Raw genomic sequence first — 230686 nt, forward strand, 5'->3', positions numbered from 1 at the left:
ACCATCACAGATTGAATCATTTATTCAAGAGGTAGGTCGTGCAGGTAGAGACGGAGAGGAAAGTATTAGTATCCTATTGTATCATGATATGGATAAATTCATTCCTAAACGACTAACACAATCTGAATTACCAGATGTTACTACTGTTAGAATGGTATTAGAAGAAATAAATCAAAACCCTCAACTAGACTTACAAGAAATAAAGGATTTTATCTTAAGCTTGACCCAAAATAATGAAACACATTGGAGATTTTTACATTATCAAGTAGAAAAATTAGGTGTTCTCGACGTAGACGGAAAGGTTAATCATTCGTTCAACATTGATCAAAGTATGTATAAAATCGAAAAAACCATTCAAAATCGACTGGATCAAAAAAATCTAAAATTACAAGAAATGGTCGACTGGATAAATACAAAAAAGTGTAGAAGAGCGACATTGTTTCAACATTTTCAAGAAGGGTACAATAACCCTAAAGGAATATGCTGTGATAAATGTGATTTCGATTGGACTAAATGGAAGCCTGCTAAAAGAAAAGTAAATCTACAACTTAATAGCTGGAAAGATAAATTAGCCTATGCTTTTATGCAGGAAAACATAGAAAGCTAAAAAGGGAGAACAAGGTAATGGAGGGGAGTCAATCATGACGGATTTTAAAGATGATCAAGCAAGTTCCCTTCGTCAACTAGTTGATGAGCATAACAGTCAAATGGAAAGGGACCAAATATCTACTTTTCCACCGAGAAGTACAGTGCATCGTCGAATCAAAAGAAAGAATAATCCTTTCTTATTCATTCGTATACTTCTCATTGCCTTTATCGTCATTATTATTACTACCATCATTTTTAGTCTGATGGAGAAGAATTTCTAGCATGTAAAAAGCGCCTAGTTTAATGCATAGGCGCTTTGTCATATTAAAAAATCTTTTTTCGATCACGTTCTTCCTTTAATATTTCAACCGCTTCATGGAAACGTTGTGAATGGACAATCTCTCTTTCCCTTAAAAACTTCAAGGAGTCATTAATAAAAGGGTCATCCGATAAATCAATGATCCATTGGTAAGTTGCTCTAGCTTTTTCTTCTGCTGCAATATCCTCATACAAATCAGCTATCGGATCTCCTTTTGCTTGGATATAGGTTGCCGTCCAAGGAGATCCAGCTGCATTATGATAAAATAAAGCATGATCATGATTAACAAAATGTGCGCCTAAGCCAGCTGCTTCTAGTTGTTCAGGAGTGGCATCCTTTGTTAATTTATAAACCATTGTCGCAATCATTTCCAGATGGGCAAATTCCTCTGTACCGATATCATTTAACAAGCCAACAACCTTATCTGGTATCGTATAGCGTTGGTTGAGATAACGGAGTGCTGCTGATAATTCTCCGTCTGCACCACCATATTGCTCGATTAAATATTTCGCAAGCATTGGATTACATTGACTAACCTTTACAGGGTACTGAAGTTTTTTTTCGTAATACCACATTGCTGTTCCCTCCCTTTACACTTGCCATGGCCATGGGGCATTTTTCCAATCCCACGGATAATTCGAAAAGCTTCCACCAAATTGCATAAGAGGACCGAACTTACTCTCAAACTCTGCTTTTAATTGTTTGCTTTCATAAGAGGCTTGGTTAAATTGTTTTATCGCATCAAGGTCATCGGGATGGGTATCTAAATAGAGTGTAAGATCGACTAACACGAAGTCAACTGCTTGAATTTTCTCTAATAGCTGATAATAGGACTCTGGTAAAGCGGATTGACTCATCTGGTTATGCCTCCTCTCGCTTTAGATAATATGGGTCATAAAGAAATGGCCAAAGTGTACCACGAAAAAGGGCTTCTCGTGCTGTTGGATATTGTTCTAAATTAGTTGGCTGAAAATTTAAATAAAGATTAGGTGGAGTTGAATAACATTTTTTTAAGATAGGTTTGCAAGGATCTAATGGGCTTATATACGGTGTATAACATTTCACTAATGTAAAATTCAATAAAACCTTCTCCTTTCTTATCCATACCTATATCATAGTATGTGCAGGACGTTTGTCCTATGTTATTCTGAAGAGGATTCTTTTTCCTTTCTATTGCACTACATAGTAAGAAAAATATAGGAAAAACCATATCGGATATTTCACAATCGCAAAATAAAATTGTATACTAATATTATGTATTTTTACGTGGATCGGTAGGAGAGGACAAAATTGAACACTAGCTATGAACATTTGCAAAATATGATGGAAGATGTGTTAAGACAACTAGGATATCCTAATGAAATATATCACTTATTAAAAGAACCTTCTCGAGTGTTAAAAGTACGTATTCCTGTTCGGATGGATGATGATAAAATCCGAATTTTTACTGGATATAGAATACAGCATCACGATCTATTTGGTGTGACCCAAGGAAATGTCCATTTTCGACCAACATTAACGGAAAAAGAAGTCTCAGCATTGGCAATCTTAAGGAGCGTAAAAGCAAGTAATCTACAGCTACCATTAGGAGGAAGCTGTGGAGGAGTTGTGTGTGACCCTCGAGAATTATCCTATAGGGAATTAGAAAGACTATGTAGAGGATACGTTCGGGTCATTCAACACGTTATTGGCCCACAACTAGATATACCTTCATCGGATGCTTCACTTGATCCACAGATCATGGCCTGGATGATGGATGAGTATAGTAGATTGAACGCAAACGAAGATCCCAATTTTATTACAGGTAAGCCATTTGTGCTAGGTGGTTTGAAAAAGAAAGAAGAAGCTATCAAACAGGGGATCCTTCAGACAATCCTTTCTTTGACCGAGCAGCATCAGCTGGATTTACATAATACGAGAATATTAATACATGGCACTGGGCAGATCGGTAGTTATTTAGCAGATGCGTTATATGAGAAAGGTGCGAAAATTGTAGGAATATCTGACCCACAAGCTGCCATCTTTGAAGAAGATGGTATTGACATACCAGAGTTATGGAAATCTAAGGATCGTTTTGGAATCATTACAAGAAACAAAAATAGTATAACCATCGAAGAACTAATGAGACAGCAGGCAGATGTGCTAATTTTAACAACGAAAAATGAACAAATAACTAAAGAGCTTGCTGAACAATTACATTCTACTTTCATTGTTGAAACAGTCAGCCATACATTAGAAAGGGAAGCAATTCACTTCTTACATCAGCAACAAGTTCAAATAATTCCGGAAGTATTATCTACAACCGGAGGAATTATATATGCCTATATCGAGTGGATGGAACATAAGCAGGGAAAAAAGTTCACTGATGATGAGATTACAGAGTTATTTGGTACTATAATCAAGCAAGCAATCCAAGCTGTTTCAGACATCGCAGAACAGAAAGATGTAAATTTATATACTGCAAGTTATATGATTGGGTTAAGAAATCAAGCAGAAGCGTTACGATTTAGAGGCTGGCTTTAAATTAAAAGGGAGTGTTAATAAAAATGCAACAGGAGCAAGCGATTATTATTGGAGCAGGTCCATGTGGGATGTCTGCAGCCATTGAATTGCAAAATATTGGAATTGATCCATTATTGATTGAAAAGGGAAATATTGTGGATGCGATCTATCGTTATCCAACCCACCAAACCTTCTTCAGTTCAAGTGATAAATTAGAGATAGGCGATGTTGCCTTTGTTACAGAAAAACAAAAACCTGTTCGAAATCAAGCATTAGCCTATTATCGAACAGTAGCTGAAAGGAAGAAATTAAGAATTAACAGCTTTGAAGAGGTAACTTCTATTGATAAGAAGAGCAACTCCTTTATTCTAGAAACCGTTAATTATGATAAGGAAATCAATCAGTATAAGGCAAAGTATATTGTTATCGCTACTGGTTATTACGGGCAACCAAACCGTATGGAGATTAAAGGAGAAGAGCTAAACAAGGTTTCCCATTATTTTAAAGAAGCACACCCCTTCTATCAAAAAGAGGTGTGTATCATTGGAGGTAAAAATTCTGCTGTAGATGCAGCGATTGAACTACAAAGGGCACGAGCTAAAGTCACTGTACTATATCGTGGTCAAGATTATTCTCCAAGTGTAAAACCATGGATTTTACCAGAATTTGTTTCACTCATCAAGCATGGTAAAATCAAAATGGAATTTAATGCTGATCTATTAGAAATAACGAGAGATAAAGTTATTTATGAAGTAGATGGGAAGAAAAAAGAATTAGATAATGATTTTGTATTTGCAATGACAGGATATCAACCAAATCAATCCTTCTTAAAGGATATTGGGATAACTGTGGATCTTGCTACCGGTCGACCAACCTTTAACCCAGATACAATGGAAACAAATATTGAAAATGTCTATATTGCCGGTGTTATCGCAGCCGGTTATGATAATAACGAAATCTTTATCGAAAATGGTCGATTTCATGGAGGGTTAATTGCCAGATCAATTCATAACAAATAATGTTTTAGTCACAAAAAGCTTGTTCTAATTCATAAGTTGTTGCTCCTTGTTCTAAAAGGAGCATTAACTTTATTCTTGCTTTAGGACCATTCACATGATTAGCAAAGATCACTCCAATATCCTGTAATGTTTTCCCGCCACCTTTATAGTTATAAGTCGGTTGAACTCTGCCTTGATAGCAACGGGTGACCAAAACAATGGTAATACCATAATCGATTAATTGCTTTAGAGCTGGCAGAATATCTGGTGGCACATTCCCTTGCCCAAATCCTTCTATAACAAGACCGTCAACTTCTTGACTGCATAGGCACGATAGGATGGAAGGAGACATACCAGTAAAAGCTTTTATTAGAAATACATTCCTCGTTAATTGCTTAGGTTGATAATATTCTTTTTCATCCGTTAATAGCTGATAGAAGTTTATACTTTTTTTATTAACAAAACCGATCGGTCCAACAGGAGGACTCTTAAAAGTTGAGACATTACTAGTCGATGTTTTCGTAACATATTTCGCTGTATGTATCTCATCATTAAATACAACAAGTACGCCATGGTTTCCTGCCTTCTTATATGAGGCAACTTGAATAGAGCATAGCAGATTGTACAAGCCATCTGAACCTACATCATTACTAGAGCGCATGGCACCTGTTAACACAATAGGTATAGAGGTCGATAGGGTAAGGTCAAGAAAATAAGCAGTTTCCTCTAAAGTATCGGTGCCATGGGTTATGACGACACCTCTCGTTGTCTCTTGAATATTGCTTTCCACAAATTGTGCAAGCTTTAACATATGGTTTGGTGTAATATGTGGCGAAGGTAATGAGAATAATTCTATTTCTCTAATCGTAAAATCTGTTGATTGAACTTTATCTAATAAAGGATGATTCTCACTTGATCCAACATGACCTTCATGGTCTTGAACCATCGATATGGTTCCACCAGTATGAATTACTAAAATTTCTTTCATTTTATCCCTGCCTTTTTAGGTAGTGTATTCGTAGTTTTTTGAGAGTAGGTGTCGATTTGTTTGGACTTTTAACAGCAGCTATAGCTCCCGCTTTTGCCATATTAGCTTTTTTTTACCTAAAGGATGAATATGAATTAGAACCTTTATCCGCAGTAACCAGAACTTTTACCTATGGAGCTTTATTAGTGTTCCCTATTATGTTCATCCAATATGCTTTTATCGAAGAAGGGATTGCTCAAACGCCCATGTGGAGAAGCTATTTTCTCTTTGGTTTATTAGAGGAATTCTTTAAATGGTTCTTCTTCTTAATTACTACCTATAAATATTCGAAATTTTCCTCTGTATATGATGGTATCGTTTATGGTGTATCGATCAGCTTAGGATTTGCTACGGTTGAAAATTTGCTTTATTTATTCGCACATGGTATTGAAAGTGCCTTTAGCCGTGCCATATTCCCTGTATCCTCCCATGCTCTATTTGGTGTTATTATGGGATATTACATGGGAAGAGCAAAGTTTCGTTCTAAGAATAGCTATTTCCATTTATTGATCGCATTAATTATACCAGTTATTTTACACGGAACCTATGATTTTATTTTAGAAACCATCACCAAATCTTGGTTATATTGGTTAATACCATTTATGATTGTATTATGGTTTTATGGATTAAGAAAGGTAAAAATGGCCAACGAATATTCCAAGCTTCATCAATATGAAATATGAAAAAGCTAGCAGGTGGAAATTTTCACCTGCTAGCTTTTTTGATTATTTATAAACAGTGGACTTAACAGATTTATTCCTTCATCAACACTTACACAAAAAATCATGAATAATTTACCTTTAATTAATAAAACCTATCGATATATCAATTCAATTTATGGGGCTAAATGGAGGTAATGAAAATGAAAGTGCTCAAAACTGGCATGCTAATTGTATTTATTTTTTCCCTTCCTTTCTTGTTAACATCACAAGAGACGGAGGTTAAAGCATTTAGTGATCAAGTAATACAACACGGAGCAACTGGTGAAGACGTCATTGAGCTTCAAGCAAGACTTCAATATCTTGGTTTTTATAACGGAAATATTGATGGAGTATTTGGCTGGGGGACTTATTGGGCTTTAAGAAATTTCCAATACGAATTTGGTTTAGATATTGATGGATTAGCTGGGGAAGAGACAAAACAAAAGTTGATTAGTGCTAGCGAGTATAACAAACAATATGTAAGAGAACAGATAAACAAAGGAAAAGACTTTACCCATTATGGCGGAATGGATATGGAGAAACAAACAAAAGAAAAAAATCCATCACCAAATAATCAAGGTCAAGAAACGGAAAAAAATAATGCAAAGGAAGAGGATCTTGAGCCAACAGCAGTGAACGTTCCTCAAGGTTTTTCACAAAATGATATAAAATTGATGGCAAATGCCGTTTATGGTGAAGCAAGAGGAGAACCATATCAAGGGCAAGTAGCTGTAGCTGCTGTTATTTTAAATAGAGTGGAAAGTCCAAGTTTTCCCAATACCATCTCAGGTGTTATTTTTGAGCCACGTGCGTTTACAGCTGTAAGTGATGGGCAGATTTGGTTAACACCAAATGAAAAAGCACGGAGAGCTGTATTAGATGCGATTAATGGTTGGGATCCAACGGGTGAAGCTATCTATTATTTTAACCCTAATACAGCCACATCTGATTGGATATGGTCAAGACCACAAATCAAAAAAATAGGAAAGCATATATTCTGTATGTAAATTGGAGGTGTTATGATGTTTAGATGGCTATTAATTACTTTATTAAGTTTAGGAATAGTTGGGGTTTCTGTTTGGGGATATCAAGAGCATCAAGAAAAAAATGCCATATTGATACAAGCAGAGAACAGCTACCAACGCTCCTTTCATGATTTAGCCTATTATATGGATTTATTACATGACAAAATCGGATCAACCTTAGCGATGAATAGTCGTGAACAATTATCTCCACAATTAGCTGAAATTTGGAGACTTACTTCTATGGCACACGGGAATGTTGGTCAACTCCCACTCACGTTACTACCTTTTAATAAAACAGAAGAATTTTTGTCACAAATGGGTGATTTTAGTTACCAAACAGCAATTAGAGATTTAGAAAAAGAACCATTATCAGATAAGGAACTACAAACCTTTGAATCGTTATATGAAATGTCTGGAGATATTGAATCAGAATTAAGAAAAGTTCAAAATATGGTTTTAAATGAAAACTTGAGATGGATGGACGTCCAGTTAGCATTAGTAAATAATGATGAACAAGCAGATAATACGATTATTGATGGATTTAAAACAGTGGAAAAAACGGTAGAAGGATATTCTGAAGGAAAAATGAATGCTAGCTTAATGGGAACATCTAGTAAAAAAGATGGTTTTAGCATCCTTGGTGATGAAAAAATATCGAAAGAAGAAGCAAAGAAAAAAATAAGAGAATTACTACAAGTGGATAAGGAAACAGAAATCAATGTTACTACTACTGGAGACGGGGCTACAGTTCCTTTATACAGTGGATCGTACCAGAAAAATAACCAATCAGGTTATATCGATATTACGCAAAATGGTGGTCATCCACTTACAATGATGATCAATCGAGAGGTGACGGAAGCTAAAATTGGTCTAAATAAAGCAACTCAACTAGCAGAACAATATCTGCAGGATTTAGATTTTGAGGAGTTAGCTTTATTAGAAAGTAATCAATATGATAATGTAGGGGTCTTTCATTTTATTCCTCAAGTCGATGACGTCTGGATTTATCCTGATGTGATTCAGGTTAAAGTAGCTTTAGACAATGGAGATATTTTAGGACTTGTGGCAAAAGATTATTTTGAGAACCATCGGGATCGAGAGATTCATTCACCAAAAATTACAGAAGAAGAAGCGAGAAAGGAAGTCAATCCTAACCTGAAAATTCATGAAAATCATCTAGCTATTATCGAGGATGATTTAGGAGAAGAAGTCCTAGCGTATGTCTTCTTAGGTACATTAGGAAACGACAGCTACAAAATATTTATCAATGCAGAGTCCGGTGATGAAGAGCGTGTTGAAAAGCTAAAACAAGCAGAGATTAGATATTAGTTCGATCTAGAGAAGGGAATCTGTTCCCTTCTCCCTTTTTTTTGTGATAATATATAAGAGGTATTTATTCATCATCCATAGAAGAGTTATGGCGCTCTAGTAGGTGGTCCTAAGGATGATGACGGTTTACGCTCTGAAAAGAGAACCACAATGAAAGGGGCTTTTAGTGTGACAGAAAAAAAAATAGCTATTGCGATTGATGGTCCTGCAGCAGCTGGGAAAAGTACAGTAGCCAAAAAGGTCGCAGAAAAACTGCATTATGTATATATTGATACGGGTGCGATGTATCGCTCGTTAACATACAAGGTGCTCCAAGACAATATAGATATGAAGGATGAAAATGCTGTCCTTAATCTTCTAAAGAAAACAAACATTTTATTGGATCAACATTTTGATGTATACGTAAATAACGAAAAGATAACGGCGGAAATTAGAACATCAGATGTAACGGATCATGTGTCTCTTATAGCTTCTTATCCTTCAGTTAGAGAAGAAATGGTTACACGTCAGCAAAAGCTTGCAACAGATCGTGGGGTTGTCATGGATGGTCGAGACATTGGAACAAGAGTGCTACCTGATGCGGAAGTAAAGGTGTTTTTAATAGCAAGTGTGGAGGAAAGGGCAAAAAGAAGACATGAAGAAAATGTTACTAAACACCTCCCTAGTAATTTCGAACAGATTAAGTTAGATATCGAGAAGAGAGATCGAATGGATACTGAAAGAACCGCTTCACCTTTAAAGAAAGCAGATGATGCGATCGAAATTGACACAACCTCACTTAGCATTGAGGATGTAGTCAATAAAATTCTTTCATTAGTGCAAGAGGTGGAATAAATATGAGTTTCTATAAATTTGCTCGCTCTGTTGTTAAGCTATGGTTAAAATCAAAGTATAAAGTAATAACTGTAGGAACGGAACATATCCCTAAAACAGGTCCCGTAATTATTTGTTCCAACCATATTTCTAATTTTGACCCCCCAGTAGTTGGAATTACGTGTCCACGAGAAATTCATTTCATGGCAAAGGAAGAGCTATTTAATAATAAAATGCTTGCGTTTATTTTAAAGCATGTCCATGCATTTCCAATCAAAAGAGGGATGAAGGATAGAAATGCCCTTCGAAAGGGCTTAGAGGTCTTAAAGGATGGAAATGTGCTTGGCTTGTTTCCAGAGGGAACGAGAAGTAAGACAGGTGAATTAAAAAAAGGTTTAGCAGGAGCTGGGTTTTTTGCTCTTCGTTCTAAGGCAACCATTATTCCTTGTGCGATTATTGGTGATTATCGTGGTAAGGATCCACTAAAGGTTTACTATGGTCCACCAATTGATATGGAGGGATTAAGAAGTGAAAAAGCTTCCGCACAAGAAGTAACAGATGTTATAATGGAACATATTAAAAAAATCAAAGAAAATTATTAACTTCAACATCGTTTTAACTTGACAAATTTGTCTAAATGTTAGAAGTTAGAAAAAAGCACATTTATGTTTTTTGTGTTGTAATTTGAAGGAGGTCTTTGTCATGGAAGAGATGAACCAAGAAAATTCCGAAATTAAAGAGCTTTCCATTGGTGACATTGTTAAGGGGAAAGTGGTTAAGGTAGAGGAGAAGCATATACTAGTAGATATCGGTCAAAAGGTGGAAGGAATTGTTCCTATTAGTGAACTATCTGCCTTGCGTATTGACACTGCAAGTGACGTGGTTAATGAGGGAGACGAACTAGAATTACAAGTAAAGAAAATAGAAGATGAAGAGATCGTTTTATCTAAAAAAGCGGTCATTGCTGAAAAGGCTTGGGAGGATTTACAAAAACAGTTCGACGAAAATCAAACACTTGAAGCAGTAGTGAAGGATGTCGTAAAAGGTGGTCTAGTGGTCGATGTGGGAGTAAGAGGCTTCATCCCTGCTTCCTTGGTAGAAACACACTATGTAGAAGACTTTTCAGATTACAAGGATAAACCACTTACATTAAAAATTGTCGAATTAGATAAAGAGCAAAATCGTATTATTCTTTCCCATCGAGCTGTAATAGAGCAAGAAGCACAACAGAAAAAGTCAGAATTGCTAGAGCAATTAGAAGAGGGTCAAGTGTTAGAAGGTACCGTTCAACGCATCACAGACTTCGGTGTGTTCGTAGATATAGGTGGAATTGATGGTTTAGTACATATTTCCCAATTATCACATACTCATGTCGACAAGGCTTCTGATGTTGTATCAGAAGGTGATACCATTCAAGTTAAAGTACTATCCGTGGATAAAGAGGAAGAAAGAATCTCATTATCCCATAAAGCTACACTTCCTGGCCCATGGGACAACATCGAAGACAAGATTGCAGTAAATGATGTGATAGAAGGTACAGTTAAACGCTTAGTGAACTTTGGGGCATTTGTAGAAGTATTACCTGGTGTAGAAGGACTTGTTCATATTTCTCAAATTTCGAGAGAACATATTGGAACTCCAGGGGAAGTACTAGAAGTTGGTCAAAAAGTAAATGTGAAGGTGCTTGAAGTGAATGCTTCTGAAAAGCGTATTTCATTGAGTATAAAAGAACTAGAAGAGGAAAAACAAGACCAGGAGATCAAACAATATGAAGCTACAGAAGATCAATCAGGATTCCAGCTTGGAGACATGATTGGCGATAAGCTAGATAAGTATAAAAATTAGTGTTTTTAAGGGCTACTTCATTTAACAGATGAGTTGAATGTGGTAGCCCTTGTTTTTTGCTCCACTTTCTTTCATATAGTTTATCATCAGATGTATAAATAAAGCTGTCATGTCGATAATGATAAGGGTGATAGCTATGAACGAAAATCTATTTTTATGGGGTATTTGGTTGCTTTGGTGTTTAGTTACCTTTTTTATGGGGAAGTCGATCCAGCGGACTTATTATGGAATTGGTTTGCTTCTATTAAGCATATGTGTTCCTTATACACTTGAACTAAGTGGTATTTTATTTCCTATGTCCCTTATATTCCTTTTATTATACAGCTTTCTAGGTCTTGTGTTATTCCCGCTAAAGCTAAAAAAATATCTGCTTATCCTCTTATTTGCTTATCTTTATGTGATTTATTTCCTTTGGAGATTTACTAGCCCAATATTTGATGATAGCTGGTTTGTTACCTTAGCTATTGTGTTCTCTACTGTTGTATTCATGTTCGTTGAAAAACAATTTCAGTCGAAAATCTTAATGTGGTGTACAAGTCTAGCGATTGGTCACACACTTTATACATTTATTTGTTGGAGTTATTATTTACAATACAATATTAACTTTCAACACTTCTACAATATCTTTGTCGGAGTGATCGTCCTTTTTACGATACAACACTTTTGGAAAACATTTATGCATAAGGTGGATGTGCTACTTCAGGTGATTGAATCAAAAAAGGTAAGTTAATTCACTTAATAAACGATAATTATGTTATGTAAACTAAACTTCTATAAGCTTGTCTTTTTCCAATCGTTTATGGTAACTTTAATAGGTGATATGAAGATGGTGAAATTTATTGAGGAAGGATGTGCCTTCATGAGAAATTCAGTAGTTGCGATAGTAGGAAGGCCTAATGTTGGAAAATCGACGATATTTAACCGATTAGTAGGAGAAAGAATTTCAATTGTTGAGGATATACCTGGTGTTACAAGAGATCGAATTTATGCAAAGGCTGAATGGTTAAATAATAATTTTCGATTAATTGATACTGGTGGTATTGAAATAGGAGATGAACCATTACTGATACAGATGAGAGAGCAAGCAGAGGTTGCAATTCGTGAAGCTGATGTCATCATTTTTCTAGTAAATGGACGTGAAGGAATTACCGCAGCAGACGAAGAAGTAGCAAAACTGCTATTTAAATCAAGTAAACCAATTGTCCTAGCTGTTAATAAAATAGATAATCCTGAAATGCGTGAGCAAATATACGAGTTCTATTCTTTAGGATTTGGTGAGCCATATCCTATATCGGGAACTCATGGACTCGGTTTAGGTGACTTATTAGATCGAGTAGTAGATCTATTTCCTGAACATCTTAATGATGAAATTGAGGATGATGTTATTCATTTTAGCTTAATTGGGAGACCTAATGTAGGGAAATCCTCTTTAGTAAATGCATTGTTGAATGAAGAAAGGGTAATAGTAAGTGATATTGCAGGCACCACACGAGATGCGATTGACACATCTTTCACTAAGGAAGATCAGGATTTCGTCATTATCGACACTGCCGGAATGAGAAAAAGAGGAAAAATCTATGAAACTACAGAAAAATACAGTATTTTGAGAGCATTAAAAGCAATCGAGCGATCTGATGTCGTTTTGACTCTAATCGATGCAGAAACAGGTATAATTGAGCAGGACAAAAAAATTGCTGGCTATGCTCACGAAGCAGGAAAAGCAGTAGTTATTGTAGTAAATAAGTGGGACACGATCGAACAACATGATCATGCAATAAAGGAATTTGAAGAAAAAATTCGAGCACATTTTTCATTTCTTGATTATGCACCAATTGTTTTTCTTTCAGCAAAAACGAAAAAAAGAATTCATACATTAATACCAAAAATAATTCAGGCAAGTGAAAATCACACCAAAAGGGTGGAAACGAATGTATTAAATGATGTCATCATGGATGCTCTAGCTATAAATCCAACACCGACGAAACACGGGAAGCGTCTTAAAGTATTATACGCTACTCAGGTTGCTGTAAAACCTCCAACTTTCGTGGTATTTGTTAATGATCCTGAATTAATGCACTTTTCTTATGAAAGGTATTTGGAAAATAAAATAAGAGAAGCATTCGGTTTTGAAGGAACACCGATCAAGATTTATGCAAGAAGACGGAGTTAGGGGGAATTAAAGATGTCAAAAGTTGCTGTTTTAGGTGCAGGTAGTTGGGGAACAGCTTTAGCAATGGTTCTCCAAGATAACCATCATGATGTTCGGTTATGGACACATAAAGAAGAACAGAAAAAAATGATGATTGAAACTAAAAAAAATGAAAAATATTTACCAAACATTGTTTTGCCATCAGACTTAAAGATTGTAGATTCAATGGAAGAAGCAACTAAAGATGTAGATGCGGTTGTATTAGTAGTGCCAGCCAAAGCGATTAGAGAGACATGTAAAAAACTTCAGCCATATCTTCATGACAACCTTCTCGTTATTCATGGTTCGAAAGGGATTGAACCAATTTCACATAAGAGAATTTCTGAAATTATTGAAGAAGAATTAACGGGAACAAACTATTTGGATATTGTTGCATTGTCCGGCCCAAGTCATGCAGAAGAAGTGAGTTTAAAACATCCTACCACGGTAACAGCTGCCTCAACAAAGGAAGAGGCTGCTAGAATAGCCCAGGATCTCTTTATGAATCAATACTTTAGAGTGTATACAAGTAAGGATATTATTGGGGTTGAGTTAGGTGGGGCATTAAAAAATATTATTGCCTTAGGTGCAGGTATTTCCGATGGACTCGGCTATGGTGATAATGCGAAAGCAGCCCTAATTACGAGAGGACTTGCAGAGATCTCTAGAATTGCTACTGTATTAGGGGCAAACCCATTTACCTTTATTGGTTTATCAGGAGTAGGGGATCTAATTGTAACCTGCACGAGTGTACATAGTAGAAATTGGCGTGCAGGAAATTTATTAGGAAAAGGGAAAAAATTAAAGGAAGTTCTCCAGCATATGGGGATGACGGTCGAAGGTGTTAGAACAGCTGAGGCCACATACCAGTTAGCTGAAAAATGGGAAGTGGAGATGCCTATTACTTCGGGGATATATGAGGTGATTTTTCATGACAAGCACCCAAAGGATGTTGTTGACAAATTGATGCAAAGAAATAAAACAAATGAAATGGAAGACATCATCCGAATATGGTCCAATAGGTATTCTCATTAACTGTTTACACACTCCTTGCATACTATGGAATGGAAATCTATAGTTAGGAGGAGTGACATTGAGCGATTACAAACAAAAAATGTTTGATCAAATACAAAAAAAATCAAACATTCAGGCTGATGAAATTATGAAGGTAGCCCAATCTGTGCAAAATGCAGATTTTTCTGACGAAGCTACTGTTAGAAAGTTAATTCGCCGCCTTTCAAATATGGCAGGTAAACCTGTCTCAAAAGAAAAAGAAGATAAAATTGTCAAAGCCATTACGAACAATAATATGCCTGCAGATATGAATACACTGAGTAAATTATTTAAAAAGTGATCCTATGGGCACATGAGGATGCAATATCCAATTGCTTCGCATAGAATAAATCGCACAAGCATTCACTTTCAGGGTGAATAAGGGTATTAATTTAGTCATTGCCGAAGTAGATCTGCCCCTTCTACCTCGGTTTTTTTTATTAATCATTGTTTTTTGTTCATTGAAGAAAATTAAGGATGATGGAGTAATTGTGCTATAATATTTATAATCGATAGGATCTAAACGATTTGAATGCTTATACGAAGGAAAGGATGAAATGATATTGTCAGCTTCAATGATGATGATGTGGGTTTCTTTTGCTGGAATGTTTGCACTATTTTTGGCAATTGGGCTAATCTTACTAAGTAGATATAAATTGAAAGGGATTGTAGCAGGCATTGTAGCAACATTTGCTTATGCTTTTTTAATTATTGGCGGTTTAATTATCGCCTTTGTTGTACTAAGAGGACCTACAGCATAAATGGAGGCGAAAGAGACAGAATGACACTAAGAAATAACTTTTTACTAATCTTATTGCTATTAATGTTATCAGGCTGTATGTATCCACAAGAACAATTGAGCCAAAATGAACTCACAAACGATGCACAATTGAATATGGTTCAACAAGCTATTAATCAATATCAAGAGAGAAATGAAGGAAGACTCCCAATTATTACAAAAGATCAGGATACACCTATTTACCAAAAATATCTTATTGATTTTACCTTATTAAAACAACAAGGATTAATTCAATCCATCCCTGGATCTGCTTTCGAAAATGGTGGATTCTATCAATATGTTCTAATTGATGTAGAAACAGAGCCGACTGTAAAAGTCATCGATTTAAGAGTGACAGACCAATTAAGAGAAGTACAGCAAAAGCTTAATTTTTATCGGAATGAACATACATATCCACCATTTGGTGAAAAAGAAGGAGAAGGGGTCTATACCTTGAATTATGAGGCATTAAACCTAGACAAGCCTCCGCATATTGAAAGCCCTTATTCGGGGAATAATTTACCAATATTGATTAATACAGATGGTGAATTGATCATTGACTATCGATTAGATTTATATCCATTACTCGAAGAAACAGACCGTACTTTTCAACAGGATGAAGATATTCGATCACTTTTAACCGATCAATATCCTATTGTACCAGCATATTCTGCTCCATATTATGTAAAAAATAACGAACCTGTTTTTGCAATCCAATAAAATAAGAAACCGGACTTTATCAGAAAATGAGGTAGATAAAGTCCGGTTTTTCATTTCCTACATTTTTTACTTTTTATATCATTTTGTGCTTGAAGCATATTTCGGATTAATTAAAATAATATAGGACTAGATAGAAAAATAGGTACTATCTATCGTCTACTACTAATTTAGGACTTGTTTACAGACAATAGATAAAATTATTTTCCACTACTTATTATTTCTTAGCATATTTTAATAGGACAACATCATAAACTATAAATGTCAATTGCTCGAGTTATCATAAATGTTTAATAGATCGGGAGGGGATCACTTGGAAAGAGTAGATATCTTCAAGGATATTTCGAAGCGTACGAACGGTGATATTTATCTAGGTGTTGTAGGAGCAGTTAGAACAGGTAAGTCTACATTTATTAAAAAATTTATGGAAAAAACAGTATTACCTAATATTCCGAATGAAAGTGACCGATTAAGAGCACAGGATGAATTACCACAAAGCGCAGCAGGCAAAACGATTATGACAACAGAGCCGAAATTCATTCCAAATCAAGCAGTAACGCTACAAGTAGATGAAGGCTTAGAAGTAAACGTTCGACTAGTGGATTGTGTAGGCTACACAGTGAATGGGGCACAAGGTTTTGAGGATGAAAACGGTCCAAGAATGATTCATACACCATGGTATGAAGAGCCTATCCCATTCCATGATGCTGCTGAAATTGGAACGAGAAAAGTCATCCAAGAGCATTCTACTATGGGAATTGTAGTAACAACAGATGGAACAATTGGAGAAATCCCAAGAGAAGACTATGTGGATGCGGAAGCAAGAATTGTAGAAGAATTAAAAGAAGTAGGAAAACCGTTCATCATGGTTATTAATTCTGTTCAGCCATTTAATCAAGAGACTGAATTACTTAGACAAGAGTTAACAGAGAAATTTGATATTCCAGTACTAGCGATGAGTGTCGAGAGCATGACAGAACATGATATAAATAATGTTCTGCGAGAAGTATTATATGAATTCCCTGTGCTCGAGGTTAATGTGAATCTTCCTAGCTGGGTTTTAGTATTAGATGATAATCATTGGCTAAGACAAAACTATCAGGTTGCGATTGAAGAAACAGTAAAAGATATTAAAAGATTAAGAGATGTGGATCACGTTATCGGTTATTTTGATCAATTTGATTTCATTGATCAGGCTACATTAGCAGGAATTGAGATGGGAGAAGGGGTTGCAGATATTGATCTCCACGCTCCTAACGAATTATATGATCAGGTGTTAAAAGAGATCGTAGGTGAAGAGATAAGAGGGAAGGACCATTTATTACAGCTTATGCAGGAATTTACAAATGCCAAAAAAGAATACGATCAAGTCTCCGATGCTTTGAGAATGGTCAAGCAAACCGGATACGGAGTTGCTGCACCTGCTCTAACAGATATGGCATTGGAGGAGCCTGAGATCATTAGACAAGGGCCAAGATTCGGCGTTCGGTTAAAAGCTGTTGCTCCTTCTATCCATATGATTAAGGTGGATGTAGAGTCAGAATTTGCACCTATCATTGGTACGGAAAAACAAAGTGAGGAGCTGGTTAGATACCTAATGCAGGATTTTGAAGAAGATCCATTATCCATTTGGCAATCTGACATATTCGGACGTTCCTTAAGTTCTATCGTTAGAGAAGGAATTCAAGCAAAACTGTCTCTAATGCCTGAGAATGCAAGATTTAAACTAAAAGAAACATTGGAAAGAATAATTAATGAGGGCTCTGGTGGTCTGATAGCAATCATTTTATAACCAATAACGATTTTAAAAGCGATAATGCTACATGCGTTACGCTTTTTTATTTTTTGTGAAAAATTTGAATAGGAAATGTTTTCATAGTTTAACCGTGATTCTCCATTTCCATCAAAATGTAAGAAAGAAGAGGTTCTTAGATGGAGTTTCCTCCTAATTTCGTTCATTTTTTAGTATAGAATCTCAAAAAATGTCTATACTGTTGATAAAATAGATAAATTGAATTTCCAAATCATAACAAATGCTGATATCATGGCATTTGAAAACACTTGCATCACTTTAGAACATGTGATACTATTCTTGTAAATTCAACAAAAATTCACTAGAAATAATTTTTTTCTAGTGAAAAACAAGATTAATTGTTGAATTATATTGGATTCTCAGTTATTATAAGCCTTGTCATCACATTCTGATGACAAAGCTATAAAGAATTCTGTGAAAATAATTTCCGAATTTTATAGCTTATTTTGGGAGGAGGTGAATATCATGAACAAAACAGATCTAATTAATGCAGTTGCTGAGAAAAGTGAGCTATCTAAAAAAGATGCTACAAAAGCTGTTGATGCGGTTTTTGAATCTATCATGGATTCACTTAAAGGTGGAGACAAAGTTCAATTAATTGGTTTTGGAAACTTTGAAGTGCGCGAACGTGCTGCTCGTAAAGGACGTAACCCGCAAACTGGAGAAGAAATCGAAATTCCAGCAAGTAAAGTTCCTGCTTTCAAACCAGGTAAAGCCCTAAAAGATATCGTAAAATAATAGATATTACATATGGGCAACTATAAAAAGGGTGCAATTTTGCACCCTTTTTTTTCACTATTTATAGTAGAAGGCTTAATAAAGCAAAGGGAATAACCGTTTGTTCCTTTTGTTTTATTAAGTCAGACTAAACGGGCATATTACGATTAGGAACGTTTTTACGAGAGAATAATGTAAAATTATGATATACTTATGATATGATAATAAAGGATTTTTCAAGAATTGCGGTGATTTCTCATGAGGCAGCATCCATTATTCGAGCATTATACGAATTTAATACATACTTCTACAAAAAATAAATACTTAAACAAGCATCTAGACAACGTTTTTGTTGAGACAGAAAAAATTCAAGCATTAGATTGTCTTATTAACAATAATGCGAACAAGGAGAATTTTATTCTGGCAACAATGCTTGTTCAAATTGCACTTAATACACATGATCAAATAGATAAACAGATGGATGATCAAGATATTAAAGCCAAAAAAGAACAACAACTCACTGTGTTAGCAGGTGATTATTATTCAGGCATTTATTATCACATCCTTTCCCAATCCAGTGACATAAGCTTTATACGCCAGCTCGCCGAAGGTATTCATGAACTAACAAAACTTAAAACAACCGTTTTTTATCAAGCATACGATCGTACGGATCGCTTTTTGGCAGACTATTCTGCCTTAAACAGCATGATTATAAAATCTGTTGCAGCATATTTTAATCGAGAGACTCACTTTGATTTTGTTAGTAAATGGCTGCTTGCGATTAAATTAGAAAGAGAATATTCTAGGTTAGAGCAAGGGGACCAGACTTTTTTTCATCAATTGGTACAAGATAAACTACTAAAGCAAAACACAACAAAGCATTTACAGAATTTGCTTAAGCAGATGATTCATTATACCAAAAGAGAATTGAGTGACTATAAAAAATTATTACCAGAATATCTTCACCCTTTAACCACTTTTTCTGTTAATACCATTTTGGAAGAAGGATTATCGAAATGAAACCACAATCAAAAGAAGAAAAAGTACACCAAGTATTTGAAAAAATCTACGATAATTATGATCAAATGAATTCTATCATCTCCTTTCAGAAGCATAAAAAATGGCGTCAGGATGTTATGAGAAGAATGCAAGTTAATAAAGGGGAAAGGGCCTTAGATGTATGTTGTGGGACAGGTGATTGGACATTTGCCTTAGCGGAACAAGTAGGTAGATCAGGAGAAGTGATCGGCCTTGATTTTAGTAAAAATATGCTCTCTGTAGCCAAACAACGAAATCAAAAGGGAGAATTGCCACAGATAGACTTTGTTCATGGTAACGCAATGGATTTACCTTTTGAGGATAATTATTTTGACTATGTCACCATTGGCTTCGGATTAAGGAATGTACCAGATTATTTAAGGACGTTGGAAGAAATGTATCGCGTGGTGAAGCCTGGTGGAAAGGTGATTTGTCTAGAAACTTCTCAGCCAACCATCCCTGTATATAGACAGCTCTATTATTTCTATTTCAAAAATATCATGCCACTATTTGGAAAGGTTTTTGCCAAAAGTTATCAAGAGTATGTATGGTTACATGAATCAGCAAAAGACTTCCCGGGTAAAGAAGAATTAAAAAAATTATTCGAGAAAGCTGGTTTAAGTAATATTAAAATAAAAAGCTATACTGGTGGTGTAGCAGCAATGCACATGGGGGAAAAGATAGTAAATAGTAAAGGTGACTAGAATGAAGCTTGCTAAAAATTATGCGTTTTTAAGAAGAGACTTAAAGCAAATCGAATCAACATTAGAGGATACGATCTTCACAGATCAGCCAGTGTTACATGAAGCATCTACTCAATTATTAAGGGCTGGTGGAAAAAGACTTCGCCCTATTTTTGTTTTATTGGCAGCAATGTTTGGGAACTATAACCTTAGTAAAATAAAGAAAGTCGCAAGTGCTGTGGAGCTAATACATATGGCGTCATTAGTTCATGACGATGTGATAGATGATTCAGATACGCGAAGGGGAAAACCTACCGTGAAGTCACATTGGGATAATCAAATTGCTATGCTAACCGGTGATTTCATCTTCGCAAAGGCACTACAGCAATTCACAGATATTGAATACCCGAGGGCACATCAGATATTGTCTAAAACAATGGTTGAATTAACCATTGGGGAAATTGAACAAATAAGAGATAAGTTTAATTATGAGCAGAATTTCCGCTCCTATCTTCGTCGGATTAGGAGAAAGACGGCATTGCTCATATCCTCTAGTTGCCAATTAGGAGCAGTTGTAGCCGAAACTTCTAGTGAAACAGAAAAAGCATTATATAATTATGGTTATTATATGGGAATGTCTTATCAAATTATTGATGATATTCTTGACTTCACAGCAACAGAAAAAGAGCTCGGGAAACCATCTGGAAGTGATTTACTACAAGGAAATATCACTCTTCCCGTATTATATGCGATGGAAAATCCACAAATAAAGGCTTCTATTATCAATCTATTTGCAAATAAAGAGCAAATGAGCCAGGTAGAACTAAAACGAGTGGTAGAGGCAATTGCAAAATCTGGTGCTATAGAAAAAGCAAGAAGAGTAAGTAATACATATTTAAAGAAAGCTTATCACTCGTTAAAAAAATTACCAAACAATCAATCCAAAAGTGCTCTTGAAAATATTGCAAACTTCATAGGTAATAGAAAAATCTAACTATTCGAGGTGAATCAAATGGAAAGAACATTTTTGATGGTAAAACCAGACGGTGTACAACGCAACTTAATTGGAGATATTGTGTCACGATTTGAGCAGAAAGGCTTCAAGATAGTCGGGGCTAAATTAATGACTATTTCAAAATCACTAGCTCAAAAACATTATGCTGAGCATGAAGGAAAGCCGTTTTTTGATCAACTAGTTGAATTCATTACTTCCGGTCCTGTATTCGCTATGGTATGGGAAGGCGAAGAGGTTATCTCTACAGCAAGAAAAATGATGGGAAAAACGAATCCATCGACAGCTGAAGTAGGGACGATTAGAGGAGATTATGGAATGGTTACACATCGAAATATCATTCATGGATCTGATTCCGAAGAGAGTGCAGAGAGAGAAATTTCACTATTTTTTAATAAGGAAGAACTAATCGAATACCCAAAAGACGTTGATAATTGGCTTAGATAACCACTTGTTTACAATACTAAGGGAGAAGAGAAATGGAAGAATACCAAGCGTTCATTCAAAAGGTTCATAGTAAAACGGGCCTTGATCTAAGCTTGTATAAAGAAGCACAAATGAAGAGAAGATTAACTTCACTAAGGAATAAACGGGGATTCCGAACGTTCGATCACTATTTTGATGCCATTAATAAAGACCAGACATTATTACAAGAATTCTTGGATAAAGTGACTATTAATGTATCAGAATTTTATCGAAATCCTAGTAGATGGAGCGTTTTAGAAAAGGAAATCTTCCCGAAGTTAAAAGCAAAGAAAGACAAAATAAAAATTTGGAGTGCAGCATGTTCTACAGGAGAAGAACCATATACATTAGCAATAATTGCAAGCAAATTCTGGCAAACCACCGAAGTGGATATTTTAGCAACAGATATTGATGATAATGTAATTGCTAGGGCGAAGCAAGGTATCTATAATGAGCGTGCTGTACAGGATGTGCCAGAAGAAATGAAGGAAAGGCACTTTATACAGCAAGGAAATACTTACAAAGTAAAGGAATATATTAAGCAATGTATTACCTATAAAAAACATAATTTACTAGCAGACAAATATCCAACTAATATGGATTTAATAGTATGTCGAAATGTGCTCATTTATTTCACAGAGGAAGCAAAAAATTCTATTTATCATCATTTTAGTAAGTCCTTAGCAGATGATGGTGTGTTTTTTGTCGGTAGCACGGAACAAATTTTTCGTCCGGAAAAATTTGATCTGCGTGTCATGGATACTTTTTTTTATACAAGAAAGTAGTTTATTTTCATACTTTGTGAAATTCATTTACTTACAAATAAAAAAAATATGATATAGTAATACAAAATGAATCTACTGGGGGGACTTTTTATGCGCTACTTAACTGCAGGTGAATCACATGGTAAGCAGCAAACCACGATAGTTGAAGGCTTACCAGCTCAAATGCCAATCACAAAAGAAGATATTAATGAATCCTTATTACGTCGTCAAAAAGGGCATGGTCGAGGAAAAAGGATGCAAATAGAAAAAGATTTAGTGGATATCGTCGGTGGAGTTAGACATGGATATACGCTAGGATCACCCATTGCGCTTGTTGTACATAACGATGATTTCAAGCACTGGGTTGATGTAATGGGAGAAGATCCGGTACCAGAAGAACAAAATATCCGGAGAGTTGTAACAAGACCAAGACCTGGTCATGCCGACTTAAATGGTGCGCTAAAATATGGTCATCGGGACATGCGAAATATTTTAGAGCGTTCCTCCGCAAGAGAAACCACTGCTCGTGTTGCAGCAGGTGCTGTTGCCAAGACATTGCTAAAGCATTTAGACATCCATATTATCGGATATGTAAAAGAAATTGCAGCAATAAAAGCAGAGGAAAAACCTAATTTAAGTATTCAAGAAAGAATCAATATATCAGAGGCATCTCCTGTACGCTCTTTAGACGATGCTGCTGGTAAAAAAATGATGGATGCCATTGACCAAGCGAAAAAAGACGGAGATTCCATAGGCGGTGTTTGTGAAGTTTACGTGGAAGGAATGCCTGCTGGTATTGGTTCCTATGTTCACTATGACCGCAAGCTTGATGGGCGTATTGCAGGAGCCGTTCAAAGTATCAATGCATTTAAAGGAGTAGAGTTTGGTATTGGATTTGAAGCAGCGCGAAAAAATGGTAGTGAAGTGCATGACGAGATCGCATGGACAAAAGAACAAGGATATTACCGAAAAACGAATCGATTAGGTGGTTTTGAAGGTGGCATGACAACAGGAATGCCTATTGTAGTAAAAGGTGTTATGAAACCAATTCCTACCCTTTACAAACCATTACAAAGTATAGATATCGAATCAAAAGAACCATTTAGTGCAAGTATCGAACGTTCAGATTCTTGTGCGGTGCCTGCAGCTGCTGTGGTAATGGAGCATGTAGTTGCCTTTGAAATAGCCAAAGCAATTTTAGAACAGTTTCCCAATGATCAATTTCCAAAACTTAAAGAAGCGATTGATCAATATCGTGAGGAAATTAGGTGTTTCTAAATGCATAAACAAACGATTCAAACAAGTACGAATAAATATGATGTGATAATCGGTGAAGGGTTATTAACAAATATTGCTGAATATTTTCCTAAACGATACACAAATATATTAATCATTACAGATAGCGCGGTAAGGTCATTATATGCCGAAACGATTCAAACAGGACTAAAGTCACACTGTGATAATATCGGTATAGCCACTGTCCCAGCTGGTGAAGCATCGAAAAGTATCGATTATTATTATCAGCTTTTAACAGAAGCAGTCGATCATCATCTTGATCGGAAATCATTAATCATTGCACTTGGTGGTGGAATGATTGGCGATCTTGCTGGGTTCGTTGCTGCAACCTATATGCGTGGTATTGATTTCATTCAAGTTCCAACAACAATCTTAGCACATGATAGTAGTGTCGGTGGTAAGGTAGCTATTAATCATCCGAAAGGAAAAAACCTAATCGGAAATTTTTATCCACCTGTGGCAGTTATTTATGATGTCAAGACATTAACTAGCTTGCCTGCTAAAGAAATTCGATCTGGTTATGCAGAAATTGTTAAGCATGGATTTATTAGTCGAAAAGCGTTCTTAGATCAAATCATGAAGACTAATTTACGTAACACATTGGACCCATACGATTTAGTCGATCAATTACAAAAAGGAATTGCAGTAAAAGCAAGGATTGTAGAACAAGATGAGAAGGAAAATGATATTCGGAAATTTCTGAATTTTGGGCATACTCTTGGACATGCGATCGAGGCTGAATTAGGTTACGGTAACATTACACACGGAGAAGCTGTTGCCATTGGTATGTTATTTGCTATACGTGTAAGTGAACAAATATTCCAAGTAGAGTTACCTTATGATAGTCTACTTCAATGGTTGAAGGAAAATAATTATCCATTAACGATTTCGTCTTTAAACATCGAACACGTAATAGATCGCATGAAACTTGACAAGAAATCAGAGAATGCGATAGTGCAAATGGTGCTTTTAGAAAAAATTGGGCAACCAAAGATTGTAAATTTGGAAGACCAAGTGCTTAAGAAACATCTTGAAATTTTTATCAGAGAGTTGGGTTAACATTGATCAGAGGGATACGAGGGGCCACTACTGTTCAAGCTAATCAGGCAGAAGAAATAATTAATGAAACAAAGAAAATGGTTGAAAAAATGGTAGAAGTAAATCAGGTTAAACCAGAGGACATCGCGTCAGTACTTATATCTGTAACTCCTGATTTAAATGCTACCTTTCCAGCAAAGGCGCTTCGTTTAATAGATGGTTGGAAGTATGTACCAGTTATGTGTATGCCTGAAATAAATGTTCCAGGGAGTCTTGCACAGTGTATTCGTGTTATGATGACAGTAAACACTTCATTGAATCAAGAAGAAGTAGAGCACATCTATCTAAATGAGGCAATTAAATTAAGACCAGATTTATTAGGAAAGGATTAGTACAATGAGAAATCGCGAAAATGATGAAATGCGTATTCAGGCGAAACAAGTTTTTCAAAGTATGTCTCCATACACTCCTGGAAAACAGATTGAAGATGTAAAAAAAGAATATGGCTTAAACCAAATTGTAAAATTAGCTTCGAACGAAAATCCATTCGGCTACTCATCAAAAGTAAAAAAAGCCATTCCTCAAATGCTAGATCACTTAGAAATTTATCCAGACGGATATGCAAAGCAATTACGTGATGGATTGGCATCTAAGTTAGAAATTAACGAGGAGCAGTTAACGTTTGGTTGTGGATCAGATGAGATTGTTGATATTATCTGTCGTTCTTATCTGGAAAAAGGGACAAATACCATTATGGCTACGCCTACGTTTCCTCAGTATAAGCATAATGCTTTAATACAAGGAGCGGAGATTATTGAAGTACCATTAATCAATGGTTATCATGATCTTCCAGCAATGCTTGATGCAATCAATCAACAAACAAAAGTTATCTGGCTGTGTTCGCCTAATAATCCAACAGGATCCTTAATTCCAAAGGATGAGCTAATTAACTTTTTAGATAATTGTCCATCCAATATTATCGTTGTTCTTGACGAGGCGTATTATGAATATATTGAAAGATCAAAAAAACCAGATAGTACTTCATTGGTTCAAAAATACGCTAACTTAGTTGTATTACGAACTTTTTCAAAGGCATATGGTCTAGCAAACCTGCGGGTAGGTTATAGTATTGCATCAGAGGAAATTACGACGATTCTTAACATAACCCGAGGTCCCTTTAATACGACAAGCATCTCCCAATTATCAGCTTTAATGGCATTAGAAGATGAGGACTTTCTTGAAGAAACATATAAACGAAATATTGAAAATAAAGTCGCATTCATGGAGTTTTGTAATGAAGTTGGATTAGATTATTATGATTCAGAGGCAAATTTTTTATTTGTCAAACTACCAACTAGTGGAGACCAATTATTTGAATTCTTATTAACCAAAGGCTTTATTGTCCGTTCTGGCGAGGCACTAGGGCATCCAAATGGAGTTCGAATCACTATAGGCTCTAAAGAGAACATGGAAGTATTACAGCAACGAATCAAAGAATTTTTAGCAAATGTTTAAAAAGGAGAATAAATCGTGAAACAAACGGTTTTAATAGCGGGCCTCGGTCTTATCGGAGGCTCGCTTGCTTTAAGTATAAAAGAGATAAAGGGAATAAGGTTGATCGGTTATGATGCAGATCGACATGCCCTAGAATATAGCAAAATGAATGGTATTGTCGATGATATCTATTATCAATTCGATAAGGCGGTATTAGAAGCAGATATTTGTATTTTTGCTACACCTGTTTCCAAAACGGTTGACTTAATTCCTCAATTAAACGAATTGACTTTAGAGAAAGAGTTGCTTGTTTCAGATGTTGGTTCAGTAAAATCCTTAATTATGAATACTGCAGAAAAGATTACTTCAGATAAGGTAACCTTTATTGGTGGCCATCCAATGGCTGGGTCTCATAAAAGGGGCATCCAATCAGCAAAAGCTCATTTGTTTGAAAATGCGATTTATGTGTTAACTCCAACAAAAAAGAGTACTGCTGAGGATATGGAAAAATTGAAGGCTCTCTTAACACCTACGAAGGCCAAATTTTTGATCCTTGATGCAAAAGAGCATGATGAAATGACTAGTGTTATCTCCCATTTTCCACACTTAGTTGCTTCCTCTCTTGTTCATCAGGCAAGAGAGTGGCAAAAAATCCATCCATATATTCCGAAGCTAGCAGCAGGAGGATTTCGTGATATCACAAGAATTGCCTCCAGTAATCCAAGTATGTGGAAGGATATCTTTTTTCAGAATCGTGATAAGATGAGTCGTCTTCTAGCAGATTGGATAGAAGAAATGAAGAAGCTCAAGGATTTAATTGATTCTGGTGAAAAAACACAAATTCAAACATATCTAGAACAGGCTAAGGACTATCGAGACGGATTAGATAGTAAGAAAAAAGGTGCAATCTTATCATATTATGACTTATATGTAGATATATTTGATCAGCCAGGTGCACTTTTGAAGGTTGTCCATTTATTAGCAGAGCATGATATTAGTATTAATAATATTGAAATTCTAGAAATTCGTGAAGGAATAACAGGAGTTCTACGATTAAGTTTCCAAAATAAGAATGATCAGCAAATAAGTCAAGCAATCTTGAGTAAAAATAACTATGAAACAATGATAGAGGAATAGGAGAGATCGATGTTGTCTAAAAAAGTTTTATCATTTAAAGATAGAAGTCTAAAAGGGAATATTTCTGTTCCTGGAGACAAATCTATTTCCCATCGTGCCGTCATGTTTGGATCACTCGCAAAAGGGGAAACACGTATTACTAATTTTTTGGCGGGAGAGGATTGCTTATCTACCATTGCTGCATTTCAGGCAATGGGCGTCGATATAGTAAGAAACAATGATTCCGTACAAATCCAATCACAAGGAATCAAAGGATTAAAGGAACCAGCAGAACCAATAAATCTTGGTAATTCTGGAACAACAGCAAGATTATTAATGGGAATCTTAGCAGGTTTACCTTATCACTTCACCTTATACGGGGATGCTTCTTTATCTAAAAGACCAATGGATCGCATTACAAACCCTTTAAAACAGATGGGTGCAAAAATTGACGGTAGGGAAAATGGTAGACTTTTGCCCATCTCGATTCGTGGTGGTAATTTAAATCCCATCCATTATCATACACCGATGAAAAGTGCACAGGTTAAATCAGGTGTGCTTTTAGCAGGCTTACTGACAGATGGAACAACAGTGGTAACAGAGGACACGAAGACCCGTGATCATACAGAAAATATGTTAAAAGCATTTGGTGCAAGGCTTAATGTTAATGGTACAGAAGTAACGGTTGAAGGGAATAAACCCTTAACAGCTTGTGATATCGAGGTGCCTGGAGATATCTCTTCTGCAGCATTTTTCTTAGTTGCAGCCGCAGTTACAGCTGGTAGTGAAGTGAAGATCACAAATGTAGGGCTAAATCAAACACGAACAGGAATTATCGATGTACTCCAATTAATGGATGTAGATATTACGGTCAAAGAAGATCGAATCGTAGGGGGAGAGCCTATAGGTGATATTGTCGTAAAATCATCTAAACCAAAAGCCGCAGTCATCGAAGGTGACATTATCCCACGAATCATTGATGAAATACCAATTATTGCCTTACTTGCTACCCAAGCGGAAGGTAAGACGGTTATTAAGGACGCAAAGGAATTACGTTTTAAAGAAACAGATCGAATCGAGTCTGTTGTGAGCACACTTAAAGCATTAGGGGCAGAGATTGAAGCAACTGAAGACGGGATGATTATAACCGGTGGGACGAAGCTTCATGGTGGAGTGACAAATTCATATGGTGATCATCGCATAGGTATGATGATAGCTATTGCTTCCTTACTTATAGAGGAAGAAGTTGAACTCATTGATGATAAATGTATAGCTGTTTCTTATCCTGGCTTTTTTGAGGATTTAGACAAGTTATCCCATTAGAAAGAGGATATAAGGACCACCTCAAAAACTTTCTGTATGATCATGTACTCTTACTAGGATACTATCCAAAAGCCAAGCATTGTTGTTGGCTTTTTTCTTATGTAATTTTAGTTTTTTTCATCCATCACAAAATTTCGTTTAGTTGCTTCCAAACATTTTTTCCGCTAATATGAACATAAGTAGAGCCTGTTAAAAAAGAAAGGTTGAAGCATGTGAATCCATTAAACCAAGCAATAGAACTCATTCATAATGGCGAAATGAATGAAGCATTCAAGCTATTGCAACAAGAGGCTGAGAATTCAGATACAGACGGCAAATTAGATATAGCGGAGATCTATAGTGAGTTGGGAATGCAGGAGGAAGCAGCTCACTTATTAGAAGAAGTTATTCAGATAGAGCCTTACAATAATGAGGCAAAATTAATGTTGGCCGAAATATTTATTAATGATAATAATGATGAAAAGGCAATAATGTTATTAAATGAAATAGACGAACAAAGTGAGTCATTCTTACAGGCTTTAGTTTTATTAGCAGATCTATATCAGACCCAAGGACTATTTGAAGTAGCTGAATCCAAATTGTTAGAAGCAAAGAGAAGGGCGCCAGATGAGCCAATTATTGATTTAGCACTTGCGGAATTATTATTTTCAATTGGATCTTATCACAAAGCTATCATATATTATGAAAAAATTTCCAAGACAACAGAAGAAATGGGTGGCGTTAATCTTCAGGCAAGACTTGCGGAATCTTTTGCCTTAAATGGACAATTTGAGGAGGCATTACGTCATTTTCAAGCATTAGAAATAGAGGACCCTGATCAACTCTTTCGATATGGTTTTCTTGCCTTTCAAGCAGAACGATTTGAGATAGCGATTCAGGCATGGGAGAGGCTATTAGATTTGGATAGTGAATATCCTTCAGTATACCCATATTTATCAGAGGCATATGAAGAGGAAGGATTATTAGAAGAAGCATATAATATTGTGTCAAAGGGATTAGAAATTGATCCATACAATAAGGAAATTTGGTTTATCGCTGGAAAAATAGCGAATAAGTTGGGAAATAGAGAAGAGTCCTATCAATATATGGAAGACGCCTTAAAAATTGATCCAGAATATCAAGAGGCACTATTATTTTTGTTAGAGGCATTTAAAAAAGAAGAAAATTACCAAAAGCTAATCAACGTGCTGACAACAATCGTAGATATCGATCATTTAGATGGTGTTTTTCAATGGGAATTAGCCAAAGCATATAATGAAGAAGAACAATATAAAGAGGCATTATTTACTTACCAAAAAGCATACACTAAAATGAACAGTGATACTGATTTCTTAAGAGATTATGGCTATTTCTTAGTAGAAGAGGGGAGGATTTCAGAAGCAATTAGTATTTTCAAGCAATATATGAAATGGGAACCTGCTGATTTTGAAATTCAGCAATATATAGAACGGCTAATGAATCAAAATGATACTCTCTCATAAAAACGGAGGGGAATAGCAAATTGGAAACATCAGTAAGTGTAGAAGATAAAAAAACATTTATTCAATGGTTTCTTGGCCATTACCAACTAAAAAAGAGAGAAAGTGTGTGGATTTTAAATTATTTATTAAACCACTCACAAGTTCTAGAACAGGTTCATTTTGTTTTAGAAGCCAGATTTTGCCCAAGGGCAATGATTATTTCAACACATTGTTCGAAAGAAATCGCATTCCGCTTTTATAAAAAGCATATTGTCACAACCGATGCAGATAAGTCCTTTCATGATATTCGATTACACAATGACGAACCAATTTACATTCAATTAAATTTTAAAGGTGCGCAACAAAGTGTCCAATACATGAATGTTTTGGAAGATAATCCTTTTATTCCTGATGACTATTTTTTATCAAGTCATGACAAAAAGGAGATGGATCTGTGGCTTGATTATTCTCTATATAAATTTAGAAAAGCCAAAATCGAACAAAAAATTAATGAAGCACTAGATCAAAAAAATGAAGAAATGTTTTTAAATTATACAGAAATTTTAAAAAAGCTGGATAATTTGTCAGATTATAGGTATAATGATTAATGAATAGGAACTGTTTATACACAGATTCTCTTATTGATCGAATTTCATTTTGAGAAAGCAGATGGAATTCGTTTTTTTCTTGCATTTTAAAAGATCGTTACTAGCTTTTCCTTCACTAATTGAATGGTTATAAGGTAATAGATATGAATAGAAGTATATTAAAAGAATATATATGGCGATCTAGTGGGGGGAGGAAATCTTCATGAAATGGGACAAGGATGATTTAAAGGTCTATTATAAATCAAAGGAATATGTAGATACTGTCTGTATTCCGTTAGCTCCAATTTCTTACGAGAAGGAAGAAGAAGCTGTGAAGCTGTCCAATCAATATCAATCCTTACAATTGTTATCAACTGAATTAGAAAGAAATTATGTTGGTAGGATGATGTTAAGTCCATTGTATACATATAAGAAAGATAAAAATATGGAAATGGAAATCAAAAGAATGAATCAATGGATTCATGATTTTCAAGCAGATTTTAAGCATGTCTTTTTATTAACCTTTGATGTGAATTGGAGAAAGCAAGAAAAAGATCTTGATGGTCAGTTAATTTGGCTTCCTGCGACGTCGATTGAAGCACAGCCAACAGAGTTAACAAAGAAATGGATACAGGAACAAATAAGCCAAATTAGTGAATTGATTCAATCGTATTGGGACTAGAATGAAATTAAAAGGAGATTTTATTGACCATCTTAAAAGTTTGCGCTATCATAGTAATGTCCTAGTATAATAAGAGATTATAATCCATGAAGTCGGAATATGTGTAGAGGGGGGTAAATGATGTCGGAGAAAAAACAACAAGTGTCCCGTCGCCAATTTTTAAATTATACATTAACAGGTGTTGGGGGATTTATGGCTGCAAGCATGCTCGCACCAATGGTTCGTTTTGCAATTGATCCCGTTTTAAAAGCATCAAGTGCTAGTGAAATGCATGCTGTTGTTGAAGTTTCTGAAATTACAAAGGAACCACAAAGATTTGATTGGACAGTGGAACAAGTTGATGCTTGGTATACGTCCGATGTAACCCATAGTGCATGGGTTTACAAAAATGAAAAAGATGAAATAATTCCATTATCACCTGTATGTAAGCACTTAGGTTGTCAGGTGAACTGGGCTACAAATGAACCAGACGAATTTTATTGTCCTTGTCATGGTGGGCGTTATTATAAAAGTGGAGAAAACGTTCCAAATACACCACCAAATGCTCCTTTAGATTTATATGAATTTGAAGTGAGAGATGGCACTTTATTTCTTGGACAACCCGTACCAAGACAGGAGGTTTAATGAATGCTACAAAAGGTTTATGATTGGATTGATGAGCGTGTAGATATTACACCACTTTGGCGTGATATTGCAGATCATGAAGTGCCAGAGCATGTCAACCCTGCACACCATTTTTCTGCTTTTGTTTATTGCTTTGGTGGATTAACTTTTTTTGTAACGGTTATCCAAATTCTATCAGGTATGTTTTTAACGATGTACTATGTTCCTGATATTGAAAATGCTTGGCGTTCTGTTTATTATCTACAAACAGAGGTAGCTCATGGACAGATTGTAAGAGGGATGCATCATTGGGGTGCCAGTGTTGTTATAGTCATGCTATTTTTACATACTTTACGTGTATTTTTCCAAGGTGCTTACAAAAAACCACGTGAGCTTAACTGGATGGTAGGTGTGCTTATTTTCTTTGTTATGCTTGCACTTGGATTAACCGGATACCTATTGCCGTGGGATAACAAAGCATATTTTGCTACAGTAGTAACTTTACAAATTGCAGAACAAGTTCCACTGATCGGTGAATTTGCTAAAACATTGTTAAATGGAGATCCTTCTATCGTAGGTGCACAGACATTAGCCAGATTCTTTGCGATCCATGTCTTTTTCTTACCTGCCGCATTGTTTGTTTTAATGGCTGTTCACTTCATTATGATTCGTAAACAAGGGATTTCTGGTCCGCTATAAAATTAACGTTGTAAAGGAGGGATTTCAGTGAAGAGAGGAAAGGGAATGAAGTTTGTCGGGGATTCTCGAATTCCTGCTGAAAAGCAAAAATTTATTCCAAAAGATTATTCTGAATATCCTGGTAGAACAGAAGCATTTTGGCCTAACTTTCTATTGAAAGAATGGTTAGTAGGTGCGGTATTTCTTGTTGGCTTTTTATGTTTAACCGTTGCCCATCCTGCACCACTGGAGAAGATTGCTGATCCAACAGATGCTTCTTACATACCACTGCCAGACTGGTATTTCTTATTTCTATATCAATTACTAAAATATGAGTTTGCAAGTGGACCATATTTTGTATTAGGAGCACTTATCATACCTGGTCTTGCATTTGGTGGTTTATTTTTAGCTCCTTTCTTAGATAAAGGAAAAGAGAGACGACCACATAAACGACCAATTACTACATCACTAATGATTTTAGGTTTTGTTGCTGTATTTTGGTTAACTTACGAAGCTGCTGCTCATGTTGATTGGGAGGCAAAAGCTGAAAATAATAAACCGGAACTACCTAGTGAAGTGGAAATTGACACTTCAGACCCTGGCTATGCAGTTTTTGAAAAAAGCTGTATGCAGTGTCATGGAGGGGAATTAGAAGGTGGAGCGGCTGCACCAACCCTTATTGGAATCGATTATAGTGTTGATGAGATCAAGGATATTGCAGTGAATGGTATTGGTAGCATGCCAGCAAACCAATTCCAGGGCTCTGATGAAGAATTACAACAATTAGCAGAATTTATCGTATCTGTAAACGAAGAACAAGAGTAGTCTTAACCCTCGTCTGTTTGTAGGCGAGGGTTTTTCCTTTCTGTTATTGAAGTGATTAAAATTTTGTGAATAGAGATTGGAATCACAGACTGGAATTCTCACCATAGCTATCACATATATCTATGCGTAACAAATCTAATTATTTGTTTTATGAGGGGGTATCCTTTTGTTAAAATACTTATTTTTTAATCGCTATTCTCTAATAGCCTTGTTCACCATCAATTTACTCGGAACTATTTATGGGTACTACTGGTATAAATCCCAAATTGCTGAAACTCCTGCCATCTTTATCCCGTTTGTTCCAGATAGTCCTACTGCCAGTTTATTTTTCACCTTATTTTTATTGTTTTATCTTAATGGGAAAACTGTACGAACGATTGAGGCCTTAGCCTTTGTGTCACTTTTAAAATATGGGATATGGGCGGTAGTAATGAATCTGTTTACCTTAGTGGTGGATGGGCAATTACCGTGGACTGGATATATGTTGATGGTCTCACATGGAGCTATGGCTTTACAAGCTTATATTTACTCTCCATTATATACTTTTTCATTACGTCACTTAACGATAGCGTCCATTTTTTTGTTACATAATGAGATCATTGATTACGTTTATGGAATGATGCCTACATATGGAAGCTTGTCTGAATACGCTGATCATATAGGTTATTTTACTTTCTGGTTAAGTATCGCTTGTATCCTATTCGCCTATTTTAAGACGATTTATTCGAAAGAGAAAAAAGTTCATTCTAAATCCCTTTAATTATTCCAAACAGTATAGAGTAACTGACATATCTAACTTGGACACTTCATACATTAAGTATAAGGAATGTATGGAAGAAGGGGTTTGAGTGGACAGAAAATATTTATTTTGCGTATTTATTCTTATCTTTATTACTGCTACTTTTATAACATCACTTGTGAATGCACAACCTGAAAAACAACAATTAGTCCATTTTGAAAGACTGGTACAAGAAAAACGTTATGATTTAGCATGGAAAAAGCTTGAACAACAAAAGTTAGACTTAATGAATAAAGTGCAGGAGAATGCTCCATCTTTCCGTCAAAGCTTTGAAAATATGGTGGAATTAAATATGCAAAACCTTCCGAATAGCTCTGTGTCCGATTATGAAAAAATGAAACAAGCTCAGACATTAGTCGTTGTATATGATGCGATCGTGAATAAAAAAGCACCTCTTTGGCACAAATGGAAGGAAGAATTAGAAATCTCCATCCAAGAAATACTTCATTCTAATGAGGTAACAGAGAGCCAAGTGAAGGCGGTTATGTATCAATGGGAGGTAATCTCTCCAGTACTTAAGATGTATCTTCCGAAAGGGGAATACAAGGAGCTAGAAGCTGATTTTGATGAATTATATCAAAACAGCACTTGGAAGCAAGATTCCACATTAGAATCAGTATTTCAGCAAATGTTGCTAATTGATTTAGAAAGCTTACAAAAACAACAACAAGAAAATTATCTACTTTGGTTGATGTTAGTAGTAGGTGGATTTATTTTCTTGTCATTATCCTATGTCGGTTGGGTAAGGTATAAAGCAGAAGGAAAATAATTCATAGCTTCACCATGTGAAAGCACCCACATAAAAAACACACTATTTAAAATAAGCGTACAAATTGACAGATGTTCATTTTTTGACTAAAATTGACCTATATAGAATGCTTGGAGGAATGACAAATGGGGTATTTGATTTATCTGGTAATACTCATTGCCGTACCTTTAATTGCCCAATCAAAGGTGAAAAGTACGTATAAGAAATATTCTAAGGTAATGAATTCGAATATGGTAACAGGTGCACAAGTGGCTAGAAAAATACTGGATGATAATGGCCTGTATCATGTTTCAATTGAAGAGACAAGAGGAACACTCTCCGATCATTATGATCCAAGGAAAAAGGTAGTTCGCTTGTCCAGTGATAACTATCATGGCTATTCTGCAGCAGCTGCAGCTATTGCGGCACATGAGGTAGGACATGCCATTCAAGATGCAGAATCCTATGCATTTTTACGTTTCCGTCACAGTCTTGTTCCAATTGCGGGCTTTGGAGATAAAATGTCGTTTATCTTTATCATAGCAGGTTTCCTTCTTGGGCAAATGAACTTAGTTTTAATTGGAGTTATTTTTATGGCGTTTGCTGTATTATTCCAATTAGTAACATTGCCTGTGGAATTTGATGCATCGAACCGTGCAATGGCACAATTAGTTTCATCAGGTATCATTCGCAACAATGAAGAGAGACAAACAAAAAAGGTACTAAACGCCGCAGCATTAACCTATGTCGCTGCAGCATTAGTTGCAGTAGCAGAGCTCATCCGCTTTGCATCCATATTCCTATTAAGTGAAGAATAGTATTTCCTAAGGCAGATGTATATAGCATCTGCTTTTTTGATATGGAGAAAAAGTATTTCCGTTCGTAATAAATCAAGCTGTCGATAAATCTTCATTGATTAGGAAGGAATGTTATACTTTATTTAAGGAGGTATTAGAATGTATAATAAAGATAGTGTCCAGGATATGCAGAAACGAGTCGATGCTTTTATCTCTCAATTTGAAGAAGGTTATTTCTCACCAATGAGTATGTTAGCAAGATTCACTGAAGAGATCGGTGAACTTGCGCGAGAGGTTAACCATGTATATGGAGAAAAGCCAAAAAAATCTACAGAAGAAGAAAATACGATCGAAGCAGAGCTCGGTGATCTTTTTTTCGTCATGATAAGCTTCGCTAATTCACAAAATATAAATCTTGGCACAGCTTTTGATCAAGCCATGACAAAAATAGAAACAAGAGACAAGAATCGATGGACCAAGAAAGAACTGGAGGAATAAACATTGGATAAAATTAAAGTTATTGTGGCAGGACCTAGAGGAAAAATGGGTGCAGAAGCACTTCGTATGATCGAAAAACAATCAGATTTAGAACTAGTTGCTTGCCTTGACCATAAGTATGAAGGAAAAAACATACAAGAATTTGAAGAACTGCCAAACTTAGATGCTGTTATCTATACGAATATAGAAGAATGCTTATCAACCGTTCAAGCAGATGTATTGGTAGACCTAACAACTCCTGAATTTGGTTACATACATACGAAGACAGCTATTTTAAACGGAGTTCGGCCAGTGGTCGGAACAACAGGCTTTACAGAGGAAGAATTGAAGGAATTAACAGACTTAGCAGAGGAAAAAGAAATTGGTGTCATCATTGCACCGAATTTTGCACTTGGCGCAGTATTAATGATGCAATTTTCTAAATGGGCAGCAAAATACTTTCCAGATGTAGAAATCATTGAAAAGCATCATGATCGTAAATTAGACGCTCCATCTGGTACAGCTGTTAAAACGGCTGCTTTAATTAAAGAAGTAAGAGAATCCAAACAGCAAGGACATCCAGATGAAAAAGAAACGATTGCAGGGGCACGTGGAGCCGATGTAGATGGTATGAGAATTCACAGCATGAGGCTGCCAGGACTTGTCGCACATCAAGAAGTGGTTTTTGGTTCAAAAGGGGAAAATTTAACGATTAAGCATGACTCGTTTCATCGAGAATCCTTTATGACAGGAGTTAAACTTGCTATTGATCAAGTAATAAAGCTAGATCTACTCGTTTATGGGTTAGAAAATATATTAGAATAGGTGATGAGGATGAACATAGCATTAATAGCTCACGATAAGAAGAAAGAGGATATGGTAACCTTTGCCATTGCCTATACGAGCATTTTAGAAAAACATACCTTATTTGCAACAGGGACGACGGGAAAAAAAATTAATGAAGCGACAGGTTTAACGATTCATCGATTCCAATCAGGGCCACTTGGTGGGGATCAACAAATCGGTGCCAAAATCGCAAACAATGAAATGGATTTAGTGATATTCTTTCGAGACCCTTTAACAGCACAACCCCATGAACCAGATATTACTGCACTAATAAGGTTGTGTGATGTTTACCAAATCCCTCTAGTTACGAATTTGGGTGGTGCAGAGGTGTTAATTCGTGCGCTCGACGCTGGATTCTTCAATTGGAGAAATTTAAAATAACCACAATTGGAAGATAGGTAGGTTTTGTATATGAAAATAGGAATTACATGTTATCCTTCTGTAGGCGGTTCTGGTATTATCGCAACAGAACTTGGGAAAATGCTTGCTGAAAAAGGGCATGAAATTCATTTTATCACCTCTAGTGTACCCTTTAGACTAGATTCATTTTATCCTAATATCTATTTTCATGAGGTTGAAATGAGTCATTATCCAGTATTTCAGTATCCGCCGTATGATTTAGCACTTGCAACCAAAATAGCAGAGGTTATCGATAATGAGAAGCTGGATATTATTCATGCACATTATGCAATGCCCCATGCTATTTGTGCTATTTTGGCAAAGCAAATGGCGAAACACCCAACAAAAATTGTCACAACATTACATGGTACAGATATTACAGTTTTAGGAATTGATTTAAGCTTAAAGAAAATCATTAAATTCGGAATGGAACAATCTGATGCGGTTACAGCGGTTTCTCATAGCCTGGTACAGCAAACCAAAGACATGCTAGAAACAAATAAAGAGATCGAGGTCATATATAACTTTGTTAATGAGAAAGAATATTATAAGCTTCAAAACACCAATCTGAAGGAAAAATACGGAATTCAAGATTCGGAAAAGGTACTTATTCATATTTCTAATTTTCGTAAAGTGAAGCGAGTAGAAGACGTTGTTCGAACTTTTGCGAAAGTAAATGAACAGATTCCTGCCCGGCTTCTCCTGATTGGAGATGGCCCAGAATACTGCCAAATTGTTGAATTAGTAAAAACGCTAGGGCTTAGTGAGTCTGTTCATTTCCTTGGAAAGCAAAAAAACATTCCAGAATTATTGTCTATTTCTGATATCAATCTATTATTATCAGAAAAAGAAAGCTTTGGTTTAGTATTATTAGAAGCAATGGCTTGTGGTGTTCCATGTATTGGAACAAATATAGGTGGAATTCCAGAAGTGATCCAACATAAAGAAAATGGTTATATCGAAGAGCTAGGAGATGTGCAAGCATTCGCTGATCGAATCCTTACTTTATTAGAAGATAAAGAGAAGTATCTACAATTTTCTAGAAATGCAATTAATCATGTGAAAACTAACTTTTCTTCAGACCAAATTAGAAACCAATATGAAAGACTTTATCAAAAAGTTTTAGGAGTCGGACATGAGTAAATGGTTATTTTCCCATGCTTTTAAAATCATTGAACAGATAGAATCTAATCGATTTCAAGCATTTATAGTAGGTGGTGCTGTACGCGATTATCTGCTTAACCGTCCTATATCAGATATCGATATTGCGACAGATGCTTTGCCTGCAGATATAATGAAAATATTTGATAAAGTAATTCCTACAGGCATTAAACATGGGACTGTGCTCGTTCGGTCCCAGCAGTTATCTTTTGAGATCACAACCTTTCGAAAAGAAAGTGGTTATCAAGACCACAGACATCCAGATAGTGTGACTTTTGTCTCGGATATAGAAGAAGATCTGTCAAGAAGAGATTTTACGATGAACGCATTAGCAATGGATCGCAATTTCAAGGTCATTGATCCATTCGGAGGAGAAAGTGATATTAAGGCTCAAATCATTCGAATGGTAGGTAATCCTAATCATCGATTACAAGAGGATCCGTTAAGGATGATGCGAGCTGTCCGATTTAGTAGCCAGCTTGGTTTTGCTGTCGACCCGATAACCTTAAAAGCTATTCAAAAAAATGCACTATTATTAGAACATATCGCAGTAGAAAGAATAGCAGTAGAATGGGAGAAGCTTCTTACAGGCTCTTATATGAGAAAAGGCCTGCAGCTATTATTGGAAACTGGCATTCATTCACATTTACCTCTTTTATCAGAACAGGTAGAGGTTCAAAATCAGTTAAAGAAATTAAAAGTGCCTTTCCCTAGTATGACCGCATTTATCGCATGGGCACATTTACTAAAACGAAATACCCCCATTTCAGCATGGTCACGCAAGTGGAAACTATCTAATCAACAAAAGAAGGATGCTAATCTACTCGTAAAAGTTTTTGATATTTTATATGACGAAAATCAATGGAAATGGGCTGTGTATCTTTTACCGGAACGTCTTATCTCTTCCTTTGTAGCCGTTTATACAAGCTTTACAAAACAACCGATTACTATGGAAAAAATAATTGATATAAAGAGGAACCTACCTATAAACTCTCGTGCTCAGCTTGATATTAATGGGAAAGATGTGATGAAATGTTTTCCTGAAAGATCGAAAGGTCCCTGGATACAAAAAAATCTAGAACGTGTGGAACAAGCAGTAGTCAACGGGGAAATTGAAAATGATTCAAAAAAAATAAGTGAGTGGATATTAAATGAAAGATTCTAAACGCAATCAATTGATACAGCTATTAGCGAAGCATGAAGAAGACTATATTTCTGGCCAAACATTGTCAGACAAATTAGGTATATCAAGAACAGCTGTCTGGAAGCATATTAATGAATTAAAAAAAGATGGGTATCAGTTCGAATCTGCCCCCCGAAAAGGTTATAAGTTAATTCATCGTTCTTCTGATCTCAGCGAAAGCTCGATTAAATGGGATTTACAAACAAACTGGGTAGGACAAAAAGTTTATTTTCAAGAAGAAATGGATTCTACACAGGATTACGCTCATCGGCTGGCGAGAAAAAATGCGGAACATGGCACAGTTGTCATCACTAATAAACAAAAAAAGGGTAGGGGAAGGATGAACAGAAGCTGGGAATCTAACCACCCAGAGGGTATCTGGATAAGCATCCTCTTACGACCTGACACCCCTCCACATCATGCTTCCCAGATGACGTTATTTACAGCAGTAAGTATTGTGGAATCATTAAGACTTATAACGAATGCAGATATCCAGATTAAATGGCCAAATGACCTCTACTTAAACGGAAAAAAAATATGCGGCATTTTAACAGAAATGCAGGCAGAGCTTGATCAAATAGACTACTTAATTATTGGTTTTGGGATTAATGTCAATCAAACATTGGCTACTTTTCCACAAGACTTAAAGAATAAATCGACTTCCCTTTCGATTGAAACAGGAAAGGAATGGAATCGCAAGGAGTTAATCCAAATTATCCTAGAGAATTTTGAAGATCATTATCATCACTATCTTGAAAATGGATTCCATCATACAAAACAAAAATGGATGAACTATGCATATAAATTAAATGAAAAAGTGGAAGTTAAAACTCCAAAGTCGCATTATTCCGCTACCATTCAAGGTATTAATGATGAAGGTGCTTTAATTGTCAAAAAGGAAAATCAACAACTAGAAACGATCTATAGTGCAGAAATTCATTGGTAAGAGGGGAATTTTTTATGAAATCAACCATTCAATTAAAAGAAATGAAAAAAAATAATGAAAAAATAACGATGGTAACAGCATATGATTTTCCATCAGCTAAAATAGTAGAAGAAGCTGAAATGGATATGATTTTAGTAGGAGATTCGTTAGGAATGGTAGTTTTAGGATATTCATCCACCGTGGAAGTAACAATGGAAGACATGATTCATCATGCAAAAGCTGTAACACGAGGTGCACCAAATACATTTGTCGTAGTGGATATGCCCTTCATGTCCTATCACATTTCAATGGAACAGGCTATGGTAAATGCACAGAGATTAATGCAAAAAACTAATGCTCAAGCATTGAAGCTCGAGGGTGCATCCCCAGATGTTTTACAATTGGTTAAAAAGCTTACGGATGCAGGGGTACCTGTCATTGGACATTTAGGTTTAACACCTCAATCAGTTCATGTCTTAGGAGGCTATCGGGTGCAAGGTAAGGATAAGGCAACTGCCCTAAAATTAATCGATGATGCTAAAAAGTTAGAACAAAATGGTGCGATTAGTATTGTTCTCGAGTGTGTACCGGATCGATTAGCAAAACATATTACAAAATCACTTTCTATCCCGACGATCGGAATTGGTGCTGGAAAGGATTGCGACGGTCAGGTTCTTGTATTTCATGACCTATTACAATATGGTGTTTCGTATACACCCTCTTTTGTAGAAAAATATGCACAAACTGGCGATCTTATAAAAGAGGCGTTAAAGACATATAACAATGAAGTTAGAACGCAACAATTTCCAACTGAATCTCATACATTCTTAATGGAAGAATCACTTGCTAAGGAATTACAATTGGAGGAGTAACCATGAAGATTATCAGAAAAGTAAACGACATGATTACCCTTTCACACGAACTCAAAAATGCTCATCTACAGATTGGTTTTGTACCGACAATGGGTTATTTACATGAAGGGCATACCACTTTAATGGAAACGTCTATCCGAGAGAACGAAGTCACGATTGTCAGTATTTTTGTAAATCCACTTCAATTTGGACCAAATGAGGATTTTGATCAATACCCGCGTGACGAAAAACGTGATATAGATATATTAAAAAAACATCAAGTTGATTATTTGTTTCTTCCAGATGTGCAGGAAATCTACCCAAGTGAACCGACCGTTTCCATGACAGTCCAAAACAGAACGAATGTTTTATGTGGTAAACGACGACCTGGCCATTTTGATGGAGTGGTGACCGTTCTATCGAAATTGTTTCATATCACTAAAGCAGATTTTGCTTATTTCGGGATGAAGGATGCCCAGCAGGTAGCGGTGATTCAAGGACTTGTTGAAGATTTAAATTTTCCTATTCAAATACGACCAGTACCAACCGTTAGAGAAAATGATGGACTTGCTAGAAGTAGTCGTAATATATACTTATCTAATCAAGAACGTAAGCAAGCTCCACATCTGTATAGAAGTTTAAAATTAGCAGAGCAATTAATCATTGACGGAGAAATTAATCCTGTTATCATAATAGAGGAAGTAAAAAAATATTTAAGTTTACATACGGATGGAAAGCTGGATTATGTGGAAATATTATCCTATCCAGAATTGAAGCCTATCCAAACGATTGGTGGACAAATTATTATTGCTTTAGCTGTTTTTTTTGGAAAAGCAAGGTTAATTGATAATATAGTTATACAAGTAGAGAGTTAATGAACCGTATGTTTAGGGGGAAAACATATGCTACGTACGATGATGAAAGCCAAAATTCATCGGGCTAGAGTAACTGAAGCAAACTTAAATTATGTAGGAAGTATTACGATTGATGAAAATATTATGGATGAAGTTGGTATTTTACCACATGAGAAAGTCCAAATCGTTAATAATAATAACGGCGCACGATTAGAAACATATGTTATTCCCGGAGAACGAGGGAGTAGAACGATTTGTTTAAATGGTGCTGCAGCAAGACTTGTTCAACCTGATGATATCATTATAATTGTTTCCTACGCTCTCGTAACAGAAGAGGAGCTGAAGGATTTTCAACCAAAAGTAGCGATTATGGATAATCGCAATAATATTCTAGAAATCATACATCAAGAACCACCACTAACTAGTGGTTAATGAGGAATGTTAAAACTCTTATCATCTCACTTGATAAGAGTTTTTCTATCATGGAAGAAAAGAAGGCGTGATCCAATGAAAAAATTTGTCGTGATTGATGTGGAAACAACTGGGCATTCACCAGCAAAAGGTGATAAGATCATCGAAATTGGTATTGTCGTGATCGAAAATGACCAAATCGTGAAGCAATACAATCAGTTAATTAATCCAAAAAGCGGAATTCCCCCATTTATTACACAATTAACCTCTATATCAGAGGAGCAAATACGTGATAAACCTAGTTTTTCTGAGGTAGCCGATGATCTCATCCCTCTATTAGACGATGCTATTATGGTTGCACACAATATTAACTTCGACCTCAGCTTCCTGAATGACGAGTTGACGCAAGCAGGGTTGGCGACATTGCAGCCTCCAATTATTGATACGGTGGAATTATCACGAATTTTCTTTCCAAGAGCACCAGGCTATAAATTAGGTGAATTAGCTCAACATCTCCACCTGACACACGATCAGCCCCACCGTGCTATTTCTGATGCCTTGGTAACAGCTGATTTATTACTCTTATTAATGAATAAAATAAATTCATTACCTATACAAGTTATCAATCAGTTATTAGATATTTCGGTGAAGCTTAAATCAGACTTAGCTATCTTGTTACCAGATGAAAAAGAGGCAGCAATTCGTCACGATTTATGTAACTACAACGGCTTAGCCATCAAGAACTGGCAAGAATATCAAAAGCCCGAAGCAGAGAAATATGCATTATCATTTCAAGATTGTTTAGACAGATTCTATGGAGAAAATGGCTATTTGCAAAAAAAGTTTCAAGAATATGAAAGAAGAAAAGATCAACAATGGATCAGTGAAACCATCTATGATCAATTTCAGAGGAATAGACATGCAATGATCGAAGCAGAAACAGGAATAGGTAAATCTATTGCCTATTTACTACCAGCCGTTTACCAATCGATACACAGTAAAGAACCCGTAGTGATTAGTACATCTAATACGAATCTTCAAGCAAAGCTAAAAGACGAGGATATGCATAAAGTATTCTCTTTCTTTTCACAAGAATTACAAGTGACATTAGTGAAAGGGAAGCAAAATTATTTAAGCATCGAGAAATTTTTTCAATTTTATCAAGATAGGTCGCAAAATAGTTACCATCATCTTCTAATTAAGGCTATGATTCTAGTATGGTTAACCGAAACAACTACTGGGGATTTAGATGAAATTCAATTACCAAAGAAGGATCAACAAATGAAGCAACAATTGGTGGTAGATAAGCAAGACTCCTCATCACCATGGTCTTCTGCTTGTTTTTATCAGAGAATGAAAAGAAAGGCAAAACATTCTCATCTTATCATTACCAACCATGCTTTGTTGTCTCTTGATATTGTTTCAACAGATAAGCTATTACCTAACTATGCTTATCTTATTTTAGATGAAGCACATCGCTTAGACACAGTTGCTTCACGTTATCTTGGTAATTCGTTAAACTATTTTGAACTCAGTGCATTTTTTCAACGATTAGAAAAATCGCTAGGAGAAATAGATCCGCTTATCAAGATATTAAAGGATACACATTATGAAATTGACAGCCTATTTCGATTACTGTTTTTGTTCGTGAAAGATAATAATAACAAAAATAAAACCTATAATGATCGCGGTAGACTTCAAAGCTTATGGGATTTAGAGTCATTCGACAGGGATAAAGCAGTGATTCGAGACGGTGTGTATAGATCTATTGAGCTTTTAAACTTGCTATCCCAACAATTGTTGGAGGCAGAAGCTAACCTAATTGATCGTGAGACATATCTTTTGGAGTTAAGGGAATTTTCAGATAAATTGAAGTGCTTATTACTTTTGAGCGAAGAGTCTGAGGTGACTTGGTTGGAGATTGATCAAAATGGAGCAGAGAACGCTGTCTATATTTACCGTGAACTGTTCTCAGCAACGGAACAATTGACCAACCATCTATTCACACAAAAAAAAGGAATTATCATGATTAGTGGCACCTTGACGATCCAACAATCCTTTGCATATATGCGAAAAAGCTTTGGATTAAAGGAAAAAGAAGTTGATTGCTATCAATTAAAAGCAAATTTTCCATATGATCAAAACGTACAGTTAATGATTCCCAGCGATTTCCCTGAAATTCGTTATCCTCAACATGATGAGTTTGTTTTTGCAACAAGTGAAGCTATTCTCTCTTTAGCAAAATTAATCAAAGGTAAAATGCTCGTTCTCTTTACCTCTTATGATATGTTAAAGCAAACGTATTATCTTTTGAAAGAGACGGAAGACTTAGAGGACTACATGATCATCGGACAAGGCTTATCAACCGGTAGTCGAAATCGATTGATTAAGCATTTTCGCTCTTTTGAGCAGTCTATACTGTTGGGTACGAATGCTTTTTGGGAAGGGATTGACATTCCAGGGGAGGATCTGTCGTGTTTAGTCATTGTAAAATTACCCTTTCAATCACCAAGTGATCCAGTATATACAAAAAAAGCCGAATACTATAAGAAATTAAATCGAAATCCTTTTATGGAATTATCTCTACCTAAAGCCGTCTTTCAGTTTAAACAAGGCTTTGGGAGATTAGTTCGCAAGCAAACAGATCGTGGTGTCATTTTCGTGTTCGATGATCGTATAATAAAAAAAAGATATGGCAAATATTTTTTAGAATCCATTCCTGATGTCCCTTTATCGTATGAGCCATTACATCGATTGTTAAAAAAAGTAAATATTTGACTCTGATAAATATCGAACAATTGAGCAATCCTATTTGTAAATATGGATTAAAAGGTAGGATGGATTATGCTAAAAAGTGGATGGGCACATTTATTTCTTCTTTTTATTTTCAGTCTGTTCTCGATTATCGAAACAGCTTGGCAAGATGAGAACGGAATGGAAAATGGGGAAATAGATATGGTATTCTTTAATCTGCCACACGGGGAAGCAACATTAATTACTAATTATTATGGTGACAATATTCTCATCAATACAGGCTCTAAAAAAAGTGAAAAAAGCCTGAATGAGCAGCTTAAGCAAATGGGGATTACAGAAATAGATCAAGTTATTATTTCAAATGAAGAAGAAGCATATAGTGGGAATCTCCAAAATGTTATTACAAAATACCATGTGAATAAAGCGATTTTGCCAGAATCATTTGAAATGGAACAAAATCAATCAGTCAAAATTGAAAAATGGCAATCCGACAAGATTTATACGTTGTTTGATCATTTAATGGTACAAAATATTGATATTAGTAAGGACGATGAAATCAGTTTTATGCTCCATTATGGAGAAGAATCCGTGTTATTTTTAAATGATGGGAATATTTCGATTGAGCCAAAGCTAATCGATCAGCATAGGCAAGTAGATATTTTGAAAATTGCCGAGTTTGGAAGTGGGGAATCTCCTTCACAAAGACTGTTAAAACAAATAAACCCTATCATCAGTATTATATTCCATAGTAATAAGCATGAAATCAATGAGGATCTAATCGAAAGGCTTAACGCCTCGTGGATCGATATTTATTTTCTAAAACAGTCAGGAACGGTATATGTGAGAATGTCCCAATCAGACTATGAACTGTTGTCCTAACTATTTCCTAAAGGTTTGTTCATGTTATGCTTGTACAAAAAGCAGTTTTTGAAAGGTTTTTAGTTGAAAAAAATGAAGAACTACCGCAAAATAGAGTATATGAAAGTCGGCTTATGGGGGTATAATAATGAGTCAGTCAAAAATTGTTACCTTATCCACGGTGAAGGTAGATTTTCATGATGATTTATATAAAATAGTGGATGGTTTAAATCGAACATTAAAGGGCGACAATTTAATGTTCGGTTTAACATTAAGTGAGGATAATGATGAGAAAGCAATATTTACTATCTATCGAACTTAAAAAGTCATTTTGGATATCTGTTGTTGTCGTCATCTTATTAGGAGCATTTCTTTACTTTTGTGTACATACTTATCAAGGGATTATGAAAACCAAGACAGCGAATTTTTCAGATGTAGAGAACTTTTTGCTCGAGAGTGATTTAAAGATTGACGATATACACAGTATCGAACGGTTTCATGGTAATCAGTTATATTATGTCATAGAAGCCGAAAACATCAATGAGGAAGCTCTACTTATTTATGTGTATAAGGATGAAGAGGTATTCCAATATAGAGATTACGCGATGGAATCCTTTTACACACAAGATGAAATACTAGAAGATTGGAAGCAACGATGTACATCTTGTCATTTATTAGGATCAAATTTCGGTTTATTGAATGAAAATCCAAGCTTAGAAATTAAATATTTGGATGATCAAGAGCGACTTGTTTATGAGCATGTTTTGTTAAATGATTTGTCTGAATACCGTTTAACATTAAATCCAGTATATTAAAAAAGAAGGGTGAACATAATCATGGAATTAGCCAATCGAGTACAAACATTAACGCCATCATCTACATTAGCTATTACTGCAAAGGCAAAAGAATTAAAGCAAGCAGGGCATGATGTAATTGGTTTAGGTGCAGGCGAACCAGACTTTAATACACCGGAATATATATTAGAGGCTGCCTCCAAAGCGATGTATGATGGCTTTACGAAATACACTCCAGCAGGTGGAACACCTGGCTTAAAGCAATCGATCGCAAATAAAATGGAAAAGGATCATGAACTGCGCTATGATCTAGATCAAATAATTGTCACAACTGGTGCAAAACACGCATTATATACATTATTTCAAGTATTATTAAACAAGGATGATGAAGTCATTATTCCTGCACCATACTGGGTTAGTTATCCAGAGCAGGTTAAACTTGCAGAGGGGAAACCAGTTTTCGTCAATGCTAAGGAAGAGAACGAATTTAAAATAACTCCAGAGCAATTAGAAAATGCGATAACAGATAAGACGAAAGCAGTAATTCTTAATTCACCTAGTAATCCAACTGGGGTTATGTATGAAAAGGAAGAATTAGAAGCCTTAGGTAAGATATGTTTAAAGCATCATATTTTTATCGTTTCTGATGAAATTTATGAAAAACTCATTTACACAGGTACGGAGCATTTTTCCATTGCCCAATTATCAGAAGAATTAAAAGAGCAAACAATTATCATAAATGGTGTATCCAAATCCCATTCCATGACGGGCTGGAGAATCGGTTATGCAGTAGGTAATAAACAAATTATTAAAGCAATGACAAATTTAGCTTCTCACTCAACTTCTAATCCGACATCTATTTCTCAAATTGCTGCAGAAGCAGCATATAATGGTGGAAATTCCGAGATAGAAGCTATGAGAAAAGCATTTAGTGAGAGGCTAGAAAAGCTCTATCAATGGTTAACGGAGATACCAGGAATTAAATGTGTGAAGCCAAAAGGTGCCTTTTATCTGTTTCCAAATGTAAAAGAAGCAGTCCAAAAAAATGGCTTTGATTCTGTTGATGATTGGGTAACAGCACTACTGGAAGAGGAAAAAGTAGCGCTTGTCCCTGGTTCAGGCTTTGGAGCACCTGATAATGTACGTTTATCCTATGCTATTTCCTTAGACCAATTAGAAGAGGCCTCCGTTCGCATCAAGCGATTTGTAGAAAATCATCAATAAAAACACGAAAACATTTAAAAAACACGGGTGAGATAAATGAAAGTAACCATAAACAAAGTCCATCAATTTGTGGACCAAGAAGTGACCATTGGAGCATGGCTAGCTAACAAGCGTTCAAGTGGTAAAATAGCATTTTTGCAATTGAGAGATGGAACAGGTTTTATGCAAGGGGTTGTAGTAAAGGCAGATGTCGATGAAACGATATTTCAACAAGCAAAGTCGTTAACACAGGAATCTTCTTTATATGTAACGGGAAAGATTGTCGAAGATTCACGTTCGTCATTTGGTTTTGAGATGCAAGTGAAGCATATCGAACTTATTCAAGAAGCGACAGATTATCCAATTACTCCAAAAAATCACGGGACAGAATTCTTAATGGATCATCGTCATTTATGGCTACGGTCTAAGAAGCAGCACGCGATTATGAAGATTAGAAATGAAATTATCCAAGCTACTTATCGTTTTTTCGAGCAAGAAAATTTTGTCAAAATAGATCCACCAATTCTTACAGGTACTGCAGCAGAGGAGACCACGGAGCTATTTCATACCAAATATTTTGAGGAAGAAGCTTACTTATCCCAAAGTGGACAGCTATATATGGAAGCTGCGGCAATGGCTCTTGGAAGAGTCTTTTCCTTTGGACCAACTTTTCGAGCAGAAAAATCAAAAACTAGACGACATTTAATTGAATTTTGGATGATAGAACCTGAAATGGCCTTTACCACACACGAAGAAAGCTTAGAAATCCAAGAAAACTATGTACAGTTTATCGCAGAATCTGTTCTCACTAATTGTTCATTAGAATTAAATACGCTGGAAAGAAACTTGGAAATGCTTCAAAAAATAAAGGCACCATTCCCACGAATTACGTATGACGAAGCGATTGAACTGTTAAAACAAAAAGGCTTTACAGATATTGAATGGGGGGAGGATTTCGGTGCACCACATGAAACAGCTATTGCCGAAAGCTTTGATAAGCCTATATTCATCACCCATTATCCAAAAGACATTAAAGCATTCTATATGAAGCCAGATCCAGATCGTGAAGATGTTGTACTTTGTGCTGACTTAATTGCACCAGAAGGTTATGGTGAAATTATCGGTGGTTCTGCTAGAATTGATGATTTGAGCCTCTTGAAGCAGCGATATATGGAGCATGAATTAATAGGGGATGCCTATGAATGGTATTTAGAGCTTCGTAAATATGGCAGTGTTCCCCACGCGGGATTTGGTTTAGGCTTAGAAAGAACGGTGGCATGGATTAGTGGTGTTGACCATGTTAGAGAAACCATTCCGTTTCCACGATTACTTAATAGACTATATCCTTAACGTTTGAACATGACGGTATCTCGTTTAAGTATAATCCTTTGCAGTTGATGCAAAGGATTATACTATTTATTATAGGTATGAGGGAATACGTTTAAAAGACGTACCAGAAGGTGGTTAACATAGATGAATGACAAGATCAGTAATGTCTTATTTGATCAGATCAATATACCTACTTCTTTATTATATCACTATAAAGATCTAGGATTGGATGAAAAACAAGTGATGTTACTCGTTCAAATTTACATTTCACAGAAAAATACGATTTACTTTCCAACACCTGAACAGCTCGCTCAGCATGTAACGATGTCGATGGAAGAATGTTCTGGTTTATTACGACAATTGATTCAGCAAGGATTTTTGAAAATTGAAGAAGAAGAAAATGATGATGTTATCAAAGAAATCTACTCTTTAGAACCTCTTTGGAATAAATTATTTGTAGAAAATGATGGCAAAGAGGATAAGGAGGACAAGCAGGTAGGGGAAATGTTCCTGCGTTTTGAACGTGAGTTCGGTAGGCCACTATCACCGTTTGAGATCGAACGAGTAAATCAATGGCTAGACGGGGAACAACATTCGATTGAATTAATCTATGCTGCTTTAAGAGAAGCTGTTTTGATGAGTAAATTAAATTTTAATTACATTGATCGGATTCTGTTCGATTGGAAGAAAAAAGGGATTCAATCTCCAGTGCAAGCAAGAGAATCAAGCAAAGCATTTCATGGAAAGAAAATAGACAATAAAGGGAATAACACAAATTCTTCAAAAAAATCACTTTATTATAACTGGTTAGAGGATTAGGGAGAGAAGGTTATGCTAACAAAGAAAGAAATACGTTTTGTATTAGATACCATTGCAGATATGTTTCCAGATGCAGAATGTGAATTGAATCATCGCAATGCCTTTGATTTATTAATTGCAGTAGTTTTATCGGCGCAGTGTACAGATGCACTAGTAAATAAAGTGACAAAGGATCTATTTAACAAATACCACACGCCAGAAGATTATGTGAATGTATCACTAGAAGAATTGCAAGCTGATATCCGATCAATTGGTCTTTATCGCAATAAATCAAAAAATATTCGCAAGCTTTGTCAAACTTTAATTGATGAGTATGACGGTGTTGTACCAAATTCAAAGGCAGCATTAGAAAAATTAGCAGGAGTGGGGAGGAAGACGGCAAATGTCGTAGCCTCTGTTGCTTTTGATGAACCTGCTATTGCGGTGGATACTCATGTGGAAAGGGTATCCAAACGATTAGGTATTTGTAGATGGAAGGATAGCGTCTTAGAAGTGGAGAAAACGCTAATGCGCAAAATTCCGGTTGAGGAGTGGAGTGATACACACCATCGACTTATTTTTTTCGGAAGATATCACTGTAAAGCCAAAAATCCACAATGCGGAATTTGTCCATTATTAGATCTTTGTCGTGAGGGAAAAAAGAGAATGAGGAAAGCAGAAACTGTAAATTAATTTCTGCCAATAGAAAAACAGTGCATCAATCACGATGCACTGTACTTTTTACCTATTATTCTTCATCATTGCCACCCTGCAGTCTATTATTCTCACCTTCACCATCATTACCACCGTTAGCTTCTTCGTTGTCTTCCTTATTATTTCCTTCATCGCCATCAGGTGGCTCTGGATTACCAGCGCCACCCTGACCTTGATCTTGTTGTTGCTCGTCTTCCCCTTCGTCAGGTTGTTCTTCATAGCCTTGGGTGGAGATTTCGACAGAAGTACTAGGACCTCTACCATTTTCCTGATTTTTTAGAATAGGGGTGACGGTAGCTGTATATACCTTACCTAGCTCCAATCCGTTTAACGTAATCGAAGTTTTATTTGTCGAGCTTTGATTTACGACATTTCCACCTTCCATTAGGCTAACCTCAAATTCAATCGGACCTTTCTGATCATAAGACCAAGTAAGCGATGCAGTACCTGAGGTCGGATCAAAGGACTGTTGTAATTGCTGTACTTGTGATAGTTCCACCTCATCTGACGGTATCTCAACATTGACAGATGCAGCTTCACTCGTTTGGTCATCCTTGATCGCTTGTACGGCAATCGTATAGGTAGTGCCTTTTTCTACTTTATCGATCTCTAGTTTTTTATCAGATGTGGTCGTTAGCTTATTTAATGATCCTCCGGCACCGGCAGAGACCTCGAATTCAACATCAGAGTCATCATGGTCCCATTCAACCAGTATTTTTTCTTCCTTTTCATCATACTCTGCTTTCAAGTCTTTTACAGGGTCTAATTCCTCAAACTTCTCAGAAACTTTCTGTGGTTCGGTACCTTTTACAAATAGCTCTGTCACAATTTGAGAGCTTGGTGTATCTTCGCTTGGAAGTTTTGCAGGGTTAGAGCCTTTTTCTACACCGACTTCTACGACAGATTTTGGTTTTGTAAAGTCTTCCGTTTCTACATCACTCGAAATATGGGACATAAGCTCCCTGAATATATGAAGTGGAATTTGAGTATCATTAATCGGCTTTCTCTCATTGCCATAACCACTCCAAATAGATATCGTATAATTCGTTGTATATCCAGTAAACCAGGAATCAGGACTTCCATCTTGATCCTCTAAATTAGTCGTACCCGTTTTCCCTGCAACTGGTAAACCAGAAATGTTTGCATTTGTTCCTGTCCCATTTTGTACTACTGATTTCAGCATATCTGTGATCATATATGCTGTATAGTCGGACATTGCTTCAACTGATTCGGATTTAAATTCCTCAGTGCGACCATTTGGGTATTCTATCTTGGTTACAGAGTACGGTTCATGATAATTTCCTTCATTTCCGAAGGCTGCATAGGCACCTGCAATTTGAAGAGGGAGAACTCTTGTACTTGTACCACCAATGGCATCTCCAATTGCAATACTATCATCTGCAAATTCAATCCCTAATCCTTCTGCGAATGATTTAGCATCCGTGTATCCGACCTCATCTAAGGTTTTGACAGCCGGTACGTTTAAGGATTCCTTAAGAGCATACCTAGCAGACATCCAGCCTTGATATTCTCGATTCCAGTTACGGATTTCTTGATTTGTGCCTTTAATTGGATAAGGTTTATCATCATTTAATTGATGGTAGGTTGACCATTTTAAATGTTCTATAGCCGGTCCATATGCAACAATAGGCTTCATCGTTGAACCACCTTGAAGACCATCACCATCAATCGCATAGTTCCAACCACCGCTTTCCCTGTTTCTGCCGCCACCAATGGCCTGGATAGCACCTGTTTGAGTATCAACGACAGCTACACCTACCTGGATATCCTCATCAGAGCTGTAATCAATTGGATTATCCTCAGAATTGCTTAGAAGCAACTCCGTTTGCTCCTGTGCATCCGGGTTTAAGGTAGTATATACCTGAAGTCCATCCTTGTATATATCTGCCCCTGTTTTTTCTTTTACTTCACTAGCTACTTGCTGAATAAAGCCTTCATATTTCACATAATCTGTTTTCTTATTTGTAAGCAGTGAAGCAACATCTACTTGTTTTGCTTCATTTGCCTGTGCTTCTGTTATTTTATTATGTTGAACCATTAAATCTAGAACGGTACTCATTCTTTCCTTGGTTAAATCAGGATTGACAAACGGGTCATACGCTGTAGGCCTTTGTGGTAGACCTGCAAGTATCGCTGCTTCTTCTAGTGTTAATTCACTCAAATCAGTTTTTCCAAAATAAACCTCTGCTGCGGTTGCGACACCATACGCGCCAGCACCGTAATAAATTCGGTTTACATACATTTCAAAAATTTCTTCTTTGGAATATTTCCAGTCTAACTGCAAGGCTAACCATTGTTCTTGAACCTTTCTTTTCAGCTTTTTATCATTAGACAAGAAGGAGCCTTTTACTACCTGCTGTGTGATTGTACTTGCCCCTTGAGAACCAAATCCATCAGTAAAGTTAGCAATTACTGCTGCACCTATTCTTCGAAAATCAATCCCAATATGATTCATAAATCGAACATCTTCTGTTGCCAATATCGCATCTTTTAGTACATCTGGTATGTCATTATAGTCGACCTTGGATCTTTTCTCTGAACCTAAATTGGCAAAAGGTTCTCCATTTACATCATATAGCTTTGTAGACGCAGGTACAGATAGTTTCTCTGGATCCAATTCTGGAGCTGTCGCAATATAATAAGTAAATAATGCACCTATCCCTAATCCAATACATAGGATTGCAATCAGAGCATATTTCATAACTCTTTTCCAAGTAGGTTTTTTTCCAGTCTTTTTTTGTTTCTTCTTTTGATTTCTTCTCGCCATTCTTGATTGACTTTGACCATTTTCAGTCATTGGTTGTTCCTCCGTTCTTATATATAATACTGTTCAATGATCTTTAAATAATCCACTCTTGCTTGATATTGAATGGGTATTATATATCCTTCTTTCTCTATGGTTTTTATCGATATAGACTTTCTTCCCCCATTAAATTGGTTCTCCCAGTGATCGAATAACCTCTCTGCTGGATAGAAATAAGTTTTTTGGTATAAGCTAAAACGAATTAAGATAAAACAAATCGCTCCATGTTCGACTACTTGTTTCATATGATCGATTTGATGCTCATGGATATTATGAAAGGGAAAAGATGTTTTATTCTTCGTTTCCTTTGCTTCAAAATCAATATATCTTCCTTTGTAAATTCCATTGTAATCAGTTGTGGAAGCCTGTTTGAAATAAGCTTCCTTAATCACTGCTGCACTTCGTCGCGGGTAATCTACACGAACGATTTGCACAGGGGTTGGTTTCTTATGAATTATGGCTTGGTTTGTCTGTAAATAAAATTGGTTCGTTGCATTTATGTCTGCTTCTAAAGTCATTCCTCGATTACTGTAAATCGTTTCATTAACTGATGTACTAGCAGCATTTACCGATTGTTTTTTCCCATTCGGATAATGCATATTCGCCCTCCTAAAAACAGTTCTATTCATCATGGTGATGATAGATACATCATACGCTAAGGCGCCAAAATGTTCAATTAATAAGGAAAGAAGAAAAGACTCCTAACTTATATATTCGAAAGGAGGAAACATTTAATAAGGGTATTATGATTAAAAAAACTCACATTCGATCGTCCTTGAGCGAATGTATTAGGTTTCTTACACTTTGGACCTTTAAATTTTCGTGCGTTGTATTTACTTCCTTGCTAAAATTATCCTTTCCTAAATTGTAAAAAAATCAAAACCACCAGTGTGAACTGGTGGTTTGCTCTGCGGCTAAAAGCCTTTGTTACCGGCCTCGGCCTTAAAGGCCTACCGAATGGGTCTCCCTCTTGCACCACATTTACTCACTGATTCTTTAAGAATCTCTTATTTCTTTTTATTTTTTTGGCCTGTAAATGGATCAAACTCTTCGAATAAAGTTAATTGATCCGCCATATAGTCTTCTTTGAGCTGATTTCTAATGTATTCTTGTATTTGCTTCCTGTTTCTGCCCACTGTATCTACATAGAAACCTCTGCACCAAAATTTCCGATTTCCATATTTATATTTTAAATTGGCATGACGATCAAATATCATGAGACTACTTTTTCCTTTTAAATAGCCCATAAATTGGGAAACACTTAGCTTTGGCGGGATACTTACTAACATGTGTATGTGGTCTCGGCATGCATTGGCTTCGTGTATGGTAACCCCTTTCCGTTCACATAAGTCTCGGATGATTTGACCGATGCTCCTTTTATATTTTCCATAAATGATTTGTCTTCTATACTTTGGAGCGAATACAATATGGTACTTACAATTCCATGTGGTATGTGCTAAACTATTCTTGTCCTTCATTGGACACGCCTCCTTCTTTGGTGAGATTTTGTGGTCGGGAAACCAATTCAATCTTACCATGAAGTGAGGCATTTTTTATCCCTCGCTTAAAGCTTTCTGGAACCCCTGGCATAGCCAGGGGTTTTCATAGCCATTAAATAAACGGTATTGCATCTTAGAGCAATACCGGTTGTGTGCATACTATTAAGTAGACGGTCGATTAGGACCATTCAGCTTTTTGTCGTTTTGTGTAGGAATTGTTCGATCTTCTCTTTTCTTTTTTTGGTTTTCTCTTGATTTTTTAGTTGGTTCCACCTGAAAAACCTCCTTTTTTTAAATAGTATGGCTATTTTTGCAGAAAAAATGCATTTCATTATAACCTTTGTCAATCTTCTTCTAGTTTTGTCACCTAGGCAGGAGTTTATAAGAGAAAAGGGAATTAATACACTATCGATATCCTATAAGAAAAAGGTGATTTAGTGAAAACAAAAGGTCATTACATTCATAAGAACGAAATTATGAAGCAACTAGATATTCTGATTAGTAGGGTTGAACAATTAGAAACCATCACCAAAACTACTCATCCTTTTATAAAACAGGCTTCTCATGATAAAATAACAAAAAAAGCAATTTAATAGGAAAAGGTGAGTAAATTTGTGTTTAGAGGATCACATTAACACTTTAGAAGAAATATTATCAGATTTAAAAGAACATTATTTAGCGAATGAGAAGCCTGAGAATAAAAGGGATCCTGAATTTTTCCAATATGTAAAGGAACAAACAAATCCTGTTTTTAAAGAGATTGAACAATGGTATCAGAAAGCGAAGGCTTTCGTTCAAAATCGGAGCGTTTCCGTTCATCCGCAGCAGATTGAGTCAACTGCAGAAAATTTAAGATTACTACTATTGCATAGCTATTATATTGATGCACGTAAAAAAAGATACATGGAATTATTTCAATCTGTTACTTATGTGTTCGATATGTTAAAAAGAGACCTTTCAACCTATTAAATCTAGGCGAATTGTACAATTAAATATACAAGTAGAAAAAAACTTGTGAATGTAGGTTGGTGCCTTAGACAAACTTCACGACCATGACATACGCTAGTATAGATCATATATAGTGAGGTGATACTAAATGAGGCATAGAAGACATTGTGGTATGCCAACGAAAACAATCGTTTGTCCAACACAGTACAATCAAGCACACACTTGTAGTGAAAGTAATGTAAATATCATTCATCCATCTCATACAACTGTCACCAACCATCACTTGGTGAAAAACACCCATTATTACCCTCATACTACTTCGTACCAAAACACAATGGATGAAATTAACGTTAACGGAGGAGCGAATCCTCCAGGCTTTAATCCAATGGGACCAGGTAACTTCCCGGGAGGCTTCTTCCGTTAAACCATTTATGCTCCAAAGCTGCTAATCATATTAGCAGCTTTTTCCATTTGATTACATCTAGCTAGCATAACTTTGTTAAATAGCTTATACTTTAATAGAGCAATAACGATTTGGAGCATGTGAATATGAGAACTATTACCATAACTGGAAACAAACCAGCAGAACTAAATATTCAAGGGGATAATGATCCAAGAATCGCCTATATAAAAAAAGCCTTAACCCGAAAAATATTAACATTACTGGACGAAGGGTTAGAATGGGTCATTGTGGCAGGACAAATGGGGGTTGAACTTTGGACCTGTGAAGTAGTCATCGAGTTAAAGAAGTCTTATGAGTTAAAATTAGGGGTTTTTCCACCTTTCCTAGAATATTCTTCACGATGGCCAGAGTCATATCAAGAGAAATTTGAACAAATCAGCTTAGAAGCTGATATTTATAAGCCTCTATACAACAAAAAATATGAAGGACCGTATCAATTTATTAATAAAGATCAATGGATGATTCATAAAACAGATGGTACTGTAATATTAGTAGATGAAGAGTATCCAGGTAGCGTCCAATATTTTCTTGAACGTGCAAAAAAAGCACACATGGAGAATGATTATCCGATTATTTGGATAACACCAATGGATTTAGAAGATATTGTTCGTGAGGAAATGGATCACCAGGATTTTTATTAGTATCGTTGACAAGTTGTGAAGTTTTTGGAAGAATGAAAAAGGAATGGTATAAAGAGGTGATAAGAATGGCAAATCAATTAAATGGAAAAGATATTTTAGAAAAAAGTTTTAAAACAGCAATGCGTGGATATAACCAAGAAGAGGTGGATGAATTCCTCGATATAATTATTCAGGATTATGAATATTTTCAGCAAGAAATCACAAGATTATCTCAAGAAAACAATCTTTTGAAGAAAAATAGTGAAACACCGACTACGAGATTTCGAGCAACACCATCCAATCATCAAGTCAATTATGATATCTTAAAAAGGCTTTCTAATCTAGAAAAAGCTGTATTTGGGAAAAAGTTTGATGACGAGTAGAAAGGATACTATTACCATTGACTAATGGGAATAACGTGGTAAAATAGAAATGATGTAAAAAAGTTAACGTGAGAGTGAATGTTGTAGTAATCGCTGCATACGTTTAGTGTGTAGAGGAAAGTCCATGCTCACACAAGCTGCGATGCTTGTAGTGTTCGTGCTTGATGAATGCATAAGTCAAGGTAACCAATATGGTTAACGGCAGAGAAAATACCTGTGTCTGTTATCAGATATGGTATGAGTATCTTGAAAGTGCCACAGTGACGTAGCTAAGTGGGAAACTACTTAGGTGGAACGCGGTAAACCCCTCGAGTGAGCAACCCAAATTTTGGTAGGGGCATCTTCTTAGTAGGGAATTGGAACCGAAGGAAGGACAAGCTTATTTGCTTGTAGACAGATGATTACACCTTATGTACGAGGCTGACCACCGTTTGGAGTACGAAGGAACAGAACATGGCTTACAGACATTCATTCTGGTCAGATACTATAAGTAAACCCCTTTTAATAAGAAAAGGGGTTTTGTTATATCAACCTATGTGCGGAAAGGATTTCCAGAATGAAAAAAGACTATACATTGATTGCAACAGCAGCAATGGGGCTAGAATCCGTTGTGGCGAAGGAAGTTAAGGACTTAGGCTTCGAAAATGTTAAGGTGGAAAACAGTAGAGTGGTTTTTGATGCAGATGCAGCTGGCATTGCCAGAGCTAATTTGTGGCTTAGAACAGCAGACCGTGTGAAGCTACTTATTGGGGAGTTTGAAGCAAAGACGTATGATGAACTGTTTGAACAAACGAAAGCATTACCTTGGGAGGCATTTATTTCAGAGGATGGAGAATTTCCGGTAATCGGCAAATCACACAAATCTAAGCTGTATAGCGTACCGGACTGTCAATCCATTGTCAAAAAAGCTATTGTCGAAAGAATGAAACAGAAATACGGAATTGCACAATGGCTAAAAGAATCTGGAGCGCTGTATCGTGTCGAAGTGGCTTTATTAAAGGATCAAGTAACCTTGACATTAGACACATCAGGAAGTGGTCTTCACAAGCGTGGATATCGAATTGGACAAGGAGAGGCCCCATTAAAAGAAACACTTGCAGCAGCTCTTGTTCAATTAACGAATTGGAGAGGCGACCAGCCTTTTTATGATCTATTTTGTGGATCTGGAACCATTCCTATTGAAGCAGCCCTCATTGGACAAAATATTGCACCAGGCTTCAATCGTGAATTTGCAGCAGAGAATTGGAGCTTTTTGTCTGCTGATATTTGGGATAAAGCACTAGAGGAAGCAGAGGATTTGGCAAATTATGATCAAGAGCTACATATATTCGGAACAGACATTAATCCGAAAATGATCGATATCGCCAAGGCTAACGCTACGGAAGCCGGGCTAGGGGATTTGATAACATGGAAACAAATGAATGCATTAGACTTTCATTCTGATCAATTAGGGGGTTATATTATTAGCAATCCACCATATGGTGAACGAATTGGCCAAAAGGAAGAGGTGGAGAAGCTTTATGAAAAACTTGGGAAGCATCTCGCTCAATACCCTACTTGGAGCATTTATATCATGACTGCTAACGAGAAATTTGAAACACTATTCGGACGTGAAGCATCAAAGAAACGCAAGCTTTTTAATGGATTTATTCGCACAGATTATTATCAGTATTTTGGAAAAAAGAAATAACCTTGTAGACAGAGCGGGGGATAGAAATGAAGGAAAATGAAGTATTGGCATATTTTTTAGAGCATTTATGGTCGAAAGGCTTTAAATTATCAGATGAAGAAGTCCAATTCATCTATTTTGGCAAAAAATACACCAATACTTCCGTACATCATGTCAAGTTAGCGATCTCCTTGACTTTACAGCTGCAGTTATCGTTCGACAGAAGCTTTTATATCAGTTTATTGGAATTGTTCCAGAAGAATGAAGTCCGATCATTGGAAGAAGCAAAGCAGCTTTTAATGCAACATCAATTAATTCATGATTCTATTGATTTTTGATTGCTGCTTTTGCTAATTGATCAGCTGTTCCGTTCTGCTTTTCAGGAATCCATTTAATAAAGATATAAGGAAAAGCGGCAGAAAGATGGTTGACCTTATTTAATAAAATTTGAAAAGCTTGATTTTTCGTATACCTTTTTTCAATGGTTTCGACGACTACTTTGGAGTCAGAGCGAAATGAAAGTATCTCATTAGGATAGCGCTCTTGACAAAATTCTAACGCCTTGATGACAGCGATAAATTCTGCCTCATGGTTCGAATAATGGCCAATATATTCCGAAAGATTATGCTGTTCTTTGCTGCTTTTAATAAAAACTCCGATACCACTTGGTCCTGGATTATTCCTCGTTGCTGCATCTGTATAGATCTCAATCATTGCACATCACCATGGATTCGTTTTGCGAGATAGAGAAACGGTGTATCCAATGTGGCAACGATAAATTTAATCACATAAGTTGTAAATAGGATCATAACCCAATCCCCCCACGAATATAAGCCAAAGAAGGCGATCGAACAAAAAATAAACGTGTCAATAAATTGACTAATCATGGTACTTCCATTATTTCTTAACCATAACCATTTGGTTGAAGGCATTTTTTTCTTCCATTTAGAATAAATCCAAACATCGATATATTGGCTTACTAAGAATGCGGCCATACTGCCAATCGCTATTTGAGGTACTATTTCAAAAATGGTGGCTAACGCATCCTGTGCAATGTCTGATTCATGTGGGATGAAACGAATCGCAAACTGCATTACAATTGTCATAAATAACAAAGAACAAAATCCCATCCAAACCGCTTTTTTGGCCTCTTTCTTTCCATGATTTTCATTAAGAATATCTGTAGCAAGAAAAACCGTTCCATAAGAAATATTCCCTAATGTAGCGATTAATCCAAACATTTCGACTGTTTTCAATACTTGAATATTAGCTATAACGGTAGACATACCTATCCAGACGAATAAGCCTGCCTTACCGAACAAACGATACATAATTAGTAATAAAACAAAGTTGGTTATGGCAAATAACATCCAAAGCCATTCGTTCAACAAAATAATCATCCTTCCGTTTCATCATTATAAAAGGCGGTGAACGAAGTCACCGCCTGTAAGTATAAGATTATTTTTTTACAACATTTGCAGCTTGTGGCCCTCGTTCACCTTCCACGATTTCAAAGGTTACTTCCTGACCTTCTTCCAACGTTTTGAATCCTTCTGCTTGAATAGCGGAATAATGGACAAACACATCATTTCCTTCTTCTAGCTGGATAAAGCCATAGCCTTTCTCTGCATTAAACCATTTTACTACTCCGTTTTCCATGAATATCTTCCTCCCTAGAACCTTTCACGCTTAGACGTGGTAAAATTACAAAAAAGATGATGGATAGTAGAAAAGGCAGCAACCACAGAAGTATAGGATCACCATTCCCATTTACTTCTATAGAAGCTGCCTGATCATAATGAATCCTGTAACATCTCATTTGCTTGTGTTTACTATAGCTTATTTTACCAATAACGTCAAGAAGCGCTTATCCAATTGGTGAGCAATTTATGGCTTGGAATTTTAACTAAATCATGATAATTTAAATACCAGCCATATAAAATGCTGGTAGCATAACAATGTTTTGTAAGGGTGAATAGTCCATGACGATCTTAATCGGTTTAACTGGATGGGGTGACCATCCTCGTCTACATCAAAATCATTCGAATACGAAAGATAAACTCATTACCTATAGCTCCCATTTTCCAGTGGTGGAGGTAGATAGTGCATTTTACGCCATTCAATCACCTAGTCAATATGAAAATTGGGTAACGAAAACACCAGATTCCTTTCGTTTTGTTATAAAAGCCTTTCAATCCATTACAGGGCATGACCGTAAAAATCTCACAAATCTTGAAATGAAGCAATTAATCCAAGATTTTAAGGAATCCATAAAGCCTGTAGTCGAAGCAAATAAGTTAAATGCATTACTTTTTCAGTTCCCACCATGGTTTTCCTTGCAATCTAAGAATATCAATAAATTAAGAAAGCTTAGAGAATGGATGGGGCCATTACCTGTAGCTCTCGAGTTTCGAAACAGGACTTGGTTGGAAGAGCGACAAGCAGACACCATTTCGTTTTTAAAAAAGGAAGGATGGATTCATGTTATTTGTGATGAACCTCAGGCAGGGGAAGGATCTGTACCTCTTGTACTAGAAACCACACATTCTAAAAATGCGCTTGTTCGCTTTCATGGTAGAAATGTGCATGGTTGGAATAATCATGGCCAAGAAAATTGGCGTGAGGTACGTTTTCTTTATCGATACAATCAAACAGAGCTTTTACAATGGGTAGAGTACATAAAGCAATTAGAAAAGCAGGTGGAAACCGTTACGCTTTTGTTCAATAATAACTCAGGTGGAGACGCCTATGACAATGCTAAGCAATTAATTCAGCTTTTAAACATTGAATATGAGGGTCTCCACCCGAAGCAAATGGATTTTTTTGATTTATTGTAAAGAAATTCGTTTAGCGCCCAAATAGCGTTTAGACCAGTATTCTTGATCAATTGTACTAATTTCTACACCTCTTGATGCACCAGCATGAATAAATTTACCATCTCCTAAATAGATTCCGGCATGAGATGGACCTGGTTTATATGTTTCAAAAAAGACTAAGTCTCCGATAGAAGGCTTTTGAACTTGCATAGTCGCATTCCAAATCTCATGTACCGTTCTTGGAAGTGAAATATCATATTGGTTATAGACATATTGAATATAACCACTGCAATCAAATCCATTTGGTGTAACGCCACCCCATATGTAGGGAGTCCCTTGATATTGTTTAGCGGTTTGAATAATTTGTTGGGTAGTTCCACTTGGACTGGACGTTTTTACTGTTATTTGTTTGGACATCTCTTCCGTAGGTTTAGATCCGGTGGATGCCGCATCCTCCTGCTTCGTTTCCAGTGAGGCAATAAAGGTTTCTGGCGTTTCTTCCATTTCCGTCTGTTCATTTTCAATATGCATGATCTTCATACCACTATCTTGCTTGTAAGCACTGATGCCCTGATCGGTTTTTGGTCCAAAAATACCATCCAGAGGACCATCATAGTAACCAAAGTGTTTTAGAGCTTCCTGAAGCTTTAAAACCTCGTTACCCTTTTGGCCATAATCAAATGCTGTTTCTTGTGTTAATGTTTCCTCATATAATCGCTCTTCTTCTTCAGATATTTTTTGAATGGTTTTTTTATTTACCTGACCATCATCTTTTATTTGATGATCTGATTGAAACTTTTTTAATGCATATTCGGTTAACACACCATACTCTCCGTCAATAGAAGAATCATAGTACGATATTTTGTGTAGTTTTTCCTGCAACACACGTACTGCTTCATGTTGCATGCCATACGTTAATTGGTCTGCTTGTTCGAATAATTCGCTTTGCAGAATTGGATATGCATCTACGTAGAAGGAAAATGGGTGGGTAAATGCAAAACTATAGGCTACGGAGTGCTTCGCGACGACTGCTAATTGTTCCTGTCCTAACATAAAAGCCCTCCTATCGTAATTACTTATTCAAAAATGTATGTTAAAATAAATAAAATATTATTATTATCATTGTTTGTTACGAATTTGTAATATAAGTGAATGAGAGGAAGATAAGAATGTCTATGAGTGAACAAGCTTATTTAGATTTATGCAAAAGAGTATTAGAAGAAGGTACAAAAAAAGAAGATAGAACGAAAACCGGAACACTTTCCGTATTTGGGCACCAAATGCGTTTTGATTTAGCAGAAGGTTTCCCACTTTTAACTACCAAATTCGTTCCGTTCCGACTTATTGTAAGTGAATTAATTTGGTTTATCCAAGGTGATACGAACATTCGATATTTACTCAAACATAATAATAATATTTGGAATGAATGGGCTTTTAAAAAATGGGTGGAAAGTGATGAATATACAGGTCCAGATATGGACAATTTCGGTCACCGTGCTAATGAGGATCCTTCTTTTAAGGAGCTTTATTTGAAGGAAATGGACAAGTTCAAAAAAAGCATCCTAGAAGATGATGAATTTGCAGCTAAATATGGAGATCTTGGATCTGTTTATGGATCTCAATGGAGGAAATGGAGAACATCAAAAGGAGAAACCATCGATCAATTAAAAGGGGTTATCCAAGCGATAAAACAAAATCCAGATTCTAGAAGACATTTAATCACAGCATGGAATCCAGAGGATGTTCCTTCTAATATGGCATTACCTCCTTGTCATACTATGTTCCAATTTTATGTGGCAGACGGAAAGTTAAGCTGCCAACTATACCAACGAAGTGGAGATATTTTTCTTGGTGTACCGTTTAATATTGCTAGCTATGCTTTATTAACCTATTTGATTGCTAAAGAATGTGGATTAAAGCCTGGTGAATTTATTCATACTTTAGGAGATGCACATATTTATTCTAATCATATAGAACAGATTAAAACACAGTTAAAACGTGAGCCACGAAACCTACCGAACCTTCATATACAGGATTTCCAAACCATTTTTGATCTGGAAGCAGAGGATATCTCGCTCGAAAATTATGATCCTCATCCAGCTATTAAGGCTCCTGTAGCCGTATAAGAAAGGAGTAAGACGAATGATCTCACTTTTGTTTGCAATGAGTAAGAATCGTGTCATCGGGAAGGACAATGATCTTCCGTGGCATCTACCGAACGACTTAAAGTTTTTTAAAGAATTGACTACTTCCCAAACGGTTATTATGGGAAGAAAAACCTTTCTCTCCATGAATGGTGCCCTTCCAAATCGGGAAAACGTCGTCGTAACGAGAGACACTTCCTTCGAGGCACCAAATTGTAAAGTCATGCACAGCATCGATGAAATCAAATCATTAACAGACTCTGAGCCAAATAAAGAGTGGTTTATTATTGGTGGAGAAGAAATCTTTCAACAGGTATTACCTTTTACTGATCGTATTTACATGACTTATATTGATCACGAATTTGAAGGGGATACTTTTTTCCCTAAGCTTAAGGAAGCAGAATGGAAGACTACAAAGAAGACAAAAGGTATCAAGGATGAACGAAATCGTTATGATTATTATTTCATGCAATATGACCGTATAAAAGACCAATAATTTTAGCATTATTTCAAGACAAGCCTTTTAAAACGTGATAAGATAGAAAAAGAGTGTTATTATCGTGTTAAAAGATACTATAAAGGTGGGGCAAAGATATGTTATCCTCAATTGGAATACCTGGCTTGATTTTAATTTTAATTATTGCATTAGTTATCTTCGGACCAAAAAAACTACCCGAAATCGGGAAAGCAACTGGTCAAACCTTACGAGAATTTAAGAAATCTGCCAGAGAAGATAAGCAAGACGATCAAAAATAGTCATACGCCAGAGGTGAGAGTATATGTTATCTAATATAGGATTTCCAGGTTTAATCCTCATATTAATTATTGCTTTAGTCATTTTTGGACCTTCAAAGCTTCCGGAAATTGGAAAGGCAGTCGGAAGTTCCTTGCGAGAATTTAAAAAGGCTACCAATGATTTAATGAACGAGGATAAAGAGGAAAAAAAAGATCCATCAAGCAAGTAAGGAAGGTGTAAAAGTGCATACTTTTACATCTTTTTCCTCTATAAGAGAAAGTTTGACGAAGTAGGACGAAAACCTATTCAATATATAGGTTAAATATGAAGGAGTTTTCTAATGAAAGAACAGGATAAATCGTTACCTAATGAAAAGGAGATGGGGTATCTCGACCATTTTGCTGAATTAAGGAAAAGGCTTATATGGACCGCTTTTTTCTTTATTCTCTTCTTTGGATTAGGGCTATATTATGTCAACGATATCCGTAATTTCTTTTTAAACGATATTGATATTACCTTAAATCTAATATCACCTGAAGAGATTATTTGGATCATCCTTACGATTGCATTCACTGTTGCTATTGCAGGCACCTTACCTTTTTTATGCTTACAAATTTGGTTATTTGTGAAACCTGGCTTAACAAAGCAGGAACAACGAGTGTCTTTAGCCTATATCCCGGCTGTTTTTCTATTGTTTGTGGTAGGAATGAGCTTTGGTTACTACATTTTTGTAAAATTAATCTTACCCTTTGTTTTATCATTAAATGATGGCGTATTTGACACCATGTTTACAGTCGAAAATTATTTTCGGTTTATTTTTCGTGTCACACTTCCTTTTGCTATCTTTTTTGAATTACCGATCATTATTATGTTCTTAACAAGCTTAGGGATTCTTACACCACGCTTCTTAAGTAAAACAAGAAAATATGGTTATTTTATTCTTGTGATTATTGGAACTATGATTTCACCACCTGATTTTATTTTGCAAATCGTTGTCGCTATTCCGTTAATTATTATCTATGAGATTAGTATAATGCTATCACGGTTTGTTTATCGAAAAAAACAAGAGAAACATCAAGCTTTTATGGAAGATAATTTGACAGAAGGGGAATAGTGAATGAAATCTTTTTATCAATTTATGATGAGATATCGCGGAAACAAACAATTAGATCATCAAAGGAAATTAGCAGACTGGATGTTTATCGATCATGATTTTCCAAAGCACTCAAGTAGTTATGATGAAATTAGTCGCTATTTAGAATGGAATATTCCTTTTCCAGAGGCTATTCAAACCTTTGATCAATTATGGGATTTATATCAAGAGGAGGGATAAACCATGAAAGGATATGGTTTATCTCTTGTACCGAAGACGCTAAATCTATTTTATTGCAACAATATCACGAATGGATAGATGCTTTTTCTTTTTTGAGCTATCCAGAACGATGGTAATTTGAGCTGTATATGGCTTCACGGTGTCTATCGTACCTTGAATGGAGTGAATCCTTCTATTTTGATAATAATCAATCGTTAGCTTCGTTTTGTTTAGAATAGCTTGTTGAATTTGATGTTCCATTTCCTCTAATATATCAGATTCTAAAAGCGGCTTGTTCACTAGATTATCCTCTTTCTCTAGTTGCTGTAACATGGTCACATGCTCTGGTAACATAAGGGATGCCCACTTTTTATGCCCTCGATCATTAACCATTATCATCACCTCAAGTTCTATTATACACAAACATACGTTCTTCATCCAGTTCTTTTAACTCGAGATCGGAATTACCAAGAAAGGATTAGTGATATTAATGAAAATTATTCATACTGCAGACTGGCATTTAGGCAAATTAGTACATGGAATCCATGCAACAGCAGATCAAGCCTATGTGTTAGAACAACTAACTTCATTAATAAAGGAGGAAAAACCAGACGTACTTATCATCGCAGGAGATTTATATGACCGTTCGATTCCACCAAAGGAAGCTGTCGAATTATTAAATCATGTTATTAGCGATTTATGTATGAATTTTAAAATCCCTATCCTAGCCATAGCAGGTAATCATGACAGTCCTGATCGCTTAGGATTCGGTACATCAATTTTCCGTTCACAGCAATTTTATTTACATACAACGGTAGAGGAGGCACTTCAACCAGTACCAATTGAGGATAACTATGGCATGATTTATTTTCATTTGATTCCATACTTGGAACCGTCACAAATCAGCGCCTATTTCAAGGATGACACCATTGAGACACATCATCAAGCAATGGAAAAAATAATTCAAGAAATAAAAATGAGAACTCCTTTACACGAAGGGAGACACATTTTAGTAGGACATGCATTTGTTGCTGGTGGAATGGAAACAGACTCCGAGGAACGTCTTACCATGATTGGCGGAACTCCTTACGTTGGCGCCGATTTATTTGATGAGATTGACTATGTGGCTTTAGGCCATTTACATCGACCACAAAAAATAAAGAGGGAAACGATTAGATATAGTGGTTCCATTTTAAAATACTCCTTTTCAGAGGCGGACCATACTAAATCCGTTACGATGGTGGAAATGGATGAAACAGGAGCCTGTGAGATTGAGCAAAGGGCGCTTACGCCGATGAAAGATATGCGAATTATAAAGGGATATTTCGATGATTTAATTCAAGAAAAAGTAATCCCGAGAACAGAGGATTATTTACAAATTCAGCTATTAGACGATGGTCAAATTATGGATCCAGTTTCTAAATTACGAAAACTATTTCCGAACATATTACGTTTAGAGCGAAAGCAATATATGGTAAACACCGTTCTTAAGGACAAAGAAAATATTCGCCAAAAACAGGAGATGTCCCATGAACAACTATTTCATGCTTTCTATCAGGAAATGAAGGGAGAAAAAATCCCAGAAACGAGAGCCCAGTATTTTAACAAAGTGATGCAATCGATTGTAACAGAAGAGAGGGGAAAATAGAATGCGAGTCATTTCTCTGGAACTAGCTGCCTTTGGTCCTTATCGTAAGAGACAGAGGATCGATTTTGATCGACTTGGTCAAGAAATGATTTTTTTAATAACAGGACCAACAGGTGCAGGAAAAACAACTTTGTTCGATGCGATTTGTTATAGTTTATATGGTAAGGCTAGTGGGACAGATCGTGATCATGATAGTTTTCGAAGTCATTTTGCCACAGAAGTAGAATCCACCTTTGTTTCCTTAACATTCCAGCTTCACGAAAAGTTATATAAGGTAACAAGGACTCCTAGGCAGTTAAAGCCAAAAACAAAGGGGGAAGGATACACCGATGATCCAGCATCTGCCTCTCTGTACATCATGAAACAAAACGACGATTGGGAATTAATTGAATCCAAAATCAAAGAAGTCAATGAGACCATTCAGGCAATGATAGGTTTAGACTATGAGCAATTTCGAAAAATGATAATGATCCCACAGGGGGAATTTCGTAAGCTGATTTCAGAGAATAGTCGCGAACGAGAAGAAGTGCTTCAAAAAATATTCCGAACTTATTTTTATCGGGATATAACAGAAAAGCTAAAAGACGAAGCAAAACAACTGAAAAACTCCCTTATACAAATCGAATGGAAAATGGAACAAGAAATGGAACATTTAGATAGTAAATATATAAACAAAGAGAGCACTCAGTCGATAACAGATCAATTATCTAATGAACTCTACAGTTTAAAGAAGGAAAAAGAAGAAGTAATAAAAAGGATCGAGGAATTTGATCAAGCATATAAGAGTATGCAGGAGCAGATGTATCGAAAGCAAAAATTACTTGAATTATTTGATGAATATGATCAGAGAAAGATAGAAAAAGAAGAATTAAAAAAGAAAGCACCACAAATGAAAGAAAAAGAAACAACATTCCAGCAAGCTGTGCAAGCAAAGGCTGTAGAACCATTCGAAGAACAGGTGCAGAGGCGAAAAAATGAATGGCAAGAACAACTAAAAAAATCGGAATATTTGAAGGAACAGCATAACCAAGTGAGTCAACAATTTCAACAAGCAGCAGATGCGTTAGAAAACAGTGAAAAAATGGAAACAGAGATGGATGAGCTACGCCTCCGATTAAAAGAATATGAAGCGACTTTAGAAAAACTCAATGACTTCCAAAAAGGTTTAGAACAATTTCAGACAGTCCAACAAAAATTAGCGGAGAAAGAATTACGGCTACGTCACCTAGAAGATAACTTAACAAAGGAACAGCAGAGAAAAGAAGATAGCTTTCAGGCACAAGAAAAGATTCATCAATTAAAACAATCAGTTCTCGTCAATAAGCATAAAGAAGAGCAACTCTCTCAACAAGTACAAACCTATGAAAAAATCTTAGAAGAAGGGGAACAAGAGCTAAAGTTACAGGAAAAATATCAGGGTCTTTTGTTAAAAGCTCAAAAACTCGAACTTGAATTAGACGAGCAAAAAACGAAATGGAAAAAAATCCAAGAAGAAAAACAGCTAAATATCATCGGGCACATAGTAGATGAACTTGTAGAAGGAGAGCCTTGTCCTGTATGCGGTTCTCCGCATCACCCTAATAAAGCAAAAAGCACTATAGCTTCTATCTCTGAGGAGTCCATTGCATTAGAGCAGAAAAAACTGCAGGAACTGGAAATAAGCTCTCAATCGCTTTCTTCAGAAATCAATCAATTATACAATGAAATGCATGTAAAAAAAGAAATGATCCATTATCTTTTCCAGTCCTTGAATATCGAAGTTACTAATCTCTCTCTACCTGAATTAAGAGGAAAAAGAAAAGAAGTAGCGGAAAAGCAAAAGCAACTAAATTTACAGGTAAGAGAAGAAACGGAACAAATAAAAGCAATAGAGGCTACCTATCAGGATCCAGCTAATGTTCAAACAGGCATTGATCAATTATTAAAGAAACAAAAAGAATGGAGAGCAGACCATGAACAAACGCTTCAGCAATTTCAACAAATACAAATTTCACTAGAAACCCTTAAAGAAAGATTACCGAAGGATTTTGATACGGTCGAACAATTTAAAGCAAAAGTCACGGCCATTAGAGAGGAACTAAAAGATAATCTAGCAAAATGGGAGGAACTGCAGAAACACTATGCAAAAATTAGAGATCAGAAAAATCAGATAGAAACCAAAATGATGCAAAGTGTGGAATTTCAGAAGCAGCTAGAAGCTAGTTATGACAAACAAAAAGAAATATTTTTAGCCAAATTGGGAGAATATGGATTTCCTGATATTGCATCATACCAGAATGCTCGATTAAATGAGGAAATTATGAGGAAACTCGAAGCTGAAGTAATACAATTTAAGGAATATTACCAATTCACCAATCAACGAATGGAAGAATTAGAGGAATTACTACGAGGAAAAACAGCTCCTGACCTAACGCTATTAAGAGAAGAATTAAACAAACTTGAAGTAGAAAAGCATACAGTAATGCAACGTAAACAAGCAATTGAATTAGAATACCAACAGTTATTAAAGGTAAAAGATAAACTAATTGGATTGCAATCCGAGTATCAGAAAATAGCTAATCAATATTATGATATTGGTGAATTGGCAGATCTAGCTAGAGGGGAAAATTCGAAGAAACTATCCTTTGAACGATACGTTTTAGCCACTTTTCTTGATGAAATTTTATTACAGGCTAATGTGCGCTTAGATAGAATGACGGATCACCGCTTTCAGCTTTTGCGTAGTGAAGAATTGGCAAAACGTGGTGCACAAAGTGGCTTAGATTTAGAAGTGCTCGATCATTTTACTGGTCGTAAACGCTCGGTTCGCACACTATCTGGAGGTGAAGGATTTAAAGCTGCATTAAGCTTAGCATTAGGGATGGCAGATATAATTCAATCACATGCAGGTGGTGTGCAGCTTGATACGTTATTTATTGATGAAGGATTCGGAACACTTGATGAAGTATCTCTCGAGCAAGCCATCGAATGCTTAAAGGATTTACAACAGGATCACCGTGTGATTGGAGTCATTTCTCATGTTTCCCAATTAAGGGAGGAAATAAAAGCAAAACTCACCATTGACAGCTCGAATGAAGGCTCTATTGCTTCCTTTCACATTGGATAAAGATACTTCAACCGATAGTAGCAGATTATCGAGTAAAACTGTCATATCTCAACAAACGATTAGCGCGAATCGTTCATTTCCTGTCAGTTTCTGCGCTTGCCCAGGAAATATTATGAATGATATTTCCGAAGATGGTTAGAAAAACGCATTCGCTCGTCTTTTGGATGTGTTAGCTTTTCTTATACTTTGAACTTCATAATTTTAGCTTCGTCGCTTACTTCCTGCAAAAAACTTATATTTCCTAACGTATAAAAAAGAAGGCTCTCGTGAGTAGACCACGAAAAAGCCTTCTTTTTATCTACTTAGAAGCGATAAAAGCCTATACCACCTAACCTATAGAGACATATAGTGTTAGCAAGGGAGACTTTTACTAGCAGAGAGAGGATGTGAAATATGTTTCGACCAACTAATCATCAAACACCATTCATGAATCAGCAACCACCGTTTCAACAAGGTAATTTTTTATCTGGAGCACCTCAGCGCGGATTATTTCCACAAGCACCAACAACTAACCCTACAGGATTGCAAGGTCTGATCCAACGCTTTTTGCCTTCTTCAAGCGGGATGCAGGCAGGTGGAATAGCAAGTGGAGGAGGGGGATCGAATTTAATGGGAACACTAAATAATGTCCAACAAGTACTAAAAGTGGCCCAACAAGCGACACCACTTATTAAAGAATATGGACCAATGATCAAAAACGCCCCTAAATTAATCAATATGATGAAAGCAATTAACGAAATAAATAGTGAAGAGGAAGATAATACAGACGAGATTCAAGTAGATGATTCGAGCTTATCACCAAATGAGATAGAAGAAAATACAAGGGAAGAGCATGAAACACACAGATCCAGTCAACCAAAAAAATCACAACCTAAATTATTTATTTAGTCCAAACAGACCACTTGCAATTTTACAGTAGGAGAAGCAAAATAAGGGTAACACGTTTTTTTAGGAGGTTGTTTTGATGGAAAAACAATCAAAAGAAAGAGCTATATTTGCAGGTGGCTGTTTTTGGTGTATGGTAGAACCCTTCGATCAACAGCCAGGGATTATTCAAGTAGAATCAGGTTATACAGGTGGAGATAAGCCAAATCCAACCTATGAAGAAGTGTGTTCCAATACAACAGGACATCGGGAAGCGGTAGAGATTACCTTTGATCCAACGATATTTCCTTATGAAAAACTTTTACAAATATTTTGGCAACAAATTGATCCAACCGATGCAGGTGGTCAGTTTCATGATCGAGGCGAATCCTATAAAACAGCTATTTATTATACAAACGAGCGACAAAAAGAGCTTGCAGAGGCTTCAAAACAACAGTTAGAAGCATCAGGGAAATTTACTAAGCCTATTGTGACTGATATTCTTCCAGCAAAAACATTCTACCCGGCAGAAGAAAAGCATCAGGATTATTATAGAAAACAAACATTTCATTATCAGCTCTATAAAAAGGGTTCAGGTAGAGCTGATTTTATCAAAAAACATTGGAACAAGCAGCCAGACCAAACAGAATTAAAACGCAAATTAACTCCATTACAGTATCACGTCACACAGGAAAATGGCACAGAAAGACCGTTTGATAATGAATATTGGGACAACAATGAGGAAGGAATTTATGTTGATATTGTTAGTGGGGTACCTTTATTCTCTACCAAAGATCAATATGACGCAGGGTGTGGTTGGCCAAGCTTTACTAAACCTATCAATCGAAATGACCTAAAAGAAAATCTCGATACTTCTCATGGCATGCGTAGAATAGAAATTCGAAGCGACCAGGCTGATTCACATTTAGGTCACGTATTTGATGATGGACCGAGGGACAAGGGTGGTATGCGATACTGTATTAATTCCGCTGCCTTGAAATTCATACCAAAAAGTGAGCTTGAGAAAGAGGGATTAAAGGAATATTTGGCTCTATTTGAGTAACTTTTAAGCAGCAAAAGCTTGGCCTAATGCCAGGCTTTTGCTTTCTAAATATGTTCAAGGGAGCTTTAAGCATGAAACAACTTGTCTTTCATTATATATGGATGTATCTTGTATCCTTACTGTCCACAATGATATTCCTATCTTTAGATCTTCCATTGCCTTGGATTTTAGGTCCATTATTAGCAGTATTTATTTTAAAGACGGTTCACGAAAGAGACTATCAATTACACCAATCCATTCGAAATGTAAGCTTTGCTATAACTGGTGTTCAAATCGGAATGACGTTTACTGCAGCAACTATAGGTAAGGTAGTGCCTTATTTTATTCCGTTTTTGCTTTTTACCTTTTTCATTATGATTATTTCGATAGCTAGTGGAATATTACTAGCTAGGATAGCAAAGATAAGTAAAAAAACAGGTGTACTTGGCAGTATACCCGGAGGATTATCCGTAATGGTTGCTATGAGCGATTCAATGGAGGCTAACACTGGGCTTGTAGCTATTTTTCATACGATTCGATTAATGGCGGTTCTCTTTATCGTACCAATTATTGCCTCTTTTTTATTTTCATCAAGCAGCAATAATGCCGGTAGTATAGTAGAGGAACCAATGATTTCGGGTCAATATTGGACCATTGCTATTTATGGATTGCTTTTTTACTTCGCTTATTTATTAAGACATAAAGTTCCGGCATCTTTTGTGCTTATACCTATGACTATCATCGCTATACTAAAAATTTTTTCGATACCAGTGATGGACTTACCTAGTTCGTTCTATCATTTTGCTCAGCTTTCTATTGGCATCCATTTAGGTTTATCTATCGATTATCGAGATGTGAAAAAAGCTGGTAAATATACTGGTTTGTTCTTTTTAATAACCTGTTTCATTATCTTATTATCGATCTTATTTGGTTATATTTTTGCTTCTTTTTCGAATTTGAGCTTTGCGACAGCCATGCTAAGTCTTGCGCCAGGAGGATTAGTAGAAATGGCACTGACAGCCCATGAAGTAGACGCAGACCCTGCAATTGTTGGTTCCTTACAATTAGTGAGGATGCTTATCATTATTTTATTATTCCCTATAGTTTTAAGTAAATATTGGAAAACAAGAACATAAGTATACCATAAGTTTATTATGTAAACTAAACAGTTACTTGTATTTATCTACCAAAATGTTTATCATAGAAAGTAAGGAGGTTAGTTAGAATGATTCATCATACTTGGGAAAAAAATGAAACCATGAAACACATTAAATGTGTACATACAAACGCTAAAAAATATAAAGTGAATTCCGTTTTGACCGTTGGAAATGTATATGAAGTGAAAAACGAAACAGAGGAGTTTTACTTTGTTATAGATAACACGAAACGTATTGCTGGATTTAAAAAAGATTATTTTGAATTAGTCGAAAATGTTTAATTGAAATTCATATTGGATAAAATAAATGGTAGGCTTTTTCTGATATTCTATTAAAGATCTTTCAAAGATTCCGCCTAGGAGCTGATAAAATGAAAAGAATTCTATTGATACGTCACTGTCACGCAATGGGACAACACAAGGATTCTCCTTTGTCTAAACAAGGAAATCTTCAGGCCTATGAATTAGCAAACCTATTAGAAAATCTTAGTTTTCCAATTGATCGGATCATCACAAGTCCTTTTTTACGTGCAAAGGAAACCATTAAACCATTTGCCAATCGTACTGGTTTACCAATTGAATGTGATGAAAGGTTAAAAGAAAGACTTTTAAGTGAACAGCCAATTGATGATTGGATGGATGTGTTGGAGGAATCTTTTCATAACGATCAGTTTAAATTACCTGGCGGGGAATCATCTAGAGATGCTTACGAACGAGCTGATCAACTCCTTACTGATTGTTTAAATAATGATGATTTTGAGAATACTATCATCGTAACACATGGAAACTTGCTAGCACTCATGCTAAAAAAATTCCAGATTGAATTTGGCTTTCATGAATGGAAAACCTTGACCAATCCGGATGTCTTTTTCGTTCAACGTGTTGGAGGCGAGTTCATAGTGGAAAGGCTTTGGAAGGATCGGGATTAGAGAGCTTATCAGTAGATCCATGCTGAGATGTTGACGTGCCATTCCTTGAATTTATTGTGAAATCATCGATATTGGCATGCGAAGTTTTTATAATTATGATAAAATATAGGTGAAATAGAGATACTTAGGAAATTGACCAAAGGAGGGGACAGTCATGGCGTTTGTAATAACTTCACCTTGTAAAGAAGAAAAAGCAGGCGAATGTGTTGAAGTTTGTCCTGTTGATTGTATAGAAGAAGGAAAAGATATGTTCTATATTGATCCAGATATCTGTATAGATTGTGGAGCTTGTGAAGCAGTTTGTCCAGTAGAAGCTATCTATATGGAAGACGAGGTTCCAGATAATGAGCATGAATATATTGCATTGAATCGTAAATTCTTCGAGGAAAACTAATACATATTAAAACCGCTATTTCGATAGCGGTTTTAATATTTTATCTCGAATCGTTGATAATCATGATCTTCTAATGGCAATTCTTCTATATCAATACTACTAACCTTTGCAAACATGGAAGGACCTTGTCTTATCTTTTGTAAAAACCTCTCCATATTACCCACATCACCTTTTGCTTTGATTTCAACAGATCCGTTTGAGAGATTTTTCACCCAACCAACAATTTGGTATTCTGCTGCGGTAGCTTGAGTGAAATACCGAAAACCAACTCCTTGTACTCTCCCATTCACGATAGCATGTATATGTCTCATCTGTTCATCACTCCCTTCTGTAAATGGTATCACGTGTAAAAATAGATCGCAAAGTAATCGCTAAAATCCAATTCATAAACTTTTATACAATGGGGAAGCTATACATAACAAAAACGTGAAGATTTATGGAGGTATAATATGAAGCAAAAGCATTTTCCGATATGGCAAGAGGGAGATATAATGCCAGCCTTTCCTCAATTAAAAGAAAATATTAAAACAGAGGTAACAGTAGTTGGTGGGGGAATAACAGGGATCACCACTGCCTATTTATTAGCTAAAAAAGGGGTTAAAGTTGTGTTGATTGACCGTGGTAAATTGACGAATGCTACAACTGGCCATACAACAGCTAAAATAACCGCACAGCATGGTATCATCTATCATGAGTTCATGTCTCATTTTAGCCATGAAGAGGCAGCATTATATTACGAAAGTCAATCAGAAGCGTTAAAATCTATCCGAAATATTATCCAAGAAAATCAGATAGAGTGTCATTTCGAAGAGCAGGATGCTATCCTTTTAACAAACAATGATAAAAACCGAAGAAAATTGGAGCAAGAATTCGAAGCATATACTGCATTAAATATTGATGGGGAAGAGTTAACACAATTACCTGTAGCATTCCCTATGAAATATGCGATAAAGATGAAGAATCAAGCACAATTTCATCCGATCTCCTACTTAAAATCTTTAGTCGATGAAATTATCGAAAATGGCGGAGAAATTTATGAGAACACATCTGCCTATGATATTGAAAATGCTGATCATCGAATAGTGAGAACAAAGGATCAACACAGTATAATTTGTGATCAAGTGGTGATTGCTACACAATTTCCATTCTTTGAAGGAGAAGCTTTTTATAGTGCACGTATGTATCCTTCTCGCTCATATGCTGTTGCATTCACTTCTAAAAATCCATATCCAGGGGGGATGTATCTAGATGTAGATGAACCAGTTCATTCCTTACGTACCTTAAAGTTAGATGGAGAGGAATACTGGATATTTGGTGGACAAAATCATAAAACAGGTCAATACAAGCATGATGTAGCCCCTTTACAAAAATTAAAGGAGTTTGCTTCTAAACATCTAAAGTTGACAGATTGGCAATATGAATGGTCTGCCCAGGATTATACTACGTTAGATAAATTACCATATATAGGGAGACTTAATAAGAATCGTCCCGAGATTCTAGTTGCAACAGGTTATCGTAAATGGGGTATGACAAACAGTATGGTTGCGGCAAAAGTTCTAACAGACCTGATCTTAAATAAAGAAAATCCATATATCGACTTATACCGGCCTACGAGATTCCATGCAGATCCAGATTTAAAACAATTTATAAGTACAAATACAAATGTAGCCAAAGAGCTAGTATCTGGAAAGTTAATGCAAGACAAACATACACCAAAAGAAATTCCAGCAGGTTCAGCAATTAAAACGAAACAACATGGTCAGACTATTGGGATCTATAAGGATCATGAAGGAAAAGTTCATGCATTGGATACCACATGTACACATCTAGGCTGTGAGGTTACTTGGAATGACGAAGAAAAGACATGGGATTGTCCTTGTCATGGATCACGATTTGCTTGTGATGGTAAAGTGATCGAAGGCCCGGCATTAGAGGATCTAAAAAAGGTCGAGTATCGAAAATAATTTTTATCTCACTATCTTAAGTATACTTATATTTTGAGATAGTGAGCTTTTTTTATTTTATAACTTCCTATAATATATATTATGTAAACTAGAATCGAGTAAATAATATATGTAGATAATTTCTGTACTTATACTCTTCTTTTCCTGTTTCCTTTGATGTGAAAACCAAGGACATGCTGTGAACTTCATCAGATCTCACACATGCCCTTGTCTTGCTTTTGCTATTCCACCTCTAAAATGATCACATTCACTGAATTGGCATGTAATGTAACCACAGTATGATTATCTTGCCATTTAATCTCTTTTTTCTTTGGAACAACTTGTTCCGCGTTCTTTTTATTTACATTCGGTGTATGCACGATCGATTCTTCTCCTGTAACGGTGATCATGCTTGCAGTTTTACTCACATTAAAATTTTTCAAGGCAACTTCTGTTGTTTTTTCAAACGGATCGGCATTCACAAGCTTCACATATACATAGTTATCGTCCTTCGTTACCGAGTTGAAAATTTCACGATTATAAGCTTCTAGCTTGTAATCTAATGTTTTACTCGTGAATGATCCATCAGTGTAAGAGCAAATAAGTCGATCACCATTATCTCCACCATAATTAACGGAGATAGTATAAGGATTATTGTCTAATAGTGGCTCATAACAGCTTGCTCGCAAATTACCTGCTGCTGTACTGGAAGAATAATCTCCTAGCATATAACCCTCTATTCCTTGTTTATACACCTTCACCCCAGTTGCATTTCCATCATATCCAATCGCGTATTCGATTACATCTTTCTTATCTGGTGAAATATCTGTTAAACCAACACCGACATAAAAACCGTCATTGCCACTTATCTTTGTTGCATTTACTTCTACTTTATAATTGCTCCAGTTTTTGTTCATTAAATATAATCCATTTAATCCATCTGTTTGTGCTTTTAATACTAAACCATGTTCTGGATCTAATTCATATCCATGGGAGCCTGGTATTACCTTCCAATTAGAATCTAGTTCTTTAGTGAAATCCTGTTTGAATAATATGTTTCCACTATGATTGTCAATTACCTTCACTGCCCTAACCTGGATTTCCGCATCTCCCGTAGCAATCTCAATTCCACCATGTGGAGCGATTTTAGTTAATGTACCATTGTTATAGGCGGAAAATGATGTGTCTAACACTTTGGATCCTAGGTATTTTGCGAAGAGCTTTTGGACATAGTAATTTGGTGTGAACCAAACATCCTCATCATCGAACCAGATTAAATCAGGTGTCCACCTATAAGTACCATCTGTTAACACTTTATTAAATAAAGGTGCATAAGCGACTAATCTCACAATATCTGCATTATTCTCAAAACCTGTCATGATCGCTGCTTCTGCCACAGCTCCTGCTAACGTATTTTTGTCAGTAGAAGCAAACTCTCCAACAAACACTTTAGAGGTTTCTCGCTCATCAAGATTTCCGTCAGATTGATAGGCACGATAATAATAATTGTATCTATCAACATTGTTTAATAAATATTCATTGGAACGATAATAGTGTTCATCCGCAATGGTATCCATATAGTTAGCCTGCTTGTTATACCAAGTAACTTTTTCCTCCAGTGTCTTTTGTCCATCCGTAAATTGCACATTGGCTGTACCTGTAAGATTTCCACTTAAAAACTTCCAGCCTTCTTGGTAAGCATCGTCATCAGCTTGAGCACCAACAGTAGAAATTATGTGTAATTCATACCCAGGATAATGCTTATCCATATATGAATCAATCTCTGTCTTAAAGTATTCAAAGTTTGCAAAAAACTCTGTTCCCCAGTTTTCATTACCAACACCTAAGTAGTGCAAATCAAAAGGTGCTTCATGCCCCATTTCTTTACGTAGTTTTGCCCATTCATTATGATCAAAATTTGTATTGATCGCAAAATCAATTAAATCAGTAAAGCTTTTCACATAATAATCTCTTAATTCTCCACCAGCAGGGTTGACATAATCTGAGCGTGCTTGACAGAGTACACCACAGGCCATAACAGGCAGTGGGGTAGCATCTAAGTCTTCCGCTAATTGGAAATATTCCATATAGCCAAGCCCCATTGTCATCATATAACCCCAAACATTGAAGTTTTCCTTCCGCAATTCAATCGCACCAACAGAGTCCTTCCATTCGTAGACATTTTCCCAGATAAATGATCCTTCTGAAATACAGCCACCAGGGAAGCGAAGGAATTTCGGATGTAGATCTACTAATGCTTGAACTAAATCCTTGCGTAGTCGATAGTTAGGATTTGCTTTATAATTAATGTGAGCAGTTTGTGAACTTTGTTCTTCCGCTGCTCCCCAAACATCTCTCGGCATTAAGGAAACCATATCAATAGCTACTTCCCCATCAAAGGTTAATGAAAGTTGTCCAAGAGTGGTTTTAGAACCAGTTAGGACAAGCTCTGAATCGATTCCATATTTCTTCCATTTATTATTCCCTGCCACTGTAACCGTAATTTTGTCACTTATAGGCTCACTAGAATCATCCTGTAGCTGTACGGTAATGTTTGCTGTCTTTTTCGCCTTTGCCCATATGGTGAAATCATATAAATCACCTTGTCTAATCGACATCGCACAAGCGTGATTAGAATCGGTAAATCCTTTGTTTTTAATAGTTGTTTCATTTGGTACGGTAATATAATAGGAATTAATATCTTTATCGTCTATCCCAAAAAATTCATTCAAACCACCAGTATTTTTGACTTCTACTTTGTCTATATCACCAAACCATGCATGTAAGGGGACATGATTTCTACCTGTAGAACATCCACAGGCTCCTGAATGATGAGAATAAGTATCGAATTCAAATGATTCGAATGATCGGTTCTGAACAAGCTCTGCATAAATCCCCCCATCTGCGGCATTATTAATATCTTCATAGAACAAACCATACATGATGTCACTTACATCTAACAATTCATTATCTCCCTCAATAGTTAGATGATGGGACGGAACCCCCTCTGGTAAAACGGTTAACGTAAATTGCTTTTCGGTTGTACTATCTTTTTTGCTTAAGGTTGCAGTAAGTGTTACACCTTTTGGCTCAGCTACATTCCCTACTGTCCCTTGATTAGATAATGCATCCATATCACTGGATCGCCACGTGACTGCTACGTTCCCACCCATTAAAGACGAAGGTAACGAAACATCACGAGACACAACAGTGATCGGAAAAGACAAATATTTATCCTTAGCTAGTTCTATTATTTCCTTATCAGTTAGAGATTCACACATAACTTCAATCACTTCATCTTCAGTTAATCCAGCCTCATAAATGCGAAAATCTGCTAGAGCACCATGGAAATCGGAATCAGGGACGTGCTGTGATCTGCCGATATAATTATTGCTGTAATTCTTTTCTTCAGAAAATGTCTCAAACCAATTTCGCAGTTGTTTATAAGTACCACTTGAGGTCTGACTGATCGAACCATCTGCTACGATTTCACCATTGACATAAATAACTGGACCAGCACTACTTAGGGTGCCACCTTCTGTTCCTTTGACTGACATAGCAACATGAATCCACTCTCCTAGTGAACATGTTTTTCCAGCATCTGCAAAGAGATCAGAGCCTGAGAAGCAAACACCTCTTAAGTTCCTGGATAAAAATATGTATGGTCCATCTGGCCCTTTACCAAAATCAAAAATTCGTTCCCAAACATCTGTCCCTTTTTTCAAGTAAATCCAGCTACTAATGGTAATTCCAGTACGATCACTGATGTTTTTAAATAATCCAGAAGGCAGTTTTAAATAGGAGCTACCATTCTTTCCACCAGAAAATGTTGCCGCTTTCCTTTCAGCCATCACTTCAATCTTTGGTTTTACTTCCCCTTCTGTTATTGCATCATAGCCGTTCCCTGAACTATCTTTTCCAACACAGTCTGGATCATCGAAAAGATAATGTGCAATGATGCGATCCTTAGGTGAATAATTCTTATCGTTCATTGTTCCCCCTCATTTCTATCTGTAATATAAGTACAACTTTAAACAGTAAACCAATATTTTTTAACATGTACTGACAACTATTATAATATGAAATAAATATTTTACAAATTATTTCGCTGACATTTGTACATTTAAGTCAAATATTTTTTAGAGCTTCCCTCTAGTCATTGAGCTTCACCTATCGGTATCACACTTTAAAGTATACGTATAACTTCACGATCAAGTATTATTTGCACGGATAATTACAGTTGAAATGAAATAAGAAAAAGCAGGTCAACTAGGCTACATTTTTGTAACACCTAAACTGATCTGCTTACCCCTTAAGTTTATTTTCTTGTTTCCGCAAACTTCTTAATTCTATCCCCTATTTCATCTCGAACTCTTTGAAATACTTGCCACTTTTCCTCTTCCGTTCCGGTTGCATTCGCAGGGTCATCGAACCCCCAGTGCTCCCGTTTTACGCTTTGCGGAGTTATGGGACACTTGTCGGCTGCATCTCCGCAAAGTGTTACAGCCAGCGTTGATTCATTAAGAATTTTAGATGAGATGATCTCAGACTGTTGATTAGAAATATCAATGCCGACTTCCTTCATTGCACGCACTGCGTTTGGATTCAATCCATGTGCTTCAATCCCCGCACTATAAACTTCCCAATCATCACCTAAGTATTTTTTTGCCCATCCTTCTGCCATTTGGCTTCGACATGAATTTCCAGTACATAAGAAGTAGACTATTTTTTTTGCCATCTTTTATCTTCCTTTCTTTGATCATTTGGTTAAAAAACTACTAGTGTCAGATAGAGACCGAGTAATGTTATAAATAATATTGGAATCGTTAATATAATCCCTGTTTTAAAATAGGCTCCCCACGATATTTTTACCCCTTTTTGGGATAACACATGAAGCCATAATAAGGTTGCTAGGGAACCAATTGGTGTGATCTTCGGGCCAAGATCAGAGCCGATAACATTCGCATAAATCAATGCTTCTCTCATAACCCCCGATGTATTGGTTTCCGCAATAGCGATCGCATCAATCATGACAGTTGGCATATTATTCATGATGGATGACAGTATAGCAGCAATGAACCCCATGGAGATTGTCGCGATAAATAAACCTTGCTCTGCACTTACTTGAATGGCTTTTGCCAATAAATCTGTTAATCCTGCGTTCCGTAATCCGAATACGACTACGTACATTCCAATGGAAAAGAAAACAATTTCCCACGGTGCCCCTTTAATAACAGATGTCGTATGAACCGCTTTACTATTTTTTGCCATCCAAAGGAAGAATATAGCGATTAGACCCGCTACAATGGAAACAGGTATTTCGATAAACTCACTCAAAAAATAACCTATTAATAAAACCAATAATACATACCATGACAAATAGAACATCTTCAGATCCTTTATAGCATCAGAAGGTTGCTTTAACTGGGTTACATTATATTGTCTAGGAATGCTCTTCTTAAAATAAACAAATAATACCGCAATGGTTGCAATTAATGAAAATAAGTTAGGAATAATCATTCGTGAAGCATATTCCACAAAGCCAATATTAAAAAAGTCTGCTGATACAATATTAACTAGATTACTAACAATGAGTGGTAATGATGTAGTATCGGCAATAAAACCACTTGCCATTATAAATGGAAAAACCATTTTTTCTTGAAAATTCAGATTACGAACCATTGCTAATACGATAGGTGTAAGTATAAGTGCTGCCCCATCATTAGCAAAAAATGCTGCAACGACCGCTCCTAGTAAACTGATATACACAAACATCTTCCATCCATTACCCTTTGCAGCTCTAGCCATATGTAAAGCTGCCCATTCAAAAAATCCTATTTCATCTAAAATTAAGGAAATAATAATAATGGCAACAAATGCAAGAGTGGCATTCCAAACAATACCTGTTACTTCTAGTACGTCCTGAAGGCTCACCACTCCAAATATTAAGGCAAGGAGAGCACCACCAGAGGCAGACCATCCAATGGATAATCCTTTTGGCTGCCAGATTACCAATACTAAGGTAACCAAAAATATAAGTGATGCAAATAAAACGGTCAAAGACAAAACACTTCCCCCTTTAACAACATGAAATTCTAGTTCCTTTTTTCTCTAATTCTATTAATTTATCCTCTTGACTCGGGAGCTCCTGCAGAATTTGTTCAACAAAATGAAAATAATCATTTTCTGTATTTAAGGAGTAAAAAATCCATTGTCCCCTCCTTTGTTCTTTAACAATGCCTGCATCTCTTAATTTTCGAAGATGCTGGCTAATAGACGGTTGACTCATTTGAAAAATTTCTACAAATTCGCAAACACAGCATGTATGATTTTCTAATAATTTTACTATCATTAGTCGGGTTTTATCTCCAAGTAATTTTAGAATAGTTGCCGCATTCTCAATGTTAACGGTTGTTGTAATCACTACATACACCTCCATTTCTTTTATTAATATATAATAATATGCTTATATATTGCAAGCTAAGATTTCCTAAATGCGAAAAGGAAACGTTTGTAAATATGGATATGTAAAAAGCCTGCCCTATTAAATGAGAGGGCAAGCATTGTTATCTTAATTATCTTTCACTAAACCATTTCACCAGCTTTGTCCCAACACCGACAAAGGTTTCTAATATCGCCTGTCCACCAGCGATTGATAAAATAAATATAACAGGCCATGAAAAATCCGGTATCCATATAAACGCAATCGTAATAAATATCGCACTCCAGATTCCTGCACACCAATAACAATTCAACAGATAGCCAAATTTCGATGTAGGTACTTTCTTAACATGCTCCTCCCCTTTCTCATCTGTTACTATTTCCTTTTTTAAAAATGGATTTCGAATAAATTCGGTGATCTTATCAAAAACGATTAGATGTGTTAAACGGTAACTTGCTAACAGGAGGATGAGATAAGTCAACCAGTCAATATCTATACTTTTCATACAATTCCTTTCCCATGCTAAAAATGATTATCATTAGTTTGGTGTACTAATTAGTAGTTTATACATCCATTCCCCATTATTTACTTATCACGTTAACCTATGTTATAATATTCTTCTACCCAAAAAATTTCATTCCCTTTAAATAAATTATTTTCTAAAGAAAGGAGTTGGATACGATGGCTAAAACATCAATGGTAGCAAAGCAAAAAAGACCACCAAAGTTTAAAGTGCAGGAATATACTCGCTGTGAGAAGTGCGGTCGTCCACACTCTGTTCTTCGTAAATTTAAGCTCTGTCGGATTTGCTTTCGAGAGTTAGCGTACAAAGGCCAAATCCCTGGCGTCAAAAAAGCAAGTTGGTAAAAGAGAAGAAGCCAGCCTAAAACGGTTGGCTTTTTTGTATTCTTGGAGACTATTTCTTCCATAAACTCTATGTATCTCATCTTGACATAGTTGTCCATACTATTAAAAGTTGCTACAATATTTTCGTAGATGTAGACAGGAGGTAATTCCGTTCAAAATACGTAGTATATTAAGTCTATTACTGATAATTGGTGTTATTTGGTATTTTTATGGTGATGATTATGAAAGGGCCGGCTTTCAAGGAGTTACTAGTGAGATCCAATCAGATCTCCAATCGATAAAAGAAAATCCGATTATAACAAATACGATTGATACGATAAGTACAGGAATTAAAGAATTATTCCATGAGGTTTTGCCTGAAGAGCGATCAGAAGGCCAACAAGTGGAAGAGAAACCAAATTTAGAATCCCCTTCCACTGAAATCTTTTCTATCCACAATGTAGAGCTAAAGGATAGCCGTGCAGATGTGGAAGCAGAAGCTGGTCCACCTAAGCGCTCCTCTTTAAATGAGTACGGAGTCAATTGGGTAGCCTATCACGAGAACTATCAAAACTTCTTTATGGTTGCTTATGATGATAAAAATCAAATCGTTGGATTATTTACAAACCAGGATTTGTTCACCTCATCCGAAGAAATTTCTATGAAAAGCAATCAAAAAGAAGTAATAGCAGCACTTGGTGAACCTCTAGATTCCATTGATAAAGGGCTTGTGCGTTACCAAATAAACAAAGAACAAGCATATGATGTTTTCTTATTAGATGAAAGTTATGTAACTATTTTCTATGATAAGCATGAAAACAATACGATTACAGCCATTCAAATGATTAGTAAAGATCTTGAGCAACAAAAGCAAAAATATTTTGCCGAGCCTAGTGAACAACTAAAAGAAGGCTTTGAGCTTCAATTATTTGATCTAACAAATGCTGCTCGGGTGCATCACGGACTTCCTGTTCTAGCATGGAACGAAGAGGTTCGACAAACTGCTAGAGACCATAGTACAGATATGGCTGATCATAATTATTTTAGTCATACGAATTTAGCGGGTTTATCCCCATTTGATAGAATGAAGGAGGATCATATTCGCTTTCAAATAGCCGGAGAGAACCTAGCGTCTGGTCAGCCTAGTAGTATTTTCGCACATGAAGGCTTAATGAATTCAGAAGGACATAGAGAAAATATTTTAAATAATAAATTCGAAACACTCGGTATCGGGGTTGCCTTTAATCAAGATTCCCAACCATTTTATACAGAAAATTTTGTAACGAATTAGCGATATTTCAAAAATATCGCTAATTCATATGCGTCCAATTCAGCAGTTTGTTGTAATAAACAACTGATTGGCGACTTCGAGTCCCTTAGATTACTGATCCATTTTGTCCATCTTCCATGTGAAGGCATCGTTATCTGATGTTTTATGTTGGTTGGATTAATGACAATAACGAAATCCTTCTTCTCTCCTAAGAGAAGATAACCTACTAAAGGGACAGGAACCTGGATAAAGTGAACTCTCTCCTTTATCTCCTTAGCTGTCTGTAATCGAAAATGATCGTGCTGTTTACGTAATTGAATTAGCTTCCGTATCCATTGAATATTCTCGTCTTCCCTTCCCCGCTTTCTCCACTCCATTTGGTTAACCTTATCTCCAGAAAGATAACTATTTTCATCACCATTTTTCGTTCGGAAGAATTCTTGACCTGCGTGTAGAAAAGGAACACCTTGGCTTAATAACACTAAACCAGTCGCAAGCTGATGCATCTTCCTTCTATCCTCTTCACTTATTGTTGGATTCGATAACTGTAATTTGTCTAGTAATGTATGGTTATCATGACACTCCACATAGTTGACAGATTGAAGTGGACAGGAAAACATGGGTGTATGAAATCGATGATCACACGAGGCGGTAATTAGTGCCGGGAGGAAAGATTCGTTTCTTCCTTCTCCATTTACATAACCTGTACTGGTACTGTAAAAGGTATTTCCCTTTATTTGGTCTCTAAAATGATCATTGAAATAACTCACTTCTGGTAGCTGATCTGCTTTTTTTAACGTGGATAGCTGTGATTTATCCAATGCCGTGTCAAGCTCCCATCCTTCTCCTAAAAGTAGGATGGGTCTATTTTCTTGACTACATCTCGACTGAATCTGTTTCATTGTTTCTAAATCCACTAATCCCATTAAATCGAAACGAAAACCATCCACAAGATATTCCTTTAACCAGAAATCTACGACATCAAGAATGAATTTTCTCGCCATTTTTCTCTCTGTTGCGAGGTCATTGCCAGTTCCACTCCCATTGCTTACTGAACCATTCTCATGAAAACGAAAATAATATTCTGGAACGAGTTTCTCAAAAGTAGAGTTCTCATACTGGAAAACGTGATTAAAGACTACATCGATAATAACGGACATTCCCGCTTCATGGATCGATTGGATCATTTGCTTACATTCTATTATTCGAGTTATCGGATTAGATAGATTACTTGCATAGCTTCCCTCTGGCACAAAATAAAATAATGGATCATATCCCCAATTATAATCCTTTTCTGGTTCGGTTTCGTCCACCCGTGCAAAATCCATAATTGGCAAGAGCTGAAGGTGCGTGATACCTAATTCTTTTAAATAAGCTAATCCTGTTGAATAACCTTCTGCATTTCGCGAATGCCGTTCCGTAAAACTAAGAAATTTCCCTTTATTTTTTATCCCACTTTCAGAACACATCGACAAATCCCGAACATGAACCTCATAAATGATAGCCTTATCCTTTGTAATTTTCGGATAAGTTATTTCCCTGAAATGAACTGGATCTGTCTTTGCCATATCCACCACTACGCTAGCATTGCTATTTGCTGTAAGACCTCTTGCATAAGGGTCATTTACGATTCTCTCTTTTCCGGCAATGGTTACAGCAAATTGATAGATGTTCCCATGTAAGTCCCCAGGTAACCAGATATCCCATACTCCCCTATCGTTTCTCCTCATTAGGCGTCTTTCACCCTCCATTATTATTTCTATATTGGATGCGTTTGGTGCCCATAATGTAAAAGCTGTCCCATCCTTTTTATAAAGAGGGCCAAGTGTTGTCTCACTAGCTGTATACTTATTTTCAAACCATGTAGTACGAACAATGTTTCTAGGAAAGATTGGATACTTCTTGTTCTGAATAGCTACAAATGCCTCTTGAATAAGGGAAATGTTATCCACTAAATAAACGAATAATTGGTCCTCTCCTACTTTGACGACATCTTTTATTGGCATAAATTGGTTAGAGATAAATATACTTAGTGATGGGCTGACCAAATCATGATCTTTCATTCCTTCGAGCGTTATTTTATTGATCTCATCTATCCAAGCAGCTATATTCATCTTACATTCCCTTTCTGTTTAGCTATTAATTTTTTGTAAAAGAACCTTACGTAAGGTTATATAAAATGGAACTAATCATAGATTAAGAAAAGACTCTACCTGAATTATATACAAGAATATGGATGTTTGACTGGAAAGGAGTTAATATGACTAAGCAAATCTCTGAAGAGGATGTTTACCTTTTTCATCAAGGTACTCATTATTTTAGTTATCAATTTCTTGGCTGCCATAGAGATGGTGTCAAAACGAGGTTTGTTGTCTGGGCTCCCCATGCTAAAAAAGTAGAATTAGCTGGTGATTTTAACGATTGGTCTGGAAAAGGTTATGCCCTAACTAAGCTTGATAATGCAGAACTCTGGTACGGAAGCTTCTCAGATATACAGGAAAATACTCGATACAAATATCGGATAACTGCACCAAACGGCGATACATTTTTAAAGGCAGACCCCTATGCCTTCCGAGCAGAGCTTCGACCTTTAACCGCATCTGTAATCCCTTCTTGGAAACAGTATATGTGGGGAGATCAAGAATGGGAATTGCTTAAAGCAGAAAGCGATCCTTATCATTCACCACTTTTGATCTATGAGCTTCATGCGGGCTCGTGGAAAAGAGATGATCAAAATCTACCTATATCCTATCGTGTATTAGCATCACAATTAATCCCATATGTTAAAGAGTTGGGCTATACCCACATTGAATTATTACCCTTGGCTGAACACCCACTTGATGCGTCATGGGGCTATCAAATTACGAGTTATTATGCCCCAACATCTCGCCATGGATCCATAAATGATTTAAAATATTTCATCGACCAATGCCACCACCATCAGATCGGGGTGATCATCGATTGGGTTCCAGGGCATTTTTGTAAGGATGATCACGGACTTAGACAATTCGATGGGGAAGCATTATATGAATATAAGGATCCAAAAAAAGCGGAAAAACCACTATGGGGAACCCTCACCTTTGACTATGGAAAGCCTGAGGTTCAAAGCTTTTTAATTTCCAATGCAATTTATTGGTTAAAAGAATTTCATGTTGATGGTCTAAGGGTAGATGCTGTTGCAAGTATGACTTCATTGAATTTTGATCGCCCTGACTCAGAAGAAAAACTTGTCAACAGCTTTGGTAATGAACTAAATTTAGAAGCTATCGCCTTTTTACAAAAATTAAATGAGGTTGTATTCCACTATTTTCCTAAGGCACTGATGATGGCAGAAGATAGTTCAGATCTCCCTCTTATCACTCACCCTACCTCTAAGGGTGGAATTGGCTTTAATTTTAAATGGAATATGGGTTGGATGAATGACTTACTAAAATACATGGAGCTAGATCCCATTTATCGAAAGTGGCACCACCAGCTACTAACTTTTTCAATGATGTACCATTATAGTGAAAACTTTGTTCTTCCACTATCTCATGACGAAGTCGTACACGGAAAAAAGTCATTATTAAATAAAATGCCTGGAGATCAGTGGCAGCAATTTGCAAATTTACGGCTATTATATGGTTATATGATGGTACATCCAGGAAAGAAGCTGCTCTTTATGGGTGGAGAATTTGGACAATATATAGAATGGCGCTTTCAGCAAGCGTTAGATTGGCATTTATTCGATTATCCCCTTCACCATGCCCTCTTTCATTATTTAACTGAATTACATAAATTTTATCACCATCAACCATCTCTTTATCAATTAGACTATCATCCATCAGGTTTTCAATGGATTGATCCTGATAATCATGAACAGAGTATTCTCATTTTTATTCGTAAAGCTCTTGATTTAGAGAACCATTTATTAATTGTTTGTAATTTCACACCAGTGGTCTACTATGATTTTAACATCGGTGTTCCCACTCCTGGAACCTATCGAGAGTTATTTAATTCTGATGCGGCCTGCTATGGTGGTTCAGATCAAAACAATACTGAGATCCATTTTAGTTTTCCAGAGGGATGGCACGGCCAAGATCAACATATAAAAATAAAGGTTCCACCACTTGCGATTTGTATTTTCCAACAAGTACTGGAATCCACAGAGGAGGAACTGGAATGAAAAAAGAATGTGTCACAATGCTCTTAGCAGGAGGAGCTGGTACGAGATTAGGCATGTTAACGAAAAATTTAGCAAAACCAGCTGTCCCTTTTGGTGGAAGATATCGGATTATTGATTTCGCCTTAAGTAATTGCTTGAATTCAGGCATGAACACAGTAGGAGTAGTTACACAGTATTCTCCTCTCGTATTACACCGACATATTGGAGTGGGAAAGGCTTGGGGGTTAGATCGATTAGAGGACGGATTAACTATACTTTCCCCTTTTACAACCTGTGATGGAGGATGTTGGTATCTCGGGACAGCAGATGCTATTTTTAAAAATTGTCATTTTATTGACCAGTATCACCCTGATTATGTTTTAATTCTATCTGGTGATCATATCTACCAAATGGATTACAACCAGATATTAGCACAACATAAGGAAACGGAGGCAGATGTAACGATTGCTACTATGGAAGTACCATGGGAGGAAACCTCTCGATTCGGCATTTTAAATACAACGAAAAATTTAAGAATCTACGAATTCGAAGAAAAGCCTTCTCAAGCAAAAAATAACCTTGCCTCTATGGGAATTTACGTCTTTAATTGGGAGGTTTTGAAGCTTTTCTTAGAAAAGGATGCAACAAAGGATCATTCGGATCATGATTTTGGGAAGGATATTATCCCTGCCATGCTTGCAGATGAGCTTCATTTGTATGCTTACGTATTCGAAGGATATTGGAAGGACGTTGGTACTATCCAAAGCTATTGGGAGGCACATATGGATTTATTAAATCCTAACAGTACAACACTACTCGAGCATGGTAAATGGAAAAATTATTCCCGTGATTCCTATCTTGCTCCTCAATTAATTGGTGAAAATGCCGTTATTCGTCATTCCTTAATTAGTAATGGTTGTATCGTTGATGGGACTGTGGAGGAATCTGTTCTCTTTGAGAAGGTGCAAATTCATCAACATGCGATTATCCATCAATCCATTCTACATCCAAATGCTCAGATCGGGGAGCATGTCCTATTAGATCGTGTTATTGTTCAAGAAAATGTGACGATCCCTGATCATACCAAGATTGCAGTGAATGAAGAAGAAGAACCAATTGTCGTATCTAACGAAAATATAAACTCCATTCTATTAATGAGGTGATATTAGTGGCATCTATGATTGGATTAATCAATTTAGAACACGAAAATGATCAATTTAAAGAATTAACCTATCATCGTCCCATAGCTTCTATCCCATTTGCTGGTAGATACCGTTTGATAGATTTTACATTGTCTAATATGGTTCAATCTCAAATTCACGAGGTTGCTATTTTTACTCAGAATAAATATCGTTCCCTTATAGGACACTTAGGTTCAGGTGCTGATTGGGAATTAAATAAAACACATGGCGGTTTATTCCTCTTCCCTCCTCAAGCGCATCATTCTACAAACATTTTCCAAGGGGATGTAGGTCATTTTTATTATAATCGAGATTTCTTTGAAAACAGCTCTGCAGAATATGTGCTAATTAGCGGCAGTCAATTTGTTGCCAATTTGAATTATTTACCACTGTTCCATTATCACCTAGAAACCGGTGCTGATGTTACATTACTAACTACCCAACACGACATAATACAAGAGCTTAAGAACTGCTTGAAGTTAGAACTGGACAAAAACAATAAGGTAATTGCGATTACGAATGATAAACAGAATCAAGAAACCTTTTGTGGTGTTTATCTATTACATAAATCTCTGTTGTTAGAGCTTGTAGATGAATGTGTCGCTAATCATAAAAGCTATTTCTTCTGGGATGGTATTAGAGCGAATCTAGAAAAGTTACATATAGCAGCCTATCATTACGATGGTTATCATTCGATTATCCATGATGTTGCTGGCTATTTTAGACAAAGCATGAAGCTAATTAAACCCGAAAACTATAGACAGCTTTTCCGAAACTATCCACCTGTTTTTACAAAAGTAAGTAACCACCCTCCAACAAGATATCAGCATACAGCTATTGTTAAAGATTCACTTATTGCAACTGGGGCACTTATTGAAGGTACTGTCGAAAATAGTATCCTTTTTCGTGGGGTGAAAGTGAAGAAGGGTGCCGTTGTAAAAAACTCGATTATTATGCAAGATGGCGAGATTTCCACCGATAGTCAGCTGGAAAATGTCATTCTTGATAAACAAGTAGTCATAACGAAGAATCAGATGCTAAAAGGTTCGATAAAGCATCCTTATATCATCGAAAAGAAATCTATTATTTGAGGAGTGCTGAAACCATGGAGAAAAAAATTTTGTTTGTCGCTTCTGAATGTACCCCCTTTGTCAAAACTGGTGGCTTAGCAGATGTTATTGGTTCCTTACCACAAGCGTTAAACCAGCTTCCAACGATAGAAACAAACGTCATTCTCCCCTATTATGAACCCGTTATGAAACCATGGATGAATAAATTAGAAGAATTATTCACCATTCCCATAGAGGTCGGTTGGAGAAAGCATTCGTTCACACTATATCAATTAGTGCATAAAAATGTTCGCTATTACTTTATAAAAAATCATTATTACTTCTCTCGTGATGAGATTTATGGTTATGAAGATGATGGAGAACGCTTTATTTTTTTTAGTCAAGCTGTCTCGGAAGCTCTAACTTGGATTGATTTTAAGCCAGACATCGTTCATGCTCATGACTGGCAAACAGGTTTAGTGATGGCATTTTTGAAAATTCTCTATCCCAAATCAGATTATAACACCGTCTTTACCATTCACAATTTAAAATACCAAGGAGTGGTACTGAAAAAGGATTTTCCTGATCTATTTCAAATCAGCCGGGAGCATATTGGTGGTATGGAATGGAATGGTCATATTAATTGCATGAAAGCAGGAATTTTTCATGCAGATAAAATAACTACCGTTAGCCCAACCTATGCAGAAGAAATCAAAACAGCCTATTTTGGAGAAGGCCTTGCTCCATTACTTAAAGGAAGACAAAGGGATTTGTACGGTATCCTAAATGGTATTGATATAAACGAATATAATCCTGCAAAAGACCCTTTGCTTTATCGGAATTATACGAATGAACGTGAGCGAAAAAAAGAAAATAAAATATTTCTCCAAAAAAAATTGGGCCTACCTGAAAATGGTAATGTACCTATGTATATATTGATATCTAGACTAGTTGAGCAAAAAGGACTTCACTTGCTACAAGCTATTATAGATGAGTTCTTACAAGAAGATGTTCAATTTGTCCTACTTGGTACAGGGGATTATTTATTTGAAGATTTTTTTTACCATGCTGCAGAACGTAATAAGGATAAAATGGTTTGTTTTTTGGGGTTTGAAGAGAAATTGGCAAGGGAGATGTATGCTGCAAGCGATTTTTTTGTCATGCCATCCAAATTTGAACCATGCGGTCTCACACAAATGATTGCACTTCATTATAAAGTTGTTCCAATTGTCAGAGAAACCGGTGGATTACAGGATTCGGTTCTCCCTTTTAATGAATACACATTAGAAGGCACTGGTTTTAGCTTTGCAAATTACAATGCACATGACCTCTTACATGTTTTAAGATATTCCTTATCTGTCTATGAAGATGAGCATAAGTGGAATAGCCTATTACGTAATGTTGAAACCTGTGACTTCAGCTGGGAAGCATCTGCTAAAAAATATGATGCATTATACGATGAGATCATGATTTCGGAGGGGACTTGAACATGATGGAATGGGACGTAAAACAGCTAAGAGAAAAGATCCAAACAACAATAAGCGAGAACCATTCTGACCAAAACAGCCCCATTTCTGTACCTAAAGTGTATGAAGCTATTTGTCAAATCTTAATGGAACTAATCGAAAAAGATTGGTCTCGTACTAATCAAAAATACGATGAAACGAAGCCAAAGCAAGTCTTTTATTTCTCGATGGAATTCCTACTTGGACGTCTTTTACAAAGTTATTTATTAAATTACCAGTTACTCAACACGTGTAACCAAGCAATAAAGGAACTCGGCTTTGATCCTGAAGAGATCTATTATTGCGAACAGGATCCCGGTCTTGGTAACGGAGGTCTTGGAAGGCTGGCAGCATGTTTTCTCGATTCCACCGCCTCACTCTCGTACCCAGGTCATGGTTATGGCATCCGTTTTCGCTATGGGTTATTTGAACAACGTATTATTAATGGCTATCAAACAGAGTTACCAGACTATTGGCTGAAGGATCGCTATCCTTGGGAAATACGACGAGCAGATGAAGCGGTGACTATTCAGCTTGCCGGACATTGTTACTTAAAGGAACGTGAGGATGGCTCTCTGATTTGTCTATATGAAAATCAAGAAAAGATAATGGCCGTCCCCTACGATATACCGATTGTAGGCTATGATAACCAAACCATCAATACACTTAGACTTTGGAGTGCGGAACCAATAGCAGACATAGAGGAACAAGAAGAGGATCAATACTATCATCAATTAGAGCAGGAGCATTCCTCCTGGCAGATCTCTGGGTTTCTTTATCCAGATGACTCTCACTACGAAGGAAAACAGCTTCGGTTGAAACAGCAATACTTTCTCGTTTCTGCAAGTCTACAAGATATTCTAAGAAAATATTCATCTATTTCCTCCGCTACATTGCCAAAGAAGCTAGTCATTCAAATTAATGACACACATCCCAGTCTAGCCATTCCAGAATTGCTGCGAATATTATTAGATGAAAAAAGATTAGAATGGGAGGATGCTTGGGAAATCACACGAAAGATTTTTGCGTATACCAATCATACGCTTATGTCTGAAGCACTGGAGACTTGGCCGGTTGATATGTTTCGAGAGCTATTGCCTCGTATTTATATGTTAATAGAAGAAATTAATGAACGGTTTTGTCAGGATATTTGGTTGAACCAACCTCATCTAAGACAAAAAATCCCATCACTTGCCATCATAGCAGATCATCAAATTCATATGGCTCGACTTGCTGTTGTTGGTAGCTTTAGTGTGAATGGTGTGGCAAAAATTCATTCAGAAATTTTAAAAAAAAGGGAAATGAAAGATTTTTATCATTTATATCCTAAAAGGTTCAATAACAAAACAAATGGTATTTCTCATCGTCGCTGGCTCGTTATGGTAAATCCAAGACTGACTCATTTGATTTCCGATACGATTGGATCGAACTGGGTAAGACATCCAAGGGAATTAACTCATCTGTTACGCTATACAAAAGATACTTTCTTTTTAGAACAATTACACTCGATCAAACAAGAGAATAAACGGAAATTGGCGGCAATTATCCATCAGAGGACAGGAATATTAGTAGATGATCAGTCAATATTTGATGTTCAAATTAAGCGAATGCATGAATATAAGAGACAGCTATTAAATGTTTTTCATATCCTATACTTATACAATGAATTAAAACAAAACCCAAAACTAGATATCACCCCTCGAACCTTTATCTTTGCAGCAAAAGCTGCGCCTAATTATTACTTCGCCAAAGAAGTAATCAAACTAATTCATACGGTGGCTTCTATCGTTAATTATGACCACACCATACACGGTAAATTAAAAGTGGTTTTTTTAGAGAATTATAATGTTAGTCTTGCCGAAAAGATTATACCAGCTACGGATTTGAGTGAACAAATATCAACTGCAGGAAAAGAAGCGTCAGGAACAGGTAATATGAAAATGATGATGAATGGCGCTCTAACGATAGGTACATTAGATGGTGCGAATATTGAAATGAAAAATGTAGTGCAGAAAGAGAATATGTTTATTTTCGGATTGAAAGCAGATGAAGTCTACCACATCTATCAGAATAACGACTACTTTGCTAATGAAGTCTATCAAAATGATGAAAGGTTAGTGCGAATTTTACATCAATTACGTGACGGCTTATTTGGTCATCAGGAATGTAAAAACATTTACTACCATCTCCTCTCCACGAACGATCCATTTTTCATTTTGAAAGACTTTTCAGATTATGTCGAGACACAGCAATTAGTAGATCATTCCTATACAGAAAAACAAAGATGGTTAGCAAAAAGCTTGATTAATATCGCTCATTCAGGTAAATTTTCAAGCGACCAGACGATTCAAGAATATGCAACGGGTATCTGGAAATTGAGAAAGGGATAACGTTTGTAAGAGCTGACTACCTAACTTAAGACCCGGAACTTCCTACAAATTTATAGGAAGATCCGGGATGTTTCGTATGGAATAATGATTCAGCCTCACCCTTAGCTAACGACCTTTAAACTGATCACTGTAAGGATCATTCCGATAACAACAAATTGCGGAGAAAATTTTTAGGCTCATGAAAGATAATAAGCTGAACCAAGTGTACCAATTCCTGTCCAAATTGCGTATGCAGTCGATAACTGGATCTCCTGTAAAGCCATAGATAAATATTGAAAACTAATAATAAAACTACCAATTAGCCTCACATTGTTCCAGAAGTGATTTTTTTCTGTTACTTTCTTTACCCCAATAACTCCTATCACTTCAAATAAGCCTGCAATAATCAAAAAACTCTTTGTCTAATATACTGAAATATATTTTTCCAACTAACGTTTTGTTCAATCACCGATAGATGCTTAGATAGCCGCAAAAGCTTTTCTAAATATCGCAGGTGATCTATTTCCTTAGTAACAAGTGCTAGTTGTTCCTCAAATACATCTTCCCATTTGTTCTGATTTAAGATTGTTTTTATTTGATTTAATTGAAAATTTAGTTCTTTTAATGCAATAATTCGCTGTAATGTGATAATATCTTTTTTTGAGTAATAACGATATCCTGATTCCGAGATATAAGATGGCTTCAACAAATTAATTTCATCATAATACCTTAATGTTCGAACCGTACTATTCATTTCTTTTGCAATCTTTCCGATACTATAGATTGCGAGCCTCCTAAAAATATCTTCCCTACTATCATAAGCCTAACGTATGCGTAAGAGTCAACAAAAAAGAAGCTGGGACGAAAGAGTAAGTAAAGAAAGGAAAACCCGAACGTTAATATTTCTGCACGGATACCGCTCCGTCAAAATACTCCGCTTTCCGCGGGCACGGCTTCAGCTAACTTTGCAAAGAAAACCGCTTTGCAAAGTGGATCTTCAGCTCGTGCTGTTCCCACAGGAGTCTCCGTATTTTGACTACGCTAAAGCAGAATAACGTTCGGATTATAGCGCTTGCTGTTTAGTTATGTCCCAACCCCGATTCATTCTCTTTTACAAGGAAAGGACGTCCTTTACTTGCAAAATAGGAAGTTGTTCACTCATATAAAAGGTAATAAGCAGTGCTGCTAATAAGAAGATAACAAAATAAGTATCATACCTCGTAAACCTTATTTGATAATAAAAGGTTCTGTCTCTATTGCCTGTAAATTGTTTAGCTTCCATTGCAATTGCAATCCGATATGCTCTGCGTATACTTTGTGCAAGGACTGGAATGGTAAAAAGCTGAATCTTTTGATAAAAACCATGAATTCCCTTCTTATATTCCATGCCACGAATCTTTAATCCTTTTTTAAGATGACTAAACTCTTCCGCGATCATTGGTAACAAGCGGATCGCTGTCATAAAACTGTAGGCAATCTTCGGAGGGAGCTTCAACTGCTGCATCATGGAATAAAACATCGATACAGGTCTTGTGGTTAAAGCAAATAATAGCCCTAATAACCCGAAAACGATACTCCTCATTCCTAAATGAATACCTCGATAGAAGCTTTCTTCTGTTACATGGATAACACCATATTGAAACAATGTCGTCTGCCCTTCCCCAAATAACATCATTGTAATAGTAGAGGAAAGAAAAATGATGAGGAATGGAGATGCAAAAAGCAGTAATAACACAAAGGGATAGCCTGTCAAAAGAAAATATACCAATAATAAGCCTATACAAGTATAAAACAAGATATTCGGATTATGAATCAGCAGAAGGCCAATAAATAATCCTACAAAAATAATAAATTTCATACTAGGATTAATGTGATGGAGGAATGTTTTTTTATAGGATAATTCGATCGCCAACCTGTCCTACCTCCTCTTCTTCCCTAAGATTCACTCTATCCCTTATATGTATTATTTTCCCTTGTTTGATTTGCCACACAATGGTTGCGTGTAATTCAGTGATCATCGGATCGTGCGTCACCATCACAATCGTCATCCCTTCCTTCCACAATCGAGTCAACTTTTCTAAAATTCTAAAAGTATTTCGAGCATCCTGACCAAAGGTTGGTTCATCTAATAGAAGTATGTCAGGTGACGTTATCGTAACAGTTGCAAGACTTAGTCTTTTCATCTGACCAGTTGAAAGCTGGAAAGGATGCTTATGAATTTCGTTCAAGAGATGGAAATCCTTTAATTGAGCTTCAATTTTTTTTTTATTTTCTTCTTCAGAGAGTTTCTCTTTACGTAGAGAAAAGGCTAATTCTTCGTAAACCGTATTTTCTACAAATTGCAATTCAGGGTTTTGAAACACATAGCCGATTCGTTGGTATAAATCATTAGGATTTTTCACAAATGGATAGTCTATTTTTCCGTTCGTCTTAATTAGCTTCATAATAGCCTGCAACAATGTACTCTTTCCTGCACCATTCTCTCCTGTAACAGAAATCCAATCCCCTCTCTTTATTTCTACATTCGAAACGTCTATTTTGGGCTGTTTATGATGATAACCGATAAAATCTTCCATTTTCATTAACGTCTCAGCTGATTGAATGATGGGTTGATTGATTTCTGCTTTAGCATGCCTATATTCGTGCCAAACGGAAGGATACCAAATGCCGAATTCCTTTAGCTTTTGCTTAGATTGTTCAAAAATGACTTTGGGAGTATCATCCATCATAATGTTCCCTTTTTCATCTAGTAAGACGACACGGTCGATAAAATCAATCACATGCTCGATTTTATGCTCAACAATGATCACGGTTTTGTCTCTAGCAACCCTTTGCATCGTTTCCCAAACCTGTGCCGTCCCTTCTAGATCAAGCATGGCAGTCGGTTCATCTAGAAATATTGTATTTGGCTGTAATGCTAGAATGCAAGCAATGGCAAGCCTTTGTTTCATACCACCAGATAACCTTTCTATTTTAATATGGACATCTTCTAGTTCTAATCCGACCTCTACTAGGTAACGATGTAATAATTCCTTCATTTGATCATGCGGTATCCCGAGATTTTCTAGCACAAAACCAAGCTCTTCATCGACATAAGGCATACAAAATTGAGAATCTGGATCTTGAAAGACAAAACCCCAGGAATTTGAGAGCTCTCGTGATGTATATTTAATGGGGATTTCCATCGATTTTGGTACCAACCCTGATAAAATTTTTAATAAAGTCGATTTTCCCGATCCTGAAGGACCAAGGATGAGTACTTTCTCCCCTTTTCGAATGGAGAGAGAGAAATCCTTAAATAAAAAGGATTCCTCTTCAGGAAATTTTACACGTAGTTTTTCGATAGCAATGGTACTCATTCTTTCACCTAATCTCCTCATCTAGCGCTTCGTAATGCTTGTTGGACAATGGTCGAACTAGTCTTGTTACACCCGTTTTTTCTAATGCCTTTACAAGGTAGTATGCAAAGATTCCTGTGATTACGATAGACCCCAATATTCTAGCAAAAACGAGCAAACTCAGATTCCATAAAGCTAATTCCGTGATATACCCATAATAAATATCGAGCCATAAAGAGCCGATTGCCGCACCAACTGCAGCTAAGCACATGACCAAAATATGATAGCTTCGGTAACGGAAAATAGCGAATATTATTTCACAACCAAGACCTTGAACGAGGCCGTATAATAATAATGAAATACCCCATTGACCACCAAATAAGAATTCTCCTTGTGCTGCAGCCAATTCTGCTAACAAAGCGACGCCAGGCTTACGAATAATTAAAAATGCAACGGTTGCCGCCATAAACCACATTCCGTACAGTAATTGATCGATATGTAAGCCTAAAACCGAAACCGCGCTATAGAGCGGTCCCCAGATTTTATATATGACACTGAAGACTAATGCAATAACAACTGTAACAAGAATATCGGTAAGTGTTAGCTTTTTAAACATATTTTCCCTCTTTTCTTCCTATTGATTGCCAGGATTCAAGTTGATAGGCCATCTCCCAGAACATAAGTTCATAACGACTACTTATGACAAAGTGCTGTTTCATTCTTTCTAGATCTGAATCTGTAACGGATAAAGCAATTTCATCTAACCGATTAATTTGTTCCTCCACTGACCGCTTGAACCACTCTCCGCCATAAGTAGAAATCCATTTTTGATAAACAGGATGATCTGGAGTACAATTCTTCAAAACCTCTCCAACCTCATAATAAAGCCAATAACACGGTAGAATAGCTGCAATCACATCCCCTAAATGCCCGTCATATGCTGCTCGATATAAATGAGAGGTGTAGGCATAAGCAGTTGGAGAAGGCTGAAATGCTTTGATCTCTTCCTCCGTAATCCCTAAAATCTCTGTAAATGATTCATGTAACGCATGTTCTGCTTCATAAGTGCTTTGGGCATGTGCGGCCATTCGGTTTGTCGTTTCAAAAGAATTTGCTTTAGCTGCACCGAGTGCTTGAACTTTTGCAAAATGGGATAAATAATAAGCATCCTGTAGGACATAGTACTTAAAGTTCTCTACCGGTAATGTTCCCTCTCCAATTCCTTGGACAAATGGATGCTGGAAGCTCTCCTGCCAAATAGGGTCTACTTCCTTTCTTAGTTTTTCTGAAAATTTCATTTTTCTTCTCCTCCCAGGAAACACAAAAACCACTATCCTACCAAATACGTAAGGATAGTGGTTATACCTGCAGAAAATAACGGATATCGTACCACTTCCCTACGCTGGTATAAACCAGATCAGGTTCTAAGGGTCTTAAAGTAAAACTTTAATCTCAGTCTTTAAAAGACACCCCTAGTGGAATGCGTTTTTATTTAATTCGTGTATAACTATATCAAATTTTTCCAGTTTGTCAAGCTATTCTTTAAATTTGTTTCATTAAGAGAGAATCCATTATTTTCTATTCATCTTTTAAACTTTTTATCTATTGCATCTATGGATAAACTTTGTTATAGTAGTAACCAACATTTAAAACAATTGAATAGTTTGAGAATAGAGGTGCAATGACCATTAGTATGTAATCGGAGGAGATGTCGCCTGTGATGATTACAGAAAGGGGGATTTGCCGAAGTGATTAGGAATGCATCATCTTAGTCACTGGTCCTTCATTTAAGAAATGTCGGGCTGTCATATAGTCGAAGAAGCTATATGGAGGGCTATCTCACGCATCATTATCAAATAACGGTGCAACAATGATACCCTTTCATTGTTGCATTTTTTGCTGTCTAACCTGATAGTAATTAGGCGAAAACTTAATGATCTGTTATTAGTTTTCCAAAAAGGTTTGATGATGGGATAAGCTCTATTCATTTTACGTAGCGAAATTGTTTTAAAAATATGAATAGAGGTGAAGGCTAAAATGAATTTTGGACGTGTCGTAACAGCAATGGTCACACCATTTGATCAAAACGGACAAATTGATTTTAACAAAGCAGAACATTTAATTAATTATTTAATTAGTAATGGAACAGAAGGATTAGTAGTCGCTGGTACTACAGGAGAATCACCAACATTATCCAAAGACGAAATTCTTTCTCTCCTTCAATTTACTGTAAAAGTTGTGAATAAACGGATTCCTGTTATAGCAGGTACTGGTTCGAATAATACACAAGCATCCATCGAGTTAACAAAACAAGCCGAAATGCTAGGTGTCGATGCCGTAATGCTTGTTACTCCGTATTACAACAAGCCATCACAGGCTGGGATGTATGCACACTTTGAAGCTATCGCTAAAGCAACTACCTTACCAGTTATGTTATATAACATTCCAGGACGTTCGAGTGTGAATCTATTACCTGAAACTATTATTGAATTAGCCAAAATCAAAAACATAGTAGCTGTAAAAGAAGCTAGTGGTGATTTAGATGCCATGACGAGAATCATTCATGAAACATCTGAAGATTTTTCTCTTTATAGTGGAGATGATAGTCTAACACTACCAATGCTTGCAATAGGTGGAAGAGGAATTATCTCGGTTTCCTCCCATATTATTGGGAATGAAATGAAGGAGATGATTACACAATATCAAACAGGGAACCCGAAGAAGGCAGCACGTCTACATCAAGAGCTATTACCGATCATGAAAGCATTGTTTAAAGCACCAAATCCCGTACCCGTTAAATCAGCATTAGCCATGCTTGGAATGGATGTTGGCTCCGTAAGACTTCCACTCATACCTTTAGACGAAGAAGAATTGAATACATTACATCAGGATTTACATTATCTGCAAAAGAATTATTTTGTAGGATAAAGGATCTATTGGACATAAAAATACTCCCCTCAAGTAACAGATTTTTTATTTTTAACCTGTCTACTTAAAGGGGAGCATATCATTCATGATTGTGGCTTTTTCGTTTGATTTATTTTTCGATGTAATTGTTTTATCACTTCTGCTAACAAGATTGTTCTAGGTAAGAATGAATCTATTTCTAAATATTCATCCTCACGGTGTGCATTTCCACCCACTGGTCCCAATCCATCAACCGTTGGTATTCCGATCGCCGCAGTAAAAGAAGCATCTGAACCACCACCAGTTTCGGTGTCTGTTATCTTTATGTGAAGCTCATCCCCTACCTTGCGGATAATACGAAGAAGACTTTCGGTTTTCGCCGTTTTCTCCATTGGAGGACGGTTAATCTCCCCTTCTAATCGTACCTTTGTTCCTTCAATATCTGCATGAGAGGTAATGTCTTCTATCTTCTGCTCAATTTGATCCGCTTGCTCCTGTTTTCGAAATCTTACATCAATCTCCGCAGAAGCATGGTCAGATATAGTATTAACAGAGCTACCTCCTTCAATGATCCCGACATTGACATGAATACCTTTCTCTTCATCGGTAATATCATGTAATTGAATAATTTTATGAGCAAGCTCCTCTATCGCACTTCTCCCTTTTTCTGGTTCGATACCAGAATGAGCTGCCTTCCCAAATACCTCCAATGTATAATGAGCCTTCCCTCTTCTAGCTGACACAATAGCACCATTTTTTCGAGCTGGCTCCATCACTAAAGCAAATTTTTTATCCTTGGCATGGGATTCAATCAACGATTTCGAAGTAACTGAACCAATTTCTTCATCACTAGTTAATAATATTTCTACATCATAGAAGGCCTTACTTTTTATTTCCTTCAAAGCTTTCATTGCAAAATAGACAGCAACGAGACTTGCTTTCATGTCAATAACACCAGGTCCATATGCACGGTTGTCTTTCACTAGAAATGGACGCAATTTTGCCGTTCCTTTTTCAAAAACTGTGTCCATATGTGTAATAATTAGGATAGTTGGTTTATGTTGTTGGGAAGCCCTTACAACTAAATGGTTTCCATAATCAGCTTCCGGAAATACATTAACCTCTAGCCCTAAGGCTCGATATAATGTTGCCATTAATGCCCCTATCCTATCCACCCCTGCTTTGTCAGAAGTCCCACTATCTATATTGACCAATTGTTCTAGTAAATAAAGCATATTTTCTTGTTGTTTTTCTAAATAATCGTTCATCCTATACCCTGACTTTCCACTTATAATAAGAAAATAATACTATAACCACTACAAAATTGCTATACTATTCTTAAAATCAATTTATGGAGAGGAAGGTTCATATGGAAATTTACGTGGATGCAGATGCATGCCCTGTTGTGGATACGATATTAGAGGAAGTAATAGGAAAGAATATAACCGTTCATTTAGTTCGAAGCTACAGCCACTACAGCCACCAAGACTATCCGTCTTTTGTTAAGGTAACCTATGTTGACACAGGTTCTGATGCAGTGGACTACCGAATCATAGGCATGGCAAAAGCGAAGGATATCATAGTAACACAAGATTATGGTCTTGCTGCTTTAGGATTAGAAAAAAATTGTTATGTCATTCATCATATTGGCTTCCTATATTCCAAGAAAAAAATCGACCAAATGTTAGAAGAAAGACATTTAAAAGCAAAAGCTAGAAAAGCAGGATTGCGAACAAAAGGTCCGAAGAAGCTAAGCAATGATCAAAAAGAAAGCTTCCGCCATCAATTGCGAAAGCTCATTCAAACATCTTGTTAGAAACTTATTTCTCTTCATATTTTTGTGCAATTTTACTAATAATCCAACGTTTTGCTGTGTCATCAGGAATATCGTACACTTTCCCTTCCCTCAGCAATTCGTTTTTGTAAGTGGTTTGGACAAGCATTTTTACTTTTGTCATGCAAATAACTCCTTCCTGTTGACTATTTATGATGGTTTTATGTATGTATCAAGCCAACTAATACATTCTTCTTTCCAATTTATTGTATGGAATTGATCATCCGCTAAACCAAGGCCATGTCTTCCATCTTGATAAATATGTAGATCATATTCTATCTGATGCTCTTGGAGTGCTTGCGCATATAATAAACTGTTCATCACTGGAACTGCTTGATCATTTGCAGTAGACCAAATAAACGCTGGTGAGGTTTGAGAGGTTACCAACCTTTCACAAGAGTGATTAAGTACTAATGCTTCCTCAGGATTTTCTCCTAATAGATTATTCTTACTTCCTTCATGTGTATAATCCCCCATCGAAATAACTGGATAGCAGAGTAGATGAAAATCAGGTCTTGATGTATATCGTAAAACTGGATCATTACTATCTTCTTTTGCCTCATCAAAGTCATTACTTATCATTGCGGCTAAATGTCCTCCTGCAGAAAAGCCTAGAACTCCTAACTTTTGCCCTTTGATTCCTTTCGATTCCGCATAGTAACGTGCATATTGGATCGCATATTTGGACTTATAGATGACTTCTTGATCTTTTATAGGGGCTACATTATACCGTAAAACATAGGCGTGATAGCCGTTTTTATTTAACCATTCAGCTACCGGCACCCCTTCATGATAAGCACGATGTCCATACCCACCTCCAGGAATAACTACAATAATTGGAGCCTTTCGTTTGTCTTTTAAGAAATATGGTGTTAAGCTTGGACAATCTTCATGTAATGAATCATCTTTCCAATTGATTTCTTCTTTTGTTTTCAGAAACATCAATCTCATCCTTTCTAATTTAACGCATGCATATCAACCATAAATCACCGAAAAACATCTGCTTATAAACGTAATCGACAATCATATTTTGATTTGTATACTCTACTTGTTCTATTTTACATGGAAAAGTAATTTTAGGAAATAGCCTAAAATTTTCTTAAAATCTGGGTGAATATCCCTTTCACATTTCTCCTTTAAGCATAGGCTACTATCAGTACGATAATTGCTTAGGAAAGGAGCATCCATCATGCATCCACATGGATTTCAAGAACCTCTTCATCAAGGTTATCACTATCCTGAACATGATCAACGATTTTTTGGACCAGGACCAGGGTTTGGACCGTTAGGTGCTGGATTATTAGGCTTTGGATTGGGCTTTTTAGGTGGAGAATTAATTGATGGCCCGCCAAGACCATATCCTTATGCATATCCACCATATCCGCCATATTATGGACCAACACCTTATCCACCATATGGCCCGTATGGACCTTATGGCCCGTATTAATCTGAAGCGCTACCTTGGTAGTAATCACGATGTCTTCGTCTGGATACCCTCTATTCTACATCTGCTTACTGAATGTTGATAGGTTAATCTTCCAGTATTAATGCCTAACTATCCAACGACTATCACCCAATTGGTGATAGTCGTAGCTTTATTATCACCATAAAAAATAAAATAGATCTCTATTTAGCTAGCTTTATAATAGCCGGAGATAGAGACCTACTTTTTAAAGAATAAAATATAATTGCCTAATCAATAAACCTATAGCCTAAGAAAAAGATTGATTGTTCTTTTGTAGTTTTTTTATTTTACTTAACATATCCTGATGTCTTTTCTCCTCACGAGACTTCCCTTTCCATTGAGTAACTTTCTGGATATTACTTGTTTTGATGAGATAGGGGCCTTTTTTCTTTTCTTCTGACATTAATTACCATCTCTCCTCATCCATCACCTACCATTTAATTCATATTCATAAAGTCATCTATGGAAGCAAGGCACTCAGATTACAATTGCTTTAAAGCCTTTTTCCTTAATTCTTCCAAATCTTTCGTATACCTAGTCTTAGATGACTCTGATAATTTTGTAATCGGTGATTTTCTATGATGTAAAATATCACGTATTGGTGTTGGTAATAATGTATTCGATTTCTGTGTTATTTGTTCCTTTTCTTGATTTTTTTGGGGCCTAAATTCCATTACTGTCTGAATCACAAAATTCCTCCTCCGCCACTGTTTATTTTCTCGTTTTAAAATACTCTTCATCATTTTACGGAGGAATCACATCAAATATTACCTCTTTATTCATTTTGTTTTTCAAAAAAACAAAACAAACAAGCTAGATTCGTTAAAAACAAGGCGTCCATTTCATACACTCTTTGATGATGCTCCTCGATAAATAGAAGAAATATCTCATCCTCACCAACAAATACCGGACATAGGTGAGCCATTCCTTTCCCATGCTTCTCTTCTCGATCTAATGCCACAATATCCCCATTCCATAAGGTTTCAATAACTATCGTTTCACTTGAAGCGGTTTCATCAGGTTTCACTAGGTTATCTGGCATGGTACTCCAATCTAATGTATGAGTTTGTTTAATGATTTGTATGGTTTCAATAAACAGGTCAATCGTTTCATATGGCTGCTCTTCGTTTTGTCGATTTGCTTCCACTTGATATAAATGAATACGTAGACCAAAGGCTTCCGCATAATAGCTCAAAAAGATGCTTAATGCTTCTGAGAATTCTAAGTCTCTACTGTCAATATCTGATTTGATTAAAGGAGCAATTTGAATCAATTGCGAAAAATAATTTAACTTATCCTTCTGTCTTTCTTCTAACAAACTATTTTCTTGTATATAGCTTTTTAATGGGTCGAAGGCTTGAAATTCTGTTCTCCAGATTTTTTTAATGGTAGGTGTAGAAAATACCGATATATCGATAAAAACAACTATTACAGCAAGGATTAATAGTGTCTGCCAATCTTTAATTGATAGAATTTGAACGATCCATAGAATTCCTAGACATAATACAAATAAAAAATAAAGTGTTTTTCGATATTGATAGAGGTTTTCATTGAATCGGTTATCCTCTTTATTACGGAAACTTCTCCAGCTCTGGATGTAAACATATAATATGAATAGGAGGAGAATACCTATAAGGATTGAAAAACCTAATGCTTCTTTCTCCAAATTATTCACAACCTTTCCACCAAAGAAGAAATGTAAAATATCCATCCCCTAATTTTTCCATTTGCTAATTCCTATTTTATGCATGAGCAGGATAAATAGTACATTTCTCCAATTTTTCTTCTATTACTAGTTGACTTTTAATAATGAGAAAAGGTTGTATAAGGAAAACTAATAGAATGTCTGAAAAGAAATGTGCTCTATGGCCTATAAAGAATTGCTAAAAAAATAGTACAGACTACTTTGTCTGTACTACGAATCCTTATATTAAATTCATACTTAAGTATCTTTCACCAGTGTCTGGGGCGATACAGACGACTTTTTTACCTTTCCCTAATTTTTGAGCTACTTGCATCGCAGCGAATACAGCAGCTCCTGCAGATGGTCCTACAAATATCCCCTCTTCTTTTGCTAGCTTCTTAAAGGTTTGTAATGCATCTTCGTCACTAACTTGAATAATCTCATCATAAACAGAAGTATTCAATATTTCTGGTATAAATCCTGGACTTGTTCCGACTAATTTATGTTTTCCTGGTTTTCCTCCGGATAATACAGGTGAACCTTTGGGCTCAGCTACAGCTACATGTATATTCGGTAGTTTTTCCTTCAAGGTTTCCCCTGTTCCGGTGATCGTGCCACCTGTTCCTGCAGTAGCAACAAAACCGTCAAACTGGCCCTCCATTTGGTCGAGGATTTCTAAAGCGGTAGTCTTTCGATGGATATCAGGATTGGCATGATTTTCAAATTGTTGTGGCATAAAGCTATTAGGAATTTGCTCTAATAATTCTTTTGCTCTCTTAATGGCACCAGGCATTTTCTCTTCACTAGGCGTTAGAACTACCTGAGCACCAAATGCTTTGAGAATGTTTATTCTTTCTTTCGTCATATTATCAGGCATAACGAGTATTGCCTGATATCCTTTTGCTGCTGCTGTCATCGCTAGACCAATACCTGTGTTGCCGCTTGTTGGCTCAATGATCGTAGCATTTTCAGATAATAATCCCGCTTTTTCTGCTTCTACTATCATGTTGTATGCGGCACGGTCCTTTACACTTTTTGATGGGTTAAACATCTCTAATTTAACATATACTTCTGCTATATTATCTGGAACCATTTTATTAAGCTTTACCATTGGTGTTTGACCAATTAACTCTGTCATATTTTGATAAATTTTCATCCCGCAAGTCCTCCCAACTTCTACGCTATATCATACCAAGATATTTAAGATCTTCACAATAAAGATGCTCATTTTTGCTAAAAGAATTAGGACTTGAACAAACGTGTAGGAAAGTAGTAAAATCCGAATATTAAGCACGGAAACCGCTCTGTCAAAATACATTGCTTTATCCATAGGGCATCAGTCAATATCTGTTCAAGTAAAATTTTTCAGTCAGGTGCAACGATTTGTTAACTACTCATACTGTTTTCCACGGGAGCTTTCGTCTTTTGAAGAGCGAATAAAGACAAAACACTGAAAGTCTAGTTCTCAAAATGGTCTTTATAAAAGGTATAAAGGCCAAAATGCAAGAGACGTGCTCTCATAATGGTCTTTATCATACGAATAAAGGCCAAAATACAAGAGCCGTGCTCTCATAATGGTCTTTATCATACGAATAAAGACCAAAATACAAGAGCCGCGCTCTCATAATGGTCTTTATCTTGTGAAACTGCGATCTGTCAGAAATTTGCATGGATTTTTCTTATTCCTATTTAGTTATGTCTTCTTCGCTTTTCTCTTACTTATCCTCAACGACAATATAAGCAGCTCTTATAGGGCCATGAACACCAACAACAAGATTCATTTCAATATCTGCGCTGTTACTCGGTCCTGTGATGAAATTAATACAGGAAGAAATCTCCTCACCCTTCTCAACTTGTTGATGTACATAATCAGTTGCCTGCGTCATCCTAGGGACGATGGTTGATTTAGGGACAATCGCAATATAATCTTTTGGCAATAGACTCACCGAGCGTCCTTGTCCTTTCCTATTAAATAAAACAATGGTACCAGATTCCGCCAATGTTATATCACTAAAGGTAATCCCCACATCTGCACGCTCCGAAAATGAAATGGACTCCTCGCTATTTTCATCATTCCATTTAAACACTTCATGTTCTGGTTTTTTAGCAAAATTCTTGAAAAATTCAGGAAGCTGATACGTATGAAAACGATTGTCAGAAGAATAGACAATCGATCTTGTTTGATACGATGCTAGCACTTGATCAAGTGTTTCCTGTAAGGATTCACTATTAGTCAAAAAAAAGTCAGTATGAATATGGTGACATTGTTTTTCTAATACCTCGACTAATTGGTCCTGATCAAGATCTTCCATTACCCTTCTTTGTGGATTTACCGTCCAGTCTGGTTTTTCTACTGGCTTATCGGGAGAAATGCCACCAATTTTACCTCTAATATTCTTCAAAAACTTTCCTCTATTCGTTATCGTACCCTTGCTCATTCACTATCACCTCGTTCACTTCGCTGCTTAAACCAATCACGAAATCTTTCTTGTGTTGGTTGGGGTAAATCTCTAGCATCGGTCCAATATCGCAATGGACCTGGTCCCTTCGAAATGACATTATTCTTTGAAAATGGCGTCGTTAAGAATGGTGCCATCTTCGTTGCTGTTCGATATAAATTAGCGGATTGAACGATTTGCTCAAAACCTTTCATTGCAAGACGTTCCGAAAGCGTTGATTTTTTCTCATCTTCGACGATTTTACGTCGGTGCATGATCAGTTGTTCATGTAGCGGAATTTTAACTGGACAAACTTCTGTACAGGCTCCACATAAAGAGGAAGCATAAGGCAATTCTTTGTATTCATCATAGTCTGATAACAGAGGAGATAGAACGGCTCCAATCGGTCCAGGATAAATCGATCCATAGGCATGACCACCAACATGACGATAAACAGGACAAACGTTAATACAAGCTGCACAACGGATACAATGCAGTGCTTCTTGGAATTCTGTTCCTAATATTCTAGATCTGCCATTGTCAACGATAACGAGATGAAACTCCTCTGGTCCATCTGCTTCTCCAATTTGTTTCGGCCCTGTCAGTGCTGTAATATAACTCGTTAGCTTTTGACCTACCGCTGCTCGAGTGAGTAGACTCACGACAATATCTAGTTCTTCCCAGCCTGGAACAATACGTTCCATCCCCATTACGGTTATTTGTGTTTTTGGCAAGGTGGAAACCATTCTAGCATTTCCTTCATTAGTAACGAGAGCAAAGGAACCAGATTCTGCTACAGCAAAGTTACAGCCGGTTATTCCTATATCTGCTGACAAAAATTCTTCTCTTAATTTCTCCCGCGCAAATAATGCAAGCTCTTCTGGTTGTTCTGTTTTAGCATAGCCTAATCGTTCGTGAAATACATCTCTGATTTGCTCTTTATTTTTATGCAGTGCTGGTGCGACGATATGAGAAGGTGGATCATGGTCGTCAATTTGTAAAATATACTCACCTAAATCTGTTTCAATCACTTCACACCCTATATCTTCTAACGCATCATTCATGGAAATTTCTTCTGTCACCATTGATTTTGATTTGGCGATTTTTTTGGCGTTTTTATCTTTGGCAACCTGCTGTATATACGCATTTGCTTCTTCGCCAGTCTCTGCGAAGAAAACGTGTCCACCTAGCTCTGCAACCTTCTCACTTAATTGATGTAAATAATAGTCTAAATGTTCGACAGTATGCTGACGAATTTGCTGTCCAAGTGTTCTCCACTCTTCCCAATCACCTAATTCTTCTGCAGCGTTAGCTCGGTTATTTTGTAATCTTCCTTGTGCAGACCGAACAGCACCTCGCATAAAATCATCTTGTAAACCTTTTGATACCCTTGCTTTAAAATCCTTTTCTCCTATATGCATAGGCATTATGCTTCACCTCTGCTGTTTAAGATTTCGGCAATATGTTTTACTTTTACTGGGATACCTTTCCGTGTCAAACGACCGCCTATATTCATGAGACAGCTTCCATCAGCACCTAGTAAAAGGTCAGCCTCCGTCTCTTGAATATGGGAAACTTTTTCATCAACCATTTGCTCTGAAATGTTCGACATCTTTACGGAAAAAGTACCTCCGAATCCACAGCAATCCTGACGATTCGGTAAATCTACTAATTTCAATCCTTTTACATTACTCAATAATTTAAAGGGAGCTTCCTTGACGCCTAACAATCTAGTCATATGACAAGAAGTGTGATAGGTTGCAACAGCTTGATAGCTTGCCCCCACGTCTTCAATACCCAATACATCGACGATAAATTGGGTGAATTCATAGGTTTTATTCTTTAAATCGATCGCTCGTTTTTGCCATTCGGATCCATCTTCAAATAAATGAACATATTCATGTATCATGTAAACACAAGACCCCGAAATCCCCACTACATACTCTGAATGATCAAAGGTCTCAATTAGATGCTTTGCCACCTCTATCGTTTCTTTCCGATAGCCACTATTGTATGCCGGCTGGCCACAGCAAGTCTGCGCTCTTGGAAAATCAATCTCACATCCAAGCCTTTCTAATAACTCAACAGCTGCTTTGCCTGCATTCACATAAAAAATGTCTCCTAGGCATGTAATAAAAAAGGATACCTTCATTTTCAACGCCCCTTTTAGATGATACCAATCCATAATCTTATCTTTCTATTCTATCATTCTTTTATCTGATATAGTAGAAAGGATAAACCCTTATGAAAGAGTTTATCCTACCAAAACTTCACCAATATTATCTCGTAAATGCTGCAGCAACTCCGCCATCAACAGTGACCATACATCCAGTAGTTTTTGCTGCCTTGGATGATGCTAAGAATGCAACAGATTCTGCGATATCCTCTGGTAAAATATTTACATTTAGAATTGTTCGTTTGCGATAGTGTTCTTCCAAGTCATCTGTGCCAATTCCATAAGAGGAAGCACGCTCTTTCTTCCACGAAGAATCCCAGATTTTAGAACCACGAATGACAGCATCAGGTAATACGGAATTAACACGGATGCCCAATGCTCCACCATCTGCAGCTACTGTTCTCGCTAAGTGAACTTCTGCAGCCTTTGCCGTGCTGTAGGCTGCTGCATTTTTTCCTGCATAAATGGAATTTTTGGATCCAATAAAGACCATATTCCCGCCTATTTCTTGGTTCTTCATTAACTTAAACACTTCTCTTGCCACTAAGAAATAACCAGTGACTAGAACATTTATATTCAAGTTCCATTGATCCATCGTCGTTTCTTCGAATGGACTGGAGCTTGCCAGACCTGCATTGTTTACAAGAATATCTAAACCACCATATTGAAGGATCGAATCACGAATACCTTTTTGAACTTCCTCTTCTTTTGTTACATCCATCTTCACCGCAAATGCACGATTTTCCCCATACTGGCTGTTTACATTTTTCACAAGCTCTTGGGCACCTTCTAAATTAATATCTGCTACAACAACATGTGCCCCTTCCTCTAATAAACGATAAGCCGTTGCTGTACCGATACCACCAGCACCACCAGTAACAAAAGCTACTTGACGAGAAAATTCTGCCTCTGGTGGGGCCAAGCTAAGCTTATAAAGCTCTAATGGCCAGTACTCAATTAAGTAAGATTCCTCTTCATTTAATGAAACAAAATTACCTAAGACGGTCGCACCACTCATTACAGCAATTGCTCGGTGATATAGCTGTTCGCTAATATTAGCTGCTGACCAGCTTTTTCCTGTATTCACCATCCCAAGACCTGGAATCAAAATGATACGTGGTGCGGTTTCCACAATTTGATCACCTTCACTTTTATTTCTTTCAAAATAGGCAACATATTCCTCCTGGTAGACTGCTAAACCTTCTTTAATTTTTTCTTTTAAGCTTTCAGCATTCTCTACCTGAGGATTCCAATCAATATAGAGAGGAACACGTTTTGTATGAACTAAATGATCAGGGCATGCAGCACCTATTTGAGACAGTTCTTTCGCATCGTGACTGTTCACAAACTCTAACACCTTATCGTCATCGGTATAGGTTGCAAGCATTTTCTTATCTTTACTCACTTGTCCACGAATAACTGGTAATACTTCGGCAAAGATGTTTTTTCTCTCTTCTTCTGCTAGAGTGTCGTATTTCGCTCCACCAAATAAACTTTTTCCTGCTTTTTGTTCTTCAATATATGTCTCGGCTTCGTTAATAATAGCAATTGTTTTATCATAGCTCTCTTTCGATGTTTCGCCCCATGTCACAAGCCCGTGTTTTTCCATTATGACAAGCTCTGCATTCGGATTATTTTGTACACCCTCCGCTATCATTTTAGACAATTGGAAGCCTGGACGAATATATGGAACCCATACAAAACGGTCTCCGTAAATTTCCTTTGCAATCTCCTGCCCATTATCTGCGCAAGCGATACTAATAATCGCATCTGGATGAGTATGGTCTACTTGCTTAAAGGGTAAAAAAGCATGTAACAGTGTTTCGATAGAAGATCTTGGGTGTTTTGCATCGATCATACAATGGGAAAGATATTCCACCATCTCTTCATCCGACATCGTATCCCTTTCAAGCAGTGGTCGGATATCATCTAGCTTTAAACCAGTAAAGTTAGCAGCTTTCATGGAGGCAAGGTCTGATCCACTACCCTTTACCCACATTACTTCGATATCGTCACCTTTAAAATCCTTTTCAATTGTCTTCGTTGAAGTATTTCCACCACCAATATTAACAACAGAACGATCAGAACCTAACAGGTTAGACCGATAGACCAATGATTCTAAACCATTTAAGTCGTTAGCTTTTGTTTCATCCCATTTATTTTGCACCAATCTAATTCCTCCTCTTCCCTTATCTTTGTTTTGTTTGGTTTTCGATGTGTTTCTGTTTTCATTATACTATAAAACAAAGATAAATCAACACAAACAAATAAAAATAAATTAGATGAGGTCTATCTTATGCCTCTCTTTTTGCTAAGACTGATTGTTCATATGTCTTTACTTCATCTAACCAGTTTTCTTGTACAGGTACACCTTGCATCTCACAGTAATAATCCCAAATCGCACCAAAAGGATAAGTTTTAAACTCTTCCATTAAAGCTAAACGATCAGTGAAATTTCCCTTTTCCTGTAGTTCTTTTAATTTTTCATTTGGTAAAAGACTTGCATATAGTAATGCCTTAATCATATTTCTTGTACCAATTGTCCATGCCGCTACACGGTTAATACTAGCATCAAAGAAATCTAAGCCAATCATTACTTTATCCAATGCGTTATTTCGTACTATTTCTAGACCAATTTCTCTTAACTCATCATCGAATATGACGACATGGTCACTATCCCAGCGAACAGGACGGGATACGTGTAAGGCAAGCTTATCACTGTATAGCAACATTGCTGATATTTTATTGGAGACCATTTCTGTTGGATGATAATGTCCTGTATCCAATAAGCATAATTTATTATTTTTCAAGGCATATCCCATATAAAATTCGTGGGAACCAACTACATATGCCTCTGAACCAATACCAAAAAGCTTGCTCTCTACGGCATCAACGTTGTGTGATTCATTGATCTCTACGGAAAAAATTTCATCTAAAGAATCCTTTAAACGTTGTCTTGGTGTTAAGCGATCACTTGGAATGTCTTTATAACCATCTGGAATCCAAATATTTGTTAAAGCTTGGGTACCGAGTTCTTTTCCGAAATAGGCAGCAATCTTTCGTGATTGAATACAATGTCTAATCCAAAAATCACGCACTTCTTTATCTGGATGTGCAAGTGTTAGACCATCCTCTGCCATAGGATGAGAGAATAGGGTAGGATTGAAATCCAATCCAAGTTCATGCTCCTTTGCCCAATCCACCCAATTTTGAAAATGTTTTGGTTCTAAAGCGTCACGGTCGACCACTTCTCCCTCAGTTTCTGCATAAATGGCGTGTAGGTTTATCCGATGTTTTCCCGGGATCAGGGACAAGGCTTTTTCTAAATCGCTTCGTAATTCCTCAGGAGTTGTTGCCTTACCTGGATAATTACCAGTCACATCAATTCCCCCTGACAATTCTTGTTGATTCACTTCAAATCCTCCGATATCATCACCCTGCCAGCAATGGATAGATACGGGAACCTTTTTAACCTTCTCGAAGGCATCTTCTACGGAAATCCCCCATTTTTCATATTGTTTTTTTGCGCTTTTAAAATTATCTCTGATACTCATTTTTCTCACCTCGTATTAAATATTTTTGAATCTCAAAGGAACGATTGATCATTAATTTTGACGTTTCTCTGGAATCGATCTCTCCTGTAGTATGCATTTGTGCGATCAGATTTCCAATAGCCGTTGCTTCAGTCGGACCTGTGTAAACAGCTTTACCAGTTGCTTTAGCTAATTGCTCGTTCATATATTGGTTTTTACTTCCACCACCAATGATATTAATGGATGCATATTCCTTTCCTGTCATTTCCTCGATTTCCTTCACTGCTTGTTGATAGCTTTTAACAAGACTATTGAAAATACAAACAGCTAATTCAGCAGGTGAATGCGGAATGGCTTGATTCGTTTCCTGACAAAATGTTTGAATGGAATGAATCATGCTTTTAGGACTTAAAAAACGTTCGTCATTGACATCGACAATGGAATCAAACGCTTTCAATTGATACGCTAGATCCACAAATTCTTGAAAGCTGTATTGATCTTTTAGTTCCTTCTTTACTTCTTGAATCATCCACATGCCCATAATGTTCTTTAAAAAGCGGATATTTTCATACACACCGCCTTCATTGGTAAAATTGTACCTCATCGCTTGTTCACTAGTAATCGGTGTATCATGCTCTACGCCAATTAAGGACCAAGTTCCTGAACTAATATAAATCGACTCATCATTTGGTACAGCAACAACAGCAGAAGCCGTATCATGCGTACCAGGTAAGACAACCTTCACATCGAATCCTATATCTTTTTGGAGCTCTGGCTTTAAATACCCTAGTGTTTGCATAGGCATTTTAGGCTCTAAAAACAACTCAAGAGGAATATCTAATGCTTCAGCTATTGATTGATTCCATGTTTTGCTGTTTGCGGATAACAACTGCGTGGATGTTGCATTGGTATATTCATTTGATAACGTACCTGTTAGTAAATAATTCAAATAATCCGGTATCATGAGAAAGTGCTTTGCTTTCTCCATTAACTCAGGGTTCTCTTTTTTAAATGCATATAATTGATAAATGGTGTTAAATGGTTGAAATTGAATCCCTGTTTGTTGATAAAGCTTCCTTCGGTCAAGGATTTTAAGAATGTCATCCATTACGCCATCTGTGCGATGATCACGATAAGCGACGAAATCCGTGATACGATTTTTTTCTTTGTCCAACAGAACAAAATCTACTGCCCAAGTATCAATACCAATTGTTGTCGGTTGGTAATTTTTTTGTACACTTTTTCTTAATCCAATAACCAATTCTTGATATAAGCCATCAATATCCCAGCACAAATGACCATTTTTCATTTCCATTCCATTATCAAAACGGTGGATTTCATCAAGCTTTAGTTTACCATTAGCTAAATAGCCTGCTATGACTCTACCACTTGATGCACCAATATCTACAGCTAGATTACATTTTTGCACATTATCCCTCCCCTTATGTAAGCGGTTAATAATTTATATGTTATAGCATAAGAAAACAAAATAATATAACGTAAATTATTTATTTATTGTCCATTTTTGCAAGTGCAATTTTTTCCGATAGATGAATATTTTTCGTGTAATGTAGCAGTTTAAACACAATATGAAATAGTTTAGGAGATGAGATCGATGAAGGCAGTAACTTACCAAGGAAAATATGCAGTAATGGTGAAGAAAGTAGCATTTCCAACGATTCAAGATCCAGAAGATGTGATTATTCGCATTACTTCCACCGCAATTTGTGGATCAGACTTACATTTATATCAAGGGAACTTTCCTCTTCCTATTGGTTACCAGATCGGTCATGAGCCGATGGGAATCGTGGAGGAGATTGGACCGAAGGTAACGAAGGTGAAAGTTGGGGATCGTGTCGTTGTTCCTTTTACAATGGCATGCGGAAAATGTCCATATTGTCAAAATCATCATGAGAGCCAATGTGACGAAGCAAACCCACATTATGATTCTGGTGGATATTTAGGTTATTCTGAGAAGTTTGGAAATTATCCTGGGGGACAAGCAGAGTATTTGCGTATTCCTTTTGGAAATTATACTCCATTTATCATACCAGAGGACTGTGAGGTGGAGGATGAATCTCTGCTACTGCTATCAGATGTTTTACCAACCGCCTATTGGAGCATCGAAAATGCAGAGGTGAAGCCAGGAGATACCGTTATCGTATTAGGTTGTGGGCCTGTCGGGCTGATGACACAACAATTTGCTTGGAAAAAGGGAGCAGAAAGAGTCATTGCCGTGGATTATATCCCCTACCGACTCGCGTTTGCAAAAAAATGGAATAACTGTGAAACCTATGATTTCACCCAATATGAAGACATGGGAGAATACCTAAAAGAGATCACCAAAGGGGGCGCAGATAAAGTCATTGATTGTGTGGGGATGGATGGTAAAAAATCACCATTAGAATTTATGGAGCAAAAATTTAAACTTCAAGGGGGAACACTTGGACCAATTCAAATAGCAACCAAGGCAATCAAAAAATGTGGAACGGTACAACTTACGGGAGTTTATGGTGGGAACTACAACGCTTTTCCACTTGGAGCATTTTTCTCGAGAAATATTCAACTTAAAATGGGGCAAGCCCATGCTCGGGCATATATGTCTACTATTTATGAACAATTGGTAAATGGTAAAATTAATCCTAGCGAAATGATTACACATAAGCTCCCATTAGATGATGCCACAAAAGGCTATCAAATGTTTCAAAATAAAGAAGATCAATGCATCAAGGTTGTTTTAAAACCATAGTGTTATTCTGTTTTCATTAGTTCTAATTTATATGCTCTTGGGGTCATGCCATATTTTTGCTTGAAAATTCGATAGAAATAGCTAACATTTTCATACCCTACTTCCTCCGCAATGGCCTGCATAGATAAATCGGTGTATAAGAGTAGGTTTTTGGTGACTAATAATCGTTTTTCTTGAACTAGATCTTTAAAATTTTGGTTGGTCAATTGCTTTATTAGTCTACTTACCCAATAAACATTTTGATTAAATTTGGTGGCTAATGATTGAAGGTTGGCATCTCGATAATTTTCCTCAATGTATAGGAATACATCATTCAAAAAAGAATGTTGTTCATTTTTGATCGGAGTAGCCGTTTGGTTCTTTTTTTGTTCGATCAATTCAATAATGAGGAGTCCCATTAGAAACTTAATCTTTGATTTTGCTAACAATGATTGGTTCATCATTTCCAACAGCAATTGATTCATAATGTCTTGAATTCGATTTGAATCGGAAACGGGATAATACAGGAATTCTCCCTTTTGATTAAAATCAAACATGCTGTTTACTAAAAATTGTAGCATCTGGTTCTGAATAAAACCCGTAGATAAATTGGTTACAATATAATCAAAGAATGCCGGATGAATGATAAAGTTAATAATAATATCTTCTTTCTTGCATGCCTTCAGTTCATGCTCAATATGCTGATTAAGCAATAGGATTTCTCCCTTTTTTAGTCGAATTGGCTGATCCGCAACCTTTTGAAAAAATTCGCCATGATAGACGTAATTCATTTCAATATAGTCATGGGAATGTTTAGGGAAATCAATATATCTTGGATGCTTTCGAATCATGATGAGATCATCTTTTAGGAACTTCTCGCTCTGTATTACGAAGTCGGAGGTTAAATTGGTATAAATTGCTTTGTTGATGCTTTGATTTCCTCTCAAAATCGAGCGTTCTTCTTCGGTTTCTTCCATTAACTTTTTGAAGATTCCTTCCATTATCAATCACCCTTTGCCTCTCGAAACGTCTCTAGCTCTATATGTAAGAAGGAAGCAGAAATTCTGCTTCCTTTCCCTCAAATTAGTAAATGAAAGAGCTGTTCATCCTTGTTTATTTCGATATAGGTAAAACCATTTTGCTCCATTCTAGATAATAAAGCATAATAATCCTCTGAACGGTTTAATTCAATGCCAACTAACACAGGGCCTTTATCCCGATTGTTTTTTTTCGTATATTCAAATCTTGTAATATCGTCATTTTCTCCAAGTACCTTTTCCATAAATTCTCGCAAAGCACCCGCTCTTTGTGGGAAATTAACAATAAAATAATGCTTGTATCCTTCGTATATCATCGATCTTTCCTTAAATTCCTGCATCCGATCGATATCGTTATTTCCACCACTTACGATACAGACGACATTCTTTCCTTTTATTTCATCCTTATAATAATCGAGTGCTGATATCGGTAAAGCACCAGCTGGTTCGGCTACAATGGCATTTTCATTATATAGGTCGAGCAATGTCGTGCAGAGCTTCCCTTCTGGGATTATGGCAATATCATCGATAAATTCCTTTGCAATGTCATAGGTGATATCACCGACTTGTTTCACACTTGCCCCATCAACAAATTTATCAATTTTGTTTAGCTTAACTACTTCTCCTTTTTTCAGTGCTTCCTTCATCGATGCAGCACCCTCAGGCTCTACCCCAATAATTTTAGTGTCAGGACTAATGCTATTTATGTAGGAACCTACACCAGAAATTAATCCCCCACCACCTACAGCCATAAATACGTGGGAGATTGGCTCTTCCATGCTGTCGAGTATTTCTAAGCCAATCGTTCCTTGCCCAGTGATGGTTCTCGTATCATTGAATGGGTGAATAAAAGAAGCATTGTGTTCATTACAGTATGCCATTGCTTCATCGAAGGAATCATCAAATGTATCACCAGTTAATCTAATTTCTACAAATTCCCCACCAAAGAATTCAACACGATTTACCTTTTGTCTAGGCGTAGTGCTTGGCATAAAAATGACCCCTTTTACTCCTAACGCTTTACAGGAGTAGGCAACACCTTGCGCATGATTACCTGCACTGGCACATACCACACCATTTGCTAATTCTTCCTTAGATAAACCTTGCATTAAATTGTATGCACCACGAATTTTAAAGGAACGAACTACTTGTAAGTCCTCTCGCTTTAAATAAACATTGCACTGATATTTTTCTGATAAAATACTGTCTAATTGTAATGGTGTTTTGATGACTACATCCTTTAATACTTGATTTGCAATAATGATATCTCTCACTTGGATTGGATTAACTTTTGTACTCATAATACGAACCCTTCCTACTTCAATTGTTAGAATAATACTAACATAAAGAAAGGAAATAGAAAATAATTTTACACGAGAAGGCTCTCAATCCGTTACTAAAATGACCACATCTTTCTTATTTATCGTTATTTCGTTCTTTACTTTTTCCTTTGTTAACCCATTTTGATATGTTTTTGCAGTATCTAATAATAGATTAACCGGTTCCTCTAGATGGTTTAATAAAAAGAGGAATTGCTTGTTACCTTTTACTCTTTCGACCACTTCAACACCTTTCGGAGCTTCTAACGGTGCGTCTATCTTTAATTGTTGGGTTACACCCTTAAGAAAATGATGTAAATAATCCTCCTCAAGACTGGTCCCAATATAAATAGCTGTGCCTTGACCAAACCTATTGGTCGTTATAGCTGGCTTTCCAGCATACCAATTTTCCTTAAAGTGAGCTAGAGATTTCGCCCCTTCCAATGTAATAATATCTGCCCATGTAGTTACTGTTGCATGTTGACCATTGGCGACAATACTATTGGATTCTTCCATTGCCATTGGTGCGAATTCTTCTACTGTCAACCCGAGCAATTTTCGAAATGGTGCAGGATATCCTCCTAAATGGATATGATCCTGTGCATCCGCTATACCACTAAAAAACGTAACAAGGAGTGTGCCGCCATCGTCGACAAAGCGCTCGAGATTCTCTCTATATCCAGTCTTCACCATATAAAGCATTGGCGCTAGGACTAGCGAATATTTCTTTAGATTGGCCATTGGTGTTACAAAATCTACCGCAATATTATTATCGTAGAAAAATTTGTAATAGGCATAAACCTGATTCAAATATGATAATTGATTATGTGGCTTTCCTTCCAATTCCACAGCCCACCAATTTTCCCAATCGAAAATAATCGCGACTCTAGCTTTTACTTCTGCACCGACTAAGGCATCTAATTTTTTCAATTCATTACCTAATTGCTTCACTTCTTGATATGTTCTGCTTTTAGGATTATTGGAATGAGGTACCATTGCACCATGGAACTTTTCCGCACCTGCTCTACCTTGACGCCATTGGAAGTACATTATACCATCTCCACCACGTGCCACAGTAGAATAGCTCCATAGACGCATTTCACCTGGTTTTTTGGTCAAATTAATATCTCTCCAATTCACGTGAGAGGTAACCTGCTCCATTAAGTAAAATGGTGCACCATCTTTTAAGCTACGCATTAAATCATGGTGCATGGCATGACGAAATGGTCTACCCTCCCTAGGATCCGGATAAGAATCCCATGTTACTAAATCCGTTTCTTTTGCCCATTTAAAATAATTTAATGGTTTAAATTCATACATAAAATTTGTGAAAACTGGCATTTCAGGAGTTTTTTCTCTTAATATTTCTTTTTCTAGTAAATACAGATCAAAAATAGCGTCATCCATAAACCTTTTATAATCTAGCTTTTGACTAGGATTATAAAAGGTTGGTAGATTCACTGGAAATTGAATTTCATCCCAATGGTTATAACGTTGACTCCAGAAGGCAGTTCCCCACTTTTGGTTCAATTGATCAATCGATACATATCGCTTTTTAAGCCATTGACGGAATGCATCTAGACTTTCATCACTATAGCATTCGGAAAGGTGACACCCATATTCATTGTTAATATGCCACATTTTAAGAGCGGGATGGTGTTTATATCGTTCTGCCAGTTCCTCCACTAATCGTCTTATCGCTAGCTTAAAGCGCTTACTATTCGGAGAATATTGCTGTCTTGACCCAACTTGATAAGGTACACCATTCTCTTGCACGGCTAAAATTTCTGGATATTTTTTTGACAGCCATGCCGGCGGGGAAGCAGTAGCTGTAGCAAGCGCAACACCAATCCCATGTTCATGCAAAATTTCTAAAACACGGTCTAACCAGCTAAAATCAAATTGACCTTCTTCTCGTTCCAGTAAGGACCAACTAAAGATCGCAACAGAGACAAGATTCACACCTGCCTCCTTCATCAATTGAGCATCTTCTAGCCATGTTTTTTCGTCCCACTGTTCAGGATTGTAATCTCCACCAAACGCTATATGTGGCATTACTTCTTGTATATTTTGGACCATGTTAATCCCCCTAAGCTACACAAGTAAAATTTTACTTGTGTTTTTACTAGTAGTAATTCTATCTTATTTGAATGCGTTATCATATTCAACCCTTTTTATAAATTTCTCTGATTATTATAGATGTACAGTCTAATTTTTCATGGTTACATACCATAGTAGAAGATAAGGGGTAGATCGGAAAAATTCAATTAGAAAAGGGGAAAGAGTATGAGTAAAGAGGATAAAGAGCTTTTCGGAGGCTGGATTCAAGCAATTGGAACCATCCTTTCTGCTATTGCCAACACCCCTCATTTTGGTTTATCACAAACTATATCCCAAGACTTAAAAGTTGTTGGCAATACGATGCAAGCTACCGGTAATGCACTAGCAGTAGATAAATTATCTCAAAAGGATCTATCTGATGTCGGAAACGCTATCCAATCGATCGGTAATCTAACCGTCATCGGCTCATTGAAATTTCCTGTATCCAATCAATTAAAACAAGGATTAAACATAAAAGGAAATCTACTTCAAGCATTAGGAAGCGGGATCTCCTTCTCAGATAGCTTAAAGGATTCATTCCAAATCAGTACGATTTACAACGCCTATGGTAACCTATTACAAGCAATTGGGAATAGCATGCAGGCTCTAGCTTCAAAAGCCGGATCAAATAGTACTATGATGAATACGATTGGAAATTGGATTCAAGCAATTGGCGCGATTATGACAGCAATATCAGAAAGCTTGGAGAAACTCTAGACCAGCGAAGACTGTTTTAAATAAGAAGACTCTTTCATCCAACATAAAAAAATAGGGAGTTTTTCTCCCTATTTTTTTAACTAAAATGCTTGGTTTAATGGTGGCACAATTTGTTTTTTACGTGATACGACACCAGGTAATTTTGCGATTTTATTTTCTAATGTAACCTGGAATGCCTCTGCTACTTTTTGCTCTTCTTCTCCTACAGCAAGAACAACAGAGTCATTGTTCAAAATGTCGGTAATGACAAATACAAATAATTTTAATCCTTTATCTGCAACGGTCTGTTCAATCACTGGTTCTATTTCACTTCGAATGGCTATAACGTCGGTAACATCTACAGTATTTACTTGAGCAATCTCAACTTTATTCCCATTCATATCAAATTCTTTCGCATCTAAAGAAATAAGCTCGGCTGGCGACTTGTCACTTAGATCCGCTCCTGCTTTTAACATATCTAATCCAAAGCGTTCAGCATCTACTCCGGCAATCTCTGCCAATTCCTTGGCTGCTTGGACATCTTCGTCTATACAGGTTGGTGATTTAAATAGTAAAGAATCTGAGATGATAGCAGAGAGCATTAATCCTGCTATTTCCTTTTGAATTTCAACATTCTTCTCTTTATATAATTTATTTAATATGGTGGCTGTACAGCCAACTGGTTCCGCACGATAGTATAAAGGATCCTTCGTTTCAAAATTAGCAATTCGATGATGATCAATGACTTCCATTACTTTGACTTGATCAATATCGTCCACACTCTGTTGACTCTCATTATGATCAACAAGTATAACTTGACCGACTTCATTTGCGACTGTGTTTACAAGTCTAGGTGCAGTTTGGTTAAAATAATCTAACGCGAAGCTCGTTTCATTATTCACTTCTCCTAGTCTAACTGCTTCAACGTCTTCCCCTAATGCTTTTTTTAATTCTGCATAAGCAATCGCAGAGCAAATGGTATCTGTATCTGGATTCTTATGACCAAAGATCAATGTTTTTGCCATGTTACTACTCCTTTTTTTACCAAGATTTATCTACCAACCTATTATATAAAAATAAAAGATAGTTGAATAGTGTTATCAAATGAGTTCTTTAAATTCTACTTAATTTGCCCATTTCCATGTAATAAATATTTAGTGGAAGTTAATGCTTCTAAGCCCATAGGTCCTCTTGCATGAAGCTTTTGTGTACTAATACCGATTTCTGCTCCAAAACCAAATTCAAAGCCATCTGTAAATCTCGTAGATGCATTATGGTATACTGCCGCTGCATCTACCTCATTCATAAATGCTACTACATTTTCGTTATTTTCTGAGATAATTGCTTCCGAATGGTTGGTACCGTATCGATTAATATGGTCAATGGCATCCTCAACGGTATCCACTACTTTCATTGCTACAATCTTATCTAAATATTCTGTTTCATAGTCTTCTTCTGTTGCTAGAGTAACAGTATCATTATTTTCAGCTATTACTTCGTCACCATGGATCTCTACTCCGGCTTCTTGTAAGGCGAACAGTAAATCTTTCAGATATTGACTCGCCCATTGTTTTTGAACTAGAATCGTTTCGATTGCATTACATACACTAGGACGTTGGGTTTTCGCATTAATCGCAATTTCAATCGCCATTTTTTTACTCGCTGTTTCATCAATAAATAGATGACAGTTACCCGCACCAGTTTCAAGTACTGGAACGGAAGAATTAGCTACGACAGTATCAATCAATTTTTTACCACCACGTGGGATGAGCACATCTAAATATTCGTTTAACTTAAACATCTTAGAGGCTGTTTCACGGCTTGTGTCCTCTAAGAGCTGTACGGCATCACTTGGTAGGGAGGATTGCCTTAGAGCATCATGTATCACTTTCACGAGTGCCGTATTGGAATGGATAGCAGATGAGCTTCCTCTTAATAGAACGGCATTACCTGTTTTTAAGCAAAGGCTAGCAGCATCAATCGTAACATTCGGTCTTGCTTCATATATCATCCCGACCACTCCAATTGGAACCCGTACTTTCTCGATTTCCAAATCGTTTGGTCTCTTCCATGATTCCAAGACATTCCCAATTGGATCATCCAACTCTACAAGCTGAAGTAATGCATCTGCCATATCCTTGATCCGTTTTTCGTTCAACACTAATCGGTCGATGAGAGATTCATGTAAACCATTTGCACGACCTCTTTCAATATCTTTTTGATTTTCGGCAATAATAAACTCTTTTTTGTCTCTTAAAGCTTTTGATAATAGTTCTAGCGCTTCATTTTTTTCTTTCGTTGTACTTGTTGCTAAGCTCGTAGTAGTTGCTTTTGCTAGACTTGCCTTTTTTATTAAATCACTCATTTTGATAAGCCTCCTCCATTAATAATACCATTTTGTCCCGGTGAATTACTTCTGGTTTGTTTCCCATCGTGATCTCCATCGCTACCTGGCTAGATTCACCCTTCGCTAAAATCATAGCTTTCGATGAATAATTAACCTGTCCTTTCGCAATCACACGTTCATTAAAAATTACCTCTACGACAGAGCCTGCTTCAAACTCTCCATCAATCCATTTGATACCAGCAGGCAGCAAGCTTTTGCCATTGTGTACAATCGCCTCGCTTGCCCCTTGATCAACATAAATTTTGCCGGATATTGGTGAATGAAAGGCTATCCATTGCTTCTGCTTACGGATACTATTGGTTAAATGCTCCCCGATATATGTTCCGTCTCCTCGATTAGCCAGTATATCAAGTAGCTTATTTTCCCCAGTTCCTGTACCTACAAAGACCCGGACGCCAAGAGACAGTGCCGTCTTAGCTGCAAGTATTTTGGATTTCATTCCACCAGTACCAAATTTCGTTCCAGACTCATGCTTGGTTTGCTGTAATATTTGGTCTGTAATCCCTGTTAAACGATCATAGCGAACAGCCGTTGGATCAAGCTTAGGATTTTTATCATACAACCCATTTATATCTGTTAACATGATCAAAAAATCTGCATGAATTAACCCGCTAACAAGGGCAGAAAGCATGTCGTTATCTCCAAAGGTTAGTTCATCAATAGCAACCGTATCATTCTCATTAATAATTGGCAAAACATTACGCTTCATTAATTCAGTCAATGTGGAGTAAACATTGCTATACTGAACTTCATGACTAAATACGTCTCTCGTTAATAGAAGCTGAGCAGCTACAATGCCATATTTTTTGAAAGCATCTGTATATGCCTCAACGAGAAGCCCTTGACCAACTGCAGCTGCAGCCTGTTTACCTTGAATGGTAACAGGTCTTGTCGGGTAACCTAGGTCGCCAAATCCTGCTGACACGGCACCGGAAGAGATAAGGACAACCTCATAGTGCTGCTCAATTAGCTTTGCGATCGCAGCAGTATGCTCCTCTATCTTCTTTAAGCTAAGGCCTCCATTTTTATTTGTTAAAGAACTACTACCAATTTTTACTACAATACGTTGCTTTGCCATCCCATTCACGCCTCAATTCAACATTTAATAATATGAGCAAAACTCAGCTTCTCGCAATCTCCTACTAGCGAAAGGCTTTGTGTCTTATACTATAATCCATCGGGTATTTATCTTTCTGTAATAAAAAAACTCTTCTCCCCTGTATGACAAGGACGAAAAGAGTTGTTCCGCGGTACCACCTTTTATTGACAGTCAAAAGACTATCCACTTGACTCTTTAACGCAGAGCTACGATTAAGTAAGACTTAACTGTTCATAGAATAGGTTCATTGGTTGAGCGGGTAATGGAGTTTTTCAGCCTAGGAACTCCAATCTCTACTACCATCTTCCAACTACTAGTTCTAATCATCACATTATCTATTCTTCTCTTTATTATAGAAAATTTAACAAACGATCTCAAGTCTTATTTCACTTTTATTATCCAATTAAATGGATCTTCTTCTGTTCCATACTGAATTCCTGTTAATGTATCGTAAAGTTTACGCGAGATCTCACCTGTTTTCCCTTGATTGATGATCATTTTTTGATCATCCCAGTTCAATTCACCAATTGGAGAAATAACGGCAGCTGTACCAGACCCAAATGCTTCTTCTAATTCTCCTTTTTGATAACTATCAAAGAGCTCCTGCATCGTAATTCGTCGCTCCACAACCGGAATGTTCCAATAGTTCAACAATTCAATCACAGAATTTCGCGTTACACCATTTAAAATACTGCCATTTAACATTGGTGTAATCACTTCTCCATTAATTTTGAAAAATACATTCATGCTTCCTACTTCTTCAATGTATTTCTTCTCCACACCGTCTAACCAAAGAACCTGGGCATATCCTTCTTGTTCTCCGATCACTTGGGCTTTTAAACTAGAAGCATAATTTCCAGCCGTTTTGGCTTCTCCTGTACCGCCTTTTACTGCTCTAACGTAATCATTCTCCACAGCAATCTTTACAGGGTTAATACCTTCCTTATAATATGAACCAACTGGGGATAAAATAACGATAAATTGGTAAGTACTAGATGGAGATACTCCCAAATAAGGCTCTGTTGAAATAATAAAAGGTCGAATATACAATGAAGTACCGGGAGTATCTGGAACCCATTCATGGTCAATATGAACGAGGTGTTTGATCGCATCAATCGCAAATTCTTCATCAATTGCTGGAATACACATTCTATCATTCGATCGGTTGAGACGCTCCATGTTCTTATCAGGTCGAAATAGTTGAATCTGTCCATCTTTCGTTTTATAAGCTTTTAGTCCCTCAAACACGGTTTGTCCATAATGAAAAATCATAGCAGCTGGATCTAATGAGATCGGTTCGTACGGAATGATTCGAGGGTTATGCCAGCCTCTTTCTTCACTATAATCCTGGATAAACATATGATCCGTAAAATATTTACCGAACATTAGTTGGTCTGAAGCAGGTTTTGGCTTTGGTTGTTCGTTTTTGATTACTGTAATGGTATATTGTGACATAAAAAAGACTCCTTATACATATAAATAGATTTCATCAAAGAGGAAAATAATCTCTAACCTATATTTTATTACTAAAACAAGCAAAAACTCAACTATAAATAATTAAAATTTTCAAACAATTAATTGCTGAATTCAGGTGGTGGTATTTTTGGAAGAAATTAGAGAGAAGCGTAATTTATCAGAAAGGTTCGAGGTAGCCTTTAATCAAATACACGACCAGCTTTGTATATATGCAAATGAGCCAAATCATCACATATCTTTTACAGAAGTATTGGCAAAGGCGAAATCACACCATAAAATGATTTCTACTCATTATGATTTACTAAAGCAATGTAGTAAGTTGCGTAATGCCATGGTTCATCGAAAAATAAAGGAATCCTTCTACATTGCAGAGCCACATGAGGAGGTTGTTAGGGAAATCGAAAAACTAGCTGATGTTTTACTCTCACCTCCCACTTCAAGCAGTATTGCTTCACACCCTGTTGAATTTTTTTATGTAGATGCACCACTAAGCAAGGTACTCGCTTGTATCGAAGAAAAGAAATTTTCTCAATTTCCCATTTATGAAGATAAGCAATGTTTAGGATTGTTAACAGAAGGTGCCATCTTACAATGGATTGCTCGGCATTTATTAAGCAGTAAACAGACATTACAGGATATTTCTATTCAAGATATTTTTCACACAGAAAGAATATCAGATGTTGTTTTTTGTTCTACTTCTTCTACGATATTTGATGTACAAAGTCTTTTTCAATCATATGTAGAAAAGAAGCAGCAAAAATTAGAAGCAATCGTGCTAACAGAAACTGGTAGTAATCAAGAACTACCAAAAGGCATTATTTCTTCCTGGGATTTAGTCCAATTAAGAGTTGGATCATTTCCGCTTTTGCGTCATACATAAGCTATTGCTGACGATTTCACCATGGAACATAGCGACTTCAGCTAGTCATTTTTATTTCCTCCTCTTTTAATATATAGTACAAAAAGAGGAGGAATTTTAAGGTTACATGTGTTAGTGCTACACATTAACGACAGTAGGTAGTTCTGTCTCCCCCATTAAATATTGGTCTACTTGATAAGCTACTTCTCTTCCTTCATTGATAGCCCAAACAATTAAGCTTTGTCCTCTACGTGCATCTCCTGCCGCAAAAACATGCTCCACATTTGTTCTGAAATCTCCATATTTCGCCTCTACCCGATGTCGATTTACCTCTACTTTAAATGCATCTAGTACTGGTTGCTCTACCCCTTCGAATCCAATTGCAATTAGTACAAGCTGGGCAGGCCAATACTTTTCGGTACCAGGTAATTCTTCAAAAACAAATCGACCATTTTCATCACGAGTTTTCTTCATTTCTACGGTATACAATGCTTCTAATTTTCCATTCTCATCTGTGATAAATTGTTTGGTCTGAATCGAATATTGACGTACATCTTCTCCAAATTTTTCTTTCGCTTCTTTATGGGCATACTCCAAGCTATAAACATTTGGAAAGGCTGGCCATAGATTACTATTATCACGTTTAATAGGTAACTGTGGATGTTTTCCAAACTGGACAATGCTCTTTGCTCCTTGACGGAGTGCTGTGGCAATACAATCGGCACCAGTATCTCCTCCGCCAATTACAATAACATCTTTCCCTTTCGCATTCCATTTTTCTTCTATTTGTAAGTTTGAATCCAATAACGATTTAGTAGAAGCCGTTAGGTAGTCCATAGCAAACTGAACACCTTTCGTCTTCCTTCCTTGAATAGGTAAGTCCCGATGCTTTTGAGCACCTGTACATAGAATGACCGAATCATAATTAGCTTTAATTTCTTCAGCAGATAGATCCTTTCCTACCTCTGTGTTTAAAATAAATGTGATTCCTTCTTCCTCTAGTAGACGTATACGACGTTTGACAACATTTTTGTCTAATTTCATATTAGGGATACCATATGATAATAGTCCACCAGCTCGATCCGCCCTCTCAAAAACGGTCACGGAATGTCCAGCTTGATTTAATTGGTCAGCTGCGGCAAGCCCTGTAGGACCTGATCCGATGATCGCTACTTTTTTACCGGTTCTTTTTTTTGGTATTCGCGGTGTAATCCAACCATTTTCAAAGCCTTTATCAATGATCTTTTGTTCGATATTTTTAATGGAAACTGCAGGATCGTGAATCGCCACTGTACAGGAGCCTTCGCAAGGTGCTGGGCAAACCCGTCCCGTGAATTCAGGGAAGTTGTTCGTTTTCATTAGACGCTCCAATGCTTGCTTCCATTTTCCTCGATAAACTAAATCGTTCCATTCCGGGATTAGATTGTAGACAGGACACCCTGAAGTTGCCCCTTCAATTTCCATACCAATATGACAGAATGGAGTTCCGCAGTCCATACAACGAGCTCCTTGTGTTTTCGCAACTTCATCAGAGAAAGGAGTAGAATACTCCTTCCAATCTTGAATCCGTTCCAACGGATCTCTTTCATCGGCTGTTTCTCTCTCGAATTCGATAAAACCTGTTGCTTTTCCCATCAATACGTCTCCTTTCTACTGCGTTATTTCCTGTTTTTCATCAGAGTGATCATTCATTTTATTGTCTTTTTTAGCCATGAAAGCCTGATAACGAGCTGCCTCTGTTGAGAAACCTTGACTCTCATACCATTGAATTTTTTCTAGCATCTGTTTATAATCTGTAGGGATTACCTTGACAAATTTCTCCCTTTCATTTTCCCAATCTTGGAGAATAGTTGCTGCTTTACTACTATTCGTGTAAATATAATGTTTGGTAATAAATGTTTTTAGTTTTTCTATTTCCTTCGGATCTTTAAGCCCTTCAAATTGTATTAACTCATCATTACATAATTTTTTGAAAGCTTCGATATGATCTGGCTTAATATAGGCTATACCGCCAGACATACCTGCTGCAAAGTTTTTCCCTACATTCCCTAGAATAACGACATGACCACCTGTCATATATTCACAGCCGTGATCTCCGACACCTTCTACTACAATATCCGCACCTGAATTCCTTACTGCAAAACGTTCTCCAGCATATCCATTAATAAAAGCTTCCCCACTGGTCGCTCCAAAAAATGAAACATTTCCGGCAATCACGTTATTAGCTGGGTCAATCGTAGATTCCTCAGGTACCCGGACAATAATTTTCCCTCCTGATAAGCCTTTCCCAACATAATCATTGGCATCTCCTGTTACTTCCATAGTCATCCCTTTTGGTATAAACGCACCAAAGCTTTGACCGGCAGAACCTTTAAATTTAAGAGTAATGCTGTCTTCAGGAAGACCTTTTTCTCCGAATTTTTTCGAAATTTCACTTCCTACGATCGTTCCTGTTACACGATTGGTATTTTTAATTGGAAAGAATGCTTCCATTTTTTTACCAGACTCGATTGCATGCCTCACTCTAGGTAAAATATCTGTCATGTCTAAGGATTGATCTATTTTATGATCTTGCTTTCTACGAGAACTAGCATTTCCTTCAGGTTGGTAAAGCAATGTGGTCAAATCCAAATATTTCGCTTTCCAATGTTCGTTCGCACGATCAGATACCTCTAAGATATCGGTACGACCTACCATTTCATCCATTGTTCTAAAGCCTAGTTCTGCCATCAATTCTCGAACCTCTTGTGCAATAAATGTCATAAAATGAACGACATGCTGAGGATCACCCGTAAATTTCTTTCGAAGCTCTGGATTTTGTGTTGCAATTCCAACTGGGCACGTATCTAAATGACAGACTCGCATCATGACACAGCCAACCGCAACTAGTGGAGCGGTCGCAAATCCAAATTCTTCCGCACCAAGTAATGCGGCCATCACTACATCTCTACCTGTTAATAATTTTCCATCTGTTTCTAAAATTACTCGATCTCGTAAGCCATTGAGCATTAGGGTTTGATGTGCTTCAGCAAGCCCTAATTCCCATGGTAATCCCGCATGTTTAATACTCGTTTTTGGAGAAGCACCTGTCCCTCCATCATAGCCGACTACTGAAATAACATCAGCATTGGCTTTCGCTACACCTGCTGCAATGGTACCAACTCCTGACTTGGCCACAAGCTTTACACTAATTCGTGCATCCCGATTGGCATTCTTCAAATCATGAATTAATTGTGCTAAATCTTCAATAGAATAAATATCGTGATGTGGCGGTGGCGAAATCAAGTCAACTCCTGGTGTAGAACCACGTACATCTGCCACCCATGGATATACTTTCGTAGCAGGTAATTGTCCGCCTTCGCCAGGCTTCGCACCTTGTGCCATTTTTATTTGTAATTCCTTCGCATTCACAAGATAGTGACTTTTGACCCCGAATCGACCGGAAGCAACTTGCTTAATCGCACTGGAACGCCAATCTCCGTTTTTGTCCACAACAAAACGACTAGCATCTTCGCCACCTTCTCCACTGTTACTTTTTCCACCTATTCGGTTCATTGCGATCGCTAGTGCTTCGTGCGCTTCTTGGCTTATAGAGCCATAGGACATAGCACCTGTTTTAAATCTTTTCACGATTGATTCCACTGACTCTACTTCCTCAATCGATATAGATTGTCTTTTTTTGAAGCTAAATAAATTACGTAGAAAACCAATTCTTTCTTCATTCGCTGCTTTAGTGAATTTCTTAAATAATGAATAATCACCTCTGCGACACGCCCACTGTAAGGTATAGATAGTATGAGGATTAAAAGCGTGGTGCTCCCCAGCTTTTCGCCATCTATATTCACTTCCTGAGTCCAATGATGCCTCTATCACCTTCTTGTACCCTTCTTTATGTCGCTTTTCTGTTTCTAATTGAATGATAGATAGATCAATTCCATCAATTTGTGAGGCCGTCCCAGTAAAGTACTCTGCAATAACCTTCTTACTAATCCCGACTGCTTCAAAGGTTTGCGCGCCACGGTAGCTTTGCACTGTAGATATCCCTATTTTTGACATAACTTTAACGATTCCTTCTGTCACAACATCGATAAATTTTTGCTGTGCTTCAGCAAAAGTCATAGGTAGATCCTGATTTTGAACCGCTACATTCAACGTTTGATAGACTAGATATGGATGAATGGCATCAACTCCATAACCTAACATTGCCGCAAAATGATGAACCTCTCTTGCTTCTCCTGTTTGCGCGATAATACTTGCCTTCGTTCTTAAACCCTCTCGAATTAGATATTGGTGTAATCCACTTACCACAAGTAATGTTGGTATTGCTATATGGTTTGCATCTGTTGCTTTATCTGATAAAACAATGAGATTTATTCCACTTTGAATAGCGTTTTTCGCCTCATGAAATATTTCTTGTAATCTATCTTCCATATTATGTTGGTAAACCGAATCGATCACTTTTGTATGGAGGCCCTTGATAGATTGACCTTCCAGTTTTTCTAATTGATCACTCGATAATATCGGAGATTCTAAACGAATTCGAATTGCTTTCTTTTTGCTCGGATGTAAGATATCTCCTTCTGCCCCTAGCCAAGTAAGGGTAGAAGTTACGAGTTGCTCCCTATAGGCATCTATTGGCGGATTGGTTACCTGAGCAAACAATTGTTTAAAATAATGGAACAAAGACTGCGGTCGTTCTGACAAAACAGCTAGCGGAGTATCATTCCCCATAGCCCCGATCGGATCTTTTCCATCTATCACAAGTGGAAGGATATATTTCTCAATATCTTCCGTCGTATAGCCAAAGGCTTTTTGCAATTGTAATAATTGTGGTTCAACATCTTCTTCCTCTATCGCCTCAGCAGGAAGCTCGCTGACTTGATCTTCTAACCATTCTTCATAAGGATAGGCAGTTGCCATCTCCTCTTTAATCTCTTTGTCAGATATAATACGACCTTGCTCTAGATCTACTAGCAACATTTTTCCTGGGCGGAGTCGTTCTTTGAGTAATATATTTTCTTCCTGATAATCAATTACTCCAACTTCAGAAGAATAAATAATATAATCATCTTTCGTTACATAGTAACGAGCAGGACGTAATCCATTCCGATCTAGTATGGCTCCAATTTGCTTTCCATTTGTAAAAGTGATGGAGGTAGGACCATCCCACGGTTCCATCATCATACTGTGATATTGATAAAAAGCGCGTTTTTTGGGATCAATATTCGAATTCTTTTCCCACGGTTCTGGGATCAACATCATTGCAGCATGTGCAGGGCTTCTGCCTGCTAATGTAAAAAATTCTAAGGCATTATCCAGTGTGGCAGAATCACTACCATCTGAATGGACAATTGGTAATACTTTCTCCATATCTTTCCCAAATGCATCTGATATAAATTGTTTTTCCCTTGCCCTCATCCAATTGATGTTTCCGCGCATTGTATTAATTTCTCCATTATGAATTAAATACCGATTAGGGTGTGCTCTCTCCCAAGACGGAAAGGTGTTTGTACTAAATCGGGAATGGACTAGAGAAAAAGCGGAAACGAAATCTTCATCCTGTAATTCCACGTAAAATTGATCCACTTGATCAGGAGTTAATAACCCTTTGTAAACAATTGTTCTACTGGATAAACTTGGAAAATAAAACCGGATTCCTTGTTCATTTGCCCAATTTTCTGCCTGTTTTCGAATAACATATAGCTTTCTTTCAAAGTCTAATTCATGTTGAATAGACCTTCCACACTCAATAAATACTTGCAGAACCTCTGGCACCGTTTCTATCGCACTTTTTCCGATTTTAGAAGAATCTGTAGGCACCCTTCTCCAACCGATCAATTTTTGTCCTTCGGATGCAATCAGTTCATTCATTTTTTCTTTCGCTAATTGTTGTTCTGCCATATTTTGAGACAAAAATAACATACCAACGCCATACGAACCAACAGCTGGTAGTTGAAAGTCTTGACATTCTCTTCTAAAATATTTATCAGGGATCTGTACCATTAATCCGGATCCATCACCAGTAAGTGGATCACTGCCCTGCCCACCTCGGTGTTCTAATTTACACAGCATTTGTAAACCTTTTTTTACGATATCATGCGTTTGTTTTCCTTTAATATGTGCATATAAGCCAATACCACAAGCGTCATGTTCGAAATCCGGATGATAAAGCCCCTGCGGAGTAGGCATATCTCTATATGTCATATAAGTCTCCCCCAATCTAATCTTGCGTTTTTCGTGTGTAATTACATTGTATGTTTTCTTATTAATCTAAACAATATATAATAAGTATTATATTGTTCTCAAATTGATATATATTATGAGGTGAAGCGTGTGGAATTACGTCAATTGCGTTATTTCGTAGAGGTTGCAGAGCGAGAGCATGTATCAGAAGCTGCAATAGAATTACATGTTGCTCAATCTGCGATAAGTCGACAAATAGCGAATCTAGAAGCAGAACTTGGTGTCGAATTATTTGAGAGAGAAGGTAGGAATGTACGCTTAACTCATATCGGAAAGATATTTTTGACACATACCAAAACAGCATTAAAAGCTATCGATCATGCCAAAAAGCAGATTGATGAATATATTGATCCAGAAAGAGGATCGATAAAAATCGGTTTTCCTACCAGCTTGGCAAGTAATCTATTGCCTACCGTTGTTTCAGAGTTTAAAAAGAAGTACCCAAAAATAGGCTTCCAACTAAGACAAGGCTCCTATAATTTTTTAATTGAATCCGTAGAGAACAGAGAGATTGATGTGGCGTTTCTTGGCCCAGTACCATCTGAGCATCCTGAGATTATCGGAGATATTTTATTTACGGAGAATTTTTATGCGCTAGTACCTAGCTCTCATCCATTAGTCAATCAAGAACATGTCAATTTGCGTGATTTGCATGATGAGGATTTTGTTTTATTCCCAGAAGGCTATGTTTTACATCAGTTAGTCATTGATGGATGTAAACAATCGGGATTTACGCCAAAAGTGTCCTCCCAAGGAGAAGATTTAGATGCGATTAAAGGTTTAGTAGCGGCTGGTATTGGGATTACCCTATTACCCGAAAGTGCTTTTAATGACTTGAATCCACATTATAGTGCAAAAGTAGCCATTCAAAACCCTGAATTAAAACGAACTGTTGGCATTATTATTCCGAGAAATCGAAAACTCGCTCCGTCAGAGCAAGTGTTCTATGAATTTATCAAGGACTTCTTCTCCAATCTAGACAGATTTCAGTAAACGAAAAACGATTACCAAGCAGATTATTTTGCGAGGTAATCGTTTTTCGTTATGAAAGGTTTTTTAACCATCTAACTGGATTGTTAAATTCTAGTTCTTCTATTAAATAGGTTTCGATTGTAGAACGATCTCTTTTCCAAATAGCAGTCTCTATAGCAAATTCTATAGGTACATCCGTCATAATCGCTGCTAATTTTCTAGATATCATCAAATCTTCTTTATATTGTTCTAGCTTTTTCTGCATTCCTTTAGGTAGGGAATCTTTTTCCTCTAATAGACGATCAATCGAGCCATATTGATCCAATAATTTTAGGGCTGTTTTTTCACCTATTCCTTTCACACCTGGATAATTATCGGAAGAATCCCCCATTAACCCTTTTAAATCAATAATTTGTAATGGAGATAGACTTTTCTTTTCATAGAAGTTATCCATCGTGTAGACCTCATAATTCCCTTGACCTTTCTTCATGATCGCTACATTTATCTGACGATCGACAAGTTGTAACAGGTCTTGGTCACCACTAACGATAGTAACGACAAACTCCTCTTGCAAGCGTTTAGCCAGCGTACCGATACAATCATCTGCTTCATAGCCAACTACTCCTACATTTGGAATATCAAATGCCGAAACAATTTCCTTCGCCAAATCAAACTGTGGGATTAATTCTTCTGGCGGTGTATCTCGATTTGATTTATAGTTATCATAAAGCTCATTACGGAATGTTTGACTTCCCATATCCCAACAACATACCACATGGGAAGGAGCAAAAGTCTCGATTGCATTGGTGAAATAGTTTAAAAAACCAAACAATCCGTTTCTTGGTATCCCTTTACTATTCACCATAAAATTACCGGTAAAGGCTGTTGCAAAAAAACCTCGAAATAATAATGCCATACCGTCAACAATTAGTACATGTTGTTTATTCATAAAATCTCTCAACCTCTTTCAAACTTCATTATTTACATCTTAACATATAAAGAGTATATTTGTGTTATTCTTGTTTTAAAAAGGAGGGGCACTAAATGAGAAAAATAGAAAAGGCAACCTTTGCAGGGGGATGCTTCTGGTGTATGGTAAAGCCATTCGACCAATGGGATGGGGTGGTAAGTGTGGTATCAGGTTATACTGGCGGAACAATAGAGAACCCTAGCTATGAGCAAGTAAAAACAGGGACTACCGGCCACTATGAGGCGGTTCAAATAATGTATGATTCTTCTATCATATCCTATCAGACGATACTAGATTTATATTGGCCTCAAATTGATCCAACCGATGCTGGTGGACAGTTTCATGATCGAGGTCCGCAATATCGTACCGCTATTTTTTATCATAATGCAGCACAAAAGGAGACTGCCATTAATTCCAAGAAATCATTAAAAGAATCAAATAGGTTCCAAAAAGAGATCGTTACAGACATTCTACCAGCTCAACCGTTTTATCCAGCGGAAGACTACCATCAAGCATTCTACAAGAAAAATGAAAAAGAATACAAATTAGATAGAGAAAAATCAGGTAGAGATGTATTTATTCAAAAATATTGGTAGTACATTTTCATTACAAGAAATGGAGGATTTCTAACAAATCGTCAATTGTATACTCTGTAGTGGCATGCTTCCAGTGCTTGTCCTTCTTCCAAACTCCTTTCATCCCAACTGCTGTCGCAGCTATTACGTCATTCTCGGGATGATCACCCATAAAGAGACTTTCCTCTGGATTAACTTCAAGGTCCTGTAATGCTTTGAGAAATATATTTGGATTAGGCTTTTTCATCCCTTCCCACTCGGAAACTAAAATCGAATCAAAATATTTTTCGATTCCTAATGCCTGGATGTTATCCATTTGAAATTGTCCTCTTCCATTCGTGATCATACCGATTGCTATATTTCTTGTTTTCAATTCTTCTAGCATCTCAATAAGGTGTGGAAATGGAATACAGCTATATTTAAATTCACTTATATAATCTTGGAGCAATTCCTCCCATGATATTCCTATTATTTCAAATTCTTTTATCATTTGCTGATAAACTTTATCCTTCCATACATATCCTCTATTATCTAACTGAAGAAAACGTTCTATATATTCTTTTTTCGTAATAGAGTCCAGAAGATGCTCGAAACGGTCATATTGTAAATCAATAAACCTTCTTACAGATGCATCTCGATTAAGTAAGGTACCATCTAAATCGAATAAGACAGCCTTTATCATATTTCTTCAACCACCTTTATAAATCTGCTTAATGGTTATACTTGTTTTTATTACTATCTATTACATTATAATACTTCTCGCATAAAGAAAAATGATGTTTCTCATGTATTCCAAGCAAATGAATGCTTTCGATCAGGTTGGGGTTGCTGGCTAGCGGATCTATATAACGTATGTGTCCAGCTACATCGTCGCTAAGTTTTAACACGATTTTTTCTATTTGCTTAGTCTCTTTGTCTAATTCATTGACTAACCATCCAAAATCTACTTGATCCTTGGGCGGAACCAAAATGAAGGGTGCTTTCATTGGTTTCTTTTTTTCCAATTGATATTGTTTATAAATATTAGTGCTATGGACTGGATATGGTTTATTCTTTCGTAATGTTGCAAAGGGTATGGCTAAAGGAATGTAGATTTTACTCAGTCTTCTAAACCATCTCATCATTAAATACAAATGATAATATGTTTCCCCCCAAGACCATTTATCATCAGAGGGTCTTTGCCATTCCTTGCCTTTCCATAATTCGATTTTTATTTCTTTCCTCTGTTTATATATCCTTTGAAAATGTTCAACTAAATATATATTTTTCAAATTAACCTTTCCTCTCTATTAACGTGGATTTCCTTAAATACTGTATTAATGTTATTAGTACCATACTTATGACAAAAATAGGGATGAAATAGAGAATTGCATATTGAACCACTAAATATAAATTTGTAGTATCACTTACATCCCCGATTGCTAGACATAGTCCAATTATCAAAAGAATCAATCCAGTGATTATATAGCTATTTTTTTGTCGAAGTCTTATGAAAATAAAGGAAAGGCCAAAAACCGGAAATAAAGCAGCAGCTAATAAGGTGATATTCCACAATAGATTCCATCCGACTCCATCTAATAAACCGGTAATTAAACAACCCCAAATAATGAAAGCGGAAATCGTAGTAATTACATTTATAAAGGCTAAATCCTTCTTTTTTAGATAGACAAAAATAATAGGACTTAACGTGATACAAAACATTATATAGTGAAAATTCTTATATCACTTATCTTTATCAGCTAGTAATCCTCTCACCATACAATTACTTTTTTGAAAATTAAATCTTTCATAAAATTCGTTGGCATCTTTCGTAGTTAAAGCAAAACAAGTATTTTGTACTTCTGGATGTGTCTACATACATTCAACCAGCCAAGAGCCCAAACCGTTGTCCTTATTACTACTATTAAACTTCCAAATATACTTAAATTGGTCTTGTTCTCACTCCAATTCGATTTTAACATAAAATACCAACAATTAGTCTAAAATTAGTCAAAAATTTTTAAAAATAAGGGTAGTACCAGCGAAGCTGACACCGCCCGCCATAAGGAAATCTCAAGATAATAATAAGCAATAAGTTGTATAAGTTAAATACTTCCCACTGTTCAACAATCGCGCCCGATTGAGCCCTATTGGAAGCATCTTTAATACCAACGAATGGTAGGTTTAATGTTTTAAAAGTTAATGATCTCGATTTTCTTTCTCGATGTGGTTTTAAGATAAAAAACGTGATATTCTTATTCCGTCGAAGGAAGTAATCCATTAATCCAATAGAAAAAAGCAGTTTCTGAAATAAATTTGGAGAAAAGGGTTTTGTTTGTTTAAAAATATAAACCATCAGGGAGAGGAAAAATGATTAATCAGGGAGACGAAGAAAATCTGGTAAACAAATTCAAAGAAAATCAAGATATATTATTTGCAATCGGAGATCAAACTAGGCAAGCCATCCTTATTACCCTAATGCAAGGGCTGCAACATCCCGGTATGCGAGTGGGAGAGATTACGGCAAAAACACATCTTTCACGTCCAACCGTATCCCATCATTTAAAAATATTAAAGGATGCGCAGATCATCAGTGTGCATAAAGTAGGAACCATGAATTATTATCACCTAGACTCCAAAAGCAAGCTCTTGACACTTAAAGGTCTCGTCGATCAGATCGAGGAAATGTTTTTGCAATGTAAATCAGACACTATCCTATATCAGGACGAAAGGAACAGGGTATGAAAATGACTGTAGAAACTAAGACAATTGAAGCGGTTAATGGCGTAAAAATCCCTCAATTGGGTTTCGGGGTTTACAAAATAAAGAAAAAAGAAGAGTTTGAAATGTCGATTCGTGAGGCTATCCGGGTAGGTTTTCGCCATTTTGATACGGCAAAAATTTATGGCAACGAACAAGCATTAGGAACAGCCATTGAAAAAAGTCAGATCCCCCGAGAAAAATTTTTTATTACTTCGAAGGTGTGGAATACGGATCACGGTTATAAAGCCACTAAGAATGCGTTTGAACAAACCTGTAAAAAGCTAAATGTAAAATATCTTGATATGTACCTCATCCATTTTGCTTCACCTCATTATTTGGAAACATGGAAAGCAATGGAGGAACTATACATGGAGGGAAGGATTAAAGTAATTGGCGTTGCGAATTTTGAAATTCAACACCTTGAAAACATCATGAAACATTCTGAAATCGCACCGATGATTAACCAGATCGAGACTCACCCGGAGTTCCCACAAAATGAACTTCATGACTACCTCAAGAATCACCACATCTTACATGAGGCATGGGGGCCGTTGGGACAAGGGAATAAAGCATTACTAGAACATCCGGATTTAAAGACAATTGCTCATGAACATCAGAAAACGGTAGCTCAAGTCATTCTACGTTGGCATCTACAACGAGGAATTATAATTATTCCTAAATCATCAAATCCACAAAGAATTAAAGAGAACAGCGATATTTTTGATTTTGTGTTAACCCATGAAGAAATGGGGAAAATCAGCCAACTCAACACGGGTAGAAGGTATTCAATTAAACCCACTGGCTATATGATTAATCCATTTTACAATAGATTGATGAAAATTTTCATGAAGTAAGTCAGTGAATAATTTTAATGCCATTACCTACCTTTTAGTAATGAAAAACCTAGATTGTCTCATATATAATGAATTCTTTTGTCTATTAATTTAAAAAAGCTTAATTTCTCTATTTAACATGAAGAAATTAAGCTTAATTTGGCTGAAAGTTATGGAATTTCTACTACTTTTTTCTAACTTTGGTACCAATACAATGCAACATCATTCATAGTGGAAGCATATCCTAGTTGTCTTAACATCGTGGTAATATTTCCTCGATGATAAGTACCATGATTGGCAACATGAAATAATATTTCTGAATACGCGGTTTCTCTAGGACCTGTCCAAGGATTATTCAGATTTATTCTCTTTTCTAAATCTGATTGACTATTTATCCATTCTTGATATTGTATAGCAAGTTCTTCATTAGACTCTATAAATTTATTTGCAGAATAGGAATTTGTCTCCTCTACAAGCGCCATAGACACTTCTAATGCTTCTTGCATATCCATTCCTTTCAGTGTTTCTAGCCACATAACATCTACCACATAGATGTGACTAAATGTTTTAGCGATGGTTGGATAGGAACTGCTAACCTCATCATATAGGACATTGCTCGGTAATTCTCTTATTCTTTCTAGTAATACCTTATTAGCCCAAACGTGATAATTGTACATATTTTTTGCATGATTCATTGAACAACCACTCCTTAACTTCTGTTTTTTTGTTTCTATTTGTATTATAAAAAAAGATATATGACAGCAGTTTGTCATACATCTTCATAAAGTTTAACTATATTTTTTGCTTCTTCTATTAGGATGGCTTGCAGTTCAACAGGTTTTATAATTTTCACCCCACTACCAAAACCTAACAGAATAGATTTAAGCCACCTGGCATGTAGAGGTTCATAAACAGAAATGGTAAATGTCATACTTCCATCACGGTTAAGGACCTTCGGATAATTCCGGAATTGGTCTAATGCTCCTGATAAGGAGTTGGGATGCACCCAAATTACTACATCCTCAAATCGTTCCATATCGGACTTTGAATGTGATAACTCATCATCATTAATTTTATGATTTTGAAGATATGCATCTTGTGTTATGGTTATATTCATCATACGTGAGATCCGAAATTCTCTGTAATCCTTCCGTTCTCTACAAAAACTATAAATGTACCAGTTTCGGAACCGATAACGAAGGTGAATAGGTTCTATTTCTCGTGCAGTAAATTCATTTTTACTACTTACATAATCAAAACGAATTACTTTTTTATCAAGTATAGCCATTCGTAGTTCGGTTAACAAACGCGGCTCTGTTCTATGACTAGCCAAGTCAATCAATAGAGATTTATCGTAACCGGTTGGATCCACTGCAGACAACTTATCCATCGTATGTTGCATGTTTTTATCTTCAAAAATTCTCGACAAGCTACTTAGTACTGTAAGTAGAATGGAAATATCATTAGAGCCCATGAAGCTCTTGTCCATTTTGTATCCCTCAATGATCCCGAAACCACCGTTCGTACCTTGATGCGAAACAACAGGTATTCCAGCTGCACAAATAGCATCGATGTCTCGATAAATAGTCCGTGTTGTTACTTGAAATTCATCAGCTAAGCGAGAAGCTGACAAAATTTCATTATTTAGGAGTTTAAATATAATGGCTAGCAATCGTTCTAATTTCAATGCTTCTTTCCTTTCTTTAGTAAAATAATTTAACTCGGATATAGCTTAATTGGTACATTTAGGAGTTAATCAAACATATCCGCTACTAAGTTACTGAACTCTCTCAAATAGTGAAGATAATTGCCCACACCATAGTTATACATTTTGTTGTACATCTTTGCAACGACAAGATTATGTTTAGGCATATCAATAATATTCGAGATGAAAGGTTTTTTTGTATAAGTTGGTCTTCGAAAACCTTGATGAATCTTTTTACAAACATTCTGCATTTATTAAAAAGATCATTATTTTATTACTGGCTGTGAAACTCCATTTACCCAGTCTAGTATAAATGGAGCCTGGTGATTGTTTAAGCTTTTTGGTATTTCATTTTTATGTAAGAAGGCTAAATCTTTACTCTCATTATTCGCAATAAGTTTTCCATTGAAGTCGGTTACTTTAAATATAATTTGAACACTAAAAACTTTATCTCCATTTGAATAGTGTGCAAATCCGTTTTCACCAGAATAAATACCAAACAGTTCTACCTTGTTTAACTGAAGATTAGTTTCTTCTTGTACTTCTCTTTTTACTGTCTCCTCAAAAGTCTCACCAATCTCTAATATGCCACCAGGTATTCCCCAATGGTTATAGTCCGTTCTTTTCTGTAATAAAATTCTTCCTAAACCATCTTCAATAATCGCCCCACAACCAACTGTTATTAGAGTCTCTTTTCCAATCAACTTTCTCATCGTTTTTATATAATCATTCATATTTTATTCCTCTAATCAACATTTTAATAATTAATTTCCTAATAATAGATAGTAATGCTAGTCTCAATCCTGGTTGTCTCGTCAAGGATTTTAATTATTACCAAGTGTTTATCTTGGTTATCTTGCTTGCTAGCATGACTTTTGCCAAGATATATCCTTTTATCTTGGTTTTCTTTCCTGCCAGTTTGACTATCACCTAGATATATTCTTTTATTTGCTAATCACACCATTCCTTGCGATTAATTATAGAAGAAGAGGTTAAACATGTAAAATTGTTTCTCAATAAGGAATAACAGAAAGTAATTCAAAAAACCATCCTAAAAAATGTAGGATGGTTCTTTCTGCATCTATTCTAGAATCTAATCTTACCAATCTTTTATTTCGGGTCGGTCCCCTTTACTATTGCCTTTTTTAGCAAAGCGATTGGTTAATTCTTGTTTAACATCCTCGAGGCTTACACCTTGATTAGCCATCATAACGAACGTGTGGTAGAGTAAATCACTCACCTCATTGGTTAATTCTTCGTTATCCTTATTTTTCGCTGCAATGACAACCTCTCCGGCCTCCTCGATTACTTTTTTACCTATTTTGTCAACACCTTTTTCATATAAGTAATTCGTGTAGGAGTTCTCTACACGATGTTCTTTTCTATCTTCTACCTCTTGCATAACTTCCTCGATGATCGCTGAATGGTAAGGAGAAGTGCCATTATCCTTTACATGATTGAAGAAGCAAGAGGTTTCACCTGTATGACAAGCAGGACCATTTGGAATGACTTTAATGTGTAACGTATCGTGATCACAATCTAAATCAATCGATTGCACCTGTTGTGTATTTCCAGAAGTTGCCCCTTTATGCCATAATTCTTCTCTTGATCGTGAATAGAACCAGGTCTCATTGGTTTCTATTGTTTTTTGATAGGCCTCTTCGTTCATATATGCTAGCATGAGAACTTCTTTTGTCTGTAAATCTGTAATAATTGCTGGAATTAAACCTTTTGAAAAATCAGGCTTCACGAATAGTCACTCCTTGCTGTTTACATGCTTCTTTTACTTCTTGAATTGTAAAGGTATTTTCATGAAAAATCGATGCTGCAAGTCCTGCTGATACATCTGTCTGATTAAATACTTCTGGGAAATGCTCTGGCTTTCCTACACCTCCAGAAGCTATAACCGGGATGCGCACGGCAGCCACAACAGCTTCTGTTAAGGGATGATCAAATCCATTCTTCACACCATCTGTATCCACACTTGTTAATAAAATCTCGCCTGCACCTTTTGTTTCTACTTCCTTTGCCCATTCAATCGCATCAATTCGCGTATCTTTTGTTCCTCCATGTGTCATGACGTGCCATTTGTCACCAACACGTTTCGCGTCGATTGCGACAACAATACACTGTGCACCAAATCGCTCAGAGGCTTCCGATATGAGAGAAGGATTTTGGACAGCAGCCGAATTCATGCCTACCTTATCTGCTCCGGCTTGTAATAAGCGATTCACATCCTCTATCGAGCGTACACCACCACCGACTGTAAATGGGACAAACACATTTTTTGCAGTCTCTCTTACAATATCAACCATTGTTTGGCGACCTTCATTGGTTGCTGAGATATCTAAAAACACAATTTCGTCTGCTCCAGCCTTAGAATAATTAGATGCCATTTCAACTGGGTCTCCTAATTCTCTTAGTCCTACGAAATTTGTCCCTTTTACAACTTTTCCTTCCTTTACATCTAAACAAGGAATAATTCTTTTCGCAATCATGCGTCCATCCCCCTAATAGGTGAATATTCTTCCGTTAATTTCATCACGATTTTTAACAGCTCCACGCCAACCTCTCCGCTTTTTTCTGGATGAAATTGAATACCAAATACATTCCTATCCCTTACCATTGCAGGTACCCTAGCACCATAGTTTGTCGTAGCAACGAGATATTTTTGCTGTGTTGTAGCTTGATAAGAATGCACAAAATAGACATGTTTGTCCTGAAGCTTAGCAAATGCCTCGTTCTGATTTTCAATTTGAAGCTGATTCCATCCGATATGTGGTAGAATAAAGCTTGTTTCTATTCTTTCAACCGTGCCTGGAATTAATCCGAGTCCTTCTGTCAGACCATTTTCATAACCCTTTTCAAACAATAACTGCATACCAAGACAAATTCCGATAAAAGGTTTTTCCTTCGCTAGCTCACGTAATGGCTGCATTAGACCTCTCGTTTCAATTTCTTCAACTGCTGCTTTAAAGGATCCGACACCAGGTAAAATGATATGACTTGCTTTTTTTAATCGTTCAACTGAATCCGTTATTTCTATCTCATAGCCTAATTTCTGAAAGGCAGTTGTTACACTTGCTACATTACCCATTCCATAATCTACGATGGCAATCATTCGATTAACCCCTTCGTAGAATTAACCCCTTTTATTTCTGGATTAATCCGAATAGCCTCTGATAAAGACCGACCTAATGCTTTAAAAATTGCCTCGATCTTGTGGTGAGTATTTTGACCATATAATACCTTAGCATGAAGTGTAATGCCTGCTTGAAAGGCAAATGCTTGCAAAAATTCCTGAACTAATTCTGTATCAAAATTACCTAGTTTTGAGTTATCAAAGGATGCATCAAATACAAGAAACGGTCTACCACTAATATCCAGTGCAACAAATCCAAGTGATTCATCCATTGGCACATAAGCACTGCCGTAGCGATTAATCGATTTCTTATCACCTAACGCTTCTTTTATTAACTGACCTAAGACAATTCCGACATCTTCAACAGTATGGTGACTATCAATATGCAAATCTCCATTTGCTTTTACTTCTAAACCAATTCGACCATGTCGCGCGAATAACTCGAGCATATGATCAAAAAAACCCACCCCTGTATCAATGTTGACTTCACTTGGATCATCTAAATGGACCGATATACTAATCTGGGTTTCAAATGTCTTTCTCTGTTTACTAGCTGTTCTCATCTATTATTTTCCCTCCAAGCGCTTGGAAACGGCTCTTCCGTGTCCTTCAAGCTGTTCTTCATTTGCTATATTAATGACATGTTCACTCGCTTCTTTAAGTGCGGTTTCTGAGTAATAGAGATAGGTAGTTTTTTTAACAAAATCATCGACTGATAGTCCTGAAGAGAATCTTGCCGTGCCGGATGTTGGCAATACATGGTTTGGACCTGCATAGTAATCGCCTAAAGCTTCAGGTGTATAGTGTCCTAGAAAAACGGAACCAGCATGTCTCACCTTATTCAAATAACTGATCGGATCCTTGACTTGAACTTCTAAGTGTTCTGGTGCAATTTTATTTGCGATTTGGAAAGCTTCTTCTAGTGTCTTCACTACGACACCTGCACCTTTTTCTGTTAATGCGGCCTCTGCTATGGACTGTCTCGGTAAATCATCACATTGATTCTCAAGCTCTAGCTGTACTTGTTTCATCATTTCAGAAGATGTGGTGATTAAAAATGCACGTGCATTTGTATCATGCTCTGCTTGAGCGATTAGGTCTGCTGCAATAAAGATTGGATTTGCAGTTCCGTCTGCAATAATTGCTACTTCACTAGGACCAGCGATCATATCGATACCTACATCTCCAAACACTAGTGATTTAGCTGCAGCTACATAGGCATTTCCTGGGCCTACAATCTTATCAACTGCAGGGATCGTCTCCGTTCCATAAGCGAGCGCTGCGATTGCTTGTGCGCCACCAACCCGATAAATTGTTGTCACTCCTGCGATATCTGCTGCAACCGAAAGGATCGGTGCAATTTCTTCTCCATTTCTTACTGGTGTGACCATAATGACTTCCTCAACGCCAGCAAGTACTGCAGGAATGGCATTCATTAAAACAGAGGATGGGTAACAGGCTGTACCACCTGGAACATAAATTCCGACACGATCAATTGGACGGAAGAGCTGACCAGAAATAATACCATTTTCCGCTTGCATCATTCGTGAGTTATTAAGTTGCTTTTGGTGAAATGATTTAATATTTTCGGCTGCTTTTTCCAGTGATGTAATGATTTTTTGATCAACCTTATCCCATGCTTGTGTACGTTCAGCCTCACTTACAAGAAAAGAATCTGGTGCTTCTCCATCAAATTTTTCGATAAATTTGCGAACAGCTTCGTCTCCTCCACTTTGGACCTCGGCAATTATTTCACTAGCAGCTTGTATAAATTGCTGTTTATCTTGACTGTTTGTCTTGGTTGGATTGGCATGTGTTAAAAAATCCTCCACTGAAAATAATTTAATCATGCTTCTTTCACCCCTTTTTTGAATGATTCGATTACAGGAACTAATTGATCTCTTTTTATTTTTAAGGAAGAGCGATTGGCAATTAATCTTGCGCTAAAACTTAAGAACTCATCTTCTATTACTAGACCGTTCTCCTTTAATGTCGTACCTGTTTCGACAATATCCACTATAGCATCTGCTAAACCTAAGATAGGAGCTAATTCAACTGAACCTTCGAGTTTAATAATATCGACGGATTCGCCCTTATTACGGAAGTATTCCTTTGTAATATTTGTAAATGTACTAGCAATCCTTTTCTTGCGATTCGGCCATTGGTAGTTTGCCTTCGTAGCTAAGGCCATTCGACATTTGCCAAAAGGTAGTGGAAATAGATTGTAAACATCTGGCTGATGCTCAATTAAAATATCTCCACCGACAATGCCAAGGTCTGCAATCCCGTTTTCTACATAGGTGGTCACATCGGCACCCTTGGCAAAAAAGAAAGAAAATTGCTGTGTTTCCACTTGAAGCTTCCTACCTTTATTGAAAAGTGGCTCTATATCATAATTTAATTCTTGGAAAAATGCTAGAAATTGCTTTTCTAAACGCCCTTTTGTTAAGGCTATAACTGGCTTCATCGTTCAACCACCTTATATTGATTGTTTTCCTGAATAATTTTATAGAGTTTATCATACATCCCATCTGCTTGAACATCATATTGAATATCCACAATAGCTTCTGGCAACTCTTTTCTAAGAGATTCTGCAATGGCATGTGTTTTAGGACTAGCTAATATACAGGCTTTGTTCCTAGACGCCTCTGTAACCATATGCTGTGCAAGAATATCAACATCAAAAGCTAGACCTACAGCGGATGTCTCCTGTTTAAACTGTTTATAGAGTTTATCATATCTTCCGCCAGAAAAGCAGATAGAACCACCCGATGTTAAAAACCCTCGGAACATAATCCCATCATAATATGGCAAGTTTTTCACACGCCCTAAATCAACGATAACCTCCGTCTCACCAGTCTGTTCTAATAAGTGAATAAGTTGTTCCAAATGGTTTAATATTTTTAATAGCTCTGCTTGGTCGTGCCATAAGTCATGGTATGTTGATAAAATCTCTTTGGAGCCATAGGCATCAATTAATTGTATTAATTGATCCTTTATCGCTAGGAGTCCTTCCTCCTCCACGATTTGTTCGACCAAATCACTTCGTTTATCATGCATCGCTATCCGCAGATTCTCTTCCTGCGCTTCTTTCAAGGAATAAGGTGCAATGATAGTTTCAAAAATTCCCGTATGTCCTAGTTCGATAACATATTGATCGATATTTAATGTATTTAAATATTGGACAGCAGTTAAGAGACACTCACTTTCGCCAAGAAACTGATCAGCATGCACAATCTCAATCCCTGCCTGCCTGCTCTCAATTCCATCTTTATCATTACGAAAAATAGAGCCCTGGTACGACCACTTCTGGAACGACGGATGTTGTTTAGCAATTGCCCGAGCTACTGCTGCCGTCCAATCAGGTCGCAATACTTCGATTTCTCCTTCATGATTAAACCATTTCAGCATGCTTTGAAGGTCCATTCCTGCGATTTCGTTCGTAAATGTATTGGCATATTCCACGACTGGGGTGGAGATTGCTTTGAAATTGCGTTTCTCTACTACTTGTCTAAACGTTTCTGATGCTTTTAAACGATTGGAAATAAGAACACCTGTCTCATCCTGACTACCAGCTGGTAAAAACATTCATTGTCACATCCTACATCTATACTTTATTAGTTTACCACTCTACTGTGGTAAAGCGATATTTTCTTCCTTAACTTTATCAAAACTCCTGTCTCCTGTCAATGCAGTTTTTATGTTAACTTAGATAAATGAAGTTCTTTTCATTTTCATGCAAACAGATTATAATAGCAGGATATAAATAAAGGAGATTAAGCATGATGAAATATTACGGTGATTATCATATTCATACTCATTTTTGCCCTCATGGTACTAAGGATACCATTTCAACCTATATCGAAAAAGCAATATTGCTCGGACTAAAAGAAATAAGCTTTACCGAACACGCCCCTTTACCTGAGGGTTTTACAGATCCAACACCGAATAAGGATAGCGCGATGAGATGGGCCGATGTAGAGGATTATATTCGTCAGATTCAACAATATAAAAAAGAGTACCAATCTGACATAAAAATCAATCTAGGCTTTGAGGTAGATTATATCGAAGGCTTTGAGCAAGAAACAAGGCAATTTCTAAATCTGTTTGGTGTAGAAATCGATGATGCCATTCTTTCTGTGCATATGCTGAAAACACCTGCCCAAAGCTATGTTTGTCTCGATTTTAGTAAGGAGATGTTTGCAGAAATTATCGATGAATTCGGCAATGTGGACAAGGTGTATCAAAAATACTATCAAACGATGGAACAAGCAATTCTTTCCGACCTTGGAACTTATAAACCAATACGTTTAGGGCATCTAACCTTAATTGAAAAATTCAAAAAGAGATACAAACCAAAAGCTGATTATGAGCGTACCATTACTTCATTATTGTCCTTAATCAAAGAAAGGAAAATGGCACTAGATGTTAATACGGCCGGTCTTTTCAAGGAAGATTGTGAGAGTATCTATCCATCTCTGCATTATGTAAGACTAGCTAAAGAAAAACAAATCCCTTTAGTACCAGGATCCGATAGCCACACAGCAGAACACCTAACTCGTGGGTTCGATCATATGCCAGCAGATATCCTATACAGTAGACCAACTGACAGAAAATAGATAGGCCCTCTAAATATGAATGACAAACAGCTAGGAAACTCCCTAGCCGTTTGTCCGGTTCATTAATTCTTGATTCAATTTCTCGAGTAATTCGATATTCTCGAAGTTATCTGTTAAGCCTTTCTTCACATTTTCAAAATAAGTAGATACTTCATTTGAATAATTTGCCCATACCTGTTGATCCTCTTTAATCCAAAGTTGTGCGTAGTGATCCTTTAAAGCTGATTGAATACGTGAAAATTCTTCTTGCCATTGCTTACTAAATACTTGTTTGAGTTCCTCTTCCAGTTTGTCACGATCATTTTGAGCAAAGAATGTTTTCGTATCTTTAAAGATATGGGCAAAACCTTGTACAGTTTTATCCTCTAGATCTATCTTCTGAAAAAGATTAGCTTCTTCTACTGACATTTCTTCTAATTCTGAAAGGGAAAAGCTTGAATCAACTTTTTGAAGCTGTCGATTGATTTCATTCCTCCATTGTTTCCATTCCACATTCCAAAAAGCATTTATTCGAATTAGGATTGCTTCTAATTCATATTTCATTCGTTCATTTATTTGTTTATTGAGTTCTTTAATGGCGATAACTAATTCTTCTTTCCCTTTTCTGCCATTCGATTGAATCGATCCAGGACTAATGAAATCCCGAAACATGTCAATAAATTGGATCATAAAACGTTGCATGACATAAAAGCATTGCTTTTCTAGTTTTTGTTCAATGGATTGAAAATAAGTGGATGTATTCCTTTGTTCAATGATATGGTGCATTTGTGCTTGATTATTTTCATTTTTCGCTAGGAATGCTTCACGCTTTGTTTGATCACTATGACTTAATTCTAGCCATTTGGTCACTAATGCATGAATTCGAGAGATATCGGTATAGATCGATTGCATGCTTAATTGGGTTAGCTCCTCTGTAATAAAAGAATAAAAAGAGCTTTCGAATGCCTTCATTCCAGATGGTGTCGTTGTTTGTCCCTCTTTTTTTAATTGCAATGCTTGCTGACTGGATACAGGGTACATTCTAGGATGATGAATATCAAAGCTTTTTAACTGTGTCTTTACATAGTCTGTAACGAGATTAACCTCCGTTTGATCCTTGGCCAGATCCATTGCATTGACGATGAAGAACATTTTATCCAGTTGAAATGCATCTTTAACACTTCCCAGCTTTTCTAAAAATGCTTTATCAGGCCGCGAAAAGGGATGGTTATAATACGTTACAAATAATATGGCGTCAGCATTTTTAATATAGGAAAAGGCAAGTTCTGTATGTCTAGCGTTCACAGAATCTGCGCCAGGTGTATCGACTAAGGTAATATGTTGCCGAGTTAATGGGCAATCATAATAGAGCTCCATTTCCTTCACAAAGCAGGATATCTGTTCTTCACGCACATAATTAGCAAACTGGTCAAAATGAATCTTAAAGGAACTACCAATTTTATTCTTCAGATTAGGAAGACCTGTATAAAAAGCATGTAGAAAGGTTTTATGTTGATCCTCGATTTGTAGTTTATCTATCTTATGTTTATGAATCCATTTCTCCACTTCGTCTAAATTTTGAAAAGCTACTTCACCCAAAATGGAGGTGATATCTGCAATAAGTTCACCTTCACTCTTTAAGTGAACATAAACTTCCTTGTGTAGAAATTCTTCATTTGGTGGACTTATTTTATTGATCGCTGCTGTCGTTGGGTTTGGTGAAACAGGCAGTACCCTTTCTCCCATCAAAGCATTAGCAAAAGACGATTTGCCTGCACTGAAAGCCCCGAACAGTGCAATGGTAAAATGACGATTTTCTAACCGCTCTCGTTTTTCCATTATTTCTTTTATAAATGGTTTTAATGAGTCTATTTCCTTCGTATGCTCCACCAACCATTCCACATCTTCTAATGTGGATTCCATCTGATAACGAGCATTTTTCTTCAAGGGAGGAACATTCTCATTTATATGTCCATCCTCTGTATCCTGGAAATTCCATTCCTTCTTCATAAGTGTTTTTATTTGCTCGCGCTCTGTTAATGTTCGTTGAAACGCTTCTATTTGTCGTTGATCTATTCTAAAGTCAGATGATAAATGCTCCTCGAGCTCATTTTTATAATGTATGAACGCTAATTTTTCTGCTTGAATTTCTTGTTTGATTTTTTGCGACTGTTCTAACACCTTAATCCTCTTATCTAATTGATCAATTTTTTCATTAAACTCACGAAATATCTCATTACTCTTCTCATGCCATTTGTCTTTATAATATTGTCTATATAGTTTCTTCAATTGGTTGGCAAGCTTGTCAGTATATACTAGAACATATTCACCAGTTGTCCTAACATTATCATTCATTTGTTCTACTAATTGTTCCTGACTAAATTGTTTGTCGAAAATAGACTCATTTAAAGCTGTCGACGTATATGGTAAAAGGAATTCAGTTACCTTATCACGTAGCTTCCATTCCAAAGTGGTTTCCACTTGTTTTTGGAGTGCTTGGTAAAAGGCTTCTAAACGTCTCGTGCGCTCAAGTTCCGTTTTTTGTTTCGATTTGAATAATCCTATTTTAAAAGTTGGCTCATATGCTTGTAGCATATCCTTTGCAAGCTCACGAAGCTCAAACGGCATTAATGGAGCATTTTTCAAGGTCTGCTCCACCATTTTCCTATACGTAGACTCTACATCATTTTTCGCTGTAATTAGATCAGCCTTCTTACTTTGTAGCTCTTGTTTACTTCGATCATCTTGTATTTCGATAGCACCCAATTCATCCTCTAATTCCGTCAGCTTTTGATCCATTTCTTCTTGTTTTTCTGCTATGCTCTCCTGAATGATATGATTAATCCCATGATAGGAGGTTTGATCCACTAGTTCTTGACATGGTTGAACCATTTTTTGTTGAATATTTGTTTGTAAGCTAGACCATTGATTGTCAGTCCATGCTTGTTCTTCTTTTAAAGATGTAAAAAATACATCAGTTGGTTGAATACCCCATTGTTGAAAGACTTTCTCGAGGCTTGATTTAAAATCATCGAAAGAGATTTCCTCTTCTTTATGCTTATCCATTTGATTAATGATCACCGCATAAGGCTTATTTAATGCTTCAAGATGTTTCAAAAATGAAGCATTCACTTCGGATTGGACATGATTGTAATCCATTACATAATAAAGAAAGTCAACGACATGCAGAGCAGATTCGGTCAGAATTCGATCTGCATCATCTGCAGCATCGATTCCAGGTGTATCCATTAGGGTTACCTGTGGTGGCAAATCCGTATTGTTTTTTATTATTTCCACCTTACAGATTTCTTCGCCATCTCGGCACAATGCATGTAACTCACTAAGAGAGATACTCGAATCTAATCTCACCGGCTTTTGCTCGGTAAAATGAATGATGTATGCATCTTCACCACGTTTTATTTCTACAATATTTGCACTGGTCGGAATGGGACTCTGTGGTAACAGTGCTTCATCTAATAAATGATTTAGAATGGTCGATTTACCTGCAGAGAAATGTCCACAAAAGCAGATATGCTGCATTTGTTTTTCCTTTTTCTGATAAAAATCAACCATTTTTTCTTTACGCTCCAATTGTTCATGTTGATCAAAATAGCAATACAATCCAACCATTTGTTCTAATTCATAAGACCTGACAGTTGTTGTCCCCATTTACGAAAACTCCTTCTCTTTAGACAGAAAACGCAGAAATATAATTTAATTATTTATTATACTAGTTTTAACACATTTCGCCAATAGCTCTTTTAACTACTTAAAGCTTTAGCATTATCCTATTTAAAAAAGAAAGCCGAGCACTAGTGCTCGGCTTATCCTTCCTCTGTATGAAAAGGTTTTTGTAACCTTGTATGGAGCCAGATTCTTTCCACTTCACCTTCTGTGTCTGTGTCAATTACGTAAGAACCGTTACTATAGCGCTCACTTAGAGGCAGCTCTAGTGGTGATAAAACGAGAGAGGTACCTTTTCGCGTTCGTAAAGCAACTTCGTCTAATTCATGTAGTAGCTCTAAACCAATTAAACGATGTGGTTTAGACTTTAATTCACGAAGCATGACAGAACCTTTTTTAGCTCGTGAAGATTTATCGAATTGATCTATTTTCATTCTTTTACAAGCTCCCCTTTGGGTCATCACAAATAGGTGCTCTTGTTCCTTCCATTCAGGGAAGACAATACCATTCACCACATACTCGTCTTTCTTCAATTGAATGGCTTTCACTCCAGCAGCTCGTTGACCAATTGCTGAGACTTCTGTCTCGTCATACCATAGGCCATATCCTTTATTCGTTGCAATAAACAGATTACTGCTACCATTTGTTAGATGGACATTAAGTAACTGATCATCGTTCTTTAAATTTAAAGCAATGAGAGGTCTCGTGTATCGTTGTGATTGATATAAATCTAAACAACTTTTCTTTACCATTCCATTTTTTGTAAAGAAGATCAAGTTTTGTTTGGCATCAAACTCTCGTATTGGTATTGCCTTCACAATCTCTTCCTCTTTATCCGTAGAGGTAATATTGGATATATGTTGGCCCAGATCCTTCCAACGAATTTCAGGCAACTGATGTACTGGTATTGGCATATAGCGACCTTTATTTGTAAACAGTAATAGATGATCTGTCGTATTTATCTCAAACAAACTGAGTAGATAATCGTCATCTTTCATCATGAAATCATCGATCGAGGAGGCACTATAAGACCGAATGCTCGTTCTTTTCACATATCCTTGATTGGTGACAGAAACCACAACGTCTTCACTTGCAACGGTCACTTCTACATTTATTTTAAGTTCCTCTATTTTATCCTCAATAACAGTTTTTCTTGGATCTGCATATTTCTTTTTCATTTCACGTAAATCTTTTTTAATGACAGTGAGCAATTTTTTCTCGTCGTCTAAAATGAGTTGCAACTCACGAATAGCCTCTCGCAGTTCGTCTGCTTCCTTTTCTAATGCGGTAATATCTGTATTCGTCAAACGATATAATTGTAATGTTACAATCGCTTCTGCTTGCTCTTCTGTAAAACCGTACAATGCCTTGATTTGATTTTTGGCATCTTGCTTGTCCTTAGATGCACGTATCGTTTGAATAAGTTCATCTAATATGGAAACCGCCTTTATCAAACCTTCTACAATGTGTGCCCGCTTTTTCGCTTTATTTAAATCAAATTTGGTTTGTCTTGTAACAACATCCTTTTGATGTGAAATATAGGCATCAATAATTTCCAATAACCCTAACAGTCTAGGCGTCTTATCTTTAATCGCCACCATATTAAAGTGATACGTAATCTGCAGGTCTGTATTTTTATATAAATAATTGAGAATCCCTTGACTATCGGCATCCTTCTTTAATTCCACCACAATTCTTAAGCCGGTTCGATCCGTTTCATCTCTTACTTCTGCGATTCCTTCGACTTTTCGGTCTATTCGTAATTCATCCATTCGTTTGACGAGAACGGCTTTATTCACATCAAATGGTATCTCGTCGATCACAATTTGTTCTCGACTCGCCTTTAATGGTTCAATTTTCGCCTTTCCTCTAACTACTACTTTCCCTTTTCCGGTCTCGTACGCTTTTTTTAAGCCTTCCTTTCCTTGGATTATTCCTCCTGTTGGAAAATCTGGCCCTTTGATAAATTGTAACAAGTCATCAATGGTTGCACTTGGTTTTTCTAATTTTTTAATAATGGCATCGATGACTTCACCTAAGTTATGTGGAGGTATTTCTGTTGCATATCCTGCAGAAATACCTGTAGAACCATTCACAAGAAGGTTAGGAATTTTTGCAGGCAGAACAACAGGTTCTTCAATTGAATCATCGAAATTAGGAATAAATTCTACCGTTTGTTTATCAATATCCCGGATCATTTCAGCCGCAATTGCTGATAACCTTGCTTCCGTGTAACGCATTGCAGCTGGGGGGTCGCCGTCTAAACTACCGTTATTTCCATGCATCTCTACTAGTTCGTTTCTTACCTTCCATGTCTGACTTAATCGAACCATAGCCTCATAGACAGAGGAATCACCATGAGGATGATAGTTACCAATGACCGTACCTACTGTTTTCGCTGATTTTCGGAATGGTTTATCATGTGTGTTCCTCTCTTCGTACATTGCATACAATATTCTACGTTGTACCGGCTTTAAACCGTCTCGTGCATCCGGAAGTGCACGATCTTGAATGATATATTTACTATACCGACCAAAACGATCTCCCATTACTTCTTCTAATGGTAGATCAAGATATTTTTCTTCTATTGCCAAAGGTATTCCCCCTAAACGTCCTTATATTTGAATATTCTCATTATCAATAATATTCTCATCTTCATCTAAACTAAACTGCACGTGTGATTCAATCCATTTTCTTCTTGGCTCTACTTTATCACCCATTAGTGTCGTAACACGCTTTTCCGCTCGTGCCAAGTCATCGATTGTTACGCGAATTAAGGTTCTAGATTCTGGATTCATCGTTGTTTCCCAAAGCTGCTCTGCGTTCATTTCACCAAGACCTTTATAGCGTTGTAGTTGATAGCCTGTTTTATATAACTTAGTGATCTTTTTCATTTCCTCTTCATTCCATGCATATTCTATCTTTGCTTTGGCCCCTTTACCTTTTGTTATTTGGTAGAGTGGTGGTAGAGCTATAAATACTTTACCTTCCTCAATAAGTGGTCGCATATAACGATAGAAAAAAGTAAGTAATAAAACTTGAATATGAGCACCATCTGTATCGGCGTCTGTCATGATGACAATTTTATTATATTGGATATCTTCAATGGAAAACTCACTTCCGACACCTGCACCGATCGTATGAATAATGGTAGAGATTTCTTCATTTTTCAGAATATCGACAAGCTTTGCTTTTTCTGTGTTAATTACTTTACCTCTCAGTGGTAAAACGGCTTGAAATTTCCGATCCCTCCCCTGTTTTGCAGAGCCTCCAGCTGAATCTCCCTCCACTAAATATAATTCATTCTTTGCAGGATTCCGTGATTGGGCTGGTGTAAGCTTCCCACTTAATAAAGCATCTTTACGCTTTTTCTTTTTCCCACTCCTTGCTTCTTCTCTTGCTTTTCGTGCTGCAAGCCTCGCTTCTTTCGCACGAATGGCCTTCTTGATCAACATCGAGCTAACATCTGCATTCTCTTCAAGGAAATAGAGTAAATGTTCTGCCACAATCGTATCGACAACGGATCTAGCCTCTGCTGTCCCGAGCTTTCCTTTTGTTTGACCTTCAAATTGAAGCTTCTCTTCTGGAATTTTGATCGAAATGACTGCAGTGAAGCCTTCACGTATATCATTTCCTTCTAAATTCTTATCCTTTTCTTTCAATAAATTAATTTTACGAGCATATTCGTTAAAGATTCGTGTAATCGCTGATTTTGCACCAATTTCATGGGTTCCACCATCCTTTGTCCGAACATTGTTAACAAAAGAAAGGATGCTCTCCGCGTATCCATCGTTAAATTGGAAAGCAAAATCAAGCTCCATCCCTTGCTGCTCTCCTTCAAAATTCACGACAGCATGTAAAGTATCCTTATCCTCATTCAGATATTCAACAAAATCCTTTAGGCCTTCTGGATAATGATACGATTCTTTTTCGTTTTCATTTCTTTCATCGATTAGCTCGATTGTAATCCCTTTGAGTAGAAAAGCTGCTTCTCTTAGTCTTTCTGCTAATATGTCAAATTGATAAACATCCGTAGAAAAAATCGAACGGTCTGGCTTAAAGGTAATGGTAGTACCCGTTTTCTTTGTTTTGCCTTTTTTCTCCAGAGTCGTTACAGGCTTTCCACCATTTTCAAATCTTTGATAATATAGATGACCATCTCGTTCAATTTTTACCTCTAACCATTCAGATAAAGCATTAACAACGGATGCCCCGACACCATGTAGCCCTCCACTCGTCTTGTATCCACCTTGCCCAAACTTACCACCAGCGTGCAAGACCGTCAGAATAACCTCAGGAGTCGGTCTACCGGTTTGATGCATCCCTGTTGGCATACCTCTACCTCTATCCTGAACCGTAATACTTTGATCTTGATGAATGGTCACACGTATAAGGTCTCCAAAACCGGAAAGCGCTTCATCAACTGAATTGTCCACAATTTCAAACACAAGATGATGTAACCCTCTCGCATCCGTACTACCAATATACATTCCTGGGCGTTTCCGAACAGCTTCTAGCCCCTCTAATACCTGTATTGAATCATCCGAATAGGCTGTATTCTTCACCATAAAACACTTTCTCCTTCCGCACATATAGGAAACCTAAGTTTCTTCATTCTTTAAGTTCCGTTTATTACTTCTATAGTATCGAACCTACGTTCTGTTTGTAAAGTTATTTATTACATAAGTATCGAATGAGCAACTTTTATACAACGATCCATGATGACCTCTTTACCATGTTGTTGTAGAAATTGATAGGCAGATTCATTCACAACCCCCTGTTGCATCCAAACATAAGGAGCTTTAACTTGAACGATTTCTTCTGCAATTTCTTCTAAATATTCTGGTCGTCTAAAAATATTCGTAAGTTGAAAATCTTCTTTAATATCAAGGACAGATGCATAAGCCTTTTCCCCTAATACATTGTCAACATTTGGATTAACGGGAATTATCTTATAGCCTGCATTTTGCATGGCCAAAGCGATTTGGTAGGATGTACGGTAAGGCTTATCAGATAATCCTACCACTGCAATCACTTTAGTTTCACTTAGTATTTTTTTCATCAATTGCTTTTCTTGATCCATGTTCATAAATAACACCTCATTTTATTGATTAAACCATTTTCCGCCAATCCATGCAAGTATAGCTATTATTTTATCGGAAAGTTTGACGACCTTGTCAAGTGATATTTCATTATTTTTGGTTTATAAACAGTCGGTTTATGAAAAAAATAATGAGAGAATATACTTTTTTTAAAGAATACATGATAGAATAGGGATACTACTTGTTAGTTAGGAGTATACTGATGGACTATTTTATTTTTATCGTTATTGCATATTTTCTTGGTTCAATACCTACAGGTTTAATAGTAGGAAAAGTCGGCTTCAAAATAGACATAAGAGAGCATGGTAGTGGGAACCTTGGCGCAACAAACACCTTCCGTGTCCTGGGAATAAAAGCAGGTATCATTGTAACGGTTTGTGATATTCTAAAAGGTACTTTAGCTGCAGTATTGCCCGTGATCTTTCATGCAGAGCAAGTTTATCCACTAGTAGTCGGACTATTTGCTGTGCTAGGTCATATCTTCCCGATATTCGCTAAGTTTAAAGGAGGAAAAGCAGTTGCAACCTCTGCAGGGGTTATCTTAGGTGTTAACCCATTATTATTTATTATCATGATATGTAGCTTTCTAATCATCTTATATATATCTAAATATGTATCTTTATCATCAATGGTTACTGGTATTATTACAATAATCGTTACGATCATTCAGCAAGAGGTCGGTTTAATGATTGTTACAAGCATCTTAACTATCGTGGTTATTTATCGGCATAAGGCGAATATCAAGCGAATTATCAACAAGACAGAACCTAAAATAACATGGATGTAGAGTTGAATGAAAGGGGTCTTACAGATCTCTTTTTTTATACGTTAGAATAAGTATAAAACTTCTACATAGTAGAAGTTTCCACACAGCTAAAATTTTTAGGTATAGGAAAAACTATGTAAATGATCTTGCTAATCAGTTTTTAAAATTGAATAATAAGCCATAATTAAGTATACTAATAGGATAATTGTATTAGTTTGAAAGGAGCTTATCCATGGATCGTAACTATCCAATTCAGTTACCAAATAAATTAGAAAGACATAAACTATTCGGATCAGTAGAACCAGGTGAGAAAACGAAACCGACAGAAAAGGAAAAAATGCCAGACTTACAAAATACGAAAAAAGATTTTTTGTTCGATATAGATCACGTGGGGATAACCAATGTGAAACACCCTATCCTCGTTAGTAGTGAAACAAAGCCAACCACCCAAACAACGATTGGTACCTTGACGATGACCTCATCCATTAAAAAGAATCATAAAGGAACAAATATGAGTCGATTTACCGAGCTACTTCATGACTATTCTAACGGTGAGCCATTTGATATATCTATTAATAAACTCAAAGCATTTACGAAGGAGTTAACCGAGAAGTTGGAACAGGAAGATACACAATTACAAATTTCCTTCCCATGGTTTTTCGAGCGCAGTGGTCCAAGCTCAGATAAGACGGGGATGAATCACGCAAATGCCATGATCACTATCCACTATCACAAAAACACAGGCTATCAATTAGAAGTGGCATTAGAAGGAACGGTAACAACACTTTGTCCATGCTCTAAGGAAATCAGTGAGTATAGTGCTCATAATCAACGCGGCATTGTAAAAATGGCTGTAAGACTAGCTCCAGATTATGCGGAGGATCAAAAGGATTGGAAGCTTGCATTATTAGAAGCTGCGGAGAGTAATGCTAGTGCTCGAATCCATCCTGTTTTAAAACGTCCAGACGAAAAAATGGTAACAGAACAAGCATATGAGAACCCTCGTTTTGTTGAAGATATGGTGAGACTTGTTGCAGCAGATCTATATGAATTACCTTTTGTAGAACAGTTTTCTGTAACCTGTCAAAATGAGGAATCGATTCATCTCCATGATGCCATCGCTACTATTAACTATGATAAATCACTTGCGAGATAGGCGATGAAAAAGATTTTTATTGGTTTGATACGGTTTTACCAGAAATGGATCAGTCCAATGTTTCCACCAAGCTGTCGCTTCCAACCGACGTGTTCGCAATATAGTCTGGAATGCTTTCAGCAATTTAATTGGTTCAAAGCAACCTATTATTCCATAAGGCGTATCTTGAAATGTCATCCATTTCATCCAGGTGGCTATGATCCTGTCCCAATTGAAAAAAAACACACAAAAACGACCGAGTGATAGCTTTCACTCGGTTTTTATACTTCCATACCCGACAACGGTTAATTAGCTAAACCGATTAGGCTATTTAGTACTGGGATGAAATTTTTCCAGTTGATCCCATTGTTCTTCTGCAAACAAGATTTGTTTTTGGCGATCTCCGAACAGATCAAAATGAGGATACCGCTCATCTCGGTGAATCCATTCTTCTCTCAAGCCGTATTTACTACCCCATTCGGATAATTGTTCGTAATTATTGCAACCAACCTTCGTGACAGAAGTACATCCTGGAAATCTGTCATCTAGCCAATAGTGGGTTAAAAAAGCAATTTCCCCTCTGTCTACTTTTCTTTTCCATTTGTTTAACGTATTACGATCTATCCCAAATGCCATTACTGATTGTCCTCTAATGCTTGTTGATACGCATGATGCCAATGAGGAAACTTTTTTCTGAGAGATAGTGGTTTAAACGTTTCTTTATCGACTATTACGTGCTGCGTTTTTCCTGTAACTGCAACTTCCTTTTTATCATTTAAAATCCGATAGCCGTAGGTTGTACGAATCCCATTATAGTCTTCTATCCATGTCTCTACAAAAGCATCGCCGCCATAGCGAATCGGCTGTTTAAAAGAGATATTAGCATCCACCACTGGAGAAACCACTCCTTCTGCTTCCATCTCGTGATATTGAAATCCGAGCTCTTCAATAAATGCTGTTCTTCCGATTTCAAACCAAATTAAATAGTTTGCATGATAGACTACTCCCATTTGATCTGTTTCTTGATATCTTACTTTTATTGATGATGTTACTTTCATTGTTCAATCCCCCTACTTGATTTCCATGCTAGTTCAAAATCTTCCTTCTTCAATAAGGCAAGTTGATTATAGGAATCTGAATCTATATCCATACGTAATGCTTGGTATTGAATGGCTTCATTAATTAAATTCACGACAAATCGACCATTTCCACTAATCCTTGCATTTGAAAATTGCTCTAGCAAATAGTCTTGAACGTTTGGAGCTAGCTCATATTGATAGGCATCTATATGGTATAAAACCATCTCCAGTAATTCTTCCTTCTTATAGTCTTCAAAATGGAAGTATTTTTTAAACCTAGATTCTAAGCCTGGATTACTTTTAATAAACCGTTCCATTTCCTCTTTATAACCCGCTAAGATGACGACTAGATTTTCATTATGTTTGGTCATTTCATCAACTAATGTATCGATTGCTTCTTTACCGAAGTCCTTTTCACCTCGAAATAAAGCATAAGCTTCATCAATGAATAGTACGCCACCTAGTGCCTCTCTTATTTTATTTTTTGTTTTAATAGCAGTCTGTCCTACATAACCTGCAACTAGATCTCCTCTAGAGGCAATGACGAGATGTCCTCTTTTTAGTAGTCCACAATCCTTTAAAATCTTCGCAAATATTTTAGCAACCGTCGTTTTCCCTGTACCCGGATTACCAGAAAAGACGGAGTGTAACTGAATAGGGACATTTGGAAGATCCATTGCTTTTCTTTTTTGTTGGACTTTAACAAATGCCGAAAGCTTCTTCACTTCTTCTTTGACATGATTCAGACCAATTAATTGATCTAATTGCTTCATTGGGTCCTCGGAATTTCTCTGTTCATCTAACCGGTTGATGTCATGCGCGGTAATTCGCATGTGTTCAATCCAATTTTCTTTATCAGGCATGTTTTGAGTAGCGCCCATATAGAATATTACTTTTAATACTAAATCTCTTACCGTTCTCGCATTACCAAAGGATTCGTCTACTCTAGAGTTTTCGATTAATCCTTCGAAGGCTCGTAATGCATCCACTGTGAAAAAATAATCATTTTGTAATGCTGTTTCTTCCGCTATTTTGACTAATTCATTATCGGTGTAATCGGGTAGTTCAATAAAATTACCCTCTGGAAATCTACTTCTTAAGCCGGGGTTAGACCAAAGAAATTGATTCATTTCCTCTGGATAGCCTGCTATAATTACTGCAAATTTATTCGCATATTCTTTGGCTGTCATACTGGAAACTAATGTATCAATAACGGCTTGTCCATAATCATTACCCGTTTGGTCAGCACGCTTTAAATTATAGGCCTCATCAATAAACAAAACACCACCAAGTGCTTTCTTAACATAATTCAAGGTATTTTCTTCACTTTGTCCCATAAAAGAGCCCACTAATTGGGAACGATTCACTTCAATTAATTCATTGGACTCCAGCAATCCGAGCTGATAGTAGATGTTAGCTAGTAACCGTGCAATAGTAGTTTTACCTGTACCCGGATTTCCAGTAATCACCATGTGGAGACCTTGCTCATCAATCATCTGAAATCCTGCTTCTTTTCGTCGTTTTTGGTACTTGAGGTAGTGATAATATTGATTAATATATGCTTTTACTTGGGTTAACCCTATCATCTCATTTAGTTCTGTAAGAGGATCGGTCTCTGTTTCCTCTTTTAGAAATGATGGCAATGCTTGATAGAAAAACTGAATTAATCTCGTTAGTTTTTCAATTTCTTCATTATAAGAAGAGATTTCTTGAATCGATTTTTTTTGCTCAAGTCCGTGACTAATCATGTTCGCAATATCGATTAATTTTTCTACCTGATCAAAAATCGACGATGCGGCCGTTTTTATTTCTGACGTTCCTTTTGGTAGATAGCTTTGCAATGATTCAATATTCTCTAACTGTTTAATGAGTGCATTAACCTTTTTTAATTTAACTGGATCAAAGTCCGTCTCACGCACATAGTATTGTGAGAGATCTATATCGGTTAATTGATTATTTAGATACAAATATTTTTTTAATGATTGAACCTCTTCTACTACCGGATGATCTGTTTCTGTCATTAATTCAGTCAAAGATGAGTTCAAATGATCATCTGTCACGTTGCGTTTTAAACGATAATAAATCAGCATAGCATAGAGAATGGCTAAGGCATCTTTACTTTCTAAACGGAGGGTATGTTGGTTAACTTCATCCATGATCCGCAAAAGCTCTACTTCTGTGAAAGGTGGATTCTTTTCTATATTCGTCCAACTATATATTTTCTCTTTTATTTTATCTATATTATTCAAATCATTTATCCCCCTTTATTTATCACAATCGATAGAAAAAACCTCTTAGTTCGCTAAGAGGAGACAATGGTTAGCTATTAATCTCGTGGAAAATTTGTTCCATCTGTTCAAGTGTCATGGGACCTCTCACCATTTTTACAATTTCAAGTGTTTCCGAATCAATGAAAAAGGAGGAAGGTACTCCAATAATGGAATAATTTTCGTATGTAGTCCCATCTTCATCTAACAGAATTGTAAATGCATAACCACCTTCCTCCACGAATGGTCTAATCTTCTCGCGTTTCGTTTCAGTGGCGGTAGCATTAATGGCTAGGACCTTTACTTGATCGCCATACTTATCCTCAAACTGTTGAATGGCTGGCATTTCCTCTACACACGGCTTACACCAAGTCGCCCAAAAATTAACTAAAATAAGGTCCTTATCGACATCTGATAAAGATAATTGCTGACCTTGTAAATCCTTTAAGTGAAAGATTGGGGCAGTATCTCCTTCTTCCAGTACCTGATGATTAGGTGAAGTGATCATACCACCTTCAACTGATGGATCACCTGTGACATCAAATTCATTCGGTCCAGTATCTTCATTCGAGTTATTAGTGAAATTAGTATAGATAACAATGCCAGTTAGAATGACCAGAATTCCTAGTCCAATTATATTTTTCTTCATTATGTTTCATCCTTTTATATATTCCATTCTCATTATAAGCTAAACGATGGCGTTCGTCTAATAATCCAGTTAGTTTTACTAACAATAGTTAACATTTAACCTAACAAAAAGAGACAGCCAAGAAAAGTGGCCACTGAAAAACTAACGTTTTAGTTTTATGGTGTCGGAAAAATATAAAGAAAAGGGGTCTGTCCGTTCAGAATTGAACGGACAGACCCCTTTTTTCCTAGCTTTTATTCCTTTGGTTCGTTCATTAGTTTGATAATTCGTTTCAAGTTCACGGTGAAAATCGACATTGCTCCCTGCATTTCCATGCCAACGAGACCCGAGGAAGATGCTACATCATACCCGTGTCTGTGTTTTAGTTCACTATTTTTCGCTTCAATTTTGTAACGTTCTTTTGCTTTTTCACGAAAATGAGGACTTTCCTGAAAGACTTGCTGCTCCATATGTTCGGAGGATTTAATTGTGACGGAGTAAGTCTTCGACTTCGCCCCCTCTTTATAACACCCATCTCGAAGCGGGCAGACCTTACACTTTTCCACATCAAAATAATAAGTATAACTTTGATTCGATGATTTCTTACCAGTACGTGCTTTCCGTATGGCCATATTTCCTGCCTTACAAACATACATGCCGGCATCCTTATTGAATTCAAACTCGTTTTCTTTCTGACGTACGCCTTGTGTAATGAGTGGATGTAACTTTGACACTAATTCTAAATCATTTTGGTTTGCGTATTGGATATTGTATTTTTCCGAGTAAGCTGTATCTCCAATAACACACTTCACATTCATGCCTGTACTTTGCGTATTTTCAATTAATGTCTGTAGATATTTACCATCATTCTTTTCTCCAGTAGTGACAACCGCAGCTGTAATCACTCGTTCTTCACTCATAGCGATATGTGTTTTATATCCAAAAAAAGAGGTATCGGCCGATTTATGCCCTTTTCGGGCATCAAGATCATCGGAGGAAGGCAGGTTCTCTACGTGATCTTCCACTAGTTCTTTTAAGTAATTTAGCTTTTCTTTCACTTTCGGATAGCTGGATACGGCCTCTTCTTGGTCCAACACTTCAATAAGTTCCTTATTGTATTGAAGTTCATCAGCTAAATCCTCTGTAACGCTCTTCGAAGGAAACTTTTCTTTCAAACGTTCGTCCACCTGGTAAACAGCTTTACGCAGTAGCTTTGATTTTTCCCTCAGAAATTCGATCGGTGATTTCTGGTTAAAACGTGCTTTTGTATGGGTGGCATCAACGATGATGGAATTACTCGCAATAAGATCTTTTTCCAGAGCTAACTTCACGGATTTCTGAATTAACATGTCCAGTAACTTTGTATCCTTTAGTCGTAATTTCCGGAATTTGGTTAATGTGCTTGGATGAATAACTGGGTCTTCTGGTGCCATTTCTAAAAAATATTTGAAGGACATATCATATTTCGAACGCTCGACGACATCAACATCAGACAAATCGAAGATTGTCTTAAGTAATAGATATTTAAAAAGACGAATAGGAGGTACAGCGTTTCGACCGTTATCCAAACAATATTTATCTCTTAGTTCTTCTAAAATAAAAGAGAAGTCCACCAGTTCGTTTATTTGTCGAAGCATATTGTCTTTGGGTACTACCAAATCGTATATTGCCATAAAGGGACTAAGATTAAGCGACTGTTGATCAGAAATCATATGTACCACCACCACTAAAAATTGTTACTTCTATTATACATGAAAATAACAACGAGGGTCTTCTCGATTTCATCGAGAAGACCCTCGTTAATTAGATTTTGGACTTTTTCAGTGGCCTCCCAAGAAAATGGACTGTCTCTTCGTATTTACTATTAATTAGCAAGTTTGTTTCGTAATACCATTTGTAGAATGCCACCATGACGATAGTAATCAATTTCCACATCACTATCAAAACGGGCAATTACTTCAAATTCAGTAGTTTTACCAGCTTCATCTGTTGCAGTTACTTTGATTAAATCACGAGGTTTAACAGTTTCATCAATTAGTACCTCAAATGTTTCCTTGCCAGTAAGTCCAAGTGAGTCTGCACTATCTCCTTCTTGGAACTGGAGTGGTAATACACCCATCATAACTAGGTTGGAACGATGAATACGTTCAAAGCTTTCAGCAATTACTGTTTTAATTCCTAAAAGATTTGTTCCTTTAGCCGCCCAGTCACGAGAGCTTCCCATACCATAGTCATTTCCTGCTAATACAACAAGTCCAGTACCATCTTGCTGGTATTTCATTGCTGCATCATAAATAGGCATTACTTCATTATCAGGCCAGTATGTTGTAAATCCACCTTCCGTCCCTGGAGCCAATTGGTTCTTAATACGGATATTTGCAAATGTACCACGCATCATCACTTCATGGTTTCCACGACGAGATCCGTAAGAGTTAAAGTTACGAGGTGATACACCATTAGCTTGTAAATATTTACCTGCTGGCATATCCTTTGCGATCGCACCAGCTGGTGAAATGTGGTCTGTTGTCACAGAATCTCCAAATTTACCAATTGCACGCATTCCGGAAAGTGTTTTTACTTTTCCTGCATCCTTGGAAAGTCCTTCAAAGAACGGAGGATTTTGAATGTATGTTGAATCACTATTCCATGAATATAACGGCTCGTCGGTTGTGTCGATTTCATTCCATTTTTCATTGGAATCGAACACATTCTCATATTCTTTACGGAAAATTTCCGGTGTTACAACTTTTTTAACTTCCTCACGAACCTCATCCATTGATGGCCAAATATCATTAAAGTATACATTATTGCCATCTTTATCCTTGCCAATTGGATCATTTTTAAGGTCGATATCAACCGTTCCCGCTAGTGCATATGCCACTACTAATGGTGGTGAAGCCAAATAGTTAGCTTTTACAAGTGGATGGATACGCCCTTCAAAGTTACGGTTACCAGATAACACAGAAGCAACTGTTAAGTCATTATCAGCAATACCCTTTTCAATTTCTTCACGTAATGGACCAGAGTTACCAATACATGTTGTACAACCATAACCAACAAGGTTAAAGCCTAATTGATCTAAGTATGGCATTAGTCCAGAGTTTTCTAGATAACTAGTAACAACCTTTGAACCTGGTGCCAATGAAGTTTTGACATATGCAGGCACTTCCAGCCCTTTTTCGACAGCTTTTTTCGCAAGTAATCCTGCTCCTAACATTACGTATGGGTTGGATGTGTTCGTACAAGAAGTAATTGCAGCAATCGCAACTGCTCCTGTTTCCATGACAGACTGCATGCCATTAGGATGATCGATTTCTACCTTTTTATCAAATTCTGACTTTTCTAAGCCAAACCCTTGATTTCCTGCAGGTGCAGTAATGGCTTCTTTAAAGGATTTCTGCATATCTGATAATGGAATTAAATCCTGTGGACGTTTTGGTCCTGATAGATTTGGTTCTAATTCTGATAGATTAATTTCCACTAGATCTGTAAACTCTGGATCTGGTTGATCAGCAGAGTACCATAGGCTGTTCTCTTTGCAATATTTCTCAACAAGTGCTATCTGATCTTCACTTCGTCCTGTTAGACGTAAATAACTTAAAGCCTCGGCATCCACTGGGAAGAATCCACATGTTGCTCCATATTCTGGTGCCATGTTTGAAATCGTTGCACGGTCAGCAAGTGGCATATCCTTTAATCCAGGTCCGAAGAATTCTACAAATTTACCAACTACTTTTTTCTCACGCAACACTTGTGTTACCTTAAGAGCTAAATCGGTAGCAGTCGTTCCGTTTGGAAAGCTTCCAGTAAATTTTACTCCGATTACTTCAGGTGCTGGGAAATAAGATGGCTGACCAAGCATTCCTGCTTCTGCTTCAATACCACCTACACCCCATCCTAATACACCTAAACCATTAATCATGGTTGTATGGGAGTCCGTTCCAACCAATGTGTCTGGGAATGCTTCTACTTCACCGTCTGCATTCTCTACTGCATGAACAACATTTGCAATATACTCTAAGTTCACTTGGTGGACAATTCCTGTTGCAGGTGGAACGGCACGATAGTTATCAAATGCTTTTTGTGCCCAGTTCAAAAATTCATATCTTTCTGCATTTCGTTCAAATTCTAATTCCATATTCGCTTGAAGTGCGTTCTTCGTTCCATACTCATCTACTTGCACAGAGTGGTCAATAACCAAATCTACTGGTACTTCAGGGTTAATTTCTTCTGGAGACCCTCCCATATCCACCATTGCTTTACGTAAAGAAGCAAGGTCAACTACTGCAGGTACACCAGTGAAATCTTGTAAAATAACTCGTGAAGGTTTGAATGGAACATCTTCTACTTTTCCTTTACCCCAGTTTGCTAGACTCTTTACATGGTCATCTTTAATAACACGTCCATCATGTTGACGTATTAATGACTCTAGCAATACACGAATTGAAAATGGTAAACGGTCAATTTTACCAAGACCAGCATTTTCTAATGCTTTTAACTGATAGTAAGTATACTTTTTACCGTTCAAATCAAATTCCTTTTTAGCTTGAAATGCATTCTCGTTAGTCATTTCTTAGCGTTACCCCCTTCAAAATGTTAGACCGAAAACCGACCTATTCCTATCTCTTCAGATACTACATTATAGTATGCACCTTACTATTTTAAATGAAATCGGTTTATAAGTAAAATGATTCAACATATTTATCATAGTGAACCGTATAAGCCCCACTTAGGGTAATGGACGGTTCATATTCTATTCTTATACCATTAGTAGGAACAGGAACTAGAAGTCTCACTTTATTATATCACTAGATTCGATTCTTTTCACTCTAAGTAGATTGCTAGAAACGAGATCACGATATAGGTAGTCGAATACTAAATGTGCTTCCTTTTTTGACATCTGAAGTGATTTCTAAATGTCCATGATGGTTTTCGATGATTTGATTAGAGATCATTAACCCTAATCCTGTCCCGTGTTTCTTCGTTGTAAAAAAAGGTTCCTTCAATTTATGTAAAAGGTGTTTAGGAATACCTGGTCCCTCATCCTTGACATCAATGACACATGAATTTTCCTTTTGGCTAATTCGGAGTTCAATATTTCCACCATCCGACATTTCTTCAATCGCGTTTTTCACCAAATTAATAAACACTTGTTTCATTTGGGAGCGATCACAATGAATACTAATGTCATGGTCAACCACTAAGGATAACTCGATATTAAATAATTGTGCTTGAGTTTTTAAAAGTGTAACAACATCTGTTAGCATGTCCTTGACATTTTCTATATTTTTCTCATCTGTCATTGGTTTAGAAATAAATAATAACTCAGATGTGATCGTATTAATTTTTTCAATTTCATCCATCATAATTTTGTAATATTCCTGTTTATTATCCATTCCTGCTTGTAATAGTTGAATAAAACCTCTTAATGAAGTAAGTGGATTTCTAATTTCATGAGCGATACCTGCTGCTAATTGTCCAGCAATTGACATTTTTTCAGATCGAATAAGCATCTCCTCTGCTTGCTTCTTATCAGAGATATCCCTTGAAACAGTAAGTATTTTCTTTTCTCCATTCTCACATGTAATCACCTTCATGACCGATTCAAAAATAATATATTTTCCCATGGCATGACGGAAATGCAAATAATATTTTTGTTGTGACTCTTCGTCTACCTGGAAGGTTTTTCGAACATTTTTAAAATCGTCTTGCATGATATATCTCGAAACCGATTTTCCAATCAAATCCTGCTTCGCATATCCTAAGACACGTTCAACGGAATCTGAAACAAACCAAATCACTCCAGAAAGATCACTTATCGTGACAAGATCAGAGCTTGCTCGTTCAATTTGTTTGAGGATATCGCTTGGTAATTGGGATAGATTTGACTCTTTATCGAATGTTTGATTAGCTTTTGAATTTTTGTTGAGTCCTATATGACCTAACATGTATCCCCCTCCTCTCCATCTTAGAAAACAATTACATCTGTAACAGTGTAAAAAGTACAAATTTGTCGTTATTCATGCTATAATAGCGTGGTCCTATTCCATCATATGCGAATATTACATTTTTATGTCTATTAGTAGGATTCATAGTTATATTACTATAATTTTCCGCGAAAGCAAATTTTCTAGAAATTAGTTATATAAATAAGTGAGGGAAGACTATGACTTTTGAATTTATGATGTTCATTGTCGTTTGGACATTTATATTGATTGGACTCCTAGCAATCGGTGGCTATTTCATGTTTCGCAAATTCTTGAAAAGCCTACCAAAGAAAGATGGGAGATCTGATTTAGATTGGGAAAAATATTATTTGGAAAAGTCCAAGCATTTGTGGAGAAAGCCTGAAAAGGAATTTCTAGAAGAACTAATCTCACCAGTTCCTGAGCTTTTCAGAGATGTTGCTCGACAAAAAATAGCCAGCAATGTAGGAAAGCTTGCACTAACAAAAAAACAGTCTCAGATAACGCAAGAAACGTTAATCGAAGGATATATTCTAGCAACACCAAAAAGGGATCATAAATTTTTGAAAAAGAAGCTACAAGAACACCATATCGATGTCACTCCATATAACGACCTATTTAAGCTCTCCCCTGACGATTATAGTAATAAAAAATACACAGCAAAAGCACAAAAAAACTCTCGATAAATTTGTGCGATTGCTGTGTTCCTTTATTAGCGGTCTTCTGAGATATTGGTGATAATCGTTAACGTTACACCGATTACGGTTAAATAAACACCTAAATCAAATAACAGAGCAGTTGCAAGCTCCACTTCTCCAAAGATAGGAAAATGGAAGTAACCAAACGTTTGACTTAAGAACGGTTGCCCAAATAGGAAAGAACCTAATCCAGTAACCAGGGCAATGAGTAACCCGATGGAAATGAGCAATCGATAGTTAAGTGGTAGAATTTTGCTTAATGCTTTTTCCCCATAAGCCATATACATTAGCAGAATGGCAGCAGAGGTCATCAGCCCACCTACAAATCCACCACCTGGTGCGTTGTGTCCTGCTAATAATAAATAAACAGCGAATCCAAGCAAAATAAAGGAGATCAATACCGTCATTGTCCGTAAAATAAGATCATTTGTCCTCACCATACCATTACCTCTTTCTATTTAGAATCCTTTAAAATTAAAAAACCCTGATAAAAACGATGTTAGTTTTGTCATGAGATCGAAAAACAAGAAAAATCCCATAAAAATCATGACATAACCGCCTATTTTTACTAATTTGTTACTATTACGCTTAATCCAATTTAATTTACCTATGAAAAACGCTAGAATAAAAAAGGGAACTGCAAAGCCGAGTGAGTAGGCTGTCATTAAAAGTATACCCGCTTCTGTATCTGTCGCCGCTAAAGAGATCACCGCCATTAGAATAGGCCCAGTACAAGGTGTCCATCCAAGTGAGAAAGCCATTCCAATAAAGAAAGATCCTATAAAACCTGCTGGGCGATTTTTAAAATGAATTTTCTTTTCCTTCATTAAGAAGGAGAAATTCAATAGCCCCACGATGATCAAGCCAAAGAAAATAATGAGGATCGCTCCAACTTGTCTAATAAGGTCCTCCCAGCGAAATAAAAACTCGCCAATAAAACTTGTTGTAAAACCTAGTAAGATAAAAATGCTAGAAAACCCTAGAAGAAAGCATAACGTATGAATAATACTCTTATAATTAAACATACCTTGCTCTTCTTTTATATCATTCACGCTCATCCCGGTAATATACGATAAAAACGCAGGATATAGTGGTAGCACACATGGTGATATAAAAGACAAAAAGCCAGCGCCAAAAGCAATAAAAATGTTTATTTCCTGCACGGAAGTCACTCCATCTACCATATTCTTATTTCAAGTAGTATATTAATGGCAGTTATGGATTATGTATATTAGTTCTTAGCTCAACTGCCAAAATACCCTACATATAGCATAAAACCCTTGCTTCATAATAGCAAGGATTCTAATTCGACAATTATGTTACATTATTTATTATCCATTTGATTGTTCATCGCACGCATCATCTGTTTGATTTTCTTTTGCGATGGCTTTTGGCCCATTTGCATCATCATCGTGCGTAACATTTGTTCATTGATTGGTGGGTTTTTCTTTAAGTAGTTCATCATATATTTTCTCGCGATAAAAAAGCCAAGTGCAACACCGGCTAATAATGCAACCACGATAAATATAATCCAAAGAAAAGTGCTCATTGAAACGTTCCTCCTTCAAATTCTCTCTCATACAGTATAGTAAATGTCGATTAATAATACAAGCATCGGTAATAGAAAAATTGTGCTAAACGACAAATTTAAACAGATATGAGGCAAGTAAAAATCCTTAGCTCATGAGCTAAGGATTTCTACGACCATTAAATTAATGAATGAACATGCTTCACTACATTTTCTACTGTAAAGCCATATTCTTCGATAATTTTATTTCCATTAGCTGATGCACCAAAACGATCAATCGCAATGATAGCACCTTCTGTACCTACATAACGCTCCCAACCAAGGGATGATGCCATCTCAATACCTACACGCTTCTTGACTGCTTTAGGTAGTACAGATTCTTTATATGCTGCATCTTGCTTGTCAAAACGATCCCAAGAAGGAATACTTACAACACTTACATCTTTTCCTTCCTCTTTAAGTGCTGCTTGTGCTTTTACCGCTAATTGCACCTCAGAACCAGTTGCTACGAGAATCGCATCAGGTGTTTCTTTAGAAGATGGGCTTACGATATATCCACCTTTTTTCACACCTTCATACGCCTTTTCCGCAGTCCCTTCAAGTGTTGGAAGGTTTTGACGTGTTAGAACAAGAGCTGTTGGTTGATCTGTTGATTCTATTGCTAAACGCCATGCAGCTTGAACTTCATTTCCATCAGCTGGACGAATCACTGATAAATTAGGCATTGCTCTAAATGCTGCTAATTGCTCAACAGGCTCATGTGTTGGTCCGTCTTCTCCTACTGCAATCGAGTCATGTGTTAATACATAAGTTACTGGTAAGTTTTGAATAGCAGATAAACGTACTGCTGGACGTAAATAGTCACTGAATACGAAGAATGTACCACCAAATACTTTTAATCCACCGTGAAGTGCCATACCATTTAATGCAGCTGCCATCGCAAATTCACGTACACCGAACCAGATGTTACGTTTGTCAGGCTCTGCTGCAGAGAAATCACCAGCATCTTTTAAGTTAGTTTTATTAGAGCCTGCTAAATCAGCGCTTCCACCAAATAAGGATGGTACAGTTTTAGCGATAGCATTTAATACTTCACCAGATGTTGCACGTGTAGCGGCTGTATCTTCTCCTGCCTTATATACAGGAAGGTCTTTATCCCAATTTTCTGGCAATTTATTTTGAATTGCATCATCTAGCTCTTTAGCTAGTTCAGGAAAAGCATTTTTGTAAGAAGCAAATAATTCGTTCCATGCTTTTTCTTCAGATTCGCCTTTATCCACAATTTTAGTTTGGAAATCTTGGTATACTTCGTCTGGAACGTGGAATGGTTCATGCTCCCACTTATAAAATTCTTTTGTTAAGGTCACTTCATCTGCTCCTAATGGGGCACCATGAGATGCAGAAGAGGCAGATTTGTTAGGTGAACCATAACCAATAACGGTTTTTACCTCAATTAACGTTGGTTGATCCGTATTTTCTTTGGCTTTCGCAATAGCTTCTGATATGGCCTTCGTATCATTACCATCTTCTACTAAGATTACTTGCCAGCCATATGCTTTAAAACGACCTGCTACATTTTCGGAGAAGGATTTATTTAATTCACCATCCAAAGAAATATCATTGGAATCATAAAGTGCAATTAATTTGCCTAGCTTTAAGTGAGCGGCTAATGATGCCGCTTCGTGAGAAATACCTTCCATTAAATCCCCATCACTTACAAGGGCATAAGTGTAATGATCTACTACATTATAATTGTCTTTGTTATATTTAGCTTCCAAGTGTTTCTCAGCCATTGCCATTCCAACACTCATAGCAATTCCTTGTCCAAGCGGACCAGTTGTCGCTTCAACCCCATCCGTATGATGCACTTCTGGATGTCCAGGAGTTTTGGAATCCCATTGACGGAAATTTTTTAAGTCCTCAATAGTAACTTGATAACCGGAAAGGTGTAACAGGCTGTATAAAAGCATGGAACCATGACCTGCTGACAATACAAAGCGATCACGATTAAACCATTTTGAGCTTTTCGGATTATGTGTCATATGTTCTGTCCATAGAGTGTAAGCCATTGGTGCTGCACCCATAGGTAAACCTGGATGACCAGAGTTAGCCTTTTCAATTGCGTCTATTGACAAAGTTCGAATCGTATTTATCGACATTTGTTCAACTTGATTTGACATGTAATTATCCCCTTTCAATAAGCAAAATATGTACGCACATCTATAATCCTATAACGAAATGCCAAATAAGACAAGTATATATGCGAAAAAAGGTGTTTTTTTCTCGTAACTATTTGAAATGATGTACTTAAATCCAAGAAATAGTGTACACTATTTCTTGGATTTAAGTTTTTTAAGCTTCTCTGGTGTCACATCATTTCCATTTGGGTCAACGACTGTCATCCCTTTCATATGATTTTTAAATGATTTTCTCACATTTTGCAAATACTCTTGACGTAGCTGTTGTTGTTCCTCTTTTTCTTTATCAGATAAGCGGTCTTTTTTTGCTTTATTGGCCAACTCATTAATTCGAGCAATTTTTTCCTTTGAAAGCATTTTTAAGCTCCTTTTTTTGATTACTAGGGTATAACCTTTTTCAAAATTAGAAAAAGAGCATACTCACAATTGTATACTCTCTTCATTGTAATTTATTTTTTTTATTTTTTTCAAGCATAATGTATTCTTGATAGCGTCTATGGATCGTGGCCTTAGAAACTTCATAGCCCATCCCTTTTAAGATCGATGCAATCTCTTGAAAGGTTAGCTTATTTCCTTTTAACCGAACTACTTCATCGATTGGAAATTCCTTTCGTTCTCTTCCCTTAGCGAGATGTTGATTAGTTAGGTTGTCTGCTGGGTTATAACCATTTTGGACTGCCTTTTTCATCCCTCTTTTTATTTTAGCGTTATGTAGCTTTCGTTGGTATTCCTCTACAATAGATACTATTTGTAAGACCATGGAATCCCCTTCAGAAAGCTCTAACTTACCACCTTGCGATAATGAATAGATGTCTACCTCTAGCTTAGCTATTTGATGTAATAAGGCAATTTTTGCATTTCCCCTACCTAATCTTGTTTCGTCTTGGATAAGTAGAAGGTTTGCCTGCTTTCTTTGAAATGCTTCGAGCATATCAAAAATCCCTTCTCTTTCTACCTCATAGCCACTTTGCTTTTCTTTGATTATTTTTACTACATTTATATTGCTTTTTTTAGCAAACTCTATTAACTCCTCTGTTTGCCTTTTTAATGACGTTGACTGGGTATCCTTTTCTGTACTAACTCTACTGTATATAATGGCATGCACGGACTACGACTCCTTAAATACTAAAGATAATAGAACTATACAAGAAAATAAGCACTATAACAAAAGAAAATAAATAAAATAAGTCAATTTTCGATAACTTTTTTAACATTTTTACCCCTCCATAGAACTTCTGTTCGTACTTTTATTATATACGAACAGAAGTTCCTGTCAAGTGTTTTTTTCGAACGAATGTTTGTGAATTTAGAAATGGTATGATATACTATTTTTAATAAATCATACGCAAAAGGAGTTTCATAAATGACAAATTTATCAAAACGACAAGAGCAAATCCTTGCCTATATCAAGGAACAGGTCGATTTAAAAGGTTATCCTCCTTCTGTTAGAGAAATTGGCCAAGCCGTTGGGTTAGCTTCTAGTTCTACTGTTCATGGCCACCTTGCTAGACTTGAGAAAAAAGGATATATTCGTCGAGATCCAACAAAGCCTCGTGCTATAGAAGTACTAACTCAAGAAGGGGAGGCAGATATTCCTCAAATGGAAGCAATGTTTGCTCCTGTCATTGGTAAAGTTACGGCAGGTCTTCCTATTACCGCTGTTGAAAATATTGAAGAATATATTCCGATTCCAAGCACTGACACACATGACAGTGACCAATTATTTGTATTAGTAATTGAAGGAAACAGTATGATCGAGGCTGGAATATTAGATGGTGATAAAGTGATTGTTAAACAACAAAACACTGCACAAAATGGGGAAATTGTGGTAGCTATGACTGAAGATAGTGAAGCAACTGTAAAAAGATTCTTCAAAGAAAAGGATCATATTAGATTACAGCCCGAAAATGCTACAATGGATGCACTTATTTACGATAATGTGAGCATCTTAGGTAAAGTGGTTGGGTTGTATCGTCATTTATAAAAAGGAAAAAGGGGCTGGGACATAACTAGCCAAAAAAGTATAAAAAGTGTCTCTGAACAATTTATTTTGTTCAGAGACACTTTTTGTTTGTTTATTTTCTATTTTCAACAAAAGTTTTCCATCCTTGGCGGTATACTTTCTCAAGTTTACCGCCATAAACGCAAATCCTAATTCATTTTTAACTTTGTCTTTGCCTCTTAAAGACATTCGAGTGAAACCCAAATTAGCCTTCAAGAATCCAAAAACTGGTTCCACATCGATTTTACGTTTACCGTATATTTCACCAGTTTTCTCATCTGAAAGCTTCGCTCTCACATATTCTTTTTGAGTTTCCCACTTTTCATTGTAATGAACTTTCCGATTATTTCCTTCTTTTGCTTTCGTACAAAGTGAACGTAAAGGACAATCAGTACAATCTTCACACTCATACACTTTGTACTGTCGGGAATAACCATATTTATCTGTTCGATTAGACACATAGCTAAACGACACTCTTTTGCCATTTGGACATGTATATGTATCGTCTTCCTTGTTGTACGCCCAATTATCTACATGAAAAGCGTTATTTTTATGCTTCTTTTTTTTCTCCTTTCGGTATTGATTATATGTAATGAGAGGTATTCTTTTTCTTTGTTCGAGGACATCTTCATAATTTTGCTCGCTACCATATCCGGCGTCGGCCACAATGTATTTAGGTAATTCAAAGAAATTGTTTTCTATATGATTGAGAAATGGAATGAAGGTTCGCGTATCCGTAGGATTCGCAAAAACATCATAGGCTAAAGTATACTGACCTTCGGTCGCGATCTGTATATTATAGCCTGCTTTTAATTGACCGTTCTTCATATAATCATCTTTCATTCTCATAAACGTGGCATCTGGGTCTGTTTTGGAATAACTGTTGCGATCTCCAAAGATTTTCATAGCTTTTTGATATTTATGTTTACGCTGTATAAAATCCATAAAGTGCTTGCGAGATTGCTTTGGTAGCTTCCGTTCACTACGTAATTGTTTTCGTTCACTTACAATTTTATTCTCTTCAATTCTTGTATCATATTCTTTTATCTTTTCATCAAGTTTTTCCACTACTTCTTCCATTTCTTCTGTCGATAATTCCTCAAGATTTTCTCGTTTTATTTCTGGGATGATTTGCTTCTCTAGTAGTTCATCATACATTTGATTCGACTTTTTAATCAGGCTAGAACTGTATTTCTCCACAGACTTCCGCCACACAAACGTAAACTTATTTGCATTCGCTTCAATCTTTGTGCCATCAATAAAAATAGCTTCTTCCTCAATTAAATCTTCTTTCACTAAATGAGAACGAAATTGAACAAAGCATTCCCTTAGTAATTCTTCAACCAAAGGATTGGAACGGAATCGATTAATGGTACGATAACTTGGTTCATGACCTTGAGCTAACCACATCATTCGAACACTATCTACTAACATCGCTTCAATCTTTCTTCCTGAGAAAGCTGACTGCGTATAGCCGCATAAGATAATCTTCAGCATCATGCGAGGATGGTAAGCAGGACAACCAGTTTTTCGTAGAAAACTCTTGAACGCTTCCTCCGGAATGCTTTCCACTAATTCATTAATGGCAAAAGCAATATCATTTTTTCGTAGTTTAACTTCTAAATCTAAAGGCAAAACAACTTGGTTCATGGTATAATGTTTAAACATAAGGACACCCTTTCTGAATTATGGTTTGGTCACTTTAATTCTATCAAAAGGTGTCCTTTTTGTTTACATAAATTTCGAAGAAATATAAAAACGTGATACCATCACTACGCTGAGTGACGGCATCACGTTTATTTTTTATCTACTGGGGTTTTGTCCCAGCCTCTTTTTTTATACAATATATACGTTTTAATCTCGTTCTAACTTATGTTCCGTTTCCTCAAATAATATGTCTAATTCCTCTATTTTTCGGTCTATATCTTCTTTTGTAATCACATGCGGGAGACCTTCTTGTTCATGCTTTCGAATACTTAAACTCATACATATTCCTCCTGATATGATTTCTAGATATTATATTATTCGCCATTTATTCTCAGAATCCTTGTTAAGATTTGTAAAATTAACTATTTATTTTACATTGCATAAAATATAGAGATTCGACTATAATAGGAACATATGTTTGTTACCTGAGGAGTGAGTGTAATGAGATACATTGGTGAACAAGAATTTAAAACAGCAACACGATTCTTATTTCTCACGATGACCATTCAAGTCATCCAATCTGACATTAAGCGATTGGAAAAATTATCCCCTTTTAAAATTAATGAGCCCTATTTGGCACTACTGCATCGATTAGAGATCAAAGCTACCGCCGAAAGACGATTGTTAAAACAAGAAATGTACAAGGAAAATATACAAGTTATCTTATCTGACAAAGATGGCACGTTTACCGAATATACATTTATTTGCAAAGGAAAGGAAGAGAAACGAAGATACTTCAACCCCGCTATTCGTAGTAAGGTGAGGAATATGATAGAGGAACTAATTAGTGGTGAGGAAAACAAAACAGAAACCTGTCAATAAATGGTAGGTTCTTTAGGTCATGCGTAAGTGCGTCGCTTTAATGCACCATATACCTCTTGGGCATGTTGATCACCATGTTTAGAAAGATGATGTTCTATATCCACCCTTTTTTCTTCAAAAAAGGGGTGAACTTGGGTGGTGTCTGCTATATGATAGATCCCTATTAAAATCTCCACGCCTTCACTTAATAAGAAGCAGTCTACTGTCTTCAGTAAAATATGGATAATAGCTGAAATCTGAAGAAATGCCTCTTCAGAAGTTAATCCCTCGACCAGATTCTCATAGGCATTTTGAAAATACCATTCATCATTTTCTAACTTTTTCTCCCAATCCTCAAAAATATTTAAGATAGCATTCTCCATCCTTTTTCTGTACTTTCTCCAATTAGTCTTTTGTTATATTTCTGCTGTGTAAAAATTAACATATAAAATAAACGTTTGGAGAAATGTCCAAACGTTTATTCGTTAATTAAGATAATGATATTAGATGCTCATAACGCCACCTTTGGAAGCATTTGTTACGAGTTTAGAATATCTACCCAACCAGCCATTTTTAATTTTAGGCTCAAAAGGTTTTAGTGATTTTTTACGTTCTGCTAATTCTTCATCGGATAAGTCTACATTTAATGTACGGTTAGGTAAGTCGATCTTGATAATATCTCCATTTTCAATTAACGCAATTGGACCACCTTCTGCCGCTTCTGGAGATATATGACCAATGGAAATACCACGTGATGCTCCCGAAAAGCGTCCATCTGTTAGAAGTGCCACTGTTTTCCCTAAGCCACGCCCCATGATAGCCGATGTAGGTGCTAGCATTTCTGGCATTCCCGGCCCACCTTTTGGTCCTTCATAACGAATGATTACAACATGCCCTTCCTTCACAGTGCCATCATCAATTGCAGCCTGTGCTTCATCTTGAGAGTTAAATACAATAGCTTCACCTTCGAACACTTTGATAGAAGGATCTACAGCACCTACTTTAATTACAGCACCTTCTGGAGCGATATTTCCGAATAGGATCGATAAACCACCAACAGGGCTATATGGATTGTCAATTGAACGAATAACTTCTTTATTTGTAATTTCATAGTCGCTGACAAGATCACCCATTGTTTTACCGGTAATCGTTAAGCGTTCTGGATGAATGGCACCAGGTATCTTCGTTAATTCGTTAATGATCGAGCTTACACCACCAGCCCTGTTAATATCATCCATCGAAATATCTGATGCTGGCATAATTTTCGCAAGATATGGCACACGTTCAGCAACTTTATTAATGTCTTCAAGATCATATTCAATACCTGCTTCACGAGCAATGGCAAGTGTGTGCAATACCGTGTTGGTAGAACCACCCATTGCCATATCTAGTGCAAATGCATCGTCAATTGCTTCTTTTGTAATAATATCACGAGGCTTTACATCCTCTTCAATCATACGAACTAAATGTTTTGCTGCTTCGTAGATTAGTTCTTTACGTTTTTCACTAGTAGCGACAATCGAACCATTTCCTGGAAGGGCTAAGCCTAGCATTTCCATTAAACAGTTCATCGAGTTTGCTGTAAACATACCAGAGCAAGATCCACATGTCGGACAAGCATTCGCTTCGATATCGTTAAATTCTTCTTCCGTCATTTTACCAGCTTTATATGCACCGACACCTTCAAAAACAGATGTCAAGGAGAGTTGTTTTCCACTTGAACTCATACCAGCTTCCATCGGTCCACCTGAGACGAAAACAGAAGGTACATTTGTACGAGCAGCTGCCATTAACATACCTGGTGTAATTTTGTCACAGTTCGGAATGTAAAATACACCATCAAACCAGTGAGCATTGATTACTGTCTCTGCACTATCTGCAATTAATTCACGACTTGGCAAGGAATAACGCATACCAATATGCCCCATCGCAATACCGTCATCTACACCAATTGTGTTGAATTCAAATGGAATACCACCTGCTTCAATAATGGCTTCTTTTACTACTTTCGCAAATTCTTGTAAATGAACATGACCAGGTATAATATCAATATAAGAGTTACAAACACCAATAAATGGTTTCCCCAAATCCTTTGCTTTTACTTTTCCTGTAGCATACAAAAGACTACGATGAGGGGCACGATCTACCCCAATCTTAATCGTATCACTTCTTCTCATCTGCACACACCCCTGTATTTTTTATATGTAATATGTATTTTATATCGACAGTTGTCTGCTGTCAATAGTGTTGTATGAGGTCTTAAAAAATTTCTATCATTATAGGCTTTACTTTTGCCACAAAAAAACATCCTGTGCTTAACAAGATGCCATATATCCTTATTCAATTCCTAATTCCTTCATAGCGTGTAGAATATGTATTTTCATGGCGCTTTTTGCACCTTCTGGATTACGATTTTTCATGAATTCCATAATCATTTTATGATCATTAATTGTCTCTTTAATCGCTAGCTCTTTTTTCTTAGAAAGAATAACTCCTTTGTCAATCGCTTGATAAATAACAGGCATAAGCTTTTCCATAAATTCATTATGGGTAGCTTTAACAATTGATTTATGGAAATTTTGTTCAACTGCTGTCCTATCCTCATTCCGGTTAATTCTCTCTTCAATTTGGTGTCCATATTCTAGAATTCGCTTTAACTCAACATCCGTCGCTCGAATCGTAGCATAATAAGCAGCTTCTGGCTCAAATATTAGGCGCATTTCATATAAATCCTTCGCGTTAATTTTAGCATCTGTCAAAAAACTTAAGGATTCTATGTTATTTACATCAATATCTTCTTTGATATAAGTACCTTTCCCTCTTTTAATCTCTACAATACCATTTGTCACTAAGATTCTAATCGCTTCGCGAAGGGTTGTCCTGCTAATATTAAGCTCCTCGGAAAATTCATTCTCGTTTGGAAGCTTATCGCCCGGGTGAAATCTTTTTTCAATTGCAATCATGGACATAATATCATCCGCTACGCTATCTGATAATCTTTTTTGCTCCATATAATTTATTCCACCTTATTGTCTTTTAGAAAAGACATTTCCAAATCTGTTATCCATTTCAAAAGTTCTTGCTGTGTTGTTAACAATTTAATGGCTGGTCCGCTGTCGGTTCCTATTTGATGATTTATTTGACCACTATCTAAAGTGATAAACAAGATTAATTCATTGTTTGCCAAATCGTTGGATCGAATATAGATGAAGCTTAAGTCAGGCTCTAAACCATTCAAATAATCTACCGAATCACCGATTAAAGGAATGGATTGGATTTGCTCCTTTAATAGTTGAATATCCTGCTCCGTCCAAATGATATTCGTTTCAATTGTAGAAAATCCGAAAGATAAATACGTGTCTAAACTTAATCGAATAGTGGCACCTACTTTTACTTTTTCCTTTAATTCCATTTTAAGCTCTACCCTACTATAATCATAGTGTAAATCTTTTAAAGAAACCAATATTAGCGCTCCTATTCTATTTTGAATTTATTCGTTTTCTATAGCCTTTTTTAGGTATAGTTGTATTATATACCCAAGCAATAGTTTCTGTACATACTATATTTAAATAAGCAGAAACTTCTATTTTTCATAAATAAAATGATCTAAAATCAAGAAAGAGCCGCACCACGGCTCTTTCTGTTCATCTCATTATGCTTTTACCCAATTCACAGCTTTATTACTTGATGGAGAAGGAGGAAACTGTTCGCCTTCTTCCAATCTAATTTCTGTATCACCCTCGTTAGTGGATCCTTCGTTTACTAAACTGTCAATCTTGAATAAACCACTTTCCGGGGCCTTTTCTCCTGTTTTGTAAGTTTGCTTGTTTGCCATGATTCTCCACCTCCTAATAAATTTAAAAGCTAATTATTAGCTTTTCTATAAAAATGTATACCACTAATTTTCCTATATAAACACATTAAAAAGCTTTAAAATAGAAATGTAATATTTATGAAATTTTAATTGAACCTACGCTTATTTTTAATGTGTAGCTTTTTCCAAACTTGGGTAATGTAGAGTGAAAATTCAATTTATGGAAGGAGCAGACTTAGTATATGCGAATACCAAAAATTAAAAATTATACAAATGGGGATACAAAGGACATAAGCATAGCGGGTCAGTCATTAGAAATTTATTTTAAAGAAAAATATGCTTCCTTACAATTACTTGGGGATATATTAGTTGGTATATTTTTTGTAAGTGGTAGTATATTAAATTTCTTCCAAAGTGTAAGCTTATACGGGAATATCCTTTATTTATTAGGAAGTCTTTCTTTGACTATCCGCCCTTTATTAAAAATAACCAAAAGAATTTGGATTTACAAACAGAATCCTAATTAATTCTAGTTCACGATCTAATTGTGATTTGAGCATTAAGATTATATTGTATAATTACTTATACAAAGGTTAGCGGCACCTACCTTTTAAGTGGGTGCTTTATTACTTTATTCTGGTAGTAAAAAAATCAAGTACTAATAATGACTTAAAAAGAATAGGAGCTTAAGCAAATTGGTTAAATTAAAGGATAGTAATATTGATTTCGATTGTAATAAAGAAACCCCCTATTTTCAAGTCAAAGCAAAGAATTAGATTGGCTATAGAAGATTTAAATATTAGCTTAATCCAAACAATTATTGGAGATATATTTAAAGAGGAGGATAAAATAAGTCTTATATTTTTATCCGAATATTATATAGATAATATTCGTCGTTCTACAAGGTTCAAAATCAGGAAAATAACTAAAATTACCAACTGGCATGAGACTGTAGTTAGAGAGGAAGCTAGTGGTAATGGGGAAGTATACGTTACGATAAAGAATTTAAATCGTGAGGATATATCGAAATATTGCTCAGCAATTTATAAAGGTCATACGGAAGCTTATATTTCTTTTTTTAACGATGAATTTCTGTTATATGTTAGCAACGATGTTATTGATATCATTTCTAATGATGTTAGAAAAATAGAAAACTTAAAGCAAAATTATTCTGGTTTATTTAATAAATATCATGAAAACGGTTATTAAAATAACTAATTCCAAAATTTTGGATATGTAAGGTATAGTCCCTATCCACTGGCACTACAAGGAGCTATGGCTAAGGATAAGGACTGAACATAATTCTAAAAGAGGGGTCGACTTAAAATACTGAAACACTGTTAGTTTATTTTAGATTTTCTTGTGCAACGGTGGAACGATTAACCATCCTTTTTCTTTATTTAGTCGAAGGGCTTTTGCTCCAACTTGGACTTTGCTCATATGGAACTGTCCAAATAACATGGCAATGTCTTCACGTATAGATTGTCCAATGGCTTGACTACATGCAACAAGACCTTGAGAAATGTTCAAAGAGATGGCTGAACTGATTTCTGGATCGTTCAATCTTGCACCAACCGGAATATCTTCTAAATCGGCAACAGATTTATCTGGTGGAGCAGGTGGAAGAGCAACCCCATTGACCTTAAGTATTTCCTCTATTTCTTGAGTCTCCTGTTTACTTCCTTGTACAAGTTCTTCTAACAAACGTTTTAAGTCTTTATCTCCAGCATGGTTATACATGGTCTGATAACTGGAAGAATTTCCTTTAGCTACTGCTAGGAAACTCCAAAGACTAAAAACTTCACCATAGTGTAGAGGTTCTTTTTGTTGATATCCACTTAAAATACCCAAATAACTCACTCCTTCGTTTAATTACATATGTATTTTGAGTAGTTTTGAGCCAGTATATTCATAAAAATACAAAATCCCACCACTTTTTTGGTGATTGGCGTTGAAAAATAGCAGTATTCATCATCGCATTGCTTTTATAGTTTGGATAAAATTATAAAAGATATATATTTCGAATTATATATTAAATGATGATTAATTTTTGTGGGTGTTGTTGTGAGCGCCTTAAATCCCAGGAGTGTTTGTATGAATTTAGACAACTCAATAAATTTGTCCAACATAAATATTTCTTATTTGTCAATAATATAACTAAATAATTCGTTTAACATAGTATAAGAGGTGATCATTTGGATAAAGAGGATTTAAGGCTCACATCAGCTGAAATTGGAACATTGTGGGGAGAATATGTAAATGGAACAGTCGTTGATATTGTAAACAAATATATGTTATCTATCATAGAAGACGAACAAATAAAAACTCTTTTTGAAGATGCTATAGAAACTTTTGGTAGCCAAAAGAAACAGATTTCAACCTTTATCGAAAATGAAGGATTCCCTGTACCGATTGGATTTACAGAAGCAGATCTTAATAAAGAGGCAAAAAGGTTATTCTCGGACATTTTCTGTCTACATTATTTGCACATTATGACATTGCATGGGTTAATAGGGCATACGACTTCATTCAGTACTTCAGTGAGAAAAGATTTAAGAGATTTTTATGATTTATGCATCGATAGTGGTAAAAAAATGTACCATCAAACAATTGAATTACTATTAGAAAAGGGACATTTCCAAAGAGATCCGTATTTTTATCCTGAAATAAACCCAGATTTTATTTCGGGACAACAATTTTTGGATGGGTATTTTGGGGATCAACGTCCTTTGGCTGCAACAGAAATAATTAGCATCTCTTTTAACATTAAGAAAAAGATAATGGAAAAATCCCTTTCCATTGGATTCAGTCAAGTAGCACAATCAAAAGAAGTTAGAAAATTTTTAAAGTTAGCACAGAAAACATCTGATAAGCAAATTCAGTCATTTGGGGAAATATTGCATCAAGATAATTTACCTGTACCAATGTCATGGGAATCAGAGATCACAACCTCCCAAGATTCACCTTTCTCAGATAAATTGATGGTATATCATATAGGTTTTCTATTACAAACCGCACAAGCCTTCCATGGGGCTGGACTTGCAACAGCAATGCGAACAGACCTAGTTCTGAATTATGAACAAACCATCTTAAAAAGTTTAATGGTTACGAAAGAATGGTTTAATATTATGACGAAAAATAAATGGTTAGAACAACCACCACTCGCTCCAAATAGAAAAGAGATTGCAAAAGATAAATAAAATAATAAGAACATTTTTAAGAAGGTCTGTACCAATGAATAAGAGTGTTGTTGAAAAACTAATGTGGAGTATCGCTTTTCCGGGGTTTGGACAGTATTTAAACGGTAAGTTATTTAAAGGAACATTTCTTTTGATAATTGAAATTCTGATTAATGTACAAGCTAATTTTAATCAAATCATACTTTTTAGTTTCCATGGCGAGATCGGGAATGCCATAAACCATGCAAACTATCAGTGGTTGATGTTTTACCCATGTCTATATTTTTTTCTATGTGGGATGCAGTGAAAGATGCAGGTGGGGGAAAAAGTCATTATTCTTTTCTCCCATATGTGTTTTCTGCATTTTTTGTAACAGTTGGGTTGATTCTTTCTTCAAACTTAACTATATTCGGGGTGTTATTGGGGCCAGTATGGCTTCCGATATTGTTTGTTTTGCCTGGGTTAATAACAGGTATAATTATTAAAAAAATCATAACAATACTCAATAAACCTTCCAGATCATAATCATCCATCTTTTTCAATTCTCTTTTCACCAAGCTCCATTTATTTTAGAGTTTAGGTGACACCTGCCCGTTACAACTTTTAAAAATAAACATACAATACACTATCTGAGCTCAAGGAGGTGTTTCTTACTATGAGCGGTGGTACTGGTTATGGCTACGGTGGTGGCTTTGCATTGATTGTCGTATTGTTTATTCTACTAATTATTATTGGCGCATCCTTCTATGGTGGTTATGGTTATTAATATAATAATGATCTCGCACCCATAAAACCTCTTATTATGGGGAATACAGATAGGAAGTAACCTCCTTTTTGTATCTCCATTACATAGTCCATCACTCTTTTTCATCACTTACGACAAAAGAGACAATATTAGTTAGTTTCGGTATGAATAATTGTATAAAAAGCAAAATATACAACAGGATTTCCAAAATACAAAAAGGATGCCTTGGAAGAATCACGAAAACACAAAGCATCAATAAATTTTATGAGGCGAATTTGGAGTAAAGCATATGGGGACATAATATCCAAATATGTCCATAACCAAACAAAAACCCCTCAACACCAGAAGTGTCAAGGAGTTTCCTTCATTAAAATGCGGAAATGTATTGTTTTCTTTCCCAAGGGTGAGCTTGTTCTATTCACTACCATAAGAAAGTAGATATACTTTTTTACCATAACAAAAGGAAAAACTCTATAGAAGCTCCTGTTATAAGAAAATTTGAGGGATAATCACTGAATTTGAGAAATGCATAAAAAAAGCCCCCCTGGTACGATAGAGAGTGTCATGCATGACCTCGAATTAAGTACCGAAGGAGGACTTCTAGTATGGATTTTACACAAAATAAGCGAATTGCGCAAATCAATGAAGAAACATTAATTATTGGAGTAGATGTAGCGAAACGCAAACATGTCGCTCGGGCGATAGATGATCGTGGACGAGATCTGGTGAAACGGCTTGTCTTCACGAATTCCTATCAAGGTTTCTCCGAGCTGATAGATTGGGCCAAAAACTTGTCAGAAGAACATGGTCGACCAAACCTCATGATTGGGATGGAACCAACTGGTCACTATTGGCTTAATTTAGCCTATTATTTGAAAGCACAAGCAGTATCCGTGGTGGTTGTGAATCCGATGAAGGTAAAGCGATTCAAGGAAATGGACGACGACTCCCCAACAAAGAATGACACAAAGGATGCGAAAGTAATTGCACAAATCATGCGTGACGGTCGTTATCATGAGCCTACTTTACCCGAGGACGTGTACGCAGAATTGCGGGAAGGCATGAAGCTGTATGACATCATTCAAGAGGATGTAGCGTCCATTAAAGCGCAAATGCAAAATGCACTCGATCGATATTTCCCAGAATTTCTGACCGTCTTTAAAGACTGGACGGGAAAAGCTGCCCTCCATTTATTAGATAAGGGCTATTTGCCAGAAGATATTCGAAAAACATCCGAAGAAGCATTGCTTTCCGAGGTGAAACAGGCTGCGACACGAGCAGTTGGCATCAAACGTGTCCAAGCTTTAAAAGAAGCAGCTGAGAATAGTATTGGCCTGAAGGTAGGTTTAAGCATGGCACGCCAAGAAATTCGGTATCTTCTTGATCAGTATAGGATGTTGGAAGAACGATTAATCGCTCTGGAAGCACAACTGGAAGAACTCGTTCTCCATCTTCCTGGTGCTGATCAAATGTTAGCAATTAAAGGGGTAAGTGTCATCACTGTCGCTGGATTTTACGCAGAAGTTGGTGATTTATCTAATTATCAAGATCCACGCCAAATCATAAAATTAGCGGGATTGAACTTAAAGATGAATCAATCAGGTTTATTCAAAGGACAGACAACCATCACCAAACGTGGACGCAAAAGATTGCGGAATTTATTGTATCAAGTGGCAAGACCCTTATCGTTACACAATGAAGGTTTTAAACAGCTGCACCAATACTATCGCTATCGATCGAATAATCCGTTGTCAGGTAAACAATCGTTTATCGCATTAAGCAGGAAACTAATTAAGATATTTTTCACGATAGGAACACGCCAATGCGCATTCAGTGAAGAACGAATGCTTCGGGATATCCCAATGATTTCGAACAAACAGAAAGTCGCTTAATAGAAAGTAGAACATCGTTTACAAAAAACATTCTTGACAATTGAAGCACGGAGTAGCCGGTCGTTATTTTATCCATTAGGGCATAGACCCACTATAGGAGCATTTCCGGCCTCCACCATGGTCAGGTCGAACGAAGGAATTTACGCGCAAAGACGCCGAGAGACGTGGGAGGGTTCACCGCCATGAAATAGTGGAGATCCATTGTGCGATCATATCAGTAAATCCATTTAATGGAAATGGATCCATTCTCTCCAGTAGGCTATGACTATTAAATTCCATATTTATCATGATTATATAATAAAAGTAAAATGACTTGCCATGCACTTCAAAGAATCAAGAGATATTGGAAGTAAAACGATGAAATTCTAAGAATAATTTAATTCATTGAGGGAGGATATGTGGTTAAGATATTACCGATCAGATCAATTAAATACAGCTGAGCTTATCGGTCCACATGACATAACGCATTCCAAGCAATTCAACTGCTTTTACTCTGTCCTTTAAGTAAGGATCCTTATCCTCTAATTGCTGGGCACCTTCCGCCAATACCCACTGGAATCTATTCCGTATGTTCTCCACGCATCACAGAAGTGAGAAATTGCAGGTTATCATCTTGTTCGGAAATAGATTCTTTTTTCAATTCTTCCAAACGCTTGTAAATATAGGTTTTTTACGTTAGCATTTGTTAGCAATCTACTTCCACAAGATCTTGTTGCTGAATCCTTCTTTACATTTGGATAAGCGACCTTATAAGATGCTGCCACATTTCCTGTTCTGATATACTTGTCTGCAACCGTCTTTGTTTCTCTGTTAAATTAGTCATTTTACATAGCTCCTCACTCCTTTTTAGTCCATAAATAAAAGCACTCGTTTAGGAGTGCTTAAATCTTTTTTCAATTCTATTTATTTAACGAGTCTCTTCTTTATATTCTCTATTTGAGCAAGTTCATGTTGGTAGTTTTTTAGTTTTAATTGATTTGCCAAAATACCAAAAAAATTTTGTGAGTTATTAATGAAGGATTCTAAAAATATTTGTTCGTTAACTACCAAAGAATCTTCATCTATGTTTATCTTTGCTTGTCTAGCATTTTGTTTTTCTATTCTTACTTCAATCGGTTGACTAGGATAGTAAAAATTGGCTACTCCATGTTCCATATATTCTTCAATTGCATTCAAGTAGTAGGAATAAATGGTAGGTAAGTCATCAAAAAGAGGAATTTGACCAATTTCTTTATTATTAGATGAAAATATAACACTTCCTTCTAATAGCAAAATTCCATTTTCTACGTATTTATTTCTATTCTTCTCAATAAATTCAACCAAAAAGTTATTATTAAAACCACCAATATATTCTTCTGGTTCTCTTTTCAAAGCCTCTAAATCATAGATTTCTTTTACAAGATAGAAATTTTTTATATCCATTTAAACAACCTCGCTTTTTACTTTGGATATAGTTGTTTTATATGTCCTCTAGTTATTCCTAAAACATACTTAACACCATTTACTTTTCCTTGTACTTGGAACGTTGAATTTGTCCCTTTTGATCTTAATGTTTTGCTTCGCAATGCTTAAAGCAATATTTTTCACTTGATTAACTGATAAATTTGGATTATAAAAAGTTTGGTTTTTCTTTACCGTACCATTCCAATACTTTGGATGGTGTCTTTTTAACATATGTTTCATATCTGTTTTGGTTAGTTTAAATGTATAACTTCCTGTTTTAAAGGATTTTAAAGCATTTGTGACTTTTGATTTAGGTGCTTTTTTAAATACTTTAGAACCCCATTTGATTACATATTTTCCACCACTAATAACTAGTCGTGCTACCAAACCCCAAAAAAATGGTCGTACAATAGATCCAGATTCAATCTCTTCATCAATATTTTCAAGTGATTGCTCATCATCACTCTTAATATTCTTCCAATCTAGCTCTTGTAGACTATCGAATAGCTCAGGATTTTCTTCGTATGTAATAGAATTGTCTTCTTCTACAATATCAACCCAATTCTTAACTTCTTCCTTAGCTAATAAAACTGTAGGCAATAAAAACGAAAGCAGTAACATAAATGAAGTTAAAGCACTTAAATAAACAAAACTCTTTTTCATAATAACCCTCCCTAAATTTCAAAATTTTACATTTAATAGAAATATTATAATCTACACCTAATATTTCGTAAATATTTCTATATATTGTTTTTTAAGTTGAGAATGAGTTATTACCATATAACACGTTTATTTAATATCCATTAACATCCCCTTTCACTAAGTAAGCCCTTCACGACTTTAAAATTCGTAAATTCATTTAATTTTCATTCCTCGTACTTTCTCTTCTTTAACTTGTTGCAGTATACTTTTCAGGTAGATCGCTGAGGCTCTTCTATCTACTCCTTTTTTATACTTTTTATAAAAAGTAAAAAAAAGATACCGAATCCAATTAAATTAATCAAAGGCATTAATAAATTAATTTCAAACTCAATACTGTTAAATATCCCAATATAAATTGCTAATAAAGCTATTAAAAATGGCATATATTTTGAATAATCCAGCTCTTGTTCAATCTTTTCCATTCTAGCAATCCCTAATGTAATAGTAGATAAACTCAATTTTCGTATTTCATTTAAATGTATAATTGAATTTGAACTTCCATTCTTCAATCCAAAAATTGTTTGAAAGTTAGTTACTATGTCTTTCTCACTACTATTTAATAAAATATCTCTAATATCTTCTGAATTCATAGAAACACCTCCTATTTTACTTATCGGTAAAATTTAGCTTTATATAAAAAGTAATAGATCAAGAGATTAGCAAGTTTTTTGAATTGATATTTAATTTATTCTTAACTCTTTCAATATATTATTGTACAGTACTTTTACCAATTTCTAATTCTTCAGCAATCTCTGCATAACTCATTAAATAAGCTTTATGCAGTATAAAACACTATGAAGCACATTTTAATCAAATCACATTATCAAATGATGATTAATTTTTGTGGGTGTTTCGTGGGTGAGTTCGTGGGTGCTTAAAATAAGACAATTTTAAACACAAAACAAAAACCCCTCAACACCAGAAGTGTCAAGGAGTTTCCTTCCTTAAAATGCGGAAATGTATTGTTCTCTTTCCCAAGGGTGAACTTGTGTACGGAACATGTCCCACTCAATTTCTTTTGATTCGATAAAGTGTTCAAATAGGTGTTCACCTAATGCTTCAATGATTACTTCGTCTTTTTTCAATTCTTCTAAAGCATCAGCTAATGTTGCAGGTAAATCTTGAATACCATTAGCTTCTCTTTCTTCTTTGTCCATAATATAAATATTGCGATCAATTGCTTTTGGTGCTTCTAGATTATTTTTAATACCATCTAAACCAGAAGCTAATAGCACAGATAAAGCTAAGTAAGGGTTCGCCGCAGGGTCTACACTACGAACTTCCACTCTTGTACTTGCACCACGGGAAGAAGGAACACGAATTAATGGACTACGATTTGATCCAGACCATGCCACATAACAAGGTGCTTCATAGCCCGGTACTAAACGTTTATAAGAGTTTACTGTTGGGTTTGTTACCGCAGTAAAGGAAAGGGCATGCTTAATCGTACCAGCAATAAATTGATAAGCCGTATCACTTAATTGTAAAGGACCATTCTCATCTAAGAATGTATTCGTTTTTCCTTTAAACAAAGACATATTACAGTGCATACCAGATCCATTGACACCGAATAATGGTTTTGGCATAAATGTTGCATGCAAACCGTGCTTACGTGCAATGGTTTTTACTACTAACTTGAATGTTTGAATATCATCGGCATGTTTAAGAGCATCGGAATATTTAAAGTCAATTTCATGTTGACCTGGAGCTACTTCGTGGTGAGAAGCCTCTATTTCAAATCCCATTTCTTCTAATTCTAATACAATATCACGCCGGCAATTTTCACCTAAATCTGTTGGAGCAAGGTCAAAATAGCCACCTTTATCATTTAATTCAAGAGTAGGATCCCCTTTTTCGTCAAGCTTAAATAAGAAAAATTCAGGCTCCGTACCAATATTAAATGCGGTAAAACCTAAGTCTTCTGCAATTTTTAAATTGCGTTTCAAGTTATAACGCGGGCAGCCAGAGAAAGGAGTACCATCAGTATTGTAAATATCACAAATAAAACGTGCTACTTTACCTTTTTCTGATGTCCAAGGGAATACAACAAATGTGTCTAAATCTGGATATAGTTTCATATCAGATTCTTCAATTCGAACAAATCCTTCAATAGAAGATCCGTCAAAGACCATTTGATTATCCAAAGCTTTGTCTAATTGGCTTAGAGGAATTTCTACATTCTTAATTGTTCCAAGTAAATCTGTAAACTGTAAACGAATAAACTTGACATTTTCTTCTGCAATTTTGCGTTTGATCTCTTCTTTAGTTAATCCCATTCATTTATTCTCTCCTTTATTGTTTAATGGAAGAACCTAGATAGTTCTCCCTGTCTTAACGAAGTTTTGCCCAATCTGCCCGCATCCATTAATTCTTTTTGCAGGATTTTGCGAAGTTCTTTTTCCGATAATTCTTCTTCGCTTACTTTCTTTTCTTCCGTTTTTGGCATTTCCTTGATCAACAATACTTGTTTAATGCCAGCCAAATTAATTCCTTTTTCAATCAACTCTTTAATCTCCAATAGACGATCTACATCATTAAACGAAAAAAGACGTTGATTACCTTCTGTGCGAGAAGGATGAATTAATTGGTGTTGCTCATAATAACGGATTTGTCTTGCTGTTAGCCCTGTCAAGGACTTTACAATTCCGATAGAAAATAAGGGCATAGAACGTCGATCGATTTCGCTCATTACATAAACCCCTTTCTATAAAATTATGATATACTTATTATACATTATGCAGGTTATCTGTCAAGGGATGTTAGAAAACCTTACATATAAAATGGTGAATCATTCTTGATGCTATAAATTGCACTTGTGACGGCTAATTTAACATGAGCATAAGTTAAGCCACCCTGAACAAAAGCAATATAAGGTGGACGAATCGGACCATCGGCAGTTAATTCCAAGCTTGCACCTTGCATAAATGTGCCTGCCGCCATAATTACCTCATCTTCGTATCCAGGCATTGGTGCAGGATATGGTACTACATGTGAATTAATCGGAGACTGAGTTTGAATGGTCTGACAAAATTGAATCATCTGTTCTGCTGTATCAAACTCTACCGATTGAATGAGATCTGTTCTTTTCTCATGATAACTAGGAGAAGTACGAAAACCGTGTGAATTCAATACATAAGAAGAAAAGACAGCACCGCGAAGTGCCTCACTCACGGTATGTGGTGCTAAGAATAATCCTTGATACATTTCTTGAAGCATGCCAAGGCTTGCACCAATTTCTTTCCCGATTCCAGGTGCAGTTAAACGAAATGCAGCCATTTCCACTAATTCTTTTTTTCCTGCTACATAGCCTCCCGTTCTCGCGATCCCTCCACCTGGGTTTTTGATTAAAGAACCTGCGATGATATCTGCACCAACTTCTAGGGGTTCCTTCGTCTCTACAAATTCGCCATAGCAATTATCTACGAAAATGATCAGATCTTTTTTTATTCTCCTAAGCTCTTCGATTGCTTTTTCTATTTTTTCAATAGAAAGTGATGGTCTACTATCATATCCTTTAGAGCGTTGAATGGCGACAACCTTTGTATTTGACTGGATAGATTTTTCTACTTCCTTCATATTAATGTCCCCATCAAGCAGTGGAACATAATCATACTCAATGCCAAAGTCTTCTAACGCCCCTCCCTTTCTATCATCTGATTTAATTACTTGTTCTAACGTATCATAGGGCTTACCTGTTATGTAAAGCAGTTGATCATTTGGGCGAAGCACACCAAATAGCGCTAATGTTATGGCATGGGTACCGGAGGAGATTTGTGGGCGAACAAGGGCATCCTCGGCTTTGAACACCGAGGAATATACCGCTTCTAGCTTATCTCTTCCATAGTCGTCATAACCGTAGCCAGTAGTTGGATTAAAATCACTGTCACTTACCGCTAGCTTTTGGAACGCTTCTAACACCTTCTTCTGGTTATATAATTCGTTTGCTTGTATTCTTTGCAAATATGGCTCAATTTGTTTCTCTATTTTTTTAATTTCTTCTGAAATCGTCATTGTTGCTGGAACTCCTTTATTTCACGCATAATGGGATGGCTTTGGTCGACAAAGCCTTTCACTAAATAGCCCTCTGTTACTTCCTGATAAGCCAATTCATCTATAATAGAATGCTTTTTTAAACGATTAAGTGTTCGACTTTCACTTTCAGGAATAAGACATTGATATGGCTGCATTTGTTCGGAAAGAAATGCTTCGATTTTTTCCTTTAATTGTAATAAATCTGCCTCATTCCTCGCACTCATTAAATAATATGGATGGCTATGTGGGATAAAATCATCCGAATCGATCAAATCTTTTTTATTATAGATGGTCAATACCGGTATTTCACTAGCTTCTAGTTCCTTTAATTGCTGTAATACCGTTTCTTCATGATCCTCTTTATCTGGTGCTGCTACATCGATAACATGTAAGATTACATCAGCTTCTTTTACCTCTTCTAAAGTCGACCGAAATGCTGCGATTAGTGATGTTGGTAAATCCTGAATAAAACCAACTGTATCTGTTAAGATTAGTTCCAATCCTTTTGGAAGTCGTAGCTTTCTTGTCAACGGATCAAGTGTTGCAAATAACTTATCTTCCTGTAATGACTCACTTCGAGTCAAGGCATTAAAAATGGTTGATTTCCCTGCGTTCGTATAACCGACAATAGCAATTTGCAACAAGTGATTTTTCCTTCTTTTACTACGATACTGTTCCCTTTGATTGACAACTGACTTTAATTGATACTTAAGCTCATCCATTCTCCTTTGGATATGTCTGCGATCTGTTTCTAACTTTGTTTCACCTGGACCTCTTGTTCCAATTCCAGCCCCTAGTCTCGAGAGATCGGTACCCTGACCACGTAATCTTGGAAGCATGTACGCATATTGCGCTAATTCAACTTGCAATTTTCCTTCCCTTGTTTGCGCTCTTGCGGCGAATATATCTAGAATAAGCTGACTTCTGTCAATAATTCGAACTTCAAGGTAATCCTGAAGATTCCGAATTTGCCCCCCAGATAACTCATGATTGGCAATCACCACATCGATTTCTTCTTCTACACATATAGCTTTAATTTCTTCAAGCTTTCCTTCGCCGACATATGTAGCAGGATGTGGATTGATTCGTTTTTGTGTAAGGGTATGGACAACCATACCATCAGCTGTTTTTGCTAAAGCCTTTAATTCCTCTAGTGAATAGATAAATCGGTCATTCTCGTCTTTCTCTGTCATAATTGCGATTAACAAAACTCGTTCTATTCTGATCACCTACTTTTTATCACTCAAATCAAATGGCGCTATTCATCATAGCGCCACTTTTTTATTCCTTATCTAGTGTTACATTTTTAGCGGGAGAAAATGTAGAAATAGCATGCTTAAAAATTAACTGCTGCTTACCTTCAGTTTCAAGCAGAACAGTAAAGTTATCAAAAGCTTTTACTACTCCTCTTAATTGGAAACCATTTGTTAAGAAGACCGTAACGGGAATGCGTTCTTTTCGTAATTGATTTAAGTATTGGTCTTGAATATTGACTGATTGAGACATTGCAAATCCTCCTCATTTTTCTCTATACTTTACTAATTCTATTTTTTTATTAGGAATCCTTCTAAATCACTTAAAATAATTCGAAAAACTTTCTCCTTCGTCTCAGGAAGTATGGAATACCATTGTACCGGCATTTTATTTTTGAACCAAGTATATTGTCTTTTGGCAAACCTTCTAGAATTTCTTTTCAAAAGATCCAAGGCACCTTCTAGTGATATCTCGCCTTTATAATATGGTATCAATTCCTTATATCCGATCCCACGCATAGACTGTGTGTGTTCATATCCATTATCAAGCAATTTCTTCACTTCTTCTAAAAGGCCATCTTCTACCATCTGATCCACTCTTGCATTAATTCGATCATACAATACAGCTCGGTCCATATCTAATCCAACAATATAAGCATCATAGAGCATCTCATTCTGATCCTGTTGGTATTCTGTCATCGTCTTGCCTGTCCGATCATATACTTCTAATGCTCTTATTAATCTTCGCTTATTATTGAGATGTATTTTCTCTGCTTGTTCAGGATCGATTTGCTTTAATCTCTCATAAACTGCTTCTATACCTTTTGTTTCGATTTCTGATTCAATTCTTTGCTGATAAATAACATTACGTTCTTCCTCTGCGAACTGATAGTCATAAAGTACGGATTGGATATATAAACCCGTGCCACCGGCAATAATCACGGCTTTATTACGCGCAGCAATTTCTCGAATGGATTCTCTAACTCTTTTTTGAAAATCAGCAACTGAAAAAGAGTCTGCTGGATCTAAAATGTCAATAAGATGGTGAGGAATACCAGCCATTTCCTGTTCCGTTACTTTTGCCGTACCAATATCCATTTCACGGTATACCTGCATGGAATCTCCGCTAATTATTTCTCCATTAAATTCTTTGGCAACTTTAATACTTAAAGCTGTCTTACCAACAGCAGTTGGGCCTACTACTACGATTATTTTCTGCTTCATACTTGCTCCCTTTCATGGGTGACACTTCTATCATCACTAGTATACACGATAACGATCATTTCTTCATCTTTTTACATAACTCGTTTAAACATTTTCTCCATTTCATATTTTGTAAATTGAATAATAATCGGTCGTCCATGAGGACAAGTAAAAGGCTCCTCGCAAGCTCTTAAATCATCTAGTAATCTTCGCATATCTTCCAAGTTTAAATAATGATTCGCCTTTATCGATCTTTTACACGACATGAGGATCGCTGCTTCTTCTCTTAACTTAGGAATATTTACTCTCTGATCTCGTATTAATTGATCGATAATCTCACGAATAATTTCCTCTTCTTCCCCTTTCGGAAACCAGCTAGGATAAGAACGGATAAGATACGAATGATGGCCAAATGATTCAAAGAATAAACCTATTCTCTTTAACTCTTCCGAATATTGTTCAATAAACAGTGCTTCTTGCTGTGTAAATTCAAATGTGATTGGAACAAGTAAATCCTGCAGTTCTCGTTCTACCTCCCCAATTTTTTCACGGAAAAACTCATACTTTATCCGCTCTTGGGCTGCATGCTGATCAATGATATATAACCCTTCATCATTTTGAGCTAGAATATAGGTTCCATGATGCTGTCCGATTGGATAGAGTGTCGGTACTCGTTCCTCTATAGATTCGTTTTCTATCTCTTGTTTTTCGTCCTGTTCCAGCCAATTTTCATGAAGCAATATCTTCTCGGAAGATGTTGCGATATTGTCATCATGTTGTTGCTCGATGTTTGGCTCTACTAAAGGACCTTCATTAATCTGAAAATTAGATGCACTATCCTCTTGAGGAGTTGGCTGTTCCTCTGTTGGCTGAGAGGATTCTTCGAAATAAAACTGTGGCTGGACCGTTTTTTCTTTTTCTACAGACTTAGGTGCACCACTTGGTATTAAGGTTTCTTGATGAAAAGCATCCTTAATCATTTGTTCAACAGCTGCAAATAGCTCTTTTTCTTTACTAAAACGCACCTCTAGTTTGGTTGGATGGACATTTACATCAATTAAGATTGGATCCATTTCGATTTGTAATACAACGATAGGCTGACGACCAATCGGAAGAAAGGTATGATATCCATTGGCAATCGCTTTTGCTAAACCAATACTACGAACATATCTCCCATTAATTACCGTTGTAATATAATTCCTCGACGCTCGTGTTATCTCTGGTTTTGCAATATACCCTTTCACTTCATAATCCATTGTCCGCGCTCTAACTGGAATCATTTTTTTCGCTACTGAAAAACCATAAATGGCTGCAATAATTTGTAATGTGTCCCCTTTTCCGGAAGTTTGAAAAATTCTTTTACCATTGTGTGTTAGTTCAAAACGAATATCCGGGTGGGAAAGTGCCATCCGATTAATAATATCAGTAATGTGCCCTAATTCAGTATGGACGGTTTTTAAATATTTTAACCGTGCAGGCGTATTAAAAAACAAGTCTTTTACCGTAATCTCTGTTCCTCTTCTCGCATCACTATATCCTTCTGATTGTAGCTCTCCACCTTCCAGCTCCAGCACGGTTCCTGCCTCTTCACCTGTCGAAGTCTGAATTCGCAATCTACTAACAGCGGCAATACTTGCTAATGCTTCACCTCTAAAGCCTAATGTCTTCACATGAAAAAGGTCATTTTCATTCGTAATCTTACTTGTTGCATGTCGTAGAAAAGCATTCTTACATTGATCAGCCGGGATTCCCACTCCATCATCTGTTACTTTAATGGTTTGAAGTCCTGCTTCTTCTATATCTACTTTTATCCAGTTACTTTTGGCATCTACACTGTTCTCTACCAGTTCCTTTACGACAGAAGCTGGGCGTTCTACTACTTCTCCTGCCGCAATTTTATTGGCTAGAAAATCTGGTAGTTCCATAATTTTCATCATAGAATCAACCCTTTTTTACCTGTTTTTGCAATTGATATAATTGATTCATTGCTTCCATTGGTGTCATTTCTAAAATGTTTAACTTTTTTAACTTATTGACAAGTTCTGACTCTGCTTGTTTTTCTTTTTGCTTCATTGGTTTCTCTTCCACAAAGAAGCTCATCTGCTCTATATCAGATGCTTTAGAGTCTATGGAACGATGAGTCATACTGCTGTCGTTATTTTCCAATTGCTCTAAAATGACGTTGGCTCGATTGATCAAAGAATCGGGTAAACCAGCAAGCTTAGCGACATGGATTCCATAGCTCTCATCCGCAGCACCTTGATGAATTTGATGTAGAAATACGACTTCCTCGTTAATTTCTTCTGCACGAACGTGAATATTTCTTAACCCATTGAGCTTTTCTTCTAAACTAGTTAACTCATGATAGTGTGTAGAAAATAGGGTCTTGGCATGGATATACTCATGAATATGCTCAATAATCGCTTGAGCAATGGCCATTCCATCATACGTGCTCGTGCCTCGACCAATTTCATCCAGTAGAATAAGACTATTGTTCGTTGCGTGTTGAACAGCATGCTTGGCCTCTAGCATCTCCACCATAAATGTACTTTGTCCAGATACAAGATCATCTGCAGCACCAATTCTAGTGAAGATCTGATCAAATATAGTAAGCTGCGCTGATTTTGCTGGAACAAAACAGCCAACCTGTGCCATGATGATAGTGAGCGCTAATTGTCTCATATACGTACTTTTACCAGACATATTTGGCCCAGTAATTAGTAACATAAACTTATCTTCATCTAATTGAATATCATTTGGGACAAATGCCTCTTCTTTCATGACTTTTTCTACTACAGGATGACGGCTTTCCACAAGCTTAACACTATTAGTATTTGTGAAGGTTGGGCGAACATAATTATTCTCTTCACTAACCGTTGCAAAGCATTGTAGAACATCGATTTCACTAATTCGTTCCGCTAGCTTTTGTAAGGCAGGGATATACTGTTTTACCTTCTCGCGAATTTCCAAAAATAATTGATATTCTAGCTCAACGCTTTTTTCTTCTGCTTCTAGTATCAGTTTTTCCTTCTCTTTTAAATCATTCGTAATAAATCTTTCTGCATTTGTTAAAGTTTGTTTTCTTTCATATCTACCTTCTGGAATAAGGTGAAGATTGGCCTTTGTTACTTCGATATAGTACCCAAATACTTTATTAAAGCCAACCTTTAATGACTTTATATTCGTTGCTAGCTTCTCTTTTCTTTCTAGCTCTGCTATCCAGTCCTTTCCATTACGGGAGGCATCTCTATACTGATCTAGTGTAGCATGAAATCCGTCCTTTAGGATATTGCCATCTGTAATCGATAATGGTGGCTCCTCGATAATACTTTCTTCCAATAAGTTGGTTAGTTGTGGTAAGGAATCTAACTCTTCTGCTAATTGATTTAGTGCTTTATTATCAAAATGATGTAGTAATTGTTGTATCAACGGAACATTTTTTAATGATTTTTTTAATTGAATGAGATCACGTGCATTAACATTTCCAAAGGAAACCCTCCCTGATAGGCGCTCTAAATCATAAATAGATCTTAATGCTTCCCGTAAACCTTCTCGTTCCATAAATTGATCATAAATACCTTCTACCATATCTAAACGGGCTTCAATCAACGAGCTTGTGAGCAATGGCCTTTCTAGCCATTTTTTTAATTTTCTTGCCCCCATTGCCGTTACTGTGCGATCAATGACCCATAACAAACTCCCGAATTTTTCTTTTCTCATCATAGAAGCGGTAATTTCCAAATTGCGTTTGGAATACATATCCAAGGTCATGTATGCTTCTAATTCAATTTCTTGCGCCTTCTTCAAATGTTCAAACGAACGTTTTTGAGTTTGAAAGAGATAATTGTATAGTGTCATACAAATATCGTGTAGCTCTCTATTCCTTACATCCTCAATTAATATCTGCATATTATCAGGAAATTTCTCGTGACGAGGGGTAGAAAGCGTCAATTGCATTTTTTCGATTAATTCGCGTTGATAATCCTCCTCTAGCTCCTTCTCTACAATAACCTCCTTTATCGGGCGATTAAATAATTCACTTAATACTGCTTGCCAGCCTCTGGTTATTTTCATTACGAAGGTTTCCCCTGTTGTCATGTCAGAATAAGCAAAAGCAAACGTAGATGGACCTATTTTTTCTATAGCTGCTAAATAATTATTCTCTCGGTCATTTAGCATTTTTCCTTCCATCACCGTACCAGGTGTGATCAATTGGACCACTTCCCGTTTTACTACACCTTTTGCCACTTTTGGATCCTCCACTTGCTCACAAATGGCTACCTTATAACCTTTTTCTATTAATGTTTTTATGTAATTTTCGGCAGAGTGGTACGGTACCCCACACATCGGAATTCTGTCTGCTGTTCCTCCATCTCTACTTGTTAACGTAATTTCTAGTTCTTGTGCAGCTTTCTTAGCATCTTCAAAAAACATTTCATAAAAATCGCCTAAACGAAAAAATAGAAAACTATCTTTATAGTCAGATTTTATTTTTAAATATTGCTGTATCATCGGCGTATAACCCATTATTTTTCCTCCAACATTGCTATCATTCATTCCACATTATAACACAGAATAAGAAGAGTTGAGAAAGGTTGAAGTCAAAAGCTATTACATGAAAGAAAAAGGAAGATTTGATATAGTTAAACTAGATGTTATAAAAGGAGTTGATAGAATGTATCGCAAGGTAGAAGATTTTTTAGTAGATTGGAAAAATGAAGCTGATGGAACAAGTAGGGTTCTTGCAGCGATGACAGATGATAAGCTCGAACAAGCTATTGTACAGGGGCATAACACATTAGGATGGCTAGGCTGGCATTTAGCAACATCTCCTGCTTTATTTGCAGGGTTAGTAGGACTTGATGTGAAAGCCAATTCTCAACAGGAAATACCAGATAACGTACAAACAATTTTAGATGCCTATAAGAAAATAGTAAACGATATACAGGAAGCCGTCGAACAACAGTTAACAGATGAGTTACTAAATGAAGAAGTAGAAAGCTTTGGTTCGATGGTTCCACGTGGTGCCTTACTCAAGAAATTAGTGGATCATCAAACACATCATCGCGGACAAATGACCGTTCTCCTTCGTCAAGCTGGACTAACTGTTCCAGGTGTTTTGGGGCCTACTAAAGAAGAAAGTAATTAAGAGAATCCCATGTAGCAAACATCCATCGTATGGTTTGAGACATTGCTTAGCTTCTGGTGGTTCAAGTTACATATGCCAATTTGTATAGGAAGCCAAGCACTTAAACGTTCTGTATAAGTGCTTGTTTCTTATACATGAGTCTTCCATTAGTAGGAGCTTACGGACGATTTTGCAAAAAAAATACAGTGTGGAAATTGCCACACTGTAAGTATTACTCTTCCTCATCATTTGCAAGAAAATCTGGATCGATCGAGTCTAGTTCATCATCTGAGATGGCTAAATCCCATTCTTCATCATCGTAAACTTTTCCTTCTGGATCAACTTTTACGCAAACTTTCGTTTCTCCAACCACTTCCACAAGAAACTCACGTTCTACATCAACTTTGATCTTATTTCCTTTTGTTTCAATCGTACATTCTAAACAATTAGGCTGCTGAATGACCTTTGCAATTACTTCACATTCATCCCCTAGATGATGTTTGTCACGAATGGATAAAGGTATTTTATCGCAATATTCAACTCGTTCAGAAACTACCTCAGTCTTCGTATTATCATTGAAAGCATACCATACATTAGCATCATAGCTTCCTTTAATTTCAACTGTTTCGTCGTTGATAAGTTTTGCATGATAGTGATGATTTATAATCCAACAGCCAAGTATACTTGAAGGTCGATGAGTTGGTGTAATATAATTCGTATCTTGTTTGAACTTTCTACCTTTGCCAATTACCGCTTTCGTAATAATTTCTCGGTATTGTTGGTCAAGAAAAGACATGTAATGTTAACCTCCCTCTTAATTCATTTCCATCATATGCGAGATATTCACCTATAGTGCCTAAATCTTTTTAAGGAGTGTAGGCCATAGATTCTACTCCATCCTATGCAAATGCCTAGAAATGTGTACATAAAAGAGAGGATTTTTTCATTGAAAGCAATATCTAGAAGCTAATAAAAGCATCACTATAGAAATTCTATAATGATGCTCCATTTTTACTAACAATGTTCATTTTTACTGGAACCAGTAGTACCTGCAAGTACGTCCCCACCAGTTGAACGAATGACTTCATTGGTAATTTCACGAGCAATGGTGTTGGTTACTAATTGTAAAATATCATTAATAACAACCTGTGTATCCTTAAATTCTTGTACGATAGGAATTTCGTCAATTTCTGCTTGTAATCGGTCGATTTCTTTTTCTACCTTTTTCAAGGCTTCTTCCTTACCATATGCTTGAAAGTTAACTGCTTGCTTTTGCAATGCTTTGATTTTTTTAATCGTACTTTGAATTTTAGTACTTTCATTAAGTTTTGCTTCTAACTGCTTGAATCGCTCAATTTCTTCCATACTGGCCATCTTCATAGCCAAATCATGCGCTTCTTCTAATACCTCTTTTTTTGTATATTTTGCCATATTAATTCACCTCAACTGCTGACTCAACTAATTCTCCATCTAATGTCCACGTTTTGGTATTCGTGATTTTCACTTCGACGATTTCCCCAATAATAGATTTTGGTCCTTTGAAATTAACTAATTTATTACGTTCTGTATATCCTGAAAGAACGTCTGGATCCTTTTTACTTTCGCCTTCCACAAGAACCTTGACCGTTTTACCTTCATAATGTTTCATAGCCTCTGCAGATTGTTTATTTACTAATGCATTCAGACGTTGCAATCTTTCTTTTTTCACTTCCATTGGAATATTATCTTCCCATTTAGCTGCTGGTGTACCTTCTCTCGGTGAATAGATAAAGGTATAAGCACTCTCAAAGCCTACCTCTTCGACTAATGACATCGTTTGCTCAAATTGTTCATCTGTTTCGTTAGGGAATCCTACAATAATATCTGTTGTTAATGTAGCATTCGGCATAGCTTCTCGAATCTTGCGGACAAGCTCTAAGTAATCCTCTCTTGTATAGCGTCGTGCCATAACTCGTAAAACCTCTGAACTACCTGATTGTACTGGAAGATGAATATGATCTAATAAGTTTCCACCTTTTGCGAGTACTTCAATTAAATGATCATCAAAGTCTCTAGGATGGGATGTCGTGAAACGAACTCTAGGAATATCAATCTTTCGGATTTCATCCATTAAGTCCCCTAAACCATAGTCTATGTCCAAATCCTTGCCATAAGCATTGACGTTTTGTCCAAGTAAAGTAATTTCTTTATAACCTTGGGCAGCTAAATGGCGAACTTCCTGAATAATATCCTCTGGACGACGACTTCTTTCCTTACCTCTTGTATATGGAACGATGCAATATGTACAGAACTTATCACACCCATACATAATATTCACCCATGCTTTAATCTTACCATTACGAACCTTAGGTAAATTTTCAATAATATCTCCTTCTTTTGACCACACTTCTACCACCATTTCTTTACCGAACATTGCCTCATTGATTAGTTTCGGTAATCGATGAATATTGTGTGTACCGAAGATAAGATCGACAAATGGATGCTTTTTCAAAATACGGTTTACTACTGATTCCTCTTGAGACATACAGCCACAAACACCAATAATTAAATCAGGATTTTCTGTTTTTAATGGCTTTAAGTGCCCAATTTCTCCAAACACTTTATTTTCCGCATTCTCACGAATTGCGCAAGTATTTAATAAAATGATATCTGCATCATCCGTACTATCTGTTGATTGATATCCCATATTCGTCAAAATACCTGCCATTACCTCTGTATCATGTTCATTCATTTGACAGCCATAAGTACGAATTAAAAATTTCTTCCCTTTTCCAACAGCTCGCATCTCTAAAGGAATATCAAAATCATAATGAATATCTACGTCTTTTTTTCGTCGACTTCTGGCTTTCTTTAAGTTTGGTGGCTCATAGGTAGTTTGAAAATATTTTGATATTAATTCATCACTTGAAAGCTTTTTTAAGCGGTCTAAATTGCGATTCGGTTCGGATTTTACGTCCGTTGAATCACTTTGCTTAATTTGTTGACTTTCTAATCGTTGTTTCTCGTTCATTCTTTAAAAACTCCTTTCACAAGATCAAGAAAAACTACTTCATCTATTATATGGGATATAGAGACGAATTACAAAATCTAATTACCTAGAATGGTAAATTTTCAACGAAATTGTTGGACGTAATTCGATTTAGCGTATAATCTGATAATAAAGTTTTTAAATAGGAAATAAAGGCTGGATATTGATCAATGTTCTTTAATTGATCTGCTAAGTCATCACTACCATCAAAATCTGATCCAAAAATGATATTCTTTTCTGCGCCTTTATGTAGTAAATAATCAATATGCTGGTAGATATCATCATACGTGACGTATTGCTTAGTAGTAAGGAACTCGCGAACAAAGTTAATACCAATTAGACCCCCTTTTTCTATCAATACCTGGATTTGCTTGTCATCTAAATTACGCGGATGTGGATGAACAGCTTGCACGTTTGCATGGGAGACCATTGGAAAATCAGCTAACTGAACGGCCTCAAAAAACCCACTATAAGATATATGGGCTAAATCTGTCCATATGTTGTATTGATTCAATAACTGGATTACTTCCTTCCCAAACTCTGTTAATCCAGCACCTCTTTGCTCCATCACTCCATCTGTCACAAGGTTTGGATTATTCCAGGAGAGTCCGACCATTTTTACACCTAGACGTAGTAGTATCCTTAACTTATAAAGATCACTGCCAATTAAATCCAACCCTTCCAATGTAAGTATAGCCCCACGTTCCGTATTTTTTAGCGAGAGAATTTCTTGCTTATTCGTAATAAATTTTATCTCGGGATATGGTTGAATGATTTTGTCGAAAAAGAGGTCAATCATCTGTAGTCCTGTCGTGAATTTCGCTTCCATTGGTACTTCAGGTGGTACAAAAATGGCAAAGCATTGAACTTGGACATTACTGTTCAGCCATTTCTCTCTATTTACAGATAAACGGGAGTCATTTGCAAATTCATAGGCTTTTGACCACATTTTCCAAAGTGCGTCACAATGACAATCAATCATTTCCCCTTCTCCTCCTATCTAAAAAACCTGTTTGTCCGGAAACAAACAGGTTAATCCATTATATCGATCTTATCTTGGTTCTACAATAAGTTTAATGGCCGTACGTTCTTCATTATCAATCATGATATCAGTAAAAGCCGGAATACAAATGAGATCTACTCCACTTGGGGCTACAAAACCACGAGCAATAGCAACTGCTTTCACTGCTTGATTTAATGCACCAGCACCAATTGCTTGAATTTCTGCGGAACCACGTTCACGTAAGACATTTGCAAGTGCGCCTGCTACAGAATTCGGATTTGATTTTGCTGAAACTTTTAATATGTCCATTCCCTAGTACCTCCTTCAATTCCTATTGTTATCCCACTTTTACTATATTCAGCTACATGAAAGATATTCCTTTTTATTATGAAGGATAAGATAAGAAAATTCAAATCTTTTGTCAGGTTTTCTCAGTACTGTCAAGGCTTGTTTAAGAGAAGAATGGATGATCATCATTGATTTGTACTCTATCAATCTGCTTGGATTTTCCAGTCACTGGATCTATATCAATAACCACTGCACTTAATTGTGTCGGACCGGATTTGGGAACTTCAAATCGAACAGGTAAACCAGTTAAAAATTTTTTTATAACGGCCTCTCTATCCATTCCCAATATCCCATCATACGGTCCAGTCATACCGACATCACTGATATAGGCTGTTCCATTAGGCAACACACGATTATCTGCTGTTTGTACATGTGTATGTGTCCCCACAACAGCACTTACTTTACCATCCAAATACCAGGCAAATGCTTGTTTTTCACTTGTCGCTTCTGCATGAAAATCTACAAATACGATATTGGTTCTTTTTTTCGCAAGTTTAAGCAGTTCATCTATTTTACGAAAAGGATCATCTGCTGGCTGCATAAAAGTGCGGCCAAGTATATTAATTACTGCAATTTCTTTCCCATTAGATTTTACAAAAACTACTTCCTTTCCTGGCGTACCAGGCGGTAGATTAGCAGGGCGGACCATGTAAGTTGCTTCATCAATAAACTGGAAAATGTCTTTCTTATCCCATGTATGATTTCCCATCGTAATCGCTTGAACGCCAGATTCCAACAAGTTTTTATAAATTTTTTCGGTTATTCCTTTACCTGCTGCTGCATTCTCACCATTTACAATCGTTACATGTGGTTGATATTTTGACTTTAATTTCGATAAATAGCTTTGCACCATTTCTCTGCCTGGAGATCCAACAATATCTCCGATAAATAATAATCTCATGTTTTGACTACCTTTCTCTGTTTATACCAACAGTTTTACATACTACGAGAAAAAAGTCCAATTCTTCTAATTTTAGAGGCAGAAATATAAAGAACCTAACTATTTAATTAAAAAAGCTAATATATGAGAAAATATTTGAGTTGGTTTTTCCTCTAATACTAAATGTCCAGAATCAGGAATAATATGGAGTATAGAATTTGGAATAGATTCATTAAGCTGGTGGGCTTTTTCAACTGGTATCCACTCATCTTTTTCTCCCCATAATATGAGTGTAGGGACATTCATATCTTTATATTGGGCTTCTATTTCTTTCGTATATTTCATATCTGATTGAGCAATCTGGCGATAGAATGCCTTTTTCCCCTTTTCATTACACCAATAGCTAACTATACTTTTGATAATGTTTTCATCTAATGGATTATATAAAGCACTCTTAACATAAGTTGTCACTAAATTCTCATGTATATAGTCTGGTAACCCTTGAAAGGCTTCTTCGTAGTTAGCTATATGTCGAAAGAATGGTGAACCCCATTCTCCTATAGCCACAGGATCTATTAAAACAATCTTTTCAAAATCTATTTGATTTACAATATGGGTTCTTAGTACTGTACCCCCACCAAAATCATGACCAATTATGATAGGTTTAGAAACATCCAAATGTCTTAATAATTCATTTAATACTTCATTTTGTATCCCTAATGATACGTCAGTCTCTATTTTCTCTGATTGCCCGTAACCAATTAGATCATAATAATATACCTTATACCAATCACTCAAAGCATCAATTAAATGTCTATAGTTATAAGCTGACCAAGGTGTACCGTGTACTAGAACCAAAGCTTTACCTTCCCCTTTGACGTCGTATTTTATTTTTCCATAGCTAGATTGAAAAGACTTGGTTAAACGAAAGTTACTCATTTCATCACTCCATAAAATTTAATTGAAAAATTCACCTTGGTTGATCACATGTATTTGCTAGTAAAAGGAGAAAAAATTTTATCTAATAAAATATCCGAACTCCATTTAGAATTTGATATTCTTAATGGATGTTCGGATATTTTGGTTAGCTTCATTCATTTGGCTCATGGCTCAAATAATTATTTCGCGTATTCTACGGATCTTGTCTCACGGATGACGGTTACCTTGATATGACCAGGATAATCTAATTCATCCTCGATTCGTTTACGAATATCTCTTGCAATCTTCGTTGCCTCTAAATCATCAATTTCATCTGGTTTAACAATAATGCGAATTTCTCTACCGGCTTGAATAGCAAATGATTTCTCCACTCCATCATATGATTCAGAGATTTCTTCTAATTTTTCTAAACGTTTAATATAATTCTCGAGAGTCTCACTTCTCGCTCCTGGTCGAGCAGCAGAAAGTGCGTCAGCGGCTGCAACAATAACAGAAATAGTAGATGTTGCTTCTTCATCACCATGATGGGAAGCAATGGCATTGATTACCACTTCATTTTCTTTATATTTACTTGCTAATTCCTTTCCAATTTCCACATGACTACCTTCCACCTCATGGTCGATTGCTTTACCGATGTCATGCAATAGTCCAGCACGCTTTGCTAAGGTTTGATCTTCACCTAGTTCCGCCGCTAACAATCCAGACAAGTAAGCTACTTCAGTAGAATGTTTTAATACATTTTGTCCATAGCTTGTACGATATTTTAGTCGACCAAGGATTTTCACAAGGTCTGGATGAAGTCCATGAACACCGACTTCAAAGGTTGTTTGTTCTCCGTAATCACGGATATATTCATCCACTTCACGGCGGGATTTATCTACCATTTCTTCAATTCTCGCAGGGTGTATACGTCCATCCTGAACCAATTTCTCTAATGCAATTCTAGCAATTTCACGACGTATAGGATCAAAACCTGATAAAATAACCGCTTCTGGAGTATCATCAATAATAAGATCTATCCCTGTTAGTGTTTCAAGTGTTCGAATATTTCGACCTTCACGACCTATAATTCGACCTTTCATCTCATCATTTGGAAGATTCACAACGGAAACAGTTGTCTCAGCAACATGATCTGCAGCACAGCGTTGAAGTGCGAGCGATAAAATATTTTTCGCTTTTTTATCCGCTTCTTCTTTTGCCTTATTTTCAGCTTCTTTAATAATTAAAGCTGATTCATGTGTTACTTCCTCTTCAACTCGCTGTAAAATAATTTGTTTCGCTTGATCAGTGGTATAGCCTGAAATTCGTTCCAATTCTGTTTGTTGCTCGCGTAACATTTCTCCAACTTTGCTTTCCATTTCTTCAATTTGTTGTTGTTTTTCTGTTAGCGAACCTTCTTTCTTCTCTAACAATAACTCACGCTTATCTAATGTTTGATCTTTTCGATTAAGATTCTCTTCCTTTTGCATGAGACGACTTTCAAGCTTCTGTATTTCCACGCGTCGTTCACGAAGCTCTTGTTCTGCTTGCTGGCGAAATTTGTGATTCTCATCTTTTGCCTCTAATAAAGCCTCTTTTTTCGCTACTTCAGCATTTTTATTGCCTTCTTCGACAATTTGTTTAGCTAATTGCTCTGCACTCGAAATCTTCTTCTCAGCAATTGTCTTTCGAATCAGATAACCAACAACAATACCGACAAATGTAAGCAAAATGGAGATGATAATGCTTAAGGGTTCCATACTTTCACCTCCTCTTGCTATAAACTTGTACAACTTTTTTAAGTCGGCATGTACAATGAATACTCATTTAAATTTAAATTGTATAACAATTATAATTATACATTCTAATTTTAATCCTCTATATTATAGTTGTCAAGGATTGTAAAATTTTAGTGAGTAAAAATGGAACGCTTTCATCATTTGAATAATAGTCTTTTTCGATCCACCTTCTTCTAAAAGTAGTAGAATTGGAAAAAGAGTTGAAGACAAGTCATTTTATTAATTTCCCTAATAAAATGAAGCTTTTCCTCAACTCTATCACTTTTTATGAACGTAAGCTAACATGAAAACTCTCAATGATGGTAGGCTCGTATTATTCTTTTTCTAGCAGTTCTTGTTGTTCTTCTGACATATCACTCACTGGTACTTCTTCATCTAAATTATAATGTGTTCTAATTGCTAACTGAATTTCGTTGGCAATGTCAGGATTTTCCTTTAGGAATTGCTTTGCGTTTTCCCTACCCTGTCCAAGTCGTTCTTCATTATAGGAGTACCATGCACCACTTTTCAATACAATATCTAAATCAGAGCCTATATCGAGAATTTCACCCTCTTTTGATATTCCTTCACCGTACATAATATCAACTTCAGCTTGTTTAAATGGAGGGGCTACTTTATTTTTCACTACTTTAATTCTAGTTTTATTCCCTACCATATCATTTCCTACTTTAAGCGTTTCTGCTCTTCGAACCTCTAGTCGAACAGAAGAGTAGAATTTAAGTGCTCTACCACCTGGGGTTGTTTCAGGGTTACCAAACATAACTCCTACTTTTTCACGGATTTGGTTAATAAAAATAGCCGTTGTTTTAGATTTATTAATAGCTCCAGACAATTTTCTTAGAGCCTGGGACATTAAACGAGCTTGAAGACCAACGTGAGAATCTCCCATTTCACCTTCAATTTCTGCTTTTGGAACTAATGCCGCAACAGAGTCAATGACGAGCATATCGATTGCACCACTGCGCACTAATGCCTCCGCAATCTCCAATGCTTGTTCTCCGGTATCTGGCTGAGATAGTAATAACTCATCTACATTAACTCCTAATTTTTTCGCATAGACAGGATCTAAAGCATGCTCAGCATCGATAAATGCTGCCTGTCCACCATTTCTTTGTGCCTCTGCAATAGCATGAAGGGAAACAGTCGTTTTACCTGACGATTCAGGACCGTAAATTTCTACTACTCTACCTCTAGGATAACCACCTACGCCTAAAGCCACATCTAATGCAATCGAACCACTAGAAACAGTTGCTACTCTTTGTTCAGCTCGTTCCCCTAATTTCATAATCGACCCTTTACCAAATTGTTTCTCTATTTGTTTCAAAGCCATATCTAAAGCTTGTTTTCTATCGCTCAACGTAATTCCTCCTTTAATCTACTAGTACTATCTTACACTGTTTTACTTTCGATTACAAGCAAAAAGACGAATAAATGTTCCCTTTTTTTCTACCCTTTATTTTGCTAATAAATCTTGTTTCTTCTTCAATAAAAGAGCATTTTTTCTAACAACAAGGTTGGAAAAAATGCTTTTTATATGAAAAAAATTTATGATAAGAGACTTTATTCCTTTAATAATTGAAATAATAATTCCAATCCTTTTTTTACTACTCGACGCTGAATGGTCTCTCGATCACCATTAAAATGGAATAAGTATGTATGACACTGATCGGTTGGATCACAAATGCTTATATAAACAGTACCTACTTTTTTTCCTTCAATTGAATCTGGTCCAGCAACACCGGTAAAGCTTATTCCTATATCTGATAAATAATGTTTTTTTACTTGTTGAGCCATGGCTTCTGCACATGCTTCACTAACCGTACCATGGTCCTCGATCAGATCCTGTGAAATGCCAAGTACCTTTTCCTTTATAACTGGTTGATAAACGGTTGCACTACCTTGAAAAACAGAAGAAGAGCCTTCCCGCTTTACTATTGCGGCAGAAAAAGCACCACCAGTCAAGCTTTCCGCACTTGCCAGGGTTAGTCCTTTCCCTTTTAGCAAACCGAATATTTTCTGATCCAACGTCACTTCATCATGACCATATAGAAAATCTCCAACAATACTAGCTATCTTTTGCTCTAATTCGTCTATCAATTTTTCCGCTAACTCTTTTGACTCGGCTTTTGCCGATAATCTTAATCCAACTTCTCCTTCTGTTGCTAATGGTGCAATCGTTGGATTGGTTTGATTCGAAATTAATAATTGCAACTCGTGCTCTAGCTGTGATTCACCGATTCCGATAAATCGAAGCATACGAGAATATATAATGGATTTAGTCGGATAAAGCTGTTCTATGTATGGGAGAATATGTTCGCTCATAATAGCTTTCATTTCTCGTGGAACACCTGGCATAAAGATCCAATAAGTATCCTGATATTCTTGAACGATCCCAGGTGCGATACCTACAGAATTATTAAAAACGGTTGAACCTTCGAACACACGTGCTTGCTTTCGGTTATTTGGAGACATAGACTTTTGACTATTTGAGAAAAACTGATGAATTTGATCCATCGTTTTTTTATCCTCGACAATTTTTAAGCCAGTCATTTTTTGAAAAGCTTCTCTCGTCAGATCATCCTCAGTTGGTCCTAGACCTCCTGTAATGAATACAATGTCCGATCGATTAGCAGCCGTTTGAAACACTGCTGCTAATCGATCAAGGTTGTCTCCAACTACACTATGGTAAAAAACAGATACACCTCTACTCGCCAGTTTTTCAGACATCCATGCAGCATTGGAGTTCACAATCTGACCAAGTAATAGCTCTGTACCAACAGAAATGATTTCAGCTTTTGGTTCCTTAATCACTTAGATTCCTCCATCACATGCCAATTTTTCACGAAGTATTCGATCCCTGAAATAACGGTAATGACAAGTGCTGCATATAACAAAATATCTCCAACTGAAAAGGCTAGTGCATTAAATGGAATATTATTTAACAATAAAACAATAATCGCTACCATTTGTAGTACTGTTTTAAGCTTTCCTAGTTTACCAGCAGCAAGTACTATTCCTTCACCAGCAGCGACTAATCGCAATCCTGTAACGGCAAATTCACGACTGATGATAATAATCACTACCCATGCAGGTGCGGAGCCTAAATCAATCAGTAAAATAAAAGCAGCTGATACTAATAATTTGTCTGCCAAAGGATCTAAAAATTTCCCTAAATTTGTTACTAATTGATACTTTCTCGCGTAATATCCATCAAGCCAATCAGTAGCCGCAGCCACTGCAAAGATAACTAATGCGACAAATTGTACAACGGAAAGCTCTGTATCATTTATCGTCCAACTTCCCCATTCAAAGGGGTAGGATAATAATAGAATAAAGATTGGGATAAGCATGATTCGTGAAATGGTTATTTTATTTGGGACATTCATCTATCGTTCCTCACTTTCCTTCTTTTCATGTGTAAAAATACCCTCCTTAAGCTGCAAAGAGGGTATAAATCATACCTGTTTGTATTAATTTTCATTATTTGATGAAACTGATTCCTTTTGAATATCAATCCACATTTTTTGAACTTGTGTAGTATTACCTAATTCTTCGGATAACTCCACAGGCTCTCCATTAATTTCGATTTGGATAGAGTTAGGTTCACCAAACCTTAAATACACTTGTGAGAAATCAGTAATATCAATACTTTCTGGGCTATTTTCGGTGGTTAATGTGGAATAATAAAAGCTTTCTCCATCCTGGTTTTCCACTTCTAACCAGTTTTGTCCTTCTGTTGAGATTACTAATTCCAGCTCTTCTTCTGTTGTAACTAGCGTGTAATTGGATTCATTATTTGCAAAACTATCTAAAGTAATGTCCGTTGAAGGCTCTTGATCTGTAGACTGCTCTTCCTCGTCTATTTCTTCCTCACTCTTTTCCGTATCTTCCACCTTCTCTTCCCCTTCTGTAGGATTCTTTGGTGGTAATTGAACTTGATTGCCTGCTCCATTATCAGATTCCGTTTGTTCCATATTCGCCCCTTTATCATCTCCATCAAAATATCCTTGGCTAAATAACCATACAACAAAAGCGATACCGATCAAAAGAACTACAACAATTACGGTTGGTAAAAAAGAGAAAATAACTGGTGCTTTAGTAGTCGAACTGTTCTTTTTACTACTATTCACCCGTGATAAAACGACCTTCTCCTCTTGATCAAATGGTAAATCGTGATGGTATTCTTCCATTAATTGTTCTGCATCTAAGCCTAAAGTCGTAGCATATTCTTTGATAAATGCGCGCACATAAAAAGAACCAGGCATCACATTAAATCGTTCCTGTTCGATTGCACTTAAGTAACGTGTTTGAATTTTTGTTTGCTTTTGAATGTCATTTAATGACAAATTTTTCATTTCCCGCTCTTGTTTTAGTCGTTCTCCAATTCCCATTTTAACACCATCCATCAATCATTTATCTAATTAAAATCACATCGATTTTATGTATATATAGCAAATTTGCACGAATAATTTTCTATTTAATGAATTTCCTATTCAAGAAAAAAATAACTTAATCATATCATATCTTAATTTTTGCCAGTTGAAAAGAGAAATCATATAGAATATTTCAAAAGATGCATTTTGTGGAGGTTTGTTCTTTTTTGTTTGAATGTATCGAACAAAAAATATAGGATTTTAAAACAAATAATGAAAAAGCCTTATAAAACATTTTCGTTTTATAAGGCTTAAAGTCTTGATCTTTTTTATTGTGACCCTTCGTTTTGAACGAGTTTTACCATGATATTAGCAATTGCGTGCTGTTCCTTTTCGTCAGCAGCATTCCATAAATCACGCAAAATTCGTTCTTGGTCGTTTTTGGCTTGAACTTCTGTTGATAAGTAATTACCTATATCATACGCAATATCGTTGATGGCTTGATTACTTATACCTTTGCTTTGAGCATCATGCAATCGATCACCTAAGAAATCTTTCCATGATTCAAAATTATCCATCACAGACATGTCCATTCCTCCTTTTTTAGCATACACCTATATATTTCGATATTTTGAAAAAATTATGCATACAAAAAAGTTTTTTCTGACACATTTCACCAGCCGCCATTTACGCGAATAATTTCACCAGTGATATAGCTTGCCTTATCACTAAGGATAAATTCGACTACTTTTGCAATTTCTTCTGGTTGGCCAGGTCTCTGTAATGGAATCTCTTCAAAAATCACCTGTTGATCACTTAGTTCAATCTCCTGATTCATTTTCGTGTCAATAAAACCAGGACTTACACCATTTACACGAATCCCACTTGGGCCAACTTCTTTCGCAAGTGCTTGGATAAAGGAGTTTTGACTACCTTTCACGGTAGAATAGACCACTTCACAGCTCGCTCCAACTTCTCCCCATATGGAAGTAATTAGCACAATTTGGCCATACTTCTGATGAAGCATAAATGGCAGTAAATGTTTTGAAATAGCTAAAGGAGCCTTAACATGTAAATGGATCATCTCATCCAACTCATCATTAGGAACTTCTTGTAATAAACCGATATGTGCCCTACCGCTAGCTATCACAAGATGATCAATGTCATCAGGTAATCGAGATAAGAAATATGCCAAGCCGTCACTTTGAGATAAATCGGCTTGAATAACATCGAGTAGCTGAGAATCCTCTAACTTTTCGATTAGCTCATCCATCTTTTGTTGATTACAGTGATAATGTAGAACGAATTGAAAACCATCACTTGCTAACTGAAGCGTAATGGCACTGCCGATATCTCCGCTAGCACCGATTACCACACATTTCTTTTCCATCATCTCTTTATTACTTCTCTCCCACATAACAGACTGAAATCCGTCTTTCGTCGATCCATTTTTGTATAAATTTATCTAAATCCTGATAAGTTAAAGCCTCTAACCATTCTATACTGTCAAAAAAGTCAATACCGAGCATCTGATAGTGTGTATATTGATTGGCTATAAATTCTAGTGAGTTTAAAGATCGTAGCAATTGTCCATGCTTTTTTCTTTTTATTCTTTCGAAGGTGGTATCATCCATTTTTTGATTTTTGATATTTAGTAATTCCTCTTTCACCACTTGTGCTAAGCGTTCTGGTTTATGAGAATTTCCACCAATAATGGAGAATCCAAAATTCCGTTCCAAATGGGATTCATAACTAAACGACTGATCAATTAATCCTTCTTCATATAGCTTCTCATAGACAATACCACTCTTAGAAAATAAATAATCCATGATAATATCCATTAACCATTCTTTTTCCATAAAGGTCTTTGGATCTTTTGGGATATCCTTTTCTTTCAAACCGATTAATGCTTTCGGAACCTGAACAGGCATTGTAATTCTTAGTTCGTGTTCTGCTACCTCCTCTTGCTCATCAGGAAACTTTCGTGTAATTGGCTCAGGTTCTTTGAAGGATTTTTGTGTTTGATTGTCTTTCATTTGCTTCATTATTTCTTCTGGCTCAACATTTCCTGCGATGAACAATATCATATTATTCGGGTGGTAAAACGTATGGTAGCATGTATAAAGATCCTCTTTTGTTATCTTTTCAATTGAGTCCACCGTTCCCGCTATATCTATTTGGACCGGATGTTCTTTATACATACTCTTTATGGTGCCGAAGAACGCTCGCCAATCCGGTTGGTCATCGTACATCTTGATTTCTTGTGCGATAATTCCTTTTTCTTTTTCAACGGATTGCTCGGAAAAATATGGATCCTGAACAAAATTAACAAGTATGCCAAGGTTTTCCTTAACACGAGAGGTTGCTGAAAATAAATAGGCAGTCTTTGTAAAGGAAGTAAATGCATTAGCAGATGCACCTAGCTTGGAAAAATCCTGAAAAACATCCCGGTCTTCTTTCTCAAAAAGCTTATGTTCCAAAAAATGAGCAATACCATCTGGTACTTTAATTAAATCCTTTTGATCAATCGGTACAAATGATTGGTCAATAGAGCCATAGTTGGTTGTAAAAATAGCAAATGTTTTAGCCATTTCTGTTTTTGGCAGGATACATACTTTTAGGCCGTTCTCTAGGACTTCCGTATAAATCGTCTCATCTATTTGATCATAATATTTATTTTTCATCTGGCTTTGCCCCCTCACTTGTTAGCAAAAAGATCTTATCAAGTTGAATCTGATTAGCGACTTTGACAATTTGATCACGGGTTACGCTCTGAACTTCCTCAATAAGTTCAGTAATTGTTTTGTTTGATTTAGCTAGCACCTTTTGATAGGTTAACTCAATCATTCCTTGAGGATTATCCAATGTTTCTCTTAGTTGATTGATGGTCATTTCCTTCGTCTCAGCTATCTGGTCATCTGAAAAATCCCCTTTTCTCATCTGTTCCATTTGTTCGAGAATAATCTCACGTGCTTTTTCGTATTGATCTGGAGCAATTCCGCTAAAGACAAATAATAAACCTTTATGGCTTTCGATTCTAGAAGCAGCATAATAAGCCAAGCTATGCTTTTCTCTTACATTCAAAAATAACTTTGAATTCGGGAAGCCACCAAACAATCCATTAAACACATGAAGCGTCGCATAATCCTTGTCATCATAGGTTATGTTGGTGCGATAACCTAGATGTAATTTAGCTTGTTGGATTTGATCATATTCAATTAAAGTAGCTTCTTCTTTAGTCGCCACATTAATCGACGTCTTCTCCATTTCTACTTGCTGTTTTCTTTGGAGTAATTTCTCAAGAATTGGTTCGACATCAAGACCATCCAAATCACCTACCACAAAAACATCTAAACGGTCTTCCTGAAGCATTTGTTGATAATAATCATAGAGGACGCTTGGTGTTATTTCCTCTAAGTCTTCTTCATAACCATGAACACGTAGTTGGTACGGTTCCTGTTCGCACATTTCCTCGATTAATCTGGTGTTCGCATAACTCATTTTATCTTCTGTTAATGCGATCATTTTATTTTTTAATGTTTGCTTTTCGCGTTCCACTAATTTTGGATCAAATGCTCCATCTACCACTCTTGGCTGATAAACAATTTCCTCGAGGAGCGTGAGAGCTTTCGTCAGTAGATTCTCTTGATTTTTAATATAGCGTTGATTGGCTAACTCAAGCCGAACTGTTAAAATATTATGTTCCCCTTTTTTACTGCTATCAATATGTAAAACGGCACCATATAACTCATCTAGCTTTTGTCGAAGCTGAATCGCTGTCGGATAGTTTTTCGTACCTTGTTGAAGTAAATAAGGTAATAATGCACGTTTCGTCACTTTATCTCTGGATAAATTCGTGACAAATTTAAATGACAGATTGATGGTTTTAAACTTTTTTGTCGGCAATAAATGTAAATCATATCCTTGTTTCTTTATCCTTTTTTCCATCTTCTCTTACTCCTTTATTTTAGATTTCCTCCTTTTGAAATAGTGACTAAGGAGATTGTAAGCTTCCATTTATCACAATGCTAACTTTCGCAAAACTCCAAAATAAAGGTAGCATCGTGTAGAATGAAGTTTTTTCAAACAACAATAGGGTGTTCTCTGGACGTCTCCCTTTATTTTATCTATGTATACAAAATATTATGCTCCTAAAAGGAAGGAAAAGATCTGGTGAATTCGTACACCAGATCTCTATTCATAAGTTATTACATTCTTTTCCTTAAGACGTAAAAGCTAAACACATCTGCACGGAAGAAATTAGCGGAAAAAAGCACTGGTTCGTTTTCCTTTGTATAATGCATTTGACGTAATAAAAGGATTGCTTGGTCTGGCTCACAATTTAATAATGGTGAAATCTTCTCATGGTATCCAATTGGTTCAATATAGGCTACCGCAGAATCGATATCTTTCTTTGCATATGTCTTTAGTGAGGTAAAAATGGATTCTTGTGAATGAATTAATTCTAATGGTAATAATTTGTGATCCAGTTTATCAATACAGTATACAACCGGTTCTCCATCCGCTGTTCGAAGCCGCTCTAGCTTAGCAAACGTGTCAATATCTAAGGGGTCAAATCGTTTTCGATCCTCATCAGTTGGTTTAGTGAGCTCTGCAGAAATATATTGTACTCCGGGTTTTTTCCCAGATTGCATGATCATTTCCGTCACACTCCCCAATTGTTCAATACCTGAGGAAAGAATTGGTTTACTATGAACAAAAACACCTACACCTGGCCTTCGAATAAGGATATTCTCTTGTTCCAATATAGTGATCGCTTCTTGTACATCTGTTCGCGTTACACCAAACTGTTGTGCTAGTTCGTATTCTGAAGGAAGTTTTTCTTTTTCTTTATAGTATCCTTCTTCTATAAGTGATTTAATCCTTTGTAGTACAGTACTAAATGATCCATTATTAGTATTAGATAGCATAGTTTCCCCCAACCATTCTATATCCAATTTAGAATTATTATTACTATCCAATATACCATTTTTAAATATATTAATAAAGATATTTTCGTTTAATCTTGTACTGTTGTTGAATTTTCACTAGCACTTTGCAGTACAGTTCTCGGCTTTGATCCTTCATACGGTCCGACAACCCCTCTTTGTTCCATAGCATCGATTAATCGTGCGGCTCTTGTATACCCGACTCGGAACCTTCTTTGTAGCATGGATACACTAGCACTTTGCATCTCAATTACTAGTGCAACAGCTTCTGGATATAAATCGTCATCTACTTCATCTACTACTTCATTTTCTTCTTCTGGGATCATTTCTTCCTGGTATTGTGCCTTTTGCTGCTCAATACAATGATCCACTACTCTTTCTACTTCATCATCTGATAGAAAAGCACCTTGAATACGTACTGGTTTCGACAGTCCTACAGGAATAAATAGCATATCACCACGACCTAATAGCTTTTCCGCTCCACCAGAATCTAATATCGTGCGTGAATCCGTTTGTGATGATACACTAAACGCTATTCTTGATGGAATATTTGCCTTAATCACACCCGTAATTACATCAACAGATGGTCTCTGGGTTGCAATGACTAAATGAATACCAGCAGCCCTCGCCATTTGCGCAAGTCGAGTAATCGCATCCTCTACATCATTGGAGGCAACCATCATTAAATCTGCTAGCTCATCTACAATCACAACAATATATGGCAATAGGGGTTGATCATCATCTGTATCTCGATTGTGTCTTATAATATAGTCATTATAGCCTTCCAGATTTCTCGTTCCTGTCTCAGAAAATAAATCATATCTCCTCTCCATTTCTGCGACTATCTTCTTCAAAGCTCTAGATGCTTTTTTTGGGTCTGTTACAACAGGTGATAGTAAATGTGGGATTCCATTATAAACATTTAGTTCTACTTTTTTAGGGTCGATCATCATCATTTTCACTTCATGTGGCTTAGCATACATGAGAATACTTGTGATCATGCCATTGATACAAACACTTTTACCACTACCGGTAGCTCCAGCTACTAAGAGGTGTGGCATTTTATTCAATTCAGCAACAACTGGTTCCCCTGATATATCCTTGCCTAACGCAAATGCAAGCTTATTTTGAGAAAGAGATTTCTTCGATTCTAATACTTCTCTTAAAGTAACCATTGCCGTTTCCTCATTAGGAACTTCGATACCAACAGCTGATTTTCCAGGGATAGGCGCTTCAATCCTAATATCCTTTGCAGCTAAAGCTAACGCTAGATCATCATGTAGTCCGACAATTTTACTAACCTTTACTCCTGCCTCTGGATATACCTCATATTTCGTTACAGATGGGCCGACATGCACCTTTGTAACTCTAGCCTTAACCCCGAAGCTTTGGAATGTTTTTTCCAGCTTTCGGACAACTCTTTGAATATGTGATTTTTCTTGTTGCTTCCCACCATGTTTAGGGGATTCTAGAATGTTGATTGGTGGTAATTGGTAATCCTCGTTTTCATAATTAGCCATTGGCAATGCATCTGTTGATATATCTATTTCCTCTTCATCTGTTTCTTGTTGAATTGCTTGTATAGGTGTTTCTTGAGTTGCTTCTACGATTTCCTCTTCCGCTGTTAATTCATTAGAGGAATAGGCAATGGATGGGAAATCCTCGATCACCTCTTGAGCTTCCTCTTCTTCCTTTTCTTGATTTTTTTGTCGCTTTCCATCTTTTTTCTTTTGGATCGTTTCCTTTATTCCATTCCATTTCTTTTGGCTAAATTGTTTCATACTATCTAATACTTTCCTGATTAAATCCCCCATGGAGAAATTAGCAAATAACATGATCCCAATAACCATCATAAAAATAGCAGAGATCTTTGCGCCAATATTCGAAAATAGAAAGTAGGTAATGGATAATAGAAAGGCACCTACCATTCCACCACCTAAATATTCAGCGGACCTTTCGTCTCTTATGTATTCGACAATAAAGCTAAAGCTTTGACGCAAAATCGATGGATATTGATTATTCGGATATATCGCTTCAAATGTCTGTATATGGCTAATAAGTAGGATGCCAGCAAGGACGATATAGGTACTTAGCCACTTTCTTGTTGTAAGAATTGGCATTTTTCGTTTTGCCATCAAATAAATACCGATAAAGAAAAATAAAATCGATACAACAAAATACCAATACCCAAAGAAAAAGCGGAAGATGTTTTCTAATAATGCAGACACGGCACCTTCACGGATCATGGCTGCACCACTTCCGAAAATGGCTAAAAAGATAAATAATAATCCATACAATTCGATTTTTATATTTACTTTTAAGGATTGTTTCTTCTTACGTCTTTTTTTCTTACGAGCCATTCTCTCCACTCCTAAATAGTACTAGCTTAATAGAATGTAAATGCTAGACAGTATAGTTCTTCCTTTAACTAGAAGCAACCCTTGCCATATTATTTGAGGCAAGGGCTTTGTTATACTCATTATAGCATAAACTTGTTTACAGAACGAACATTCTCTCAAGAAATTATAGAATTGCCTTTGATAATAGAACCTGGACTGAATTCAGCTAGTAAGAAATCATTTGGATCAGTTGACAACAACTGTACAAGTCTCATATCACCATTATCTAATTTTTCCATTAAACATTGTTTATTTTTATAAGTAATACATTGATATTTTTGATGTTCGCTTACTTCTACCGGATACATATCCTCATAACTAAGTGGCGTATAATGCATTATTGCACCAACTCCTTCGGTCCTTTGTTTTGGTCGATTAACTCATTTAATTTACTCATCGCGCCACTTATCCCGCCAACTTCATTAATTAATCCATATTTCACGGCATCTTTTCCGACAACATTTGTTCCAATATCACGAGTTAAGTTCCCCTTATCAAACATTAACTCTTTAAATTTCTCTTCCTCAATATTGGAATGAGTGGTAACAAATTGAATGACTCTTTCTTGCATTTTGTCAATGTATTCAAAGGTTTGGGGTACACCAATGACAAGGCCTGTTAAACGGATAGGATGTATCGTCATCGTGGCAGATGGCGCAATAAAAGAATAATCCGTGGCAACAGCAATCGGAACCCCAATCGAATGTCCGCCACCTAATACTACGGAGACAGTTGGCTTTGACAAGGATGCAATCATTTCAGATAAAGCAAGTCCAGCCTCTACATCTCCCCCAACTGTATTAAGAACTACGACCAATCCTTCAATCTTTGGATTTTGTTCCACGGCTATAATCTGTGGAATAAGGTGTTCATATTTCGTTGTTTTATTTTGAGGGGGTAATTGGATATGTCCCTCAACTTGTCCAATAATAGAAAGGACATGAATATTCGAATCAGGTGCATTCGGTACACTGGCTTGACCTAATTGCTGTATTTTGTCAACTAAGGATGATGTCTGATTATCTTTTCCTTTTGTTTCTTCTTTCTCATTTTGCATCAAAAAAACCCCTTTCCTTATACTATTCATTAGTATAAACAAGGGGGTTATTTTCATACGAGTATCGAACAAAAGGATAAGAAGCTTCCCGACTAAGTGTCGTTCTGCCCTTTATTGAATGGATTCCAACACTCGAAACAAAGTTTGTTCCTCTAAGGCGGACAGTGGAACTAGAGGCAGTCTTACGGAGCCTACATCTATCCCATTCTTTGCAAGGGCAGCCTTAACAGGTGATGGAGAAGGCGCCATAAACAATGCTTTCATTACTGGCAATAACTCTCTGTGTAAATCAGCTGCTTTTTTGACCTTTCCTGATTCATATAAGGAAATCATTTGTTTCATTTGTGTACCGATGATGTGGGAGGATACAGAAACCACTCCTGCACCACCAATAGATAAAATTGGCAACGTCATACTGTCATCACCACTATAAACAGTAAAACCTTCACTTGCATGTTCGAGTACAGCAACAATCGCGTCCAAGTCTCCACTTGAATCTTTTACAGAAACAATATTATCAATTTGCGAAAGTGCTATTATCGTATCTGCATTTAAATTCACTACCGATCTTGATGGTATATTGTAGAGCATAATCGGGAGGGGGGTTTCCTTTGCAATAGCTGCAAAATGATGATATAAGCCCTCCTGACTAGGCTTATTATAGTATGGAGAAACTAACAAAAAAGCATCTACACCGATTTGTTCTACTTCTTTCGTTAACTCAATAGAAGCTTTTGTGTTATTGTTTCCTGTTCCAGCAATAATCGGGATTCGTCTATTTACTACTTTAACTACATGTTCAAATAATGTTAGCTTTTCCTTGTGTGAAAGGGTTGGAGATTCACCAGTAGTTCCACAAACGATTAAACCATCTGTTCCATTTTCGAGTAAATGCTCGATAATTTCCGTTGTTTTTTTGAGATCTAGTTGATTGTTTTGATCAAATGGTGTAACCATTGCGGTAAGTAATCTTCCAAAATCCATCTCATCCTACTCCCTTCCCATTCCTTCTAGTTCTTGCTTATACAAACAGTGGGATCTCCCTTATTCATAATTAGGTAAGATCTATCAAAATGCATCTTCAGATTATTTCTTAGTAGCATCTAATTGAAAAGCAACATGCAAGGCATTGATGGCTGTTTCCAGTTGTTCACTTTTCACTAATACCCAAATGGTTCGATGACTATCTGCCGATTGGAAAATGGGGATATGATGTTTTGTTAAAGTTTGGACGATTTTCGATGTGACTCCAGGTAAACCTGACATCCCTGCACCAACTAAAGAAATTTTAGCACAATTTTTGTTTAGTACAGGATCTAATCCAAGCTCTTCTAAAACTTGCATCGCTTTTTTCTCGTACTGATCAAGGATCGTGTAGGTAACTCCACTTGGTGAAATATTAATAAAATCAACAGAAATACCAGCATCAGCCATTGCCTTAAATACTTTTACATGCAACTGCTCTGGTTCATTTGGTGCTTCTACTTTTATTTGTGTTAAGTGATCCACATAAGCAATCCCTGTAACAAACTGGTCTCTTACTTCATTGTGCTCATTGCCCATTTCTGTTGTTGTAATGAGCGTACCTTCTTCTGTTGTTAATGTGGATCGAACACGAATTGGTATATTTGCTTGCATTGCTATTTCTACTGCTCGCGGATGAATAACTTTTGCTCCTTGATAGGCTAGATTACAAACTTCCGTATAACTTACTTTTTCCAGCTTGCGTGCAGTTGTTACCATTCTCGGATCTGCTGTCATAATACCATTAACATCAGAAAAAATATCGACATATTCTGCCTTTAAAGCAGCCGCTAGTGCTGTGGCAGAGGTGTCACTTCCCCCTCTGCCGATAGTGGTAGTTTCAAATTGGTCTGTTCTTCCTTGAAATCCTGCTACGACAACAACCTGATGTTGGTACAACAATGATTGAAGATTCTTCGTATTCACTTCCTTAATTTGTGCATTAGTAAATTCACTAGTTGTTACAATTCCAGCTTGAGCACCAGTAATAGCCATTGAATGAATGTCTTGCTGTAAAAGCTCATTGGAAAAAACAACTGCTGAAATGGTTTCACCACAAGACAGTAGCATATCTTTTTCCTTAGGAGACAGACTTGTAGACTGTTCTCCAATTAAATGTAGTAAAGAATCTGTTGCATATGGATCTGGATATCTTCCCATTGCTGATACGACTACTACTACTTTTTTTTCATCTTCTACAGCACGCTTAACATGCTGAATGGCTAAATTTCGAACATTTTTATCACGTACGGAAGTACCTCCGAACTTTTGAACCACAATTTCCAATAGCTACACCTCTAATTTTTAGAGCCAATTATTTTTAATTAATGATTCTGCGATTTGGACAGAATTCCATGCAGCTCCTTTTAGTAAATTATCTGAAACGATCCATAAGTGGAACCCATTGTCATGATCTAAGTCTTTACGGACACGCCCTACAAAGACATCGGCCTTACCTGCTGCAGATAAAGGTGTTGGGTATACCTGATTTGCCGGGTCATCCTCTAGTACGATACCATCTGCTTCTTTGATCGCATTCTGGATATCTTTCACACTAATGTTCGCATCATCTACTTCAATATAAACACTTTCTGCATGTGCAGAGAAGAATGGTAATCTTACACAAGTTGCTGCAACACTAATACTATCATCATGCATGATTTTTTTCGTTTCATTGATCATTTTTACTTCTTCAAATGTATAACCATTGTCCTGAAAAACATCAATTTGTGGTAGGGCATTAAAAGCAATCGGATAATGATGCTTTTCTCCACCCACAGGGAGGATTTCAGGATTCAACTCTTCTCCATTTAAATATGCTTGCGATTGTGTTTGTAATTCATCGACTGCCTTTGCACCGGCACCTGATACAGCTTGATAGGTTGATACGATAATTCTTGAAAGTCCAAATCTATCTTGAATAGGTTTCAGAGCAGCAACCATTTGAATAGTAGAGCAATTAGGGTTAGCAATGATACCATTATGTTTCTCAATGTCATTCTCATTTACCTCTGGAACTACAAGTGGAACATCTGGGTCCATTCGGAAGGCACTAGTATTATCCACCACTACTGCGCCTCTTTTTACTGCTTCATGAGCAAGCTGCTTGGAAACAGATCCCCCTGCTGAAAACAAGGCAATTTGTATTCCTTCAAAGCTTTCTGGAGTAGCCTCTTTAACCATGTAGGTTTCTCCTTTAAATTCTACTTCCTTTCCAGCAGAACGTTTTGAAGAAAGCAAATGTAATTCATTTATTGGAAAGTTTTTCTTTTTAAGTGTTTCTAGCATTTTTTCTCCAACTGCACCAGTAGCACCTACTACTGCAACATTATACCCTTTTGTAGTCATTACGATATGTCCCCTTCCCTATATGTGCATGTTTTTTGATATTCTTCCCTATTTTAACATAATCAGCGGCATACTTTAATTATTTCATCATATTTATTCATTTCTTGCAATAATAACTGGTTGTATTTGTTTAAATTCTAAAGCAGTTTCAATCGTTTCAGCTATTTGAGTCATATCTGCAACTAAGGAGTTTGGTTTTTTGATAGGATCATCCTGACCAAAGGGTACAAAATAAATAAGTTTTGTTGCCATTAATCGCATGAGATTAACGCCATTTAATCCTAATGCATCATTTGTAGACACTGCTAAAACGACAGGTTTTCCATTTCTAATAGTTGCTTTCGTTGCCATCAACACGGCTGAATCCGTAATCGCATTGGCAAGACGACTCATCGAGTTTCCTGTTAATGGAGCTAGAACCATGCAATCTAACGGCTCTTTTGGCCCTAATGGTTCTGCGTCTACTATACTTGCAACCGGCTCACGTCCTGTTATTTCCCTTAGTTTATTCATATGATCATCAGCTTTCCCAAATTTCGTATCTGTCTCTTTAAACGTATTGGAAACAACTGGTACAATCTCGGCACCTAATGCTATTAATTTTTCGATTTCAGGAAAGACTGCGGCATAGGTACAATGAGACCCAGTTAAGCCAAACCCAATTTTTTTACCTTTCAAATCCACCATTATGATTACCTCCTATAAGTCAATGTTACATGGTGACGAAGCTACAAAAAGTGCTTGCTCACGATTTTATTAGTGCTAATGCCCATTATATGTTCCTTGTGTTCCATCGGTGACTTAAAGGTAGGCACTGGTTGTGTTTAAAAGATATGTTTCAACTTGTTTCTTCTAACAGTTTTTCAATCGTATTGGCTAATATTTCACCAGCAGTTTTAGGTGCCACTAATCCCGGCAGGCCGAGTGCGTGAATAGCTTGCATGCCTCTTTTTTTGGCGAAATTGAAATCAATTCCACCCGGCTTCGATGCAAGGTCAATAATTAAAGCATTACTGGACATTCTTTCTAGTATCGCTTCATCAACTACTAATGCTGGAATTGTATTGATTAATATTTCACATGAAGCAATTGCTTTTGCACTGTCTTTTATGGAGCAGGTTTCATATCCCTGTTCATATGCTCGAGAAAGTTCTGTTTCGCTTCTTGAAACAACGGTAACGTTAGCTCCAAGGCCTGAAAATGTTTTGGCTGTCGTTTTTCCTACTCTACCAAAACCATAAACAAAGACATTTGCATGATGTATGGTTATATCGGTATGTTTTATAGCTAGCATAATTGCTCCTTCAGCTGTTGGTATGGAATTATAAATCGCAATATCATCGCGTTCCATCAATTTAGTTAAATAAAGATTTTCACACCATGAATCTAATGTTTGGTTTGAAATTCCTGTAAAGACGATACAATGCTTCGGTAATTTCTGAAACCATTCCTTAGATAATTGTATTTTGCGATTAGAAAATACAGCTTCCACAAAGCCTTTATCATCAATCCCGGTTATTGGTAAAACAATCGCATCATATATAGAAGGGTTCAGCTCGTCGATCAAAGCTTGGCGTACCCCTGTATAACTTTGTTCCACTTTTTCAAAACCTACGATCTCTATATCTAACCATTCCCATTTATGGAGAGCATGTATCAATGGTAAGTATCTCGCATCACCACCAATAATGGCCATTTTCTTTTTCTTTTGCATTCTTTCACCTCACCAGTCAAAATTCGTCCATCTAACTTATTTTATGATTTTGATTTTTAGAAGTGCTTCTCACCTAGCCTATTAGGCCTGTTCCCTTAAGAATAAGCAAAAGCCCAATAAGATTCACTTATTGAGTGAATGACTTTATTGGGCGTGCTATCTTCCTATAAAGATCGTTATCTCCCAAGGATTGACTTAATCTGTTTCTACAATAATCATGTCATCTCCGATTTTCTTTATTTGTTTCCAATTAATTCTTGAGTACACTTCTGATTTCTTGAAACCAAACATGCGGTATTGAGGAACAGTGAAGCTTAATATTTGACCGGTTTTCTCAT

The 230686-nt window shown here is 36.5% G+C and carries 231 protein-coding genes, 1 other RNA gene, 3 pseudogenes, 2 riboswitches and 1 other annotated feature (2 of these 238 running past the window's edge); of the genes and pseudogenes, 109 read left to right on the top strand and 126 right to left on the bottom strand.

What is annotated here, in order from left to right; translation table 11 throughout:
- Together ACZ5N5_RS15355 and ACZ5N5_RS15360 are read left to right on the top strand one after the other, a co-directional pair.
- On the top strand, nt 1-607 hold the end of the coding sequence (locus tag ACZ5N5_RS15355) for a RecQ family ATP-dependent DNA helicase (RefSeq protein ID WP_464372723.1). 923 nt of this gene lie to the left of the window's left edge; 607 of the gene's 1530 nt are visible here — the last part of the coding sequence; its start codon lies off the left edge, out of view; its stop codon occupies nt 605-607.
- A 34-nt stretch (nt 608-641) separates the two neighbouring features.
- Complete coding sequence (locus ACZ5N5_RS15360; protein ID WP_054859346.1) at nt 642-869, top strand: hypothetical protein; 228 nt, start codon at nt 642-644, stop codon at nt 867-869.
- A 43-nt stretch (nt 870-912) separates the two neighbouring features.
- On the opposite strand, the gene ACZ5N5_RS15365 is transcribed toward ACZ5N5_RS15360, so the two are convergent.
- The 3 genes from ACZ5N5_RS15365 to ACZ5N5_RS15375 are packed head-to-tail and all read right to left on the bottom strand — an operon-like array spanning nt 913 to nt 1987.
- Entirely contained in the window at nt 913-1482 is a 570-nt protein-coding gene (locus ACZ5N5_RS15365) for a manganese catalase family protein (RefSeq protein WP_054859347.1), read from the bottom strand.
- Nucleotides 1483-1497: 15 nt separating this feature from the next.
- On the bottom strand, nt 1498-1764 hold the full coding sequence (locus ACZ5N5_RS15370) for a spore coat protein CotJB (RefSeq protein ID WP_054787965.1): 267 nt from the start codon (nt 1762-1764) through the stop codon (nt 1498-1500).
- Between the two features lie 4 nt (nt 1765-1768).
- Nucleotides 1769-1987, bottom strand: a complete 219-nt coding sequence (locus ACZ5N5_RS15375) for a spore coat associated protein CotJA (protein WP_054859348.1) — start codon at nt 1985-1987, stop codon at nt 1769-1771.
- A gap of 210 nt (nt 1988-2197) precedes the next feature.
- Between ACZ5N5_RS15375 and ACZ5N5_RS15380 the strand changes: the two genes are divergently transcribed.
- Together ACZ5N5_RS15380 and ACZ5N5_RS15385 are read left to right on the top strand one after the other, a co-directional pair.
- On the top strand, nt 2198-3430 hold the full coding sequence (locus ACZ5N5_RS15380) for a Glu/Leu/Phe/Val family dehydrogenase (RefSeq protein WP_109984246.1): 1233 nt from the start codon (nt 2198-2200) through the stop codon (nt 3428-3430).
- A 23-nt stretch (nt 3431-3453) separates the two neighbouring features.
- Nucleotides 3454-4428, top strand: coding sequence for a YpdA family putative bacillithiol disulfide reductase (locus ACZ5N5_RS15385; protein ID WP_054787968.1), 975 nt, complete (start codon nt 3454-3456; stop codon nt 4426-4428).
- 4 nt (nt 4429-4432) lie between these two features.
- Here the strand turns inward: ACZ5N5_RS15385 and ACZ5N5_RS15390 are convergent, their stop codons facing one another.
- The gene (locus ACZ5N5_RS15390) at nt 4433-5395 is read right to left on the bottom strand and encodes an asparaginase domain-containing protein (RefSeq protein ID WP_054859352.1); all 963 of its coding nucleotides are present in this window, start codon (nt 5393-5395) and stop codon (nt 4433-4435) included.
- 56 nt (nt 5396-5451) lie between these two features.
- Between ACZ5N5_RS15390 and prsW the strand changes: the two genes are divergently transcribed.
- The 51 genes from prsW to nth all read left to right on the top strand — a co-directional run bounded on the left by prsW (nt 5452) and on the right by nth (nt 51357).
- Nucleotides 5452-6117 carry a glutamic-type intramembrane protease PrsW gene (gene prsW, locus ACZ5N5_RS15395; RefSeq protein WP_054787996.1) on the top strand — a complete coding sequence of 222 codons (666 nt, stop codon included), beginning with the start codon at nt 5452-5454 and terminating at the stop codon, nt 6115-6117.
- 200 nt (nt 6118-6317) lie between these two features.
- Complete coding sequence (gene sleB, locus ACZ5N5_RS15400) at nt 6318-7142, top strand: spore cortex-lytic enzyme (RefSeq protein ID WP_425454577.1); 825 nt, start codon at nt 6318-6320, stop codon at nt 7140-7142.
- Between the two features lie 15 nt (nt 7143-7157).
- Complete coding sequence (gene ypeB, locus ACZ5N5_RS15405) at nt 7158-8489, top strand: germination protein YpeB (RefSeq protein ID WP_109984249.1); 1332 nt, start codon at nt 7158-7160, stop codon at nt 8487-8489.
- Nucleotides 8490-8657: 168 nt separating this feature from the next.
- Nucleotides 8658-9323: a (d)CMP kinase gene (cmk, locus tag ACZ5N5_RS15410; protein WP_245902306.1), complete on the top strand. Its 666-nt coding sequence runs from the start codon at nt 8658-8660 to the stop codon at nt 9321-9323.
- Between the two features lie 2 nt (nt 9324-9325).
- Complete coding sequence (locus ACZ5N5_RS15415; protein WP_464372724.1) at nt 9326-9904, top strand: lysophospholipid acyltransferase family protein; 579 nt, start codon at nt 9326-9328, stop codon at nt 9902-9904.
- 100 nt (nt 9905-10004) lie between these two features.
- The gene (rpsA, locus tag ACZ5N5_RS15420; protein WP_464372725.1) at nt 10005-11147 is read left to right on the top strand and encodes a 30S ribosomal protein S1; all 1143 of its coding nucleotides are present in this window, start codon (nt 10005-10007) and stop codon (nt 11145-11147) included.
- Nucleotides 11148-11283: 136 nt separating this feature from the next.
- A complete protein-coding gene (locus tag ACZ5N5_RS15425) occupies nt 11284-11877 on the top strand; it encodes a YphA family membrane protein (protein ID WP_277677936.1) in 594 nt (197 codons plus the stop codon).
- Between the two features lie 129 nt (nt 11878-12006).
- Nucleotides 12007-13317 carry a ribosome biogenesis GTPase Der gene (der, locus tag ACZ5N5_RS15430; protein WP_054859688.1) on the top strand — a complete coding sequence of 437 codons (1311 nt, stop codon included), beginning with the start codon at nt 12007-12009 and terminating at the stop codon, nt 13315-13317.
- 12 nt (nt 13318-13329) lie between these two features.
- On the top strand, nt 13330-14370 hold the full coding sequence (locus ACZ5N5_RS15435; RefSeq protein ID WP_109984254.1) for an NAD(P)H-dependent glycerol-3-phosphate dehydrogenase: 1041 nt from the start codon (nt 13330-13332) through the stop codon (nt 14368-14370).
- 58 nt (nt 14371-14428) lie between these two features.
- A complete protein-coding gene (locus ACZ5N5_RS15440) occupies nt 14429-14689 on the top strand; it encodes a stage VI sporulation protein F (RefSeq protein ID WP_054859356.1) in 261 nt (86 codons plus the stop codon).
- A gap of 256 nt (nt 14690-14945) precedes the next feature.
- Nucleotides 14946-15149 carry a DUF2768 domain-containing protein gene (locus ACZ5N5_RS15445; protein ID WP_425454574.1) on the top strand — a complete coding sequence of 68 codons (204 nt, stop codon included), beginning with the start codon at nt 14946-14948 and terminating at the stop codon, nt 15147-15149.
- Between the two features lie 20 nt (nt 15150-15169).
- Complete coding sequence (locus tag ACZ5N5_RS15450) at nt 15170-15886, top strand: hypothetical protein (RefSeq protein ID WP_109984255.1); 717 nt, start codon at nt 15170-15172, stop codon at nt 15884-15886.
- A gap of 310 nt (nt 15887-16196) precedes the next feature.
- Complete coding sequence (gene spoIVA, locus ACZ5N5_RS15455) at nt 16197-17675, top strand: stage IV sporulation protein A (protein WP_054859359.1); 1479 nt, start codon at nt 16197-16199, stop codon at nt 17673-17675.
- A 486-nt stretch (nt 17676-18161) separates the two neighbouring features.
- On the top strand, nt 18162-18434 hold the full coding sequence (locus ACZ5N5_RS15460; RefSeq protein WP_054787972.1) for an HU family DNA-binding protein: 273 nt from the start codon (nt 18162-18164) through the stop codon (nt 18432-18434).
- Nucleotides 18435-18671: 237 nt separating this feature from the next.
- On the top strand, nt 18672-19433 hold the full coding sequence (locus ACZ5N5_RS15465; RefSeq protein ID WP_054859360.1) for a heptaprenyl diphosphate synthase component 1: 762 nt from the start codon (nt 18672-18674) through the stop codon (nt 19431-19433).
- Nucleotides 19430-20155 (top strand): demethylmenaquinone methyltransferase, encoded by a 726-nt coding sequence (gene menG, locus ACZ5N5_RS15470; protein WP_109984256.1) that lies wholly within the window; start codon nt 19430-19432, stop codon nt 20153-20155. Before ACZ5N5_RS15465 ends, menG begins: the two co-directional genes overlap by 4 nt.
- Nucleotide 20156: 1 nt before the next feature.
- Entirely contained in the window at nt 20157-21128 is a 972-nt protein-coding gene (hepT, locus tag ACZ5N5_RS15475) for a heptaprenyl diphosphate synthase component II (RefSeq protein ID WP_464372726.1), read from the top strand.
- Nucleotides 21129-21146: 18 nt separating this feature from the next.
- The gene (gene ndk / locus ACZ5N5_RS15480; RefSeq protein WP_277677939.1) at nt 21147-21593 is read left to right on the top strand and encodes a nucleoside-diphosphate kinase; all 447 of its coding nucleotides are present in this window, start codon (nt 21147-21149) and stop codon (nt 21591-21593) included.
- A 32-nt stretch (nt 21594-21625) separates the two neighbouring features.
- The gene (locus tag ACZ5N5_RS15485) at nt 21626-22396 is read left to right on the top strand and encodes a CheR family methyltransferase (protein WP_277677940.1); all 771 of its coding nucleotides are present in this window, start codon (nt 21626-21628) and stop codon (nt 22394-22396) included.
- A gap of 90 nt (nt 22397-22486) precedes the next feature.
- Nucleotides 22487-23653: a chorismate synthase gene (aroC, locus tag ACZ5N5_RS15490; protein WP_109984260.1), complete on the top strand. Its 1167-nt coding sequence runs from the start codon at nt 22487-22489 to the stop codon at nt 23651-23653.
- Nucleotides 23654-24730 (top strand): 3-dehydroquinate synthase, encoded by a 1077-nt coding sequence (gene aroB, locus ACZ5N5_RS15495; protein ID WP_109984261.1) that lies wholly within the window; start codon nt 23654-23656, stop codon nt 24728-24730.
- A 2-nt stretch (nt 24731-24732) separates the two neighbouring features.
- Nucleotides 24733-25101, top strand: a complete 369-nt coding sequence (aroH, locus tag ACZ5N5_RS15500) for a chorismate mutase (protein ID WP_464372727.1) — start codon at nt 24733-24735, stop codon at nt 25099-25101.
- 34 nt (nt 25102-25135) lie between these two features.
- Entirely contained in the window at nt 25136-26224 is a 1089-nt protein-coding gene (hisC, locus tag ACZ5N5_RS15505; protein WP_277677981.1) for a histidinol-phosphate transaminase, read from the top strand.
- A gap of 15 nt (nt 26225-26239) precedes the next feature.
- Nucleotides 26240-27340, top strand: a complete 1101-nt coding sequence (locus tag ACZ5N5_RS15510) for a prephenate dehydrogenase (RefSeq protein ID WP_464372728.1) — start codon at nt 26240-26242, stop codon at nt 27338-27340.
- A 9-nt stretch (nt 27341-27349) separates the two neighbouring features.
- On the top strand, nt 27350-28642 hold the full coding sequence (gene aroA, locus ACZ5N5_RS15515; protein WP_464372729.1) for a 3-phosphoshikimate 1-carboxyvinyltransferase: 1293 nt from the start codon (nt 27350-27352) through the stop codon (nt 28640-28642).
- Nucleotides 28643-28854: 212 nt separating this feature from the next.
- Entirely contained in the window at nt 28855-30123 is a 1269-nt protein-coding gene (locus ACZ5N5_RS15520; protein WP_464372730.1) for a tetratricopeptide repeat protein, read from the top strand.
- A 20-nt stretch (nt 30124-30143) separates the two neighbouring features.
- The gene (locus ACZ5N5_RS15525) at nt 30144-30710 is read left to right on the top strand and encodes a ReoY family proteolytic degradation factor (protein WP_054859368.1); all 567 of its coding nucleotides are present in this window, start codon (nt 30144-30146) and stop codon (nt 30708-30710) included.
- Nucleotides 30711-30912: 202 nt separating this feature from the next.
- The gene (locus ACZ5N5_RS15530) at nt 30913-31371 is read left to right on the top strand and encodes a DUF2487 family protein (protein WP_054787978.1); all 459 of its coding nucleotides are present in this window, start codon (nt 30913-30915) and stop codon (nt 31369-31371) included.
- Between the two features lie 120 nt (nt 31372-31491).
- Entirely contained in the window at nt 31492-31995 is a 504-nt protein-coding gene (locus tag ACZ5N5_RS15535; RefSeq protein ID WP_054859369.1) for a QcrA and Rieske domain-containing protein, read from the top strand.
- A 3-nt stretch (nt 31996-31998) separates the two neighbouring features.
- Complete coding sequence (gene qcrB / locus ACZ5N5_RS15540) at nt 31999-32673, top strand: menaquinol-cytochrome c reductase cytochrome b subunit (protein WP_109984267.1); 675 nt, start codon at nt 31999-32001, stop codon at nt 32671-32673.
- A gap of 27 nt (nt 32674-32700) precedes the next feature.
- Nucleotides 32701-33477, top strand: coding sequence for a menaquinol-cytochrome c reductase cytochrome b/c subunit (locus tag ACZ5N5_RS15545; protein WP_054859370.1), 777 nt, complete (start codon nt 32701-32703; stop codon nt 33475-33477).
- Nucleotides 33478-33643: 166 nt separating this feature from the next.
- Nucleotides 33644-34237 carry a lipoprotein heptaprenylglyceryl N-acetyltransferase LhaT gene (gene lhaT / locus ACZ5N5_RS15550; RefSeq protein ID WP_425454575.1) on the top strand — a complete coding sequence of 198 codons (594 nt, stop codon included), beginning with the start codon at nt 33644-33646 and terminating at the stop codon, nt 34235-34237.
- 88 nt (nt 34238-34325) lie between these two features.
- Complete coding sequence (locus ACZ5N5_RS15555) at nt 34326-35045, top strand: sporulation protein YpjB (protein ID WP_464372731.1); 720 nt, start codon at nt 34326-34328, stop codon at nt 35043-35045.
- Nucleotides 35046-35170: 125 nt separating this feature from the next.
- A complete protein-coding gene (locus tag ACZ5N5_RS15560) occupies nt 35171-35842 on the top strand; it encodes a zinc metallopeptidase (RefSeq protein WP_109984269.1) in 672 nt (223 codons plus the stop codon).
- A 138-nt stretch (nt 35843-35980) separates the two neighbouring features.
- Nucleotides 35981-36319 carry a nucleotide pyrophosphohydrolase gene (locus ACZ5N5_RS15565; protein WP_109984270.1) on the top strand — a complete coding sequence of 113 codons (339 nt, stop codon included), beginning with the start codon at nt 35981-35983 and terminating at the stop codon, nt 36317-36319.
- 3 nt (nt 36320-36322) lie between these two features.
- Nucleotides 36323-37123: a 4-hydroxy-tetrahydrodipicolinate reductase gene (gene dapB, locus ACZ5N5_RS15570; RefSeq protein ID WP_054787982.1), complete on the top strand. Its 801-nt coding sequence runs from the start codon at nt 36323-36325 to the stop codon at nt 37121-37123.
- A 9-nt stretch (nt 37124-37132) separates the two neighbouring features.
- Complete coding sequence (gene mgsA / locus ACZ5N5_RS15575) at nt 37133-37525, top strand: methylglyoxal synthase (protein WP_109984271.1); 393 nt, start codon at nt 37133-37135, stop codon at nt 37523-37525.
- Between the two features lie 30 nt (nt 37526-37555).
- Nucleotides 37556-38686 (top strand): N-acetyl-alpha-D-glucosaminyl L-malate synthase BshA, encoded by a 1131-nt coding sequence (bshA, locus tag ACZ5N5_RS15580; RefSeq protein ID WP_464372732.1) that lies wholly within the window; start codon nt 37556-37558, stop codon nt 38684-38686.
- Entirely contained in the window at nt 38679-39869 is a 1191-nt protein-coding gene (locus ACZ5N5_RS15585) for a CCA tRNA nucleotidyltransferase (RefSeq protein WP_464372733.1), read from the top strand. Before bshA ends, ACZ5N5_RS15585 begins: the two co-directional genes overlap by 8 nt.
- Complete coding sequence (locus ACZ5N5_RS15590; protein WP_464372734.1) at nt 39856-40833, top strand: biotin--[acetyl-CoA-carboxylase] ligase; 978 nt, start codon at nt 39856-39858, stop codon at nt 40831-40833. The genes ACZ5N5_RS15585 and ACZ5N5_RS15590 overlap by 14 nt, the downstream gene beginning before the upstream one ends.
- A gap of 14 nt (nt 40834-40847) precedes the next feature.
- Complete coding sequence (gene panB, locus ACZ5N5_RS15595; protein WP_109984275.1) at nt 40848-41684, top strand: 3-methyl-2-oxobutanoate hydroxymethyltransferase; 837 nt, start codon at nt 40848-40850, stop codon at nt 41682-41684.
- Nucleotides 41685-41686: 2 nt separating this feature from the next.
- Nucleotides 41687-42538, top strand: a complete 852-nt coding sequence (panC, locus tag ACZ5N5_RS15600) for a pantoate--beta-alanine ligase (protein WP_464372735.1) — start codon at nt 41687-41689, stop codon at nt 42536-42538.
- Nucleotides 42539-42565: 27 nt separating this feature from the next.
- Entirely contained in the window at nt 42566-42949 is a 384-nt protein-coding gene (gene panD, locus ACZ5N5_RS15605) for an aspartate 1-decarboxylase (protein WP_054787983.1), read from the top strand.
- A 75-nt stretch (nt 42950-43024) separates the two neighbouring features.
- Nucleotides 43025-45706, top strand: coding sequence for an ATP-dependent DNA helicase DinG (dinG, locus tag ACZ5N5_RS15610; RefSeq protein ID WP_464372736.1), 2682 nt, complete (start codon nt 43025-43027; stop codon nt 45704-45706).
- 66 nt (nt 45707-45772) lie between these two features.
- The gene (locus tag ACZ5N5_RS15615) at nt 45773-46561 is read left to right on the top strand and encodes a ComEC/Rec2 family competence protein (protein WP_277677951.1); all 789 of its coding nucleotides are present in this window, start codon (nt 45773-45775) and stop codon (nt 46559-46561) included.
- A gap of 127 nt (nt 46562-46688) precedes the next feature.
- Nucleotides 46689-46862, top strand: coding sequence for a YpmA family protein (locus tag ACZ5N5_RS15620; protein WP_109984279.1), 174 nt, complete (start codon nt 46689-46691; stop codon nt 46860-46862).
- Complete coding sequence (locus tag ACZ5N5_RS15625; RefSeq protein WP_054787991.1) at nt 46828-47355, top strand: hypothetical protein; 528 nt, start codon at nt 46828-46830, stop codon at nt 47353-47355. Before ACZ5N5_RS15620 ends, ACZ5N5_RS15625 begins: the two co-directional genes overlap by 35 nt.
- Nucleotides 47356-47376: 21 nt before the next feature.
- A complete protein-coding gene (locus ACZ5N5_RS15630) occupies nt 47377-48558 on the top strand; it encodes a pyridoxal phosphate-dependent aminotransferase (protein WP_277677952.1) in 1182 nt (393 codons plus the stop codon).
- A 36-nt stretch (nt 48559-48594) separates the two neighbouring features.
- A complete protein-coding gene (gene asnS, locus ACZ5N5_RS15635; protein WP_109984282.1) occupies nt 48595-49887 on the top strand; it encodes an asparagine--tRNA ligase in 1293 nt (430 codons plus the stop codon).
- A gap of 123 nt (nt 49888-50010) precedes the next feature.
- Nucleotides 50011-50685: a DnaD domain-containing protein gene (locus ACZ5N5_RS15640; RefSeq protein WP_109984283.1), complete on the top strand. Its 675-nt coding sequence runs from the start codon at nt 50011-50013 to the stop codon at nt 50683-50685.
- Nucleotides 50686-50697: 12 nt separating this feature from the next.
- Nucleotides 50698-51357, top strand: coding sequence for an endonuclease III (gene nth, locus ACZ5N5_RS15645; protein WP_464372737.1), 660 nt, complete (start codon nt 50698-50700; stop codon nt 51355-51357).
- Nucleotides 51358-51412: 55 nt separating this feature from the next.
- Here nth and ACZ5N5_RS15650 read toward each other — a convergent pair whose 3' ends face one another.
- The 4 genes from ACZ5N5_RS15650 to ACZ5N5_RS15665 all read right to left on the bottom strand — a co-directional run bounded on the left by ACZ5N5_RS15650 (nt 51413) and on the right by ACZ5N5_RS15665 (nt 55974).
- A complete protein-coding gene (locus ACZ5N5_RS15650) occupies nt 51413-54196 on the bottom strand; it encodes a PBP1A family penicillin-binding protein (RefSeq protein ID WP_464372738.1) in 2784 nt (927 codons plus the stop codon).
- A 17-nt stretch (nt 54197-54213) separates the two neighbouring features.
- Nucleotides 54214-54801: a Holliday junction resolvase RecU gene (recU, locus tag ACZ5N5_RS15655; protein ID WP_109984286.1), complete on the bottom strand. Its 588-nt coding sequence runs from the start codon at nt 54799-54801 to the stop codon at nt 54214-54216.
- Between the two features lie 408 nt (nt 54802-55209).
- Complete coding sequence (gene tnpA / locus ACZ5N5_RS15660) at nt 55210-55680, bottom strand: IS200/IS605 family transposase (protein WP_464372739.1); 471 nt, start codon at nt 55678-55680, stop codon at nt 55210-55212.
- 183 nt (nt 55681-55863) lie between these two features.
- Complete coding sequence (locus ACZ5N5_RS15665; RefSeq protein ID WP_219987225.1) at nt 55864-55974, bottom strand: spore protein; 111 nt, start codon at nt 55972-55974, stop codon at nt 55864-55866.
- 339 nt (nt 55975-56313) lie between these two features.
- Here ACZ5N5_RS15665 and ACZ5N5_RS15670 point away from each other — a divergent pair, with 339 nt between their 5' ends.
- The 7 genes from ACZ5N5_RS15670 to ACZ5N5_RS15700 all read left to right on the top strand — a co-directional run bounded on the left by ACZ5N5_RS15670 (nt 56314) and on the right by ACZ5N5_RS15700 (nt 60122).
- On the top strand, nt 56314-56670 hold the full coding sequence (locus tag ACZ5N5_RS15670) for a DUF1798 family protein (protein WP_054788957.1): 357 nt from the start codon (nt 56314-56316) through the stop codon (nt 56668-56670).
- A gap of 127 nt (nt 56671-56797) precedes the next feature.
- A complete protein-coding gene (locus tag ACZ5N5_RS15675) occupies nt 56798-57073 on the top strand; it encodes a CotD family spore coat protein (protein WP_109984287.1) in 276 nt (91 codons plus the stop codon).
- A gap of 125 nt (nt 57074-57198) precedes the next feature.
- Nucleotides 57199-57753, top strand: a complete 555-nt coding sequence (locus ACZ5N5_RS15680) for an SLOG family protein (RefSeq protein ID WP_464372740.1) — start codon at nt 57199-57201, stop codon at nt 57751-57753.
- A 65-nt stretch (nt 57754-57818) separates the two neighbouring features.
- Nucleotides 57819-58115, top strand: coding sequence for a cell division regulator GpsB (gpsB, locus tag ACZ5N5_RS15685; RefSeq protein WP_109984289.1), 297 nt, complete (start codon nt 57819-57821; stop codon nt 58113-58115).
- Nucleotides 58116-58192: 77 nt separating this feature from the next.
- Nucleotides 58193-58581: RNase P RNA component class B (gene rnpB / locus ACZ5N5_RS15690), an RNA gene on the top strand.
- 90 nt (nt 58582-58671) lie between these two features.
- Nucleotides 58672-59805: a THUMP domain-containing class I SAM-dependent RNA methyltransferase gene (locus ACZ5N5_RS15695; RefSeq protein WP_109984290.1), complete on the top strand. Its 1134-nt coding sequence runs from the start codon at nt 58672-58674 to the stop codon at nt 59803-59805.
- 26 nt (nt 59806-59831) lie between these two features.
- Nucleotides 59832-60122: a DUF6123 family protein gene (locus ACZ5N5_RS15700; RefSeq protein ID WP_054859385.1), complete on the top strand. Its 291-nt coding sequence runs from the start codon at nt 59832-59834 to the stop codon at nt 60120-60122.
- Here ACZ5N5_RS15700 and ACZ5N5_RS15705 read toward each other — a convergent pair.
- The 3 genes from ACZ5N5_RS15705 to ACZ5N5_RS15715 form a co-directional block, all read right to left on the bottom strand.
- Nucleotides 60109-60498, bottom strand: a complete 390-nt coding sequence (locus ACZ5N5_RS15705) for a reverse transcriptase-like protein (RefSeq protein WP_054859386.1) — start codon at nt 60496-60498, stop codon at nt 60109-60111. The genes ACZ5N5_RS15700 and ACZ5N5_RS15705 overlap by 14 nt on opposite strands.
- The gene (locus tag ACZ5N5_RS15710) at nt 60495-61175 is read right to left on the bottom strand and encodes a queuosine precursor transporter (protein ID WP_054859387.1); all 681 of its coding nucleotides are present in this window, start codon (nt 61173-61175) and stop codon (nt 60495-60497) included. The genes ACZ5N5_RS15705 and ACZ5N5_RS15710 overlap by 4 nt, the downstream gene beginning before the upstream one ends.
- A 67-nt stretch (nt 61176-61242) precedes the next feature.
- On the bottom strand, nt 61243-61443 hold the full coding sequence (locus ACZ5N5_RS15715) for a cold-shock protein (protein WP_054788958.1): 201 nt from the start codon (nt 61441-61443) through the stop codon (nt 61243-61245).
- Nucleotides 61444-61766: 323 nt separating this feature from the next.
- On the opposite strand from ACZ5N5_RS15715, the gene ACZ5N5_RS15720 reads away from it, so the two are divergent.
- A complete protein-coding gene (locus tag ACZ5N5_RS15720; RefSeq protein ID WP_109984293.1) occupies nt 61767-62621 on the top strand; it encodes a DUF72 domain-containing protein in 855 nt (284 codons plus the stop codon).
- On the opposite strand, the gene ACZ5N5_RS15725 is transcribed toward ACZ5N5_RS15720, so the two are convergent.
- Nucleotides 62613-63653, bottom strand: a complete 1041-nt coding sequence (locus tag ACZ5N5_RS15725) for a C40 family peptidase (RefSeq protein ID WP_109984294.1) — start codon at nt 63651-63653, stop codon at nt 62613-62615. The genes ACZ5N5_RS15720 and ACZ5N5_RS15725 overlap by 9 nt on opposite strands.
- A gap of 116 nt (nt 63654-63769) precedes the next feature.
- On the opposite strand from ACZ5N5_RS15725, the gene ACZ5N5_RS15730 reads away from it, so the two are divergent.
- From ACZ5N5_RS15730 to ACZ5N5_RS15755, 6 genes are all read left to right on the top strand, one after another.
- Complete coding sequence (locus tag ACZ5N5_RS15730) at nt 63770-64726, top strand: thymidylate synthase (RefSeq protein WP_109984295.1); 957 nt, start codon at nt 63770-63772, stop codon at nt 64724-64726.
- A gap of 16 nt (nt 64727-64742) precedes the next feature.
- Nucleotides 64743-65240: a dihydrofolate reductase gene (locus ACZ5N5_RS15735; RefSeq protein WP_464372741.1), complete on the top strand. Its 498-nt coding sequence runs from the start codon at nt 64743-64745 to the stop codon at nt 65238-65240.
- Between the two features lie 98 nt (nt 65241-65338).
- Nucleotides 65339-65500, top strand: a complete 162-nt coding sequence (gene tatA, locus ACZ5N5_RS15740; protein ID WP_109984297.1) for a twin-arginine translocase TatA/TatE family subunit — start codon at nt 65339-65341, stop codon at nt 65498-65500.
- Nucleotides 65501-65523: 23 nt separating this feature from the next.
- On the top strand, nt 65524-65709 hold the full coding sequence (gene tatA / locus ACZ5N5_RS15745) for a twin-arginine translocase TatA/TatE family subunit (protein WP_054788961.1): 186 nt from the start codon (nt 65524-65526) through the stop codon (nt 65707-65709).
- Nucleotides 65710-65820: 111 nt separating this feature from the next.
- Entirely contained in the window at nt 65821-66594 is a 774-nt protein-coding gene (gene tatC / locus ACZ5N5_RS15750) for a twin-arginine translocase subunit TatC (protein WP_277677961.1), read from the top strand.
- A gap of 3 nt (nt 66595-66597) precedes the next feature.
- The gene (locus ACZ5N5_RS15755) at nt 66598-66813 is read left to right on the top strand and encodes a YozE family protein (protein ID WP_054788962.1); all 216 of its coding nucleotides are present in this window, start codon (nt 66598-66600) and stop codon (nt 66811-66813) included.
- A 45-nt stretch (nt 66814-66858) separates the two neighbouring features.
- Here ACZ5N5_RS15755 and ACZ5N5_RS15760 read toward each other — a convergent pair whose 3' ends face one another.
- Entirely contained in the window at nt 66859-67185 is a 327-nt protein-coding gene (locus tag ACZ5N5_RS15760; RefSeq protein WP_464372742.1) for a YolD-like family protein, read from the bottom strand.
- Between the two features lie 97 nt (nt 67186-67282).
- Here ACZ5N5_RS15760 and ACZ5N5_RS15765 point away from each other — a divergent pair, with 97 nt between their 5' ends.
- From ACZ5N5_RS15765 to ACZ5N5_RS15800, 8 genes are all read left to right on the top strand, one after another.
- The gene (locus ACZ5N5_RS15765; protein ID WP_464372743.1) at nt 67283-68440 is read left to right on the top strand and encodes an exonuclease SbcCD subunit D; all 1158 of its coding nucleotides are present in this window, start codon (nt 67283-67285) and stop codon (nt 68438-68440) included.
- A gap of 1 nt (nt 68441) precedes the next feature.
- A complete protein-coding gene (locus ACZ5N5_RS15770; protein ID WP_464372744.1) occupies nt 68442-71546 on the top strand; it encodes an AAA family ATPase in 3105 nt (1034 codons plus the stop codon).
- A gap of 393 nt (nt 71547-71939) precedes the next feature.
- Entirely contained in the window at nt 71940-72434 is a 495-nt protein-coding gene (gene vrrA, locus ACZ5N5_RS15775) for a VrrA/YqfQ family protein (RefSeq protein WP_464372745.1), read from the top strand.
- 76 nt (nt 72435-72510) lie between these two features.
- Nucleotides 72511-73473 carry a peptide-methionine (R)-S-oxide reductase MsrB gene (msrB, locus tag ACZ5N5_RS15780; RefSeq protein ID WP_054788969.1) on the top strand — a complete coding sequence of 321 codons (963 nt, stop codon included), beginning with the start codon at nt 72511-72513 and terminating at the stop codon, nt 73471-73473.
- A 71-nt stretch (nt 73474-73544) separates the two neighbouring features.
- On the top strand, nt 73545-74588 hold the full coding sequence (locus tag ACZ5N5_RS15785; protein WP_464372746.1) for an AbrB family transcriptional regulator: 1044 nt from the start codon (nt 73545-73547) through the stop codon (nt 74586-74588).
- Nucleotides 74589-74677: 89 nt separating this feature from the next.
- Complete coding sequence (locus ACZ5N5_RS15790) at nt 74678-74890, top strand: DUF6501 family protein (RefSeq protein ID WP_054859399.1); 213 nt, start codon at nt 74678-74680, stop codon at nt 74888-74890.
- Between the two features lie 89 nt (nt 74891-74979).
- A complete protein-coding gene (locus tag ACZ5N5_RS15795; protein WP_277677967.1) occupies nt 74980-75537 on the top strand; it encodes a histidine phosphatase family protein in 558 nt (185 codons plus the stop codon).
- Nucleotides 75538-75691: 154 nt separating this feature from the next.
- On the top strand, nt 75692-75931 hold the full coding sequence (locus ACZ5N5_RS15800; protein ID WP_054788972.1) for an indolepyruvate ferredoxin oxidoreductase subunit alpha: 240 nt from the start codon (nt 75692-75694) through the stop codon (nt 75929-75931).
- Nucleotides 75932-75963: 32 nt separating this feature from the next.
- On the opposite strand, the gene ACZ5N5_RS15805 is transcribed toward ACZ5N5_RS15800, so the two are convergent.
- Nucleotides 75964-76242 (bottom strand): acylphosphatase, encoded by a 279-nt coding sequence (locus ACZ5N5_RS15805; RefSeq protein ID WP_054788973.1) that lies wholly within the window; start codon nt 76240-76242, stop codon nt 75964-75966.
- 138 nt (nt 76243-76380) lie between these two features.
- Here ACZ5N5_RS15805 and ACZ5N5_RS15810 point away from each other — a divergent pair, with 138 nt between their 5' ends.
- Nucleotides 76381-77895, top strand: coding sequence for an FAD-dependent oxidoreductase (locus ACZ5N5_RS15810; protein ID WP_109984306.1), 1515 nt, complete (start codon nt 76381-76383; stop codon nt 77893-77895).
- Between the two features lie 221 nt (nt 77896-78116).
- On the opposite strand, the gene ACZ5N5_RS15815 is transcribed toward ACZ5N5_RS15810, so the two are convergent.
- The 5 genes from ACZ5N5_RS15815 to ACZ5N5_RS15835 form a co-directional block, all read right to left on the bottom strand.
- A complete protein-coding gene (locus ACZ5N5_RS15815) occupies nt 78117-81866 on the bottom strand; it encodes an alpha-L-arabinofuranosidase C-terminal domain-containing protein (RefSeq protein WP_464372747.1) in 3750 nt (1249 codons plus the stop codon).
- A gap of 326 nt (nt 81867-82192) precedes the next feature.
- Entirely contained in the window at nt 82193-82612 is a 420-nt protein-coding gene (arsC, locus tag ACZ5N5_RS15820; RefSeq protein WP_464372748.1) for an arsenate reductase (thioredoxin), read from the bottom strand.
- A gap of 29 nt (nt 82613-82641) precedes the next feature.
- Entirely contained in the window at nt 82642-83940 is a 1299-nt protein-coding gene (locus ACZ5N5_RS15825) for an arsenic transporter (RefSeq protein WP_464372749.1), read from the bottom strand.
- Nucleotides 83941-83953: 13 nt separating this feature from the next.
- Nucleotides 83954-84298, bottom strand: a complete 345-nt coding sequence (locus ACZ5N5_RS15830; RefSeq protein ID WP_277677971.1) for an ArsR/SmtB family transcription factor — start codon at nt 84296-84298, stop codon at nt 83954-83956.
- Between the two features lie 151 nt (nt 84299-84449).
- On the bottom strand, nt 84450-84821 hold the full coding sequence (locus ACZ5N5_RS15835; protein ID WP_109984311.1) for a DUF1360 domain-containing protein: 372 nt from the start codon (nt 84819-84821) through the stop codon (nt 84450-84452).
- Between the two features lie 176 nt (nt 84822-84997).
- Between ACZ5N5_RS15835 and ACZ5N5_RS15840 the strand changes: the two genes are divergently transcribed.
- Both ACZ5N5_RS15840 and ACZ5N5_RS15845 read left to right on the top strand, forming a co-directional pair.
- Nucleotides 84998-85183: a type Z 30S ribosomal protein S14 gene (locus ACZ5N5_RS15840; protein WP_054859403.1), complete on the top strand. Its 186-nt coding sequence runs from the start codon at nt 84998-85000 to the stop codon at nt 85181-85183.
- A 109-nt stretch (nt 85184-85292) separates the two neighbouring features.
- On the top strand, nt 85293-86453 hold the full coding sequence (locus ACZ5N5_RS15845; RefSeq protein ID WP_245902307.1) for a CAP domain-containing protein: 1161 nt from the start codon (nt 85293-85295) through the stop codon (nt 86451-86453).
- Here the strand turns inward: ACZ5N5_RS15845 and pulA are convergent.
- Complete coding sequence (gene pulA / locus ACZ5N5_RS15850) at nt 86450-88546, bottom strand: type I pullulanase (RefSeq protein WP_464372750.1); 2097 nt, start codon at nt 88544-88546, stop codon at nt 86450-86452. The genes ACZ5N5_RS15845 and pulA overlap by 4 nt on opposite strands.
- 122 nt (nt 88547-88668) lie before the next feature.
- Here pulA and glgB point away from each other — a divergent pair, with 122 nt between their 5' ends.
- The 5 genes from glgB to ACZ5N5_RS15875 are packed head-to-tail and all read left to right on the top strand — an operon-like array spanning nt 88669 to nt 96701.
- Complete coding sequence (gene glgB / locus ACZ5N5_RS15855; RefSeq protein ID WP_464372751.1) at nt 88669-90597, top strand: 1,4-alpha-glucan branching protein GlgB; 1929 nt, start codon at nt 88669-88671, stop codon at nt 90595-90597.
- Nucleotides 90594-91739 (top strand): glucose-1-phosphate adenylyltransferase, encoded by a 1146-nt coding sequence (locus tag ACZ5N5_RS15860; protein WP_464372752.1) that lies wholly within the window; start codon nt 90594-90596, stop codon nt 91737-91739. Before glgB ends, ACZ5N5_RS15860 begins: the two co-directional genes overlap by 4 nt.
- A gap of 14 nt (nt 91740-91753) precedes the next feature.
- Entirely contained in the window at nt 91754-92848 is a 1095-nt protein-coding gene (gene glgD / locus ACZ5N5_RS15865) for a glucose-1-phosphate adenylyltransferase subunit GlgD (RefSeq protein WP_464373790.1), read from the top strand.
- Nucleotides 92849-92862: 14 nt separating this feature from the next.
- The gene (locus ACZ5N5_RS15870; RefSeq protein WP_464372753.1) at nt 92863-94293 is read left to right on the top strand and encodes a glycogen synthase; all 1431 of its coding nucleotides are present in this window, start codon (nt 92863-92865) and stop codon (nt 94291-94293) included.
- Between the two features lie 2 nt (nt 94294-94295).
- Nucleotides 94296-96701 carry a glycogen/starch/alpha-glucan phosphorylase gene (locus ACZ5N5_RS15875; protein ID WP_464372754.1) on the top strand — a complete coding sequence of 802 codons (2406 nt, stop codon included), beginning with the start codon at nt 94296-94298 and terminating at the stop codon, nt 96699-96701.
- 101 nt (nt 96702-96802) lie between these two features.
- Here ACZ5N5_RS15875 and ACZ5N5_RS15880 read toward each other — a convergent pair.
- The 6 genes and pseudogenes from ACZ5N5_RS15880 to tenA all read right to left on the bottom strand — a co-directional run bounded on the left by ACZ5N5_RS15880 (nt 96803) and on the right by tenA (nt 101316).
- Nucleotides 96803-97090: pseudogene (locus tag ACZ5N5_RS15880) on the bottom strand (DMT family transporter).
- The gene (locus tag ACZ5N5_RS15885; protein WP_054789343.1) at nt 97087-97434 is read right to left on the bottom strand and encodes a MerR family transcriptional regulator; all 348 of its coding nucleotides are present in this window, start codon (nt 97432-97434) and stop codon (nt 97087-97089) included. The pseudogene ACZ5N5_RS15880 and the gene ACZ5N5_RS15885 overlap by 4 nt, the downstream one beginning before the upstream one ends.
- A 357-nt stretch (nt 97435-97791) precedes the next feature.
- On the bottom strand, nt 97792-98592 hold the full coding sequence (locus ACZ5N5_RS15890; RefSeq protein WP_464372755.1) for an energy-coupling factor transporter transmembrane component T family protein: 801 nt from the start codon (nt 98590-98592) through the stop codon (nt 97792-97794).
- On the bottom strand, nt 98570-100039 hold the full coding sequence (locus ACZ5N5_RS15895; protein WP_464372756.1) for an ABC transporter ATP-binding protein: 1470 nt from the start codon (nt 100037-100039) through the stop codon (nt 98570-98572). Before ACZ5N5_RS15895 ends, ACZ5N5_RS15890 begins: the two co-directional genes overlap by 23 nt.
- 4 nt (nt 100040-100043) lie before the next feature.
- Nucleotides 100044-100634: an ECF transporter S component gene (locus ACZ5N5_RS15900; RefSeq protein WP_109984321.1), complete on the bottom strand. Its 591-nt coding sequence runs from the start codon at nt 100632-100634 to the stop codon at nt 100044-100046.
- Nucleotides 100627-101316: a thiaminase II gene (tenA, locus tag ACZ5N5_RS15905; protein ID WP_054788453.1), complete on the bottom strand. Its 690-nt coding sequence runs from the start codon at nt 101314-101316 to the stop codon at nt 100627-100629. The genes ACZ5N5_RS15900 and tenA overlap by 8 nt, the downstream gene beginning before the upstream one ends.
- Before the next feature lie 79 nt (nt 101317-101395).
- A riboswitch (TPP riboswitch) is annotated at nt 101396-101502 on the bottom strand.
- Between the two features lie 179 nt (nt 101503-101681).
- Nucleotides 101682-101863: riboswitch (Lysine riboswitch) on the top strand.
- A gap of 192 nt (nt 101864-102055) precedes the next feature.
- On the opposite strand from tenA, the gene dapA (ACZ5N5_RS15910) reads away from it, so the two are divergent.
- Complete coding sequence (gene dapA, locus ACZ5N5_RS15910) at nt 102056-102946, top strand: 4-hydroxy-tetrahydrodipicolinate synthase (protein ID WP_054788452.1); 891 nt, start codon at nt 102056-102058, stop codon at nt 102944-102946.
- 83 nt (nt 102947-103029) lie between these two features.
- Here dapA (ACZ5N5_RS15910) and ACZ5N5_RS15915 read toward each other — a convergent pair whose 3' ends face one another.
- A complete protein-coding gene (locus tag ACZ5N5_RS15915) occupies nt 103030-104193 on the bottom strand; it encodes a M20 family metallopeptidase (RefSeq protein WP_464372757.1) in 1164 nt (387 codons plus the stop codon).
- Between the two features lie 101 nt (nt 104194-104294).
- Here ACZ5N5_RS15915 and ACZ5N5_RS15920 point away from each other — a divergent pair, with 101 nt between their 5' ends.
- Nucleotides 104295-104741, top strand: a complete 447-nt coding sequence (locus ACZ5N5_RS15920; RefSeq protein WP_054859415.1) for a YaiI/YqxD family protein — start codon at nt 104295-104297, stop codon at nt 104739-104741.
- A 4-nt stretch (nt 104742-104745) separates the two neighbouring features.
- On the opposite strand, the gene ACZ5N5_RS15925 is transcribed toward ACZ5N5_RS15920, so the two are convergent.
- Both ACZ5N5_RS15925 and ACZ5N5_RS15930 read right to left on the bottom strand, forming a co-directional pair.
- A complete protein-coding gene (locus ACZ5N5_RS15925; RefSeq protein ID WP_181397492.1) occupies nt 104746-104883 on the bottom strand; it encodes a hypothetical protein in 138 nt (45 codons plus the stop codon).
- A gap of 26 nt (nt 104884-104909) precedes the next feature.
- Nucleotides 104910-105701 carry an alpha/beta hydrolase gene (locus tag ACZ5N5_RS15930; RefSeq protein WP_054788451.1) on the bottom strand — a complete coding sequence of 264 codons (792 nt, stop codon included), beginning with the start codon at nt 105699-105701 and terminating at the stop codon, nt 104910-104912.
- A 247-nt stretch (nt 105702-105948) separates the two neighbouring features.
- On the opposite strand from ACZ5N5_RS15930, the gene ACZ5N5_RS15935 reads away from it, so the two are divergent.
- A complete protein-coding gene (locus ACZ5N5_RS15935) occupies nt 105949-106206 on the top strand; it encodes a hypothetical protein (protein ID WP_054788450.1) in 258 nt (85 codons plus the stop codon).
- 265 nt (nt 106207-106471) lie between these two features.
- Here the strand turns inward: ACZ5N5_RS15935 and ACZ5N5_RS15940 are convergent, their stop codons facing one another.
- The 10 genes from ACZ5N5_RS15940 to rhaB all read right to left on the bottom strand — a co-directional run bounded on the left by ACZ5N5_RS15940 (nt 106472) and on the right by rhaB (nt 117484).
- Nucleotides 106472-106627 carry a hypothetical protein gene (locus ACZ5N5_RS15940; protein WP_277678209.1) on the bottom strand — a complete coding sequence of 52 codons (156 nt, stop codon included), beginning with the start codon at nt 106625-106627 and terminating at the stop codon, nt 106472-106474.
- A gap of 79 nt (nt 106628-106706) precedes the next feature.
- On the bottom strand, nt 106707-106913 hold the full coding sequence (locus ACZ5N5_RS15945; protein ID WP_109984325.1) for a hypothetical protein: 207 nt from the start codon (nt 106911-106913) through the stop codon (nt 106707-106709).
- A gap of 86 nt (nt 106914-106999) precedes the next feature.
- Nucleotides 107000-107935, bottom strand: a complete 936-nt coding sequence (locus ACZ5N5_RS15950) for a type II toxin-antitoxin system SpoIISA family toxin (RefSeq protein ID WP_464372758.1) — start codon at nt 107933-107935, stop codon at nt 107000-107002.
- A 214-nt stretch (nt 107936-108149) separates the two neighbouring features.
- On the bottom strand, nt 108150-109064 hold the full coding sequence (gene cysK, locus ACZ5N5_RS15955) for a cysteine synthase A (protein ID WP_464372759.1): 915 nt from the start codon (nt 109062-109064) through the stop codon (nt 108150-108152).
- A gap of 559 nt (nt 109065-109623) precedes the next feature.
- Nucleotides 109624-110346 carry a LutC/YkgG family protein gene (locus ACZ5N5_RS15960; protein ID WP_464372760.1) on the bottom strand — a complete coding sequence of 241 codons (723 nt, stop codon included), beginning with the start codon at nt 110344-110346 and terminating at the stop codon, nt 109624-109626.
- On the bottom strand, nt 110343-111773 hold the full coding sequence (locus tag ACZ5N5_RS15965; protein WP_109984328.1) for a LutB/LldF family L-lactate oxidation iron-sulfur protein: 1431 nt from the start codon (nt 111771-111773) through the stop codon (nt 110343-110345). The genes ACZ5N5_RS15960 and ACZ5N5_RS15965 overlap by 4 nt, the downstream gene beginning before the upstream one ends.
- A complete protein-coding gene (locus ACZ5N5_RS15970; protein WP_109984329.1) occupies nt 111773-112498 on the bottom strand; it encodes a (Fe-S)-binding protein in 726 nt (241 codons plus the stop codon). The genes ACZ5N5_RS15965 and ACZ5N5_RS15970 overlap by 1 nt, the downstream gene beginning before the upstream one ends.
- A 127-nt stretch (nt 112499-112625) precedes the next feature.
- Nucleotides 112626-114692, bottom strand: a complete 2067-nt coding sequence (locus ACZ5N5_RS15975) for a bifunctional aldolase/short-chain dehydrogenase (protein WP_109984330.1) — start codon at nt 114690-114692, stop codon at nt 112626-112628.
- A gap of 124 nt (nt 114693-114816) precedes the next feature.
- Nucleotides 114817-116076 carry an L-rhamnose isomerase gene (gene rhaA, locus ACZ5N5_RS15980; protein ID WP_054788449.1) on the bottom strand — a complete coding sequence of 420 codons (1260 nt, stop codon included), beginning with the start codon at nt 116074-116076 and terminating at the stop codon, nt 114817-114819.
- Nucleotides 116060-117484 (bottom strand): rhamnulokinase, encoded by a 1425-nt coding sequence (rhaB, locus tag ACZ5N5_RS15985; RefSeq protein ID WP_277678213.1) that lies wholly within the window; start codon nt 117482-117484, stop codon nt 116060-116062. Before rhaB ends, rhaA begins: the two co-directional genes overlap by 17 nt.
- 186 nt (nt 117485-117670) lie before the next feature.
- Between rhaB and ACZ5N5_RS15990 the strand changes: the two genes are divergently transcribed.
- The gene (locus ACZ5N5_RS15990) at nt 117671-118804 is read left to right on the top strand and encodes a zinc-dependent alcohol dehydrogenase (RefSeq protein WP_109984332.1); all 1134 of its coding nucleotides are present in this window, start codon (nt 117671-117673) and stop codon (nt 118802-118804) included.
- A gap of 2 nt (nt 118805-118806) precedes the next feature.
- Here ACZ5N5_RS15990 and ACZ5N5_RS15995 read toward each other — a convergent pair whose 3' ends face one another.
- The 3 genes from ACZ5N5_RS15995 to ACZ5N5_RS16005 all read right to left on the bottom strand — a co-directional run bounded on the left by ACZ5N5_RS15995 (nt 118807) and on the right by ACZ5N5_RS16005 (nt 123218).
- On the bottom strand, nt 118807-119784 hold the full coding sequence (locus ACZ5N5_RS15995; protein WP_054859420.1) for an AraC family transcriptional regulator: 978 nt from the start codon (nt 119782-119784) through the stop codon (nt 118807-118809).
- Between the two features lie 77 nt (nt 119785-119861).
- Nucleotides 119862-121121, bottom strand: coding sequence for a threonine ammonia-lyase IlvA (gene ilvA, locus ACZ5N5_RS16000; protein WP_109984333.1), 1260 nt, complete (start codon nt 121119-121121; stop codon nt 119862-119864).
- Between the two features lie 84 nt (nt 121122-121205).
- Nucleotides 121206-123218, bottom strand: coding sequence for a beta-galactosidase (locus ACZ5N5_RS16005; RefSeq protein WP_464372761.1), 2013 nt, complete (start codon nt 123216-123218; stop codon nt 121206-121208).
- 207 nt (nt 123219-123425) lie between these two features.
- On the opposite strand from ACZ5N5_RS16005, the gene ACZ5N5_RS16010 reads away from it, so the two are divergent.
- Complete coding sequence (locus ACZ5N5_RS16010; RefSeq protein WP_054788445.1) at nt 123426-123956, top strand: DUF6944 family repetitive protein; 531 nt, start codon at nt 123426-123428, stop codon at nt 123954-123956.
- 80 nt (nt 123957-124036) lie between these two features.
- On the opposite strand, the gene ACZ5N5_RS16015 is transcribed toward ACZ5N5_RS16010, so the two are convergent.
- From ACZ5N5_RS16015 to ACZ5N5_RS16030, 4 genes are all read right to left on the bottom strand, one after another.
- The gene (locus tag ACZ5N5_RS16015; RefSeq protein WP_054859423.1) at nt 124037-124960 is read right to left on the bottom strand and encodes a manganese-dependent inorganic pyrophosphatase; all 924 of its coding nucleotides are present in this window, start codon (nt 124958-124960) and stop codon (nt 124037-124039) included.
- Between the two features lie 95 nt (nt 124961-125055).
- Nucleotides 125056-126300 carry a glutamate-5-semialdehyde dehydrogenase gene (locus tag ACZ5N5_RS16020; RefSeq protein ID WP_054859424.1) on the bottom strand — a complete coding sequence of 415 codons (1245 nt, stop codon included), beginning with the start codon at nt 126298-126300 and terminating at the stop codon, nt 125056-125058.
- Nucleotides 126293-127420 (bottom strand): glutamate 5-kinase, encoded by a 1128-nt coding sequence (gene proB, locus ACZ5N5_RS16025; protein WP_277678218.1) that lies wholly within the window; start codon nt 127418-127420, stop codon nt 126293-126295. Before proB ends, ACZ5N5_RS16020 begins: the two co-directional genes overlap by 8 nt.
- A 145-nt stretch (nt 127421-127565) precedes the next feature.
- Nucleotides 127566-127777, bottom strand: a binding site (T-box leader).
- 45 nt (nt 127778-127822) lie between these two features.
- Complete coding sequence (locus ACZ5N5_RS16030; protein WP_054788444.1) at nt 127823-128896, bottom strand: branched-chain amino acid aminotransferase; 1074 nt, start codon at nt 128894-128896, stop codon at nt 127823-127825.
- A gap of 139 nt (nt 128897-129035) precedes the next feature.
- Here ACZ5N5_RS16030 and ACZ5N5_RS16035 point away from each other — a divergent pair, with 139 nt between their 5' ends.
- The gene (locus tag ACZ5N5_RS16035; protein ID WP_425454578.1) at nt 129036-129797 is read left to right on the top strand and encodes a CBS domain-containing protein; all 762 of its coding nucleotides are present in this window, start codon (nt 129036-129038) and stop codon (nt 129795-129797) included.
- Nucleotides 129798-129914: 117 nt separating this feature from the next.
- On the opposite strand, the gene ACZ5N5_RS16040 is transcribed toward ACZ5N5_RS16035, so the two are convergent.
- Both ACZ5N5_RS16040 and gltB read right to left on the bottom strand, forming a co-directional pair.
- Nucleotides 129915-131411, bottom strand: coding sequence for a glutamate synthase subunit beta (locus ACZ5N5_RS16040; RefSeq protein ID WP_464372762.1), 1497 nt, complete (start codon nt 131409-131411; stop codon nt 129915-129917).
- Nucleotides 131412-131426: 15 nt separating this feature from the next.
- Nucleotides 131427-135980: a glutamate synthase large subunit gene (gene gltB, locus ACZ5N5_RS16045; RefSeq protein ID WP_464372763.1), complete on the bottom strand. Its 4554-nt coding sequence runs from the start codon at nt 135978-135980 to the stop codon at nt 131427-131429.
- A 129-nt stretch (nt 135981-136109) separates the two neighbouring features.
- Between gltB and ACZ5N5_RS16050 the strand changes: the two genes are divergently transcribed.
- Nucleotides 136110-137012: a LysR family transcriptional regulator gene (locus ACZ5N5_RS16050; protein WP_054788443.1), complete on the top strand. Its 903-nt coding sequence runs from the start codon at nt 136110-136112 to the stop codon at nt 137010-137012.
- A 49-nt stretch (nt 137013-137061) separates the two neighbouring features.
- Here ACZ5N5_RS16050 and ACZ5N5_RS16055 read toward each other — a convergent pair whose 3' ends face one another.
- Nucleotides 137062-137940 carry a 5'-3' exonuclease gene (locus ACZ5N5_RS16055; protein WP_109984342.1) on the bottom strand — a complete coding sequence of 293 codons (879 nt, stop codon included), beginning with the start codon at nt 137938-137940 and terminating at the stop codon, nt 137062-137064.
- A 95-nt stretch (nt 137941-138035) separates the two neighbouring features.
- Between ACZ5N5_RS16055 and msrA the strand changes: the two genes are divergently transcribed.
- Nucleotides 138036-138557, top strand: a complete 522-nt coding sequence (msrA, locus tag ACZ5N5_RS16060) for a peptide-methionine (S)-S-oxide reductase MsrA (RefSeq protein ID WP_464368019.1) — start codon at nt 138036-138038, stop codon at nt 138555-138557.
- Between the two features lie 10 nt (nt 138558-138567).
- Here the strand turns inward: msrA and ACZ5N5_RS16065 are convergent, their stop codons facing one another.
- From ACZ5N5_RS16065 to ACZ5N5_RS16075, 3 genes are read right to left on the bottom strand one after another with little or no spacing between them, the layout of a single operon-like run.
- A complete protein-coding gene (locus tag ACZ5N5_RS16065) occupies nt 138568-139218 on the bottom strand; it encodes an HAD-IA family hydrolase (protein ID WP_054788442.1) in 651 nt (216 codons plus the stop codon).
- Nucleotides 139219-139246: 28 nt separating this feature from the next.
- Complete coding sequence (locus ACZ5N5_RS16070; protein WP_109984345.1) at nt 139247-139807, bottom strand: DinB family protein; 561 nt, start codon at nt 139805-139807, stop codon at nt 139247-139249.
- A 1-nt stretch (nt 139808) separates the two neighbouring features.
- Nucleotides 139809-140237, bottom strand: coding sequence for a hypothetical protein (locus ACZ5N5_RS16075; protein WP_277678223.1), 429 nt, complete (start codon nt 140235-140237; stop codon nt 139809-139811).
- 648 nt (nt 140238-140885) lie between these two features.
- On the opposite strand from ACZ5N5_RS16075, the gene ACZ5N5_RS16080 reads away from it, so the two are divergent.
- Both ACZ5N5_RS16080 and ACZ5N5_RS16085 read left to right on the top strand, forming a co-directional pair.
- Nucleotides 140886-141260 carry a metalloregulator ArsR/SmtB family transcription factor gene (locus ACZ5N5_RS16080; RefSeq protein WP_054788440.1) on the top strand — a complete coding sequence of 125 codons (375 nt, stop codon included), beginning with the start codon at nt 140886-140888 and terminating at the stop codon, nt 141258-141260.
- Nucleotides 141257-142132 (top strand): aldo/keto reductase, encoded by an 876-nt coding sequence (locus ACZ5N5_RS16085; protein WP_464368017.1) that lies wholly within the window; start codon nt 141257-141259, stop codon nt 142130-142132. Before ACZ5N5_RS16080 ends, ACZ5N5_RS16085 begins: the two co-directional genes overlap by 4 nt.
- Nucleotides 142133-142305: 173 nt before the next feature.
- On the opposite strand, the gene ACZ5N5_RS16090 is transcribed toward ACZ5N5_RS16085, so the two are convergent.
- The 11 genes and pseudogenes from ACZ5N5_RS16090 to ACZ5N5_RS16140 all read right to left on the bottom strand — a co-directional run bounded on the left by ACZ5N5_RS16090 (nt 142306) and on the right by ACZ5N5_RS16140 (nt 150546).
- Nucleotides 142306-142806 (bottom strand): DinB family protein, encoded by a 501-nt coding sequence (locus ACZ5N5_RS16090; RefSeq protein ID WP_054859431.1) that lies wholly within the window; start codon nt 142804-142806, stop codon nt 142306-142308.
- A gap of 74 nt (nt 142807-142880) precedes the next feature.
- Nucleotides 142881-143798 (bottom strand): helix-turn-helix transcriptional regulator, encoded by a 918-nt coding sequence (locus tag ACZ5N5_RS16095; RefSeq protein ID WP_464368016.1) that lies wholly within the window; start codon nt 143796-143798, stop codon nt 142881-142883.
- Between the two features lie 65 nt (nt 143799-143863).
- A pseudogene (locus ACZ5N5_RS16100) lies at nt 143864-143974 on the bottom strand (penicillin-binding protein); the annotation flags it as partial.
- A 108-nt stretch (nt 143975-144082) separates the two neighbouring features.
- Nucleotides 144083-144550: an NUDIX hydrolase gene (locus tag ACZ5N5_RS16105; RefSeq protein WP_054788437.1), complete on the bottom strand. Its 468-nt coding sequence runs from the start codon at nt 144548-144550 to the stop codon at nt 144083-144085.
- Between the two features lie 365 nt (nt 144551-144915).
- Nucleotides 144916-145566, bottom strand: coding sequence for a bifunctional phosphoribosyl-AMP cyclohydrolase/phosphoribosyl-ATP diphosphatase HisIE (gene hisIE, locus ACZ5N5_RS16110; protein WP_109984351.1), 651 nt, complete (start codon nt 145564-145566; stop codon nt 144916-144918).
- Entirely contained in the window at nt 145556-146314 is a 759-nt protein-coding gene (gene hisF / locus ACZ5N5_RS16115) for an imidazole glycerol phosphate synthase subunit HisF (protein WP_054788436.1), read from the bottom strand. The genes hisIE and hisF overlap by 11 nt, the downstream gene beginning before the upstream one ends.
- On the bottom strand, nt 146311-146937 hold the full coding sequence (hisH, locus tag ACZ5N5_RS16120) for an imidazole glycerol phosphate synthase subunit HisH (protein WP_277678226.1): 627 nt from the start codon (nt 146935-146937) through the stop codon (nt 146311-146313). Before hisH ends, hisF begins: the two co-directional genes overlap by 4 nt.
- Nucleotides 146934-147521, bottom strand: coding sequence for an imidazoleglycerol-phosphate dehydratase HisB (gene hisB / locus ACZ5N5_RS16125; protein ID WP_054788435.1), 588 nt, complete (start codon nt 147519-147521; stop codon nt 146934-146936). The genes hisH and hisB overlap by 4 nt, the downstream gene beginning before the upstream one ends.
- Before the next feature lie 3 nt (nt 147522-147524).
- A complete protein-coding gene (hisD, locus tag ACZ5N5_RS16130; protein ID WP_181397496.1) occupies nt 147525-148808 on the bottom strand; it encodes a histidinol dehydrogenase in 1284 nt (427 codons plus the stop codon).
- Complete coding sequence (gene hisG, locus ACZ5N5_RS16135) at nt 148805-149425, bottom strand: ATP phosphoribosyltransferase (RefSeq protein ID WP_464372764.1); 621 nt, start codon at nt 149423-149425, stop codon at nt 148805-148807. Before hisG ends, hisD begins: the two co-directional genes overlap by 4 nt.
- Nucleotides 149422-150546: an ATP phosphoribosyltransferase regulatory subunit gene (locus ACZ5N5_RS16140; protein ID WP_054788434.1), complete on the bottom strand. Its 1125-nt coding sequence runs from the start codon at nt 150544-150546 to the stop codon at nt 149422-149424. The genes hisG and ACZ5N5_RS16140 overlap by 4 nt, the downstream gene beginning before the upstream one ends.
- Nucleotides 150547-150740: 194 nt before the next feature.
- On the opposite strand from ACZ5N5_RS16140, the gene hisJ reads away from it, so the two are divergent.
- On the top strand, nt 150741-151577 hold the full coding sequence (gene hisJ, locus ACZ5N5_RS16145; RefSeq protein ID WP_464372765.1) for a histidinol-phosphatase HisJ: 837 nt from the start codon (nt 150741-150743) through the stop codon (nt 151575-151577).
- Nucleotides 151578-151619: 42 nt separating this feature from the next.
- Here the strand turns inward: hisJ and ACZ5N5_RS16150 are convergent, their stop codons facing one another.
- The 4 genes from ACZ5N5_RS16150 to ACZ5N5_RS16165 all read right to left on the bottom strand — a co-directional run bounded on the left by ACZ5N5_RS16150 (nt 151620) and on the right by ACZ5N5_RS16165 (nt 160329).
- A complete protein-coding gene (locus ACZ5N5_RS16150) occupies nt 151620-155225 on the bottom strand; it encodes a dynamin family protein (RefSeq protein ID WP_464372766.1) in 3606 nt (1201 codons plus the stop codon).
- A gap of 155 nt (nt 155226-155380) precedes the next feature.
- The gene (gene parC, locus ACZ5N5_RS16155) at nt 155381-157834 is read right to left on the bottom strand and encodes a DNA topoisomerase IV subunit A (protein WP_464372767.1); all 2454 of its coding nucleotides are present in this window, start codon (nt 157832-157834) and stop codon (nt 155381-155383) included.
- A 21-nt stretch (nt 157835-157855) separates the two neighbouring features.
- Nucleotides 157856-159808: a DNA topoisomerase IV subunit B gene (gene parE / locus ACZ5N5_RS16160; protein WP_109984358.1), complete on the bottom strand. Its 1953-nt coding sequence runs from the start codon at nt 159806-159808 to the stop codon at nt 157856-157858.
- Nucleotides 159809-159918: 110 nt separating this feature from the next.
- Nucleotides 159919-160329, bottom strand: a complete 411-nt coding sequence (locus ACZ5N5_RS16165; RefSeq protein ID WP_054788427.1) for a CoA-binding protein — start codon at nt 160327-160329, stop codon at nt 159919-159921.
- 215 nt (nt 160330-160544) lie between these two features.
- Between ACZ5N5_RS16165 and plsY the strand changes: the two genes are divergently transcribed.
- The 3 genes from plsY to yidD all read left to right on the top strand — a co-directional run bounded on the left by plsY (nt 160545) and on the right by yidD (nt 162507).
- Nucleotides 160545-161129, top strand: coding sequence for a glycerol-3-phosphate 1-O-acyltransferase PlsY (gene plsY, locus ACZ5N5_RS16170; RefSeq protein WP_054788426.1), 585 nt, complete (start codon nt 160545-160547; stop codon nt 161127-161129).
- Between the two features lie 211 nt (nt 161130-161340).
- On the top strand, nt 161341-162264 hold the full coding sequence (gene folE2 / locus ACZ5N5_RS16175; protein WP_277678231.1) for a GTP cyclohydrolase FolE2: 924 nt from the start codon (nt 161341-161343) through the stop codon (nt 162262-162264).
- Nucleotides 162265-162267: 3 nt separating this feature from the next.
- Entirely contained in the window at nt 162268-162507 is a 240-nt protein-coding gene (gene yidD / locus ACZ5N5_RS16180) for a membrane protein insertion efficiency factor YidD (protein WP_277678232.1), read from the top strand.
- A 63-nt stretch (nt 162508-162570) separates the two neighbouring features.
- On the opposite strand, the gene ACZ5N5_RS16185 is transcribed toward yidD, so the two are convergent.
- The 7 genes from ACZ5N5_RS16185 to ACZ5N5_RS16215 form a co-directional block, all read right to left on the bottom strand.
- Entirely contained in the window at nt 162571-162879 is a 309-nt protein-coding gene (locus ACZ5N5_RS16185) for a hypothetical protein (protein WP_109984362.1), read from the bottom strand.
- Nucleotides 162879-163301, bottom strand: coding sequence for an acyl-CoA thioesterase (locus ACZ5N5_RS16190; protein ID WP_464372768.1), 423 nt, complete (start codon nt 163299-163301; stop codon nt 162879-162881). Before ACZ5N5_RS16190 ends, ACZ5N5_RS16185 begins: the two co-directional genes overlap by 1 nt.
- Nucleotides 163298-165571, bottom strand: a complete 2274-nt coding sequence (locus ACZ5N5_RS16195; RefSeq protein WP_109984364.1) for an AAA family ATPase — start codon at nt 165569-165571, stop codon at nt 163298-163300. The genes ACZ5N5_RS16190 and ACZ5N5_RS16195 overlap by 4 nt, the downstream gene beginning before the upstream one ends.
- A gap of 70 nt (nt 165572-165641) precedes the next feature.
- The gene (locus tag ACZ5N5_RS16200) at nt 165642-166238 is read right to left on the bottom strand and encodes a redoxin domain-containing protein (RefSeq protein WP_054788424.1); all 597 of its coding nucleotides are present in this window, start codon (nt 166236-166238) and stop codon (nt 165642-165644) included.
- A gap of 233 nt (nt 166239-166471) precedes the next feature.
- Complete coding sequence (locus ACZ5N5_RS16205) at nt 166472-167929, bottom strand: IS1182 family transposase (protein WP_464372769.1); 1458 nt, start codon at nt 167927-167929, stop codon at nt 166472-166474.
- Nucleotides 167930-168081: 152 nt separating this feature from the next.
- Nucleotides 168082-170787 (bottom strand): aconitate hydratase AcnA, encoded by a 2706-nt coding sequence (gene acnA, locus ACZ5N5_RS16210; RefSeq protein WP_464372770.1) that lies wholly within the window; start codon nt 170785-170787, stop codon nt 168082-168084.
- A gap of 283 nt (nt 170788-171070) precedes the next feature.
- Nucleotides 171071-172165, bottom strand: coding sequence for an ATP-binding protein (locus tag ACZ5N5_RS16215; protein ID WP_464372771.1), 1095 nt, complete (start codon nt 172163-172165; stop codon nt 171071-171073).
- Between the two features lie 218 nt (nt 172166-172383).
- Between ACZ5N5_RS16215 and ACZ5N5_RS16220 the strand changes: the two genes are divergently transcribed.
- Nucleotides 172384-172869 (top strand): DUF2621 family protein, encoded by a 486-nt coding sequence (locus ACZ5N5_RS16220; RefSeq protein ID WP_109984369.1) that lies wholly within the window; start codon nt 172384-172386, stop codon nt 172867-172869.
- A gap of 26 nt (nt 172870-172895) precedes the next feature.
- Here ACZ5N5_RS16220 and ACZ5N5_RS16225 read toward each other — a convergent pair whose 3' ends face one another.
- The 6 genes from ACZ5N5_RS16225 to ACZ5N5_RS16250 form a co-directional block, all read right to left on the bottom strand.
- Nucleotides 172896-173321, bottom strand: coding sequence for a Na(+)/H(+) antiporter subunit B (locus tag ACZ5N5_RS16225; protein WP_054789275.1), 426 nt, complete (start codon nt 173319-173321; stop codon nt 172896-172898).
- An 18-nt stretch (nt 173322-173339) separates the two neighbouring features.
- Nucleotides 173340-174044 carry a cytochrome c biogenesis CcdA family protein gene (locus tag ACZ5N5_RS16230; RefSeq protein ID WP_109984370.1) on the bottom strand — a complete coding sequence of 235 codons (705 nt, stop codon included), beginning with the start codon at nt 174042-174044 and terminating at the stop codon, nt 173340-173342.
- A gap of 161 nt (nt 174045-174205) precedes the next feature.
- Nucleotides 174206-174430 carry a YneF family protein gene (locus tag ACZ5N5_RS16235; protein WP_054789276.1) on the bottom strand — a complete coding sequence of 75 codons (225 nt, stop codon included), beginning with the start codon at nt 174428-174430 and terminating at the stop codon, nt 174206-174208.
- Between the two features lie 158 nt (nt 174431-174588).
- Nucleotides 174589-176589 (bottom strand): transketolase, encoded by a 2001-nt coding sequence (gene tkt / locus ACZ5N5_RS16240; protein WP_464372772.1) that lies wholly within the window; start codon nt 176587-176589, stop codon nt 174589-174591.
- Between the two features lie 150 nt (nt 176590-176739).
- Nucleotides 176740-176964, bottom strand: coding sequence for a DUF896 domain-containing protein (locus tag ACZ5N5_RS16245; protein ID WP_277677882.1), 225 nt, complete (start codon nt 176962-176964; stop codon nt 176740-176742).
- An 82-nt stretch (nt 176965-177046) separates the two neighbouring features.
- Nucleotides 177047-177712, bottom strand: coding sequence for a YneB family resolvase-like protein (locus ACZ5N5_RS16250; protein WP_109984373.1), 666 nt, complete (start codon nt 177710-177712; stop codon nt 177047-177049).
- A gap of 258 nt (nt 177713-177970) precedes the next feature.
- Between ACZ5N5_RS16250 and lexA the strand changes: the two genes are divergently transcribed.
- Nucleotides 177971-178591 (top strand): transcriptional repressor LexA, encoded by a 621-nt coding sequence (gene lexA, locus ACZ5N5_RS16255; RefSeq protein WP_054789277.1) that lies wholly within the window; start codon nt 177971-177973, stop codon nt 178589-178591.
- Here lexA and ACZ5N5_RS16260 read toward each other — a convergent pair.
- Both ACZ5N5_RS16260 and ACZ5N5_RS16265 read right to left on the bottom strand, forming a co-directional pair.
- On the bottom strand, nt 178586-180277 hold the full coding sequence (locus tag ACZ5N5_RS16260; protein WP_464372773.1) for an IS1182 family transposase: 1692 nt from the start codon (nt 180275-180277) through the stop codon (nt 178586-178588). The two genes, lexA and ACZ5N5_RS16260, sit on opposite strands and share 6 nt — an antisense overlap.
- A gap of 186 nt (nt 180278-180463) precedes the next feature.
- The gene (locus ACZ5N5_RS16265; RefSeq protein ID WP_277677881.1) at nt 180464-180595 is read right to left on the bottom strand and encodes a hypothetical protein; all 132 of its coding nucleotides are present in this window, start codon (nt 180593-180595) and stop codon (nt 180464-180466) included.
- Nucleotides 180596-180757: 162 nt separating this feature from the next.
- Between ACZ5N5_RS16265 and ACZ5N5_RS16270 the strand changes: the two genes are divergently transcribed.
- Nucleotides 180758-181138 carry a hypothetical protein gene (locus ACZ5N5_RS16270; protein ID WP_054789303.1) on the top strand — a complete coding sequence of 127 codons (381 nt, stop codon included), beginning with the start codon at nt 180758-180760 and terminating at the stop codon, nt 181136-181138.
- Nucleotides 181139-181155: 17 nt separating this feature from the next.
- Here the strand turns inward: ACZ5N5_RS16270 and ACZ5N5_RS16275 are convergent, their stop codons facing one another.
- The 5 genes from ACZ5N5_RS16275 to ACZ5N5_RS16295 form a co-directional block, all read right to left on the bottom strand.
- Nucleotides 181156-181500 carry an ABC transporter gene (locus ACZ5N5_RS16275; RefSeq protein WP_464372774.1) on the bottom strand — a complete coding sequence of 115 codons (345 nt, stop codon included), beginning with the start codon at nt 181498-181500 and terminating at the stop codon, nt 181156-181158.
- 120 nt (nt 181501-181620) lie between these two features.
- The gene (ilvD, locus tag ACZ5N5_RS16280) at nt 181621-183294 is read right to left on the bottom strand and encodes a dihydroxy-acid dehydratase (RefSeq protein ID WP_464372775.1); all 1674 of its coding nucleotides are present in this window, start codon (nt 183292-183294) and stop codon (nt 181621-181623) included.
- 159 nt (nt 183295-183453) lie between these two features.
- Nucleotides 183454-184128, bottom strand: coding sequence for a FadR/GntR family transcriptional regulator (locus tag ACZ5N5_RS16285; RefSeq protein ID WP_464372776.1), 675 nt, complete (start codon nt 184126-184128; stop codon nt 183454-183456).
- 5 nt (nt 184129-184133) lie between these two features.
- A complete protein-coding gene (locus ACZ5N5_RS16290; RefSeq protein WP_054789305.1) occupies nt 184134-184580 on the bottom strand; it encodes a hypothetical protein in 447 nt (148 codons plus the stop codon).
- A gap of 189 nt (nt 184581-184769) precedes the next feature.
- On the bottom strand, nt 184770-184952 hold the full coding sequence (locus ACZ5N5_RS16295) for a YjzC family protein (RefSeq protein ID WP_054789306.1): 183 nt from the start codon (nt 184950-184952) through the stop codon (nt 184770-184772).
- Between the two features lie 221 nt (nt 184953-185173).
- Between ACZ5N5_RS16295 and ACZ5N5_RS16300 the strand changes: the two genes are divergently transcribed.
- Together ACZ5N5_RS16300 and ACZ5N5_RS16305 are read left to right on the top strand one after the other, a co-directional pair.
- Nucleotides 185174-185458, top strand: coding sequence for a YrhK family protein (locus tag ACZ5N5_RS16300; RefSeq protein ID WP_464372777.1), 285 nt, complete (start codon nt 185174-185176; stop codon nt 185456-185458).
- A 193-nt stretch (nt 185459-185651) separates the two neighbouring features.
- The gene (locus ACZ5N5_RS16305; protein ID WP_464372778.1) at nt 185652-186140 is read left to right on the top strand and encodes a hypothetical protein; all 489 of its coding nucleotides are present in this window, start codon (nt 185652-185654) and stop codon (nt 186138-186140) included.
- Between the two features lie 141 nt (nt 186141-186281).
- Here the strand turns inward: ACZ5N5_RS16305 and ACZ5N5_RS16310 are convergent, their stop codons facing one another.
- On the bottom strand, nt 186282-186782 hold the full coding sequence (locus ACZ5N5_RS16310; protein ID WP_054789308.1) for a DUF3231 family protein: 501 nt from the start codon (nt 186780-186782) through the stop codon (nt 186282-186284).
- A 344-nt stretch (nt 186783-187126) separates the two neighbouring features.
- Between ACZ5N5_RS16310 and ACZ5N5_RS16315 the strand changes: the two genes are divergently transcribed.
- From ACZ5N5_RS16315 to ACZ5N5_RS16330, 4 genes and pseudogenes are all read left to right on the top strand, one after another.
- On the top strand, nt 187127-188131 hold the full coding sequence (locus ACZ5N5_RS16315) for a DUF3231 family protein (protein WP_109984378.1): 1005 nt from the start codon (nt 187127-187129) through the stop codon (nt 188129-188131).
- A 34-nt stretch (nt 188132-188165) separates the two neighbouring features.
- Nucleotides 188166-188635: pseudogene (locus tag ACZ5N5_RS16320) on the top strand (hypothetical protein).
- A gap of 130 nt (nt 188636-188765) precedes the next feature.
- Nucleotides 188766-188876, top strand: coding sequence for a YjcZ family sporulation protein (locus tag ACZ5N5_RS16325; protein WP_109984380.1), 111 nt, complete (start codon nt 188766-188768; stop codon nt 188874-188876).
- 584 nt (nt 188877-189460) lie between these two features.
- On the top strand, nt 189461-190747 hold the full coding sequence (locus ACZ5N5_RS16330) for an IS110 family RNA-guided transposase (protein WP_464372779.1): 1287 nt from the start codon (nt 189461-189463) through the stop codon (nt 190745-190747).
- 903 nt (nt 190748-191650) lie between these two features.
- On the opposite strand, the gene ACZ5N5_RS16335 is transcribed toward ACZ5N5_RS16330, so the two are convergent.
- From ACZ5N5_RS16335 to mutS, 12 genes are all read right to left on the bottom strand, one after another.
- Nucleotides 191651-192169, bottom strand: coding sequence for a hypothetical protein (locus tag ACZ5N5_RS16335; protein WP_464372780.1), 519 nt, complete (start codon nt 192167-192169; stop codon nt 191651-191653).
- Nucleotides 192170-192238: 69 nt separating this feature from the next.
- Complete coding sequence (locus ACZ5N5_RS16340) at nt 192239-192853, bottom strand: hypothetical protein (RefSeq protein ID WP_464372781.1); 615 nt, start codon at nt 192851-192853, stop codon at nt 192239-192241.
- 275 nt (nt 192854-193128) lie between these two features.
- Nucleotides 193129-193482 carry a hypothetical protein gene (locus tag ACZ5N5_RS16345; protein ID WP_464372782.1) on the bottom strand — a complete coding sequence of 118 codons (354 nt, stop codon included), beginning with the start codon at nt 193480-193482 and terminating at the stop codon, nt 193129-193131.
- A 118-nt stretch (nt 193483-193600) separates the two neighbouring features.
- Nucleotides 193601-193657, bottom strand: coding sequence for a hypothetical protein (locus tag ACZ5N5_RS16350; RefSeq protein ID WP_464373791.1), 57 nt, complete (start codon nt 193655-193657; stop codon nt 193601-193603).
- Between the two features lie 179 nt (nt 193658-193836).
- Complete coding sequence (gene glnA / locus ACZ5N5_RS16355; protein ID WP_464372783.1) at nt 193837-195168, bottom strand: type I glutamate--ammonia ligase; 1332 nt, start codon at nt 195166-195168, stop codon at nt 193837-193839.
- Between the two features lie 23 nt (nt 195169-195191).
- Complete coding sequence (locus ACZ5N5_RS16360) at nt 195192-195581, bottom strand: MerR family transcriptional regulator (RefSeq protein WP_109984385.1); 390 nt, start codon at nt 195579-195581, stop codon at nt 195192-195194.
- 80 nt (nt 195582-195661) lie between these two features.
- Entirely contained in the window at nt 195662-196903 is a 1242-nt protein-coding gene (locus ACZ5N5_RS16365) for a methionine gamma-lyase family protein (RefSeq protein WP_054788849.1), read from the bottom strand.
- Nucleotides 196900-198153, bottom strand: coding sequence for a GTPase HflX (gene hflX, locus ACZ5N5_RS16370; protein ID WP_464372784.1), 1254 nt, complete (start codon nt 198151-198153; stop codon nt 196900-196902). Before hflX ends, ACZ5N5_RS16365 begins: the two co-directional genes overlap by 4 nt.
- 52 nt (nt 198154-198205) lie before the next feature.
- Nucleotides 198206-198430: an RNA chaperone Hfq gene (gene hfq / locus ACZ5N5_RS16375; RefSeq protein ID WP_054788850.1), complete on the bottom strand. Its 225-nt coding sequence runs from the start codon at nt 198428-198430 to the stop codon at nt 198206-198208.
- A 38-nt stretch (nt 198431-198468) separates the two neighbouring features.
- Complete coding sequence (gene miaA, locus ACZ5N5_RS16380; protein ID WP_464372785.1) at nt 198469-199401, bottom strand: tRNA (adenosine(37)-N6)-dimethylallyltransferase MiaA; 933 nt, start codon at nt 199399-199401, stop codon at nt 198469-198471.
- Nucleotides 199402-199472: 71 nt separating this feature from the next.
- Nucleotides 199473-201314, bottom strand: a complete 1842-nt coding sequence (gene mutL / locus ACZ5N5_RS16385) for a DNA mismatch repair endonuclease MutL (RefSeq protein ID WP_464373792.1) — start codon at nt 201312-201314, stop codon at nt 199473-199475.
- Nucleotides 201315-201321: 7 nt separating this feature from the next.
- Complete coding sequence (gene mutS, locus ACZ5N5_RS16390) at nt 201322-203907, bottom strand: DNA mismatch repair protein MutS (RefSeq protein WP_464372786.1); 2586 nt, start codon at nt 203905-203907, stop codon at nt 201322-201324.
- A 148-nt stretch (nt 203908-204055) separates the two neighbouring features.
- On the opposite strand from mutS, the gene ACZ5N5_RS16395 reads away from it, so the two are divergent.
- Nucleotides 204056-204529 carry a DinB family protein gene (locus ACZ5N5_RS16395; RefSeq protein ID WP_054788865.1) on the top strand — a complete coding sequence of 158 codons (474 nt, stop codon included), beginning with the start codon at nt 204056-204058 and terminating at the stop codon, nt 204527-204529.
- 211 nt (nt 204530-204740) lie between these two features.
- On the opposite strand, the gene ACZ5N5_RS16400 is transcribed toward ACZ5N5_RS16395, so the two are convergent.
- The 26 genes from ACZ5N5_RS16400 to ACZ5N5_RS16525 all read right to left on the bottom strand — a co-directional run.
- A complete protein-coding gene (locus tag ACZ5N5_RS16400) occupies nt 204741-205304 on the bottom strand; it encodes an outer spore coat protein CotE (RefSeq protein ID WP_054788851.1) in 564 nt (187 codons plus the stop codon).
- Nucleotides 205305-205522: 218 nt separating this feature from the next.
- Nucleotides 205523-205939 carry a YlbF/YmcA family competence regulator gene (locus ACZ5N5_RS16405; protein WP_277677873.1) on the bottom strand — a complete coding sequence of 139 codons (417 nt, stop codon included), beginning with the start codon at nt 205937-205939 and terminating at the stop codon, nt 205523-205525.
- Nucleotide 205940: 1 nt separating this feature from the next.
- Nucleotides 205941-207518 carry a tRNA (N6-isopentenyl adenosine(37)-C2)-methylthiotransferase MiaB gene (gene miaB, locus ACZ5N5_RS16410; RefSeq protein WP_109984389.1) on the bottom strand — a complete coding sequence of 526 codons (1578 nt, stop codon included), beginning with the start codon at nt 207516-207518 and terminating at the stop codon, nt 205941-205943.
- An 85-nt stretch (nt 207519-207603) separates the two neighbouring features.
- Nucleotides 207604-208518, bottom strand: coding sequence for a dipeptidase (locus tag ACZ5N5_RS16415; RefSeq protein WP_464372787.1), 915 nt, complete (start codon nt 208516-208518; stop codon nt 207604-207606).
- 69 nt (nt 208519-208587) lie between these two features.
- Nucleotides 208588-208848 carry a stage V sporulation protein S gene (locus ACZ5N5_RS16420; protein WP_003468886.1) on the bottom strand — a complete coding sequence of 87 codons (261 nt, stop codon included), beginning with the start codon at nt 208846-208848 and terminating at the stop codon, nt 208588-208590.
- Nucleotides 208849-208990: 142 nt separating this feature from the next.
- Nucleotides 208991-209788: a TIGR00282 family metallophosphoesterase gene (locus tag ACZ5N5_RS16425; RefSeq protein WP_109984391.1), complete on the bottom strand. Its 798-nt coding sequence runs from the start codon at nt 209786-209788 to the stop codon at nt 208991-208993.
- A 99-nt stretch (nt 209789-209887) separates the two neighbouring features.
- The gene (locus ACZ5N5_RS16430) at nt 209888-210706 is read right to left on the bottom strand and encodes an alpha/beta fold hydrolase (protein ID WP_464372788.1); all 819 of its coding nucleotides are present in this window, start codon (nt 210704-210706) and stop codon (nt 209888-209890) included.
- A 179-nt stretch (nt 210707-210885) separates the two neighbouring features.
- A complete protein-coding gene (rny, locus tag ACZ5N5_RS16435; RefSeq protein ID WP_109984393.1) occupies nt 210886-212445 on the bottom strand; it encodes a ribonuclease Y in 1560 nt (519 codons plus the stop codon).
- A gap of 352 nt (nt 212446-212797) precedes the next feature.
- A complete protein-coding gene (recA, locus tag ACZ5N5_RS16440; protein ID WP_109984394.1) occupies nt 212798-213841 on the bottom strand; it encodes a recombinase RecA in 1044 nt (347 codons plus the stop codon).
- Nucleotides 213842-214044: 203 nt separating this feature from the next.
- Nucleotides 214045-215295: a competence/damage-inducible protein A gene (locus ACZ5N5_RS16445; protein WP_464372789.1), complete on the bottom strand. Its 1251-nt coding sequence runs from the start codon at nt 215293-215295 to the stop codon at nt 214045-214047.
- Nucleotides 215292-215870: a CDP-diacylglycerol--glycerol-3-phosphate 3-phosphatidyltransferase gene (gene pgsA, locus ACZ5N5_RS16450; protein WP_054788856.1), complete on the bottom strand. Its 579-nt coding sequence runs from the start codon at nt 215868-215870 to the stop codon at nt 215292-215294. Before pgsA ends, ACZ5N5_RS16445 begins: the two co-directional genes overlap by 4 nt.
- An 84-nt stretch (nt 215871-215954) precedes the next feature.
- Nucleotides 215955-216875, bottom strand: coding sequence for a RodZ domain-containing protein (locus ACZ5N5_RS16455; protein WP_464372790.1), 921 nt, complete (start codon nt 216873-216875; stop codon nt 215955-215957).
- 311 nt (nt 216876-217186) lie between these two features.
- Nucleotides 217187-217444: a DUF3243 family protein gene (locus ACZ5N5_RS16460; RefSeq protein ID WP_054788857.1), complete on the bottom strand. Its 258-nt coding sequence runs from the start codon at nt 217442-217444 to the stop codon at nt 217187-217189.
- Between the two features lie 86 nt (nt 217445-217530).
- A complete protein-coding gene (ymfI, locus tag ACZ5N5_RS16465) occupies nt 217531-218247 on the bottom strand; it encodes an elongation factor P 5-aminopentanone reductase (protein WP_054788866.1) in 717 nt (238 codons plus the stop codon).
- A gap of 10 nt (nt 218248-218257) precedes the next feature.
- Complete coding sequence (gene yfmH, locus ACZ5N5_RS16470; protein ID WP_277677869.1) at nt 218258-219541, bottom strand: EF-P 5-aminopentanol modification-associated protein YfmH; 1284 nt, start codon at nt 219539-219541, stop codon at nt 218258-218260.
- On the bottom strand, nt 219531-220805 hold the full coding sequence (gene yfmF, locus ACZ5N5_RS16475; RefSeq protein WP_464372791.1) for an EF-P 5-aminopentanol modification-associated protein YfmF: 1275 nt from the start codon (nt 220803-220805) through the stop codon (nt 219531-219533). Before yfmF ends, yfmH begins: the two co-directional genes overlap by 11 nt.
- A 260-nt stretch (nt 220806-221065) precedes the next feature.
- A complete protein-coding gene (locus tag ACZ5N5_RS16480) occupies nt 221066-221788 on the bottom strand; it encodes a GntR family transcriptional regulator (protein WP_109984398.1) in 723 nt (240 codons plus the stop codon).
- A gap of 89 nt (nt 221789-221877) precedes the next feature.
- On the bottom strand, nt 221878-224166 hold the full coding sequence (locus tag ACZ5N5_RS16485) for an FtsK/SpoIIIE family DNA translocase (RefSeq protein ID WP_109984399.1): 2289 nt from the start codon (nt 224164-224166) through the stop codon (nt 221878-221880).
- A 155-nt stretch (nt 224167-224321) separates the two neighbouring features.
- The gene (locus tag ACZ5N5_RS16490; RefSeq protein WP_245902311.1) at nt 224322-224543 is read right to left on the bottom strand and encodes a YlzJ-like family protein; all 222 of its coding nucleotides are present in this window, start codon (nt 224541-224543) and stop codon (nt 224322-224324) included.
- Nucleotides 224543-225262, bottom strand: a complete 720-nt coding sequence (locus ACZ5N5_RS16495) for a ClpP family protease (protein WP_054788859.1) — start codon at nt 225260-225262, stop codon at nt 224543-224545. Before ACZ5N5_RS16495 ends, ACZ5N5_RS16490 begins: the two co-directional genes overlap by 1 nt.
- Nucleotides 225263-225373: 111 nt before the next feature.
- On the bottom strand, nt 225374-226246 hold the full coding sequence (gene dapA / locus ACZ5N5_RS16500) for a 4-hydroxy-tetrahydrodipicolinate synthase (protein ID WP_464372792.1): 873 nt from the start codon (nt 226244-226246) through the stop codon (nt 225374-225376).
- A 102-nt stretch (nt 226247-226348) separates the two neighbouring features.
- A complete protein-coding gene (gene dapG, locus ACZ5N5_RS16505; protein ID WP_342767745.1) occupies nt 226349-227563 on the bottom strand; it encodes an aspartate kinase in 1215 nt (404 codons plus the stop codon).
- Between the two features lie 27 nt (nt 227564-227590).
- On the bottom strand, nt 227591-228634 hold the full coding sequence (asd, locus tag ACZ5N5_RS16510; RefSeq protein WP_464367998.1) for an aspartate-semialdehyde dehydrogenase: 1044 nt from the start codon (nt 228632-228634) through the stop codon (nt 227591-227593).
- A 93-nt stretch (nt 228635-228727) separates the two neighbouring features.
- The gene (locus ACZ5N5_RS16515) at nt 228728-229318 is read right to left on the bottom strand and encodes a dipicolinate synthase subunit B (RefSeq protein ID WP_054859694.1); all 591 of its coding nucleotides are present in this window, start codon (nt 229316-229318) and stop codon (nt 228728-228730) included.
- A 154-nt stretch (nt 229319-229472) separates the two neighbouring features.
- Nucleotides 229473-230348, bottom strand: a complete 876-nt coding sequence (dpaA, locus tag ACZ5N5_RS16520; RefSeq protein ID WP_109984403.1) for a dipicolinic acid synthetase subunit A — start codon at nt 230346-230348, stop codon at nt 229473-229475.
- A gap of 195 nt (nt 230349-230543) precedes the next feature.
- A protein-coding gene (locus tag ACZ5N5_RS16525; RefSeq protein ID WP_109984404.1) for a YlmC/YmxH family sporulation protein crosses the window boundary here: on the bottom strand, nt 230544-230686 show its 3' portion. The gene runs 91 nt beyond the window's last position; the window shows 143 of its 234 coding nt (coding positions 92-234); the start codon falls outside the window, past its right edge — the gene reads right to left on this strand; the stop codon is at nt 230544-230546.

The sequence above is a fragment of the Gracilibacillus sp. JCM 18966 genome (assembly GCF_055392695.1).

What these genes read in the sequence shown, in the direction of transcription:
- ACZ5N5_RS15360 (WP_054859346.1), top strand. Translation starts at nt 642, where the DNA reads ATGACGGATTTTAAAGATGATCAAGCAAGTTCCCTTCGTCAACTAGTT.
- ACZ5N5_RS15365 (WP_054859347.1), bottom strand. Translation starts at nt 1,482, where the DNA reads ATGTGGTATTACGAAAAAAAACTTCAGTACCCTGTAAAGGTTAGTCAA.
- ACZ5N5_RS15370 (WP_054787965.1), bottom strand. Translation starts at nt 1,764, where the DNA reads ATGAGTCAATCCGCTTTACCAGAGTCCTATTATCAGCTATTAGAGAAA.
- ACZ5N5_RS15385 (WP_054787968.1), top strand. Translation starts at nt 3,454, where the DNA reads ATGCAACAGGAGCAAGCGATTATTATTGGAGCAGGTCCATGTGGGATG.
- ACZ5N5_RS15390 (WP_054859352.1), bottom strand. Translation starts at nt 5,395, where the DNA reads ATGAAAGAAATTTTAGTAATTCATACTGGTGGAACCATATCGATGGTT.
- sleB (WP_425454577.1), top strand. Translation starts at nt 6,318, where the DNA reads ATGCTAATTGTATTTATTTTTTCCCTTCCTTTCTTGTTAACATCACAA.
- ypeB (WP_109984249.1), top strand. Translation starts at nt 7,158, where the DNA reads ATGTTTAGATGGCTATTAATTACTTTATTAAGTTTAGGAATAGTTGGG.
- ACZ5N5_RS15415 (WP_464372724.1), top strand. Translation starts at nt 9,326, where the DNA reads ATGAGTTTCTATAAATTTGCTCGCTCTGTTGTTAAGCTATGGTTAAAA.
- rpsA (WP_464372725.1), top strand. Translation starts at nt 10,005, where the DNA reads ATGGAAGAGATGAACCAAGAAAATTCCGAAATTAAAGAGCTTTCCATT.
- ACZ5N5_RS15425 (WP_277677936.1), top strand. Translation starts at nt 11,284, where the DNA reads ATGAACGAAAATCTATTTTTATGGGGTATTTGGTTGCTTTGGTGTTTA.
- der (WP_054859688.1), top strand. Translation starts at nt 12,007, where the DNA reads ATGAGAAATTCAGTAGTTGCGATAGTAGGAAGGCCTAATGTTGGAAAA.
- ACZ5N5_RS15435 (WP_109984254.1), top strand. Translation starts at nt 13,330, where the DNA reads ATGTCAAAAGTTGCTGTTTTAGGTGCAGGTAGTTGGGGAACAGCTTTA.
- ACZ5N5_RS15445 (WP_425454574.1), top strand. Translation starts at nt 14,946, where the DNA reads ATGATATTGTCAGCTTCAATGATGATGATGTGGGTTTCTTTTGCTGGA.
- ACZ5N5_RS15450 (WP_109984255.1), top strand. Translation starts at nt 15,170, where the DNA reads ATGACACTAAGAAATAACTTTTTACTAATCTTATTGCTATTAATGTTA.
- ACZ5N5_RS15460 (WP_054787972.1), top strand. Translation starts at nt 18,162, where the DNA reads ATGAACAAAACAGATCTAATTAATGCAGTTGCTGAGAAAAGTGAGCTA.
- ACZ5N5_RS15465 (WP_054859360.1), top strand. Translation starts at nt 18,672, where the DNA reads ATGAGGCAGCATCCATTATTCGAGCATTATACGAATTTAATACATACT.
- menG (WP_109984256.1), top strand. Translation starts at nt 19,430, where the DNA reads ATGAAACCACAATCAAAAGAAGAAAAAGTACACCAAGTATTTGAAAAA.
- hepT (WP_464372726.1), top strand. Translation starts at nt 20,157, where the DNA reads ATGAAGCTTGCTAAAAATTATGCGTTTTTAAGAAGAGACTTAAAGCAA.
- ndk (WP_277677939.1), top strand. Translation starts at nt 21,147, where the DNA reads ATGGAAAGAACATTTTTGATGGTAAAACCAGACGGTGTACAACGCAAC.
- ACZ5N5_RS15485 (WP_277677940.1), top strand. Translation starts at nt 21,626, where the DNA reads ATGGAAGAATACCAAGCGTTCATTCAAAAGGTTCATAGTAAAACGGGC.
- aroC (WP_109984260.1), top strand. Translation starts at nt 22,487, where the DNA reads ATGCGCTACTTAACTGCAGGTGAATCACATGGTAAGCAGCAAACCACG.
- aroB (WP_109984261.1), top strand. Translation starts at nt 23,654, where the DNA reads ATGCATAAACAAACGATTCAAACAAGTACGAATAAATATGATGTGATA.
- aroA (WP_464372729.1), top strand. Translation starts at nt 27,350, where the DNA reads ATGTTGTCTAAAAAAGTTTTATCATTTAAAGATAGAAGTCTAAAAGGG.
- ACZ5N5_RS15530 (WP_054787978.1), top strand. Translation starts at nt 30,913, where the DNA reads ATGAAATGGGACAAGGATGATTTAAAGGTCTATTATAAATCAAAGGAA.
- ACZ5N5_RS15535 (WP_054859369.1), top strand. Translation starts at nt 31,492, where the DNA reads ATGTCGGAGAAAAAACAACAAGTGTCCCGTCGCCAATTTTTAAATTAT.
- qcrB (WP_109984267.1), top strand. Translation starts at nt 31,999, where the DNA reads ATGCTACAAAAGGTTTATGATTGGATTGATGAGCGTGTAGATATTACA.
- ACZ5N5_RS15560 (WP_109984269.1), top strand. Translation starts at nt 35,171, where the DNA reads ATGGGGTATTTGATTTATCTGGTAATACTCATTGCCGTACCTTTAATT.
- ACZ5N5_RS15565 (WP_109984270.1), top strand. Translation starts at nt 35,981, where the DNA reads ATGTATAATAAAGATAGTGTCCAGGATATGCAGAAACGAGTCGATGCT.
- mgsA (WP_109984271.1), top strand. Translation starts at nt 37,133, where the DNA reads ATGAACATAGCATTAATAGCTCACGATAAGAAGAAAGAGGATATGGTA.
- bshA (WP_464372732.1), top strand. Translation starts at nt 37,556, where the DNA reads ATGAAAATAGGAATTACATGTTATCCTTCTGTAGGCGGTTCTGGTATT.
- ACZ5N5_RS15585 (WP_464372733.1), top strand. Translation starts at nt 38,679, where the DNA reads ATGAGTAAATGGTTATTTTCCCATGCTTTTAAAATCATTGAACAGATA.
- ACZ5N5_RS15590 (WP_464372734.1), top strand. Translation starts at nt 39,856, where the DNA reads ATGAAAGATTCTAAACGCAATCAATTGATACAGCTATTAGCGAAGCAT.
- panB (WP_109984275.1), top strand. Translation starts at nt 40,848, where the DNA reads ATGAAATCAACCATTCAATTAAAAGAAATGAAAAAAAATAATGAAAAA.
- panC (WP_464372735.1), top strand. Translation starts at nt 41,687, where the DNA reads ATGAAGATTATCAGAAAAGTAAACGACATGATTACCCTTTCACACGAA.
- panD (WP_054787983.1), top strand. Translation starts at nt 42,566, where the DNA reads ATGCTACGTACGATGATGAAAGCCAAAATTCATCGGGCTAGAGTAACT.
- dinG (WP_464372736.1), top strand. Translation starts at nt 43,025, where the DNA reads ATGAAAAAATTTGTCGTGATTGATGTGGAAACAACTGGGCATTCACCA.
- ACZ5N5_RS15615 (WP_277677951.1), top strand. Translation starts at nt 45,773, where the DNA reads ATGCTAAAAAGTGGATGGGCACATTTATTTCTTCTTTTTATTTTCAGT.
- ACZ5N5_RS15620 (WP_109984279.1), top strand. Translation starts at nt 46,689, where the DNA reads ATGAGTCAGTCAAAAATTGTTACCTTATCCACGGTGAAGGTAGATTTT.
- ACZ5N5_RS15625 (WP_054787991.1), top strand. Translation starts at nt 46,828, where the DNA reads ATGAGAAAGCAATATTTACTATCTATCGAACTTAAAAAGTCATTTTGG.
- ACZ5N5_RS15630 (WP_277677952.1), top strand. Translation starts at nt 47,377, where the DNA reads ATGGAATTAGCCAATCGAGTACAAACATTAACGCCATCATCTACATTA.
- asnS (WP_109984282.1), top strand. Translation starts at nt 48,595, where the DNA reads ATGAAAGTAACCATAAACAAAGTCCATCAATTTGTGGACCAAGAAGTG.
- ACZ5N5_RS15640 (WP_109984283.1), top strand. Translation starts at nt 50,011, where the DNA reads ATGAATGACAAGATCAGTAATGTCTTATTTGATCAGATCAATATACCT.
- nth (WP_464372737.1), top strand. Translation starts at nt 50,698, where the DNA reads ATGCTAACAAAGAAAGAAATACGTTTTGTATTAGATACCATTGCAGAT.
- ACZ5N5_RS15650 (WP_464372738.1), bottom strand. Translation starts at nt 54,196, where the DNA reads ATGACTGAAAATGGTCAAAGTCAATCAAGAATGGCGAGAAGAAATCAA.
- recU (WP_109984286.1), bottom strand. Translation starts at nt 54,801, where the DNA reads ATGCATTATCCGAATGGGAAAAAACAATCGGTAAATGCTGCTAGTACA.
- tnpA (WP_464372739.1), bottom strand. Translation starts at nt 55,680, where the DNA reads ATGAAGGACAAGAATAGTTTAGCACATACCACATGGAATTGTAAGTAC.
- ACZ5N5_RS15675 (WP_109984287.1), top strand. Translation starts at nt 56,798, where the DNA reads ATGAGGCATAGAAGACATTGTGGTATGCCAACGAAAACAATCGTTTGT.
- ACZ5N5_RS15680 (WP_464372740.1), top strand. Translation starts at nt 57,199, where the DNA reads ATGAGAACTATTACCATAACTGGAAACAAACCAGCAGAACTAAATATT.
- gpsB (WP_109984289.1), top strand. Translation starts at nt 57,819, where the DNA reads ATGGCAAATCAATTAAATGGAAAAGATATTTTAGAAAAAAGTTTTAAA.
- ACZ5N5_RS15695 (WP_109984290.1), top strand. Translation starts at nt 58,672, where the DNA reads ATGAAAAAAGACTATACATTGATTGCAACAGCAGCAATGGGGCTAGAA.
- ACZ5N5_RS15700 (WP_054859385.1), top strand. Translation starts at nt 59,832, where the DNA reads ATGAAGGAAAATGAAGTATTGGCATATTTTTTAGAGCATTTATGGTCG.
- ACZ5N5_RS15705 (WP_054859386.1), bottom strand. Translation starts at nt 60,498, where the DNA reads ATGATTGAGATCTATACAGATGCAGCAACGAGGAATAATCCAGGACCA.
- ACZ5N5_RS15715 (WP_054788958.1), bottom strand. Translation starts at nt 61,443, where the DNA reads ATGGAAAACGGAGTAGTAAAATGGTTTAATGCAGAGAAAGGCTATGGC.
- ACZ5N5_RS15720 (WP_109984293.1), top strand. Translation starts at nt 61,767, where the DNA reads ATGACGATCTTAATCGGTTTAACTGGATGGGGTGACCATCCTCGTCTA.
- ACZ5N5_RS15725 (WP_109984294.1), bottom strand. Translation starts at nt 63,653, where the DNA reads ATGTTAGGACAGGAACAATTAGCAGTCGTCGCGAAGCACTCCGTAGCC.
- ACZ5N5_RS15730 (WP_109984295.1), top strand. Translation starts at nt 63,770, where the DNA reads ATGTCTATGAGTGAACAAGCTTATTTAGATTTATGCAAAAGAGTATTA.
- ACZ5N5_RS15735 (WP_464372741.1), top strand. Translation starts at nt 64,743, where the DNA reads ATGATCTCACTTTTGTTTGCAATGAGTAAGAATCGTGTCATCGGGAAG.
- tatA (WP_109984297.1), top strand. Translation starts at nt 65,339, where the DNA reads ATGTTATCCTCAATTGGAATACCTGGCTTGATTTTAATTTTAATTATT.
- tatA (WP_054788961.1), top strand. Translation starts at nt 65,524, where the DNA reads ATGTTATCTAATATAGGATTTCCAGGTTTAATCCTCATATTAATTATT.
- tatC (WP_277677961.1), top strand. Translation starts at nt 65,821, where the DNA reads ATGAAAGAACAGGATAAATCGTTACCTAATGAAAAGGAGATGGGGTAT.
- ACZ5N5_RS15755 (WP_054788962.1), top strand. Translation starts at nt 66,598, where the DNA reads ATGAAATCTTTTTATCAATTTATGATGAGATATCGCGGAAACAAACAA.
- ACZ5N5_RS15760 (WP_464372742.1), bottom strand. Translation starts at nt 67,185, where the DNA reads ATGGTTAATGATCGAGGGCATAAAAAGTGGGCATCCCTTATGTTACCA.
- ACZ5N5_RS15765 (WP_464372743.1), top strand. Translation starts at nt 67,283, where the DNA reads ATGAAAATTATTCATACTGCAGACTGGCATTTAGGCAAATTAGTACAT.
- ACZ5N5_RS15770 (WP_464372744.1), top strand. Translation starts at nt 68,442, where the DNA reads ATGCGAGTCATTTCTCTGGAACTAGCTGCCTTTGGTCCTTATCGTAAG.
- vrrA (WP_464372745.1), top strand. Translation starts at nt 71,940, where the DNA reads ATGTTTCGACCAACTAATCATCAAACACCATTCATGAATCAGCAACCA.
- msrB (WP_054788969.1), top strand. Translation starts at nt 72,511, where the DNA reads ATGGAAAAACAATCAAAAGAAAGAGCTATATTTGCAGGTGGCTGTTTT.
- ACZ5N5_RS15785 (WP_464372746.1), top strand. Translation starts at nt 73,545, where the DNA reads ATGAAACAACTTGTCTTTCATTATATATGGATGTATCTTGTATCCTTA.
- ACZ5N5_RS15790 (WP_054859399.1), top strand. Translation starts at nt 74,678, where the DNA reads ATGATTCATCATACTTGGGAAAAAAATGAAACCATGAAACACATTAAA.
- ACZ5N5_RS15795 (WP_277677967.1), top strand. Translation starts at nt 74,980, where the DNA reads ATGAAAAGAATTCTATTGATACGTCACTGTCACGCAATGGGACAACAC.
- ACZ5N5_RS15800 (WP_054788972.1), top strand. Translation starts at nt 75,692, where the DNA reads ATGGCGTTTGTAATAACTTCACCTTGTAAAGAAGAAAAAGCAGGCGAA.
- ACZ5N5_RS15805 (WP_054788973.1), bottom strand. Translation starts at nt 76,242, where the DNA reads ATGAGACATATACATGCTATCGTGAATGGGAGAGTACAAGGAGTTGGT.
- ACZ5N5_RS15810 (WP_109984306.1), top strand. Translation starts at nt 76,381, where the DNA reads ATGAAGCAAAAGCATTTTCCGATATGGCAAGAGGGAGATATAATGCCA.
- ACZ5N5_RS15815 (WP_464372747.1), bottom strand. Translation starts at nt 81,866, where the DNA reads ATGAACGATAAGAATTATTCACCTAAGGATCGCATCATTGCACATTAT.
- arsC (WP_464372748.1), bottom strand. Translation starts at nt 82,612, where the DNA reads ATGGCAAAAAAAATAGTCTACTTCTTATGTACTGGAAATTCATGTCGA.
- ACZ5N5_RS15835 (WP_109984311.1), bottom strand. Translation starts at nt 84,821, where the DNA reads ATGAAAAGTATAGATATTGACTGGTTGACTTATCTCATCCTCCTGTTA.
- ACZ5N5_RS15840 (WP_054859403.1), top strand. Translation starts at nt 84,998, where the DNA reads ATGGCTAAAACATCAATGGTAGCAAAGCAAAAAAGACCACCAAAGTTT.
- pulA (WP_464372750.1), bottom strand. Translation starts at nt 88,546, where the DNA reads ATGAATATAGCTGCTTGGATAGATGAGATCAATAAAATAACGCTCGAA.
- glgB (WP_464372751.1), top strand. Translation starts at nt 88,669, where the DNA reads ATGTTTGACTGGAAAGGAGTTAATATGACTAAGCAAATCTCTGAAGAG.
- ACZ5N5_RS15860 (WP_464372752.1), top strand. Translation starts at nt 90,594, where the DNA reads ATGAAAAAAGAATGTGTCACAATGCTCTTAGCAGGAGGAGCTGGTACG.
- glgD (WP_464373790.1), top strand. Translation starts at nt 91,754, where the DNA reads ATGATTGGATTAATCAATTTAGAACACGAAAATGATCAATTTAAAGAA.
- ACZ5N5_RS15870 (WP_464372753.1), top strand. Translation starts at nt 92,863, where the DNA reads ATGGAGAAAAAAATTTTGTTTGTCGCTTCTGAATGTACCCCCTTTGTC.
- ACZ5N5_RS15875 (WP_464372754.1), top strand. Translation starts at nt 94,296, where the DNA reads ATGATGGAATGGGACGTAAAACAGCTAAGAGAAAAGATCCAAACAACA.
- ACZ5N5_RS15885 (WP_054789343.1), bottom strand. Translation starts at nt 97,434, where the DNA reads ATGAATAGTACGGTTCGAACATTAAGGTATTATGATGAAATTAATTTG.
- ACZ5N5_RS15895 (WP_464372756.1), bottom strand. Translation starts at nt 100,039, where the DNA reads ATGAGTACCATTGCTATCGAAAAACTACGTGTAAAATTTCCTGAAGAG.
- ACZ5N5_RS15900 (WP_109984321.1), bottom strand. Translation starts at nt 100,634, where the DNA reads ATGTTTAAAAAGCTAACACTTACCGATATTCTTGTTACAGTTGTTATT.
- tenA (WP_054788453.1), bottom strand. Translation starts at nt 101,316, where the DNA reads ATGAAATTTTCAGAAAAACTAAGAAAGGAAGTAGACCCTATTTGGCAG.
- dapA (WP_054788452.1), top strand. Translation starts at nt 102,056, where the DNA reads ATGAATTTTGGACGTGTCGTAACAGCAATGGTCACACCATTTGATCAA.
- ACZ5N5_RS15915 (WP_464372757.1), bottom strand. Translation starts at nt 104,193, where the DNA reads ATGAACGATTATTTAGAAAAACAACAAGAAAATATGCTTTATTTACTA.
- ACZ5N5_RS15920 (WP_054859415.1), top strand. Translation starts at nt 104,295, where the DNA reads ATGGAAATTTACGTGGATGCAGATGCATGCCCTGTTGTGGATACGATA.
- ACZ5N5_RS15925 (WP_181397492.1), bottom strand. Translation starts at nt 104,883, where the DNA reads ATGACAAAAGTAAAAATGCTTGTCCAAACCACTTACAAAAACGAATTG.
- ACZ5N5_RS15930 (WP_054788451.1), bottom strand. Translation starts at nt 105,701, where the DNA reads ATGTTTCTGAAAACAAAAGAAGAAATCAATTGGAAAGATGATTCATTA.
- ACZ5N5_RS15935 (WP_054788450.1), top strand. Translation starts at nt 105,949, where the DNA reads ATGCATCCACATGGATTTCAAGAACCTCTTCATCAAGGTTATCACTAT.
- ACZ5N5_RS15940 (WP_277678209.1), bottom strand. Translation starts at nt 106,627, where the DNA reads ATGTCAGAAGAAAAGAAAAAAGGCCCCTATCTCATCAAAACAAGTAAT.
- ACZ5N5_RS15950 (WP_464372758.1), bottom strand. Translation starts at nt 107,935, where the DNA reads ATGGATATTTTACATTTCTTCTTTGGTGGAAAGGTTGTGAATAATTTG.
- cysK (WP_464372759.1), bottom strand. Translation starts at nt 109,064, where the DNA reads ATGAAAATTTATCAAAATATGACAGAGTTAATTGGTCAAACACCAATG.
- ACZ5N5_RS15960 (WP_464372760.1), bottom strand. Translation starts at nt 110,346, where the DNA reads ATGAGCAAGGGTACGATAACGAATAGAGGAAAGTTTTTGAAGAATATT.
- ACZ5N5_RS15965 (WP_109984328.1), bottom strand. Translation starts at nt 111,773, where the DNA reads ATGCCTATGCATATAGGAGAAAAGGATTTTAAAGCAAGGGTATCAAAA.
- ACZ5N5_RS15970 (WP_109984329.1), bottom strand. Translation starts at nt 112,498, where the DNA reads ATGAAGGTATCCTTTTTTATTACATGCCTAGGAGACATTTTTTATGTG.
- rhaA (WP_054788449.1), bottom strand. Translation starts at nt 116,076, where the DNA reads ATGAGTATCAGAGATAATTTTAAAAGCGCAAAAAAACAATATGAAAAA.
- ACZ5N5_RS15990 (WP_109984332.1), top strand. Translation starts at nt 117,671, where the DNA reads ATGAAGGCAGTAACTTACCAAGGAAAATATGCAGTAATGGTGAAGAAA.
- ACZ5N5_RS15995 (WP_054859420.1), bottom strand. Translation starts at nt 119,784, where the DNA reads ATGGAAGGAATCTTCAAAAAGTTAATGGAAGAAACCGAAGAAGAACGC.
- ilvA (WP_109984333.1), bottom strand. Translation starts at nt 121,121, where the DNA reads ATGAGTACAAAAGTTAATCCAATCCAAGTGAGAGATATCATTATTGCA.
- ACZ5N5_RS16005 (WP_464372761.1), bottom strand. Translation starts at nt 123,218, where the DNA reads ATGGTCCAAAATATACAAGAAGTAATGCCACATATAGCGTTTGGTGGA.
- ACZ5N5_RS16010 (WP_054788445.1), top strand. Translation starts at nt 123,426, where the DNA reads ATGAGTAAAGAGGATAAAGAGCTTTTCGGAGGCTGGATTCAAGCAATT.
- ACZ5N5_RS16015 (WP_054859423.1), bottom strand. Translation starts at nt 124,960, where the DNA reads ATGGCAAAAACATTGATCTTTGGTCATAAGAATCCAGATACAGATACC.
- ACZ5N5_RS16020 (WP_054859424.1), bottom strand. Translation starts at nt 126,300, where the DNA reads ATGAGTGATTTAATAAAAAAGGCAAGTCTAGCAAAAGCAACTACTACG.
- proB (WP_277678218.1), bottom strand. Translation starts at nt 127,420, where the DNA reads ATGGCAAAGCAACGTATTGTAGTAAAAATTGGTAGTAGTTCTTTAACA.
- ACZ5N5_RS16030 (WP_054788444.1), bottom strand. Translation starts at nt 128,896, where the DNA reads ATGTCACAATATACCATTACAGTAATCAAAAACGAACAACCAAAGCCA.
- ACZ5N5_RS16040 (WP_464372762.1), bottom strand. Translation starts at nt 131,411, where the DNA reads ATGGGAAAAGCAACAGGTTTTATCGAATTCGAGAGAGAAACAGCCGAT.
- gltB (WP_464372763.1), bottom strand. Translation starts at nt 135,980, where the DNA reads ATGACATATAGAGATATGCCTACTCCGCAGGGGCTTTATCATCCGGAT.
- ACZ5N5_RS16055 (WP_109984342.1), bottom strand. Translation starts at nt 137,940, where the DNA reads ATGAATAAACAACATGTACTAATTGTTGACGGTATGGCATTATTATTT.
- msrA (WP_464368019.1), top strand. Translation starts at nt 138,036, where the DNA reads ATGAGAAAAATAGAAAAGGCAACCTTTGCAGGGGGATGCTTCTGGTGT.
- ACZ5N5_RS16065 (WP_054788442.1), bottom strand. Translation starts at nt 139,218, where the DNA reads ATGATAAAGGCTGTCTTATTCGATTTAGATGGTACCTTACTTAATCGA.
- ACZ5N5_RS16075 (WP_277678223.1), bottom strand. Translation starts at nt 140,237, where the DNA reads ATGTTTTGTATCACGTTAAGTCCTATTATTTTTGTCTATCTAAAAAAG.
- ACZ5N5_RS16080 (WP_054788440.1), top strand. Translation starts at nt 140,886, where the DNA reads ATGATTAATCAGGGAGACGAAGAAAATCTGGTAAACAAATTCAAAGAA.
- ACZ5N5_RS16085 (WP_464368017.1), top strand. Translation starts at nt 141,257, where the DNA reads ATGAAAATGACTGTAGAAACTAAGACAATTGAAGCGGTTAATGGCGTA.
- ACZ5N5_RS16090 (WP_054859431.1), bottom strand. Translation starts at nt 142,806, where the DNA reads ATGAATCATGCAAAAAATATGTACAATTATCACGTTTGGGCTAATAAG.
- ACZ5N5_RS16105 (WP_054788437.1), bottom strand. Translation starts at nt 144,550, where the DNA reads ATGAATGATTATATAAAAACGATGAGAAAGTTGATTGGAAAAGAGACT.
- hisF (WP_054788436.1), bottom strand. Translation starts at nt 146,314, where the DNA reads ATGATTGCGAAAAGAATTATTCCTTGTTTAGATGTAAAGGAAGGAAAA.
- hisH (WP_277678226.1), bottom strand. Translation starts at nt 146,937, where the DNA reads ATGATTGCCATCGTAGATTATGGAATGGGTAATGTAGCAAGTGTAACA.
- hisB (WP_054788435.1), bottom strand. Translation starts at nt 147,521, where the DNA reads ATGAGAACAGCTAGTAAACAGAGAAAGACATTTGAAACCCAGATTAGT.
- hisD (WP_181397496.1), bottom strand. Translation starts at nt 148,808, where the DNA reads ATGATTAAATTATTTTCAGTGGAGGATTTTTTAACACATGCCAATCCA.
- hisG (WP_464372764.1), bottom strand. Translation starts at nt 149,425, where the DNA reads ATGAAGCCAGTTATAGCCTTAACAAAAGGGCGTTTAGAAAAGCAATTT.
- ACZ5N5_RS16140 (WP_054788434.1), bottom strand. Translation starts at nt 150,546, where the DNA reads ATGTTTTTACCAGCTGGTAGTCAGGATGAGACAGGTGTTCTTATTTCC.
- hisJ (WP_464372765.1), top strand. Translation starts at nt 150,741, where the DNA reads ATGATGAAATATTACGGTGATTATCATATTCATACTCATTTTTGCCCT.
- ACZ5N5_RS16150 (WP_464372766.1), bottom strand. Translation starts at nt 155,225, where the DNA reads ATGGGGACAACAACTGTCAGGTCTTATGAATTAGAACAAATGGTTGGA.
- parE (WP_109984358.1), bottom strand. Translation starts at nt 159,808, where the DNA reads ATGGTGAAGAATACAGCCTATTCGGATGATTCAATACAGGTATTAGAG.
- ACZ5N5_RS16165 (WP_054788427.1), bottom strand. Translation starts at nt 160,329, where the DNA reads ATGAACATGGATCAAGAAAAGCAATTGATGAAAAAAATACTAAGTGAA.
- plsY (WP_054788426.1), top strand. Translation starts at nt 160,545, where the DNA reads ATGGACTATTTTATTTTTATCGTTATTGCATATTTTCTTGGTTCAATA.
- folE2 (WP_277678231.1), top strand. Translation starts at nt 161,341, where the DNA reads ATGGATCGTAACTATCCAATTCAGTTACCAAATAAATTAGAAAGACAT.
- yidD (WP_277678232.1), top strand. Translation starts at nt 162,268, where the DNA reads ATGAAAAAGATTTTTATTGGTTTGATACGGTTTTACCAGAAATGGATC.
- ACZ5N5_RS16185 (WP_109984362.1), bottom strand. Translation starts at nt 162,879, where the DNA reads ATGGCATTTGGGATAGATCGTAATACGTTAAACAAATGGAAAAGAAAA.
- ACZ5N5_RS16190 (WP_464372768.1), bottom strand. Translation starts at nt 163,301, where the DNA reads ATGAAAGTAACATCATCAATAAAAGTAAGATATCAAGAAACAGATCAA.
- ACZ5N5_RS16200 (WP_054788424.1), bottom strand. Translation starts at nt 166,238, where the DNA reads ATGAAGAAAAATATAATTGGACTAGGAATTCTGGTCATTCTAACTGGC.
- ACZ5N5_RS16205 (WP_464372769.1), bottom strand. Translation starts at nt 167,929, where the DNA reads ATGATTTCTGATCAACAGTCGCTTAATCTTAGTCCCTTTATGGCAATA.
- acnA (WP_464372770.1), bottom strand. Translation starts at nt 170,787, where the DNA reads ATGACTAACGAGAATGCATTTCAAGCTAAAAAGGAATTTGATTTGAAC.
- ACZ5N5_RS16215 (WP_464372771.1), bottom strand. Translation starts at nt 172,165, where the DNA reads ATGTTAGGTCATATAGGACTCAACAAAAATTCAAAAGCTAATCAAACA.
- ACZ5N5_RS16220 (WP_109984369.1), top strand. Translation starts at nt 172,384, where the DNA reads ATGACTTTTGAATTTATGATGTTCATTGTCGTTTGGACATTTATATTG.
- ACZ5N5_RS16225 (WP_054789275.1), bottom strand. Translation starts at nt 173,321, where the DNA reads ATGGTGAGGACAAATGATCTTATTTTACGGACAATGACGGTATTGATC.
- ACZ5N5_RS16235 (WP_054789276.1), bottom strand. Translation starts at nt 174,430, where the DNA reads ATGAGCACTTTTCTTTGGATTATATTTATCGTGGTTGCATTATTAGCC.
- tkt (WP_464372772.1), bottom strand. Translation starts at nt 176,589, where the DNA reads ATGTCAAATCAAGTTGAACAAATGTCGATAAATACGATTCGAACTTTG.
- ACZ5N5_RS16245 (WP_277677882.1), bottom strand. Translation starts at nt 176,964, where the DNA reads ATGCTTTCAAAGGAAAAAATTGCTCGAATTAATGAGTTGGCCAATAAA.
- lexA (WP_054789277.1), top strand. Translation starts at nt 177,971, where the DNA reads ATGACAAATTTATCAAAACGACAAGAGCAAATCCTTGCCTATATCAAG.
- ACZ5N5_RS16260 (WP_464372773.1), bottom strand. Translation starts at nt 180,277, where the DNA reads ATGTTTAAACATTATACCATGAACCAAGTTGTTTTGCCTTTAGATTTA.
- ACZ5N5_RS16265 (WP_277677881.1), bottom strand. Translation starts at nt 180,595, where the DNA reads ATGAGTTTAAGTATTCGAAAGCATGAACAAGAAGGTCTCCCGCATGTG.
- ACZ5N5_RS16270 (WP_054789303.1), top strand. Translation starts at nt 180,758, where the DNA reads ATGAGATACATTGGTGAACAAGAATTTAAAACAGCAACACGATTCTTA.
- ACZ5N5_RS16275 (WP_464372774.1), bottom strand. Translation starts at nt 181,500, where the DNA reads ATGGAGAATGCTATCTTAAATATTTTTGAGGATTGGGAGAAAAAGTTA.
- ilvD (WP_464372775.1), bottom strand. Translation starts at nt 183,294, where the DNA reads ATGAGAAGAAGTGATACGATTAAGATTGGGGTAGATCGTGCCCCTCAT.
- ACZ5N5_RS16285 (WP_464372776.1), bottom strand. Translation starts at nt 184,128, where the DNA reads ATGGAGCAAAAAAGATTATCAGATAGCGTAGCGGATGATATTATGTCC.
- ACZ5N5_RS16295 (WP_054789306.1), bottom strand. Translation starts at nt 184,952, where the DNA reads ATGGCAAACAAGCAAACTTACAAAACAGGAGAAAAGGCCCCGGAAAGT.
- ACZ5N5_RS16300 (WP_464372777.1), top strand. Translation starts at nt 185,174, where the DNA reads ATGCGAATACCAAAAATTAAAAATTATACAAATGGGGATACAAAGGAC.
- ACZ5N5_RS16325 (WP_109984380.1), top strand. Translation starts at nt 188,766, where the DNA reads ATGAGCGGTGGTACTGGTTATGGCTACGGTGGTGGCTTTGCATTGATT.
- ACZ5N5_RS16330 (WP_464372779.1), top strand. Translation starts at nt 189,461, where the DNA reads ATGGATTTTACACAAAATAAGCGAATTGCGCAAATCAATGAAGAAACA.
- ACZ5N5_RS16335 (WP_464372780.1), bottom strand. Translation starts at nt 192,169, where the DNA reads ATGGATATAAAAAATTTCTATCTTGTAAAAGAAATCTATGATTTAGAG.
- ACZ5N5_RS16340 (WP_464372781.1), bottom strand. Translation starts at nt 192,853, where the DNA reads ATGAAAAAGAGTTTTGTTTATTTAAGTGCTTTAACTTCATTTATGTTA.
- ACZ5N5_RS16345 (WP_464372782.1), bottom strand. Translation starts at nt 193,482, where the DNA reads ATGAATTCAGAAGATATTAGAGATATTTTATTAAATAGTAGTGAGAAA.
- glnA (WP_464372783.1), bottom strand. Translation starts at nt 195,168, where the DNA reads ATGGGATTAACTAAAGAAGAGATCAAACGCAAAATTGCAGAAGAAAAT.
- ACZ5N5_RS16360 (WP_109984385.1), bottom strand. Translation starts at nt 195,581, where the DNA reads ATGAGCGAAATCGATCGACGTTCTATGCCCTTATTTTCTATCGGAATT.
- ACZ5N5_RS16365 (WP_054788849.1), bottom strand. Translation starts at nt 196,903, where the DNA reads ATGACGATTTCAGAAGAAATTAAAAAAATAGAGAAACAAATTGAGCCA.
- hfq (WP_054788850.1), bottom strand. Translation starts at nt 198,430, where the DNA reads ATGTCTCAATCAGTCAATATTCAAGACCAATACTTAAATCAATTACGA.
- miaA (WP_464372785.1), bottom strand. Translation starts at nt 199,401, where the DNA reads ATGAAGCAGAAAATAATCGTAGTAGTAGGCCCAACTGCTGTTGGTAAG.
- mutL (WP_464373792.1), bottom strand. Translation starts at nt 201,314, where the DNA reads ATGAAAATTATGGAACTACCAGATTTTCTAGCCAATAAAATTGCGGCA.
- mutS (WP_464372786.1), bottom strand. Translation starts at nt 203,907, where the DNA reads ATGGGTTATACGCCGATGATACAGCAATATTTAAAAATAAAATCTGAC.
- ACZ5N5_RS16395 (WP_054788865.1), top strand. Translation starts at nt 204,056, where the DNA reads ATGTATCGCAAGGTAGAAGATTTTTTAGTAGATTGGAAAAATGAAGCT.
- ACZ5N5_RS16400 (WP_054788851.1), bottom strand. Translation starts at nt 205,304, where the DNA reads ATGTCTTTTCTTGACCAACAATACCGAGAAATTATTACGAAAGCGGTA.
- ACZ5N5_RS16405 (WP_277677873.1), bottom strand. Translation starts at nt 205,939, where the DNA reads ATGGCAAAATATACAAAAAAAGAGGTATTAGAAGAAGCGCATGATTTG.
- miaB (WP_109984389.1), bottom strand. Translation starts at nt 207,518, where the DNA reads ATGAACGAGAAACAACGATTAGAAAGTCAACAAATTAAGCAAAGTGAT.
- ACZ5N5_RS16415 (WP_464372787.1), bottom strand. Translation starts at nt 208,518, where the DNA reads ATGATTGATTGTCATTGTGACGCACTTTGGAAAATGTGGTCAAAAGCC.
- ACZ5N5_RS16420 (WP_003468886.1), bottom strand. Translation starts at nt 208,848, where the DNA reads ATGGACATATTAAAAGTTTCAGCAAAATCAAATCCGAATTCTGTAGCA.
- ACZ5N5_RS16425 (WP_109984391.1), bottom strand. Translation starts at nt 209,788, where the DNA reads ATGAGATTATTATTTATCGGAGATATTGTTGGATCTCCAGGCAGAGAA.
- ACZ5N5_RS16430 (WP_464372788.1), bottom strand. Translation starts at nt 210,706, where the DNA reads ATGAGTAACTTTCGTTTAACCAAGTCTTTTCAATCTAGCTATGGAAAA.
- rny (WP_109984393.1), bottom strand. Translation starts at nt 212,445, where the DNA reads ATGGAACCCTTAAGCATTATCATCTCCATTTTGCTTACATTTGTCGGT.
- pgsA (WP_054788856.1), bottom strand. Translation starts at nt 215,870, where the DNA reads ATGAATGTCCCAAATAAAATAACCATTTCACGAATCATGCTTATCCCA.
- ACZ5N5_RS16455 (WP_464372790.1), bottom strand. Translation starts at nt 216,875, where the DNA reads ATGGGAATTGGAGAACGACTAAAACAAGAGCGGGAAATGAAAAATTTG.
- ACZ5N5_RS16460 (WP_054788857.1), bottom strand. Translation starts at nt 217,444, where the DNA reads ATGTCTGTGATGGATAATTTTGAATCATGGAAAGATTTCTTAGGTGAT.
- ymfI (WP_054788866.1), bottom strand. Translation starts at nt 218,247, where the DNA reads ATGGAAAAGAAATGTGTGGTAATCGGTGCTAGCGGAGATATCGGCAGT.
- yfmH (WP_277677869.1), bottom strand. Translation starts at nt 219,541, where the DNA reads ATGAAAAATAAATATTATGATCAAATAGATGAGACGATTTATACGGAA.
- yfmF (WP_464372791.1), bottom strand. Translation starts at nt 220,805, where the DNA reads ATGGAAAAAAGGATAAAGAAACAAGGATATGATTTACATTTATTGCCG.
- ACZ5N5_RS16480 (WP_109984398.1), bottom strand. Translation starts at nt 221,788, where the DNA reads ATGCTATCTAATACTAATAATGGATCATTTAGTACTGTACTACAAAGG.
- ACZ5N5_RS16485 (WP_109984399.1), bottom strand. Translation starts at nt 224,166, where the DNA reads ATGGCTCGTAAGAAAAAAAGACGTAAGAAGAAACAATCCTTAAAAGTA.
- ACZ5N5_RS16490 (WP_245902311.1), bottom strand. Translation starts at nt 224,543, where the DNA reads ATGCATTATACGCCACTTAGTTATGAGGATATGTATCCGGTAGAAGTA.
- ACZ5N5_RS16495 (WP_054788859.1), bottom strand. Translation starts at nt 225,262, where the DNA reads ATGCAAAATGAGAAAGAAGAAACAAAAGGAAAAGATAATCAGACATCA.
- dapA (WP_464372792.1), bottom strand. Translation starts at nt 226,246, where the DNA reads ATGGATTTTGGAAGATTACTTACCGCAATGGTTACACCATTTGATCAA.
- asd (WP_464367998.1), bottom strand. Translation starts at nt 228,634, where the DNA reads ATGACTACAAAAGGGTATAATGTTGCAGTAGTAGGTGCTACTGGTGCA.
- dpaA (WP_109984403.1), bottom strand. Translation starts at nt 230,348, where the DNA reads ATGCAAAAGAAAAAGAAAATGGCCATTATTGGTGGTGATGCGAGATAC.